Here is a 230,686-nt window from a genome sequence, read left to right as displayed (position 1 = left end):
CTATCCCGTGCCTGAGGCGCCAATACCTCGGCAGCAGCCGGGGCACTGCCGCCATTTGAACTGTCACCATCACCACCACCGCAAGCGGATAGCAAGAGTGACAATGTCAATAATAAGACTCGATATTTCATAAAGTGTTTGATCCTGAATCCATACTGGGTGGCAATGGTTGACACCACACCGAATTGAAGAAGATTTCAAATATCAGTGATATAAGAATTCCTGTTCCCTGTATGGATACAATTAATGGATGTTAAATGAGTGATGCGAAAATGCTACAACGCGGAAGAATGTGCGCGCCATATTGCGAATAAAAACTGACATTTCACGAAGTGAGATTAATAAAATACCAAAGAGAGACTCGATGGAATGCACCAGATATCACTACTGTATCGGCAATCACAGCCATTGAACATTCATGAAACCGTTATTGATAATATCAACCAATAGGTTTGCTCACCTATAAATTTGACTGTTTGCAATTAGGGTCACATATAAAAAGGCGACGTGCAGATGCACGTCGCCTTTCAGTTAGACATTATTGCTACGGTATCACAGTGATATGCACCGTAGCCATGTCTCGCCTTGTTCCCTGAGAAAAATAACTACACTCCATTTCATAAGTTGGTCCAGTGGCCAGCCCCTTGGCACTATAAAGAGGGACTGATGTCGAGCTAATCAACTGCCAGGTTAACGGCGATGGCAGTGGCGATGGCTGCAAACAGTTAACCCCATTTGGATTATGGCTTGTAACTTCTGACTCATAAGTCGAACCATCGGACCTTTTACTTGTAACATAGAATTTGAAGGCTCGTGTTTCACCCACTTTCAAATCGGTCACAACGTTGGGACTAACCCGGAAAGTGCCACCAACATAGGTCGGGCTCGTCGTAACGGTAACCGCCGTTGTCGCGGTTTTGGTCACAGAGCCATCTTTGTAGCTAGAGGTAATGGTGGCACTGCCGCCAGCTTTACCCGTAATCAGACCCGTGGAGCTGACCGTGGCAACCCCGGTGTTGGAGCTACTGTAAGTCGAGCTTGAGGTGACAACCTTGCTGCTACTGTCACTGTAATGGGCGGTCACCGCAATCTGAGCAGTGCCATTGACACCGACAGAAGTACTGGTTGGGGTTACCGTTACACTGGTCAAGCTGGCACCTGTCACGGTCACCGCGGAGGTCGACGTATAGGTGGTGCCATTCTCGGTATATTTGGCCGTGATGGTAGTGCTACCCACCGCGTTTGGATTCACGAGACCCGAACTACTACCCGAATTTATTACCGTTGCCACCGTCGTGTTGGATGATGTCCAGTCCGAGCTCGTGGTCACATCCATATTGGTACCATCCGTGTAATAGACCCTGTTATAGAAATGCTCGACCGAAGCAGCCACATCGAATGTCTTCGATGAAGGGGTTATCGCGGTATGATCCACCACCTTGCCCACAGTGATCGCCGCGCTATCCACCTGGCTGATCCCGTGGCTGTCGGTATAGCTTGCCTGGATCGTCGCCGAGCCACTGGCATTGGCCGTGACCTTGCCAGCCACCACACTCGCCACCGTCCCGTTGCTCGATGTCCAGCTGGCCGTCGTGGTGACGTCCTCACTCGCGCCGTCATCATAGTGAGCGGTCGCCGTCAGATCCTGGGTGTCGCCGACCTCCAGCAAGGCGCTGTCAGGTGTGACCTCCAGACTCTTCAGCCCGGAAAACACCGTCACCGGATGGGCGGCGGCATCTGCGCCAGAGAAGCTGGCAGTGATATCAACACTGCCGGGAACAACACCGGTCACCACGCCGGAGGCAACAGTTGCCGTGGCTGGCTCTGACGAGGTCCAGCTCGCTTCCGCGCTCACATCGACCACATCGCTCGAGTCATAGGTGGCGGACGCGGTCAGGTTGATGCTATCCCCCATCCGCACTTCATTGGCCCCGGTGATGGTCAGGTTGCTGACCAGGTTTTCAATAAAGGTCACCGCCGTGTTGAGGGTTTGGCTCAGGTAGTTGGCGTAGACCGTAAAAGTGCCCGCAACCGGTGAATCCACGCTGATCTTTGCCTTGCCATCGGCATCCGTCATCACCTGCTTCTGGCTAAAACTCAGATTGGCATCGCTTGAGTAGAAGTAGACATTCTTCAAGGCCAGCGGACTGCCATTTCCGCTTGTCACCAGCGCCTCCACTTCATCGTGAGTGCTGCTGGTCGGGCCGCCGCTCAGATACTGGTTATCCACTGTGGTCTCCAACCCCGCCAGCAGGCCAGAGTAAACACAGGTCACCCCCGCAGGCGTCATCATCGGATTGAGGGCGGAACTGCCCGACACCAGATCGTAGACCTGACCATTGTTTGAGCTGTCCAGCGCCTCCCCTGTCCAGTAGGGTTGTTCCACCGGCCAGTTGTCACTGCCAGAGGGATCCGGTTTTTCACCGTGAAACTGGTTCATCTCGGCAATGCTGGGCAACACCATGCCCCGGGCGGCACACAGGGTCAGTGCCGCTTCATAGTTAAACAGCGCAACCTGATAGGTGCCGGTGGCGTTGGTCTCTTCATAGAAATCCTGATAGGGAATGCCGAGACCATCGGCCAGGTTCTTCTCCCAGGGGGCGGTATAGCGGGTGCCATCGCTTAAAACGATGTCGCTCCACAGGCTCTTTGCCTTGACGGTAATGCGCACCACCCCGATGGCATAGCCCCCGTTATGATCGGTCACATAGTAGGAAACGTCATAGCTGCCCGGCTTGTCAGCGACAAAGTCAAAACGGGTGTTGGTCAGTGAGGTGGCATCCGTCGCCGACACGGTCGCATCGAAGGCGTAGGCATCGGTCAGCTGCAGCGGATCCCCGTTCGGATCGCTGATATGGTCTTTGACATCAACGGTCACCACGGCGCCCGGCAATACATCTTCCGGCCCGGGGAAGTTCTCGGCCAGCGGCATGCCATCGGCCAACTTGGAAACAGAGACATCAATGGCACCGGCACGCACCTCGGTGCCATCTGCACTGAGGTAGCTGTAGATCAGGCGAGTGATGCCGGGTACTGCCGCTGCCGTGTAGCTGATGGTGTTGCTGGCGGGATCGGCCAGTGCCGTGCCGCTGCCGAGCACAATCACTTCGGGTTGCAGGGTAAAGCCCACCGGGAAGTAACCCCCCAGCTCGCTGGCCAGATCGATGGCGATCGTCTCGTTAACCACTGCGGTGTGGGAGAGAATGGGCAACATGGCCGGAGAAGAGGCGGCAGAGACCACCACATAACTGGTGGCCTGGGTCCGCTTGGGGGTGGCCCCATTGGTCGGCACGTTCTCAATGGTATAGGCGTAGGTACAGGCATCTGCGCTGCCGTTATCCACCCGAAACGAGAGCGCCTCGCTGTTGACCACCGGTGGTTGACACTGGCTGGTCAAGGGCTGAACCGACAACAGTCGCAGCGCCAACCCTTGCGGATCGCTAACGCGATCGCGCAAAGAGACATCATTGCTGGCATTAGGCTGATTCGCGGTTAGCAACTGGTCATAGCTATCCCGTGCCTGGGGAGCCAATACCTCGGCAGTGGCCGGGGCACTGCCGCCATCTGAGCTGTCACCATCACCACCGCCACCACAGGCAGATAGCAAGAGTGACAATGTCAATAATAAGAAGACACGATATTTCATAAAGTGTTTGATCCTACATCCATACCATTGTGAATTGACACAACACCGCATTGAAGAAACGTGCATATGCAAGGGAATACGCCTTTGTATTCTCTTGCATGACGTACAATAAAAAGATGTTAATTGAGTGATGTGATGATGCAGCAATACTGAAAAGCATGCGCGCCTCATCACGAACAAGAATTGACATTTGGCGAAACGAGGCGCAATTGACACGCTCGATGGGATCGAGCGAGAGCGGGGTAAGCAGTTTGCTACTGTGCGATAAATTCGGCTTTAGCTATTGCTGATCTGCTTATTTCAATAAATAGCTGAAATCACCCAGAATCAACTTCCGTCTATCACACATAGGAAATTAACGGCCATTGCCAGGCATTCTGATTACAGCCATTTATCGTATGATTGCTACAGTGTTTTTTTAAAACTCACCAGCAATTCATTTTTATTATGACTATCGAAGAAAGTCGTTCGCCCACCCAGCATGATGGCACTGGTTGGTGTTAGCGCCAGCGATGAGGCGTACTCTACAAAGGGGTTAAAATCACTGACGCCACCACTCATGACAAAAGCAATGCTATCGGTAATGTTGAATGCGCGAGACAGTGAAAGATCAAGGACAGGGTTGGCGTCATCATGTTCTTCCGAGAGGGTGCGGATGCCAGCCCCCCACCATAACAGACTCTCTTCTGCTTGATATTGCACTGTCAAACCAATCGCTGTTTCCTGATTTGTATATATGGTTGGCGATAATGACCATGTGTCAGCATGAGCCACTAATGATATCAGACCACATATGCCGCTAAGAACTCGCAATATAAACTTATTCATAGATTTGGCTCGAACATTACAGTAAATACATCGGTATAACTTCCCGTTTCAATATCATCAGCAGAAATATTGTTATATCCGACGTTGAGATCAAACACTATCGCATTGACCGATTTTCCGGGCACATTGTTTTCTTTTGCCTTCAGACTCCCCGTATCAACGATGCTGGTAATCGTACAATCAGGGCACTCGATCGAATACGGGATACGGGCACTGCCATCAAGTTGTTCCAGATAATAGTCGTCATCGGTAGAGTGGTTATCAAACACCATATGCAGGCCATTGCTGAAATACCCATTGGCGGTCACCGTATAGCGAGTCGTACCAGAGACAGTAAGTGCGCTTTTGTCATATACCGGCTTGATATATCCAGTGCCATCGACGGTGATCGAAGTCAATTTGGCAGGGTTATATTGGATCTCGACATCCAGCGGCACCATGCCATTGCGATAAGTCACACTACCGGACGGACTTAAATAGCCATAGACACCGTTAACCATCACCCCGCCACGGTAAGTCCCCTCAGCCACATCGGCAGCGGTAAAGGCTGCCACCAGATCAGGCAACTTGATGATCGGCCGTAAAAAGCTGAATGGCGTAGAACTGGCACCACTGCTGTAAAAAGCCGTGTCTGAGACACAGAAACCACTACCCGACTTCAACAAACGGACCACACTGCCCATCTGCTGGGTCAAACAGCTGCCATAACCGATCCAGGAGGGTTTGGGCTTGGCGTCAAACAGGGTGCTTGAGGAGCCAAGATTATATTCCATCCCCTCAACCGACAGTGCCACGGTGACGGACTCCCCTGCCCTGCTGGTCAGGGTGATTTTGTCAGGGGTTGCCCCACGAAATAAACCCGGGATCCAGCCACTGGTGGGCGTCAGATTACTGATCGGCTGCCAATAGCTGGTGGTTAAATAATCACCCTGTGTAATGCCATTTCGCCAGCGCAGCGTATCCCCTTTCAAATTGCCATTCAGGGTAAAAGCCTGGGCATAGCTGGCAACAAACAGGGTTGCCAGCAGCAGAATCCGCTTACTTTTTAGTGCCATCATGCAGTGTTATCTCCTTGCGATAGCTCTCGTCATGATTGACCACCAACAGTTTGATTGACTCGGTTGCCAACGTTGCCGGCAACGCAAATTCCCGATCAACACCCGCAAGAGCATAATTGGTGATGCGGCAATCTTTCTTGTTGGAAACGAAATTGCAACGATCGATATGCAACTTCAGGAAGGTATTACCCTCATTTTTCACATGAATCTTTCCACCGCGATAATCAATGTCATATTTCACATTGGATACGGTCGCCGGAATGATGTAGTAAGGTGAAAAACCGAACAAGAAGTTTACTTTGTTCTCCTGCTCTTTGTCTGCATCCTTACGAGTATAAGGCTGAGGAATAAAATTGACCTGATACACCTTATCAACTGCTACATCACAATTTTTTTCGCACAAATTTTTGATAGCAAAGTTTTTTGACTCATTGGACTTCAGTACCGTTCTACCCGGGCTAACGGCCAGATCCCACAGCGGGAAGTTAGCCTTGGTCAGCGGCACCTTTTGCAATTTGTTATTGCTGATTTTTACCTGACTGACGTTGGCCAGCACAAAAATAGGCTCACGGTTATCATTATTGGACAGGGTGAACACACCATTACCATCCTTGTTACCCACCAGCATCATGTCACTGATGGCGAATGCATGTGCCTGGCTGCAAGCCAGCAGCGTAAACAGGGTAGATATCAGTTTAATTTTCATGAAAACCTCTTAGTTACTAACATATGTTTCTGTGGTTCTGGACTCGACGGCATACGCCTTCATCGCATCGAGCTTTGAGCCCTGCTCAGCAGTCAAGAAACCATCCAGTTTGATAAAGAGAAACTCTCGCTTGCCCACCGTTTTATTGATGAACTCGAATGGTTCATCCTTGGTGCTGTCAATGAGCTTCTTCATCATGGCGGTGTCATCAAATTCCCCCACATAGTAAAGATTTTTATCTGTGCCATGTGCCCCTTTAGCAATTTGATAACCATCATCATCAATATCAAACTGCGGCATACAGAAGTTTTCACCCAGGTTACGATTCTCGATACTGTTCAAATTCGGGATCAAACAACGTTGATTGTACGCTTGCAACTCGTAAGGCATTCCCATACGAACCTTGAACTTGAATACCCCATCTGACAACTCTTCGACACTGACACAGCCAATACCACGGCAGGTCACGGCATCAATAGCCCGGCCATCCAAATCATTAAAGATCGAGATATATGAGCGTACTTCATGCAGATCGACATTCAAGTCAACCACAGTACCGGGATAACTGCTGGCGATGGCGCCATTACTACCATTGTTATAGTAATCAGAGCTATCGACATCCAACGTCACCTGATACTCCTTGTAACGCTTCAATGGATAAAGTTTGACATCATCATCAATGGTAAGGTCTCGCTCTGGATCACCATTTCGCTTGACCTTGACCGTTGAGTTAAAGATATCGCTCCGCTGTTCGGCCAATGACGAATCTTCAGATTTATTGCTCACCACCAAATAGGAGTCTGCACGGGTCGGTGTGGAATAGATATCATCCGATGTCACCACTTGTGTCGTATGCAGGCTGCCATTCAGCCCCATATCACCCCGACTATCCACATGAGCATAGGCACTACTGCTGAATGCATCGTTGCTATAAGTGCCACTCATGGTGAGATCAGCAGACATGGTTTGATCCTGATAGCCATCATATCCGACACCGACTTCACCAGAGAGAGAGCCATTTTTGCTCGAGAGCAGATCATCACGCCCATAAGCCGTTCTCAATGATGTTTTGCCAGGATTATCAGTGTATGAGCTCACAGTGACAGAATCATTAATGCTCAATGGCACCGAAATATTGATGCCAACCGTGTAGTCACTGTCAACATCTTCATTTTTGTTATAGCCAAGGTTAACATCAATGATGCTGTCATATAGCCATGGAAACGTGTAACCGGCACTGTAATTCTCATAACTTTTCAGCAGGCCTTCATCACTGGAGAAAATATAATCCTCAGTGGAAACATCACGCCCTTTCGAGTAGCTGACATAGGCATTACCTACTCCAATTTGCTGATAATAACTTACTGACAGATCAGTATAGGAACCAAAGCCAAAAAGATAGTCATCCAGTTCATCCTTGGTGTTGTCACCACGGTCATTGTATCTTGACCAGTCGACAGAGGCATTAAACAGCGTCACACCAAATTGACGATAATCACTCTGATTACTAAATTTTCCATAGAGCAACCGAGTGGATATCTGGTCGCTGAAATCAAAATTGACAGCTGTTTTGGCATACCAGGAATCTTTGGTATTCAACACCCCTGCCGCCAAGGTCAACTCATCAATGGCCTTGTATGAGAGTTCAGAGCGAGCAAACATCTGCTCATCAAATTCCCTACTAAGGCTGTTAATGGCTTCATCTGAAAATGATTCATGATTCAGCTCCATAAACTTGCCCAGTGAAAACTGGTAGTCCATATCGCCAACTGCCAGGTTGTGCTTATCCGAGTTGAAAATTTTCCGGTGCTCTTCGAATGCTATCTGCTCACCGTTGTAAACCCGGATAATGGCATCGTAATTACCTTTTGGTAATTTATAGTAAGGAATGAAATTTTGCCCGGATTGTGCATTTTCACTCAAAACAATTTTATCATCCTTGATGATTTGAACTCGCCCAGCAGCAGGAGATGAAAAATACAAGCGCTTGCTGTTCTCTTTGTTTACCTTTTCCAGGTCACTCGATGAACCAATACGAAATGCAATCTCACTATAGTTACTGTCATCAGCAAGAATGTCGGTACTATTGAATGAATAGGGTTTGGTATCATTGAAATAGCCAAGCTGGATATTCGTTGCAGGCATGGCATAGGTATAGCTCAATTCATTATAATCAAACTTGTCTTCACCAGTAGTTGCAGTAGAGATATCGCTGTTAAATTGACCACCCAACATATGCAGTGTACTGATGTTATTCCATGACAAACTGCTATTTGCTTCGCTGTCAACAGTTGCATAGAGATCACTGCTTGAGATCAGCGCCGAACGACCAACTTTGTTGGAGATGTATTGCTTTTTCCCATTCTGGCTATTCATCAAATCAGGTGCGAAAAACATCCTGACAAAGCGATCTTCCTGACTATAAACAACATCGAATTTCTGACTGACAAACTGGCACGACTCCACATTGCCAATACATCTATCCGATGATTGCATACCACCAACCAGATTTTTTGCAAATTCATTGGCGTTGTTTTCATCAACAAAATGCATTTTCAAAAAATCTATCAGTTTCTCCTGTTCATCGGTATCCAAGAAAATTTCATCAAAAGTACCTTCGGTCACCAACTCGATAAAATCGCTGTCATTCATATAGAACTTGGTGATCATCGACTGTCTTTCATACAGATCTTCAAAACCAGCAGGTGGTTTGATATCGGAAGCTGCGGCCAGGCCATGACTGCTCACGATAGCCAAAGAAATAGCAACAGCAATGGCAGACAACTTCATAAACTCAACTCCGCAAGTAATGTCAAACTTCCCTGACACAATAAACCTTGATGATTGATAGTTTGGCTAGTCAATGTCATCACATTACTACTCTTCAAATACCCATCATCGGTGACCGATGGAAATGAATCAAACGTCATTTTATTTTTAACAAAAGGTTTATCATCAATCAGTACATCGATAAAATCTTGCTGCATGACGACACCATCTCGCTTACAGATAGATTCATTGCTATCAATACTTAATTTATAACCGACATCTGTTTCTGCTTCAGGAATATTGGTTTCAATTACCAAGTTAACAGATTTATCTTTGAATTTTTGTTCCACTTTATCAAAATCAAGAACGATAAAGTTTTCATCAAACTCAAATCGAGTGATCGTGTAGTCATAAAATGCCAGCTTATTCAGATGTGTTAATGGCCTGAAGTCATGATTAATCCCTACTGCACACACGGAACAGGATGATAATAGACTCACAACCTGGATTAACCATCGCATAAAAATCCTCTTCATTATGAACATCACGCCTTCATATGAAGGCGTGATAAATACATCAAACTTGGACTGTTATCTGCTAATTACGGCAGAATTGGCAGTTCAGCAGTCACAACGGCACTAACCTGGATGCGCTCACCCGGAGCAATATCGGTGATAGCAGCATCATTGGAGACGTTGACAGCCAGTGCATAATCTTCAGTCAGCGGAGTACCGATATCCAGAGCACTGCCATCGGCAACAAACTTGACATTGGCGCCACTCATATCGGTAGTGGAGGCATCGATGGAATAGGAAGCCAGACCCCATACAACATCACCCGCAATGGGATCACCAGCCGCTGGACTTGCCGCATCACCAGTGTTGTCATGCGCTTCTACGTTGATGGCGGTAGAGCTGAAGGTGCCATCTTTCTCAACGTTCAGGAAACCTGCACGGATCGGGCCGCCCAGATCACCGGTAATCATGAGGTCATCAGTGGCAACAGAGAACGGCACCAGACCTTTCCAGGTCAGGGTCTCAGCAGCCTGAGTGGTAGGCAGGGCAGCATTGGCTGCAGCAGACATCAATACCAGGCCGGAAGCCATAACAATCATGCTCTTTTTCATTTTTATTCCTCTTGGTGTATATAATTTTTTTGCATTCAATCGATGCACTGAAAAATGTGATTCAAAGACATCATTTTTCATGTCGCTATTCTATTGAATTCACTGTGTGGTTCTTTACAAAATGCGACTGTGTTTTGACTTTTTACGTCAGCATCAACAAAACCATATGTCATTCATGCATTTATGATGGTGTTACTTCTGCTGTATAAAACAGGTACATCATCGCGCAGATATATGTCATAAGATTTGGCTAACGACTCTTGCTTATCATCATCACTACCATACGGCACCAACAAGATGTGCCATCAAGATTTCATAGCAAGGCTAAACCACCACAGCCGCCATTATATGGAGCCGATAGAACAAAACTTGTTAATACGCACGAGTATTTTGATTTTTTGCGAAAAAACAAACGGCCATTCAATGTTTAGTTATAACCATTTTGTCTTGTCAAAATAAACAAAGTTAAATCAGTAAGTTATGGCTATCTTGCTTGCTACCAAATGGCGCCATTCGCCATTTAACAAGAATCCCGCACATTGAGTCAAAAAACCCTCTCATTTATAGCTTAGTGTTGAATATAGAAATCAATCCCTATTAAAACATTGAAGATAATGCACCTATATGACGCTATCTGATGATCGAACGACCAACGGGCATACTAAAAATGCAGCCCCCCTTTTCTCTGCTCGCAAAGAGTCATGGCACTATAAGCAACTCATATTTCCGCTGCTCACCGGAGTCACTTGTCTTATCTTTGGTATAGCTGCCATCTCAATGCAACAGATCCATGATCTGACTATGCAGTCACAACGCTCTGCACAGCACACTATTGAACTGTTAGACAACGCCATTGACTACTCGAGTCAAACCAACGAAAAAATCATTTCGTTAAATGACAAAAGCTGTTCGGATATAAGCAAGACGCTAAAAAAATATGTTGCATCCACACCATATGTCCGCACCCTTAATTTAGTTAAAGACAACTTCCTGTATTGCACCTCATTCTCTGGTGATACATTTATTTATAGCCCTGGCAATTACACATTAAAACTTGTCACTGGCACCCCAATCATGCCAACCAGAGGTGGATTGATCGTCAGAAACAATATCGCGAAAAGTGCAGCACTCAGTGTCATTGATGGGTTATATTTAAAAATATTATTCGGCATGGCAAAATACAATAATGACCTATATATGAAGGTAGGAGATATCTGGGTTGACTCAAATGGCATGTTAATGAAGCGTGCGCCGGTGCTAGAAAAAACGGGTGGCTATACTATTGAATCGGAAAAATACCCCTATATTGTCTACTCTGGCTATGTCAATGTTGACCGTACGGCAACTCTTTTTATGAAAAAGCCTATTTTGGCTGGGTTTGTCATTATGCTATCCCTTCTCGCGACCATTTATACCTGGTTTATGGTGCGCAAGCCAAAATCGCTCTTGTCTGAGTTGTCACGGGCACTGAAAAACAATGAACTGGTGCCCTATTTGCAACCCTTGATAGATAGCCAATCTGGACGCATGCTTGGTGCAGAAGTGCTGGTGCGCTGGCAACATCCTGAACTCGGGATGATCCCTCCTGACGCCTTTATTTCTATCGCGGAAGAGTCGCACTTGATCGCACCTATCACCACCAGCTTGATGCAGCAGGTAGCGAAAAAGATGCAACCATACGCCTCCCAGCTGCCGGATAACTTTCATTTTGGTTTTAATATCAGTGCACAACAATGTTCGGACGACACATTAATTGCTGACTGTCTTTCATTTATTGACAGTTTTCCATCCAGCAATAGCATTTTGCTATTGGAACTGACCGAACGCGTGTTATTGGAAGATACCGATGCCAATCAGGCATTCTTCCATACAATAAAGAAGATGGGCATCCCATTGGCACTGGATGATTTTGGTACAGGTCAATCCAGCCTGGCGTATATTCAGCAATTCAACTTTGATTTTCTGAAAATTGATCAGCGTTTCGTCTCTATGATCAACTCTGATTCCGTCTCGGCGCCCATTCTCGACATGCTGATTACCCTCAGCAAATCACTGAATATGCGACTTGTCGCAGAAGGGATAGAAACTGAAGCACAGCGCGACTACTTGCGCTCACAAGGGGTAGATCTGTTGCAGGGATACTTGTTCAGTCGCCCGATCCCCATCGAGCAGTTCATCGCAGAGTGGCTTCCTTAACGCCAAACTGTTATCTCTCACTACATGCAGGATTTTTAGCTGCAACCGATTGAAATAGATATGAAAAAGCTTCGTTTGTGACCTGATTTTATCGCCAAACAAAACTGCCACGCACGAAGCCATGGCTGGTGCCAACCACTATCTCACTCAACTCCTCTCTCCCGCAGAGCTCGAACGCATCGCTCACAGCTCTGCTTTTACCTGCGAAAATGAGCCACTTCGATCACGTTGCAGATAGTGACGAAGGTACTTCACCCACTACAAATCCTCAGATCGCAGGCCATGACGGGTCACCCCGAACACCAAGAAAAAGCCCGTGTCATCACTCACATCACACGGGCCGGATACACGCCGCCAGATCCTCAGCTCTGCACGGCAATCTCGTACTTCTTTATCTTGCGATAGAGGGTAGCAATCCCAATCCCCAGTGCCTGGGCGGCCAGTTTTTTGTTACCCAGCCGCTGCAGAGTCTCTTCAATCATCTGTTTCTCCATGCTCTCAAGGCCACTCTCACCCGGAACGGGTTCAGGCAGCTTCTCCGGCATCTCCGCGAGCGTTGCTGTAGTAGGCACATTGAATGCAGCATCCAGATTGGTTAGCGGGATCGACTGGGCCATCACGGGATGGGGCTCTTGATTGCGGATGATATTGGGGGGCAGCAGGCTAGCGTCAATCACCTCGCCCGCCTGACTGACGTTGACCAGATATTCGATGAGGTTGCTGAGCTCGCGCACGTTGCCCGGCCAGCGATACCCCTTGAGCAATGCCATTACCTCGGGCGCCAGACCGGGATAAACAATGCCGATCCGGCTGGTGTGGAGGTTGAGGAAGTAGTGGGTTAGCAGCTCCACGTCCCCTTCCCGCTCCCGCAGCGGCGGCAGGTTGAGCGGGATAACGTTGATGCGATAAAACAGGTCTTCACGAAACTTCCCTTCGGCGATGCACTGCTCAAGATGCTGATGGGTGGCGGCAATGATGCGAATATCCACCGGCACCGGTCGGCTGGCCCCGATGGGGGTCACCTCCCGCAGTTCCAGCACCCGCAGCAGCTTGGCCTGCATGGTGAGTGGCATATCGCCAATCTCGTCGAGGAACAGGGTGCCCTGATGAGCAGCCTGAATAAGGCCCTGCTTGCCGCCACTGGAGGCGCCGGTAAACGATCCCTTGACGTAGCCAAACAGCTCGCTCTCCAGCAGTTGTTCAGGAATGGCGGCGCAGTTGATGGCGATGAATGGCTTGTCCTGACGCGGGCTCAAGCGATGGACGGCGCGGGCTACCACCTCTTTACCGGTGCCGCTCTCGCCGCAAATAAGCACGCTGGAGGGACTCAGGGCGATGCGGTGCAGCAATCGCTTGAGGGTGCGGATCGGCTTGCTCTCGCCGATGAGCTGATCAATCCGCGTATCCGGATCAGGCTCAGGAACCAGACCGGAGTGGGACTGGTGAAAGGCCATCAGAAAGAGCTGCTGGCCTTGCACATGGTGCAACTGGCCGATGATCAGCTCCTGACGATCTTCAAAGGTGATGATGTGCTGCAGATGGCCGCTCAGCCCCTGCTGGGAGAAGGTGAGCGAACGGATCCCCAGCTCGCGCCCCTGCAGTTGCTCCTGCTGGCAACCAAGATGATGGAGCGCCGCCTCGTTGGCGTAGAGCAGCTGACTCTTGTCATCGAGCAGCAGGCAACCCTGATCCATGTTGGTCATCAGATTGAGGAACACCTTGTTGACCCCGTCCGACAGCCCGCGCGAATCGAGTAGCTTGGCCACGAAGATGGCCGAGATATGGCGCACATAGTCGCACACATCCTGCAAATTGTTGTTAAGGCGGGCCTGCTGCTCGGCGTTGAACGCCACCAGACTGATCACCCCGATGCAGCGCTCGTCCACCATGATCGGCACTCCGAGGAAAGCGCGCTCACGGCAGCTCTCCTTGCAGGTACAACCGTCACACACCGGATCATCGCTGGTATGGGTAACGATCTTCTCCCGCTGGTTATCAATCACATAGCGCAGCAGGCGGGAATCCCCCTCCAGCTGACGACCGAAGAACTTTCCATAGGGCCCGGTGCCAGCCACCCGCACCATATCGGCATCCACAATCTCGACCTCAAGCTGCAGCACACTCGCCAGCATCTTGGCAAAACGCAAGATGGTCGGCTGGATCTGCATCAACAAACATTGGTTGCTCACGGAGCTCATCCATCATTCCTTTTCTTATTGAGCTCCCTCTAAGGGGAGTCATGCTGGCCAGATACTAAGGGATATCAGGAGCAACTACTTCGGGGGGGATCACGAAAAGGGAAAATCACCCGCATTTACTACGGGTTAAGATGTGGGAATAAAACCAATGAAAACAGGGCAATAGAAGATAATTTCAAATCTATAGTGGCAAATGGAGCGCTAGCCAGACCGCCAGCGGGATCACCAGCACCGAGAGGGCATTGCCGCCAAGCACGATACTGGCCACCTTATCCGGCTGACAGTGGTACTGCTCACAGAGCATGTAATTAAGCACGGCTGGCGGCAGCGAGACCGACAACATCAACAGCGGGATCCACTCTGTCTTGAGCGGCAACAACCAGATCGCCAGCAGCAGCGACAATCCACCCGCCAGCAGATAGAGCAGGTTGCACTTGAGTGCAAGACCAAGGTGATCGAGCTTCCCTTCCATCAGGCGAATGCCTAACGCAAACAGCATCAAGGGCACCGAGATCTGGCCAAGCAAGGAGGCCGTGGTCACCACATACTCCGGCAGCGTGATATGCAGGTTGGCCACCAGCAAACCGGCCAGCGCGGCCCACAGCACCGGACTGCGCAACCAGAGCCAGCGGGAGGTGTTGGCCGAGAGGATAAACATGCCGACCGAGAAGTGGAGCAGGTTGGAGAGCACAAACAGGATCACGATGGCCCCGAGCTGCTGCTCACCAAAGGCAAGCACCATCAGGGGAATACCGAGGTTGCCGGTATTGCGGAACATGGCGGGCAGGATCAGCGCCGCCCGCTCAATCCCCTTGAACCTGAGCAGGGAAAGCAGCAGACCGGGTAACAGAATAACCAGCGCCCCCGCCGCAATCAGCGGCAGATGAGCCCCCAGCGCCAGTGGATACTTGACCAGCGCGGAGAAGACCAGCGCCGGGGTAAACAACTCGATATTGGCCAGATTGACGTAACCGAGCGCAGCCCCCGGTCGCCATCGCCCATACAGTGCCCCGAGCATCACGACCCCGAACACCGGAATGACGATATTGAGCAGGGCGCTGAACATGACCAGACTCCGTTATAGCTCGTGAGCCGGCTTGCCCATCAGCACGACCGGATCAAGCGTCACATCCAGTGTGCCATTGCTGACCCACAGTTGGCCTTCAGAGATGGTGCAGGTCAGGTGCATGGTGCGCTCAACCATGGCGGTCAACGGCAAGGTCTGGCTATCTGACAGCTCGATGATGCTGAGGTTGTCGTGCTGGCTCAGTTTGCCCTGGTTCTGCTTCCACCAGACGGCTGTACCACGGCCGCCGTAGAGATAGAGCACCACGTGACGGGACCGGTTGCAGGCCTTTTTGAGGCGCTTCTCATCGGGCTGCCCCAGCTCGATCCAAAGTTCAATTTCGTCGGTGTAATTCTTGTGCCAGAGCTCGGGCTCATCATCAGCACTCAGCCCTTTGGTAAACTCCAGTCGTTCGGCCGCATGCCAGGCAAAGGCAGCGAGACGGATCATCATCCGCTCATCGGTTTCGGAAGGGTGGCGGGCCAGCGTGAGCGAAAAATCCTGATACACATTGCGGTCCATATCAGACAAGCTGATTTGGGCCTTGAATACGGTAGCCTTGAGCGCCATAGATAACCTTGAACACCTGAGTAAAAACGTGTGAATGGAAAATACGGCCGCCAGTGTAATCAAAATAGCGGTCAGGTTCGACCATCTCAGCCAAAGTTTCCCCTACCTCAGCGCAGATAAGTGCTTTAAAAGACTCAAAAAACAAATGCCAGTCCGAAGACTGGCATTTGGCGGTCATGAGAAGCGACTCACTTCTCGGCGGACTGCACCCCGAACGCATTGAGCAGCACACAGCAGGTTACTGCCACCGCCACAAATCCGCTCAGAAAGATAAAGGGCATCACCCCATATCCCAGTACTGTCCAGATGGTGTGTTCAAGAAAACTCATTTTCTGTCCTTCATCCGGTGAAAGGTGTGTTCCTTCTGGCGGATATTGGCTCCGCTCTTGATGCCACTATTTGAACTCAATAAGCGGTTGGGTCCTATGCCACCAAAGTGATAAATGCAGGGTTCATTTGCGCTGGATCAACGTTTTGCCCTCTCTTTGCACCATTCAATCCATTATCCATGCTTGCCAAAGATGACCCGCCGTGTCCCCTTTCAGGCTCGCCGCCATCTGGCAGATGCATGCGACCCCGGGGATAGTTCGATACACATAAAAAAATCCGACACCCATTACTGGGTGTCGGATTTTCACACATCACAAGGCTCGTTCAATGGCGCCTTACCTGCTCGGCATTAGCCGAGATGGCACCCCTTTCTGTATTCAGGCGGCAGTGATGATCAGTTGCAGCAGCGTCCTTTCACCAGATTACCTATGGCTACCACGGTAAACACCAACAGGTAGGCGGCAAAGATGATCACGAGCCACTGGGGCATGGAGAGCGTCAAGAATTGCCAGGTCACTTCAGCGCAATCCCCTTGTGGCATAAACAACCAGGGGATCCACTGATCAAGCGGTGCCCAACTCGGAAAGTCGGCATAAGGGCTGCACACATTAAAGGGTGAGGGATTAACCTGATAATCCACATGCTGTAGCGCCAGCTGCAGGCCACGGAATGCGCTATAGCCCCAAAGCAGCAGGGCACTCCAGCGAACATACCACTTCTCTGGCGCCACCATGCCGAGCAGACCTGCCGCCAGCACACCCAGTGTTGCCAGCCGCTCGTACACGCACATCACGCAAGGATGCAAGCCTAATACATGCTGGAAGAAGAGGGCGCACAGCTCAAGGAACAGGGCGGAGGCTGCCAGCAGACCCCAGGCCAGTCGATTGGCTGCTAAACGGCGGAGAAACTCGATCATCTGATTGATCTCACAGAAAAAATAGTGGCTGAATTAGAGCAGAGCATGACCGAAAAGAAAAGGGCCCCAACGGTGCATCAAGGTCAACCCCCGGGATCGGCGGCCAGGGGGTTGTCATCAGTAAAAAGGGCCCTGAGGGCCCTTGAGCTGTGTTGCATGGGATTAATGAAGCGCTGGCTGCACCGCTGGCAGGGCACTTTCCATCACCAGCCATCCGTGCTGATAGAACCACTCGGTGGTTGGGGCGAGCAGCAATTCAACGGCGAAGAACCCGACCACCCCCAGTACCAAGGTGTAGGGCAGAGCCATCCAGACCATGCGGCCATAGGAGAGGCGCAGCAGCGGTGCCAGTGCCGAGGTGAGCATGAACAGGAAAGCAGCTTGGCCATTGGGGGTGGCGACGGAGGGCAAGTTGGTACCTGTATTAATGGCGACCGCCAGCAGATCGAACTGGGCGCGATCGATGGCACCATTGAGCAGCGCGGTTTTCACTTCGTTGATATAGACGGTGCCGACGAAGACGTTGTCACTGACCATGGAGAGCAGACCGTTCGCCACATAGAAGAGCGCCAATTGTTGATCCCGCTCGGCCGACAGGACCCAGTGGATCACCGGTTTGAATAACTGTTGATCGATAATGACTGCCACTATGCTAAAAAACACCGCCAACAGCGCCGTAAAGGGGAGAGCCTCTTCAAAGGCCTTACCCAAGGCATGCTCTTCGGTAATACCTGTGAGCGAGGTCGCCAGCACTATCACTGATAAACCAATCAAACCCACGGCGGCAAGATGGAGCGCCAGACCGACGATCAGCCAGACCGCGATCAAGGCTTGTACCATCAACTTGGCTTTGTCTTGCGGTGTGCGCTTGGCATTCTCATGGCGGTTGTACTCCTCCATGATCTTGCGTACCGAGTCGGGCAATTTGGCGCCATAGCCGAACCACTGCATCTTCTCCACCAGTACGCAGGTCAGCAGGCCACAAATAAAGACAGGCACAGAAACGGGGGCCATGCGAATGGCAAACTCACCAAAGTGCCAACCAGCCTGTTCGCCGATGATCAGGTTTTGCGGCTCACCGACCAGGGTGCAGACGCCACCCAGTGCGGTACCAACGGCAGCATGCATCATCAGACTGCGCAGAAAGGCACGAAATTGTTCGAGGGTCTGATACTGATCCTCTTCCACCTCTTGGTCATGGGTGTGGTCATGTTCATGACCAAAACCCTTGCCGGATGACACCCTGTGGTAGATGGCGTAGAAGCCGGTCGCGACGCTGATCACCACGGCAATGACCGTCAGGGCATCAAGGAAGGCTGACAGAAAGGCAGATACCAGACAGAAGGAGAGGGAGAGCAGGATTTTTGAACGAACCCCGACCAGCAGCTTGGTAAAGACATAAAGCAGCAACTGCTTCATGAAGTAGATGCCAGCCACCATGAAGACCAGCAGCAGTAGCACTTCAATGTTAGCCACCAGTTCATGTTTGACTTGCTCTGCCGAGGTCATGCCGATCAGCACGGCTTCAATCGCCAGCAGGCCACCGGGTTGCAAAGGGTAACATTTCAGGGCCATGGCCAGAGTGAAGATAAATTCAACAACCAGTAGCCAGCCGGCCATGAAAGGATCGAGGTGAAAAGCGATCGGATTGATTAGCAGAAATAGCAAAATGGCGTTTTTATACCACTGTGGTGCATTGCCCAAGAAGTTCTTGGCGAATGCCTGCCCTAGGCTTATTGGCATGATGATGGGTCTCAACTCTGTTGTTAGGATCTGCTTCTATGCAGTGAAGGATAGTGTCGCCTGTTCCGCTCGATATTGGCTTTTATCTATCTGATTCCTCGTGATTTTAATCAAAAAAGGGGCTGTTTATAAATAATAGTGGATGAATATTTCTTCATGTGGTTGTTTTGCGACCACCGCAGGGCGGGGTCATCTGGCTTCTGTTATGGGATAAACAGCACTGCCATCACACTATATTTGGCATATGTGAGCAGAGGACTGACCTTATACTTGCCACACTTCCTTGCTTTGATATGATTCAGCCGCCTTTTTGCGTACTACAACAGAGTTAATCCATGGTCATAAAAGCGCAGAGCCCAGCAGGGTTTGCCGAGGAATACATCATCGAGTCCATCTGGAACAATCGCTTTCCTCCCGGATCAATTCTGCCCGCCGAGCGTGAATTATCCGAGTTGATCGGGGTGACTCGCACTACGTTGCGTGAAGTGTTGCAGCGGTTGGCCCGTGATGGCTGGTTGACCATCCAGCATGGCAAACCAACCAAGGTAAACAATTTTTGGGAAACCTCTGGTCTCAATATTCTGGAGACCCTTGCCCGTCTGGATCAAGACAAGGTACCTGAGCTGGTCGCACAGTTGCTCTCTGCTCGTACCCATATCTGCACTATCTTCATTCGGGGTGCGATCCGTCATAACCCGGAGCAGGCAGCAGAGATCCTGCGTGGTGCCGGCTCGGTTGATAAAAACGCGCAAGCCTATGCCGAGTTCGATTATCGTCTGCATCACCAGCTGGCATTTGCTTCCGGTAACCCGATCTACGCCTTGATCCTCAACGGTTTCAAGGGATTGTATAGCCGGGTAGGCAGTTACTACTTCTCTGACAAGCAGACCAGAGAAACCGCGGACGCCTATTATAAGGCTCTACTGAATCTGGCAGAGACCAAAGATCACGATGCCGTGTTTATGACAGTACGTCAGTACGGTATCGAATCTGGCAAGCTGTGGACCCGCTTGCGGCAGGATATGCCCAGTGATTTGTGTGACAACTGATCCTGCGCTCTCCTAATCGAGGAGGAGGCGGGATCACTCCCGCCTCCTCTTACACACCTCCCCTTGCCGGGTGTAGAGGATTAGCACCTTTAAGTCACCGGTTGCTCACCACAACAGCTGTACAGAGTGACAAAAGCCCATAAAACAATGCCAGTCAGGCTTAACTGACTGGCATTGTTTTATGGGTTCACTCTTGCTATATCGCGGTGGTTTGGCAGGAACAGCGCCTCGAAACACGGCTCACTTGGGCCAATGCACCCCTAGCTGTTCGCCGTAACCCGTCTGACGCTGGAATCCGTCGAGCCGTCCCTTGACCTTGTTCAGCTCGCCACTGCCCGCCGCCCACGCAGCATAGCGCAGCGCCTGACAATCCCCATGGCCCGGTAACGCCGCAATCGCACCGCCCACCTGATTGGCCCCCTGCAGCACCATCTCCTTGAAGCGGGATTCGTAGTCAAACATGCTGGAAAGCAACCGTCCCCAGCGCTGACGGGCAGGATCGTTACTGTCCGTGCTCTGACGCCAGCGGGGCAGCAACACGGTAGCGTTGGTGGTCACCGTCACCCGATTGAGCTGGCAGCGCCCCGGCAACTGCTCGGTATCCAGCTGCCAATCCACCTGATAACTCGCCTTACCGAGCACAGGTTTGCCATTCACCTTGGGGGCACTCTGGGCGATCGCACGGGCAAGCTGATCAGGGCTGGTTGCATTGACCTCATAAAAACGGACATTGATGCGGGACTCTGGCACCACTTGCGGTCGGCTCGGCTGAGCCTGACTCATCAGGGGCAACAGCAACAACCCGACCCCCACTACTCCATAAACCTTGCTGACCATGCCAGACTACCTTCCTTGATTGCACGGGCGGAGTACCAACCTTGGTGAAACCCACCGCCACACAGATGACGGGTATAGCCTATGTGTGACGACAAGGCGGCGCAATACCATGATGCGCCCAGAAATCAGAGCACGCTCACAGGTTGCGTGAGCAGAGTATGGCACAAGGCCAAAACTGTATTTTTATTGAGCATGACGGCTGATGCGCTGCCAATCGAGGTGGTAGTTTTTCACATTGATGTCATGACCATCTATCTGAATAAAATGATCATTTTTAAGACGGTTGGCAAAAAAGTCCTGATCTGCGCCCTCGTTGAGCCACAGCTCGCAAAGACCCCGTTTTCCCTCTTTGGCATAGAATCGCGGAGTGACCAGCAGCGCGACCCCATCTACGCGGATGGCGTGACGGGCCAGGCAGTTTGCTTCGGTGGTTTTGGATGCCAACGCAGCAAAACGGGGTGTGTTCCCCTCGGCTACAACCACTACGCCGTAAGAGTGGGGCGCCATGAGACGCCGCATGGCGACCGCCTGATGAGGACCGGTTTGATGAAAACCGTCATTGGTCACCGCAAACACGCAAGTAGGTGAAAATAGCAGCGCAAGCAGAAAAAGGCAGCGTTTAACGCCTGTAACATCACCAATCGCCATATAAAAGCCTCAAAAGACAACCAAGGCTGGCAAGGGTAGGTAGCCAAACCCGCTGGGTAAAGGGCCTTTACCTTTCTTTAATGCTGTTCACGGGGTTAAACGTTGATTTAGCTCACACAACATCCGGTTGCCAGTCGCCAGTCTACCCCTATCGGAATAGACTCCCCCCACTCTCATCCAATCAGAAGGCAACGTATGCTGGAACTCATCGTTGGCACCCTGGTCACCCTGGTGGTGGGCCGTGCCATTTTCAAAGGATACTCCGCGACCGGGGTGCTGCTGAGCGGCGGCTTGCTGCTGCTGGTCATCACCGCCATGATGGGCAAGCCGGTACTGCCGAGCAAGGTGGTCAGCACCGGTTACATCGCGACCGATATCTTCGAATACATCCGCTTCCTGCTCAATGACCGTGGCGGTGGACTTGGGATGCTGATCATGGTGCTGTGCGGCTTCGCCGGCTACATGAGCCATATCGGCGCCAACACCATTCTGGTCAAGCTGGCCAGCAAACCGCTCGGCATCATCAAGTCCCCCTACATCCTGCTGGTTGCCGCCTATCTGGTTGCCTGTGCCATGTCGCTGGCGGTGAGCTCTGCCACTGGCCTCGGCGTGCTGTTGATGGCCACCCTGTTCCCGCTGATGGTCAACATGGGGATCTCCCGTGGCGCGGCTGCGGCAGTGTGCGCCTCGCCAGCCGCCATCATTCTGGCACCGACCTCCGGTGACGTGGTGATGGCTGCCCAAGCCGCCAACATGCCGCTGCTGGATTTTGCCTTCAAGCTGACCCTGCCCATCTCGCTGATTGCCATCGCCTGCATGGCAGTGACTCACTTCTTCTGGCAGCGCTATCTGGATCAGAAGTCTGGCGAGCACAATGAGCCGGTCGCCCCGGGTGATCTGGTCACCACAGCCCCCGCCTTCTACGCCATCCTGCCGTTTACCCCCATCATCGGGGTGCTGGTATTTGACGGTAAATGGGGCCCGCAACTGGATATCGTCACCATCATAGTGATGTGCATGGTGCTGGCCAGCCTGCTGGAGCTTGTCCGCATCCGCAACGGCAAGGAGCTGCTCGACGGGCTGCAGGTCTGCTGGCGTCACATGGCGGATGCCTTTGCCGGTGTGGTCATGCTGCTGGTCGGTGCCGGTGTCTTCGCTCAGGGTCTGATGACCATCGGCTTTATCGACACCTTGCTGACCCACGCCCAGGATCTCGGCTCGGGCGGCATGATCATGATGCTGTCACTGGTGGTGATCACCACCCTGGCCGCCTTCACCACCGGCTCGGGCAACGCCCCCTTCTACGCCTTCGTGGAGCTGATCCCCAACCTGGCCAGCAGCCTTGGCATCAACCCGGCCTATCTGGTGATCCCGATGCTGCAAGCCTCCAACCTGGGTCGCACCATTTCGCCGGTCTCCGGTGTGGTGGTCGCCTGTGCGGGGATGGGCAAACTTTCGCCGTTCGAGGTGGTTAAACGTACCTCCCTGCCGGTGGGCGTCGGCCTGCTGGTGGTGATCATTGCCACCCAGATCATGGTGCCCGCCTGATCGCTGACCAGCCCGGCACCCTGCCGGGCTGGTATCCTCCCCCCCTTTGCAGTAGACTCGGTGCTCATTTTCCCCCTAAGGAGGACCGAGATGAGTATTACGGTTCAACTTGCCCATTTCAGTGATTGCCACTCCCACTTCGATGGCGCGCCGATGAGCTTCTCCCCTGTCGGTGAAGAGCAGTGGCGTACCCAGTGCGGCGGTTATGCCCGGATCCTGACCCGACTGACCCAACTGCGCGCCAAAGCTGCAGCGGCCGGCCAGCGTTTTCTGTTTCTGCACGGTGGTGACTCCTTTCAGGGCTCTCTCTATTTCAACCGCTTCAAAGGGCGCGCCAACGCCGACCTGCTCGCCATGCTGGCCCCCGATGCCATGGTGCTCGGCAACCACGAGTTCGATCTGGGCAACGGCCCGTTGGTGGAGTTCTTGCGCCAGCTCGATTTTCCGGTACTGGCTGCCAATCTGGATAACAGCCAGGAGCCAGCCGACACGCCGCTGGGGCTGTGGGATATCCCCCACCTCTACGACGCTCATCAGCCCTGGCATCGCCGGCTGATCGACGGGGTTCCCTTTGCGCTGCTCGGCATCACCCTCGCCCAGATGGCTGCCATCGCCAACCCGGATCCCCACACCCGTTTCCACGCAGTGGCCGACACCCTCACCCGGGTGCTGCGGGAGATCAAGAGCGAAGGGATCCAGCATATCGTGCTGCTGAGCCACCTCGGGCTGGATCAGGACAAGCTGCTGGCCGAGCGTTTCCCCGAACTCAGCCTCATCATCGGCGGCCATACCCACAGCCTGCTGGGGGATCTCACGCCCCTCGGTCTGCCAAGCGAAGGCAGCTATCCGCTGATGAACAACGGGGTGGCCATTCTGCACGCCGGCCACAGTGCCCTCTGTCTCGGCGTATGCGAGCTCACCTTCGATGAGGCGGGCCGCGTCGTGCAGAGTCAGGGCCAGCTGGAGTGGCTCCCCTGGCAGCCCTGGCCGTTCGCCGCCACGCCGCCCGCTGGGCTTACCTTCTGCGAGCCGGACCCACAGCTTGAACAACATCTGGCCAAACGCTATCGGCCGGAAATTGAAACCATGAGTCAGCGCATCGTCACCCGACTGGAGGCACCGTTGCCCCATCAGCGGCTGCCGGATGCCAACCTGCCCCACGGCAGCCAACTCGCCCCGCTGGTGGCCCACGCCATGCTGACCGCCGCCCGCGAACAGGTGGGCGAGGTAGACTTTGCCCTGCACAACGCCGGTGGCGTGCGCTGCTCGCTGGAGCCGGGCCCCTTGAGCGAAGCGGATATCGCCGGTCGCCTGCTGCCGTTTGCCATTCCGCTGACCCTCTATCGGGTGCACGGTCACGAGCTGGCGGAAGCGCTGGAGAATGCTATCGACAACGCCACCAACAACGGCGTGATCGGTAATGGCAACGGCAGCTTCCCCTACACCGCGGGGGTGCGCTTCACCTATCAGGCCGATCGGCCCAAGGGTCAGCGCATCACCCGGCTGGAGTGGGAAGCCTCCCCCGGCCAGTGGCAAGCGGTCAATGCCGAGCAGATCTATCGCGGGGTATCCAGTGCCTATACCGCCTCCGGCAAGGAGGGTTACACCGCGCTGGCACGTACCCTGACCCAGCACAATCAGGAGCTCGGTATCACCCTGGCCGACGCCTTTATCCGCTGGGCTCGTCATCTGCCCACGCTGGAAGCACAGCCGCCCCTGATTGAGTACATCGGCTGATGTAGGAGGTGGATGGCTGTTGCCACATGCCCCTGACGGCCAATATTGCCGCAGCAAGCGCCCGGTTCCCTTCAAGAACCGGGCTTTTTCGACAATTTTTGCCCCACACGGGCCCGCCCCATTGCATCGCACTCACTAGCTCGGCAAGATAGGCCCGCTTTCAAGACCAGCTGCAGGAACAGGCGACTTCATGAATCACTCCATCCGTTTCACCCCTCCTCGCGTCAACCCGGGCATCAAGCCAGCCATCGTGCTGCTGACCGCCCTGCTGGCGCTGCTCTTCTGTCTGCGCAACCCGCTCTTCCATGCCATGGCGCCGGGCTTTGATGCCTCGCTGTTCGCGGTGATGGGCAAGATGTGGAGCGAAGGGGGTGTGCTCTATCGCGACATGATCGACATCAAGGGGCCGATGATCTTCGCCCTTGATGCAGTGGGGTATGGTCTGGGGGGATTTGTCGGGATCTGGGCGCTGGAGTGGGTGCTCTGCTGGCTCGGACTGCTGGCCAGCTGGCAAGCCTTTGCCCAGCTCGGTCTTTCGTTCAAGGCGCGCCTCGGCGCCATGCTGGCGGTGCTGGCCCTCTACGGCACCCGTTACTACTACGGCAACATGACCGAGGACTGGACCTTCCACCTCGCGCTCATCGCCCAGTGGGCCTTTATCACCCTGCTGCTGGACAAGGGATTTCGCTGGTGGCCCGCGCTGGTGGCAGCCCTCACCTTTGCCATCGTCGCCTGGATGCGCACCAACAACGGCGCCTTCTGGGGCGCCTGGTATCTGGTGCTGTTCTGCCACTGGTGTCTGCACGAGAAGTGGCGTGACGCCATTCTGCTGCTCATCTCCAGCCTGCTGGGGCTGGCACTGATTGGCGGCCCGCTTTATGCCTACTTCCAGCAGCATGATATGCTGGCGGCCTTCAAATACTACGCCTTCGACATCTTCTTCGAAGGGAGCTACGGCAACGGCTTCTCCCCCATGGTGGGTGCGGTGGGCCTGCTGCGCACCGGCCTCATCATGCTGCTGCCCGCCTTCATCATTCTGATGCTGAGCCGCCGTCAGGAGTGGTATCTGCCCGCCCTGCTGGCGACCCTGTTTGGCGTGCTGTTTACCCTGATCGCCAACTCGGTCTCCGGCCATGTGTTCGATCACTACGACGTGCTCTATCTGCAACTGGCGGTGCTACCGCTGGCGGTATTGCTGGATCGCAGCGAACAGCAGGCAGATGCCATCGGCCTGCTCTGCATCTCGCTGGTCGTGCTCACCGCCAGCTGGCTGCTGGCCCAGCAACTCGCCTTTGGCTGGAGCACCAAGGAGTGGTCCCTCGAGCGGGTCAACGAGGTGCTCGGCACCAGCCTGCTGTGGGCGCTGCCGGTGCTGATCCTCATCCCCCTCTGGCGGGCCTGGGATGTGCGCAGTGCCACCCCCTGGCTGGCGACGCTGGCCATGCTGCTGCTGATGATCAACAACGCTTGGGAAGGGACCCTCAAAGGGCGCCCCTTCAATCCGGCCGCGCAGGTACGGATCGATCGCATCAAGGCCGAAACCACCCCGAGCGACAAGATCTGGGTCGATGGCATCCAACCGCAATATTATCTCTGGACCGATCGCCAGCCAGCGTCCGCCTACCTCTTCTTTGCCAACGTCAATCCGCCCTATGACGTGCGCGAGCGAGTGCTGGCCGATCTCCAGCGCCAGACTCCCAAGTTCATCATCGCCAAGCAGGATCGGGTGAGCGAGGAGCTTAAAAAACCCAGCTCCCCCTCCCATCTCGCCTTCTATCAATACCTGACCAGCCACTATGAAGAGGTGGAGCCGGGTCTCTATCGCCGACGCTGATAAGCTCGGGATAAATCTGGGAAACGGGCATCCTGATCAAACTGCGAGATCAGCCACAGGATGCCAATACCCTGCACGCTCAGCGGCAACGCTGGTCATCGCCAATGCCCCCGTCATGCTGCGCTTGGTACATGACGCATCTGGGACATCGAGCACCTAGGACATAGCGCACCCAGTGCATGCCCACGCACCTTAACCCCCGCCCCTGTTTCAGGTTAAGATAACGACCATTGTTTCCCCCTCGGCGACCCGCCGCGGCAGACCACAGGTACGCCATTGAACCGATTTACCCCATCCAGTGCGGCGAACGGCCGCGAGCAGCAGGTCTTTACCGTCACCCGCCTCAACAGCGCCGTGCGCATGATCCTGGAGCAAGATCTGGGGCTGGTGTGGCTGACTGGCGAGCTCTCCAATCTGGCGATGCCAAGCTCCGGCCACTGGTACTTCTCCCTCAAGGACATGTCAGCGCAGGTGCGCTGCGCCATGTTCAAGGGCAACAACCGGCGGGTGTCCTTCCGCCCGCAGGATGGCATGCAGGTGCTGGTGCAGGCGCGGGTCTCTCTCTATGAGCCGCGCGGCGACTACCAGCTGATCATCGAATCGATGCAGCCCGCAGGCGACGGCGTGTTAGCGCTGCGTTTTGAAGAGCTCAAGCGCCGTCTCGGCGCCGAGGGGTTGTTTGACGAGAGCCGCAAACGGCCGCTGCCCCGCGAACCGCGGGCAGTGGGTCTCATCACCTCCGCCACCGGCGCGGCTTTGCACGATATGCTGACGGTACTGAAACGGCGCGCACCGGATCTGCCGGTCTTTATCTACCCGACCCAGGTGCAAGGGAGCGCCGCCATCAGCCAGATCGTCGCGGCGATCGCCAAAGCGAACCAGCGCGCCGAGGTGGATGTGCTGATCGTCGGGCGCGGCGGCGGCTCGCTCGAAGATCTCTGGTGCTTTAACGAAGAGGCGGTGGCGCGCGCCATTGCCCACTCCGCCATCCCCGTTATCAGCGCGGTGGGCCACGAGGTGGATGTCACCATCAGCGACTTTGCCGCCGACTTGCGCGCCCCTACCCCGTCGGCCGCCGCCGAGCTGGTGGCGCCAGACAATCAGGCCCGCATCCAGCGCCTCGCCCACCTCAAACAGCGACTGCTGCAGGCGATGAGCCGCCAGCAAACCGCCGCCCGCCACGATTTCATCCTGCTGCAAAAGCGGCTAGACCATCAGGATCCGAAACGGCGACTGGAGCAACAGTCCCAGCGCCTCGACGAACTCTCCACCCGTTTGCAGCAGCTATTGCGCCAGCGGTTGCATCAGGGAGAGCGGCGGCTCGCCAATCTAGAACTGCGCCTGCAGGGCAAGAGCCCGGAGCGATTGCTTGCCGCCGGCAAGCGCCGCCACCAGCTGGCCGAGGAGCGGCTTCATGCCCTGATTGCCAAGCGCCAAGACCTTGCTAGCCACCGCCTCGCCATGCTCACCGCTCGCCTCGACGGGGTGAGCCCGCTTGCCACCTTGGGGCGCGGTTACTCCATCACCCGCACCGCGCGTGGTGAAGTGATAAGCTGCGCCGATCAGGTCAACAGTGGCGACCAGCTCCTCACCACCCTGGCGCAAGGGAGCCTGCAGGTGCGGGTCGAGGGGATCGTCAAGGAGTCCGCGCCGTAACCGATAAAAGCCATTAAAGCGGCATCGTTTCCCAAATCGATGCCGCTTTAATGGAACTCGGAGCCGGTGATCTGATCCTCCCCCCTTCAAATCTGCATCATGGGAAAATCGCTTCCCCCCATCACCAACTGGCCTCAATACAACAGTCTCTGATTAACCGTGGCGCACTCACCTTCTGGATAGATGCCGATGCCATGAACAACTGGTTTCACCACGACCATCACCGAAGCCGCTGTCGTAGCCAGCGCTACGCAGACCATCTGATGTTCAGAGGAATTTTTTGCCTCACTCTGCGAGCCACTACAAGCCAAGAAATATGGCCGTGCTGGTGAAGCGCAAAGAAGGGAGGGAGCGAAACAGGAGGCTCCTGCATATTCCGGCACGCCGAGGAAAAGGGATGCATGGCTTATCTGGGGCAGCACGGGAAAAGCAAGATTGGAAACGCGGCTACTCCGCTGGGCAGGCACAATGGTGGCAGACAATATAGTTCGCGATTGCCCGCATCGGGTCATCTTGCGACCTGCCTCAATGTCGTTGATGACCCTCGATACTCAGGGCGCCACGACTTGATTCCTTTTGCTCACCCCCTATTTGGAGTAGATCATGGATCCCTCAACCCCGTTAAGTCTGACGACCCGTTTGCTGCACTGGTCGGTCGCCTTGCTGATAATCGCCTTGACCCTGCTGGGTTATCTGATGGTGAAATTTGAAATATGGGGTCTCTACGCCCTGCATAAACCTCTGGGGGTCATTGCACTGGTCTTGATCCTGCCACGCGCCATGATCCGCCTTGGCAAAGGGTGGCCAGCGCCGGTGCGCCAATATCCCGTGTACGAGGCGTTGGCAGCCAGGGCGATCCACTGGGGATTGCTTATTTCAACCCTGCTGATCCCGATTTCCGGTCTCTGTTATTCTGCGGCGGCTGGACGAGGTGTTGCGATATTTGGCTGGTTTATTATTCCGATGAATCCAGATCTCAATGATCCAGACAATGTGATCCCATACAGTGAGTCCATCAGGGATATTGCTCACACCCTTCATGTCTATTTGCCATATATCATGCTGGCATTGTTGCTGGTGCATATTGTCGGGGCGTTAAAACATCACCTACTGGATAGAGATAACACCTTGCTGCGGATGGTCGGTCGAAAATCATAAAAAATGGTAATCCCTGTTGCGGCTGGAAATATCCATTGGTAGAGCTTCACCTCTATTTTTCAGAGGCCTGAATTGGGATCCCCACCTTTCAGACAGAGCACCCGTCACTGCTATCAATGAGCAACATATCGATTTCCCCGATCGAGAACAGCGAGTCAGAGACGACATCAAGCCCTCACTGTTAAACGTAAATTTTCACGCAAACGATTGAACGCAAAAAAGTATCGGTAATGGCGTATTTTTACATTTTTTGCACAAGTGACAGACCTTGGCGTGCGCCGTGACTGTCGATTGATGGGTTATGGGGAGATGGCGGCAGCGCTGATGGCACAGGCTTGCCAGACCGTTGATCTGGTTGATGATGTGCCTGACGGCAAATGCACAGCCCGTATCACGGAACCACCACTGAACCCAAAAAATGCCACGGATCACCGGTCAGAGGTGCTTTGGTGGTATGACCACCTGAAGGTGGTCGTTTTATGGTCAAATTACGGGTTGAAAATGTGATCTGAGCACAGTCATCCAGCCGCGATAGCAAGCTGCATCTGAGTGGCCTGGATCTGTGCCAACCCAGCGCAGTTGGGGCGATGGTGCCATGCCGATGGCCGGGGATGTGATGGCGTAGACCTCGGGGCGGGACACGTTTAGCGGATGCCTGCTGACGATGTCAATGTTGTATAAAACAGCAGCTGCTTCACTCTTTTGCATCAAAACGGCCATTTCAGGAGGGATAATCTTGGGTTTTTAGCCTGTTGGCGACCTAAAGGGCGGCTAGACCATAAAAAATCAAAAAAACTTCTTTACCAACACCCGATCGGTCAGTAAACTTCGTCGGCAATATTTTACACCCCCACTTCCTCAACGGTGAGATATTGCCATGCTCAGGATTACCAAAGAAGCGTTGACCTTCGATGATGTATTGTTGGTTCCCGCCCACTCCGATGTTCTTCCCAATACTGCCGATCTGCGTACCCAGCTGACCTCCTCTATCAGCTTGAATATCCCTATGATTTCCGCTGCCATGGACACAGTGACCGATGCCCGTCTGGCTATCGCACTGGCCCAGGAAGGCGGTATCGGCTTTATCCACAAGAACATGTCCATCGAGCAGCAGGCTGCCGAAGTGCGCAAGGTCAAGAAGTACGAGAGTGGCGTGGTCTCTGACCCCGTCACCGTACGCCCTGACATGACCATCGCCCAGGTCAAGGAGCTGAGCCACAAGAACGGCTTCGCCGGTTACCCTGTGGTGACCGAAGGCAACTTGCTGGTCGGTATCATCACCGGCCGTGACGTGCGCTTCGTGATTGATCTCTCCCAGACCGTCGAACAGATCATGACCCAGAAAGATCGCCTGGTCACCGTGCGTGAAGGAGCCCCTCGCGAAGAGGTGGTTGCCCTGATGCAAAAGCACCGTATCGAAAAAGTGCTGGTGGTGAACGCCGACTTCAAACTCAAGGGCATGATCACCGTTAAAGACTTCCAGAAAGCCGAGCGCAAGCCGCACGCCTGTAAAGACGACAAGGGTCGTCTGCGGGTGGGTGCTGCTGTGGGTGCTGGTGCAGGTAACGAAGAGCGCGTTGCTGCGCTGGTGGAAGCCGGTGTGGATGTGCTGCTGATTGACTCCTCTCATGGCCACTCCCAGGGCGTGCTGGACCGCATCAAGGCAACCCGCGATGCCTATCCTGAGCTGCAGATCATCGGTGGCAACGTCGCCACGGCCTCTGGCGCACTTGCGCTGGTCGCGGCTGGCGTCAATGCGGTCAAGGTCGGTATCGGCCCGGGCTCCATCTGTACTACCCGTATCGTCACCGGTGTGGGTGTGCCGCAGATCACCGCAATCTCCGATGCCGTTGAAGCGTTGGAAGGCACCGGTATTCCGGTGATTGCCGATGGTGGCATCCGTTTCTCTGGTGACGTGGCCAAGGCCATCGCCGCTGGCGCCAGCTGCGTCATGGTGGGCTCCATGTTTGCCGGTACTGAAGAAGCGCCGGGCGAAATCGAGCTCTATCAGGGTCGCTCCTTCAAATCCTACCGTGGCATGGGCTCCCTGGGCGCCATGTCCAAGGGCTCCAGCGACCGCTACTTCCAGACCGATAACGCCGCTGACAAGCTGGTGCCGGAAGGGATCGAAGGTCGCGTGCCGTACAAGGGCCGCCTCAAAGAGATCATCCACCAGCAGATGGGCGGCCTGCGCTCCTCCATGGGTTTGACCGGCTGTGCCACCATCGACGACATGCGCACCAAGGCTGAGTTCGTGCGCATCTCCGGCGCCGGGATGAAAGAGTCCCACGTCCACGATGTGACCATTACCAAAGAAGCCCCCAACTATCGGATGGGCTGATCAAGACGGGGCTACGGCCCCGTTTTGTCACCGTTTTTATCCCCGTGATTTTTGTTAAACATCCGCCTGATGCAGGAATAACATGATTAAAAATATTCACGAACACCGTATCCTTATCCTGGATTTCGGTTCTCAGTACACCCAGCTTATCGCCCGCCGTGTCCGTGAAATCGGCGTTTACTGCGAGCTGTGGGCTTGGGATGTCACTGAAGCGCAGATCCGCGAATTCAATCCCAACGGCATCATCCTCTCCGGCGGCCCGGAATCCGTGACCGAAGCGGGCAGCCCGCGCGCCCCCGAGTATGTGTTCAACGCCGGTGTACCGGTATTTGGCATCTGCTACGGCATGCAGACCATGGCCGAGCAGCTGGGTGGCAAGGTGCAATCCTCCACCGAGCGTGAATTCGGTTACGCCAAGGTGGAAGTGCTGGGCGACTCTGGCAAGACCAGCGCCCTGCTGCGCAACATCGAAGATGCCATCGCTGACAACGGCAACGCCCTGCTGGATGTGTGGATGAGCCACGGTGACAAGGTCACCGACATTCCGGCTGACTTCGCCACCATCGCCAGCACCCCGACCTGCCCCCATGCGGCCATGGCCAATGAAGCCAAGCGTTTCTACGGCGTGCAGTTCCACCCGGAAGTGACCCACACCCGTCAGGGTGCCCGCATGCTGGAGCACTTCGTCAAAGATATCTGCGGTTGTGAATGCCTCTGGACCCCGGCCACCATCATCGACGATGCCGTTGCCCGCATCCGCGAGCAGGTGGGTGACGATGAGGTGATCCTCGGCCTCTCCGGTGGTGTCGACTCCTCCGTGGTCGCCATGCTGGTGCATCGTGCCATCGGTGATCGCCTCACCTGTGTGTTCGTTGACAACGGTCTGCTGCGCCTGAACGAAGGTGAGCAGGTGATGGAGATGTTCGGTGATCACTTCGGTCTCAACATCATCAAGGTTGCCGCTGAAGAGCGCTTCCTCTCTGCCCTGGCTGGTGAAGCCGAGCCGGAAGCCAAGCGCAAGATCATCGGTCGCGTGTTCGTGGAAGTGTTCGACGACGAAGCCAAGAAGCTGAAAAATGCCCGCTGGCTGGCACAAGGCACCATCTACCCGGATGTGATCGAATCTGCCGCCAGTGCCACCGGCAAGGCCCACGTCATCAAGTCTCACCACAACGTCGGCGGCCTGCCGGCAGAGATGAAGATGGGTCTGGTCGAGCCGTTGCGCGAGCTGTTCAAAGATGAAGTGCGCCGCGTTGGTCTGGAGCTGGGCCTGCCCTACGACATGCTCTACCGTCATCCGTTCCCGGGCCCGGGTCTGGGTGTTCGCGTGCTCGGTGAAGTGAAGAAAGAGTACTGCGATATCCTGCGCCGTGCCGATGCCGTCTTCATCGAAGAGCTGCGCAAGGCCGACCTGTACAATCAGGTCAGCCAGGCATTTGCGGTGTTCCTGCCGGTGCGCTCCGTTGGCGTGATGGGCGATGGCCGCAAATATGACTGGGTGATTGCCCTGCGCGCCGTTGAGACCATCGACTTTATGACCGCTCACTGGGCCCATCTGCCCTATGACTTCCTCGGTCATGTGTCAAACCGCATCATCAACGAGATCAGCGGTATCTCTCGCGTGGTGTACGACATCTCCGGCAAGCCACCCGCTACCATCGAGTGGGAATAAGCCTCTTAATCTGATCCAGGTCAGTTAAGAACATGTGAGTCCCCCAAGCGGGATCAGGGCTCAACAGTGAGGGAGGCATTATGCCTCCCTCTTTTTATTGGTAACCCGTTTACTTTTTATGGGCGCAAGCAGGATGCTACCGCCATAATGAGCCGCCACAAGCGTGATCCCTCGCTGGCTGTTCACGTCATACTCACACTTTTTCCAACATCGGAGTTCTCATGCGTCGATTCAATTTCATGCTCAATGGCAGCCGGTTGATGATGTTCCCCTTCTACGTCTGCATTCTGGTGTGCGTGGCCCTGCTGATGGTGAAGTTTGCCATGCAGCTCTATCTGCTCTGCATCAACATCATCGAGATCCACTATATGGACCTCATCACCGGCGTGCTGACTCTGGTGGACTTTGTGCTGGTGGCCCAGATGCTGATCCTGGTGGCGGTCTGCGGCTATGTGCAATTTATCCAGACTCAGGAGCAGCGCGAAGCCATCGGCGACAACTGGCTCAGCAAGATCAACTTTGCCTCCCTCAAGCTCATTGTCATCAACTCGCTGGTCACCATCGCCGGGGTAGAGGTGCTCAAAGCCTTCCTCGAAGATGGCATCACCAATGAAGTGGAGATGAAGTGGTCAGTCATCGTCTTTCTCGCCTTCTCGGTCGCCGCACTCATCTATGCCGTAACCGAACGGATGGCGGATCATAAATAGTCGGGCTTGATCACTGTGCTTGTTCAGCCTTGATTCACCAGCAATACAATTGATAACTCTTTTCATTACCCTTACTGCGTTATAAACTTGCTCCCCCCGGGCGGCACCGCCCGGGCGTTGGAGCCTTTATGACAAGCCTTTCCCTCTCACCCCGACAGTTCTGGCAGTGGCTGGCCTATCACCATCAGGCCGCCGAGGGCACCCTCTATCTGATGTTCTTCTCCGGCCTGCTGCTGTGGGAGCCGCTGACCCCGCTCTGGTCGCTGGCTCGCTGGAATCTGTTTTTCCATGTGATGCTCTCACTCACCCTGTTCCCGCTGCTGTTTGGCGCCTTTTGGCTCTCCCATCGCAGCTTGTTGAACCGCAGCAACAAACCCTTTTTGCGCACCACGGGGCGCATCATCGAAGCCCTGCTGCTGATCTGTCTGGCCAGCGGCCTGCTGCTGGTGCTGCACGGCACTCCGGGCGATGCCATGGGCAGCCTCGCCAGCTGGGCCCACTGGCTGAGCGCCTTGGCGTTAACTCCTCTGGTGCTGCGCCACGCCTGGCGCTGGACCATCTTGAAATGGCGCTCCTGATCCCATGTTGAAGTCATCTCTCTGTGCATGTTTGTCACCCCTGCTGGCCCTCGTCCTGCTGCTGGCCAGCCCCTTCGCGTTTGCCCAGCAAATGGGTGCCGGAATGCTCGCCTATGAGGCGGGGAGCGCTCCGCGCCTCGTCACCGCCAACCTGAACGCAGGCTCGATCACCCTGCTTGAGCGCGATAGCGGCAAGCGGCTCAACGAGGTACAGCTGGGGGGCGATCTGCGCCAGCTGGCCCGCGCTGACGACGGCACCCTGCTGGTCACCGACTACAGCGGCGATCGCCTGCTGCTGCTGGATGATGATCTCGATCTGGAAAAGACGATCCCCACCGGCCATCGTCCCTATGGGGTCATCTTCGATCCCAAGCGACAGTGGTTCTGGGTCACGCTGTTTGAGGCCGGTTGCCTGCAAGCCTACGACACCGCAGGCGACCTTCAGCTGGATACCAAAACAGCCGAGACCCCGCGCGGACTGGCCTTGACCGACGACGATCGCCTGCTGCTGACCCACGCCATGACCGGCCAGCTCGCCATCTATGATCTCACCAAACTTGGCAACATAGCCAAGGGCTCCTCACTGCCCGAGACCATCCTGCCCAAGCCCACACTCATTACCCTGGCCGAGACCCACAGCGATACGGCAAGCGACTCGCAGGGATTGCCGCGCCTGCTCGATGGCATCGCCCTCTCCCCCGATGGCAGCGAAGCCTGGTTGCCCCACGTGCTATGGAGCTTCAGCCACCCCTTCCAGTTTCAGAGCACCGTCTTTCCGGCGGTTTCCATCATCGATCTGGATGAAGAGAAAGAACGGGTTGATGAAAGAAAGCAGCTATTTTTGCAGATCAATCTGCCAAGCGTCGGCAACCGCAGCCAGATCGTCTCCAACCCCTTTGCTGCGCGCTTCGCCGCCGACGGCAAGCGGGTTTATCTGACCCTGGCGGGCTCGGAAGATCTGCTGGTGTTCGACCTCTCCCGCAGCGGCAAATCCAACAACAACCGCCATCGCCGCAAGAAGTTTCAGGGGGGCGCCAAAGCGACCCAGCTCTTGCGTCACCTGCCGGGCCAGAATCCGCGGGATCTGCTGATCGATGGCGACCATATTCTGGTGCACAACGCTATGGGGCAGGATCTCACCCGCCTCAATAGCGGCGGCAGCGGCCCGTTTGCCCGAGTCACCGTCGATCTGCCCCACTTCGCCAAACTGGTAGAGACGGATCCCCGCCCCGAGCCGCTTCAGCGCGGCGAGCGGCTGTTCAACCTTGGTAACACCGCCGCAAACTCACGCTTCCCCATGGCGGGGGACAACTGGATGAGCTGCAACTCCTGCCATCTGGACGGGTTCAACTTCACCAACCGCTATCTGATGGCGGCCCATCGCCAGCAGAGCGGCGACAACGCCATCAACGGCCATGCCAACCTCACCAACATGGTGGCGGGGGATTTTGTCGGCGAATACCTGCGCATGACCCAGCAGACCCAGGGCGGCATGGGCCATGACACCCGCGATGGCGCCGAGGCGGTTGATCCCGCCAAGCCGCAACCCGAGGTGAAAGCGATGATGGAAGATCTGCACGCCTTCGTCACCGCCGATGGCAACCTCCCCTATCTTGCCAACTGGCTGCGGCTCGATGCCCCGCGCACGGATCCCGCCAAGGCGCCGACCACTCACCCAAAAGAGTGGCTCAACTCCGCCTCCTGCCAGAACTGCCACAGCCAAGCGTTCAAGGATTGGAGCGAGAGCAACCACCGACTGATGGGCAGCTCCCACCCCTACTACAAGGTGGTGCAGGCGCTGGCCCGCGAAACCGAAGGGGAAGCGTTCGGCCAGTGGTGTCAGGGCTGCCATATGCCCCAGCAGGTGATGACCGGCCAGATGGATCTGCCCAAGGGCTCCCACATGTTCGAGCAGGGTGGCGCCTCGCTGATTGCCACCCACAAGGCTGGCGAACCTGTGGTTGAGGAAGGGACCGGCTGTGTGCTCTGCCATCGCATCACCAAGGTAGAAGATGCGGGCGGCAACAGCGCCTTTACCGTGAATTTGAAAGACCGCGAGAGCTATGTGTTCGAGGATGCCCCGGGCGGCAGCCTCCAGCACTGGCTGGCCGAGCGGCAGATCAACGCCCGCCCGGCGGCCCACAAAGCCTCCTATCAAAAGGATTTCTACCGCGACGCCGCCCTGTGCAAGTCGTGCCACAACGAGTTTGCCCCAGGCACCGGCGCCAATATCGTCAACACCTGGGACGAGTGGGAAAACTCCAGCTTCGCGAATGCGGAGGATCCTGCCAAACGGCGTACCTGCATCGACTGCCATATGAACCCGGAGCCGGGCAATGGCGGCGCACCGGTGGCGGGCCAATCCACTGAAAACGGCACCATGAAAGCGCAGCTCTATCGCCACAACTTTACCGGCGCCCAGCACCAGCTGGTGGGGCTGCGCAATCCAGACCTTGAACAGGAGAGCCTGGCGCTCTTGCGCTCCAGCGCTACCCTCTCCGCCCGTATCGAACAGGCTGCCGATAGTCAGCATCTAGTGGTGCGGGTCGCCAATACCGGCGCGGGCCATGCCCTGCCCACCGGGGTGGCCGATTTCCGTGAACTCTGGCTGGAGCTGACCGTCACCGACGCCACCGGCAAGGTAGTGCTTGCCAGCGGCCAGCCGGTGGATGGCGCTGTGCCCGACGATGCGCGGCTATTTAGAAAAGTGTTCGGCGATGCCGAGGGCAAACCGGTAGGGCTCAAATTCTGGCGTTACGCCAAGCTGCTGGAAGATACCCGCATTCCGGCCGATGGCTGGCGCGATGAAGCCTGGCCGCTGCCCGCAGATGCCCAAGGGCCCTTCAAGGCCGATATCAAACTCAATTTCCGCACCTACCCCAAGTGGGTCAATGATGCGGTGCGCGCCGCCGAGCCCAGCTTGCCGGAGCCACCCATAGTGCAGCTCACGCGTCTACAACTCAATCGGCTGCAACTTACCCTGCAGCCTCTCCCCGTCACGCCCGCTACGGAGCCTCAATCCTGATGTTTGCAAGTTTTCTCATTACCCTTCGCGAGGGGCTGGAAGCCTTCCTGCTGGTCGGCATCTGCCTCTCCTACCTCGCTAAGCTGGGGGCGAGCCGCTACAACAAGTTCATCTATCTGGGGGTGGGGCTGGGTCTGGTCGCCTCCCTTGTCGTCGCCTTCCTGTTCCAGGTGGTGGTGAGCCAGTTCGAGAGTGAGCGCTACAACCACCTGTTGATGGCGGGGATCCTGATCTTCGCCACTCTGGTGCTCACCTATATGGCGATCTGGATGCAAAAGCAGGCCAAATCCCAGGTGGGAGCCATGACGGCGCGCATTGATGCGGCCATCGATGGCGGCAACCTGTTTGGGCTAGTGCTGCTCGCCTTTCTGGCGGTGATGCGCGAAGGGTTTGAAACCGTGCTGTTCTTCTCCGCCCTGCTCTATTCGGGCCAAGGGGTCGATCTGCAATCCGGCCTGATAGGCGCGCTGGCAGGACTGCTGGTCTCCATCGTGCTGGTGTGGGGGCTGCTGCGCTCCACCCGCAAGGTGGCGCTGGCCCCCTTCTTCCGCTGGACCGGCCTACTTATCATCATCATCGCCGCAGGCCTGTTGTCGTCTGCCGTCAACATGTTGCAGGCGGCGGACGTCATCACCTTCTGGACCACGCCGGTGTTCGACATCAGCCACATTCTCGACGATCAGGGGGTATTTGGTACCTTCCTGCGCGCTCTGTTTGGCTACAATGCCTCACCCGCTGGCTTGCAGCTGCTGACCTGGGCCCTCTATCTGGCGATCTTCGTTACCCTCTGGCAGCGCAGCTACCGCCCGCAGGTGAGCGCCGCAACCGGCAAGGGCTGAGCCAACTCGCCCAGTGGCAACAAGGGCACGGGGTAACAACACTATTCGGGGGCCGCACTTTGGTGCGGTTCTCTTATCTATCAAGCAGTTTCGGAATAGGTCATGAGCGATAACAACAAGAAGCACATTGCGGTGCTGGGTGCTGGCCCAGCCGGTTTGATGGCCGCCTGGCGCCTGCGCCGCGCCGGTTTTGCAGTCACCCTGTTCGAGCAGGAGCCGGTGGTCGGCGGCATGTGCGCCACCCAGACCTTCAAGGGGCGCGATGGGGAGTATCGCTTTGACTACGGCGGTCACCGCTTTATCACCAAGAACCCCGAGCTGCTCGCCTTTATCGACGAACTGATGGGGGACGAGCTGCTCCACGCCGAGCGCAAGAGCGTGATCCGCTTTGGCGGGCGCACCTATGACTACCCCCTGAACCTGCCCAACCTGCTCAAGACGGCGCCGCTCGCCCTCATGGCCGGTGCGGTCAAAGACTTGCTGCTGTTGCCCTTTAGCAAGAAGCCGGATGATTTTGCCAAGGCGAGCTTTGCCGAGTGGATCCAGAGTCACTTCGGCCGCACCCTCTATCGCCAGTTCTTCGAGGGCTACACCGGCAAGCTGTGGGGCATCAATCCGGACCAGCTCTCCGCCGACTGGGCCGGGCAGCGCATCAGCCTGATCGACCTCAAAGACGTGGCGCGCCGCCTGCTGCCAAGACGCAACGGCAACCTCTCGGTACGCACCTATGCCCGCAAGTACCGCTACCCCAAATATGGCTTCGGCCAGATCTTCACCACTCTGGGGGAGCGGCTGGTGGCCGAGGGGGCCCTGCTGAAAACCGGCGCCACCATCACCCACCTTGAGCAGGCTAATGGCCGCATTGAACGGGTTTATTGGAAACAAGATAACGTTGAGCAGAGCGAGCAATTTGATCAAGTGATCTCCACACTGCCGCTGCCACTCACCTGCCAGCATCTTGGCTTGCCGTGCGATCTGCACTACCGGTCGCTTCGCTTCGTCAATATGCCCCTCAAGCAGGAGAACCTGTCAGACAACACCTGGCAGTACCTATCCGATCCCCATATCCTGGCCACCCGCCTGCAGGAGCCGCGCCGCCGCAGCCCCTTTATGGCGCCCCAGGGCCAGACCTCGGTGATGCTGGAGATCCCCTGCAATCCGGGGGATGCCACCTGGCAGGCGCCGCTCTCTGATCTGCGCGGTCGGGTTACCGCCGATCTCGCCAGCCTTGGAGTCGATACCGCCAAGCTTGGCGATGAGACCTTCGAAGCCCGCAGCGAATACGCCTATCCGCTGATGGATCTTGGCTATCAGACTCGCCGCAACGAAGCCATCAAGGCGCTGATGCCGATCAGTAACCTCATCATGACCGGCCGTCAGGGGACATTCCGCTACATCTTCACCGACACCGCCATGGAGATGGGGATGATGGCCGCCGACATGGTGATCGACGGGGTGGACAGACGCCACGCCATCTTCAATCATCGCAACGAAAATACCGTGATTGAAACCCAGAGCGTGGCGTGAGGATTGTCGGTGTCCAACCGGTAGATAGACGCCACAACACCTTTAACCATCGCAACGAAAACACCGTGATCGAAACCCAGAGCGTGGCCTGAGTGCCGCGCCATTGGCATAAGTAAGGAGAACAGGATGACCATCCGCCCGGGTTTACTCGCCCTCACCCTGCTGCTGACCCTGAGCGGGCAGGCACAGGCTTACTCCTACGCCGCCGCCGGCAAGGAGCCGCTGATCGACGCCCGCGAAGCGCTGCTTGGCGCCGCCACTGACGGCAAGGATGCCAGCGCAACCTTGAGCGAGATTGCCGACGAGCTGACCTATTTGGAGCAGCACCACAAGGTGGAACTACAAGGGCCGCTGGCCGCCGCCATCAAGGCCGAGGATACCGCCGCCACCGCTGCCCTGCTCAACCGCGCCTACAAGGCGGAGATCGAGCGCCGCCTCGAAGGGGCCAGCCAGAATCTTGGCGACTACCAGACCGCCAAGGTGCTGGTGGTCAAGAGCAAGCGCTTCTTGGATTTGATCCTCCCCTCCCTTAGCGAAGGGGATCGCAAGGCGGCCGAACAGGCGCTGGCCAGGGTGCTCGATGCCATCGGCAACCCGGGGGTATTCGGGGTGGGTGCCAAGCCCGCCGATGCCACCGCCTTTAGCGATGCAGAAAAAGCGCTGATGGCCGTGCTGGCGCCGCTTTGATGGCCTCTCATTGAGGACGACGGCCCCCCTCATCCCCGGCCCTTCTCCCGCAAGGGGAGAAGGGGGACCTCACCACGGCCGATTACGCTTTGCTAATCGACCCTACTTGCTGATCCTGCTGCAACTGGCCTGGCTCGGCTTGCTGCTGGCCTTCCCGGTGGCGCTCGATTCCGACGATGCCCTCAATTTCGCCCACGGGGTAACGCGCTTTAGCGTGCTGGAGTTCTCCCCCCACTTTCCGGGCTACCCCGCCTTTATCTGGCTAGCGCGGCTGATCAATCTGGCGGTTGACGATCCAGCCCGCGCGGTGCAGTGGGCAAGCCTGCTCGGTAGCAGTTTGCTGGCGCCGCTCGCCGCCTTGTTGGCGGTGAGATTGTGGCAACGGCCAAGCCTGCTGGCGCCGGTTTGGTTGCTGGTGCTGGCACTGCCGCTCACCCCGACGCTGGCGCTCTCCGGCCTCTCGGACGGGCCGGCGCTCGCCGCCTGGCTCGGGTCGCTCTTGGCCTTGCAGCAGCGCAGAATTGCACTGGCGGGTCTGTTACTGGGCCTTATGCTGGCGCTGCGCCCCTCCTATTTTGTGCTGGCGCTGCTGCCCCTGTGGCTCGGGCTGGCGCAGCAGGGATCAAGGTTCAGGTTTGTGCTCCCCATCGCCTTGGTAGGACTGATAAGCCTGCTGTTTGTCTGGCAGGCCGATGGCTGGGCCTATTTCAGCGAGGGGCGACGCTTTACCGACGGCCACTTTACCCTCTGGGGCAACACGGCGGCGGCCCACGGCGATCGGATGCTAAGCTGGGCGCACACCTTCAACGATCAGCTCACCCCGCTTTGGCCCTTGGCTGTCGGGGTCTTGCTGGCACAGCCTCTCTGGCCAAGATCAAAAGACCAAGCTGCCGCCCTATTCTCCCTCTGGACGCTCTACTGGCTCGCCCTGCTGCTCTGGACCCTGTTTGGCCAGAATCCCGACAACCCCCGCCATCTAGCCCCTCTCACCCTGCTCGGCATCGTGCTGCTGGCAGGTTGGCTGCCACGCCGTGGCGAGGTGCTGGTCGCGGTGGCCGGATTGCTGCTGCTCGCAGCGACCTTCACCCTGCCCCGTCCGCCCGCCATGGTACAGGCGGCCAGGGCGGCAGAAAAAAGCTGCCCTGCGCTGGTGACCCAGTGGGGGGTGAGGCTGCTGCGGGAGACCACGACCCTACCGGTGACCGATGGCTGGTACAAGGGGGATGCAAGCCTCGCGCTGACCCAAGGGGCCTGCCGCCTCAGTCGTCGCCCCATCGCCGCGAACGAGATGCCCACCGCAGTGCAGCAGCACTGGGTTGCCCCGCGCTTTGCCGCAGAGCCCGGACTCTGGCTTGCCATCCCCTCTCACCGGTGACCGTGGAATCACCAATGACAAACAACATAAAAAGAGCGCAAAACTCACCCAAATGACTCAAAAAGAGGGTTGCGACTCGGTTACACTCACTGCGCATCCATAACAACTGGGTCTCCTTATGCGTATGACCAGAGAGTGGCTATGGGTTCTATTGGCACTGATGACAGCGACCGCCCTGCTATTGCTGCCGTTTTGGCTACGTGGGGGCAGTCAGGGTCACGATCTGTTTCACCATCTGCTATCTGGCCACTTTTTTGCGGTGCAACTGTGGCAAGGGGAGATCTATCCCCGCTGGCTGATGGAGATGAACGGCGCCTTCGGCAGCCCGGCATTCTTCTTCTATCCCCCACTCCCCTACTATGTGAGTGCCCTGTTCGCTGGCCCCGAGCCCCTCGCCCATCACGCCATGATCCCCCTGCTTTGGAGCAGCACTCTGGCGCTCGGTTTATCCGGGCTGTTTGCCTATCTCTGGCTGCGCCCCTTTGCCACGTCAGGGCGCGCGCTGGCCGCCAGCCTGCTCTACATGGCACTGCCCTATCATCTGGCGATCGATATCTATGCCCGCTTTGCGCTGGCCGAAAGCTGGGCCTTTGTCTGGGCACCGCTGGCGCTACTGGCTCAAGATCGCCTCTACCGCCGAGCCCCCTTTGCCCTGTTACTGCTCGCACTGGCTGTCGCCTTGCTGACCCTCTCCCATCTGCCGAGCACCCTACTCATTTTGGGGTTGCTCACCGTGCGCAGCCTGCTGTTGGCCTGGCGCAGCAAGATAACCCTGCACCTCTGGCCCACCCTGCTGGGCCAACTCTGGGGACTGGCGATGGCCAGCCTGCTGCTGCCAGCCTTGCTGGATCAGGGGGGGATCTCCATGGATCAGATGCGCATTGGCATGTTCGAGTTTCACCGCAATTTCCTTGACCGTCTGCCCGAAACCAGTAGTGACTGGCGTTTTCGCGGCCATCTGGCCTGGCTGACTCTGCTCACCCTCGTCCTGCTACTGGTAGCATGGGCCACGGCACGTGAGCCACGCCATCCGGAACTGCTGATCTGGGGAGTCATTGGCACCCTGAGCTTTTTGATGATGCTGCCCCCAAGCGAGCCACTCTGGCACCTGCTACCTCCACTACAGCTGGTGCAGTTTCCCTGGCGGCTCAATCTGCTGCTGGTGATTGCCACCGTCGCGGTAGTGGCGCTGGGCGTCCCCACCTATCACCCCTGGCAATGGCTCTGGTGGACGGTGCTGGCCATCACCCTGTTCTCGCAGGCGGTTTATGTGCATGAATCGCCGCTCACCCAGGCGCCGCAAAAGAGCGCGCTGGACGGGGAATTTGACAGCAAACGCAGCGCCCGCGAATACCGGCCAAAGCAGGTGCCAAAAGGCATGTTTGCCCCGACCCTGCTGGCCTGGAAAGATGAATTTCAACCCGCAATCACCACAGAACAGCAAGGGATCTCGTGGCAGATCCTCAACTGGCAGCCACGGCAGATCGTCCTGACTGTCGATGCGCCAGCCCCTGCCAAACTGATCCTGCACCAGTTTGACTACCCGGGCTGGCAAGCCAAGCTGGATGACACCTTGCCACTGACCATCAGCAGCACTCGCAATGGGCTGATACAGGTGTGGGTGCCTGCTGGTCGCCATCAGGTTACCTTCACCCTGACCGCCCGCTGGCCGGAGCGGCTCGGTTACGGCCTCTCTCTCATCGCCTGGTTGATCTGGAGCCTGCTGCTGGCCAGTCAGATCCGCACCCTACGGCGCCAGCGCCAAAGCTAGCACCTGCCCCCTCCGGTGAGGGGGCAGGAACGCCATGCCCGACGACGCTAAAGCTGATAGAATTCCCGCTCTTCTTCTGCCGCCATGGTTCACGACCGGATAACTTATGCCCCACAGACATCCCCTCCCTCTCTCACCCCGCTTTCTATTTATTCTGCTTGGCGCGTTGGCAGGCCTGACTCCGCTGGCGGTGGACATGTACCTGCCCGCTATCCCGGCCATTGCCCGGGACTTGGCCACCAGCATTGATGGGGCCCAGCTCACCATCAGCGCCTTTTTAGGCGGCTTTGCCATCGGCCAACTCTTCTACGGCCCGCTGGCTGACAGCTATGGCCGCAAGCCGGTGATCCTGATCGGGCTCACCATGTTTGCCATCGCATCGGTGGGTTGCGCCATGGCAGACTCACTGCCGGAACTGCTGGCTTATCGGATGTTGCAGGCGGCTGGCGGCGCAGCAGGATCTGTGGTGGTGAATGCGCTGCTGCGCGACCTTTTCGAGAAGGATGCGTTTTCCCGCGCCATGTCATTCGTCATTCTGGTGATGACGCTGGCACCGCTGGTCGCCCCTGTGATTGGCGGCTATATCAGCGCCCATACCAGCTGGCGAGTGATCTTCTGGCTGCTGGTGGGGATCAGCCTGCTGGTGTCCTTGGTGATGCAGTGGAAAATTCAGGAGACCCTCAAGCCCGAACACCGCCAGCCTCTTAATCTGGGCCAGATCCTCAAGAACTACTGGGGAGTGCTCTCCCATCGCGGCGCCATGGGCTATGTACTGTGCGGTGCCCTCTCCAGCTCAGGCATGTTCGCTTTTCTCAGCGCCTCACCCTACGTCTATATCGAATACTTCAAGGTGCCGACCGAGCACTACGGCTGGCTGTTTGGCCTCAATATCCTGCTGATGATGGTGGTCACCTTCGTCAATAGCCGACTGGTGAAAGGGGTGGGTTCTGAGCGGATGCTGCAATACGGCCTGCTGGTGCTGCCCTGTGCAGGCGCCCTGCTGATCTACAACGCCTGGAGCCAGACCGGCGGCCTGTGGGGCATAGTGATTCCGGTGGTGCTCTTTATCGGCCATATCAGTCTGGTGGGCGCCAATGCCATGACCGGACTGATGGGGCAGTTCCCCCAGTCAGCGGGCACAGCTTCCGCGCTGGCGGGCACCTTGCGCTTTGGCATCGGCGCCCTGGTCGGCATTCTGGTTAACCTCAATCCCCCCCAATCGCCACTGCCCATGGCCATCGCCATCGCCTGCTGTGGCGTGGGATCGGCCCTGAGCTACTGGGTATTGAAAACGCCCAGTGAGTAACGCGGCTGGCCCGGAACATCACCGGGCCAACCTCCCTATCGCTTAGACCCTCCCCTGATTGATCCACACATGGGCACCGATACTGATCAGGTAACCCAGCGTGATGGCCGCCATCCATGTCAGCTGCCCCACAAAGGTATGGATGCCATGCGCTTGCCCCACCCCGTCAAAGGATGGGTTGCCGAGCTGTCGAACTCCTGCCCTCGTTTGGGGGTGAAAGCATCTCTAATGTGATTGGTATTATCCCCCCCCTTTTTCCGTGTGGGATGCTCCTGCGGGTTGGCTACGGCTCCCCGCTGCGACTCACACGGCATGCCCTTGTCTAACAGACAGCATGGCCACGCAATTCCGAATTCAATCCCGAATTCAATTTCGAATTTTGTATATAACTAAGAATAATTTGTTGTTTCCGTCTTTCTAAACCGCACAGTAGCATCCCCCTCATCCAAATGGCGCAATCACCCGGGCTCACTATGCCACGCTGTCGCGCCACCCCATTTGCCGCTTATCAGGCCTGCCAATAAGTGGCGGCAGGGCAAGAGATGGCGCCAGAGATAACGAAAGAGTAAGGAGGTGCACATGGAACATTCACCACTGCCGATCATCGATCTGGCCGCCCTCAACGGGGCGCCCGACACGCGTCGCCCTATGCTGGCCAAACTGGCGGCAGCTGCCCGCGAGGTGGGCTTTTTCTATCTGACAGGACATGGCCTGAGTGACGCCGAGCAGCGGGAGACCCTGGCGCTGGCAGAGCGCTTCTTTGCCCTGCCGGAGCAGGAGAAGCTGGTGGTGCAGATGGTCAACAGCCCCCACTTTCGCGGCTACAACCGGGTCGGCGCCGAGCTGACTCGCCAACGGCCGGATCTGCGGGAGCAGTTCGATATCATGAACGAGGCGCAGGCCCTGTCGTCGGCGCAGATCCGTGAACCCTGGCAGCGGCTGATCGGCCCCAACCAGTGGCCGAGCGCCCTGCCCGAGATGAAATCTCACCTGCTGGCGTGGCAAGAGCGGCTGAGCGGTATCACCCTCACCCTGCTCGCCGCCTTTGCCGAGGTGCTGGAGCAACCGGCCGGAGTGTTTGACGCCAGCATTCGCGGTGCCCCCTACCAGCACATGAAGCTCATTCACTACCCGGGGCAAGAGGCTGGCAGCAGCAGTCAGGGGGTCGGCGCCCATAAGGATCCCGGCTATCTGACCCTGGTAATGCAAGATGAACAATCCGGGCTTGAGGTAGAAACAGCCGACGGCTGGATCTCCGCACCGCCCCTGCCGGGGGCACTGGTGGTCAATATCGGCGAGCTGCTGGAGCTTGCCTCCAACGCTTATCTCAAGGCGACCCTGCATCGGGTGGTGAGCCCGCCGTCTGGCGTCTCGCGCCTCTCTTGCGCCTTCTTTATGGCGGCGCGGCTCGATGCCACCGTGCCGCTGCTCACCCTCTCCCCCGCGCTGGCAGCGCAGGCGCAAGGGCCGGAGAGTGACCCGGCCAACCCACTCTTCTATCAGGTGGGGGAAAACGTGCTCAAGGGGCGGCTGCGCTCGCACCCAGATGTGGCGGCGCGTCACTATACCGCTCAGGATGCCGATCACTATGTCAGCCACGGTGCCGCGCCATCGCAGCCGAGGGAGCAGCGGGAGCGGGAGCCCGCCTGAACCAGCGGAATGCTGGACATCGCCCGAACGAATATGTCACCGGAAGGGACGCCAGTTGCGCCCCTTCATATCAATTTTAAACGCGGAACATTAGGGCCAGCAGCTGGCCAGAACGGAGTAATACGATGAAATTCAAGACCATGAGCGTACACAGTGGCCAGCGGATCGATCCCCAGACCGGCGCCCTCACCACCCCGCTCTACCAGAGCAGCACCTTCAGCTACTTCAACGCCCAGGCGGGCAAGGATCGCTTTGCCGGTCAGGCCCCCGGTTTTATCTACAGCCGCTTTGGCAACCCCACCACCGCCGAGCTGGAGCAGAAACTGGCTGCGCTAGAGGGTGCCGATGAAGCGCTGGTGGTAGCGAGCGGCATGGCGGCGGTGAGCGCCATCATGTATGCACTGGCCGACAGTGGCGATGAAGTGGCCTATATCGGCCCGCTCTATGGCGGCACCGATGCCTTCCTCAAGCAGACTTTCAGCCGAGCTGGTATCAAGGTCACCGCCTACGAGAGCGATCAGGGTCTGCTGGCCAATATCCGCCCCGCCACCAAGGTGGTACTGTTCGAAACCCTGACCAACCCCACCCTCAAGGTGGTGGATCCGCGGATCGTGGTCGAGGCGGCCCGCAAGGTGGGCGCCATTACGGTGTGTGACAACACCTTCCTTACCCCCTACCTGCTGCGCCCGCTGGAGCTGGGTATCGACGTAGTGATGCACAGCGGCACCAAGTATCTGGGCGGCCACGGCGACATCATTGCCGGGGTGGTGGCGGGCTCTCACGCCCTGATGAAATCTATCCGCACCGTGGCCCTCAAGCATATCGGCTCACCCATAGGCCCGCAGGAGGCCTACCTGCTTCAACGGGGGGTCAAGACCCTGCCGCTGCGGATGGATGCCCACCTGCACAATGCACAAAAGGTGGCCGAGTTTCTGGCAGCCCATCCGGCGGTGAAAAAGGTGATCTACCCGGGCCTTGCCAACCACCCGGGTCACGATGCCCTCGGCGCCTTCGCCAGCGGCTTTGGTGGCATGGTGAGCATCGAGCTGGAAGGGGGGTTTGCCCGCTGCGCCACCCTGCTCGACAACCTGCAGCTGTTCGTGCAGGCGGTGAGCTTGGGCGATCTGGAGAGTCTGGCCTGCCATCCGGCCAGTACCACCCACGCGGCCATGGACAAGGTGAGCCGTCTCGCCGCCGGGGTCAATGACGATCTGATCCGCTTCAGCATCGGGGTGGAAGATGCCGACGATCTGATCGCCGATCTGGCCGCCGCGCTAGCGCTGATCTAGCCAAGGGGCACTTGTCACACGCCCGCAAAACAGCGGCGAGTGACAATCCCCAACAACAACCGCGGCCCATAACGGGCCGCGGTTGTTTGATGCTGTTATCGGCAGTAAAGGGAACCTTACTCCTCCCAGACCACTGCGTGGGAGGATGACCAGTCATCCCCCAGTCGAGCATATTTATGCTCCAACAGGTGACGCTTGATCTTCATGGTCGGGGTCAGCACGCCGTTCTCGATATTCCAGGGGCTCTTCACCACCAGGATTCCGCGAATTTTGGCATGGGATTCCAGCTGATCGTTGACCCGCACCCGCGCCGCCTCCAACTTGGCATTCACCTCTTCCCGATTGCCCTTCATGGCGCTCTCGGCCAGCTGTACCAGTGCGATGGGCTGGGGCATGCCATAACCAATCACGCAAAGCTGCTCTATGATGGGCTCTTGCCCCAGCAGCCCTTCGATGGGCACCGGCGCTACATACTTACCCTTGGCGGTCTTGAACACGTCCTTCATCCGGCCAGTGATGGTGAGGTAACCCTCTCGGTCCAGCTTGCCCATATCGCCGGTGTGCAGCCACCCTTCCGCATCGATGGCCTCAGCGCTGTGCTCGGGATCCTTGTAGTAACCCAGCATCATCCCTTCGCAGCGACAGAGGATCTCCCCCTCGTCGGAGATCTTGATGTTCACCCCGAGCCCCGCCTTGCCGACGGTGCCGATCTTGTCGGCGCGGAACGGGTAGTTGATGGTGGAGTAAGCGTGGTTCTCGGTCATGCCCCAGGCTTCGGTCACCTTGAGGCCGATGCTCAGGTACCACTGCAACAGCGCAGGGGAGACCGGCGCAGAGCCGCAACCGAGCACCCGGGCCTGATCCAGCCCCAGCCCCTTCTGCAGCTTGCGTTTGATGAGGCCAGAGATGAACGGGATCTTGAGCAGCAACTCCAGTTTCTGCTGAGGCAGCTTCTCGTGGATCTTGATGCGAAACATCGCCCACAGCCGCGGCACCGAGATAAAGACGGTGGGACGGCAGCGTTTGACGTCTTCGATAAAGGTGTCGAGGGATTCGGGGAAGGCGATTTCGGCGCAACCATACAAGCTGCCGCCGTAGACATAGACCCGCTCGGTAATATGGGCCAGCGGCAGGTAGGAGAAGCCGCGATCAGTGGCGCACAATCCCACCGTTTCCACCAGCTTCTCGCAAGACCAGGCGTAGCGCTCGACGCTCAGCATGGCCCCTTTCGGCTTGCCGGTACTGCCGGAGGTGTAGACCAGACTCAGCAGAGAGTCAGGGGCCTGCACCGGGCTGTCAGAAATAGGTTCGTGGGCTTCCAGCAGGTCATCCCACTGATGGCTGGCTGGCATGGTGTCGTAGGGGAAGGCGATGCGCAGCAGATCGGCAGGGACGCCGGCCTCCTGACTCTTCCAGTCATCCAGCTTGCCAATGAAAATGGCCTTGGCCTCGCTGTGGCGCAGCACGTATTCGATGGTGTCGACGTTGGCGGTCGGATAGATGGGCACGCTCACATACTGCCCCATCTGCATCGCCAGATCGGCGATAAACCACTGGGCGCAGTTCTTGGAGAGTAGCGCCACCTTGTCACCAGCCACCAGACCGAGGTGACGCAAGGCTGTCACCATTCGCCGCGCTTCATCGGCCACTTCACCCCAAGTGAAGTCGACATATTCGCGGTTGATGGTTTGACGCAGGTAGGTTCGATCAGGACACTGCCGCTCCCAGTGATAGAGCATCTCGAGCGGCAGTTTATTGGCAATACGTGAAGAGGAGGCCATAGTTTAATCCCTGAAACAAAAGGCGAAACTTATTATTAACGTTTCACTAACTTCAGGGAAGGATAAACTCAAACTTCTGTTTGAAATGTGTATCCGATCAAGCTTCTGCGTCTTGTTGCAAACGAATCCACATCGCCTGCACCAATTTCTCATCCTCTTCGGATAGCTCCCCTTGCAAGATCGCCTCGTTGAGGCTGCGCAATACATAACTTTTGATATCTCGTACCAGCGTCTTGCCTTCCAGTTCAGCCCGGGCAACTGCCAACGAGATATGACCTCGCAAGTAACCACCGGCAAACAGCTCATCTTCGGTTGCGGTGGCAACCATGCTGTCGATCAGTCCCAACAACTTGTGCTCAAAATCGTGAATTGTCATGTAACGCAGCCTCATTTCCAGAGTGGCTGGCAAAAAAATTGCCGGGAAAATAATTCGGGGTATGGAACCGCAATTCGGGTGACTGCGGCTCTCTGGCGCCAGGCCAGCAGCGTCCTTGGCGTCCTATTCCGGGTTGGCCACCGGGTAGATGACCTGATCCTTGTATCCCGTGGTTATTTGCAGATAACCACGCAACGCCCGGTTCAATTGCAGATCATCGGTGTCCACCAGCAGCGGCCTGCCCGCGAGGGCAGCCAGCTTGGCTTTGGTTGCCAGCACCTGGATATTGTCCAGCCCGACACACCGAATCACCTCAGGACTCAATTGCTGATTTCCGCGCCCGAACAGATGTCCCTGTCCGCCGATCAGGGTAATGATCAGTCGGCAGCGACGGCCACGGATCCGGGTCAGGATCTCGACGGCGCTGAGATCCTGCCCGATAAGTCGGCCATTTTCCACCAGATCCACACCGAGCAAGCTATTTTCCAGACCCAGCTCAGCCATGCAGGCCGCCACCGTGCTGCCGGAGCCCATCAGATAGAGAGTATCGGGCTCCATCTGCTCCACCACACCGGCGGCCAAGTCGGCCAGCACCAGCTCTTCAGACTCCCTGCCCCCCTGTTTGACCGCCTGCACATAACGCAGATCGCCGGGCACCTTCAGCTGGCCGTAGTGGCGGGCCCGCACCTTGCCGGCACGAAACGCCTCCTCGTCGATGTCACGCACCTCGGCATCGATCAGGCTGAGCAATTCCCCTGCGATCATCCGTGCCACCACCCGCCCGCTGGCCCCGGGGGTCACCCCGTAGACCCCGGAGTGGATCTTGCACCCCGCCGGAATGCCGAGCACATGGCAGGACTCCCCCACCGCGGCGCAGATATCCCGCGCCGTACCATCACCACCGGCAAACAGCAGCAGATCGACCCCGGCTTCGCGCATCAGCTCGGCCGCATGGCGGGTGTCATCGGCTGAGGTCATCTCTGCGGTCGGACGATAGATGACCCGACAGGGCAGCCCCAAGGAACGGGCTACTGTCTCCCCCATCTCTCCCGCCACCGTCAGCAGTTCGAACGGAGCGCTCAGCTCGCACAGTGGCAACAAGGCTTGCCGCGCCCGCTCCTGCGCTTTGGGCTCTGCGCCACGGGCCAGCGCCTCGGCAACCACGCCGTCACTACCCTTGAGGCCCACTGCGCCGCCAATCCCGGCGACCGGATTAATGATGAACCCTAATCGAAACATGCCTACCTCCCTTGCGATGTTGGCATTTTTATCTTTTTACACCAGAGGGACAAGCCGCCGCCCCCCTGCTAGAATGCGCTGCTTCAATTTTTCAACCAATTTTCAACCAAGGTTCAATCATGCTGGAATGGGTTCTTGATCCCTCTGCCTGGGTCGCTCTCGCCACCCTTACCCTGCTCGAGATCGTGCTGGGCATCGACAACATCATCTTTATCTCCATCCTGGTGGGTCGCCTGCCGGAGGCCCAGCGCCAAAAAGCGCGGGTTCTGGGTCTGGGGCTCGCAATGGGTACCCGGATCCTGCTGCTGCTCTCGCTCGCCTGGGTGATGCGCCTCACCGCGCCGCTCTTCACCGTGCTGGGTGAAGCCATCTCCGGTCGCGACCTGATCCTGCTGCTGGGTGGCCTGTTCCTCATCGGCAAGAGTGCCCACGAGATCCACGTCACCCTGGAAGGGGCAGCCGAGCCGGAGAGTGTCAGCAAAGCGGCCTCAGGCTTTATCAGCACCCTGATCCAGATCGCCATTCTGGATATCGTATTCAGCCTCGACTCGGTGATCACCGCGGTCGGCATGGCCGATCACGTGCCGGTCATGGTGCTGGCCATCATGATCGCCGTCTTCATCATGATGTTTGCCGCCAAGTCCATCGGCGATTTTGTGGATACCCACCCCACCATCAAGATGCTGGCTCTCTCATTCCTGACGCTGGTGGGCTTTGCCCTGATGGCTGAGGGGATGGATCTGCATATTCCGAAGGGCTACATCTACTTCGCCATGGCCTTCTCACTGCTGGTCGAGATGATCAACATCCGTCTGCGCAGCCATCACGACAATAACGGTCAACCGCGTTCACAATAATTCCAAGCCGGATGAATGTGCGATAGCGATTATCGCGATCCAAAAGAGCGCCTATTCAGGCGCTCTTTTGTCATGGTTGACTGTATAGAGCTGTGTTTATTGATCGCTGATCACGATAGCGACCCGACGATTGGTGGCGCGGCCGTCTCTGGTGTGGTTATCGGCGATCGGCATGGTCGCCCCGCGGCCATGGATCTCCAGATTGGCGGGCTTCATGCCCACAGAGATCAGCACATCCGCCACTGACTGAGCTCGCGTCAAAGAGAGCTGCTGATTGTAGCTGCTCTCGCCGGTGTTGTCGGTGTGGCCATCCACCCGCGCCTTGTCCAGCCCTACGCCCAGCAGGGTGTTGCCCAACTTTTCGACCACCTGACGAGTCTGAGGGGTCAGCTCACCCACGTTGTTGGCAAACAGCACCCGATTAGCAAGATCCAGTGTCCAGCCCTCATCGCTCAGATAAAAACCCTGCTCCTTGAGCACGGCGATCTGCTCCGGGGTCAACCCCTTGGGCGCGCTCTGGCAACCAGCCAGCAGCGACAACATCAACCCCAGCAGGGTGACTTTCAACAGGTGGGTGATCTTCATGGTTTGCTCCTTGTTTATGTTGTTATTCTTGCCAGTCAGGCGATGGTTTGCTGTTCGCTGCGGCGCGCCCGTTTCGCCAGATACATGGCGGCATCGGCCTGATCACACAGCACGCTGGCACTCATGCCAACCTGATAGACGGCAAAGCCGATACTCACCCCGGCTACCAACTGGCGACCATCACGCAGCGCTACCGGTTCGCTCATCGCCTGCTGGATGCGGCCAATCACCTCTTCCACCTCATGCTGACGCTGAAGTGGGCCAACCAACACCGCAAACTCGTCGCCACCGAGGCGAAACACCAGATCGTCCGGACGCAACTGATGTTGCACCCGTCTTGAGAGGGCGATCAGCACATCGTCGCCACCATTGTGGCCGAAGGTATCGTTGATCTGCTTGAAGCGATCGCAGTCGAGATAGAGCAGCGCAAATCCCCCTTGCTCGCCCGCAGATATCGCCTGCCCGAGCCGCGCTTCAAACAGGGCGCGATTGGGCAGTCCGGTCAGGGCATCGTGGGTCGCCTGATGGAGCAGGCTGGCATTTTCGCGGGCCTGATGGGCCTGCCAATCCTGCAGCTCATCCAGCAGGGCATTGAAGTCATCCCCCAGCTCGTTGAGTTCGACGATATCGGCCGGCGGCACACGCATCCCCAGGGTGCGTTGACGGCGCACCGAGTGGGCCACCAGCGCCAGTTGGCGCAGGGGTGACGTGATGGTGACCTGCATCCGCCCGGCCACATGGAGTGCCAACATGGCACTCAGGGCGAGACAGAGCGCCATCACCAGCACCACCGAGAGCAAGAACAGCAACAGATACTCGCCATGACCGCGCAGCTCGATGGTGGCGATCTGCTCGCCCCCTCGCAACATGGGGATCTTGACCGGCCCCGGCATCAGCAGTTGGGCCAGATAGTCCTCCAGTGTCACCAGCGGGTTGCTTCTTGGACGCACCCAGTTGGCAAACTGCTGACCATTGTTCAGAAAGATGGTGGCCTCGGCCACTTCTTCATGGGCAACAATGCCGCTCAGCGCCTCGCTCGCCGCCTCCTCATCGTGGAACACTACCGCCGCTTCGGCGCTGTAGCTGATAGCGCGAGCCACCAGTTCCAGATTGTGATCGGCGTACAACCGCACCACCAGCAAGGTAACAAGAGTCAAAAACAGTCCCGCTACGCTGACGGCGGTGATGGCCGCCACCAGATGGGTGCGCCCCAGGCTCTGACGCAGGGTCAGACGGCGGGAAGCCACGATCGGCGGTCGACTCATGGGGCCTCCTGGCCGGCATGGGCCAACTTGAGCACAGCGGGGTGCACCTTCACACCACTTAACGCCAACGCATCAAGATTAACTTTAAAACGTATCCGCTCTTGGTCTTGAGAGGTCTGCAGGCAGAACACCGAACTGCTGGTGCAGTCGTGGTTGTATTCGCTGATGCTGAGCACGGGGTGTCCCTGCAGGCGGGCAAACAGCGCAATCCGGGTCGGCTCGTCGAGTACCCCCAGATAGAGCACATCGCAGTTACTGCTGATAGCCGGATCGTTCGCCTCGTAGCGATTGACCTGTACCCGGCGGCCATTAGCTTGACGGTTGATGGTAAAAAGGTGGCCGGCATATTCGGTCGGCGCCGCCACGCACATGCGCAGCACCGCAGGCTCGGCGGGCCAGCGGGTGTAGCTCAGTAGATCGAGCACTAATTCCCTGACCGCCGTTGCCCGGCTCTCCGCTGCGGTTTCCGACTGCACTGTTTCCGGCTGCACTGTTTCCGCCAACCCGCCACGGGGCAGCAGCAGCCCGAGTGCTACCAGCACGGGCACCAGACAAGCAATGATACGGGGGCAATAGCGTAACAACATGATCAGAAACTGGCCGCCTTAACAACACCGCTGCAACTGCACTGCGGCTCGGATATATAGACGCTGATAGTAAGTTGGCGAGTGATGGCCTGACAAGGCTCCCTCTGTTGTCATTACTCACCGCCGTATAAATAAACGAAAGAGCCCGTCTGGCGACGGGCTCTTTGGTGGCGGGCATCAAGGCGCAGATCACTTCTTGCTGATACCGTATTCTCGCAGTTTATTGGCGATAGCTGTGTGCGACACACCCAGGCGCTTGGCCAGCTGACGGGTTGACGGAAAGGAGGGGTAGAGTCTTGCCAGCAACTGGCTTTCGAAGCGCTTGACCGCATCGTCCAGGTCCCCTTCGAACCACTCGTCAATCAGCGGCACTGTGTCGGCGGTGACCGGCAGGTCAATCTGCTCCGGCCCCAGCTCATCCCCTTCCAGCAACGTCATGGCACGATAGAGGCAGTTGCGCAGCTGGCGCACGTTGCCCGGCCAGCGGTAGGCGGTCAGGTAGTCGGCCATGTTGCGGGTAAAGCGCGGGCGAGGCCGCTGCAATTCGCTGGCAAAGCGGGAGACAAACTGCTGGGCCAGCACCATGATGTCCGCCTTGCGCTCGCGCAGGGGGGGCAGCGCCAGACTCAGCACGTTGAGGCGGTAGTAGAGATCTTCACGGAAGGTCCCCTCGTGCACCAGATCCAGCAACTGCTTCTGGGTGGTGCAGATGAAACGGACGTTGACCTTCACCTCCTGCTCGTCACCGACCCTGCGGAACACCCCATCCTGCAACACCCGCAAAAACTTGGTCTGCAGATGAGGTGACATGTCGCCGATCTCGTCCAGCATCAGGGTGCCGCCGCTCGCCAGCTCCAGCACACCGCGCTTACCCTCTGTGTTGTTGCCAAAGGCGCCGGGGGCATAACCAAACAGCTCGCTCTCGGCCACGTTATCCGGCATGGCGGCGCAGTTAAGCGCCATAAAGGGGTGGCTGGAGCGCAGGCTGGCAGCATGGCAGGCGCGGGCCAGCAGCTCCTTGCCGGTGCCGGTCTCGCCGACGATGAGCAAAGGTGCATCCTGCATCGCCAGTTTGCGAGCCTGACCTAGCACCTCTTTCATTTTGAGGCTCTCGGCCTGCAGGTGCTCGAAGCCCTCCACTTCCACCGCATGGAGCGCGCTGAAGTGCATGCCAACCCGGCGGGCCGACTTGAGTACCACCACGGCACCAGCCAGCGCCTGTTTGCCGCGAGCTTCCGCCACGAACAGCGGCATCAGATCTGCCAGATACTCTTCGCCATTGAAGCTGAGCTTGCAGGTCTGCGGCTTGATCTCGCTCGCTTCCAGCCAGCGGGTGAAAGAGAAGCCCTTGACCAGCGAACCGAGCGCCACGCCGCGCACCTCCTCCACCGGCAAGCCGAGGGTGGTGAGGGCCGACTGGTTGGCCTGGGTCACCTTGCCCTTGCTGTCGAGGGAGAAGACCAGATCCGGCAGCGCCTTGAGCAACGCCTCAATCTCGTGGTGCTCACGCTCGGAAGGCATGTAGGGGATAGTCTTGACGTCGTAGACACCGGGAATGCGGCGGATCTCCGGCATCAGGTGCTGAAAATCGCTGAACTCCAGCTCGGGAAAGTTGAGATAGATGATGCCTGAGGTATCGATTTCGATGCCGCGCAGATCGATATTGTGCTCCACCAGACGGTCGAGCAGTTCCCGGGTCAGGCCCAGGCGGTCTTCACAGCTGACTTCAAGACGCATTCGGGACACACTTCCTAGCTAACTCTATGAATGAGCGGATAATACAGTCTCGATCCCCCCAGTGCGAGCGCCAGCCCATAAAAATGCGGGCCTACGCTGCTTTCGCAGGCAGGCCCGGGTCAACCGATGACGCTGGTGTGTGATGAGATTATCGGAGCAACTGATCGGTTCGCGCCGCCATGATGAAGTCGTTGCGGTGCAAGCCGCCGATCTTGTGGGTCCACCAGCTGACGGTCACCTTTCCCCACTCGGTCAGGATGGCGGGATGGTGAAACTCCGCCTCCGCCAGTTCCCCCAGGCGGTTGGTGAAGGCGAGCGCCTCCTTGAAGTTGCGAAAGGGGAATTCCCGCCGCAGTTGCAACGCCCCCTCCACCACCAGCGGCTGCCAGTCGGGAATAAGCTGCATCAGCTCGCGCAGCTCCTCATCACTCACCTTGGGGGCATCGGCGCGGCACGCTTCACACTGCTGGCAGGCCAGTTCGGACATGGGTTACTCCTGCTTGAATTAATGAAAAATTAATGAAAATGAAATAGGGTTATTTGCCTGCGGTCAGCTCGCCTGCTTGCCAGCGACAACCTCAAAGCGCGGCGGATAGAGGCCAAGCCGACTGGCCTCGGCCAGAGCAGCCATGATCTCCTCCCCGGTCAGCTGGTAGAGATGATCGAGACTCGGCAGCACAAAATAGGTGGGCTGCATGATGTCGATGCGATAGGGAGTGCGCAGCACGGTCAGCAGATCGAAAGGTTGCAGCAGCGGCTTGCCGGAGAGGGCATAGGCGGTCTCACCGATGGAGGAGAGAATGCCGCCGCCATAGATGCGCAGCCCATCCGCCGTGGCCAAGAGGCCAAACTCCACGGTAAACCAGTAGAGCCGCGCCAGAAAGACCCGCTGCTCCTTGCTCGCCTGCTGGCCAAGCTGGCCGTAGAGGTGGGTAAAGTGGGCAAAGGCCGGATTGGTCAGCATGGCGCAATGGCCGAAGATCTCGTGAAAGATATCGGGCTCTTGCAGGTAGTCGAGCTCGTCCCGCCGCCGGATAAAGGTCGCCACCGGAAACTGGCGATTGGCCAGCAGGGCGAAGAAGCGATCGAACGAGATAAGCGCAGGCACCGCCGCCACCGACCAGCCGGTAGCAGGCTGCAAGACGGCGTTGATCTCGGCCAGCTGGGGGATGCGATCACGGGGCAGCCCCAGCCGGTCGAGGCCAGCCAGATACTCGTCACCCCCCTTGCCCTCGAGAGCAGCGAACTGGCGTTCAATCAGGATCTGCCAGGTGCCGTGCTCTTCGTTGCTGTAGTGGATCACCCCGTCAGCATCCGGCTGGTGTGCGGTGTAAAAGGTTGCCATAGCTGTTCCATCCTCTGGCGCCACATCAAGGCGCCTTGCCGTTTCATCACGGTTTCACTGTAACGAAATGGCAACAAAAAAAGCAGCCGACCCATGTGTCGGCTGCCTGAAACAGTTGTAAATAAATTGTGACAACCAGCTAACCAATCCCCACTACAGCTTGACCATGATATGGCGCGGCACCGTGTAATCCTCCAGCGCATAGAGGGATAGATCCTTGCCATAGCCCGACATCTTCATGCCGCCGTGGGGCATCTCGGAGGTGAGCATGAAGTGGGTGTTGATCCAGGTGCAGCCATATTGCAGGTGACTGGCCACCTTGCTGGCGAGGCTCAAATCCTTGGTCCAGACCGACGAGGCCAGACCATAGTCCGAGTCATTGGCCCACTGCACCACCTGCTCGGCATCATTGAAACGGGTCACCGACACCACGGGGCCAAACACCTCACGCCGCACGATCTCATCCTCCTGACGGGCCCCGACAATCAGGGTCGGCTCGAAGAAGAAGCCGTTGCCGGGACGGATCTTGCCCCCTGCCGTCACCTCCACATGACCACTGCTCTGGGCCCGCTCGACAAAGCTGGCGACCCGGTTGCGCTGTCTGTCCGAGATAAGCGGCCCCATCTCCACACCCTCCTCGTACTGGCTGCCCACCTTGATGGAGGCCACCGCATCGGTCATGGCAGCGACGAACTTGTCGTAGATCTTGCCCTGGGCATAGATACGGCAGGCGGCGGTACAATCCTGGCCGGCGTTGTAGAAGCCGAAGGTGCGAATGCCCGCTACCACCGCCTCCAGATCCGCATCGTCGAAAATGATCACCGGTGCCTTGCCCCCCAGCTCAAGGTGGGTGCGCTTCATGGTACGGGCGGCGCTCTGCAGGATCTTCTGGCCGGTGGCGATATCGCCGGTGAGCGACACCATACGCACCAGCGGGTGCTCCACCAGCGGCGCCCCCACGCTCTCGCCTCGCCCGCAGATGACGTTGATGACGCCGCGCGGGAAGACCTCGCTGGCCAGCTCGGCAAGGCGCAAAGCGGTGAGCGGGGTCTGCTCGGAGGGTTTGAGCACCACCGTATTGCCCGCCGCCAGCACCGGCGCCATCTTCCAGGCCGCCATCATCAGCGGGTAGTTCCAGGGGGCGATACTGCCTACCACCCCGATGGGATCGCGGCGAATCATGCTGGTGTGCCCCTCGATATACTCCCCCGCCAGCGGCCCTTGCAGGCAACGGGCCGCCCCGGCAAAGAAGCGGAAGCAGTCCACCACCGCAGGCAGCTCGTCGTTGAGCACCGCCAGATAGGGTTTGCCGCAGTTGAGGGATTCCAGCGCCGCAAACTCCTCGGCGTGGCGCTCGATGAGATCCGCCAGACGCAGCAGCAGGTTGCTGCGCTGGGCCGGGGTGGTGCGGCTCCACTGGGCGAAGGCGCGCTGGGCACCGTTCACCGCCCGGTTCACCTGTTCGAACGAAGCTTCGGGTACGGCGGCGATCTGCTCGCCGTTGGCCGGGTTGAGAATGGGTTCGGCCTGCCCCTCGCCGGTCACAAACTGGCCATCAATCAAGAGTTGGGTAGAGAGTTTCATGGTTGCATCCTTGCGCACGCGTTGAGTCATCATTTGCCACTGCCAGCGACATCATGGGTGTCGCGAGTGAGGTAGTAGGCAAGCAAAATGGGGATAGTGGTGAAGGCCACTATGATGAGGGCCACCACGTTGGTGACTGGCCTGTCTCGGGGGCGGATCAGCTCCTGATACATCCAGATGGGCAACGTGGTCTGCTGGCCCGCCGTGAAGGTGGTGACGATCACTTCGTCAAAGCTCAGGGCAAAGGCCAGCATGCCCCCCGCCAGCAGCGCCGTGGCCAGATTGGGCAGGATCACGTAGCGCAGGGTCTGGAAGCCGTCGGCCCCGAGATCCATCGATGCTTCGATCAGCGACTGGTTGGTACGGCGAAAACGGGCCAGCGCATTGTTGTAGACCACCACCACGCAAAAGGTGGCGTGGCCGATAACGATGGTCCAGAAGCTGAACGGGATCTCCATCAAGCCGTAGGCCGAGCGCAGCGCGATACCGGTGACGATGCCGGGCAGCGCGATGGGCAGCACCAGCAGCAGTGACACCACCTCCTGACCGAAGAAACGGCTGCGGGCAATGGCCCCTGCCGCCAGAGTGCCGAGGATCATGGCCACCAGCGTCGCCAATCCCGCTACCTCCAGCGACAGCTGGATGGCGCGCCACACATCGGGGCGATTGAGGGTCACCTCGAACCACTTGAGGGTGAGCCCAGGGGGCGGAAACTGGTAACTCTTGCTCTCGCTGGTGAAGGCGTAGAGGAAGATAAACAGAATGGGAAAGTGCAGGAACAAGAGCCCACCAATGGCGGCGTACTTGAGCAGGCCCGAAGGGCGCTCTCCCTGACTGATCACTGAGCTAGCTGACATGACGGCCTCCTTGCTGCCGGTTCAAAGCGAGATGGTCAGAGTGCATCGAACGCCCCCAGTCGTTTCGCAATCGCCAGATAGATGGCGATGATGAGGATTGGCACCAGCGAGAAGGCGGCGGCAAAGGGCAGATTGCCCGCAGTTCCCTGCTGCATGTAGACCACCTGGCCGATATACATGGTCGAGTTGCCGATAATGCCGGGGATGATGTAATCGCCGAGGGTCAGCGAGAAGGTGAAGATGGAGCCCGCCACCACACCGGGCAACGCCAGCGGCAGGATCAGGTTGCGAAAAGTCTGGGCAGGTGTCGCCCCCAGATCGCTGCTCGCCTCCAGGAGGGAGCGCGGAATACGCTCCACCGCCGCCTGAATGGGCAGGATCATGAAGGGCAGCCAGACGTAGACGAACACGATAAAGGTGCCGAGCCGCGAAAAGGAGAGCGACGGGCCACCTATCACCGGCAGGGAGAGGATGGCATCGAGCAGCCACTCCAGCCCCATGCTGTCGGCCAGCCAGCTCACCACCCCCTCCTTGGCCAAAATCAGCTTCCAGGCATAGACCCGCACCAGATAGCTGGACCAGAGCGGCAGCATGATCCCCACATAGAACAGCGCCCGGGTCTTGCCACTGGTGTAGCGCGCCATGTAGTAGGCAACCGGAAAACCGAGCAGGGCGCAAGCCAGGGTCACCAGCAGCGACATGCCGACGGTGCGGGCGATCACATCCAGATTCTCCGGCCGCAACAGGGCAACGAAGTTTTGCAGCCCCAGTTCGTGGCGCACCTGACCGCTGAACTCGTCCAGCCCGAACAGGGAGTTGGAGAGCAGCATCAGCAAGGAGCCGACATAGATGATGCCGAGCCACAGCAACGGCGGCCCCAGCAGGATCGCCAGCAGCAGGCCGGGTCGACCATAGAGCAGGGTCGAGAGGCGCCGCAGCGGCCTGAAACGGGCAGGTTCGGGCTGATGGTTCATGGCAAGACTCGCACTGTGAGGGGCACTCATGGCTGCGCCCCTTGATGAGCGGCGCTCAGGCGATGGATGGCCTGCTCCGGCCAGCTGAGGCTGACCCTGCTGCCACGGGCCAGACGGGCCTGCCCCTCATTGGGGTGATTGACGATGATCTCGAGCTGCTCCCCGAGATCGACCCGATAACGGACGAAAGGACCCAGATACTCCACCTCGCGGATCTCCCCCGACCAGCCCGGCGCGCCTGCCTCACTGAGCCGGATCCGCTCTGGGCGCACCATCATCTGGCTGCCGTCGCCGCACAGCCGTCTGGCCTGCTCTCCTTCGAACAGATTGACGGTACCGACGAAGCGGGCCACAAACGGCGTCGCCGGAGCGTCGTAGATGGTATCGGGGGCGGCGATCTGCTCGATCTTGCCTTGACTGAAGATGCAGATCCGGTCGCTCATGGAGAGCGCCTCCTGCTGATCGTGGGTGACGAAGATAAAAGTGATGCCAAGCTGGCGTTGCAACGCCTTGAGCTCAAGCTGCATCTGCTCGCGCAGCTTGAGATCGAGGGCCCCCAGCGGCTCATCCAGCAGCAGGATGCGCGGCTGGTTGATGAGGGCCCGGGCGATGGCGATGCGCTGGCGCTGGCCGCCGGAAAGCTGGCTTGGGCGGCGCTTGCCGACCCCGGGCAATCGCACCAGCTCCAGCATCTCGTCTACCTTGCGGTAGCGCTCCGCCTTGGCGACCCCCTTGAGCATCAGGCCATAGCCGATGTTGTCGCGCACATCCATGTTGGGAAACAGGGCATAGTCCTGAAACACGGTGTTGAGGTTGCGATCATAGGGCGGCACAGTGGAGCAGGGTTCGCCAAACAGGCGGATCTCCCCGCCGCTCGGGTATTCGAAGCCTGCGATCATCCGCAGGCAGGTGGTCTTGCCGGAACCGCTCGGACCCAGCAGGGTAAAAAATTCCCCGGAGGGGATCTGGAAAGAGATGTCGTCGACCGCCTTCACCTCGCCATAGTGGCGACTGACCCGGTCAAATTGTACGGCGTTCATGGGGCGTCCTTGTCTGTGCAGGGATGGGCCGGACTCCTGTCCGGCCCGCTTGATTATCCGGTTTAAGCGGCTGTGCAGAGGTGGCGCAGCTCCCCTGCTGTTGGCAAGGTAGCAGCGGTTCCGACCACCTTGTTCACACCGCCTTAGCGACCGCCCAGAATGGCGATATAGTCGGAAACCCAGCGGTAATAGGGCACACAGGTTCCCTGGCTCTTGCACTGGGAGACCGGAGTGCGCCAGAAGCGAACCCGATCGAAGTTGTCGATACCGTTGGTTTTGCACCCTTTCGGGCCAAGCAGGGCATTACCCTCACAGGCGGCAGGTACCACAGGCACCGAGCCAAACCAGGAGGCGAGATCCCCCTGCAGCTTGTTGTTCAGGGAGTGCTCCAGCCACTTGTAAGCGCAGGTGAGGTTCTTGGCATCGCTGTGCACCATGCTGGTATCGGCCCAACCGGTGACGCCCTCTTTAGGCACAGTGGTGGCGATGGGCTGCTTGTCGGCGATCAGGGTATTGGCCTGGAACGGCCAGGAGCCGGAGGCAACCACCCCTTCATTCTTGAAGTCATCGATTTGAACGAAGGCATCATGCCAGTAGCGTCCCACCAGCTGGCGCTGCTTGCGCAGCAGATCGAGGGAGGCCTTGTACTGATCCTCGTTCAACTCGTAAGGGTCTTTGATGCCAAGGGCAGGCTGATGGGTCATCAGATAGAGGGCTGCATCTGCGATGTGGATCGGGCCATCAAAGGCCTGCACCCGCCCCTTGTTGGACTTGCCATCCGCCAGGGTCTGCTCCTCGAACACCACGTTCCAGGAGTCCGGCGCCTTGGGGAACACCTTGGTGTTGTACATCAGGATATTGCCACCCCACTGGTAGGGCACGCCGTAGTGCTTGCCATCCACTGTGTGCCAGGGGGCATTCTGCAGCCGGGGATCAATCTTGCTGTAGCTCGGGATGAGCGCCAGATTGAGCGGCTGCACCTTGCCACCGGCAATCAGACGGAGGCTGGCATCGCCGGAGGCGGTCACAAGATCGAAGCCCCCCTCGTTCATCAGCGCCACCATCTCGTCCGAGGTGGCCGCCGTCTTGACGCTCACCTTGCAGCCAGTCTCTTTTTCGAATCCGGTCACCCAGTCGTAGTTCTTGTCGGTCTCGCCACGTTCGACGTAACCAGCCCAGGCCACGATATTGAGCTGGCCTTCACCCTTGCCGAGCTCGGTCGGGGCAGCCTGGGTCTGGCCTGCCAGCAGCGCCGGGACAAGAGCCAGCATCAGAGGGGTCAATTTCATCATGCACTCCTTGCATTGTGTTGACTTGCATCAGGTGAAGGAACGCCGCCATGGGCGTTAACATCCTGTTAACCAGCAATGAGCTTAGGGGAGTGGCAATACGATGAATATTTCAATTTTTGGTGGCTCAGGTATCAGCTAAATCGATATCGAGTGCAGATGAATCTGAATTTTAGTGGCAACCCCGCAAGAGATGGCTAGCGAGGAAGCGCCTGACGGGCACGCAACCGGCTCTGATCCCGCGCGATATCGATAAATTCCCGCGCCGTCCAATCCAGCCGAGAACCACGGCGCCACACCAGCCCGATATCGATGGCGGGAATGGGCTCCTTGATGGTGCGCGCCTCGACCCGCTCCTGCTCCAGCGACCAGGGGCGATAGGCAAAATCGGGCAACAGGGCGACCCCGAGCTGGCTGGCTACCAGACTGCGCACCGCCTCCACCGACGCGGTGCGCAGTACGATGCGGGGGGAGATGCCGTAGCGGCGCAGGCCGCCACCGATGATTTGATCGAGCTGATCGGCAGTCAGCGAGATCATCGGCTCCTCCCCCAACGCCGTCAGGGAGAGGGTCGACTCGGCACAGAGCGGGTGGTTGGCCGCCAGCCAGAGCCGCAGTGGCGAGCGGGTCAGCAACTCGGTATCAAATGCCTCTTGCCGGATGGTGCGGTTGGTCATCAGGATCCCCACATCCACCTCGCCGTTGACGATCTGGTGCTCAAGGAAAGGCTGTTCATCCTCCTTCACCTCGATCTGTACCGCCGGAAAGGCACGGCGAAAGCGGCCGAGCGCCTCTGAGAGGTAGTAACCCGCCACCAGGGTGGTCACGCCGATGGTGAGTCGCCCCTGATCCTGCTGGGCCACCGCTTTGAGGGAGTGGCTCGCCTCGGTCATGGCGCCGAGAATACGGCGGGCGTGAAGCAAAAACTGGTGGCCCTGAGTGGTGAGAGTGACGCCGCGCGGGTTGCGCTCGAATAGCGGGGCGCCCAGTTCGGTCTCCAGCTCGCGAATGGCGCTGGTGACCGCCGACTGGGAGATATGCAGCTCGGCGGCGGCGCGGCTCACTGAAAAGCTGTCGGCCACGGCCACGAAATAACGGATCTGGCGAAAGGTAAAGTTCATCGGGCATCCTTGCCGATTGGTACGATTGGTGTGATTGATACGATTGACTGCCAGCTTAACCGTAAACGGGCGCCTCGCCAAAACCGGGCACTGCTGCCAACTCAATGATCTGCCGATTAAAACCATGCCCCTGCGGCTTGGCGATCACGACAGGGGCATGGGTCATCGCAGCAAGGTGCAGATAGGGCTATCAGGATTTGTTGAGATACCCCGCCAGCTGGCCGATCAGCCGCTTGCGCAGCTCGCCGAGTTTGGGTTTCTCGTCCGCACACCAGGGCAGCGGGCGGCACGCTTCTATGGTGCGCAGGCCCAGGCGGGCAGTGAGCAGCCCGGCTCCGACACCCTGTGCGGCGCGGGCGGAGAGCTTGGCGGTGAGCTCGGCACCCAGCAGATCCATCCCCACCTCGGTCACCAGCTCGGTGGCACCGGCGTAGAGCATGTTGCGAAACACCTGACGGATGAGACGAATGCGGCTCCAGTAGCCCAGCTCGATGGCATAGACATCGGCGATATCCTCGATCATCCGCAGGTTGCGCCACAGCATCAGCATCATGTCGACGGTGGCAAGCGGGCTCAGGGCCACCAGCACGGCGGCCTCCCCCGACCACTTGGCGACCCGCGCCTGCGCCAGCTTGTCGCGTTCGCTCAGTACCAGCTGACTGTAGAGGGTCAGCACTTCCCGATCGCTGTGGCTCTCATCGAGCTGGGCCAGCCAGGTTTGATACCCCTCGCGCCCCTTGTCGCCACTTTTGACCGCCAACCCTTCGCAGAAGGCCTGCCCCTGCCCTACCCCCTGATGGGCCAACAGATCTTCGGCGCGCGAGCGCACATCCTGACGCCGCTTGAGGGTGCGCAGTCGCAGCCACTCGCGCCCCACCACACTGGAGGTGCCCGCCGCCACCAGCGCCGAGGCTGCCAGCCAGGCACTGCCCCAGAGCGGAGTGGTGAAGAATTGCTCGTAAAGGAAGGCGCCATACTGGCCCAACGAGAGCAGACCGACCGCCCCCAGCCCCCAAGCCAACAGCCGATGGCGGCGGCGCGGTTTGCTGACGAGGGCGCTCTCCACCTCGGTGAGATCATCAAGCTCGTCGAGGCGCTCGAAACTCGCCTCCTCCAGCCGCTGGGCTGGCGCGGGCGGTCGCTCGTCACTGGCCACCGTCAAGGCAGGCTCAAGGATCACCTTGCCCTGCAGCGGCGGCCGCTCTTTTATCTGATCGTTCATCGCATTGCTCTCCTGAGTGCGGCGCAGGAAACAAACCCGGGCCGCACACCGTTATTCGAGGTGATCCCCGAGCAGAAACTCCAGCGCCGCATCGAGCCGGATATGGGGCAGCGCCTGATGGGCGCTCATGGGCATGGGGCGAAACGCCTGAAAATCAAAGCCCTGACTGTTCCCCCCCTGTTTATTCCACCATTGGGCAGGCGGAATATGGGGTGGAACTTCACCCGGGAACAGCAGCAGCGGCTCACCGCTCAGGCTGGTGCCGCGGATGGCGGGGAACTCGCGGCCATTGGCCACCCCCTTGCCCACTTCGGTCGCCTTGATGGCGGCGAGCGCCAGACACTCGGTGGTGATCCCCTCAAAACGGGCCTGCCCGCGGCCGCTGCGCACCAGATGCTGAAGCAGGGAGACCATGGGGGCATGCTGTTCGGGGGTGACGTGATCGGCCTTGCTCGCCACAAACAGCAGCTTGTCGATACGGGGCGAGAATAGTCGCCGCCACCAGTTGCTCTTGCCGTAGGCAAAGCTCTCCATGATACGGGCGATGGCCTGCTGCATGTCGCCAAAGCTGGCCGCCCCGGCATTGAGAGGCTGCAGGCAATCCACCAGCACGATCTGGCGATCAAAACCGGCAAAGTGCTGCTCGTAGAAGCCCTGCACCAGATGCTGTTTGTACTGCTCGAAGCGCTGCCTGAGAGTGGCGTAGAGGGTGCCATCGGCAGGCTCGCTGGCGGGCATCGCCCACACCCAGGGGACAAATTGCAGCATGGGGGCACCGGCATACTCACCCGGCAAGACGAAACGGCCGGGCTGGATCAGGTGCAGCCCCAACTCTTGTTTGCAGGCATGCAGGTAGGCGGTGTAGCGCTCGGCCAGCTCAGCCACCGGTCGTTCTTCGAAGCGCTGATCGGCCTGCCACCCGGGTGTCAGCCAGCTGGCGGCGAGTGCTTGCAGCTCGGCGCGGCGCAGCTGCTCGCGCACCTGTTCGCTCCACTGCTCGTAACTCATCTCCAACAGCGGCAAGTCGAGTAGCCACTCCCCAGGGTAATCTACCAGATCTACGTAGAGGGTAGAGATCTCCCCCAGATGCTTGCGCAGCGGATGGCGGGTGCGATAGCGAATTTCGATGCGTACCTCGGCCACCCCGCGGGTGGGCTCGGGCCAGGCCGGTGGATCGCCAAACAGGGAATCGAGGCCGCGCTCGTAGGCAAAGGTGGGAATGTGGGCATTGAGCTGCGGCACCCGGCGGGCACCGAGGATGCGCCCCTGGCGCAGGGCATCCCACAACGGCAAACGGCCATCGATGGCCGCGTGTTCCAGCTGGTTGACCAGCGCCGTGATAAAGGCGGTTTTGCCGCTGCGAGAGAGGCCGGTCACCGCCAGCCGGATATGGCGATCCCGCACCCGGTTCACCACGTCGTTCGCCTTGCTTTGCAGGCGAGTCAACTTCTGTTCCAGTTTATTGAGTATCAAGGCTTGACCCGTTCTCCCTTGGTGGTTGCATCTGGCGTGATCGACCGTGCGATAAGGCTGACTGGCTATCCGCATCGGAATGGTCAATCTGCCTGAGTGGCGTCAATGATGGAGCATCACAGGAGGCTCCACCATCGACGATGAATACTGACGATGGCTACTACAGCTTGCTGAATTCCCGCTGCAGGGTGAACTCCTTGGAGGTCACCAGCTTTTCGATCCGCTGAACTCTGGGCTCCAGCGCGTCAAGTTCCTGCGCAATACGGCCCAGCGCCTGATGAGGAGTGACCCCCGCCTGCCAGCTGCGCGCTTTCATCCGCACCTCGGTAAAGTCGGCATCCTCTTGCGAATAGAGGGTGACCGGCTTTTTGTCGAGCAAGAACCAGGCGGCGATATAGGCGGTGAAGGTGATGAAACCGGCGAAGATAAGGCCACTGATGGCCAACAGCCGCACGATCCAGGTCTCCACCCCGAAGTACTCTGCCAAACCGGCACAGACCCCGGCTATCTTGCCGCGCTGGGGATCACGGTACAGGTTACGCCCGTCACGACTCACATTGCTCATACCTTGTTCCTCCAACCGGGCACTTCCGCATCCAGAGTCGACTCCAATACTGTGCCGACCCGCTCCGGCTTTCCGCCACGGTCATGGCATCTCTCATTGAAAACCGTCATACCTTGTTTCTCCAACCAGGAACCTCGGCATCCAGGATCGACTCCAACGCGCCGACTCGCTCCTGCATCTTCTCGGCACGGCCGAGCAACCCTTGCAGCTGTTCCCGCTCGCTATCGGCGAGACCGGCGCCAATCCGCCCCTTGGCACGGTAGTGCAGCACCAGCCAGATGGGGGCCACCACCACCATGAAGACCACCATGGGAACCATCAATACACCCAGCAGATCTTCCATCTGTTACTCCCCCTGTTTGCCTTCGCTTTTGTGCTCACTCTGACCCAGCTTCTGGCGCATCGCTTCCAGCTCGCGGCTGATCTGGTCGTCAACTTCCAACTCGGCAAACTGCTGCGCCAGTGCCTTGTCGGACTGACCCAGATCGGCGCGGGCTTCCATTTCGTCGATGCGACGCTCCATCCGCTCGAACTTGCTTACCACCGCCTGGCTCTCGCCACGGGCTACCTGGCTCTGCACGTTGAGACGGCTGCTAGCCGCTTCGGTGCGGATCGCCATCGCCTTTTGACGAGCGCGGGCATCTTCCAGCTTGGCTTCGAGCTGGCGGATCTCCTCGCCCAGCTTCTCGATGCCGCTGTCGACCGCTTGCTGTTCGCGGTAGAGAGTCTCTGACAACTCGGTCTGTTTCTTCTTCTCGATAAGGGCAGCGCGGGCCAGATCTTCACGCCCCTTGGTCAGAGCCAGCTCGGCCTTGGCTTGCCACTCGTCAACCCGCTCCTGATGACGGGTGACCTGACGGCCAATCTCTTTCTGGCTGGCGAGGAAACGGGCCAGATTGGAACGCTCCTTGACCAGCTCATCTTCCATCTCCTGGATGATCAGGCGCACCATCTTCTGGGGATCTTCGGCCTTGTCGAGCAGGGACGTCAGGTTGGAATTGATGATGTCGGCCAGACGGGAAAAAATACTCATGGTTGCACTCCTGTTGTTGGCATGGCGTTGTTTCTCCATTGACAATGGCAACTTGTGTGCCAATCTGGAATGAAATTTAACTTGTTGATTTATATGGGGCTGAAAGACCGAATTACAAGATGCCTGGTGCAAGTGATGATAAGATTCACCAACTTTTGGTAAGATTGACCAGCTTTAACAACCGACAGGGATCACTATGACCACGGCCACGGAAAGCCTGCTGGGGGAATCCAACGCATTTCTCGAGATCATTGAGCAGACCTCACGGCTCGCCCCGCTGCGCAAACCCGTGCTGATCATCGGTGAGCGGGGGACGGGCAAGGAGCTGATCGCTCACCGCCTACATTATCTCTCGGCGCGCTGGGATCAAAGCTTTGTCACCATCAACTGCGCCACCTTGAGCGAGAGCCTGCTGGAGACCGAGCTGTTTGGTCACGAGGCGGGCTCCTTTACCGGTGCGGCCAAACGCCATCAGGGCCGCTTCGAGCGGGCCGATGGCGGCACCCTGTTCCTTGACGAGCTGGCCACCACCAGCGCCCGGGTACAGGAGAAGCTGCTGCGGGTCATCGAGTATGGCGAGTTCGAGCGGGTGGGTGGGGCCAAGCCTCTCAAGGTGGATGTGCGGCTGGTCTGCGCCACCAACGAAGATCTCCCTGCGCTGGCCGACAGGGGGCAGTTTCGCCACGATCTGCTCGACCGGCTCGCGTTTGATGTGATCACCCTCCCCCCCTTGCGGGAGCGGCGAGAAGATATCCTGATGCTGGCGGAGCACTTCGCCCACAGCATGACTCGGGAGCTGGGTTATCCGCTGTTTGCCGGGTTCTCGCGCAAGGCAACCCAGCTGCTGCAGGATTACCACTGGCCGGGCAACGTGCGGGAGCTGAAAAACGTGGTGGAGCGCAGTATCTACCGTCAGGGCAATCCCCAACTGCCGCTCTCGACCCTGGTGATCAACCCGTTTGATTCCCCCTGGCGCCCCGGTGCCAAGAGTAACCTGCAGTTGCCAGAGGGGTCGGGTGAGGCGCCAATCGCCACGGCGATGAGCTTGCCGCTTGAGCTGAAACAGGCGGTGGCGGAGTTCGAGATTAATTTACTCAAGCAAGCGATGCAGCAATCCCAGTATAATCAGCGCAAAGCCGCTCAACTGCTGGCCCTAAGCTATCACCAGTTCCGTGGCATGCTACGCAAGTATCAGCTGCTCAATGATGATAACGAGGCAGAACAAGAGCAAAAGGAGTCCGATTTATGACGACTCCCGCAACACGCCAGCCTTTGCGCTGGCACATTTGTATCAAAACGTGCGTACCCACATCGTATAAGAACATGGTTCAACAATGAGAATGCTCACCCCCTTGCTACTCGGCCTGCTGGTGCTGGTCACCGGCTGCCAGAAGCAACCCGAGGCCTCCAAAACCGGACTCATCTATTGTGCTGAGGGATCTCCCCTCTCCTTCAATCCCCATGTTTCCAACTCCGGGGTGACGCTGGATGCCACTGCCCGTCCGCTCTACGACCGCCTGCTGGAGGTGAACCCCAACACCCTGGCGCTGGAACCGGCACTGGCCACCGATTGGCGTATCAGCGAGGATGGGCTCACCTATACCCTGACTCTGCGCAAGGGGGTGACCTTTCACCATACCCCCTGGTTCAAGCCCACCCGCACCTTCAATGCCGATGACGTGGTCTTCACCTATGCCCGCCAGCTTGACGAACAGCACCCCTATCACAACGTCTCTGGCGGCGATTACCCCTACTTCTACAGCTTGGGGCAGGATTTGCTGATCAAGCGGGTGAGCAAGAAGGGGCCACAGACGGTGGTGTTCGAGCTGAACCAACCGAACGCCTCCTTCCTCGCCACCCTGGCCAGCGACTATGCGGTGATCCTCTCCGCCGAATACGCCGAACAGATGCTCAAGGCCGGCACGCCAGCCCTGCTGGACACCCGCCCCATCGGCACCGGCCCGTTCAGTTTCAAGGAGTATCGCCACAACGAGCTCATTCGCTATCTGCGCCATCCGGGTTACTGGGGCGGCGATGCCAAGATTGAACAGCTGGTCTACGACATAGCCCCAAAATCCTCCAAGCGGTTGGCCAAGCTGTTGACCGGCGAGTGTGACGTGATGAGCACCCCGTCTGCCAGCCAGCTCTCGGTGATCAAGCAGCATCCGGCTCTCAACCTCTCGGTCCAGTCGGGGATGAACGTCGCCTTTTTGGCCCTCAATACCCGCAAACCGCCGTTCAACAACATCAAGGTGCGCCAGGCCATTGCCAGCGCCATCAATACCGACAACCTGTTGCAGGCGGTCTATTTCGATACCGGTCTACCCGCCAACAGCCTGCTGCCACCCCTATCCTGGGGGTACAACCCCAGCCTGCCCGAGCGCAAGCCTGATCTGAAACGGGCGCGCCAGCTGCTCAAGGAGGCGGGACTGGAGAATGGGTTCGAGATGCAGGTGCTGGTGCAACCGGACGCCCGCCCCTACAACCCGGATGCGGTCAAAACCGCCCAGCTGATCCGCAGTGATCTGGCCAAAGTCGGCATCAAGCTCAAAATTGTGCAACGGGAGTGGCAGGTGATCGAAGGTCGCCTCACTCAGGGGCAGTACGACAGTCTGCTCTCCGGCTGGATTGCCGACAACGCCGATCCTGATAACTTCTTCCGCCAGCTGCTGAGCTGCTCCGCCGTAGAGCGCGGCAACAACTACAGCCGCTGGTGCAGCCCGGCCTTTGATCAACTGCTGGATGATGCAGTCACCACGCCCCAGCTCGCCTTCCGACTGCGCAACTACTATTACGCCCAGACCCTGCTCAACGAACAGCTGCCCCTTATTCCGCTGGCCCACGCCTTGCGCACTCAGGTCAGCCGCAGCGACATCGAGGGGCTGATGCTGATGCCCTTCGGTGGCACCTACTTCAACCAGGCTCACAGGGAGTAAGCATGCTTTTATACACCTTGCGCCGTCTCAACCTGCTGCTCATCACCCTGCTGGCGCTGACCTTCGTCGCCTATCTGCTGGACTATCGGCTGATCGGCAATCAACTCAGCTTTTGGAGCGGTTATCCCGACTTCCTGCGCCGCATTTTCGCCGGTGATCTGGGGCTCTCCAGCGTCTCTGGGCTACCGGTGCTGGACGAGATCCGCCACTATTTCCCGGCGACCCTGATCCTCTGTCTGGCCGCTTTTGCCATCTCGCTGCTGGTGGGTATTCCCCTCGGCACCCTGGCCGCCCTGTCACAGGGCAAGACGCTGGATATCTCCATCATGACGGCAGGCCTCATCGGCTACGCGGTGCCGGTGTTCTGGCTGGCGCTACTGGCGGTGATGCTCTTCTCCCTCGATCTCGGCTGGTTGCCGTCCTCGGGGCAACTCAGCCTGCTCTACGATGTCCCGTCGATCACCGGTATCGCGGTGATTGATGTGCTACTGAGCAACGAACCCTGGCGGCAAGCGGCGCTGCACGATGCCCTGCGCCACCTGATCCTCCCGTCACTGGTGCTGGCCGTGGTGCCCACCACCGAGGTGATCCGCCATGTGCGCAGTTCCCTCATCGATGTGATGAAGCAAAACTACATCAAGGCGGCGGCGAGCCGCGGCCTCTCCAAATGGCAGATCGTCTGGCGCCACGGCCTGAAAAATGCCCTGCCACCGGTGCTGCCGCTGCTGGGTCTGCAACTGGGCAGCGTGCTCACCTCCGCCATGATCACCGAGGTGGTGTTCGAGTGGCACGGGATCGGCCGCTGGCTCATCAGCAGCATCGCCCTGCAGGATTATGCCGCCATTCGCGGTGCAACCCTGGTGGTCGCCAGTTTTGTGATCCTGATCAGCGTCAGCACCGAGTTGCTGACCACCCTTATCTATCCGGCACGGCGCAAAGAGTTGTATGCCAAACAAGATTGAACGCGCTCATGGCGTGACCAGGAGCCAGGTATCCTATGCAAGATAAATCGAACATCTATCCCGAGCTCAAGATCCTCTCGCCCCTTGAGCAGACGTGGGCTTCCTACAGCCGCAACCCGCTCGCCATGGCAGGACTCTGGTGCTTTTTACTGCTGCTGCTAATCACCCTGGTTGGACCGCTGGTGGTGCCTTACGGTATCGATGAACAGCATGCAGCGCACTTGTTGCTTGCCCCCTCCTGGGCGGCAACCGGCAACATCGACTACTTTCTCGGCACCGATGACCTGGGGCGCGACATGCTCTCCCGGCTGGTGGTCGGGGCTCGCCTCACCTTTGGCTATGCGCTGGTGGTGGTGGTGATTGCCATGGTGGTGGGCTCTGCTATCGGCATCCTTGGCGGCATGAGCAAGGGGCTCAAATCGAGCGTGCTACACCACCTGCTCGATACCCTGCTCTCCATCCCCTCCCTGCTGATGGCCATCATCATGGTCGCGATCCTGGGACCGGGCCTTGGCAATACTCTGATTGCCATTACCCTGGCGTTGATCCCGCCCTTTATCCGCGCCACCTATAATGCGGTGCACACCGAAATGCAGAAGGAGTACATCACCGCCAGCCGACTCGATGGCTCTCCCCCCTTCCGGATCATGCGCCTGGCTATTTTGCCCAATATCGTCGAGACCCTGGTGGCCCAAACCACCCGCACCCTGTCGGCGGCCATCCTCGATATCTCGGCGGTAGGATTTCTTGGCCTCGGCGCTCAGTCACCCCAGCCGGAATGGGGCGCCATGCTGGCCGATTCGAGCGATCTTATCTACCTCGCCCCCTGGACAGTGACTCTGCCGGGCATCGCCATCCTGTTTAGTGTGTTGGTCACCAACGTGGTGGGTGAAGGGATCCGTGAAGCACTTAAAGAGGGCAATGACTGATGATGCCCTTATTCGAAACCCGCTCTATCGGCATCGCGCTGATACAACCCCCTGTGCCACACCGCAATGAGGAGTGCCGCTGATGCCCTTGCTCGATATTCGTAATCTCACCATCGAGATTGATACCCCGCAAGGCAAGGTCAAGGCGGTAGACAAGGTGAGCCTGACCCTGACCGAGGGGGAGATCCGTGGGCTGGTAGGTGAATCAGGCTCAGGCAAGAGTCTGATCGCCAAGGTGATCGTTGGCATCGAAAAGGACAACTGGACGGTGCGCGCCGATCGGATGCGCTTCAACGACATGGATCTGCTGACCATGGTCCCCAAGGAGCGGCGCCGTATCATGGGCCGCGAAATCGCCATGATCTTTCAAGACCCCATCAGTTGCCTCGACCCTTCCGAAGAGATTGGCACCCAGCTGGAAGAGGCGATCCCGACCGATTCGTACGAAGGGAAGTTCTGGCAGCGCTTCCAGTGGCGCAAAAAGAAGGCCATCGCCCTGCTGCACCGGGTCGGGGTCAAGGATCATCGCAAGGTGATGAGCGCCTATCCCCACGAGCTCTCTGACGGTATGTGCCAAAAGGTGATGATCGCCATGGCCATTGCCAACAAACCGCGTTTGCTGGTAGCCGACGAGCCCACCAGCGCCATGGAATCGACCACTCACTCCCAGATCCTGCGACTGCTGGACAAGATGAACAAGCTGGGTAACACCACCATCCTGATCATCAGTAACGACATCGCCGCCATCGCCAACCTGACCGATACCATCAACATCATGTATTGCGGTCAAATGGTCGAGGTGGGCACCCGGGAGCAGATCCTGGAAAGCCCGCGCCACCCCTATACCGACGCCCTGCTCAAGTCGATCCCTGACTTTGACAAGCTGGTGCGTCACAAGTCACGACTCGACACCCTGCCCGGGATTATTCCCCCGTTGCAACACTTGCCCATCGGCTGCCGGCTGGGGCCACGTTGTCCCTATGCCCAGAAGCAGTGCGTGCAGACCCCGCTGATGCAAAAGATCAAAGGTCATCAGTTCAGCTGCCACTTCCCGCTGAATATGGAGGAGCCGAAAAAATGATGATTGTTAATGCCCCCATGAAGGAGCCCCGCTTGTGATCGAGCCATCCCTGTTGCAGGTCAGAGGCCTTAGCAAAACCTACCAGAACCGCACCGGTCTGTTCCGTCGTCAGGCGGTGGAGGCGATCAAGCCCCTCTCGTTCGATCTCGAAGTGGGCCAGACCCTCGCCATCGTCGGCGAGGCGGGTTCTGGCAAGAGTACCCTCGCCCGCATTCTGGCCGGGATGATCGAACCCACCAGCGGCGATATCGCCATCGACGGCCAGCTGATGGTGCACGGGGATTACCAGACCCGCTGCAAACTGCTGCGGATGATTTTTCAAGATCCCAACACCTCGCTCAACCGCAAGATCAGGGTTGGCCAGATCCTGGAGACCCCTTTGCGTCTCAATACCGGGATGAGTAATGAGGAGCGCAATGAGAAAGTGATCCAGACCCTGCGCATGGTCGGCATGCTACCGGATCACGCCCTGTTCTATCCCCAGATGCTCTCTGCGGGTCAACAGCAGCGGGTGGCGCTGGCTCGCGCGCTGATCCTCAATCCGAAAATCGTGGTGGCTGACGAAGCGCTCTCTACCCTCGACATCTCGGTGCGCTCCCAGATCATCAATCTACTGCTAGAGATGCAGGAGACCATGGGGCTGAGCTATGTGCTGGTGGCCAACGATCTGGGCATCGTCAGCCATATCAGTGACGAAGTGCTGGTAATGCATGAGGGTCGGGTGGTGGAGCGCGGCAAGACCTTGCGGGTGTTTGCCGATCCCCAGCACGATATCACCCGCCGGCTGATCCAGAACTACAACAACGAATACCGCAGATAAGCGTAACGGCTGCGTCCAAGCGAGATCGGGACGACCGCAGATCAAAAAAGGCCACTGCAGATGCAGTGGCCTTTTGCTGTTAGCACAAAGAGTTATCAGGCTTGCAGCAGCAACCGGTTAATGCGGGAGACAAAGCTCGCCGGGTCATTAAGACCACCCTGATCGGCCAGTTGAGCCTGTTCGTGCAGCAGGGTGACCCACTCGCCAAACAGCGCCTCATCCTGGATGGTGTCGAGCTTCTTCACCAGCGCGTGGTCGGGGTTGAGCTCCAGAATGTACTTCTGCTCCGGTACCGGCTGGCCAGCCGCACGCATCAGCTTGATCATCTGGGTGCTCATGCCATAAGCATCAGTGACGATGCAGGAGGGAGAGTCGGTCAGACGGTGAGTCACACGCACCTCTTTTACCGCTTCGCCCAAACTCTGCTTGGCACGCTCCACCAGACCGGCATTGGCTTTCTCGGCCTCTTCCTGCGCCTGCTTGGATGCCTCATCTTCCAGATCACCCAGATCCAGTTCGCCACGGGTGACGGAGACCAGCTGCTTGCCGTCGAACTCGGTCAGGTGGCTCATCAGCCACTCATCGACCCGCTCGGACATCAGCAGCACTTCGACACCCTTCTTGCGGAAGATCTCGAGATGCGGGCTGTTTTTGGCAGCAGCGAAGCTATCAGCCGTGATGAAATAAATCTTCTGCTGGCCTTCCTTCATCCGGCCAACATAATCCTCGAGGGAGACAGTCTGGGCTTCGCCCTCGCCCGCCGTGCTGGCAAAACGCAGCAGCTTGGCAATCTCTTCACGGTTGGCGTGATCCTCGGCCGGCCCCTCTTTGAGCACGTTACCGAACTCGTTCCAGAAGGTCGCGTACTTCTCGCTGTCATCCTTGGCCAGTTTGGCCAGCATGGTCAGCACCCGCTTGGAGCATGCCTTGCGCAGGGAGACGGTCACCTTGTTGTCTTGCAAAATTTCGCGGCTGACGTTGAGCGGCAGATCGTTGGAGTCCAGCACCCCTTTGACGAAACGCAGGTAGGTCGGCATAAACTGCTCTGCGTCGTCCATGATAAAGACGCGCTGCACGTAGAGCTTCAGACCATGCTTCTGTTCGCGGTTGTAAAGATCAAACGGCGCCCGGGCCGGGATATAGAGCAGGCTGGTATACTCTTGCGCCCCTTCTACCCGGTTGTGGCCCCACAGCATGGGATCTTCAAAATCGTGGGCGACGTGCTTGTAGAACTCCTGATACTCCTCATCCTTGATCTCTTTCGGGCTGCGCGTCCACAGTGCGGTGGCACGGTTGACCTGCTCCCACTCGCCAGGGGTACCGACGATGGTCTCACCCTCTTCTTCGCGATCCGGGGTGCCCTCTTTGTACATCTCGACCGGCACACTGATGTGGTCGGAATACTTGGCAACCACGCTGCGCAGACGCCAGTCATCGAGGAACTCGCCCTCTTCTTCACGCAGGTGCAGGATCACGTCGGTACCGCGACCGGCTTTGGTCACATCAGCCACGGTGAAGGAGCCTTCCCCTTCCGATTCCCACTGCACGCCCTGACCTTGTTCGGTACCCGCAGCGCGGGACACCACGGTCACCTTGTCAGCAACGATAAAAGCGGAGTAGAAACCGACCCCGAACTGACCGATCAGCTGGGAGTCGCGGCCTTGATCACCGGAGAGGTTCTTGAAAAAGTCGGCGGTACCGGACTTGGCGATGGTGCCCAGATGCTCGATCACCTGATCCCGGCTCATACCAATGCCGTTATCAGAGATGGTCAGGGTCCGTTGTTCTTTATCAACCACCAGGCGAACGCGCAACTGGCCGTCGTTTTCAAACAAAGAGGCATCGGAAAGCGCCTTGAAACGCAGCTTGTCCGCCGCATCGGAGGCGTTGGAGATCAGCTCGCGCAGGAACACTTCTTTGTTGGAGTAGAGGCTGTGGGCCATCAGGCTCAGCAGTTGTTTGACTTCAGTCTGAAACCCGTGGGTTTCGGCATGAACGCTTTGGGTCATCGACACTATCCTCAGGCAATTCGGGTTGAACATATTCCTGATACAAGATGGGGCCGTGACGACTCATTTCAAGGGGGAAAAAAATCTTGGCAGTGCAGATGGCGTTTTTTGCGCCAAAAAACGCCAAAGGCCACCTATTCAGTCAAAAAAAAACCCGCCTTGGCGGGTTAAGCTGTGATGAAGAGTACCGTTCAGAGGAAGCCGAGGCAGACTCAATTCAGCGGCTGACGCCCCATCAGCGAATGAGAAAGCGTAGTGCCATCTACCAGCTCCAGCTCGCCGCCCACCGGTACACCATGAGCAATGCGGCTGACCTTGATACCGGCTGCGCGGGCCATATCGGCGATATACCAAGCGGTTGCATCCCCTTCGATAGTGGGGTTAGTGGCCAAAATCAGCTCACCGATCGACTCCGTTTGCAAACGTCGCTCCAGGATCTCCAGCCCCAACTCTTCCGGGCCAATGCCATCAAGGGGTGACAGGTGCCCCATCAGCACAAAATAACGACCCGAGAACTGACCGGTATGCTCGATCGCCGCCACATCAGCCGGGCTCTCAACGACGCAGAGCAGGCCACTCTCTTCACGCTTGGGATTGGCGCAGATCTCGCAAAGATCGTTCTCGGTAAAGGTGCGGCAGTGGCTGCAGTGGCCAATCTCGATCAGCGCCCGACTAAGCAACTGCGCCAGTCGCAAGCCACCACTGCGCTCGCGCTCAAGCAGGGTAAACGCCATCCGTTGGGCAGACTTGGGCCCCACCCCAGGCAATACCTGCAGGGCTTTCATCATCTCATCAAGCAGGGGACTGAACTTCATAACACTCCTTACACCGGGCCGATCTGCCGCCCCCCTCAGGGCCGCGACAGGTCAGCTGAACTGGATCACGCTATTGGCGCAGGACTATACCCGAGCAGGCGCGTCGCTGCCATCAGCTTTCCGGCCCGCCAGCACTCATCCATCAACCGGGGTGGCTGGCTTTCAAAAAAGGGCGCCCCTTATACTTGGCCACAGATGGCCATTTGCATCATTGCCGCGCCAACCGTCAGGAGAGGAGCTAACCGATGAAAACACGCCACTTGAAGCCCTTGAACCGCCGTAACGGATTGACCCTGCTCTGCTCCGGTGTGCTCATCACCAGCCTGATGTTATTGCTGATCTGGCGACTTGCCAGCGATCCCCTGATCCCGGCTTATGCGCTACTACTGACCGGCCTGATGATGACCTTTATCGGCTGGCTCAAGCTCAACGAGCCTGCGGTCAGCCTCTCCCTGTGCCGGGATTATCTGCACTACCACCACAGGTATGGTGGCTGGGCGATTAAATGGAACAACATTGTGCGAGTTGATCAACCGCGGGTTCATGTGGGTTGGGATCTGCATCCCCTTCCCTACATTGGCTTCAAAATCAAACGGTATGACGAGTTTTTACCCCTGATCACCCCGCGGCTGGCGGTTCATCTGCTGACCGAGCAGCGCAGTGTGCTGTTGCACGCAATGCAAAGCGAACAGCCGGGCTGCCTGAGCGGCAGTTGCGGCGATCCCCTGCTGGGAGGCGATCTGCTGGAAGAGGGACGATTTCGCTCCCACGAAGGGCAACACTATGACGGGGCCATTGCCATGCTGGCGCAGCGGATGAGCCGTTTACGCCAGTTGCTCGGCTATGACCTGCTGATCCCCATTGACAGCCTGGACCGGCAACCAGAGGCCTTTCTAACCCTGCTACGCCACTATCAACAAGAGGCAATAATGATGATGCAGACCGAGTCACCCCCAACCTAGCCCCCATGACTGACGCATATGGCCATTCGGCGCGACAAGATCGCCACAGCCGGTTATTGGCTGATGACTGTCTACATTCAAAAACGTCGATAGCCTGATCAACGGAGAGAATTGGGGAGTTGAAATGCAGGAAGGGATATTGTTTAAATTCAGATTGTCGGCAAATAACCCGGTAAAGGGGCTCACTCTCCCACATCAATAGCTCTAACTGGTTTCCTGGTTTGCCAGAAAGCAAAAAACCGACCCTGAGGTCGGTTTTTTTAATTTGGCGGTGAGGGAGGGATTCGAACCCTCGATACGTTGCCGTATACACACTTTCCAGGCGTGCTCCTTCAGCCACTCGGACACCTCACCAAATTTTGGTCTGTAGTTTTACGTGTTCAGCCAACACGGAGTTCACTGCGCTGTTGCGCTGGAACGGGGCGTAATGTAGGAGAAAGCCCCTCCTTCGTCAACGGCTTTTTTCAATTACCGGTTTGTTTGCGCGCTTAATGCACAGATTCCGGTGATACCTGAATGTCTGCGAGGTTGAGGAAACCTGAGCGCTCGCACTCTGCAACCAGTTCATGGGTCGCGGCTATGGTGCTCTGGACGAACAGCAGGAACTGTTCAACCGTCAGTCCGGCATTGGTAAAGATGGTATGACCAACCACCAGTCGCGGCAGGTTGTCATCGATAATATCGAGGAACACCTTGAGCGAAGGGTACTGCATATTGAGTCGACCCAGATCAGCCACCAGCGGCAGCATAGCGGAAGGGCGTACTTCCAGCTCGGAGGAGAACAGCAGTCCCTCCTCTTCGACAAAAATTCGACTCTCCTGAATACCATCTACCGATTGCAAAGAGACAATGTGGATACCATGACACTGGTCGCAGACATAGTGTTCGATACGAGCCTGTTGCAACCAACGCATTACCATTTCGGAGCTGGGGATATTCATCATTTCCACGACAAGATTTGGATCAAGGGGCGCAGTCTAAACCAATTCTCTATCAACCAAAAGCACACCAGCCCGATAACCCTGCCGCCCGCTTCTTTTTGGCAAGCACTATGCATATACTCAGCCCAATCCACGTCTACGCTTGCCCCACAGGGGGCCCCATGACCATCCAAGAAAAGTACCGCCTGCATCTGAAGTCTCTCTCGGATGAGCTGCTTGCCCTGCAAAAACCGATCCGCATTCTGGATGCCATCAAGTGGCCACGCCACCTGCAGGCTGATTTTCTGGCCAAAGGGGGGCGAGAACTGCCCGCTATTGATCACCATTTCTACGATACCCTCTCCCTTGGTTTCGACCCGCGCAACAAGTATCTGGAGCTAAAGGAACTTCGCGACAGGATCCGCAGAAAGTTGGGGCCACAGGATGATTTGGGTCGCATTTTGCAAGAAACCGTCGACCAGTACATGGTGGTGAGCGAGATGCTGCGCCAGCGCGGGCAACCGGATTTTTTGCGCTATAGCCAGCTACTGTATGGCTCTGCCAGCGATCACCTGCGCGGGGATCGCAAAACCCTCAAGGAGTTGGGCTCCCGCCTGTGCGATATCTTCTCCCTGCCTGGCGCCCGTCATCTGGTGCGCCCCTACCCCAAGGCATTTTCAGGGGAAGCGGCCGTTGCCAAGTTGCAAAACAAGCTATCGACCTATTTCAGTGATGGCACAGTGCAGGTGAAGCTGAGCGACGGGATTGTCTCCGATGCGGCTGCCGGTGGTGATTACATCAAGCTCAACTCCCACGCCTGCTTCTCCGAACTGGATCTGCAGGTACTGGAGGTACACGAAGGGTGGGTACATGTCGGCACCACCCTCAATGGCCGTCAGCAGCCCTATGCCACCTGGCTGAGCGCTGGCTCGCCGCGCATCACCGCCTGTCAGGAAGGGCTGGCGGTATTGATTGAGACGCTCACCTTCAGCTCCTTTCCGGACCGGGCCAAGCGAATCTCCGATCGGGTGATGGCCATCGACATGGCCGAGCGCGGCGCCAACTTTATCGAAGTATTTCAGCACTTCGTGCAACAGGGGGCCAGCGAGCACGATGCCTACAAAATCACCCAGCGGGTGTTTCGGGGCGGCATGGTGGGCGGCGGCGCCTGCTTTACCAAGGATCTCTCCTACGTACGTGGCTATGTGGAGACGGTCAACTTCATCCGCAGCGCGGTGCTGGAGGGGGTGCCGGAGATCCTGCCGATGCTGTTTGTCGGCAAGGTGACGCTGGATGATATTCCAGTGCTCTATCAGCACTATCTGGAAGGACTGATTGCTGCCCCCCGCTACCTGCCGCCGATGTTTCGTGATCTCACCGGGCTCTACGTCTGGTTCGGTTTTTCGTCCGGCATGTCGCTGATCGACATAGGGCGAGTCCAGCGCCATTTCCGTCAACTGTTTCACCACCTGCCGGTCGCCAATCCCATCATAGCGCCAGTGGATATCGAGATAGACTGAGCCGCAGATAAAGAAGGGGCACCCTATCGGTGCCCCTGCAGATAACGAAAGCCCCCTGGTGCAACGAGGGGGCTTTTTTGGCAACGCATTAGCTCAGACCAACCATCACGGATTGTAAACGACCACTGAACCGCTCAGCCCGGTCATCTGGGAAACCCGCCCCTGTATGCCTTGCAGCTTGTCCTTGGAGACATCAGGACCGATAAAGACCCGGTTGATCTGCCCCTGCACCGGTGTGCGTGGCGAGGTGTGGGCCGAATAGCCGGCTGCCCGCAGCTTGCCCACCAGCGCATTGACGCTGTCGACGTTTTTGAACGCACCGAGCTGCAGGATCCAGCTGCCTTGAGCTGGCGCGGCAGCAGCTGGCGCAGGCTTGGTCGGCTGCGTCATCTTGCTCTCAATCAGATCGTCGAGGGATTTGATCTGACCCGCCTGCGGCTTGGCTGGCGCAGGTGCAGGCGCTTTGGCGACCTCAACCGGTTTGGTTGGCACAGGCTTGGGCACCGGCTTAGGGGCAGGCTTCGGTTGCTCAACCGGTTTCTTGGCCACCACCTCCGGTTTGGGCTGGGGTTTGACCGCTGGGGTAACCGGCTGCGCAGCAGAATTGCCCTGCCCTTGACTCGCCAGAGTCATGGGATCGGCCACCTCTTCCACTTGCCACTGTTGGGCCGCCGAGGCCTGTTGCTGACTAGCCAGATGCTCGGCGGGCAAACTGGTCGCCGCCGACACCTGCAACGCAGGCTTGGCAGGCTCCAAATCAGGGCGCAGCGGGATCTTGGCAAAGGCCTCCTCCTTTTGCGCCAGCTTGTGACCATCCAGCAAGTCCGGCAGGAAAATAACAACCAGGGCCACCAGGATGACGGTGCCCACCAGACGGTTTTGAAACTTCGAGGCCAAGTTGAATCCTACCTTTACGTAACTCAATATGCGATTTGGCTCCCCGCCCGAGGGCCGGGGAGCCGGGGTGTGGCCTAGATGGCGACACCCGCCAGAATGTCGGCGACAGTGTAAAACGAACCAAACACAATGACCATATCGTCCGGAGTCGAAGCGGCCAACGCGGTCTGATAAGCGCCGCTCACCTCATCAAAACAGTGCACAGGCCCCTTGCCCTCCCCCAGCGCTGCAGCAAGCTGCGTGGCCGTGGCGGCGCGCGGGCCGGTGAGGCTGGCCAGATACCACTGGCCAATCAGGCCATCGAGTTCAGCAAGCGATCCCGCCATGTCCTTGTCTTTGAGCATGCCGACCACGGCACGGCGCACACCTGCGCAGGGCATTTGGCGCAATTGGGCCGCCAAATAGGCCGCCGAATGGGGATTGTGGGCCACATCGACGATGACCAGCGGCGCGCTTTGCAGCCGCTGCATCCGGCCAGCCAGTCGGGCATTGGCCAGCCCGTCACGAATGGCAGACTCCGGCAGCGGCAAGCCCAGCGACTCCAGCGCCGCCAGCACGGTCACCGCATTCATCAGCGGCAAAGCGGGCTTTGGCAGATCCCGCCACTGGTTGAGGCCGTGGTAATCCCAGCTGGTCTCGTGCTCTTTGCCAGAGAAGTCGATCCCCACCTGACGCAAGGAGGCACCGAGGCGCAGCGCCTCGCTGGCGATGGTCGCTGGCGGATTGGGCTCACCGCTGATGGCGGGTTTGCCAACGCGATACACGCCGGCTTTCTCCACCGCCACCGCCTCGCGGGTATCACCCAGCCAGTCGCAGTGATCGAGGGCAATGGAGGTGATCATCGCCACATCGGACTCCACCACATTGGTGGCGTCGAGCCGACCGCCCAGTCCCACTTCCAGCAGCAGCACATCCGGCGCGGCGCGGCAGAAGAGCCACAACCCCGCCAGGGTGGCGAACTCGAAGAAGGTGAGCGCAATCTCACCGCGGGCCGTTTCCACTTCGGCAAACGCCGCGCAGTGCTCGCTATCGGCCAGCTCTTGCCCATTGACCCGCACCCGCTCAGTAAACCGCAGCAGATGGGGAGAGGAGTAGATCCCAACCTGATAGCCAGCCGCCATCAGAATGCTGGCCGCCATGGCACAGCTGGAGCCCTTGCCGTTAGTACCGGCCACTGTGATCACCTTGAACGGCAGCTGGGTGAGACCCATACGCCGGGCAACGGCACCGACCCGATCCAGCCCCATGTCGATATTGACCGGGTGGATCTGCTCCAAATAAGAAAGCCAGTCGACAAGCGACCGGCTTTGGGATTGTTGCATGTTTGAACTCATCTTCACTCTTCGATGATGTGAGTATTCAGCATTTTGGCGAGCAAGCTGGCCAGACGATTACGCATCTCGCGGCGATCGATAATCAAATCGATAGCGCCTTTCTCCAGCAGGAACTCGGAGCGCTGGAAGCCCTCCGGCAGTTTCTCGCGCACGGTCTGCTCGATGACACGCGGGCCGGCAAAGCCGATCAGCGCCTTGGGTTCACCCACGTTGATGTCACCCAGCATCGCCAGGCTGGCGGAAACACCACCCATGGTGGGGTCGGTCAGCACAGAGATATAGGGCAGACCCGCCTTGGTAAGTCTGTCCAGCGCCGCGCTGGTCTTGGCCATCTGCATCAGGGAGAACAGGGCTTCCTGCATGCGAGCACCACCGGAAGTGGAGAAGCAGACCAGACCGCGGCCATCCTTGATGCACTCCTCGACGGCGCGCACGAAACGGGCACCGACCACGGAGGCCATGGAGCCGCCCATGAAGGAGAATTCGAACGAACAGGCGACAACCGGTACCCCTTTGAGGGTCCCTTTCATCACCACCAGCGCATCTTTTTCAGCCGTCTCTTTCTGAGCGGCAGACAAACGATCCTTGTAGCGCTTGGAATCCTTGAATTTCAATACATCCTGCGGCTCCAGCTCGGCACCGATCTCGGTACGACCCTGCTCATCGAGGAAACTCTCGAGACGGGCACGGGCGCTGATGCGCATATGATGATCACACTTGGGGCACACTTCGAGGTTGCGCTCCAACTCTGCCCGGTAGAGCACCTGTTCACAAGCACTGCACTTGGTCCACACCCCTTCCGGAATGTTGTGACGACGGGGCGCAGTGATCTTGCTCTTGGGAAGAATCTTCTCAAGCCAGCTCATGGAATTCCTTAATGCTTTTGTGCCTGACAATACGCATCGAGACTAGATTGTTCAATGACTTACTAGCTCGATGGCAACAAATGACGGGTCATTAAACCACAATTTTTTGGGCGCAGTTACTAAAAACTGGTCGTACCCGGTGCCGAGTCCGGCAGCCACAGCGGGCCAAGCGGCAACTGGGGCAGGGCAAACTCGGCCGGGTAATCGACATCCACCAGATAGAGGCCACCGGCCTTGGCAGTCGGCCCGGCCAGGTTGCGATCCTTGGCCGCCAGCACCTCGGCAATCCACTCCACCGGTTTGAGCCCCTGCCCCACCAGCAGCAGCGAGCCGGTGATATTGCGCACCATATGGTGCAAAAAGGCGTTGGCACAGATATCCAGCACAATATAAGGGCCTTGGCGACTGACGCAGAGGTGAGTCACATTGCGCCACGGGGTGTTGGACTGACAGGCAATGGCCCTGAATGTGGTGAAGTCATGCTCCCCAATCAGGCTCTGGCCCGCCTGATGCATCAATTCAGCATCGATGGTCTCATGGTAGTGGCTAACCCCACTGCCAAGGATCGCCGGACGGTAGTTATGGTTGTAGATGACATAACGGTAGCGACGGGCGGTGGCGCTAAAACGGGCGTGGAACGACTCATCCACCTCCTTGACCCAGCGCACCGCGATATCCGGTGGCAAGTTGGAGTTCAGCCCCAGGGTCCAGGCCCCTTCGCCGCGGTTTGCGTCGGTATCAAAGTGGATCACCTGACCGGTTGCATGGACCCCGGCATCGGTGCGTCCGGCGCACTGGATGGAGACAGGGTGGTTGGCAATCCGGCTCAGGGCCTTTTCCAGTTCAGCCTGTACGCTGATCACTTCTCGTTGACGCTGCCAACCGAAATACCGGCTGCCGTCATATTCAATGCCAAGGGCAATTCGCATGGATAAACGTATCTTGTAGTGAAAGTAAGCGATGAAAGAAACGGGGCGGATTATACGCGCTCAGCCCGAAAAGTCCCACCACGTGCGCAATTGACCAGAATGGCCAACCTCTGAGGCACCTGCCCCCCACATAGCCACTCGCCAAAAGAAGAGGGCAGCCTGCTGGCTGCCCTTCTTGTGTTAATCGGTTACTGGACCATGACTCACGCCAACCGCTTGAGCAACTTCTCGGCTTCGGCGCGCTGGTGATCACTGCCCTGCTCTGCCGCCTCCTGCAGCAGCTCGCGGGCGCTATCCTTGTCATCAATCTCGAGGTATGCACGGGCCAGATCCAGCTTGGCCCCCACGCCACCGTCATCGGCATCGACGTCAAAGCCGGTGGATTTGGGCAGCACCTCGGGGAAGCCATCCAGCCCCACATCCAGCGAGAAGCCCTGATAAGGCTCAGGTTCCGACGCAGTCGCATCCGCTTCAGCCAGCAGCTTGTCGATCTCGACATAACCGCCTTCGTTAGCCTGTTCACGCGGTTTCACATCCCCCTGATGGGACTCCACCTCGGCAAAGGCATCCTCAAAATCAGAGAGCGCCAACTCGTTAGGATCCCACTCCAGATCCAGCTCGGCCTCCTTGACCTTGGTGGGTTCGAGACCCAGCTCGGCCAGCATCGCATCCGCGCTCTCGTCCGCACCGTCTGCGGCACTGAGATCAATGGCGTGATCATCGCCTTTTTTGCCAGCAGTTGGCTCATCGAGGGCATTTTCGAAATCGCTGAGATCGAAGCTGGCCAGATCGTCGTCAGCAGCGCCAACCTCGTCAATGGAGCTCAAATCGGGGTCGAGATCGGCAGAGAGATCAGCATCAAGCTCGGCAAACAGGGCCGCCTGTAGCTCCTCTTCGCTCATTACCTCGTTGCTCGCCTTGGGCTTGTACTCGCTGGCCAAGTCCATGGCCGGTTGCTTGAGCTGCGCCTTCGGTTCGTCATGGATAAGATCCAGATCAGGCACCAAATCCGGATCCCGGCTGGCGGACTGGGCGGGCATCCGCTCGGGCTCGAAACCCTCCAGCGCCACCTCACCATCATCGCTGAACACCAGATCCACATCTGGCCGCTGCGGTGAATCAGGCTCAACCGGCATAAAGCCATCAGGGGTATTGAGATCCGCTACCGGACGCACAGGCTCATTATCGGTCACATCGATGCTGAGCAGATCGTCAAACTCGCTCTGCTCCTGATCCATCATCATGGCGGTGGATTCGGAGAGACTCTTCTCTTGCTCTTCCAGCTCGCGACGGGCACGGGCACGCAACCACAGGGTCACCAGCGCCAATACCAGCAGCACCGGCAGCAAGATGATCATGGCGAGGTTGAGCGGTGAGGCGAGCAGATCCATCAACCAGTTTTTTTCTGGTTCAGGGGCGGCTGCCACCGGCGCAACTGGCTGTGTTTTGAGCTCGGCAATCTCTTTTTGCAGCGAGGTTTGGTCCTGCAGTTGGGCCTTGAGTGTTTCCACCTCTTCGGTCAGTGATTGCAGACGCAGCTTGAGCCTGTGGTTCATCTCGGTGACCTGACCGAGCTGGGCATTGGCATCTTCCAGCGCCAGCGCCATCTCGGTAGCCGGTTTGCCAATCGGCTTATCCAGGTCAGATGGCAGCGGTGCGGGCGTGGTGCTCTGTGCTGCACTTGCCACAGCAGCGGGAGCCACCGCCTCTTTTGGCGCCGGTTCGCTGACCTTGGCCACTTCTTTGGTTTCGGCAGCCGGTTGCGGTGCCACCACAGGGACTGGAATAGGTGCAGCTTTCGCCACTGGCAGCGGTGCCGGGGCGGCTTTCACCGGCTCGGTCTTGGCCGCCTCAACTTTCGCGGGTTTGGCTGCTACCGGTTTGGCCGTGTGGGCCTGCTTGTCAGCCAGATATTTGGGGCTCAGCCCCTTCCAGCTGGCGTTGTCACTGTTAAAACGCTGACGGGCCTGAGCATCGGTTATCACACTAGCTTCTGCTGCACTGGGCAGCAAAATCCGAGATCCCACCAGAATGTGGTTGATATTGCCATCGGCAAAACTGCGGGGATTTTTCTCGTAAATCGCCACCATGGTCTGGTAGACGCTGACACCGCTGGCGGGGCGATATTTGCTCGCCAGACTCCAGAGGGTGTCGGTAGGACGAACAGGGCCATAGCTACCGGCATTGGCAGTGGCCTGACGCACCACCGGCTGGGCGGTTGCGCGTACCGGTTGCGCCACGGGTCTTGCTTGTGGCTGGACCAGTGGCTGACGATTAACGGCAGGAGGTGCCGGCTCGTCAGGGCCTTTTAGCTCGACAAAAAAAGGCTCCCGCGCCGAGTCTTCAGCCTGGACGGTGCCCAGCAGACCCAATGCGAGTAGTGTTGCCAATGTTATGCGGGAATGTCCCATATTCGTTCCTTCGTATGACGGCCCTATCACATTGAAAAATCTGGATAGTTACCCCAAAACAGTCGGTTCAATATAAATCAGGCTCGCCTGGCAAGCCAGCTGTCCGACACATTTAGCACCCGATGTGTCACTGAATGTGCCACTGAGTGTAGGAAAAAACTTAATCAGTTGATATCCCAACAGAATCTGGATGCAGTAGAGTGCGGCTCAGGTCACAGACGCCCCGCTGTTACTGTGAAGGCGCAGCACTCCTTGCTGCGCCTTTACCAAGGCTATCTGGCCTTACAGATAGTCGCGAACCAGCAACTCGGCAATCTGCACGCTGTTGGTTGCCGCGCCCTTACGAACGTTATCGGCCACGATCCACATATTGATACCGCTCGGGTGAGAAATATCCTGACGCACCCGTCCCACCAGCACCTCATCCTTGCCAGTCCCATCGCGAACCGGAGTCGGATAATCCCCTTCGTCATCAAACAGGGTCACACCTGGCGCATTGCGCAGCAGATCTTTGGCCTGTTCGGCATCAAGCGGCTGGTGCAGCTCGACATGTACCGCCTCGGCGTGACCATAAAAGACCGGCACCCGTACGCAGGTAGGGTTCACAGCAATGCTGGAATCACCCAGAATCTTCTGGGTTTCCCACACCATCTTCATCTCTTCACGGGTGTAACCGTTGTCGGTAAAGCTGTCGATCTGCGGGATCAGGTTGAAGGCAATCTGATGCGGATAGATGGTCGGCTCTACCGGACGGCCGTTGAGCAGATGGGCGGTCTGGCCTGCCAGCTCGCTAACCCCCTCTTTACCGGAGCCTGACACGGACTGATAAGTCGCCACGTTGATGCGGGCAATACCCACTTCGTCGTGCAGCGGCTTCAGGGCCACCAGCATCTGGATGGTAGAGCAGTTAGGGTTGGCGATGATGTTGCGATTGCGAAAATCGGCCAGGGCGCCCGGGTTAACTTCCGGGATCACCAACGGGATATCTTCGTCGTAACGGAAGCAAGAGGTGTTGTCGATGACGATGCAGCCGTGCTCGGCAGCAATCGGCGCCCACTTGGCAGAGACCTCGGCACCGGCGGAGAACAGCGCGATCTGCACCTGGCTCCAGTCAAACTCCTCGACATCGAGGATCTCGAGGTTCTTGCCGCCAAAACGCACGGTATCACCGGCGCTGCGGCTGGAAGCCAGCGGATAGAGGGTCGCTACCGGAAATTCGCGCTCTTCCAGGATCTCGATCATCGCCTGACCCACGGCGCCGCTGGCACCCAATACCGCTACGTTAAACTGCTGGCTCATTCTGTTCTCCTCTGATAATGCTGCAATGGCACCGGCTGGCGCCATGGTCGGCAGGGCCTCCTGGATCGAGACGCCCTCGCCTGAGATGGCTGTTCCGGCGCAGAAGACGCTGCGCCGGAACAGTAAAAATGGCGGCGATGTGGCACGAACAGCTCACACCTGCCAGTTATCTTTCAAATCATAAAAGCCCCGACTCAGGGGCGTGATAGCGCAAATCCCAGCTCGCCCAGCCCTTGGTTGGCAAACGCCCCCTCAACCTGCAGGGAGGATAGTTCACGGCGCTCTGGATAGTGTTTGCGCTGCTCGTCAAAGCTGCCAGGCAGGCCGAGTCGGGCCCGGAAACGGGCATCATCACGGCGCACGTCATAGACCAGATGCACCAGCTGCTTGATCAGCGCCTGATCCGGCGCGCGGCCCGGCACCACCGCCTGCACATCGGGGGCAGGCAACAACTGACTCAAATCCTGACGCGGCTGGCGCCCCAGCTGCTGGCAGAGCGCCTGATAGAGCATCCAGGTGCCGCGCGCCTTCCCCTCCAGGCTGTAACCGGCGATATGGGGGGTGGCAATCTCGGTATGGGGTACCAGCTCTGCCAGTGGCTCGGGCTCGTTTTCCCACACATCCATCACCAGTCGCAAAGGCTCATCGCTCAACTGCCGCGCCAACAGGGCCCGGTTATCCCACACCTCGCCCCGTGAGGCATTGATCAGGATCTGTCCGGCAGGACGCGCGGCAATCGCCTGCTCATCGAGCAAGTGATAAGTGGCATCAGCGCCCTCACGAGTGATGGGCACGTGAAAGCTGACGATGTCGGCCTTAAGCGCAGTGTGATAATCGACAAAGCCGCCGGCGGGATTATCCCGCGCCTTGGGGGGATCGCAGCGCAGCACCCGCATGCCGAGCGCTTGGGCCTTGCCAGCCACGCACTCACCGGTATTACCCGCGCCAACCACCGCCAGGGAGATGGCCGAGAGGTCAAGTTCATAGCGCTCAGCCAGCACCAGCAGGGCGGAGAGCACATAATCCCCCACCGAATACTTGTTGCAACCGGGGGCGCTGAAGAAGGGAATATTGCGGCTCGCCAGCAGGGCCTTGTCCACATGGTCGGTACCTATGGTGGCGGTGCCGACAAACCCGAGTTTAGGGCTGGTCGCCAGCAAATCGCCGTTGACGCGGGTGACCGAACGCACCAGCAGCACATCGGCATCCAGCAGATCGCGGGCCTGCATCTGCCGTCCGGGCAAGGCGACCACCTCGCCAAATTCGGCAAACAGCTCGACAGCATGGGGCATATTCTCATCAACGACTATCTTCATCGGGCTCTCTTTGGTCACAACCGCCACGGGGGCGCCATTCTAGCGCAAAGCCGCCCGAGATTTCAGCCTGTGATGCAATCAGCGGTGAAAGGGCGCGACATTCCCTCATCGCAGCGCCACAAGCAGCAGATAACCCGCTCCGGGCTCGGGATCGGGTCGCAAATATGTAAGCAGAGGTAACAAATCATCCGCCCGACTTTGCCCGTAGATCGGCTAATGGCACAATGCGCCACTTTCTCACTAGCGCCCAACGACCATGCCTCCTTGCACCACGTCACTCTCTCGCAGCCAGGTGCTCGGCTTCACAGCCCTGCTAACCCTGCCCCTGCTGCTACTCGCCACGCTGCCCTGGCAGCCTTTTCTGACCGGCTCCCTGCAATCTGGCTGGTTATGGTGGTCATACGCCCTCACCCGCATGGTCGATATTCCCGGGATCGGGGTCAGTGGCGCCCTCTTGCTGCTGCTGACCCGCTACAAACTCAAACTGGAGCTGGCGCCCTTTATTGCGCTGGGGTGTGCACTGGCGGCCCTGCTTGCCAGCGACTGGGTGCTCAAGAGCCTGATCAAGCACCTGACCGAAGAGCCCAGACCCTACCTGCTCTGGCTGGAGAGTCAGGCGCTGATCCCGGCCATCAAGAGCTTCTACGCCAGTAGTGTCGATGTGCGCAGCGAACAGGTTCACGCCGCCAGCCAGTTGCTGGCCCTGCCCGAGTGGCTCGGCCACCACTGGCAAAAGGAGGTGAATTACGCCTTCCCTTCTGGCCACAGTATCGCCGCCATCAGCCTGGCCCAATTTTTTGGCCTCATCTGGCTGGCCCGCGCCCCCACTGGGGTCTGGCTGTTGCCACTGTGGGCCTTGGGGGTTGGCATGTCGCGCATGGTGATGGGGATGCACTGGCCAGTGGATGTACTGGCCAGCGCCCTGCTTGGCACGCTCACCGCGCTGATCGCCGCCCGCTGGTGGCTGCACAGATATTGAATCGGGCGCCATCTTGGCGCGGCATCCTGCGTGGGATGGGAGGACAAGCCTCTGCTTTTTTGCCATAATGCCGCCTCATTTTATCCCGACCGAGATCCCATGACCGACGCAGTTCATACCCTCAAGGGCCGTTTCCGTGGTTTTTACCCCGTCGTCATCGATGTTGAAACAGCCGGGTTCAATGCCAAGACCGATGCCCTGCTCGAAATCGCGGCTTACACCCTGAAAATGGATGAGCAGGGCTGGCTCGTTCCCGATCAGGTATTCCACTTTCATGTCGAGCCCTTCGAAGGGGCCAACCTGGAAAAGGCCGCGCTGGAGTTCACCGGCATCGATCCCTACAACCCATTGCGTGGCGCTGTCTCGGAAAAAGAGGCCCTGACCGAGATCTTCAAGGGGATCCGCAAAGGGATGAAGGAGCAGGATTGCGGCCGCGCCATCATAGTGGCCCACAACGCCACCTTCGATCACGGCTTTGTGATGGCCGCCGCCGAACGGGCTGGCCTCAAGCGCAATCCGTTCCACCCGTTTGCCACCTTCGACACCGCCGCTCTCTCCGGGCTGGCACTGGGTCAGACCGTGCTGGCCAAGGCGTGCCAGAGCGCCCGCATCCCGTTTGACAATAAAGAGGCGCACTCTGCCCTCTATGACACCGAACGCACCACCGAGCTGTTCTGTCATATCGTCAACCGCTGGAAGAGCATGGGGGGCTGGCCGCCAGCCCATCCGGATGACAACACGCCGGATACCCCTGCCGACCATGAGGGGCAGGAATAAACGGACGAAGGCTGCCACTGGCAGCCTTCGTTTTTTCGGGGATGTAATTGATCGCACGGCTCACCGGAAATCACTATCAACCTCACCATCACCTCACTATCAACCGCTGTGCGCGCGATGCACGGAGACAAACAGGTCACAAACCCTCATGTTGATCAACCTTGCGCCACCTGCTGCTGCGATATGAGGGGTTTGACTGATTTTTTTCTCGACATTTGTCACATTTTTCGCAAACTAACTCCCCTTCACATGACAGACAGCAATAACAAACTATAAGGAAATCAAATGAATCCAGTTGTTATCGCAGTCGGACTGATGCTGGTGCTCAGTCTGCTGCGGATCAATGTGGTGGTCTCGCTGGCGCTGGGCGCCATTGCGGGCGGCCTGGTCGGTGGGCTGTCGTTGACAGAGACCCTCACCACCTTCAGTGGTGGCCTGGGCGGTGGCGCCGAGATTGCCCTCTCCTACGCCATGCTGGGCGCCTTTGCGGTTGCCATCTCTCGCTCCGGGATCACCGACCTGCTGGCCCGCAAGGTGATCAGCCAATTGGGCAAAGATGCCAGCTCGACCCGCATCATGTGGGTCAAAACCCTGCTGCTCTCTTCCGTGCTGGCCGTGGCCATCTCGTCCCAAAACCTGATCCCGGTTCATATCGCCTTTATCCCCATTCTGATCCCGCCGCTGTTGCATGTGATGGCGCAGATGCAGATCGACCGTCGTCAGGTCGCCTGTGTCCTCACCTTTGGCCTGACCGCCACCTATATGGTGCTGCCGGTTGGCTTTGGCGGCATCTTCCTGAACAATATTCTGGCCAAGAACTTGATCGATAACGGCGTGCCGATCACCTCCGGCCAGATCCCGCTGGCCATGGCCATTCCGGTCTGCGGCATGCTGCTGGGTCTGCTCATCGCGGTGTTCATCAGCTATCGCAAACCGCGCCAATATGATCTGGCCAAGATCCTGGAAGCCGAACCAGAGACCGTTGAACTCAATCTCACCCATATCTGGGTCGCCCTGCTGGCCATTGGCGTTGCCCTCGGGTTGCAACTGATGACCAACAGCATCGTACTGGGTGCGCTGGCCGGTTTTGTCATCTTCACCTGCGGCGGCGTCATCAAGTTTCGCGAAAGCCAGGATGCCTTCACCCAGGGGGTGCGCATGATGTCGCTGATCGGCTTCATCATGATCTCCGCCGCCGGCTTTGCTGCCGTGATGAAGGCGACCCACGGGGTCGATAGTCTGGTCGAGGTAGTCGCCTCCGGCATCGGCCAGCACAAGGGCATCGCCGCCTTCCTGATGCTGCTGGTAGGCCTGCTGATCACCATGGGGATCGGTTCTTCCTTCTCCACCGTGCCCATCATCGCCACCATCTATGTGCCGCTCTGTCTGCAGCTCGGCTTCTCCCCGATGGCAATCATCGCACTGGTCGGTACCGCAGGCGCGCTGGGGGATGCCGGTTCACCGGCCTCCGACTCGACCCTGGGCCCCACCTCCGGCCTTAACGCCGATGGCCAGCACGACCATATTTGGGACAGCGTGGTGCCCACCTTTATTCACTACAACATCCCGCTCATCCTGTTCGGCTGGGTGGCAGCCATGGTGCTCTGACCCGTATATCTGACCAAGGCACTATGCATAAAACGAAGGCGACCTCAGGGTCGCCTTCTTCATTCGCGCTAACCAATGGCCAAGCGCAACCGTGACAAGAGCCGTCGGTCAGATATGACATCGAAGCCATCAGCTCACCGCCACTGATCCCGATCTCCCAAGTTGCCCCGCGCGCTGTTCAGCAATCGCTTGAACAAGGCATTCCACAGCCTGAGCTGAAAACCATAGATATTGCTCTTCTCTTTTCTTCTGGTTGCCCATATGACAGATGTCGCTGCTCTTCGCACACTCCCCACTCTCAGGGCTCTCGATAATAAGAACAACCGCAGCCCAGTAGCCTCGGTAGCAGAACGACTGTTTACCCCAGATAGCACCACAATCGCCCTGAAACAGGGCTTATATAGACCGACACAACACCTCCGAACGCGGTAGCCATCGGCTAAAGCCATGGCCCGTTTGATGGTGTTGTGCTAACACGGGGCAAACTGCAGCCATAAAAAAAGCCGCTCGATGAGCGGCCTTTTTATCACTGGGTCAGCAATTAACCTTCGCGGCGCTTGCCACCAAATTTACGCTTGTCAGCACCACCTTCACGGCGATCCCCACCCTTATTGAACGGGCGGTCACCACTCGGACGACGATCCTTGTTGAAAGGACGATCGCTGCGCGGCGGACGGCTGGCAGTGTTGCTACCGGCAGGTACTTCGGTGTAGCGGCTGATCTGCAGCGGACGCTGGCAAACGCGAGCTTTCTTGATCACTTCCAGCACGTCGCCGGTCATACCCTTCGGCAGATCAACGGTGGAGAAGTCATCAGCGATGTCGATGTTACCGATGAAACGGCTCTCGATGTTCGCTTCGTTAGCGATAGCGCCAACGATCTGGCCCGGCTTGACGCCGTGGTTAGCACCCACGTCTACGCGATAGCGCTCCATCTCGACATCCGGGTTGTCCTTCAACGGACGCGGCTCGAGGGAAGGCATACGACGGGCAGGACGATCGCCACGGTCAGCGAAGTCACGACCACCAAAATCACGGCCACCATCACGACGCTCAAAGTCACGACCACCGCGATCATTGCTGGCGTTCAGCAGCGGATCAGGGATGGAGTCATCCAGCAGCAGCGGTTGGTCACCCTGAACCAGCTTGGCCAGTGCGGCAGCCAGTTCCAGCGGATCGGCAGAATCTTCTTCGATCAGCTCGTTCACCAGGTTGTGATAGATCTCAAGCTCTTCGCCCATCATGGTTTCACGAATGCGCTCTTTGAACTTGGTCATACGGTGCTGGTTGATGTCTTCGGTGCTCGGCATCTTCATCGGCTCGATGGCCTGACGAGTTGCTTGCTCGATGGCACGCAGCATACGACGCTCACGGGGAGCCACAAACAGAATGGCTTCGCCCTTACGGCCAGCACGACCGGTACGGCCGATACGGTGAACGTAGGATTCGGTATCGTAAGGGATGTCGTAGTTCACCACGTGGGTGATACGCTCAACGTCCAGACCACGGGCAACTACGTCGGTCGCGATCAGGATGTCCAGTTGACCTTGACGCAGCTTGTCAACGGTACGCTCACGCAACTTCTGCGGGATGTCACCGTGCAGCGCTTCACAAGCGTGGCCACGAGCGGCCAGCTTGCCAGCCAGCTCTTCGGCAGCATTCTTGGTACGCACAAAAACCAGTACTGCTTCGTACGGCTCTACTTCAAGCAGACGGGTCATAGCGTCCAGCTTGTGCAGACCGGTTACCTGCCAGTAGCGCTGACGAATGGTCGGGGCAGTGGAGGTTTTGGAGACAATCTTGATCTCTTTCGGCTGCTTCAGGTGCTTCTGGGCAACACGACGGATCTGGTCCGGCATGGTGGCAGAGAACAGGGCAACCTGACGGGTGCTCGGGCACTGGTCCATGATCCAGTCAACGTCGTCGATGAAGCCCATACGCAGCATTTCATCAGCTTCGTCCAGAACCAGGGCTTTCAGGCCGGAGAGGTCCAGGTTCTTGCGACGGATCAAGTCCATCACACGGCCAGGAGTACCTACAACAACCTGAGCGCCACGACGCAGTGCGCGGGTCTGGGTTTCGTAAGAGGAACCGCCGTAGATAGGCAGAACGTGGAAATCAGGCATGTGCTTGGCGTAACGTTGGCACGCCTCAGCAACTTGCAGCGCCAGTTCACGGGTAGGTGCCAACACCAAAACCTGGGTGTTGCGGTTACCAGCTTCCAGACGAGATAAAAGAGGCAAGGCAAAAGCAGCGGTCTTCCCTGTACCGGTTTGCGCCTGCCCCAGCAGATCGTGTCCCGCCATCAGGTGGGGAATTGCTGCGGCCTGGATCGGTGACGGGCGCTCATAGCCCACGTCCTGCAGCGCTTTCAATACAGGCGCGGCCAGTCCAAGCTCACTAAAAAGGGGCAGTTGTTCGGTATCAGACATAGATTCTTCCAGATTAAGGCAGGCGGCTAAACACCGCGGAATAGCAAAAAGGCGGCGATTATAGCGCCACTTTGTTCTGCTGTCTTGAAAAATGTGATAAGCCTCTCAAGACGTTGGCAATTATAGAGGGATCTGGCGACTATAGCTTGCTTATTTTGCACCCTTAGGGCGTTATTGCAGATCACTCCTCGCTGGAGTCCTTGCCCCGCTTGTGTTTGAGCACCGCCATGGTCAGTCGGCTGGTGCACAATAAACGCTCACGTTCATCCCGAATTTCAATCTGCCACACCTGAGTCGTCGCCCCCAGATGCAGCGGTGAGCAACGCCCGCTGACCACCCCTTCCCGTTTGGCCCGCAGATGGTTGGCATTCACCTCCAGTCCCACGCAATAGCTATCTGGCCCCACCGCCATGTTGGCGGCAATCGATCCCAAGGTTTCCGCCAATACCACAGACGCGCCGCCATGCAGCATGCCAAGGGGCTGGTGGGTGCGATGATCCACCGGCATGGTCGCTTCCAGCCAATCGGGGCCAAAGGCGGTATAGACGATGTCGAGATGGGCCATCAGGGTGTTGCGAGAGGTGGCATTGAGCCCGTCCAGACTCATGGGTTTACGCCAGATGGGGGCAATATCGTGACTCATGGCAAGCAACTCCTTAAATCAGTAATGGATTGGTGCCGATGGGGTGACACACCCAGCATCGGCCAACCGGGTCAGAAAACAAACGGCCCCGAGCAAGGGGCCGCTTGATAAGTGATAACAGCAACCGGGATGTCACCAGGGATAAGTCACCCCTGGCCACTCGTCCCAAGACTCTTGCCGCCCCGGCAGCCGAGGCTCAGGCCACTGCCAGACGTTGGCGAGCCAGTCGCGCAGCAGCGCCTCCAACTCCTCATCCGTGATGGGCGCCTCGGCCACCTTCCAGAAGAAGAGCTCCACCGCCACCTCCGGTAGCACCGAAGGATAGAGATAAACCCCGCCCCAAAATTGCGGCTCTCGAGCTGAGCTCCATAGGCCATAGGCAAAGGAACGCTTGGCCAGAAACTCTGACTGCTGCCACTCCAGATCCCCTTGGTGCTGGCTCAAGCTGAAGTTGGCGGAGGGCCAGATATCGTTCGGGCGAAACAGCTGATGGAGCTGCTCGCGCTCGCGCAACATGGCGACAAACTCCACCACCGCCTGAGCGGGGGTGGCAGGCAACAACAAGAAACGCGGGTGCCGATAGGCCTTCGGCACCCTAAACCGCTTGGGAAAACGCAGCATCAGAGCAGCTCCAGCAGGGCTTGCAATGGATGTTTGAGCTTCTCCCCCTCCATTCGTTTGACCTGACTGCGGCACGAATAGCCGGTGGCCAGACAGCGTCCCTTGGGCAGACGGGCAAGTGGCTCGGCCCAGCTCAGCCCATAGATGCCCTTGGAGTTCTCGACCTGTTTGACATCGTGGCCATAGGTACCCGCCATGCCACAACAACCCACAGCGACCGGCTGCAAGCTGGCCCCGAAGCGGCCAAACAGGGTGCTCCAGTCGCCGTGAGTCGAGGGTTTGGCGGTCTTCTCGGTGCAGTGGGCAAACAGATACCAGGGTTCGGGTTCGCTCCCCTCCTCGTTCTTTGCCTTGTTGGCGCTAACGGGCAGCTGATCTGCCGGCAGCGAGAGCAACCACTCCTGCGGCAGCAGCACCTGAAAATCACCGCGGGCCGAACCCAGCGCCTTGGTATATTCGTCGCGATAGCAGAGCACCATGGCCGGATCCACCCCCACCATGGGGATGCCGAGCGCAGCCACCTTGTTGAAGAACTGGGCACTGTTGGCGGCGGTGCGGGCAAAGGCTCGCAGGAACCCCTTGATATGCTGGGGTTTGCCGTTGGGTTTGAAGGGCAGCAGGTAGGGCTGAAACCCGAGCTTGCTGGCGAGTTTCACCAGGTCGCGCACCACTGGAGCATCGTAATAGCTGGTGAAGGGATCCTGCACGATCAGCACCACCTGCTGGCGTTGCTCGGCGCTCATCCGCTCCAGCCCCGGCAGGTCAAAATAGCGGGCACGGTTGTCGTGCAGGCTCTCGGCCAGGGTCGGCACCGAGAGCAGCGGCACATCGACCATGCCGATGCTCTTCTCGGTCGCCTTCTGGGCCCACTCTTTTTCCAGGAAGAAGTTGACCAGTTTCGGCGCTTTGGCGAGCAGCGGCGCATAGCTTTCGACGGTGCCGACGAAGTAATCCTTCGGCGCACGGAGGTAGCGGCCGTGGTAAAGCTGCATAAAGCGGGCGCGAAAATCGGGCACATCCACCTTGATCGGGCACTGGCTGGTGCAGGCCTTGCAGGCCAGACAGCCCGCCATCGCCTCCATCACCTCGTGGGAGAAGTCATACTCGCCGCGCTGTTTGGCCCAGCTGTTGCGCACCTTGTCCACCAGCTGTTTGAAGCGCACGCCACCGGATTGCAGCGCCACCTCTTCCGCCAACGGATCGAAGCCCTGTTCCGCCAGCTGGCGCAGCCATTCGCGCATCAGGCCCGCCCGCCCCTTGGGGGAGTGGCGGCGATCGCGGCTGATCTTGACCGAGGGGCACATGGGGGAGTCGGTCTCGAAGGTGAAACAGAGGCCGTTGCCGTTGCAATCCATGGCGCGGGTGTAGCTGGTACGCACCGCGAGCGGGATCTGGCGATCAAACTTGCCGCGCTTGGGGCCATCCACCGACACCAGCTCGGCGCCGCTGCCATAGGGGATGCAGATTTTGCCCGGGTTGATACGGTTAGCCGGGTCGAACGCCCCCTTGACCCGCTGCAGCTCTTCCCACAGCTCGCCAAAGAAGGCCGGGCTGTATTCGGAACGAAAACCCTTGCCGTGCTCCCCCCACATCAGACCGCCATATTTGGCGGTGAGCGCCACCACCTGATCGGAGATGCGGCGCAGCAGCACCTCCTGCTCCGGATCACAGAGATCCAGCGCCGGGCGCACGTGCAGCACACCGGCATCGACGTGGCCAAACATGCCGTAATCGAGGCCGTGGCCATCGAGCAGAGCGCGAAATTCCATGATGAAATCGGCCAGCGACTCTGGCGGCACGGCGGTATCTTCAGTGAAGGCCACCGGCTTCTTGCGCCCTTCGGCGTTGCCCAGCAGCCCCACCGACTTCTTGCGCATGGTGTAGATGGTCTCGATGCTCGGCAGGTGGTCACACACCTGATAGCCGATGATCCCGGCTTCCCCCTTGGCCAGCAGGTCGTCGATACGGCGGCACAGCTCCGTCACCTTGGCCTTGTGTTCTGCCTCGTCGGTGTCGGCAAACTCGACGATATTGAGCCCCTGCAGATCCTTGCCGGGCACATCCTGAATAAGGTTTTTCACCGAATGCCAGATGATGTCGGCGCGGGCCAACCCCAGCACCCGGGAGTCCACCGTCTCCACCGACAGAGCTTGCGCCGGCACCATAAAGGGGGCGTTGCGCAGGGCCGAGGGGAAGCTGTCGTACTTGACGTTGACCAGGGTGCGGTAGCGCGGGATGAGAGTGATGTTGAGCTTGGCTTCGGTGATAAAGCCCAAGGATCCTTCCGAGCCGCACAGCACCCGACTCACATCCAGGGTGTCGCTATCGGGTTGATAGAGGTGCTTGAGATCGTAGCCAGTCAGAAAGCGGTTGAGCTTGGGGAAGATGGCTTCGATGTCGGCGCGGCGCTCCTTGCCGATGCGATAGAGGGTGCGATAGATCTCCCCTTCCCGACTCTCCAGCGCCAGCTTGTCAGCCAGTCGCTCACCGGTCAGCGGCTCGGTGGCCATGATGTCGCCGTTCTCCAGCACCGCTTTGAGCCCCAGCACATGATCCGAGGTTTTGCCGTACACGAGGGACCCCTGCCCCGAGGCGTCGGTGTTGATCATGCCGCCCAGGGTGGCGCGGTTGGAGGTGGAAAGATCTGGCGAGAAGAAGTAGCCATGGGGCTTGAGCCAGGCGTTGAGCTGGTCTTTTACCACCCCGGCTTGGGCACGCACCCACCCCTCTTCCAGATTAATTTCCATGATCTGGTTCATATAACGGGAGAGATCGACGATAATGCCGCCGCCCAATGACTGACCATTGGTGCCGGTACCGCCACCACGAGGGAAAAAACTCAAGGAAGCGAACGCCGGCTCCGCGGCCAGCTTGAGCATTGCTGCTATGTCGTCCGCACTGCGCGGATAGAGAACCGCCTGGGGTACTACCTGATAGACGCTGTTATCCGTCGCCATCGCCAACCGGCTTGCATAAGACTTTTCGATATCACCACGAAATGCGCTGCGCTCTAGCAACTCAAGAAACTGCAGGGTTGCGGGTGACAAACTGTCCTGGTAATCGAGTCTCGGGATCATGAATCCTTGTTCCCATCCTTTGCTTGATGCCGGCACGCCGGCGACAACGACTGGCCAGCCGCCTATCAATGGCAATCAGACCAGTCCGCTCACATGTGAGCGGGCAGTATATCAGCAAGAAAACCGCTTGCCCTTGGCAATATTCACCATTTGAATGGAGGACTTTTATGGCTCACTATCGCCATGTTATCAGTACGTTTATCACCACCGAAAAGCAGGCTTTGACCCTGTCGCTGTTCGGCAGCATAGGGTTTGCCATCTTCGGCATCGGCTATGGCCTGCTGGTGGGATCCCACGCGATTATGCTCGACGGTCTTTTTAGCCTGTTCAGTATGGGCATGACCGGCCTTGGCCTGATCACCGCCTACCTCGTTACCCGCCCCTCCGATGCCCGCTTCCAGTACGGCTACGCCCATTTCGAACCCATTGCCAATGTGATCAACGGGGTCATCATTTTACTGCTCTGTCTGGGGGCGCTTTATAGCGGCATCACCACCCTGCTGGCGGGCGGCCGTGACATTGACCTCGGCCACGCGCTGATCTGCGCCGCTATTTCCACCTTTTTATGCTCCCTGTTTTATCTGGTCGAAGCGCGGTTGGCCAAGCAGTTCAACTCCGAACTGGTGCGGGTCGATTCAGAGGAGTGGCTGGTTGATACCATACTGAGTGCCACCCTGCTGGTGGGTTTTTTGGTCGCGATGGGGCTAGATACCATCGGCTATGGCCAATACAACCGTTACATCGACCCGGTGCTGGTCTCGCTGCTGGCCCTGTGTGCCACCCTCATTCCCATCAAGGTGCTCAGTCGCAACCTGCGGGAAGTGTTGAAGATCGCCCCCAAGGGGGATGTGCCCCGCCAAGTCGAGCGGGAAATCGAGGCGCTGCGCCAACGCCACGGCATCGAGTGCTACAGCCATCTGGCCAAGAGCGGTCGGCGCTTTGATCTCGAGCTCAATATCCTGATTGCACCAGATCAAGAGTGGTCGGTGGATCGCCAGGATGCCTTGCGCCATGAGCTCTGGTCTCGCCTTGGCGATACCCTGGGTGATGCCTGGCTCTCGGTCTGTTTCACCCGCGAAAAGCGCTGGTTGTAACAACCGCAGGGGGAGTGCGGCTTGGCCGCCTCCCCCAGTCTTGCTACTACCCCATCATGTCCCGCTGACGCTATGCTTGCCAAATTGGCGCCAATCGTTATCATCAGGGCTCATTTTTCACCCGAGGTTTTATTGCCCATCATGGACAATCCCCGAAGTTGCTCTTCGTTCATTCCCTTCACGCACTCTCTTTATCTGCTTAATCCGCGCCTCTGAATAACGCCATTGCCTTGCTGTTACTGCGGCCACCGCGCGCCGTGATCACTGTTTGCTCTGTCTGTTTTTATTGAGGTCGTCATAATGGAATTGCTGCTGGATCCCCATATCTGGGTTGGTCTGTTTACCCTGATCATTCTGGAAATCGTGCTGGGGATCGACAATCTGGTCTTTATCGCCATCCTGGTGAAAAAACTGCCCCCCGCCCAACGGGACAAAGCCCGCGTCATCGGTCTCTCCCTCGCCTTGCTGATGCGACTCGCGCTGTTGAGCGTCATGTCATGGCTGGTTACCCTGACCACCCCGATTTTACATCTGTGGGATCACCCCTTCTCCGGTCGGGACCTGATCCTGATGGGCGGTGGCCTGTTCCTGCTGTTCAAGGCCACCTCCGAGCTGCACGAGCGGCTGGAAGCCAAACCCCAGGATGACGGCCCGGTCGGCGCCTATGCCAGCTTTGGGGTAGTGATCACCCAGATCCTGGTGCTCGATGCGGTCTTCTCGCTCGACTCCATCATCACCGCCGTCGGCATGGTGGAACACCTTGGCGTCATGATGGCCGCCGTCACCATCGCCATGGTGGTGATGGTGCTCGCCTCCAAGCCGCTGACCCGCTTCGTCAACGCCCACCCGACCGTGGTGGTGCTCTGCCTGAGCTTCCTGCTGATGATCGGTTTCAGCCTGGTGGCGGAAGGCTTCGGCTTCCACATTCCCAAGGGTTACCTCTACGCGGCCATCGGCTTCTCGGTGCTGATCGAGTTTTTCAACCAACTGTCCCAGCGCAGCGCCGAACGTCATGAATTAAAACAGCCCCTGCGCGAGCGCACTACCGCCGCCATCTTCAAACTGATGGGCAGCAAGGCCTACCAGGATCAGCCGGACGATGATCTGGATGCACCAGCGCCTGCGCCGCTGAGCTTTGGGGAAGAGGAGCGTTATATGGTGACCGGTGTGCTGTCGCTGGCCGAGCGTTCCATTCGCACCATCATGACCCCACGTTCAGACATGGCCTGGATCGATATCAACGACTCCAACGACGAGATCCGCGCCCTGCTGCAGCGAGAGCCACACAGCCTGTTCCCTATCTGCGACGGGGATCTCGATGAGGTGATCGGGGTACTTAAAGCCCGCGATCTGCTGTTTGCCCTCAACGAGGGGCAATCCTTAAGCGAATTGGCCAAGCAGAACGACCCCATTATCGTGCCGCAGACCATCAACGTGATCCGCCTGCTGGCAGAGCTGCGCAAAGCCAAGGGGAGCCTTATTCTGGTCTCCGACGAGTTTGGCGTCATTCAGGGGTTGGTCACCACCCACGATCTGCTGGAGGCCATCGTCGGCGAACTGCCGGACGAGGACGAAACCCCGGATATCGTGCGCGATGGCGAAGGGTGGCTGATCAACGGCAGTACCAACATCCACCATGTGGAGCAGGTACTGGAGCACGAGGGTCTGGTAAGTGACAACGACGAATATGTGACCCTGGCGGGCATGCTGCTTTCCCACTTTGGCATCCTGCCCAGCACGGGCCAGCAGTTGCAACTGCAGCAACTCAGCTTCGAGGTCGTCGAGGTGAGCGAGCGGCGCATCGAGCGGGTGCGGGTGATCCCGCTGGCAGTGTAAGCTGCCCACCATCATGACAAGAGGGCCACACGGCCCTCTTTTTTTGCCTCTGGATCCGGCCCGAAATAGATAGCCTCCCTGTTTAAAAGCCGGTTGGGCTGATTGCTGCATTTTTCGCAATTCAATTATGCAATTACCCCTCTTTTTCACAACAAGATGCAGGCATAGAGTGGCATCACTTCCACTATGAGGAACTCAAGATGAGCCACGATCACCTGTTCTGCCCGCTGCGCCTCGGCCAGCTGCACCTTGCCAACCGCATCGTCATGCCCCCCATGACCCGCTCCCGTGCCAGTCAGCCCGGTGACGTGGCCAACGCCATGATGGCGAGCTACTACGCCCAGCGCGCCGACGCGGGGCTGATCATCAGCGAAGGCACCCAAATCGACCCCATGGGCAAGGGCTACGCCTGGACGCCGGGGATCTACAGCGCCGAGCAGATCGCCGGCTGGAAGGGGGTGACCGATGCCGTGCACGCCAAGGGCGGCACCATGTTCGCCCAGCTCTGGCACGTCGGCCGGGTCACCCATCCGGACAACATCGGCGGCGCCCAGCCTATCTCTTCGTCAGCCATTGCTGCCGTGGGGGTCAAGGTGTTCGTCGATAACGGTAGCGATGGGCCGGGTTTTGTCGAGACCGTCACCCCGCGCGCCATGACCCAGAGCGATATCGAGCAGGTGATCGGCCAGTTCCGTCAGGCAGCCCGCAACGCCATCAGCGCTGGTTTTGATGGCATTGAGCTGCACGCCGCCAACGGTTATCTGATCAACCAGTTCCTCGACTCCGAGTCCAATGCCCGCACCGACAGTTACGGCGGCTCACTGGAGAACCGGCTGCGCTTCCTCAAAGAGGTGACCGAAGCTGTCAGTAGCGAAATCGGCGCCGATCGGGTTGGGGTGCGTCTTGCGCCGCTCACCACCCTCAACGGCACCGTCGATGCCAACCCGCAGCAGACCTATCTGGCGGCTGCCCGCCTGCTGGGCCAGCTCAATGTCACCTACCTGCACATTGCCGAAGCGGACTGGGACGATGCCCCCCTGATGCCGGAGAACTTCAAGCAGGGTCTGCGGGATGCCTTCCCCAACACCCTGATCTATGCCGGTAAATATGATGGTGATCGCGCGCGCGCCGCCCTCGACGCGGGCTGGGCCGACATGATTGGCTTTGGCCGCCCCTTCGTCGCCAACCCGGATCTGCCGAACCGGCTGCGCCACGGCTATCCGCTGGCCCCCCACGATCCGGCCACCCTGTTTGGCGGCGGCGAGAAGGGGCTGACCGACTACCTCGTCTATCAGGCCGATGACGCAACCACCAGCCGCTGATTGCCAATGGCCAGCAGGCCACTTAAGCAGGCCCCACTGGTTGGGGCCTGCTGTCTTGTTGCGCACTCGCAACAGTGATAGTTATGACTGTCTTACTGTTGCAATCATCTCGTTAAGCTCTCCCACTGTTTCGCAAGGAGTCCTCATGAATCACACCCAAGCCTGGTGCTGGCACGCCCCCGGTGAACCGACCCAGCTTACCCTCGCCGACCTGCCGCTCTCGCCGCTCGCCCCCGATGAGGTGCTGGTGGCTAACCGGGTCATCGCCTTCAACCCGGTGGACTGGAAGCTGATCGAATATGGTCATGGCAACTGGCAGGACGGTCAGGTGCCCGGCGTCGATGGCATGGGCACTATCGTGGAACTCGGTGCCAACGTCAGCCATCTGCGCCTCGGCGCCCGGGTCGCCTACCACACCGACCTGCGCCACCACGGCAGCTTTGCCCGCCACACCCGGGTACCGGCCCGCGCCCTGCTGCCGGTGCCCGATGCCCTGAGTGACGAGGCGGCCGCCGCCCTGCCCTGTCCCGGCCTCACCGCCTGGCAGGCACTGGCCAAGTTGCCGCGCCTGCACGGGGAAGCGCTGCTCATCACCGGTGCCGGCAGCAGTGTCGGCCGCTTTGCGGTGCAATTGGCCCTCCAGCAGGGAGCTCGGGTCTTTGCCAGCGCCAGCCACGCCACCATCAGTGGCTCAAACAGATAGGTGTGCAGGGTGTAGCCGATTATCGGGATCCCGACTGGCTGGCCGCCTTGCAGGTGGCCAACGGCAACGAGCCGTTCGAGGGGATCATCGATCTGGTCTCCAGCCAGCAGGCAGAAAGCTTGTTGCCTGCCCTTGGCTACTACGGCCATATGGTGACTGTGCTCGGGCGCATCCCCCACAATCAGCAGCCCGCCTTTGCCCACTGCCTCTCATTACACGAGATTGCACTAGGCGCTCAACATGCCTTTGGCACCGACAAGCAGTGGAGCCGACTGGTGGCTGCCGGTGTCGCCATGATGGCGCAGATGGCAAGCGGCGAGCTGACCCTGCCGCCGCTGGTGGTCGGCAATTTCGAGGAGCTGCCCACCCTGCTCGACCGCTTCAAGCGCGAAGGACAGGGCGAGAAGTTTCTGGTGCGAGTGGCGTAACGCTGACCTCCCCAAGCAGCAACACCAGCCATTGAAACGAGAGAGGCCCGCCAGTAATGGCGGGCCTCTCTTTATATCTACTGCATGTCATCTCGACTTCATTGGCGCCTGACTCAGTGCAGGATCACCCCGTGGATCTCGGCATAACTGCGGATCTCCCGGGTCAGCCGCGCCTTGTCGGCCAGAGAGAGCCAGCTCGCCTCAACGGCATTGAGCGACAAGCGGCAGAGCTGACTCATGGTCGCACCAAGGCCATCGGCCAGCGCCGCAAAGTTGGCCCCCATGTAGCCGCCGAAGTAGGCGGGATCGTCCGAGTTGATGGTGACGCAGAGCCCCTGCTCCAGCAGCCGCAACACGTTGTGCTGGGCCATATTGCCAAACACCTTGAGCCGAGTGTTGGAAAGGGGGCAGACGGTGAGCGGCAAGCGAGTATCGGCCAGATAACGCAGCAGCTCGGGATCCTCTGCCGAGCGCACCCCGTGATCGATACGCCGCACCTGCAGCTCGTTGATCGCCTGCCAGATGTACTCGGCAGGCCCCTCTTCACCGGCGTGGGCCACTACCGGCAGCCCCAGCTCGCGGCAGCGGGCAAAGACCCGGGCAAACTTGCTGGGCGGGTTGCCCCTCTCCCCCGAGTCGAGGCCAATGCCGTGAATGCGAGCGAGAAACGGCTCCGCCTCTGCCAAGGTAGCAAAGGCCTCCTCCTCACTGAGGTGGCGCAAAAAGCTCATGATAAGGCGCCAGCTGATGCCAAACTCCTTCTCCCCGGTCTGCAGCGCCCGCTCGATGCCGCCGAGCACAGTGGCAAAAGAGACGCCGCGAGCGGTGTGGGTCTGCGGGTCGAAGAAGATCTCCACATGCACCACCTTGTCAGCGGCGCAGCGCGCCAAATAGGCCCAGGTGAGGTCGAAGAAGTCCTGCTCGGTCACCAGCACGCTGGCACCGCGATAGTAGAGGTCGAGAAAGGATTGCAGGCAGTCAAAGTCATAGGCGGCGCGCACGCTGGCGACATCGGGCCAGGGCAGCGGCACACCGTTGCGGTGGCCCAGCTCAAACATCAGCTCGGGTTCGAGGCTGCCCTCGATATGCAGGTGCAGCTCCAGTTTCGGCAGTCCGGCGATAAATTGCGCGGCGGTGAGGTGTTCGGTTGTGACTGGCTTGGGAATTGGGGTGTCCATGGCGACTGCTCCATCAGCAAAGTGATCCGGCGTCAGCCCCTCCACCAGACTGACCCGACGGCAGCTTTATTGTGCACCGAAGTGGCGAGACAGGGGAGACTTGTCATCAAACATACTTATAATGGCGTCACAAAAATCATAAATGATTGAACATCTTAACGATTGGCGGCTCGCCTGCGCCCTGACAAGGAGTTTTCATGAAGAAGAACGTCATCTGCGATATCGACGGTGTCATCCTGCACAATAACGATCTCATCCCCGGTGCCGACCTTTTCGTCCACCGCCTGCTGGAGCAGGGTAGCAAGCTCTTGTTCCTCACCAACTACCCGGCCCAGACCCAGAAAGATCTGCAAAACCGCTTCCGCTCCGCCGGGATCGAAGTGCCGGAGGAGTGCTTTTATACCTCCGCCATGGGTACCGCCGACTTCCTCAAGCGTCAGGATGGCAAGAAGGCCTATGTGATTGGTGAAGGGGCCCTGACCCACGAGCTCTACAAGGCCGGTTTCACCATCACCGACATCGACCCGGACTTCGTGGTGGTAGGGGAAACCCGCAACTACAACTGGACCATGATGCAGCTGGGCGCCAAGTTCGTCGATCAGGGGGCCCGCTTTATCGCCACCAACCCGGATACCCACGGCCCCATGATGCACCCGGCCTGCGGCGCTCTGTGTGCCCCCATCGAGCGGATGACCGGCAAGAAGCCGTTCTATGTCGGCAAGCCGAGCGCCTGGATCATCCGTGCGGCCCTCAACCGAATGGAGGCCCACTCCGACGACACCATCATCATCGGCGACAACCTGCGCACCGACATTCTGGCGGGCTTTCAGGCCGGTCTCGAGACGGTGCTGGTGCTCTCCGGGGTGAGCAAGGTGGCGGATATCGACCGCATGCCGTTCAGGCCGAACCATATTTTCGACTCAGTGGTCGACATCGATATCGTCTAATCACCACCCAAGCGTTAAACAGGGCAGGTCTCTCCTGCCCTTGCAGGATCTGTTATGGAACCCATTCTGATCGCCGTGGCCTTTGGCTGCGGCATGCTGGTTAATCTCATCGGATTGCCCCCTCTGCTCGGCTTTCTGGCCGCCGGTTTTATCCTCAACGGCATGGGATATGAAAATACCCCCGCCCTGAGCGAGGTGGCCGATCTCGGGGTCACCCTGCTGCTGTTCACCATCGGCCTAAAGCTCAATATCAAAACCCTGATGCGGCGCGATGTATGGGGCACCACCAGCCTGCACCTGCTGCTCTCCACCCTGCTCTTTACCGTGGTGCTGCTGGTCTGCAAGGGGCTGGGGCTCCACCTCGCCCTGTCGCTGGACTGGAAGCTGGCGCTGCTGCTGGGCTTTGCCCTCTCCTTCTCCAGCACCGTCTTTGCGGTCAAGGTGCTGGAAGATCGCAGCGACATGAATGCCCTCTACGCCCGCATCGCCATCGGGGTGCTGGTGATGCAAGACGTGTTCGCCGTGGCCTTTCTGGCCTTCTCCAGCGGCAAGTGGCCCAGCATCTGGGCGCTCTGGGTGCTGGGATTGCCGCTGCTGCGCCCGCTGCTGTTCAAGCTGCTGGAGCGGGCCGGTCACGGCGAGTTGCAGGTGCTGTTCGGGGTGTTTCTGGCGCTGGTAGTGGGGGCCGCCGGTTTTGAAGTGGTCGGGCTCAAGCCGGATCTCGGGGCGCTGATCGTCGGCATGCTGCTCGCCTCCCATCCGGCGGCAGCGGGATTGGCCAAGGCGCTGTTTAACCTCAAAGACCTCTTTCTAGTCTGCTTCTTTCTCACCATCGGTCTCAACGGCCTGCCGACCCACGACACCATGTTGCTGGCACTGGCGCTGGTGCTGGCCCTGCCGCTGAAAAGCGCCCTCTACTATCTGGTCTACAGCGGCGCCCACCTGCGAGTGCGTACCGCCCTGCTCTCCACCCTGGCGCTCAGCAACTTCTCGGAGTTTGGCCTGATCGTCGCGGCCATCGCTGCCAAGGCGGGCTGGATCTCCCACGAGTGGCTGGTGGCGGTCTCGCTGGCGCTGGCGGCGAGCTTTATGATCTCGGCCCCCCTCAATGCCCAGAGCGAGCGCATTTACCACCGCATCGGCCATTGGCTAAGGGGATTGCAGGCGAGCAACCTCCATCCGGAAGACAGGCCCATCGAACTGGGCGATGCGGAGGTGATCATCCTCGGCATGGGGCGAATTGGTCAGGGAGCCTACTTCGAGCTGGAGAATAAGTACGGCAACGTCATCCTTGGAGTGGAGAACGACAGCGAGAAGCTGCCCACCCTGCGCGAACAGGGGATGAACGTCATCGAAGGGGATGCCACCGATACCGACTTCTGGGACAAGGTGCTGCTCTCCAATCAGGTCAATCTGGTGCTGCTGGCGATGCCCCACCACTCGGGTAATCTCTACGCCATCGAGAAGCTGCGCAGCCACGGATTTAGCGGCAAGATCGCCGCCATCGTCCGCTTCGAGGATGATATCGCCTCCCTGCAGGAGCAGGGGGTGGATGCGGTGTTTAACGTCTACAACGAAGCGGGCAGCGGCTTTGCCCGCCATGTGATCCGCCGCTTGCAGCCGCGCTGAGCACTGGCATCGGGGGCTTGGCAAGGACACTTGGCAAGGAGAGAAGCATCGTTTAAGTTATACACAACCTCGTTTCATAAAACGCACAAACGCGGGGCCGGGATGGCCCCGCTTTTATATCTCATTGCCAGGGAGGCACCATGAAGTCCCTTAACGACTGGATCCTGCTCGATCGCCATGAGGCGACCCCCACCCCGCTGATGCCCGCCCCCGAGCGCATTAAAGCAGGCCATCCGAGTCAGACGGTGTGGAACCACTACTCCGACCCAAGCCAGCAGTTTCACATCGGCTTCTGGGCTTGCGAGCCCGGCCGCTGGGCCATCCACTACACCGAGCACGAGTATTGCCAGCTACTGGAAGGGGATGTGGTGATCCACGACCGTCAGGGCGGCCAGCTTGCCCTCAAACCCGGCGATCAATTTGTCATTCCCGCCGGCTTTGTCGGAGAGTGGGAGACCCTCACTTCCTGTCGCAAGGTCTATGTGATCTTCGAACCCGCCTCGGCTTGACGTTCACGTCACCCTGCCCTGTTGCAGCAGCCCTTATCCTGTTGATCTGCTTGACGCTTACGGCATGATTTTCTGCGGTTTTCCCGCTTGCAAAAGGTTTTTCCGCTAGGCATTGTGTCTGACGAGGAATGTAAATGGAATTTCGAGCCCGGACGTGGGGGGCTCATATAAAAATCTAGAGGATTACCGCCAATGTGTTCTATTTTCGGCATTCTGGACATCAAAACCGACCCGGCTCTATTGCGCAAATCGGCGCTGGAGATGTCCAAGCGACTGCGTCACCGCGGGCCTGACTGGTCCGGCGTCTATAGCTCTGACAAAGCGATTCTGGTGCACGAGCGCCTGGCCATCGTCGATCCGGGCAATGGCGCCCAGCCGCTCTACAACCCCGAGCGCACTCACGTATTGGCCGTCAACGGCGAGATCTACAACCACAAAGAGCTGGAGAAGAACCTCAAGGTCGACTTCCAGTTCCAGACCCATTCCGACTGTGAAGTGCTGCTGGCCCTCTATAAGGAGAAGGGCCCGGCGTTTCTTGACGATCTCAACGGCATCTTCGCCTTTATCCTCTATGACGCCGAGCAGGATGCCTACCTGATTGGTCGTGACCACATGGGGATCATCCCCCTCTATACCGGTCGCGACGAACACGGCAACTTCTATGTCGCCTCCGAGATGAAAGCGCTGGTGCCGGTCTGCAAGATCGTCGAAACCTTCCCGCCGGGACACTACCTGTGGAGCAAGGATGGCGAACTCAAACAGTGGTACCAGCGTGACTGGATGGAGTACGGCGCGGTCGAGCACAACGTCAGTGACAAGGCCGAACTGAAAGCAGCGCTGGAAGCGGCTGTCAGACGCCAGCTGATGTGCGACGTCCCTTATGGCGTGCTGCTCTCAGGTGGTCTCGATTCGTCGGTGATCTCCGCCATCACCAAGATCTACGCCGCCCGTCGGGTGGAAGACGATGGCAAGAGCGAAGCCTGGTGGCCGCAGCTGCACTCCTTCGCCGTCGGCCTCGAAGGCTCGCCAGACTTGGCCGCCGCCCGCAAGGTGGCCGATCATCTGGGCACCATCCACCACCAGATCCACTTCACCGTGCAAGAGGGGCTGGATGCCCTGCGGGATGTCATCTATCACCTCGAGACCTATGACGTCACCACCATCCGCGCCTCCACGCCGATGTACCTGATGGCCCGTTACATCAAGGCGATGGGGATCAAGATGGTGCTCTCCGGTGAAGGCTCTGACGAGCTGTTCGGTGGCTACCTCTACTTCCACAAGGCGCCCAACGCTAAAGAGTTCCACGAAGAGAACGTGCGCAAGCTCGCCTCCTTGCACCTCTATGACTGCCTGCGGGCCAACAAGTCGATGGCCGCCTGGGGCGTGGAAGGTCGCGTGCCCTTCCTCGACAAGGAGTTCATGGACGTGGCGATGCGCCTGCAACCCGCCGACAAGATGTGCGGCAAGGGCAAGATCGAGAAGCACATCCTGCGCGAAGCGTTCGAGGATCTGCTGCCCCACGAAGTGGCATGGCGCCAGAAGGAGCAGTTCTCCGACGGCGTAGGTTATTCGTGGATCGACAGCCTGAAGGCGATGGTCGAAACCGAAGTGACGGATCAGATGTTCGAAGCGGCCGCATTCCGCTTCCCCATCAACACCCCACTCACCAAGGAGGCCTACTTCTACCGCGCCATCTTCGACGAGCACTTCCCGCTGGAAGCCGCCGCCCGCACCGTGCCCTACGGCAAGTCGGTCGCCTGCTCCACCCCGACAGCCCTTGAGTGGGATGCCAAGTTCAAGGAGATGGCTGACCCGTCCGGCCGCGCCGTGATGGACGTGCACCAGCAAGGCTACTAAGCCCGAACGGTCAACCAGAGCGGATAACGCCAGATAGCAAAAAGCCCTTCACCATGGTGAAGGGCTTTTTCATCTCCCCGCTGCCACGCCCGCCAAACCACATCAGACCACCGCAGATAGTTGATTTTTCATAAATATTTAATTTTTTTACCTAGTGACCATGCATTGACAGAGTGTGCTTCGATTAACTATGCCTGAAGGGTGTTCAACAGGAACACCACGATGACAACAAGGAGCGGGAGGGAGCATGGACGCTAACACTCTTTCAAGGATTGGCCTGCTGGCAGCATTGCTTACCAGCCCGGCAGTGATGGCCAACGACAATATAGTGGTGCTGCAGCTTGGCAACGCCTTCAGCAATGAAAAGCTCGATATTAAAATCGCCGACGCCAAGTTCCACCATATGTTTTGGCGTTGGGGAGACTCAGGCTGCCAATTTGGGCTGGGGGTACGTGGCGGTATCCTCAGAGTAGAAGATGAAGAGACCGCCAGACTGGGAGGCGGAGCCCGTATTGAATGCCAATGGGGTAACTGGGTGACCTGGCTCCCCGGCGAGATGGTCTGGCTCGATCAGCATCAATTTGGTACTCGCGGCCACGGCTACAAGGATTACGGCGGCCCCTTCCAGTTCACACTGGGTATCGGCCTCGGTTACGCCATCACCAAAAATTGGCTGGTCGGCTATCAGTATGAGCACATGTCCAACGCCTATATGTATGACAAGAACCCGGGGCTGGACAGCCATACCCTCCATATCGAGTACCGTTTTTAGCCAAGCAGGCTCAACCGTTATCGAAACCGTTAGACAAAAAAAAGCCTTCACTTTCGTGAAGGCTTTTCGTCATGTGCACACTATCAATCGTTACAGATAGAAGATCCCCACGATCAGGGTATGGAAGACAAAGCCCGCCATCAGCGGCACAGAGGTACGCTTGATCACCGCAAACGGCGTCAGCTTGGCACCGCTGGCGACGGCGATAATCACCCCGGAAACTGGCGACATGGCGCGCCCCATGTGGGAGGCCTGCTGCATCGGCAGGATCATCGCGGCTGTGTTGACCCCCATGCTGGCCGCGATCTGCGGGATCAGCTCGACAAAGGCAAGGAAAGGGGCATTGCCGGAACCCATGATGATGGCTGCCGCCAGGGTGACCAGCGCGAAGACGATAGCCATGGCAAATGCAGGCAGCCCCACATGCTCGGCGCCGACAATCATGATATCGATCACCCCCAGCACCTTGATGCCGTGGGCGAAGATACCCGCCGCCACCAGCAGCCCCACCACGTTGCTGAACGCGGATCCCATGCCATTGAGGAAGTGGCTGAAACCACCGCACACCTGCTTCATGTCACGGGTTCTGGCTGCCTCCACCACCATGCTGATAAACATCGAGATCATCACTATGGTGGTGACGTTGAGCCTGATGTGATCAACAAACAGGGAGGAGAACCCCACCGCCATGATGATGGGCAACATCGGCAAGATGGCATAAAAACCCGGTACACCGACCTCTTTCGCCGACTCATCCACCACAGCGGCCCCCTGATGCTGGTGCCCATCGAGCCGATCGCAGCGCCGCTGCCAGAATATGTGCATCAAGCCCACCACCAGCACGGTCGCCAGCGCAGCGGGGCCCTGATAGGTGTAGACATACTCGATCACGTTATGGCCCATACCCACCGCCTCGGTCGCCCGGATGGCGTCGATGGCGGTCGGGGTATAGGCCACCCCGAGGGAGGTGGCAATCACCCCGGCCGACGAGGCCGCAGAGAGCCCCAGCCCCACCATGATGGGGAACAGCGTCGCCATCAACAGCACCGCCAGACCGGTCGCCGAGGGGATCGCCAGTTGCAGCGCGCTGGCCAGCAGATAGGAGAAGAAGAGCAACACATAGGGGGAGCGCAACCGGCGCAGGGGACGGATGGCAATCCGCACCACCGCATCATTGGCACCGATATGATCCATGTAATGGGCAAAGCCCATCAGCGCCATGATCATCAGACCCAGATCCGCCGCCCGCGAACTGAAGAGATCCCGCATCACCTCGAAGGGATCAAACAGGGCAATGCCGGTGCTCTCGACCCCTTTGGGCAACACACTGCCCCACCCTGCCAGCTGGCTTGCCACCATCAGCACCAGACCGGCGGCAAACAGCACCGGCTCGGCCCGATAGCCTTTGAGGATCAGTCTGGCCACCAGAACTATGACCAGTACGGCAATAACTACCTGAAACATGACGACTCCTTAGCGGCTGAAACGGGCGTGGGTGAGCTTGATAACCTCGATCACCACGGCACTGGCCGCTTCCAGAGATTTGACCGGCAGATACTCGTAGATGGAGTGGAAGTTGTGGGCACCAGTGAAAAGGTTCGGGCAGGGCAACCCCTTCTGGGAGAGCACGGCGCCGTCATAACCGCCGCGCATCGGGATGGGCTTGGGGGTGATCCCCAGCGTCTCGTAAGCGGCCAGCGCCAGCTCGATGGGATAGCGGTTCTCCCCCTGTAGGCTGTTGAATACATTGCTGTAGCGATCGCTCAAACTGTAACTCACGCTCTGTTCACCCCAGAGGGCCTGACAGCTCTTGCCAAGGGTGTCGAGCAGGGTCATTCGCTGCTGATACCCCTGCTCGGTGAAGTCGCGCACATCCAGCTTGAGCACTGTGTTGGCGCTGTTGCCCTGCATCTGCTTGACCCAGTAGTAGCCCTCACGCCCTTCGGTATATTCCGGCGCCTCGCCCCCCGGCAGCATGGCGATGAACTTGTGGGCCATCAGCAGGGAGTTCTTCAGCTTGCCCTTGGCCGACATGGGGTGAGCCGAGGCGCCGTGAAAGACAAACTCCGCATCCCCCGCATTCCAGTTCTCATAGACCAGCTCGCCAATGCCGCAGCAGTCGAGGGTGTAGGCAAAGTCAGCGCCAAAACGTTCGGTATCAAACGCCTTGGCCCCGCGCAGACCCTGCTCCTCATCAGGCACCAGACCAATTTTGATGGTGCCATGGGGGATCTCCGGATGCGCCTGCAGATAGGCCACTGCATTGACGATGGCGGCGATGGCCGCCTTGTCATCGGCCCCCAACAGACTGGTGCCATCGGTCACGATGATCTGATCACCGACGTAATTGGCAAGCTCCGGGAACTCGCTCTGGCGCAGGGTGATCTGCAGCTGTGCATTGAGGCAGATATCCCCCCCTTCATAGCTCACCACTTGGGCATGGGTATCGGCGGTGTGCTCGGCACTGGTATCGAGATGGGCAAAGAAGGCCACGGTGGGCAGATCTCCCATCACATTGGCGGGCAGAGTGGCGGTCAGGATGGCGTTGTCCGCCACCTCCACGGTCAGCCCCAGGGCGATCAGCTCCTGCGCCACCTTGTCAGCCAGCACCCGCTGCCCCGGGGAGGAGGGCATTACCCCGGCGGCGCCCGCTTCACGGTTGGTGGTGGTATTGATGGCGGTGTATCCCAAAAATCTGTCGACAATATGCATTGCGGTAGCCCTGTGAGTAGTTACTCATGTAATTCAGTGATGAGATCCGACGGCCTATCGCACAACATTGCGATAACAATCTGGATTAACGAGAAAAATGAGCTGGATAAAGATAATGCCCAGCGCAACTGATGCGACTGGTAGTGACAAATAACACAGGAAAGATGCATAAAACCCACCAAATAGCCAAAAATGGGTAGTTGATCACATGACTGATATACCGAAAGGCGAAATAAAAACCTGAATGAAAGCATCCACTTTCGTATTTGGTAGCGCAATCCACTACCCAGGCCAGACACATTGGCGGGATCTCATAGAGAAAAAATGCCGGAGCACAGGCTCCGGCATCGAGAGAGGAAAAGTGAGCAGGGGAACTGGTCAGCCCGGCGGCGGCTCAAATCGACCGCCCCCCCTTCTGCATGATAAGTGCGTCGCGGTTAATCCTTTTTCGCCTTGTTGGCGAAGAAGATATCGGCCTGAATATCCTGAGTGCGTACCGTGAAGATCTGGTTGGTCAGATCGTCGGTCAGCGTTTCGGCCTCCTGCATCACCCGCAGATTGAAGTCGTTGAGCATGCTGTTGGCGGCGGCCTTGTCGGTTTTGACCGTTTTCAGATAGTTGGCTTCCATCTCTTTCTGCTCTTTGGCGATCTTCGCCTCCCAGCTCTGGTACGCCTGCTTCACCATGGGTGCCAATTTGGGGTAATCGGTCATCACCAGAGTCTGCAGCTTGCGATATTTCCAGTAGATGGAGTCGCTGTCGGCCTTGTCGCTGCCCATGGCATAGTGCGCCGGATAGGCTTCCAGACCGCTGTAGTAGGGAACGAAAGCGGTCAGATCCGCCATGCCGAGGCCCACATAGGTCACCTCCCCCACTTCGCGCGGCATCCAGGGGCGTACCTGCATCACATGGGACTCGTAGGTGCGGAACACACTGACAGGGCGCCACTGCTCCTGACCATTCAACCCCTTGCTGTAGGGATCGTGTTCGGTGCCGTCATAGTGATTGCGCAGCACCGCCTTGACCTCCTCCAGCGTCATCTTCTTCTCGGGGGACAGGGTGACAGGGAACTGGCGACCGGCATCCACCGCCTGCTTGAGCGAGGGGTTGAACATCTGCTGGATGGTCCAGACTCGCGGATCGTTATAGCTGCGATCCCGCTCGTCATCGCGGGTATAGGCTTTCGAGAAGTTGAACACCCCCTCCTTTTGCGGATGGTAGAGCCCCTTCTCGGTGGCAAATTCAATCAGATTTTTCGAGCCCATCATGTCGGCACTGGCCGGATCGTACTGCTGCAGGCGGCCCTGATTGCCGGTGGCAAAGTAGTGATTGTTCGGCAAACGCTGCGCCATCCAGTGATGGCCGGTGGCGGTTTCCAGATACCAGAGCTCGTTGTCATCCACCACGGCAACGCCAAATCCCTCCCCCGCGCCGATTGTCTCGATGATGTTGCCCAGCAGGGCGACCGCCTCGCGGGCGGACGTGGCGCGCGACAGCAGCACATCGGGAATGTCATCCTCGGTGATCCCCTTGTCCTCCACATAGGGGTCGACGGCGAGCGCTTCGGGTGAGGCGAAAATCGACTCGGTGCCGCTCACCCCTACCCCCTTCTCATTGAACCCGGTGGCGCCGTGTAGCTGGGTCTTCCAGTTCGGCACCGTGGTATAGCGCAGGGAGTTTTTCGGCAAGGGGTAACTGAAATCATTGGCGCCATTATGGGCTTTGGAGCTGTGAACACCGCTCTGCCCCTGTTTGGCCGGATGGATCACGAAATGCTGGGCTTTCAGGGCATCGCTGTCGGCGCTGCGGGCCACCATCATGGAGCCATCGGCGCTGGCCTCGCTGCCAACCAGCAAGGTGGTGCAGGCGAACGCCGACGAGAAGAGGGCAAGGTTGATGGAGAGTGCGACGACGCACTTTTTGAAGGAATGCATGATATCTCCTTGTTGCACAGAGTGTGTTGCAAATGAACGATGGCTCGCCAGTCAACCAGCTCCTGCAGCAAGGGATCACCGCAGTGACACGGGCCAGGCAGCGCAGGCCATCAAACCGTAAACATGAAAAGAAGAGAGGTGCGGACAGATCGTGGACAGTCGACAGAGACTTCGGAACCCCTGATATGCGACCTGTTCGCATCGCCCCTTTCGCCTGTTCCGCAGGCGTGGCGATACTAGGCCCAATCAACTGACATATTTGTGATTAATAACTCAAAACACCAATCGGACAGCCAAAACCAACGCAAAATATTGATAAGTGTGACAAGCGCAGGATTCTTGGCGACATCCCGTCGTCAACAAGATATACGCAAGGAGCATAGAGCGGGGAGAAATGAAGAGATGCGGCGGGATGGCGTGCTGACGCCATACCGCGATGTTCGTTAAGTCAGGTTGTCACTGCGCGTCTGGCTGACTGGCGGGAGCAGCCTTGATAAAGGCCTGCAACTGTTCGCAGTTGGCGACGATGCGGCGGATAGTGGGGTAATCGTCCAGGGTCATGTCATAGCGGCGGGCGTTGTAGACCTGAGGCACCAGCATGCAGTCGGCCAGGGTCACTTCGTTGCCAACACAGTAGACACCGGCGGTGGTCATCAACAGCTGTTCGAGGGCAGTGAAAGTCTCGTCAATCCAGTGGCGATACCAGCGGGCCTCCTGCTCGTTGTTGGCCCTGAAGTGCTCTTCCAGATAGTTGAGTACCCGCAGATTGTTGAGCGGGTGAATATCACAGGCGATCATGTTGACGATCTGGCGCACCCGGGCCCGCGCGTCGGGGGAAGAGGGCATCAGAGAGTAGGCGGGATAGGTCTCGTCAAGGTACTCCATGATGGCGACCGACTGACCGATCTGCACATCACCATCCACCAGAAACGGCACCAGCCCTTGCGGATTGATCCGGCGATAGGCCTTCTCGCTCTGCTCGCCTTGCCGCAAATTGATGGGATGCTGCTCGTAGGCGAGCCCCTTGAGCTGCAACACGATCCGCACCCGAAAACTTGCCGACGAACGCCAATAGCCAAACAACTGCAACATAATCTGTCCCTGCTTTTTATCTGGGCCCGAAGCCCGGCAGGTGCTCGCCACCTGCCTCCTTGTGTATCCGGCACCGGTTGAGGGCTCGTCGTGATCCGAACATCCTTGCCGCCAACCGGCGCTGGCCATCATCCTCCCTGACCGCTCGCTGGCACCACCTGTTGAGAGATGGTGCCAAACAGGTTTTGGCCAGAGCGACCTTCCATCGCGATCGACACTCTATCACCAAACTGCAAATAGGGGGTTGTCGCTTGATCACAATCAAGAATTTCCAACATGCGGCGCTCGGCAATGCAGGATGAACCGGCGCTGCGATCGTAATTGGAGACGGTGCCGGAGCCGATGATGCAACCCGCCCCGAGCGGTCTTGTCTTAGCGGCGTGGGCAATCAGTTCGAAGAAGCTGAAGGTCATGTCCACCCCGGCGTCCGGTGCACCAAACAGGGCGCCATTCAGATGGGTGCGCAGGGGCAGCAGCACCTTGCCATCACGCCAGTCATCGCCCAGCTCATCCGGGGTGATGGCCACCGGCGAGAAGGCGCTCGACGGCTTGGACTGGAAGAAGCCAAAGCCCTTGGCCAGCTCCCCCGGAATCAGGTTGCGCAGGCTCACGTCGTTGACCAGCATCAGCAGCTTGACGTGGCTGGCGGCCCCTTGCGGGCTCACCCCCATCGGTACATCGTCGGTGATAATGGCCACTTCCGACTCGAAATCGATCCCCCACTCCTCCGATCCCATGACAATCGGGCCACGAGGAGCCAAAAAGCTGTCGGAGCCCCCCTGATACATCAGGGGATCGTGCCAGAAGCTCTCCGGCATCTCGGCGCCACGCGCCTTGCGCACCAGCTCCACATGGTTGACGTAGGCACTGCCATCGGCCCACTGGTAGGCGCGCGGCAGCGGAGAGAGGCAAGACGCTTCGTCAAAGGGAAACGCCTCTACCGCACGGCCCTCGCTAAGCTGCTGATAGACAGCCTCAAGCCTGGGGGCAACCTCGGCCCACTCGTCGAGGGCGGCCTGCAAAGTTGGGGCAATCTCGCTCACCTGCACCGCCCGGCTCAGATCCCGGCTCACCACCACCAAAGCGCCATCGCGCTTGCCATTATTCAATGTTGCCAATTTCATAAGCGATTCCTTATTTGCCAGCAGCGTCCGGACGCTGCCAACTGGAGACATAACGGGTATTCTCGATCCCTTCGCACAAGCTGCCGACGTTCAGCGCATCGCGGGTGTCGAGCATCACCGCCACCTCGTCGGTGAACTTCTTGGCATAAGCTTGCCCCGCCGCAAACGCCTTGGGATGGGGGCCGTGGGTGAAACCGGCGGGGTGGAAGGTAACCATGCCCCGCTCGATATTGTCCCGGCTGAAGAAATCCCCGGCGTGGTAGAAGAGCACTTCGTCGTAATCGTCATTGCTGTGATAGAAGGGCACCTTGAGGGCGCCGGGATCGCTCTCGATGGGGCGCGGCACGAAGGTGCAGATCACAAAGCGGCTCGCCACAAAGGTGGAGTGGGCCGACGGCGGCAGATGGTAGCGGTGGCTCATCAGCGGGCGGATATCCCGCCAGTTGAGGCGCACCACGCACAAGTCCCCGTGCCATCCTTGCGCATCAAGCGGATTAAAAGGCCAGGTGATGACCGACACCTGATCATGGCGCTTCACCTGCAGCGACCAGGAGTTCTCATCCTGCTGAGCCAAAAAGCGCGCGTTGATGGCGGGCACATCGAGCGCCGCCGGGTCGAAGATGGCGTGATTGCCCACCAGCCCCTTGTCCGGCAGCTGATAGCTGTCGTTGGTCGCCTCGATCATCAGGATGAACATCGGCGCGCGGGGTTCGATGCGCCACATGGTGCCACGGGGGATCACCACGTAGTCACCATCCCGCAGGGTCAGGTGGCCGTAGTCGCAGAAGAACTCACCGCCCCCCTCGTGGATAAACAGCAGCTCGTCGCCGTCGGCGTTGCGCACCAGAAACGGCATCGCCTCGGAGAGCCGCCAGATGCGGTAGCGGCAGTGGGGGTTGCTGAGAATGTCGGGGGCCACCCAAGGAGAAAGTGAACTCACCTCCTCTTGCAGGGCATTGAGGTCAAACAGCCGTGGCCGCAGCGGCCCTTCCCAACTGCTCCAGTCGGTGGGGGCATGCTTGTGGTGCATATGGGTGGCGGGGCCGAAAAAGCCGCTACGACCCAGCTCGCGCTCATAGATGGCCTGTTCGGGCAGATCGGCATGGGCCTGTCGGGAGTGGGTTCCCTCCCGGTGGGGGAAGCTTATCCAGTTACGCATCGCTCGGCTCTCCGTTCACTTTTCCCGTACGTTTGCCATTTCCATCCTCGCCACCATCCAGCACGCCACGGCGGATCTGGTCCAGCTCAATTGATTCAAACAGCGCCTTGAAATTACCCTCGCCAAACCCTTCGTTGCCCTTGCGCTGGATGATCTCGAAGAACACCGGGCCTATCACGGTGTCGGTAAAGATCTGCAGCAGAATGCCATCCTTGGTGGGGGAGCCGTCGATGAGGATGCGCAGCTCTTTCAGGGCCGCCAGATCCTCCTGATGCCCCTCGACCCGGCTGTTCACCTGCTCATAGTAGGTGTCCGGCGTCGGCATAAAGCCGGTACCGCGGCTGCGCAGGGTGCGGATGGTCTGGTAGATATCGCTGGAGGCCATGGCGATATGCTGGATCCCCTCCCCCTTGTACTGGCGCAGATACTCCTCGATCTGGGACTTGTCATCCGCCGACTCGTTGATGGGGATGCGGATCTTGCCGCAGGGGGCGGTCATGGCACGTGAGTGCAGTCCAGTCAGCTTGCCCTCGATATCGAAGTAGCGAATTTCGCGGAAATTGCCGATCCGCTCGTAGAAATTGGACCAGACATCCATATTGCCGCGATGGACGTTGTGGGTCAGGTGATCGATCTCCATAAGACCGGCATCTACCTCTGCCATCCGGGACTGCCAGTCGGGGTAAAAGACAAAATCCACGTCATAGATGGAGCCCTTGTCGCCATAGCGATCGACAAAGGAGAGCGTGCTCTCGCCGATACCGTAGATGGCGGGAATATTGAGCTCCATGGGGCCAATCTTGCCGACAAAGGGCTTGGCCCCCTTGGCGATGGCGTACTGCTGGGCTTTGCCCGCATCGCTCACCCGAAATGCCATGCCGCAAACACTCGGCCCGTGCAGGCTGGCAAACTGCTCCGCCTGGGAGTGGGGCTCGGCATTGACCACGAAGTTGATATCCCCCTGCCGGTAGAGCCAGCACTGCTTGTGTTTGTGCTTGGCGACCTCGGCAAACCCGAGCGAAACAAACAGGCTCTTGAGGGCGGCAATTCCTTTGGCATCGGGGGCCGTGTACTCGACAAACTCGAAACCGTCTGTGCCTAACGGATTGATGGTATGGGTGGCGGAAGAGGTGGCATTCATCGGGCGATCCTTGCTCTTGATTCGGTTAAAACGGATTGCGGCACCCGGCGGTGCGGCAAGTGTTAACAACTTGTTTCATTAGAAGCAGGGCGTAGCAGGAAGAAAAGAGGCGGGTTGCAGATAGTTTCTCGCAGCTGGCAGCAAAGAATGTAAATGGATTGTGACATTCAAGCCGCAGCCTTGCGGATCAAACGGTAACGACCCGCAGGACTGTCAGCTTTGCATTACAGTTGCCAGTTTTTGATCATCAGATGGGGCAAGCAGGCCCGGGCTTTTTGCAGTCGCGTGGGCGTTGGATTGATCAGCCACGCCTCTTTCCCCAACCCCAGCAGCGGCAGATCGTGCAGGCTGTCGCTCAAGGCCAGCTCGGCATCGAGGGCGCAAATCTCCGGCAGCAGCTTGTGCTGGCCGTGGCAATAGAAGCGCGGCATCAGGCTGCCAAAACGGTAGTGCATCTGCGAGCCAATGATCCGGTGGGGCAACTGGCAGGGCAGTTGCTGATAGAGCTGGGCCCGCACCAGCGCGCAGGGACTGGCGGAGATCACCCAGCAGCGCGCCCCCTCGTGTTGCAGCAGATCGCGAGCCTGACAAAACAGTCCCGGCCTGGTGCGGCAGTAGGCGCGCACCAGCTTGCGCCAGCCGAGGGGAGAGAGCCCCAACGTGATGGCCCACCAGATAAGGGAGATACCGCGCCGCCGCTGGCTGGGAACAAGGTAGACCAAACCACCCAGCGCAATCACCGGCAACAGCAGCAGCGGCCAGACCCGGCGGTGCAGGATATAACGCAGCAGACCGGCGTGGCTGTCGCCGGGGGCCAGGGTGTCGTCAAAGTCGGCCAGGATCCAGCGCGGCGCACGTCCATCAGACACACCGGATGCATCACGCTCTTTCGCTGAATGGATCATGGTGTCAGGTGCTGGGCGCATAAGCATCAGGGCGCAAGGGTAGCGATGGCTGCCGTGAGCTCGGGGGTGACAAATTCGCTCCCCACATCAGGCGGGCAGACAAAATCGAACGGCGCCCCTGCCAGGGTGAAGCTGAGCCGCCAGGCGTGCAGATAGCCGCGATCGGCTGGCGTGCCGCCATAGCGCTCATCCCCGAGAATGGGGGCGCCGATGCTTTTGAGGGCAACCCGGATCTGGTGGGTCTTGCCGGTCTGCGGCTTGATGCGATAGAGCCGCAGCCCCTCGCGCACCGACACCGAATCGAACCAGCTGATGGCGGGGTTTTCCAGCGTACGCGCCAGCAACCAGCTGCCACCTCGCCCCTTTTGCATATCCCCCTTCACCCAGCCCTGCTTCTTCTTGGGTTTGCGATCGGAGAGCGCCAGATACTGCTTGCTCACCTCGCGGGCCGCAAAGGCCATGCTCAGCTCGCGATTCGCCTCTGTGGTGCGGGCCAGCAGCACCAACCCGGAGGTCATCTTGTCGAGCCGGTGCACCGGATAGAGGGTCAGCCCTGTATCGGCCTTCACGCGATTGACCAGTCCCGGATTGACCGCCTCCCCGTCGCCCTTCTCGTCATGCATGCCGATGCCGGGCTGCTTGTCGATAACCAGGAAAGCGGGATGCTCAAACAATATCCGGTACATAAAACCTCGGGAACTGGGGGATAAGGCACGCAGCCAACGGCTGGCTGTGCTCGGGAGTGCTGCATTCTCCCTGCTCGGCCGCCATTTGGCAAACCGGGCGGGCAGCCGAAGAAGATGAAAAAAGCCGAAGAAGATGAAAAATGGCCCCGCCTGCAACAGGCGGGGCCATTTTCGGTCATCTTGGCAGATCAACCCTTACACATTGCGCGGGCGCAGGTGGGCGTGCCAGCGCGCTTCCCACTTCTTGAACAGCCAGACAATGACAAAGGTGAGCAGCATATAGAGCAGCCCGGCAGTCAAAAATGCCTCGAACGGACTGTAGTAGCGGGAGTTGATGATCCGCGCCGCGCCGGTCAAATCGACGATGGTGATGATGCCTGCCACCGCCGACCCCTGCAGCATGAAGATCACCTCGTTGCTATACGCAGGCAGAGCTCGGCGAAACGAGTTGGGCAAAATGATCCGGGTCAGGGTCTGCCAGCGGCTCATGCCAAAGGCGTTGGCTGCCTCAATCTGGCCGCGCGGCATATTGTGTACCGCCCCGCGCACAATCTCGGCAGTGTAGGCGCCGGTGTTGAGGGTAAAGGCCAGCAGGGCACAGAACCACGCCTCCGCAAACAGCGACCAGGCGGCACTGTTCTTCAGCCACTCCCACTGGGCAGCGCCGTAGTAGATGATAAAGAGCTGCACCAGCAGCGGAGTGCCGCGAAAGAAGTAGATATAGGCCCAGATCGGCCCTTTGATCAGCCAGTTGCGACTATTGCGCAAGATGCCCATCGGCACCGCCAGCATCAGTCCAAGGATCAGCGAGACCGCCACCAGCCAGACGGTGGTATAGAGCCCCTCCCAATAGGTGGGCCACTCTTGGAGAATGATTGAGAAATCCATGGCTTACCTCGTCTTCATCGTGATGTAGTGACGCTCGGCAGTGGCACCGCGACGATCACAGTAAACGGATGACCGCATTGAGTACGACATGGCTTACCTCGTCTTGATGGCGTAATGACGCTCGGCCCACTTGAGCGCCGAGGTGGAGACTGCAGTGAAGATCAGAAAGATCAGCGCCACCGCCATGTAGAAGGTGAAGGGCTGCTGGGTCGATCCCGCCGCTAAGGAGGCTTTGCGCACCATGTCATCAAGGCCGATGATGGAGACCAGCGCGGTGGTTTTCAGCAGCACCAGCCAGTTGTTGCCAAACCCCGGCAGGGCGTGGCGCATCATCTGGGGGAAGAGGATCCGCACAAACACCTGGGTTGCCCGCATGCCAAAGGCACGGGCAGCCTCCAGCTCGCCCTTGTCCACCGCCAGAATGGCGCCGCGAAAGGTCTCGGTCATGTAGGCGCCAAAGATAAAGCCGATGGTCGCCACCCCGGCCACAAAGGGGCTGATATCGATATAGTCGGGGAGCAGAGAGACCCACTCCTGATTGGGATTGCTCTCCAGCAACCAGCTGTTGTAAGTCTCGTTGACCCAGCTGCAGATGCCGTTGATCAGCACCTGGCCGCCAAAGAAGAGCAGCATCATCAGCACCAGATCGGGGATACCGCGAATGATGGTGGTGTAGCCGGTGGCGATGGCCCGGGCCCATTTATAGGGAGAGAGTTTGGCCAGCGCCCCCAGCATCCCCAGCAGCAACGCCAGCAGCAGGGAGGCCAGCGCCACTTCCAGGGTGACCCAGGCGCCCTCCAGCAGCGAGGCTTCGTATCCTTTCAAATCAAACATATGCAGCTCCATTGCAACTTATCGAGTGGGCTGATGCCTCTGAACAACAAGAGAACCCACATCTTTCAACACAGCCAGATGCAGCTCCATTGCAATTAATAGGGCCCATCGCTCCACACGGAGAGAACGGGCCCGATGACGACTGACGAGGTGAGCCGAACGGCCTGTTATTCGCTATCGATGTTGCGAATGACTCACCGTATACGGCTCCTGCTTTTACTCGCCGTATACGTCGAACTCGAAGTACTTGTCGTTGATTTCCTTGTACTTGCCGTTGGCACGCAGCGCCAGAATGGCGGCGTTGAATTTCTCTTTCAGATCCTTGTCAGCCTTGCGCACCGCAATACCGGCACCCTCGCCAAACCATTTGGGATCGGTCAGTTTCGGGCCGACAAATTCGAAGGCCTCACCGCCCTCTTTCTTCAGCAAGCCGTCGGTGATGGCGGCGGAGTCGGCCAACACATAGTCCACACGACCGGATTTCAGATCGAGATAAGCTTCATCGGCAGTGCCATAACGCTTGATGCTGGCGTTAGGGAAATTGTCGGTAATAAAGGTATCCATGGAGGTCGCACGCTGCACCGCGACGGACTTGCCTTCCATAAAGGCTTTGTCGAGCTGCACGTCAGTGCCCTTCTTGGCGGCGAAACGGGCCGGAATGTGCTGGTACTTCTGGGAGAAGTCCACCTTCTTCTTGCGCTCTGCGGTGATGTCCATGGTGGCAATGATGGCGTCAAACTTGCGCGACAGCAGCGCCGGAATGATGCCGTCCCAATCCTGTTTGACCAGAGTGCACTTCACCTTCATCTCTTCGCACAGGGCGTTGGCGATGTCGATATCAAAGCCTTTCACCTCGCCACTGGGCTCGGTCCAGGAGAAGGGGGGATAGGCACCCTCAACCCCGATCCGCACCTCTTTCCACTCCTTGGCCATCAGGCTACCGGACGCGAGGGCAGTGACTACGGCAGTGGCCAGCATCAGCTTGTTCATGTATCTCTCCTTGATAAAACAGTTGATTGGATAAGTCGGCATCCCGCCATCAGTAGATGGAGGAGATAAATTGCTTGAACCGTTCAGACTTGGGATGGGCAAAAATCTCCTTGGGGTTGCCCTCCTCTTCCACCCGCCCCTGATGCAGAAACATCACCTTGTTCGATACATCACGGGCAAACGACATCTCATGGGTCACCACCAGCATGGTGCGCCCCTCTTCGGCCAGCTCGCGCATCAGGCCGAGCACCTCCCCCACCAGCTCGGGATCCAGCGCCGAGGTGGGTTCATCAAACAGCATCACCTCGGGCTCCACCGCCAGCGCACGGGCAATGGCGGCCCGCTGCTGCTGACCACCGGAAAGATGCCCGGGATAGTAGTCGCGCCGCTCCCACAGCCCGACACGGTTGAGCAGATGCTCGGCTCTGGCGATCGCCTCGGCACGGGGCACCTTGAGCACCTGGATCGGCACTTCGATGATGTTCTGCATGATGGTCATGTGTGACCAGAGGTTGAAACTTTGAAACACCATGGCCAGCCGGCTGCGGATCCGCTCCACCTGGCGCATGTCTTGTGGCTGCCGCTCACCGGCCCGGTTGGTTTTCATGGCGATCAGCTCGCCATGGAGCGAGACGGTGCCGGATGAGGGGGTTTCGAGCAGATTGATGCAGCGAAGAAAGGTCGACTTCCCCGAGCCGGAGGAGCCGATAAGGGAGATCACATCCCCCTTGTGGGCGGTCATGTCGATGCCCTTGAGCACTTCGTGGGTGCCAAAATATTTGTGCAGATCACGTACTTCCAGTGCGGCAACGTCGCTCATCCATTACAACCTTGTCTGTCCCTAGACGCCGCAGGGGCGTGACTCAACCATCGTCCATTTAACAAAAAGTTAACCGATGGCAACCTTCAGCGAAAATATCACCCGGATAGTGAAAAAACAATACAGAACGAGGCTCTGCAGGGGATTCGCTCTATTTTTATTCGCTCTTTGCGTATTTTTCAGCACTTTGTTTGCATAAACAGCCGTTTCAATGGCCGCTCAGATACCGCCTTTTTATACCCCAATCATATCAGTGGCAAGAGAAAAGCGTGATGTGTGCCAAACCGGCACCAAAATGGCTTTATGCACCCCCTTGCAGAGCGAAATATCAGCCCCCCGATCGGATCAACTTGATTTCATTGGTTCACTCGGGCTCGCACAGAACCTTAACAAACAGACGGATTGTGGCAAAAAAGTAACAATCCTCCCCAAAAAGGGCTGTTTTTGGCCATGAAAGCGAGAGATATGTGACACAGAGCCAATAAGTAATGATAAGGTGGTATTTTTATCAGTTTTTGTGATCGAGGCCTCGATGTTGCTCAATGTGTTGCTGATCCTGTTGCCACTGGCAATCGGCTATCTGGTTCCCCTCTCCTCTGCCCGACTGATCAAGCTGGTCAACCAGAGTCTGGGCAAGATGGTCTACCTCATCCTGTTTCTGATGGGGCTCGGGCTTGCCTATGTGGAGAACCTTGGCAGCAATCTGACGGTGATCTTCAAGGTCGCCGGGGTGATGCTGGCGGCGATTACCTTCTGCAACCTGCTGGCCCTCTGGTGGCTCGACAAGCGCACGCCGCCGACCCACGAGGCGAACGATGCCAGGATGCCGAGCAAGCTGCACCTGTTGTGGGAGTCCCTGCAGCTCTGCTTTGTGGTGCTCGGCGGTGTGCTGCTCGGGCTGCTGGTGGATCTGCGCGCCCTGCCCATCGACAAATGGAGCGAGTGGGCGCTGATGCTGCTGCTGTTTCTCATCGGGGTGCAGATGCGCAACTCCGGCATGCGGCTGCGCCAGATCCTGCTCAATCCCTGGGGGATGAAGATCGCCTTCACCGTCATCATCAGCAGCTGGATTGGCAGCCTGCTGGCGGCCCAGCTGCTGGGCATGCCACTGAGCCACGGGCTGGCCCTCAGTTCCAGCTTCGGCTGGTACTCCCTGTCGGGCATTCTGGTGGCCGACAAACTGGGGCCGGTGCTGGGCTCGGCCGCCTTTATCAACGATCTGGGGCGCGAGCTTATCGCCATCCTGATCATCCCGGTCTTGATGCGTCGCCACCCCTCGGCCGCCATCGGTTACGGCGGCGCCACCGCCCTCGACTTCACCCTGCCGGTCATCCAGAAATCGGGCGGCATTCAGGTGGTGCCGGTGGCCATCGTCTCCGGCTTTATCCTGAGCCTGCTCGGCCCTATTTTTATTCTGGGCTTTCTGGCGATCTAAGCGCCCCAGATAGGCAGAACCACCATGAATTTTCTGGCTCATCTCCATTTAGCGGCCCATACCCGCAGCTCTCTCACCGGCAACCTGCTGGGGGATTTCGTCAAGGGGCCGCTGCCCACCGGTCTTGCAGCCCACTTCGATGAGGGGATCTGGCTGCACCGCAAAATTGACGGCTTCACCGACAGCCACCCCGAGCACAAGGCGGCCGTCGCCTGTTTCGAGGCCCCCTGGCGCCGTTTGGGCGGCATTGTAGTGGATATGATCTACGACCACTGGCTGAGCCAGCACTGGGAGCAGTTCAGTGCAAAGCCCCTGCCCCACTTCTTGCAACACAGTTATGACCAGTTATTGGCCGATCACCCACATCTGCCGGACGGACTGCCATTGCCCCTCAAGCGGATGGCCGAGCAGAACTGGATCGCCTCCTATCGTCACAGGGAGGGGCTGGGGCAAGCCCTCAACGGCATCGGCCGCCGGCTGCGCCGCCCGGTACCGCTGGGAGAGGCACTGCTTACCCTCGATGAGTCGCAGTGGCAAAAATGCGAGGCGGGGTTTCTGCGCTTCTATCCCGCGCTGATGGCGTTTAGCGAGCAGCAGCTAGCCCTTTTTCGCGCCCCGCAAGGGGCTGAGTAATCCCTGCGGATTGCGCCCCTTCGCCATAAAAAACGCCCCTCGCGGGGCGTTTGCCATCAGTTGGCTTCATCTTTCTTCTTGCGAATGCTGAGGCCTAGTTCCCGGCCACGCAGTCGGGCGTAGTAGATGGTGCCGACAAAGGCGAGGGTGGTGAACAGCAGCTCCACCACCGCCAGCCACCGCTCCCCCTCATCCGTGGTGATCAGGGTGAGGGCGTGCAAGAAATAGGGCATCAGCACGAAGTTGCCCCAGGCGTGGGTGTAGGGGCTGCCCTGCACTATCCCCTTGAGCGGGAACAACAGCGGCACCGTCCAGATCACCGGCAGCAGCCAGGGATTGAGATCCGGGTGGGGAGAGAGCCACAGGTGCCACAGTAGCACCCAGCCCAGCAGACCAAAGAAGCCGACCAGGGTCAGCCAACGCGCGAAGCGGGTACTCACTGGAGGATCTCCAGCACCAGCTCCGGCGGGCGACCAATGCGGGCCTGACCATTCTTGATGACGATGGGGCGCTCGATGAGCTTGGGATGCTGATGCATGGCGCGAATGAGGGCATCACCGCTGACATCGGCCAATCCCAACTCCTTGTAGAGATCCTCCTTGGTGCGCATCAGCTGGCGCGGATCGCTAAAACCGAGCTGAGAGAGCAGGGTGTGGATCTCATCTTCGCTCGGGGCCTGCTCCAGATAGAGCACCACATCAGGGGCGATCCCGTGCTGTTCCAGCAGGGCCAGGGTTTCGCGACTCTTGGAGCAGCGCGGATTGTGGTAGATTTGGGTCTCGCTCATGGTAACTCCCTGATTAATCGCAAGATGGGACTAGAAACGGCGCTATTGTAGGGGAAAGTGATGGTCAGGGTAAGCGGCAGTGGAAAGGAATTGAAACGAATTTGTTGGCTGATTGTGGCTGGCCTGCTGGGCGCCTGCACGCCCGCCCCTGAATTTACCGATGCCACAGGGCAACCGGTCAGCTTGCGCCACTTTGCCGGCAAGCCGTTGCTGGTCAACTACTTCGCCCCCTGGTGCGCCCCCTGCCTGCGGGAGATGCCACGCCTCAACGGACTGGCGGCGGAGGGCCAGATCACCGTGGTAGCGATCAACTACGACCCGACCACCCCGGCAGAGCTGGGCCAGCTGGCAACCCGCTACGAGATCAAGGTGCCACTGCTGATTGCCAATGCGGAGGCCAGCCTCCCCTTCCCTCGCCCGGGTGCCCTGCCCACCAGCTATCTGCTCGATAGTGAGGGCAAACTCAAGCAGACGCTGGTCGGTGAACTGGACCCGTCGAACATCGAGATGCTCAAGGCGACCACCAGCAGCCTGAGTCACTAGCCCGTTGCAGCTATCAACCTCACCAGCATCAACCTCACCGACATCAACGTTACCGCCATAAACAATAAGGGCGCACAACAGTGCGCCCTTATTTGCTTGGCCAATGCCCGGTGTCGTTAGCCCTTTAGGCTGTCGAGATCCTTCTTGGCCCGCTCCAGCTCGGTGATCCGCGCCTCCAGACGAGCCAGAGTCATCCGGTCGCTGGTGGTGCCGCGCGCCACGATCAGCTCGTCGATGGCCGCCTGATAATCCCCGCGCAGCGCGAGCATCTCGGCGCGCGCCATATGCAGATCGGTCATCCGGCCAGCCTTGCGATAGGCATCAGCCAGCAGATTCCAGGCCAGGTTGTTCTCTTCATTGGCACGGGCATAAGGGTCGAGGATGGCGATGGACTTCTTGTAGTTGCCGCTCTCGAGGTAGGCGTTGCCAAGGTTGACCACCACCACTTCGTTGTCCGGCATCCGGCTGCGGAACTTCTCGAGGCGAGCGATGGCCTGGGCGCTGCGTCCCTTGGCCAGATCGATGTCGGTCAGGGCATCGACGATAAAGAGATCTTCCGGATGACGGGCAGCCAGCTCCTGCATCAGAGTGTCGGCCTCGTCGGTGCGCTTGAGCTGGATCAGCGCCAGCGCCTTGCCATAAATAGCGGCATCCTTGAGCGGGTAATCCCCCTTCTGGATCCGGGTATCGAAGTAGCTCAGCAGCCCCTGCGGGGTATCGGTGCCAAAACGAACCTGAATACGCACCTTGGCCAGCCAAAAGTCGAGGCTGGGCGGCAAGTCGCGGCGGCCATAGCTGCCGGCACGGGCGCGGGCCTCGCTGATCCGGGTCTCCGGCAGCGGGTGAGTCAGCAGCATTTCCGGCGGCTTGCTGGCGTAACGGTATTCAGCAGCCAGTTTCTGGAAGAAGTTGGCCATCCCCATGGGGTCGAAACCGGCATCATAGAGGGTCTTCATGCCGATGCGATCCGCTTCGTATTCGTTGTCGCGGGTGTAGTTGATGGCGGACTGCATGGAGAGGCCCAGCGTGGTCTGCAATGCGGCGATACCGGCGGTGGGGTTGATCACCGCCAGCGCGATGGAGCCCACCAGACCGGCCAGGGTTATCGCCGAGCTGCTCGCCTGGGCCTCCATGTAACGGGCAATGTGGCGCTGGGTCACGTGGGTGATTTCGTGAGCCAACACCGACGCCAGCTCGCTCTCGCTGTCGGCGTAGAGGAACAGGCCGGTGTGCACCTTGACCCGCCCGCCGAGGAAGGCGGCCGCGTTGATGGTGGGATCGTTGATCAGGAAAAAGGTAAACGGGAAACGCACCCCATCGGCGTTGGTCAGCAGTCGCTGACCCAGATCGTCGATGTATTGGCTGAGCACAGGATCATCGATGATCGGCAGGCCCGCCCGGGCAAAGCGCATGAAGGCGTTGCCGTAACGCACTTCCTGCTCGATAGGCAGGGCAGAGACCCCGGCCGTGCCGATATCGGGAAGCTGGTTGTTAGCCTCGGCATGAAAGGTGGCGCCCATCAGGGAAGCCAGCAGGGGAAGCGATGCCATCAGGGGGGAAAAGCGTGCCACGTTATCTCTATCTCCATCAGAAAGGGCCTCGGCAGAATACCCTTGCCTATCAAGGGCTACAAGCGTTGTTTCACGCTCTTATCACGGCCATAATAGCGGCCACCTGCCTGATGGAGTCCCCATGGAAGTTCTCGACCTGACCCCCTGGCGTTGCCCCGAGCCGCTGATCCGGCTCAAGCTCTGGTTAAAGGATGCCAAAAGCGGTCAAACCGTCACCATCCGGCTGGCCGATGCGGGCTCCCGGCAGGATATTCCGGTCTATCTACAGCGTCAGGGCCACCATGTCGAAATGCAGCAAGAAGCGGACAATACCCTCTCTTTGCAGTTGGTTGTCGGGGCAAAACAGCCATCTTAAGCCCCAGTGATGTAAGGATGCAGTCATGTTAGAAGTATTGAAGCGCTGGTATCAGACCCGTTTCTCCGATCCCGATGCCGTTACCCTTTTCCTGTTGCTGGTGTTCTGCTTCACCATCATCTGGCTGTTTGGCGATCTGTTGGCCCCCCTGCTGGTGGCGCTGGTGATGGCCTATCTGCTGGAGTGGCCGGTCGCCCGGCTGCAAAAAGCGGGTCTGTCGCGCACTCCGGCCACCAGTCTGGTGCTGCTGCTCTTTATTGCGGTGGCGGTGGCCTCCTTGCTGGGTCTTATTCCGACGCTGGTAAGTCAGGGGATTAATCTGGCCAAAGAGGCGCCGGCCATGCTGACCCATGCCCAGGATTATGTGCGCACCCTGCCGGACAAATATCCCGAACTGATTGATGTCAGTCTGGTGGAGACCGTCATCGACAATATCCGCCAGCGCATCCTCAGTGGCGGCGAGCATCTGGTGAGCGCCTCCCTCAGCTCGCTGGTCAACGTGGTCGCCATCATGATCTACCTGATCCTGGTGCCGCTGATGGTCTTCTTTATGCTCAAAGACAAGCGGGTACTGATGGGCAGCCTGCGCCGCTTTCTGCCGCGCAACCGCACCCTGGTCAACCGGGTGTGGGTAGAGATGAATAACCAGATCATCAACTACATCCGTGGCAAGGTGATCGAGATCCTCATCGTCGGGATTGCCACTTATATCCCCTTCGCCCTGATGGGACTGCGCTACTCGGTGCTGCTGGCCGTGGCCGTCGGCTTCTCGGTGCTGATCCCCTATATCGGTGCCGCCGTGGTGACAGTGCCGGTGGCCATGGTGGCCCTGTTCCAGTGGGGGCTCACCCCCGAGTTCGCCTGGCTGATGGTGGCCTATCTGGTGATCCAGGCCCTCGACGGCAACCTGCTGGTGCCGGTACTCTTCTCGGAGGCGGTCAACCTCCATCCGGTGGCCATCATCATCGCGGTGCTGGTGTTTGGCGGCTTGTGGGGATTCTGGGGGGTCTTCTTCGCCATTCCCCTCGCCACCCTGGTCAAGGCGGTGATCAACGCCTGGCCAAAGCGGGAAGATAGCGCCCATGCCGTTAAATGATCGACGATACAAACCACTGACTCAGCCACTGATACGAGATCGCTCATGACCCTTTCACGTCCCATCACCCTTGGCGGGCTTATGGCCCTGCTGCTCGCCACCGTGGCCCCGGCACAGGCCGAGATCAACCTCGGCTCGGTCGATATGCTGGCCAGTGACAGCCCAACCAGTCCGGTGCCGCAAGGGCTGGTGGTGGGCGCCACCCTGCTCGGCGGCCAGGCCCGCTACGAGGCGCAGGACAATGCCATCTACGCTATCCCCGGCTTTATCTACTTCGGCGACGACTTCATGTTTCTCGGGGATCGGGCACGCTACTACTTCCACAAGGATGAGAAGGTCGCCCTCTATGGCTATGGCCGGGTGCGTTTTGGCAATCTGGATCCCGAAGACTCACCCGCCTTCAGCGGCATGGAGCAACGCAAGTGGCAGCTGGAAGGGGGGATTGGCGGCAATATCGTCACCCCCTATGCTCTGCTGACCATCCGCGCCAACAGTGACGTCACCGGCCGCAGCAAGGGGCAGGAGCTGCTGCTGTGGGCCGATTTCCCCATCCTGCGCGACAATCTGCTGATCATGCCGGGCATGGGACTGATGCTGCGCAGCGACAAGATGGCCAACTACTACTTCGGCGGCATATCCGGGAGCGAAGCGACCGCCCAGCGACCCGCTTGGGATACCGGCACCACCCTCTCTCCGATGGCGGCGCTGATCACCAGCTACCGCTTCAGCCCCAACTGGATTGGCATGTTTGCCATGAACTACGAATTGTATGATCGGGACATCAAAAACAGCCCCATCGTCCAGCACGATGGCGAGCTCTATGCCGGTTTTGCGCTGGGCTATATCTGGTAACGCCATGTCAGCTGACCGGCGCGCCGCTCTGAGCAGGCCAACGCAGCACCTAAAGCAAAAGAGCAAAAAGGGAGCCATTGGCTCCCTTTTTCATCCCTTGCGTCTGACTTACAGCGCGCTCAGAAACTCGGCCAGCGCCTGATTGACGAAGGCGGGATTTTCCAGGGTCGAGATATGACCGGCAGCCGGGATCTCTTTAAACCGGCAAGCCAGCACCTCGGCCATCAGATAGCCCTCCAGCACCGGACGGGCCTTGTCCTCGCAACCGGTCATCACCAGCGCAGGCACGGTGATCTCTTCCAGCCACTCGATGCGATCCTCACGGGTGACAAAGCTGCGACCCACCGCCACCATGGCGGCAATCTTCTCCGCAGGCCAGGTAGCCAAGCGCGCCTTGAAATCCGCCAACAAGGTGGCATCGGGCTGGTTGGCAAAGAAGATCGGGGCCACCTGTTCGATGATGGGCGCCGGCACAGTGCCGTGCTGCTCGATCATCGCCAGCATGCCGAGATAGCGCTCACAGGTGATCTGGGGCTCGAGGCCGACAAAACTGTCCATCAACACCAGGCCCTTGATGCGGTTTGGCGCCATTCTGGCCAGTTCCCCCCCCCACATGCCGCCGATGGAGAGGCCCACCAGCACATACTCCTCAATGCCGAGGGCATCGAGCAGCGCCAGGTGATCGCGAGCCAGGGTTGCTAGGGTGCAGCCACCGTCAGGAAGCACGTCGGAATCACCGTGGCCCCACAGCTCGGGCACTATGCAGCGATAGCTGCCCTTGAGCGCCTCGATTTGTGGCGCCCACATGGCGCTGTCCCACAGGTAACTGTGGCCAAACAGCAGCACCGGGCCCTGCCCTTCATCCAGATAGGCCATCCGGCGGCCCGCTATCTCCATAAAATGCTTCATGTTATCTCCTGTTGCCAGCTGCTGATGATGAGGCGGCAGTGCAAAATGCCATAAATGGCTTCATGTTTTTTCTATTGCCAGCGGCTGATGAGGCGGCAGGATAAATCGCCATAATTACCTCATGTTTTCTTCTGTTTCTGTTGCCAACTGTTGATGGGGCGGCAGTGTATCACGTCCCCCTTGGCAGTGGCGCCTCCCTGGTGCAAGCTGGAAGTGACTCAAAGAAGTCACCCCTGAAAGGATGCCAAAAGGAGAAGCGCATGGCGAAGGAGAAGAGCAAGAAGCGGCCGCGTCTGGACAAGAAGTGCTACGAGCACCACCTCGCCCATCTGCAGGAGGAGCTGGTCAAGCTGCAGGAGTGGGTCAAGCAGGAGGGGCTGAAGGTGGTGGTGCTGTTCGAAGGACGGGATGCGGCAGGTAAAGGGGGCGTCATCAAGGCGATCACCGAGCCCCTCAACCCCCGGGTCTGCCGGATCAGTGCACTGCCCGCGCCGTCGGATCGGGAGCGCTCCCAGTGGTATTTTCAGCGCTATGCGGCCCAGTTGCCTGCCGCTGGCGAGATGGTGCTGTTTGATCGCTCCTGGTACAACCGGGCCGGGGTCGAGCGGGTGATGGGATTTTGCAGTGACGCGGAATATCGCGAGTTTCTGCGCGCCTGCCCCGAGTTCGAGCGAATGCTGATCCGCTCGGGCATTACGTTGATCAAATACTGGTTCTCGGTCAGTGACGAGGAGCAGGAGAAGCGCTTCAAGGAACGCATTAATACCCCGATCAAACGCTGGAAGTTCAGCCCGATGGACTTGCAATCCCGCTCGCGCTGGGTCGAATACTCCCGAGCCAAGGATGACATGTTCACTTATACCGACACCGAGGATTGCCCCTGGTTTGTGGTGGAAGCCGACGATAAGCGCCGTGCCCGCCTCAACTGCATCGCCCACCTGCTCGGCAAGGTGCCCTATCAGGCGATCCACTACGAGCCCATCAAGCTACCGCCCATCCATACCGAAGGCTATGAGCGACCACCGCTGACCAGCCAGACCTTTGTGCCCGATATTACTGCCGAGCTCGAGGCCTGAACCCTGCCGGTTTTACCGCACGGCAGGCACTGAATATCAGACAATAAAAAGCCGGTCTGACGACCGGCAAAAAGGCATTGAATACCAGGAAAACCAGCACAACAAAACGATCAGGTACGGATATATTTGGCGGTACGGGGGAACGCCTGCTCCTTGGCATCGAACAGGTAGCAGGCCTCTGCCGGAATACCCACGCTGTAGGTCTGGCCGGTGACCACATCCACATCCGAGGTGGCCTTGACGGTAAAGTCGTGACCATCCACATCCATATAGACAAAAGACTCGGCGCCAAGGTGTTCGGCCACCTGCACGATGCCGCTCACCTTGCTATGTGCATGGGGGTGCGTGAGCGGGAACAGATGCTCGGGACGGATCCCCAGCTCCACCTTGTCACCGACCGCGCCACTGCGGGCATCGACCCGGGCACGCACGGTATCGCCAGAGGTCAGCTTGACCACGCACTCCTGCTCACCAATCTCCAGCAACTCGCCGGTCAGGAAGTTCATCTTGGGTGAGCCGATAAAGCCCGCCACGAACTTGTTGTCCGGATTGTGGTAGAGATCCAGCGGTGAACCGAACTGCTCCAGGTTGGTGGTCGCATCGGCTTTAAGCGGACTCAGCACCACTATCTTGTCGGCCAGGGTCATCGCTTCCACTTGATCGTGGGTCACGTAGATGATGGTGGAGTTGAGCTCTTTGTGCAGCTTGGCGATCTCGATACGCATCTTGACCCGCAGCGCGGCATCCAGGTTGGAGAGCGGTTCGTCAAACAGGAACACCTGCGGCTGCTGTACGATGGAGCGACCGATGGCGACCCGCTGACGCTGACCGCCGGAGAGCGCCTTGGGCTTTCGGTCCAGCAGCGGCTCGAGACCGAGGATCTCGGCGGCACGCATCACCCGCTTGTGGATGTTCTCCTTGTCCATCTTCTTGAGCTTGAGGCCAAAGGCCATGTTCTCGTAGATGTTCATGTGGGGATAGAGGGCGTAGGACTGGAACACCATGCCGACGTTGCGCTCTACCGGCGGCACGTCGTTCATGTAACGACCACCGATGGTCAGCTCACCGCTGGTGATATCTTCCAGACCCGCGATCATCCGCAGCAGAGTGGATTTACCGCAACCGGACGGGCCGACGAAGACGATGAACTCCCCTTCCTTGATGGAGAGGTTGATGTTGCGCAGGGTGTCCTTGTGAACAGTCGGATCGTAATTTTTGCGAACGTTGTTGAGTACTACTTCAGCCATGACGAGCTCCGCTCTTGAATCTTTGCAAATCGTGATAGCGGGGGGAGTCAGCTCCCCCGGCCATAAACCTTAACTTTTCCGCAGGGTGCCGCGAGCCAATCGCTCACGGCACGCGCATTTAGCCTTTCACACCGCCAGCGGTGAGACCACCGACTAGCCAGCCCTGTAATTGACCATCAGGAACACCTTGGTGCTGGCTGTGTGGCGCCACCTAACCTTTCACCCCACCAGCGGTGAGACCACCAACTAACCAGCGTTGCGCCATCAGGAACACCACTGTAATGGGGAAGCCGGAGAGCACGGCTGCCGCAGCAAAATCACCCCACAGGTAGTTCTGCGGATAGAGGTACTGCTGAGCCCCGACCGCCAGGGTCAGATTGTTCACATCCTGCAGCAGGATGGAGGCCATGGGCACCTCGGTGATGGTGCCGATAAAGGCCAGAATGAACACCACCGCCAGAATGGGCACCGACAGGGGCAGCAGGATCAGCCGGAATGCCTGCCATGGGGTGGCTCCGTCGATGGCTGCAGCCTCCTCCAAAGAGGAGTCGATGGTCTCGAAGTAGCCCTTGATGGTCCAGACGTGCAGGGCAATACCGCCCATGTACGCCAGGATCAAGCCACCGTGGGTATTGAGACCCAGCCAGGGGATGTAGTCACCAATCTTGTTAAAGAGCGCGTAGATAGCCACCAGCGCCAGTACCGCCGGGAACATCTGGAAAATCAGCATGCCTTGCAAGATGGTGGACTTGCCACGAAAACGCAGGCGGGCAAAGGCGTAGGCACAGGTGGTGGAGAGCACCACGATCATCAGGGCTGTGATGCCGGCGATCTTGATGGAGTTCCACAACCAGGTCAGCACCGGGAACGGCGGCGGCGTCAGACTGCCATCGGCGTTGGTGACCGTCATGCCCAAGGCAAGGCGCCAGTGATCCAGGGTCGGATTGGTGGGAATGATCTCCCCGACCGAGAAGTTGCCGCTGCGCAGTGAAATGGCGATAACCATGATCAACGGGAAGATGATCAGCGCCAGAAAGCCCCACATGACCAGGTGGGTTGCCCACACCCGGTATTTGACTGATTTGGGTTGTACGATTGCCATATTGACGCCTCCTTACAGTTGCTTGTCGGCTTTGGACAATTTCAGGTTAAGCAGCGCCAGCGCACCGACGATGAGGAAGATGGCAGTAGCGATGGCACTGGCCAGACCGTAGTCCTGACCGCCCGATCCCTGGAACGCAATCCGGTAGGTGTAGCTCACCAGCAAGTCGGTGGTACCGGCCGGGGTGGTGGCACCTATGATGTCCGGTGCGCCGTTGGTCAACAACTGGATAAGCACAAAGTTGTTGAAGTTAAAGGCGAACGAGGCAATCAACAGCGGTGTCAGCGGCTTCATCAGCAGCGGCACGGTGATCTTGAAGAAGTTCTGCACGGGACCGGCACCGTCCATGGCGGACGCTTCATAGAGATCTTCCGGAATGGCTTTGAGCAAGCCCATGCAGAGGATCAACATGTAGGGATAGCCGAGCCAGGTATTGACGATCAGGATCATCACCTTGGCCAGGAAGGGGTTGGTATACCAGTCCGGCTTGATGCCAAACGCCGCCTCCAGGAACATGTTGATCTCACCGAAGTTCTGGTTGAACAAGCCCTTGAACACCAGGATGGAGATAAACGCCGGAATCGCATAGGGCAGGATCAGCATGACCCGATAGAAACCGCGCCCCTTGAGGGATTCCCACTGCACCAGACTGGCCAACACCATGCCGATAGCCAGTGTCAGCGCCACGGAGCAGCTGGAGAAGATCACGGTCCAGATGAAGATCTGCAGGAACGGCGACTGGATGCCCGGATCATTCACGATGCGCGCGAAGTTCTTCCAGCCCACGCTCACCACAAAGCCCGGCGCCACGCCCTTGCCGACAAACTCACCCTGCTGATCAATGTATTGATAGAAGCCGGTCTCACCGTTAGGCAGCATCAGCTCGCCGTTCTGGGTGTCACGCAGCAGGTTGCTGTCTTTGATCACCACGCCAGACTCTAGTTTGATGCCATCCAGCAAACGGGTGTACTGCTGCTTCTGGGCGGCAAACTTGCGCAGACTGCTCAGGGTAAGATGAGTTCCGCCATCCGGTAGCACCAGATCCAGGTCACTCAGGTGAGTACGATGCTCAACAATGGCGCGGATCGGCGCGGCCTTGCTGGCGGTTTCGCCAGTGAAGGGCTGCAGCTCGACCACTTGCTGGGTGTTCTGCACCCGGCCCTCGCGGGACGCCAGCTCACGGGCCTTGTTGGTCATCAGGGAAACAGGTTGGCTGATAAAGGAGTGATCATCCTGGGTCAGCAGCAGCTGGAACTGGCCATTGTCGCCACCCAGCAGGGTAAAATCGAATTCACCGCCCGCCACCTTGTAGCTTTTCTTCAGATGGTAATCTCGCGCCTGCTCCACGGAGAGCAAGTTGGCCCCCGAATAGTTGGTGAAGGCGATACCAATCGTGTAGGCGAGAGGAAAGATGATAAATACAACCATGCCCGCAACACCCGGAAAGATGTAGCGATGGGCATAGGTCTTCTTGTTCATGAAGACATACAGACCGACGGATACCACCACCAGATCCAGCAGCGCGAATACCCACTCGCCACTGGCGTACATCATCACGGCAGCGTAGCCGTTGAGGATGGCGACCAGGGCCGCTATGGTCCACTTAAGCCAGGTGTGCTTATCCTTCGGACCGGCATAGGACTCAACAGAAGGTACTACTTCCATGCCAATTAACCTTTATAACGCCAAGAGAGATTTGAGAGAGTGGGAGGCCATGGCGGCCTCCCGGGTAGTGCGTGCTTACTGAACGATACGCTTGGCAGCGGTATCCAGTGCTTCGTCAACACCCTGACGACCGGAGGTCACGTTCTTGAGGGCAGTTTCGAAGGAAGACCAGAAACGGCTCATTTCGGGAACGGACGGCATCGGCTCACCGGCCTGGGCGTTTTGCATGGTGGCCTTGATGTTCGCATCGGATTCCAGGGTTTTCTGGAACGATTTCAGCGCAACGGCGCCCAGCGGCTTGTCGGCGTTAACCGGTGCCAGACCGGCATCAGTCAGCAGGTAGTTTTCCAGGAACTCGATGGCCAGATCCTTGTTCGGGCTGGCGGCGTTGATGGTGGCACCCAGTACGCCAACGAAGGCTTTGGCCGGCTTGCCATTCAGGGTCGGCAGCGGCGCTACGCCGTACTTGATGCCGCTCTTGTCCAGGTTGCTCCAGGCCCAGGGACCGTTGATCATCATGGCCACTTCGCCCTTGTTGAACTTGGCGTCCATCACACCGTAGTCGATGCCTTTTTCCAGGTGACCTGACTTGATCATCTCGGAGATATAGCCCACGCCCATCTTGGCGCCCGCGTTGTTCACGCCGGTATCTTTGACGTCATAACCGGTCGCGGTTTTCTTGAAGGCGTAGCCACCGTTGGCAGCCACCAGCGGATAGCTGAAGTACGGGGTGTCATAAGCCCACATGATGGCGCGCTTGCCATTTTTCTTCAGAGTCTCGTCAATCTTGGCGATCTCTTCGAAGGTTTTCGGCGGCTCAGGCAGCAGGTCTTTGTTATAAATCAGGCTGACCGCTTCCATGGCAACCGGGTAGCCATAGGTTTTGCCATCAACAGTCATGGCATCCCATGCCAGCTGTTCAAATTTACCTTTGGTCTCGGCATTCGGACTAACCGGAACCAGCAAACCGGCTTTGACCCACTCACCGTAACGGTCGTGAGCCCAGAAGAAGATGTCCGGACCGTTGCCAGTGGCGGCGGCTTGCTGGAATTTCACTTCAACCTGATCCGGGTGAGCCACAGTTACCTTGATGCCGGTTTCTGCTTCAAATTTTTTGCCCACTTCGGCCAGACCGTTGTATCCCTTGTCACCGTTGATCCAGATGGTCAGCTGGCCTTCATCGATGGCGGCAGTGGCAGAGCAAGCGACGCCAAGAGTGGCCAGACCGATCAGGGATGACAGCAATTTCTTTTTCATGAGCCTTTCCTTGTATTAGTTCCGCGCTGTAAGAGCATTGTGTGCGAGATGGATATTATCCCAAGCGGCAAACGGCTCACATGACGCAACTCGCATTTTTGAAATGCAATTACGTATTTCCTTCCAGAAAGTTCTGAAAACATTTTCTTAAAATGGGTAATTAGCCCCAATTATTGGCTTATTTCAGTACAAGCAAGGAAATATAATTACCAAAATGAAAACTTATTACCGCAATGAAAGGGTTTTCACTTCAATGAAAACCCTTTCAGGTGATTTATTTTGTTTGATTTGTTAACAAAGTACCGCGCCAGTTTCGGGGTCTGCCGCGGTGCAATAAAAAAAGAGACCCCGCCGGGGCGGAGTCTCTTTTTGCAAGAAATCACGACTTGATCACACTACAAGCCACACTACGACTGGCGCAGCAGCTGATCCTTGAGATTGGGCGGCACTCCCTTGATGGTCAGGGTGTCGGTCTGGGGGTCATAAAATATGCGACTGTTCAACAGCTTCTGCTCAAAGCTCAGGGTCAGGCCGCCGCCGGAGCCGACAAACTTGGTCAGACCGCGCAGGGTAGAACGGTCCGCCGGAAAGCGCTCTTCCAGCTGATACTCCTGACCGATAAAGCTGTAAAAATCGAGGTCGCCGTCGCCAGGCAATTCGGCAGAGAGCTCCTTGATTTCGATCTCTTCACCGGCACTGGCCTGTTCGGTGCAATATTTAAAGACCTGTTTTTTGTAATCATTGCGCTCGGTTGCCTCGAGCTGCTGACTGTCGCAGTAATCTTCCACCGCCTGCAGCAAGCCTTTATTTTGCACCTTGGCATCCATGCCCTCGCGGGCACCCAGCAGATCCATAAAGAAGTCGCCCAGTTTGCGACCGATGCGTCCCTTGCTGAAGGTGATATAGCGGCGTGAATCGGCCTGGGTTTTCCATTCGGTCAGATCAATGCGGGCCACCAGATTGAGTTTGCCGATATCCAGGTACTGGATATGGCGCAACTCCAGCGCTTCGCTGACGGTGACGCTCTCCTTGCCCTCCAGCAGGGCAATCAGCAGATAGTCGACCCCGACGTAGTTATATTTGGCAAACAGCAGTACCCCTTGCTCATCGAGGGCGTGTTCCACCAGCTGCTTCACCAGCATCTGGGTCACGGTGATCGAAAAAGGGACAAATTCCGTCTGTTCGGCCAGCAGTTGCTCAAGGGCGATACGAAATGCAGGTGAAGGCTGCTTGGGAGCCTCTTCACCGTCAGCCAGCTCGGCGACAGCCGTTTCGGGGTCAGCAAAGAAGCCAAAGCCCTTGCCCCCCTTGCCGTTATAGATACGATGCAGTTCCGCCATCAGCCCCTGTACTGCCTCATCAGCAGGGAGGGTCTGACTGCGAGTGTCGGCGTGGGGTTGACCATCGCCGCCCTGGCGCAAGGAGTGAAGAATGATCTTGTCGATATCGAGACTCATGTCACAAAGCCATAGTGTTAGCCGAAAGGGTGAAGTATTATAAGGCGCTTTGAACCGAGATGAACTGAAGATTATGCCCATCGTATCAAAGTACAAGAACGAGCAGTTTGACGCCCTGATGAACGACCTGATCACCGCGCTGGAAAAACATAAAGCGCCGGTGGATCTCAGCCTGATGGTGCTTGGCAACCTGACCACCAATATCATCAACGGTATGGCACCGGCCCAGCGCCACGCCATCACTGAAAAATTTGTCCAGGCCCTGACCGCATCGGTCGATAATCGCCACGACGCACACTGAGTCCCCGACTCTGTTGATTTGACGTTTCTCAACGCAGATGGATCACTATGGTCGAAACCGGTAACCCCTATCGTGATAATGTCTCTCGCCTGATCACCTGGGGGCATTGGTTCTCCTTCTTCAACATTATCCTGGCCATGCTCATCGCTACCCGCTATCTGGGTGCCATCAGCTGGCCATCGACCACGCTTGGCGTGATCTATCTCGTTGTAAGCTGGATTGGCCACTTCTCGTTCCTGAGTTTTGTCACCTACCTGTTGACGATCTTTCCGCTCAGCTTCGTGCTGCCCAAGGAGAAATCGTTGCGGTTCATCTCTGCCATCATCGCCACGCTGGCGCTGGTGTTGCTGCTGATCGACACCCAGGTATTCCGGCTGTTCAAGTTCCACCTCAACAGTCAGGTATGGCAGTTGCTGCTGGATCAGGCACAAACCGAAGAGGGCTCAATCTGGAGCATCATCTTCGTCGCCGTGCCCACCATTTTCCTGCTGCAACTGCTGCTGTCGGCCTATGTCTGGCGCAAGATCAACAAGCGCAAGCGCCGCCAGTACGGTAATCAGGTAGGGCTGGCCCTGCTGGTCTGCTTTATGCTGACCCACGTGGTCAACAGCTGGGCGGATGCCACCCTCTATCAGCCCATCACCATGCAGAGAGCCAACTTCCCCCTCTCCTACCCGATGACGGCCCGCTCCTTCCTGGCCAAACATGGTTGGCTGGATCTGGATCAGTACCAAAAGCAAGCGGCATCCCTGCACGAAAATAGCGACAGCCGGATGATCTATCCGCTACGCCCGCTAAACGTCAATGCGCCCGCCAGCCACAATAATCTGTTGATCGTGGTACTCGACTCCCTGCGCTTTGACATGCTCAACAACATCAACATGCCCAATTTGCAACGTTATGCCGATCAGCACATCACGTTTCGCAATCACTTGAGTGGCGGCAACGATGACCTGATGGGGATGTTCAGCCTGTTCTACGGGTTGCCGGGTCACTATTACAAGGACATCAGCAGCGACAAGCGTCCGCCGGTGCTGTTCGACGAGATGCTACGCCAGGATTACCAGTTCGGGCTGTTTGGCGCGATGGAAGATGCCCAGAAGTATCGCAAGAGCATTCTGGCTGGCCTGCGCAAACAGGTATTTGTCTCCGAGCAAATCGACGATGGCCAACTGCTGAGCGACTGGCAGTTGTGGCTAGAAAAACGCACAGCGGAGCGCCCCTGGTTCTCACTGGTCTATCTCTCTAGCCCGGGTGATTATCAGTTACCTGCCTCGATGAAAGGGCCATTCCAGCCAGAGCTCGCCAACTTCAATCCGGCGACCGCCTATCGGGCGGAGAATCTGCAAAAACTGGAGAACCGCTACAAAAACTCGGTCTTCTATACCGACCAGTTGCTTGAGCAGATGCTGACCAAATTGCAGTCGCAAGGGATGGATAGCAACACCATCGTCGTGATCACCGCCAACCACGGTCAGGAGTTCAACGACACCCGCAGCAACAGCTGGGGCGCCGGCAGCAACTACTCACCCTATCAGGTGCAGGTGCCACTGGTGCTGGCCTGGCCAGGCCGTGACAGTCAGAGCCTGGATCAGCCCAGTAGCCATCTTGATCTGGCCCCGACCCTGATGCAGGGGATGCTGGGGGTGCGCAATCAGGCTCGGGATTACAGCATTGGTCGCAATCTGTTTGATACCGCGCCACGCCCCTGGCTGCTGGCGGGGGATCAGAACGACTTTGCCATCTATCAGGGCGACACCATTACCCACTTCAACAAGCAGGGTGACTTCGAGCTGCTGGAGCGCAACAGTTACCGCCCGATCAAGCACGGCACCCCCGATATGGGCGCCATGATCCAGGTAATGAACGAGCTCAATCGCTTCTATCGCCACCCCTGATCAGAGCAACGCCCCATAAAAACGCCCCCGAATTCGGGGGCGTTTTACGTTATATGAATCAACCATCTGCTGCGGGAGGTGAGTTAACTCCCCCACCCTTGGGGGTACTTGTACCCGGCGAAACGGGTTGCCGCATAGGCTTTGAACGCTGGGGAGTTGTAGGCTGCCGCCACATCTTTGGCAAACTGCTGATCCGCATCCGCGCTTTTCACCACCACCCAGTTGATGAAGTCGTAGCTGCGCTCCAGAAACAACCCTTCGCTAAACGGGATGCCACTGGAGGCGGCGAAATTACCGTTGATCACCGAGAAATCCACATCCTCCCGCGAACGGGGCAGTTGCGCGGCCTCCAGCAGCACCAGCTTGAGATTGTGCGGGTTGTTCACCACATCAAACTCGCTCGCCTTGAGCGGGTTGATCCCCTCCTTGAGGGTGAGCCAACCGAGATCCTGCAGTATCAGCAGCGCCCGCGCCTGATTGCTGGGATCGTTGGGGATGGCCACCGTACTCCCCTCTTTTACCTTGTCGAGTGCAGCCAGCTTACCGGAATAGAGCCCCATCGGACCGGTTGGCACCTGGGTAATGGGTGCCAGTGACAAGCCGCGGTCTTTGGCAAAACTCTCAAGATAGGGTTTGTGCTGGAAACAGTTCACATCCAGTGATCCATCGGCCAGGGCAATATTCGGAGTCACATAGTCGGTGAACTCCACCAGCTTGACCTTGTACCCCTTGGCCTCCAGCTGCGGCTTGATGGAGTCGGTCACCATGTCGGCAAAATCTCCCACCGTGGTGCCAATCACGATCTCCTGTTTGGTCGGCAAGGGGGCATCGGCGGCAATTGCGGAAAAAGAGAGGCTCCCTACCGCCATCGCAGCAATAAAGGTGCTGGCGCCAGCAGTGGCACGCAAGGAAGCAGTGAAAGAAGAAGGTAAGAAGGAACGAAACGGCATAGGGACTCCCTGTCAGGTACGCATCAAGATATGGGCCTGCGGCGGGGTGCCCCCAGAGGCAACGCATCTCACACCGCAGAAATCTAGCCATCCAAACGGCTAATTCAATTACCATAACAGAGCCATCCACCACCGCCAAGCAATAAAGTGGTGGCACAAACCCCACCTCATCGCCCTTGCACTGACTCCCGCACGCATACCTCCACTCGCGCCTACACATACAACCATGCCGTTCACTTTAAAGAGCACACGACGCGCCCTCGGATTGCCCCGTATCGAGATGGATGCTGCGAAGGAGAGTAACGAGAGGGGGAATTACAGACAAAAAGATCAGTAACAAAAAATGAGATCCATTCTCAATAAAACACATAAACAGCGCCATTGGAATACCTACCACAAACAGAATCGGATTTCTTTGAAGCTCGTAGATGTTTTTGAAAAAGGCTCTTTTTGAATCTCAATCGCCCGTGTATAGATTTCCATCGCACCCAGGATGGTGCGATCCAAGATGGAGTTTAAAAAATAATGAAGCAAACATCGTTAGCACTGGCGATCACAGCACTGCTGTCGACCCTACCCAGTGCGCTCGTTCAGGCAAATGAAGGTTGTGCGCCGCTCACCGGCAAGGAGAGTGGCGTGGATATCGGACGCAGCAGCACCGAACGCTGTCTGCCAGGTGCCAATCCCCTGCAGGATCAGCAATGGTATCTGCTCAACAGCGGGCAGGATGGGTTCAGTGCCCGTGGCGGGGTAGCGGGCAATGATCTCAACCTCTGGTGGGCTCATCGCAGCGGGATATTGGGACAGGGAGTCAACGTCGCGGTCGTCGATGATGGCTTGGCCATCGCCCACCCGGATCTGGCGGACAACGTGCGTCCGGGTTCAAAAAACGTGGTGACCGGCAGCGATGACCCGACCCCGACCGATCCGGATACGGCGCATGGCACCTCGGTCTCCGGCATTATTGCGGCGGTGGACAACGTCATCGGCACCAAGGGGATCGCCCCGCGAGCCCAGCTGCAGGGGTTCAACCTGCTGGATGACAACAGCCAGCAACTGCAGAAAGATTGGCTCTACGCCCTTGGCGACAGCGATGCCAGCCGCGACAACCGGGTGTTCAACCAGAGCTACGGCATGAGTGTGGTGGATCCCCGCCCCGCCAACGATCTGGATCAATCCCAGCTTGACCGCCTGTTCGAACAGCAGACCCTCAAAGAACAGGGCGCAGCCTATATCAAGGCCGCCGGCAATGGCTTCAGCAAGATAGCGGCTGGCGGCTATATCCTCAACCGCACCGGCAACGGCCCCAAATTGCCGTTTGAAAACAGCAACCTCGACCCCTCCAACAGCAACTTCTGGAACCTGGTAGTGAGCGCCCTCAACGCCGATGGGGTCAGATCGTCTTACTCCAGCATCGGCAGTAACGTCTTCCTGAGCGCAACCGGCGGCGAATATGGTACCGACTCTCCGGCGATGGTGACCACGGATCTGCCCGGCTGCGACATGGGCTACAACCGCACCAATGATCCCAGCACCAACCGGCTGCACGGCAATCCGCAACTGGATGCCAGCTGCGACTACAACGGCGTGATGAACGGCACCTCTTCCGCCACCCCCAGCACCTCCGGCGCCATGGCGCTGCTGATGTCTGCCTACCCGGATCTGTCGGTGCGGGATCTGCGGGATCTGCTGGCCCGCAGCGCTACCCGGGTCGATGCCAAGCATCAACCCGTGATGGTCAGCTACACCAGCAGCACCGGCAAGGTACGCGACGTGAAAGGACTGGAAGGGTGGGAGCGCAATGCCGCTGGCATGTGGTTCAGCCCCACTTACGGCTTTGGCCTGATCGACGTCAACAAGGCCCTTGCGCTGGCAGCCAGCCACCAGCCGCTACCGCCCCTGGTGCAACTGCCCTGGCAGAAGAGCAGCGTCACCGGCAGCGCCGCATCCATTGCGGATGCAGGCAACAGCCCGACCAGTTCCACCACCCGCATCGCGACACCATTGACGGTGGAAGCGGTTCAGGTGATGGTGAGTCTGGATCATCAGCGCCTGCCCGACCTGCTGATCGAACTGGTCTCCCCCGCTGGCACCCGCAGCATACTGCTGACCCCCTTCAACAGCCTGATCGGCCAATCCCTTGATCAGCAAAAACTGGGATATGTGCGCACCAAAGGGCTACGGGACATGCGCATGCTCTCCCACAAGTTCTACGGTGAAGCGGCCGAGGGCGAGTGGCGACTGGAGGTGACCGACGTCGCCAACGGTACCCGCCAGGTCTCTCTGCTCAATCGCGAGACCAGGGAGCGCACCACCCTGATCGAGCGCAACAATCGCCAACCGGGCAAGCTGATCTCATGGTCCCTGCGGATCCTGGGTCACGATGCCAACCGCAGCTAACACGCTAGGAGTATTACCATGAACAAACCTGTTACCTTGCTGCTGGCAACCCTGCTGGCCCCCCTCTCGGGGCAGCTCTGCGCCGAGGAGTCCGTCACCATGGATGGCAAGCAGTACAGCACCATAGAGGTGAACGGCCAGACCTACCTTATTCCCGACAACGGCAGCAAGAAGCGGGTCGCCCGCAGTCTTGACAGCAAGGTCCCGCAGCAGACCCTGCGCCGCGGCGACGTGTTGATGCAAGGGGCCGCCAGCCCGGAGCTCACCGTCAGCGGCACCCTGCTGGTGGAAGCTGACGATGCCAGCGGCACCCTGCTGGTGGAAGCTGACGATGCCAGCGCCACCGCACTGGCAAGCCGCCACGGCCTGAGCTTCAAACAGAGCAGTGGCGGTATCGCCCTGTTGGAGGCCAAACCGGGCACCGATCTCAACGCCATCGCCACCCAACTCAAGAGCGAAGGGATGAAGGTACAGATCGAGCTGTCGGGGGCCGAACAGCAGCCGAAATAGACCGCACCACACAGATAACAAAGGCTCTGTCCCAATTATGTGTTGAAAGGCTAAGCTTGAAGTAGGCCATCACCTTGAGGTCTACCATCATGGATACCCCAGCCTTTCAACACCTGTTGTCTCTCTTTCCACAGCTTACCCTGCGCCAACGCCGTGTTGCCCGGCAGGAGCTCATGGCGCCCCACACCATTACCTCACTCAATACCCAGCTACCTGCATGCCGCGGTTGCCCACATTGTCAGGCCGATGCCAATCAGCTGGCTCCCTGGGGATGGAGTCGCGGACTGCGTCGCTACCGTTGCAAACTGTGTCTGCGTACCAGCTCTGTGCTGACCAAGACCCCCTTGGCCAGATTACGTAAAGCGCAGTGCTGGGAAGACTATGCGCAAGCCCTCATTGAAGGACTCACTGTCCGCCGGGCAGCGCTGCGTTGTGGAGTCAGCAAGAACACCGCGTTCCTTTGGCGTCACCGCTTCTTGCGTGCGATGGCCGCCCATCAAGCCACACGAGAAGAGGGTATCGTTGAGGTCGATGAGACCTTCTTCCTCGAATCGTTCAAGGGGCAACGGGGACTGCCGCGTCCGGCACGACATCGTGGAGGTAAAGGGCGAACCCGGGGAACCGGGCCGGATTACATCCCGGTGATGGTGGTGCAGGACCGTGCTGGCCATCATGCAGATTTTCAGTTGGAAAAGATGAATGCCGAAACAGTTATCGCGGTGTTGAAGCCGCTGGTGTCACCGGATGCAGTGCTGTGTAGCGATGGTGCGGGCGTATATGCCAGTTTCAGCAAAGAGCAGGGAGTGACTCATCAAGTAGTGCGCAATCGTCAGGGTGAGCGAGTGGCCGGCGCGTATCACATTCAGCATGTGAACGGCTATCACCGTCGGTTGAAAGAGTGGATGGAGCGCTTCCATGGCGTGGCGACGCACTACCTGAGGAATTATCTGGGTTGGCGCAGGATGCTGGAGCGTTATGGGAAGGGTGTGAATATCAAAGCGTGTTTGCATGAGGCGCTGGGGCAACCCATGCAATACGTAATTGGGACATAGCCATAACAAAGGGGGCCATCATGGCCCCCTTTCTGTGCTGCTCATTGTGGCAGTGGCTTACTTGCGGCCATGCTGCTCCGCCAGATAGAGCCAGGTATCGACCACTGTATCCGGGTTGAGGGATAGTGAATCGATCCCCTGCTCCACCAGCCAGGCGGCGAAGTCCGGGTGATCGGATGGCCCCTGACCGCAGATCCCCACGTACTTGCCCGCCTTGCGCGCAGCCTGGATCGCCATCGACAGCAGCGCCTTGACCGCCTCGTCGCGCTCGTCGAACAGGTGGGCAATCAGCCCGGAATCCCGATCCAGTCCGAGCGCGAGCTGGGTCATGTCATTGGAGCCGATGGAGAAGCCGTCCACGTGCTCGAGGAACTTGTCTGCCAAGAGGGCATTGCTCGGGATCTCGCACATCATGATCACCTTGAGCCCCCGCTCGCCACGGCGCAGACCGTTCTCGGCCAGGATGTCGATCACCTGCTCCGCCTCGCCCACAGTGCGCACGAAGGGGATCATCACCTCGACGTTGGTCAGCCCCATCACATCACGCACCCGCTTGATCGCCTCGCACTCGAGGGCAAAGCAGGGGCGGAAGCTGTCGGCGATGTAGCGGGATGCGCCACGAAAACCGATCATCGGGTTCTCCTCGTGGGGCTCGTAGCCACGACCCCCCACCAGATTGGCGTACTCGTTGGACTTGAAGTCCGACATCCGCACGATCACCCGCTCCGGCCAGAACGCCGCCCCCAGGGTGGCGATCCCCTCGGTCAGCTTGGCAACATAATATTCCCGCGGGCTGTCGTAACCGGCGATCATCTTAGCGATGGTGGCCCGCAGCTCTGGGGTTTGCTGGTCAAACTCCAGCAGCGCCTTGGGGTGCACGCCGATCATCCGGTTGATGATGAACTCGAGGCGCGCCAGCCCGACACCGGCGTTCGGCAGCTGGGCAAAGTCGAAGGCCCGATCCGGGTTGCCGACGTTCATCATGATCTTGATGGGCAACCGTGGCATGTTGCCCACCTCGGTCACCGCCACGTCAAAGTCCAGCTCGCCGTCATAGATAAAACCGGTATCCCCTTCCGCGCAGGAGACGGTGATCCGCTGACCCGGCTGAATATGGTCGGTGGCGTTGCCACAGCCGACCACCGCCGGAATACCCAGCTCGCGGGCGATAATGGCGGCGTGACAGGTACGACCGCCCCGGTTGGTGACGATGGCGGAGGCCCGCTTCATGATGGGCTCCCAGTCCGGGTCGGTCATGTCGGTCACCAGCACGTCGCCGGGCTGTACCTCGTCCATCTGGCTGATGGAGGAGATGACCCGCGCCGGGCCTGCGCCAATCTTGTGGCCGATGGCGCGCCCTTCGATCAGCACCTTGCCCGCTTGCTTGAGGGCAAAACGCTCGAGGGTATTGGCCTCCTGCCGACTGCGCACGGTTTCCGGGCGCGCCTGCACGATATAGAGCTGGCCATCCTGCCCATCCTTGGCCCACTCGATATCCATCGGGCGGCCATAGTGCTGCTCGATGATGAGGGCCTGTTTCGCCAGCGCCATCACCTCCTCATCGGTGATGCAGAAGCGGCTGCGCTCGGCCTCATCGGTGTCGACAATCTTCACCTGACGGCCGTGACCGGCATCGTCCGAATAGGTCATCTTGATAAGCTTGGAGCCGAGGGTCTTGCGCACCACCGCCGGGCGACCTCCCCTGAGGGTCGGCTTGTGCACGTAGAACTCGTCCGGGTTGACAGCCCCCTGCACCACCATCTCCCCCAGCCCCTGACTGCCGGTGATAAAGACCACGTCGTTGAAGCCGGACTCGGTATCCAGGGTAAACATCACGCCGGAGGCGGCGAGATCCGAACGCACCATCCGCTGCACCCCGGCCGAGAGGGCTACGCCCTTGTGGTCATAGCCCTGATGCACCCGATAGGAGATGGCGCGATCGTTGAACAGTGACGCAAACACATGCTTGACCGCCGTCATGACGGCATCGATGCCACGTACATTGAGGAAGGTCTCCTGCTGGCCGGCAAAGGAGGCGTCCGGCATATCCTCGGCGGTGGCGGAGGAGCGCACCGCAAACGAGGCCTCGACACCGGCACTCAACTTCTCATAGGCAACCCGGATCGCCTGCTCCAGCTCGGGCTGGAACGGGGCTTCGATCACCCAGTCGCGGATCTGCTGACCGGCCCGGTTGAGGGCGGCGATATCGTCCACGTCCAGATTGTCGAGCAGATGGTGGATCTTGCCGTTGAGGCCGCTGGACTCCAGAAACTCGTTAAACGCAAAGGCGGTGGTGGCAAAGCCCCCCGGCACGGATACACCGGCGCCAGAGAGGTTGCTGATCATCTCGCCAAGGGATGCGTTCTTGCCGCCAACTCGTTCTACGTCCTGCATTCCGAGCTGTTCGTACCAGAGCACGTACTGTTGCACTTGGATGTCTCCAGATTGGTGGGCACCGATGCCATGGCACCGCGTGCGCCCGATTTAATCGATGAGGTTATGGGTAAGTCAGGTGCGTTATTGTCTGTTTCTTTTGTTGCCAACGACCATGAAAACGTTTTCTACTGGTTTTCAAAAAAATCCCCGAACAAGGGTTGGGGATGGTCGAACGACCGGAACATTCTACAATGGCGACACAAAAAGATAACGACTCAGGTTTGCAAGCCACGTCACAACTTGGGCACAGCAGACCGGTTGACAAAACTGGTATGGTTTCGAGAGATACTTCTCACCCTTTACCCCATGCGGCCCCACCCGCCGGTATCACAGGAGCCCCACGTGCACACCGTATTTTATGTTTCAGACGGCACCGCTATCACTGCAGAAGTGTTCGGCCACGCGGTACTGAGTCAGTTTCCGCTGGCCTTCGAGCAGATCACTATCCCCTTTGTGGAGACCCAGGAAAAAGCCCGTCAGGTGCGGATGCGGATCGATGAACAGTTCCGCCAGACCGGGGTGCGCCCCATCCTGTTTCACACCATCGTCGACCCGCTGGTACGGGAAGAGGTGCTCAAATCGGAAGCGTGCGGCCATGACTTTCTCAACACCTTCGTCAGCCCGCTGGAGCAGGAGCTGGGAGTGAAAGCCGAGCCCCGCCTCCACCGCACCCATGGCATGGAGAACCGCAAGCTCTATGACGATCGCATCGAGGCAGTCAACTTCGCACTGGCCAACGACGATGGCATCACCACCAGGGAGTACGATGAGGCGGACATCATCCTGATCGGGGTCTCCCGCTGCGGCAAGACCCCTACCAGCCTCTATCTGGCGCTGCAGTTCGGCATTCGCGCCGCCAACTACCCCTTTATCGAGCAGGACATGGGCATGCTGGAGCTGCCCGCGCCCCTCAAGGCCAACCGTCACAAGCTGTTTGGCCTAACCATAGCGCCGCAGCGGCTGCACGAGATCCGCAACCAGCGCCGTGCCAACAGCCGCTACTCCTCCATCGAACAGTGCGAGCAGGAGCTGGCCTGCGTGGAACGACTGTTTCGCCAGGAGGCGATCCGCTTTCTCGATACCAGCTCCCACTCGGTGGAGGAGATCAGCGCCAAGGTCCTCGAGGCGACCGGTCTGCGCCGCCAGCTCTGTTAAGTCAGCTTGACAGCTACTGGCATCAACAAAAGATAAAAATCACACGTACACTGTAAAAGTCAGGCGCTGTGAGCTGTGGTTTGAGTAGATGACAGTGAAAAGCGTGGATGAAAAAGGGATAAGCACCATAAATGCTTATCCCTTCTCTTGCCAACCTTGTCGTTGCGCTTGTCACCTGAAGCCCGTCAGTCGCAGCTCTGCTCTGCTCTGCGCACAGCCAGAGTTAACTAACGATTGAGCTCAGGGTTGTTCATCAACCGGGCATAGAAGGCCAGCAAGCCGTGGCGCAGACGAACCCGCTCTGCCAGCCAGCCGCCAGCAACAGCACCCGTTACCCCGCCAACCAGCAGCAGCGGCTGCCAGTAGTGCAGCAATCCCTGATCACCGAGCAACAGCCAGCCCAGCAGCATGGTCGCGACCACCAGCAACAGCAGCGGACTGGCGGCAATTGCCAGCCAGAGCGCCACCAGCAGCCCCCGGGCCACCCCTTGTTGCAGCACGCTTTCACTCTCCCTGTGCTCCAACTCCCCGCACTCTTCCCTGCACTCTCGCTTGTTTGGCATCATTTGCATCCATCTATGACTCAGCACCACAAAAGCCCACCGACAGAGCCAAATGTCAACAAAACAGAATTCGATTGCGCAAATATCAACCAAGCACCACCATCCAGCCTCTCAAGATCATAAAAACGCTGCCTTTGGTACAAAACACGGCCATCTAGCATGGAAAATAGGTGCATTCATGGCGGATTATCACTATTCTGCTTCGGTTGCCAGCCAATGACAAAAATTGAAAATGGCGCGACGTAACGAAATAAATACAGCTTTCGTCAGGTTTTGGCTACGCACTGCGGCCTGCTCAGGATGAGCCCAACACCGACAAGAGACAACAGAGACGTAAGGACAGACCCATGGATTTGAAACAAGACGGTGAGGAGCTGAAGCGCGGCCTTAAAAACCGCCACATTCAGTTGATTGCTTTGGGCGGCGCCATCGGCACCGGCCTCTTTCTGGGCATTGCCCAAACCATCAAGATGGCAGGCCCCTCGGTCCTGCTGGGCTACGCCATCGGCGGCTTTATCGCCTTCCTGATCATGCGCCAGCTCGGTGAAATGGTGGTGGAAGAGCCGGTAGCCGGTTCATTCAGCCACTTTGCCTACAAATACTGGGGCGAGTTTGCCGGTTTTGCGTCCGGCTGGAACTACTGGGTGCTCTACGTGCTGGTGAGCATGGCCGAGCTGACCGCGGTGGGCATCTATGTCCAGTACTGGTGGCCCGAAATCCCGACCTGGATGTCGGCAGCGGTCTTCTTCGTGCTGATCAACGCCATAAACCTCTCCAACGTCAAAGCGTTTGGCGAGATGGAGTTCTGGTTCGCCATCATCAAGGTGGTTGCCATCATCGGCATGATTGGCTTCGGTGGCTATCTGCTCATCTCTGGCACCGGCGGCCCCGAGGCGAGCGTCACCAACCTGTGGGCACAAGGCGGCTTCTTCCCCAACGGCATTAGCGGTCTGGTGATGGCGATGGCGGTGATCATGTTCTCCTTTGGCGGTCTGGAGCTGGTGGGCATTACCGCTGCGGAAGCGGACAACCCCGAGAAGAGCATTCCCAAGGCCACCAATCAGGTGATCTACCGCATCCTGATCTTCTACATCGGCGCCCTGGCTATCCTGATGTCCCTCTACCCCTGGGGTAAAGTGGTGGAAGGCGGCAGCCCGTTCGTGATGATCTTCCACGCACTGGACAGCAATCTGGTCGCCACCGTGCTCAATATCGTGGTGCTGACGGCGGCACTGTCGGTCTACAACAGCTGCGTCTACTGCAACAGCCGGATGCTGTTCGGTCTGGCCAAGCAGGGCAACGGCCCGAAAGCCCTGCTCAAGACCAACAAGAGCGGCGTACCGCTGGTGGCCCTCTCGGTCTCGGCAATCGCTACCCTGCTCTGCGTGCTGATCAACTACCTGATGCCGGGCAAGGCGTTTGGCCTGCTGATGGCGCTGGTGGTCTCCGCACTGGTGATCAACTGGGCGATGATCAGCCTGGCGCACCTCAAGTTCCGCAAGGCCAAGGTCGCAGAAGGTGTCCAGCCCAAGTTCAAGGCGTTCTGGTACCCCTTCGGCAACTATCTCTGCCTCGCGTTCATGGCCGGTATTCTGGTGATCATGTACATGACCCCCGATTTTCGGATCTCGGTCGAGCTGATCCCCGCCTGGCTGGTGGTACTGGGTATTGGCTTTGTCATCAAGCGCAAAGGACAAGCCCAAAGCAAGGTCGCAGCCAATCTGGGTTAATGCCCGCAGCTGACGACATCAATGCAAAACGCCGATCGGATGATCGGCGTTTTTTTATCTGGCTACTTCAGCTGCTCTTGCCATCACTCATAAACCACACGGTAGTGCAGATCACTTGATCCGTTTTCCTTGTGCATCCACCACCGGCTCCCCATCTTCTTTGCTGAAGGCACCTTGCTGAGGGCTCGGCAGAATATCCAGCACCACTTCGGATGGACGACACAGCTTGGTGCCAAGGGGCGTCACCACTATGGGACGGTTGATCAAAATAGGGTGCGCCAGCATGGCATCGACAAGTTCGTCGTCGCTGAAGCGCTCCTCAGCCAGTCCAAGTTCCTCAAAAGGCGGCACGTTCTTGCGCAGCAGGTCGCGCACCGGCATTCCCATGGCCGCAATCAGCGCGACCAGTGTCGCGCGGCTCGGCGGGGTTTCCAGATAGTGGATAACGGTCGGCTCAACGCCGGCGTTACGGATGAGCTCCAGGGTATTGCGCGAGGTGCCGCAGGCCGGATTGTGATAAATGGTGATTGGAGTGTTATTCATGATTAAGCCTCTGCGTTGAGATAGTTGCGTTTCATTCTAAGGGCCACATTGACCAGAGCGATCAGCACCGGCACCTCCACCAGCGGGCCTATCACCCCGGCGAATGCTTGATCCGAGTTCAGACCAAATACCGCGATAGAGACCGCAATGGCCAGCTCGAAGTTATTACCGGTGGAAGTAAACGCGATTGACGCATTCTTGTCATAGGGGATCCCGAGCTTCTTGCCGACCAGAAAGCTGGTGAAAAACATCAGCACAAAATAGACCACCAGCGGAATGGCGACCCGCACCACATCCATCGGCAATTCGACGATCATCTCCCCCTTGAGGCTGAACATCAGCACGATAGTGGCCAGCAGGGCGATCAGGGTGATGGGGGAAATCGCCGGAATAAAGCGCTCGGTGTACCACTGCTCCCCCTTGGCCTTGACCAGATAGTGACGGCTCAGGAAACCAGCGAGGAAGGGAATGCCCAGATAGATCAGCACGCTTTGGGCGATATCCAGCATGGTGATATCCACTGCAAACCCCTGCAAACCAAACAGCGGCGGCAGGACGGTAATAAACAACCAGGCCATAAAGCTGTAGGTGAGGATCTGAAATCCGCTATTGAGCGCCACCAGACCGGCACCGTACTCCTTGTTGCCACCGCCAAGGTCGTTCCACACCAGCACCATGGCGATGCAGCGCGCCAGACCGATCAGGATCAGGCCCACCATGTAGTCCGGGTGGTCATGTAAAAACACCAGGGCAATCACAAACATCAGGATGGGGCCGACCAGCCAGTTCATCACCAAGGAGAGGGTTATCGCCTGCCGGTCGCGGGTCATGGTGCCCATGGTGGCGTAATTCACCTTGGCCAGCGGCGGATACATCATCAGGATCAGACCAATGGCCAGCGGGATATTGGTGGTGCCGACCGACATCGCCTCGTTCCACTGGGCTACCTGAGGGAACAGATAGCCAATCCCCACCCCGATGGCCATGGCGACAAAGATCCAGAGGGTGAGATTACGGTCGAGAAAACTCATTTTTTTGCTGACGGGCAGATCGCAGCAATCATTGGTACTCATCAAAAGACTCCAAAAGCATTGGGTGAGATGAAAGGCTCAACGCGAACACAGGCCGCGGTTGATGGTGCCTTCACGGGAATATCGTGGGGCGCTATCTCACGCCTCCTGATAGATCGGGTGACATAACCCTTGCAATGCGGCCACTCCCACCGGCTCGACGGCCTGCAAGGGCACCACCGCATAACGCTTGGTATGGCGCTCTTTGACTGCAGCGATATGGGGTTGCTGGCAACAGGCGCGCTGGGCCAGCAGTGGCGAGGTAACGCTGGCAGGGGAAAGCAGGTGATTCACCACCCAGGCCCAGGGCTCGATACCGGCACGGCGCAGATCGGCTTGCAGGTTGGCAGCCTCCTGCACCGGAGTCGGCTCTGGCAGGGTGACGATCATCACCTTGGTCTGTTTCGGGTCTTGCAACTGCATCATGGGGGTAGTGAAGTGCAGGCCCTTGTTGCCCATCTGGCGGGCAATCTCCCTGTGATAGGCGCCGGTGGCATCGAGCAGCAGCAGGGTATGGCCGGTCGGCGCCGTGTCCATCACCACGAAGCGCTTGCCGGCCTCACGAATGATCCGCGAAAAGGCCTGAAATACGGCGATCTCTTCGGTGCAGGGGGAACGCAGGTCTTCTTCCAACAGGGCGCGGCCCTGGGCATCGAGACTCGCCCCCTTGGTGGCCAGCACCTGAGCACGGTAACGCTCGGTCTCGGCGTGGGGATCGATGCGGCTCACCTCCAGACTGGGCAAGGCCCCGGCCAGCGTCTCCCCCAGATGGGCGGCGGGATCTGAGGTAGTAAGATGCACCGGCAGCCCGCGACTGGCGAGCTCCACCGCCACGGCCGCCGCCAGAGTCGTTTTCCCCACCCCGCCCTTGCCCATCAGCATGATGAGCCCGTGGCCATCGCTGGCCAGTTCATCGACCAGTTGCTGCAACCCGGGGTGCGGCTCGGCGGTGGTGCGTTCGACCGCATCGGCACTATCGTCAGCACCATCAGCACGATCAGCACCATCGGCAGACACTGTGCCCAGTAACTGACGCAGGCTCTCTACACCCACCAGATTGGTCGCCAGCAGCGGTATTCTGTCTTGTGGCAAGCTTGCCAGCAGCGCGGGCATCTGTGCCAACGCCTGCTGCTCCCGCTGCCACACGGCGCAGGCCAAGGGGTCATCCGCCAGCTCCCGTTGCGGGAAGATGCCATTGATCACCAGCTGCTGATTGGCAAGACCTATGGCCGCCAGTTCATCATGAGTGCGCGCAACTTCCCGCAAGGTAGAAGCTTGCGCTCGGGCCACCAGAATAAGCCGGGTTTTCAACCCATCGGACAAGGCAGCGACCGCCTCGGCGTATTGGCTGCGCTGTTTTTCCAGCCCGGCCAATGGCCCCAGACAAGAGGCATCCCCCTTGCCTTGCTCCAGAAACTCGCTCCATGCCCCCGGCAGTTGCAGCAGACGGATGGTGTGACCGGTGGGGGCCGTGTCAAATACGATATGGTCATACTGTTCCACCAGCTGGCGGTCTATCAGCAGGGCGGTGAACTCGTCAAAGGTGGCAATCTCTGTGGTGCAGGCGCCGGAGAGTTGCTCTTCAATGCTGCGCACCACGCTCTCGGGCAACTTGCCACGCACCGGGCCGACAATCCGTTCCCGATACGCTTGCGCCGCCGCTTGCGGGTCTATCTCCAGTGCTGACAAGCCGCTGACGGCCGCGATGGCGGTGATCGTATTGCCGATGGCTGTGTCAAATACCTGACCGACGTTTGAAGCCGGATCCGTGCTGACCAGCAGCACCCGTTTGCCACTGTCACACAAGGCAACTGCACTGGCGCAGGCTAGCGAGGTTTTACCCACGCCCCCCTTGCCGGTGAAAAAGAGAAACGGCGGGGCATCAGTCACAAACGAATAGCTCAGCAACGCGTTACTCAAAGACGAGGACATAAGCGGCTCCAATCAGGCAAAACAAGGCAATTCACCGCGCAGGCGGCAGGGATGTGGTCAGCAACACTCAGGGGTTAGCAGCAACCACTGCTGCCACAACAGCCGCCGCTCTTGGCGATCCCTTTGATGGCCGCTTGCGGCGCGGGCAAACCGGCATAACGGGCCAGCTCACTGCGGTCGGGATAACGGCCGGTGAGCACCACCTGACCATCCACCAGCACCAGCGGCAACCCCGCCTCCCCTGCGTGCATCAAGAAGGCACTGACCGCTGGGGTCTCGGCAAACACCATCGGCTGCTGAGCCAGATTGAAGCGCTCGATGGCCACCCCCTGCCCCTTGGCCCACGCCACATCGGCCGCAAAGTTCACCAACCGCTGCTCTACCTCGGTACCGCATACACCGCTGGCACAGCACAGTGCCGGATCAAAAATCTGGATAACAGACATGGCATTACTCCTTATTGCAGCAAGATTGCTCGGGCAACACATGGGGCGAACAGCTCGACTCGGCGCGCATCATCCCGCACGCTTCGGGATGCCCGGCGCAACACTCTTCCGTGAGGTAGCCGATAAGATCCAGCATCAGGGGAATGTTGGCCCGGTAACGTAAAAAACGACCTTCTTGCTCCACCGACAACAGGTCGGCATGCAGCATGGCTTTCAGATGAAATGACAGTGTGTTCGGGGCGATATCCAGTTCACTGGCCAACTGGCCAGCAACCTTGCCTTCCAACCCGGCCTTGACCAGCAGCCGCCAGACATCGAGACGGATCCCGGATGCAAGAGACTCGAACACTTTAGTGGCTGTATCTTTATTCATGGGAACCTCTTCATCTCATTTCATAGTTACAACTATACAAGAATTATTGAAATGAACAAGTCACCTCAACCAAGTCACGGATCTGTTCAGCTGCCTGGGTTGTTCACGCAGCACTCTTCACGGAAAAAAGCGATGATCTCTTCCAGCACCTCATATTGAGAAACGCAAAGGAGGGTGCGGCTCTCCCGGTTTTGCTTGACCAGCCCCACCGAGACCAGCGCCGCGATATGGTGGCTGAGGGTGGAAACGGGGATCGCCAACTGCTTTTGCAGCTGCTCCACCATCCCCATGCCAAGAGGACTGCTCTCGGCCAAGGCTGGATTTGGCACCACCCTCACCTTCCTGTTTATCTCTCCGCTCTTGAACCCCATCATCGTCGGCTTGATGTGGGCCACCTTCGGCTGGAAAGTGAGCCTGCTCTACGCCGTGATCGCCGCCAGCGTCTCAGTCATGGCGAGCATGCTGCTCGACAGATTGGGGTTCGAGCGCCATGTCATCGACCCCAAAGAGGCCACCCCCTCCTGCAGCAGTAGTGGTTGTGGCCCGGCGACCCACACCACAACTCAAGCAAATTGCAGTGACAACCAACGCGGCGCCATTCGCTCAATCAAACCGCTCAACGGGGCGGCATGCTGCGCAGCAGCGCAACCAGAGATGGCCGAACAAGCCCCCCTCTCCTGCTGCAGCGATGGCACGGCAGTCCTGACCAGTGCACCACAGATCCCCACTGCCTGGGTCAAGGCTCGCATCGATGCCTGGCAGCAGTTCAAAGCGGTATTGCCCTTCCTGCTGCTGGGGGTGCTCGTCGGCTCGTTTATCTACGGCTTTATTCCTGCCGAGTGGATCGCTGCCCATGCTGGCGCCGACAACCCGTTGGCCATCCTCTTCAGCACCATCGTCGGGATCCCGCTCTATATTCGGGCCGAGGCGTTGATCCCGCTCACGTCTGTACTGCTGGGCAAAGGGATAGGGATAGGGATAGGGATAGGGATAGGCGCCGTCATGGCGCTGATCATCGGCAGCGCTGGTGCCAGTCTGACCGAGGTGATCCTGCTCAAATCGATGTTCAGAACCCCCGATGATTGCGGCCTTCCTTACCGTGATCCTCGGCATGGCGATCTTGATGGACTATCTGACGCTGCAGCTGTTTTAAACTACCAATGCTTTAAGCCACCAGGCTTTGAATAGACAAAACGCCGATCGGATGATCGACGTTTTGTTATAGCCAGTGCTACTCAGAAAAAATTGACGTTCAAATCTGACTATTTAATAGTGACAGCTCCAGCATCTTTTTTTCATTATAAATGACTTTATCATCCTGCAACGATACAACGCCTGTTTTTTCCAATGCCAGAAGAATGCTGCCTCCAATAGATGGCATCTCTTTAAATTTGCTATTAATACTATTTAATAAACTTCCTTTATTGGCCGGCCTGTTATTTTTATAGGTAAGTAGATGCGAGCAAATTTTCTTTAACGCCAATGTGTCAACACCACTCGTGGCAGTTAGCCTACTTTCATCCTTTTTAGTACCGATGCGCTCTGCCACTCGATGTTGGTTGCGTAACAGGCTTACTACATGCTCGAGACCTGTGTCATTTGACATAATGACAAAGTGAGCATCTGCAGGGAGTTGCTGCATCAGCACCCCAGCATAGAAACTGATGCCAAAATCAGCAGAGTTTTTCCCTGCATTAGCCATTTTAAATATTTTAAGTCGCCCTGAATTTATAATTTCATTGAGGGGCATCAACCAATCCAAAGGGATTTTGGCGCCAGTCTGCGCATAGCAAATAACAACCTGCGCATACTCATTTAACGTTTCATTCAGGACGTTGATCTGACTTGGACAGTTCTCCAAATCAATTAGCAATACTTTGCCATATTTAACGCTCGGTAAAAATTCAGTTTGAGTATTCATAACTCCATCCATGGCTATCGATGATTTATTCCATAAAACTGACGGCCTGCTTCTATTCCATCAGCAACAAACCAGCCCACAGCATACCTTCTTCAGCACGAATGAGCACTGATCGATACCCATCATGCCGCTGGAGATCAAAAAAGGCCTTGTCCAAGACAAGGCCTTTGCTCATTGACGAAACATCAGGTGATCATGACCATTTAAGTTGGAAACTAGCAGAACAAACGATTCAGTAACTTAGCGACACCACAAGTGACATTTAAGTTGGAAACTCAATAGCGATCCTCCGCCTGCTCAACGAACAAGCAGGACATTTAAGTTGGAAACCAAGCTCTGTTTGCCATGATAGTGACCATGTAACTAAATTACAAAACAGCTAATTACCTCTTATGAGCAGTGGCAGGCAGACGCATGTCATTTGTCCGCAGTTAGCAGAGAGGCTACATGCTGGTGTTGAAAGGTGTGGCTGTAGGTATATGACACCACGGGAAGTCAGCCTAGCTGCTCCCCTTGTAATGACATCATTTGTTAAGCACACCATCAAACTCCGACAGTTGTAAGTCATTTTTCCCCTGCAACATATCGCTCGCTAACGATCTACGCTGGTCCAGTAAATCATCGAGCGTTGCCTCGAAGGTCTGAATGTCAGCATCGCGTATAGTTGGATAATAGACAAATACATCCTTGGTCTGGCCGATACGGTATGCTCGATCGGTCGCCTGATCTTCTTTGGCCGGATTCCAGCACCGGGTGAAATGGATCACATGGTTTGCTCCCTGCACATTGACACCAAACCCCACCGCCACGGTGGAAAGAATAATCACATTAAAGCCGGACACTGCCTGGAAACGATCAATCAGACGTTGGCGACTATTCAGGCTATCGCTACTTGTACTGGTGTCCCCATTAATGATTGTTGGGGATATATCGAAACGGACCTTAACCGCGTGCTGTACTTCACGCTGAACATCCCGTAGTTCGGTGAAGATGATAACTTTATCCCCGCTGCGACGGATGTTATCCAGTTGTTCTAGCAGCCACCTCATCTTAGGGGAATGTTCACGTAACCAAAGGTCAGGCTCCACACAATAGGGGTGAGCACAGACCAGCTTGAGTTTATGCAACACAGGAAGGATGAAACTCTCTTTACTCCCTGCGGCCTCCTGCACCAATTGTCGCTGTCGATATTCACCAATCTGCTGGTTATAGAGGGAACGCTGCCGACTAACCATGGTCAGATTGCGGCAAGTGCGATCTTCTATCTTGGAAGGCAAATCCTTAGCCACATCCTGCTTGGTCCGCCGCAAGGTCTGGGGCTCAATCAAGGAACGTAATCGAGCCAGAGCTTCTAGATCCTTGCACTCCCCCTCTTCAATTGGTTTTTGGTATTCACGACCAAACTGGTTTAAGGCCCCAAGCAAACCTGGCTGGACAAAATCAAACAGGCTCCAGAGATCGATCAAGGTGTTTTCTACTGGAGTACCAGTACAAGCAATGCGAAACTTGGACTTCATGGCTTTAATAGCCCTAGTCACCATAGCTGCTGGATTTTTGATTTTTTGGGCTTCATCACAGATCACCATGGCCCATGACTGACGACCCAAGGAGATCTCTTGGGAACGCAGCGTCTCGTATGTGGTTAACACGATACGAGCCTCCTGTAACCAACCGGGACGCAACAGATTTGTTACACCCTGCTGACGCAATGATTCTGGGATTTCATAGCTGCGAAACTTTGCCTCTGATAGAGCATCACCGTAGAGCCGCATGACTGCAATGTCATCGGCATAGAAGAATTTTCGCAATTCTGCTTCCCAGTTATCCAATAACGAAACCGGGGCTACGATAAGTACAGGATCACCACTTGGTTGACGTTCCAGATAATCAACCACAAAGGTAAGCAATTGGATCGTTTTTCCTAAACCCATGTCATCAGCTAAGAGGCAACCCGATACATGTTCTGGTGACAGCTCGAACAGATGCTGTAACCATGCCACACCGTGTAATTGGTGCTCACGCAGCGAGATTTCTGGCTTAAGCCTCTCCGGTAATGACGGGGAGGAAAGACGCGCCTGTTGAATCGCATCTTGTCGCCACTTGGCATAACCCACCTCGTCGATATTTTCTTCCACCAGCAAACCAATGCTGTTTTTCCTCATGGATTCTTGAACTGTTGGCTCTTCGCTCCGGATCTGCTTTCGCCATTCCTTTTGTATCTGCTCAGCCAAGCGCAATGGCACGGGTTGCTCAGATCCTGGCAAACAAAGATGCCCTGCTCCCTCTGCAAACGCCTCGTCAATACGCTTTGATAACTCATCCAGCGCCGCAGCATCGTCAAAATTGATCTGTGCGACAACATCACCCACTGACTCCTCAATTCCATTCGATTCGCTCGAAAGCCAATCCTGACCGGTTGTTCGGGTCAGGAAAGGAGATGATACTGGCACTACCTCGCCGAGACCGATAATGCGATCACCATAGCGAGAGAGTTCAAACAAAGAATCGAACAACTCTCCGGACACCTCTCGTTGCCAGCGATCTAGCAACTTTTCGATGTCCAACAATTGCTGCTCGTCAAAGTCGCCTAACTCCAGCTCAAAACCCTGCCAGAAACCTGCGCTCATACCAGCAGCCAGCTTAAAGCGCAGCTCCTGTACAAAAGGCGCAAATATTCCAGGTGAATTGAAACTCAGTGTTTCATCAGGGAGTGGCTCTCGGCTTATAGGGGAGAGATGCAGCAATACGGTGGCGATCTTCCCACTTTCGGCCTCGCATTTAGGTTCCAGACGAAAGTGATGAAAATAGATCCCCGCATCGACAAGCGATTGCTCGTGCTGCTCTGGATCGAGTACCACGCTGGTCACTTCTCCCAGCAGGGCATAGGGATTGCGCAACAGGGACAACGCCGAATCCCCAGCCACCCTTCTCCCCGGTATCGCCTTGATGGCTTCGAGTACTTGCTTGATCTCAGGCTCTATCAACACATGAGCGATGGTGCCATCTGGTTGCGTGATACGGTATCTGTCCTGTACCCGTTGGGTAGCATCAAATGAGGAAAGGAACCCAACTGGTTGTTCAGGAAAATCAACGCCAACCTCAATGACAGGACAAGAGTCGATCTCTGCCTTACGTGGTCGCAAAGCCAGTCGCTGAGGTTTAACGACCACTGTCTTGGCAAGAAAACCATCCATGTCGGCATTAGCCGCTTTGGCAACACTGCGAATAACGGCCCACCCTTCATAGTTGGTCGCCTCACCCGGCTCATCCCTCTGACAACGAGCAAGGTCACGCAGAGACTCACAGAGCTGCCAGCTGGCTTCGTTCAGTAGACGTTGTCCCTTCTTCGTTGTTACCAACGCCCCCTGACGTTTTAACTCGACATGTTCTCCCGTTACTTCATCACTCCAGTGAGTAATCGCAACGGTGAACTGAGGATCGACCAAGCTGCCTCTGCATTCCAATTTGGGGCGTAGATCAGTACAGTGAGGCAGCGACAACAACGCCAGACTACTTTCATGATCGGCGTCGGCCATTAATCGATACATATCACGCCATGTCAGGAGCCAGCGGTCGCTAAGCACCGCAACGTACTCCTCCTCGGCAAGCTGCTCCAGATAGGCAACCAAGGCCCATCGCTCAGGCTCGCTCTGTATACGTTCGGCAAACACGATCCCTCTCTCATCCGCCTGCCAACATGGGCTGAGATCAACCGGATCATGCTTATTTTTCCCAAATTTGCTAAACCAACGTCCAAGCATCATTTTTTCCAAAACATAAACGGGCTGCCAGTTTTGACCACAAAACCATTGCGCCTCAGAAGCAAAATGTCATCTGTATTGCGCTGCTTGATCTCTATATGGAAAGCACCGCCCTTTTCACGATGATCCGTATAATGTCGCAGGTTTTCGCCTAACTGTTCGAGCAACAGAGCAAAATCAACTTTCCCCTTACCGCCTGAATGAATCACAACGGTCCGATCAGCAGGTGTGTTCACAACTTGGCTCTTTGATTCAGAATTGTTGCCAAGGGGAGCTTGAAATGATGGAACGCTTGGTTTGACAATTTTTGGTTTAACTACACGATTCCATAATTGATTGGCTCCCTGTGGGTTTGGAACAATACCAAGCAACCGTAACTCATCATCATATTTTTGCTGCCACCCCTCCATCGCATCGGGCTTTAATGGTTTGGGAACATGTATCCAACGCCCCTTCGCGAGGTTTTTTTGTTTCAAATCATGAGTTAAGTGCAATGCACTGGCATCAGGATTAAATCCGCAGGAGTTAGCTCGATATACATAACAGGCGTTTCCTGTGTGCGAAAACTCGACAAAGATGTAATCGCCAATCTGCATGATTACTGCGTTATCAGCTGGCGAGCCCCCAGATAAATCTCCTAGGCGGCCCTTATTTTGATCACGAAAACGGACAAACTCTCCATCTCGGTTTAATTGAGCATCACGTCCCATCACGATACGGGTATAACTCATCTGATCGGCAAAACGGAGCCAATAGAAGAGACGCGCCTGATCAACCTCGCCTTCACCTTTCAGCAAACTAAAAAAGTGCTGTAAATCCTGCTTGGCAAGCCATGCCCCCACCATGTCACATACCGGTTTAGCCACATGGTGACGCCAGCGATTTTGATCGGATTTCAACTGGGGGTTCCCCCAGATCTCCAGACCTGCTTGTATCAGGTTGGCTTGTGGCTGAACATGACAGCTACAACCATGATACCGAGTGAGACAAGCAGCCATGATCTCGTCGGAATGACGCCTATTATTGATAGTCATCAGCGCCAGCAATGCCGGTAACCGAGCTAAAAATGGCGCTTCATCAAGTTCAGCAATCCTTTTCTGCACAACGGCAACAATTTGATGCCACAACCAACTTTCTGTCGGGATCTGGGCAAGAGTCTGTAGCTGAGTGAGGTCTGTTACTGTTCCCTCGAATATCTGCTGCCCTAACCGCAAGCCAGCTTCACTCTGAAAAAGCTCTTGATGCTCATCAACTACCCGCATCCAAGCTTTAAGCTTCTCCGGATTCCGGAGTACACGATAACCATCCCGGATATAAGTGCGCAGTTGTTGCCAGTTTTGGCTCTTCTCAGGCTCTATTGCCTCATAACCAAAATAGCTGAAGCAGAGAGCAGTCCAATCCCGGCGAACCAACTCACGGCTATCGATGTGAGCAGATACATGCCTACTCACTCGTGGAAAGACCTTTTCATCATCTAGCAACTGCTTGCCTGCTTCAACGCAGTCAACAAGCCCTGCATATACCAACCGCCACTGCCGCCGGGTGAGCGGTTCATTACGCAGGAAGGCCGCCAGAGCGGCATGACGCTTCTCCTTCGGTGGTTCTGGAGCTGCCTCCGCTTGGTCAAACCTAGCCTCAACCTCAGATCTAGCTCTCTGCAAAACCGAAAAGGAATGCAGAGTCCTCTCCTGATAGCGACCATTGACCCGCTCCACACTGGACTCCAAGATCGCCGTAAGACGGGAAATTGCATCCACCATCAGCGCATCTCCAACTGACAACGTTCAGCCGTCATCAGACCAGAAAACTGAGGTGCGCTCTCCGCCGCCTGCTGCTTGTCTTCCTTGAGCCCATAAAACTGCATGCGCAGCTCCACTCGACGACTTGCCTCTTTGCTGTCCTTGGCATTGTTAAAAGAAACACCTCCAGCCAAAAACAGGCTACGGATCTGCTGCTGGTGTTCGGCAGAAAGGGATTGCTGCAACTGGCTCCGTCCGTCAAGCAGTGCACACATTACCCACTCGGAACGCTGTAGCGACAAGTGGAGGTTATAGAGGTAAGAACCATCCGTATCGGTAAAACCTTCAACCACCACCTGTTTCATCCAACGTTGCCCCTCTGGGCTATCGGTAACATCCAGGATCAACGGCACCACGTCCTGCAATGCCTGCTGACCCTGTGGGTCTAGAAAATATTGGTTGTGACCAAAGCGCCCGGCCTCCCCAAAGCTAATCCGGTTGTCACGACAGTCAACTTTAATGGTGTTGCTCTTCTTTCGCGCCAGTATCTCCAAGCTTTGACAGATACGGGTAATATCCTGCCCTCTTTGCTTTTCTCCAGCCTCAACTTCGCGAATACGCTGGGTCACAGACGCAAGTGAAGCAACCATGACAACCAAGAACAACACCATCATGGCAGTCATCAGATCGGCATAAGAAATCCAAAACGGCTTTTCCGCCTCATCGTTGCGACGCGAGGCCGGAGCGCCTTTCATCCCGAACATACGTTAGCCCCTTAGCGCCGCACCTTGATAGACTCAAACAACTCGGAAAGATCCTCAATTCCTTCCTTCATATCATCGATACCACCAGCAAGCCCCTTCACCGCTTTGTCTAGCTCACTATCGAGACTTCCCATGGTCTTGACCAGATTACGATTCAACCCATCGGCAAACTCATTGAACCCTTTCGCTAGGGCATTGCCGATCTGGTCCAAATATTCTGTGGCCTCACGATTAAGGTCACGCATCCGCTCACCGTGTTGCCTGAGATCGTTAATTAGTTGTGCTCGCTGGCTTTGTTCGCTCTGTGCCCCAGCGACTACGGACTCGATGGTAGCCAAAACTTTGGCCGCAGACTCTCGATGAGTGCGGTACTCACCAATAATTGTTGTGAGCTCACGGGAGGCTACCGCCAACTCTCCACCAACTTGCTGCACTGACACCAATACTTTGGCGGTTGTCTCACCCGCTTGCACCACACTGCTGCCCGCGGTGTCGAATCGATCAGCAGCAAGGCGCATCTTGTCTGCCCCTTGTGCCATTTGCTGCAAGTGCTCTCTAGTTTGCAAGCCAAGGAGTTCAATGACTTCCTGTGCCTCTTTGCGCTGCTGCTCGACCAATTGCAGCGTCTCTCTAAGCTGCTTATCCAACCCACCAATAACCGTTTCAGTTGTATTCCTGATATCCGCCTGTGCCAAGCGATGCTGTGCATCCATTCCTTCTTGGTTAGCGTTAAAGGTCTGGAACATCTGATTGAGCTGTGAGCCCAGCTGAGTCAAGTTTGTGGACATGTTGGTCATGACCTCTTCTTGCCCTTGGCCAATACTCCGCTGGCTCTGTTCAATAAAGCTATTCAGGTGTTCGGCTATCTGTTGCTGACGGGCCTCACTCTCGGCAAACAATCTCTCCAATTGGTGAGCTATGCGTTCACTGGCATCCTCGCCCGAGCTTCCCATTCGCTCTACCGCCGTCTGCATTTTTGACAACATCTCGTTCATGCCATTCTGCATACTGGCTTGACCAGCCTGCATGTCTGTAAGCAGTTGTGCTATGACTGTGGCACTTTGCTGAGAAGAGGACTCGCCAGCTCGCCGCATATCGTCCACCAATGCCACAAAGCCTTGCTGCATGGACTGCATTGCCGTCACCGACTGACCGAGCATCTCGTGCAATCCGCTGAACTGTTGGCCGAAGGAGGCATCCAATTTGCTCATAAAAGCACTCAGTACATCAGTCAATAGATGCTGCACTTGGCCCGACTGATCACCACTTGCCTGCTTCACTGAACCAGCAATTTTTTCCAAGGGATCTTTAAGACTATCTTCGATGGAGCGACCGATCTGGGTAGCCAAAGATGTGCCAACCTCTTGATAAGAGGTTGAGAGGGTGTTGGCCAGTTTGAGATTTTCCTGAACTTGGGCATCAACCAGATTTTGCATCATGGTGCGTAGATCACTGACCAAGCTGTCTTTCAGTTGTCGGGCATTAACTGCACTTTCATTGCTGGCCTTAACCAAGTCGGCTAAATATTCCTCACCCACACCGCCCTTGAAGAGTTCATCAATGGATTCGGTCAACTTTTCCAGTAACTGGAGGCAACGTCCCCAACGCCATTTTTCCAATCCAGTCACCACGATGGATGCAAAGATTGCGATCGAAGACCCAACAAAAGCAAAAAGCACGTCATTGAGCAAGCGAGAGACACTTTCGGTAACCTTGGCAGGATCCGACACATCAAAATGCATCAAACCCGACATCAAACCCAGGAAGGTGCCTACGATACCTAACCCTGTCAGTACACCTGGCAGGTGTTTGAAAACCTCGGTGCGGAGAGGCGTCTCTACAATACTAGGCACTGAGAAGAAAGTGGCAGATAGGGAGGTGGCTCGCACAGCGACTAATCGACTCTCTCCCTCAACCAATTCACTCTGTCTGTGCAGAGTGTCAGCGTATTCTTTCCAAGCATGATTCATGGCCCGATATTTGGGCTCAGCAAACATTGCTGTAGCCTGTTCTAACTTTTCAGAAGCAGGTAGTTCACGCTGTATTTCTAATCCCTTGCTAGCCTGCTTCAACTTGTTCGCCACCAAAAATGATGGCCCAAGATAAAACACACAAAAAAATGCGGAAAACAAAACTACCAGGCAGAACACAAGGGTAGGGACAGAGCTTGGCTCAAGGTGCTTAAGCCAGTCGAACAACAAGGTGAAATTCATGCATGACTCCCGATTTTGAGAGATGCAGTATATCAACTCCAATAAATGTGTTTTTAATCAAAATCACTCTATTTGACATATTGAGGATAATGCAGTCGATATTTTGCACCCCATAATGGGTTTAACGCCCATTTCTCCCCCTAACGAGGGGCTCATAACCATTCGAAGGGGATTGAAAGTTAATTGCTGTTTACAAGTGAAGGGGGGGTAGGCAGGGCCACAGATAGGCAGGTACGGTTTACCGCGAAAGTAGTCAAAAAGGGATGTTATTAACGAAAATGCCTCATATGGAAATCATTCGCCAGTTGGCACACACCTGCGTTGAAAAATGACGAAACCAACCGCCGAAAAAACAATAACCATTTGTTATTAAATGATTTTTATTAAAAAAACTGATGTTGTGGTCAACCGCTCACGAATACCCCAAACTAGATGATGACCCAATGAACTCCTGAGTGATGATTCGCATTGGGCTGCCATCAACAACCCCCAGACGGAGGCGCAGACTCATAATGACTCATGTAGAGCAATCTCCCCCAACCAGCAATCTATCTGTTCTGGAGTCGCTCGGTCTACCACGTAACTGGCTAGCCGCCCATCAGCACATAGTGTCTGGTGTATCTCCTGAGATCGTCGTCAAACTGAGCAAGCTATTGGGGTCTAATACCCGAACAATTTGCCAGATGATTGGCATTAGCCGAGACACACTGAATCGCCAAATCAAACGGGGCAATCGCTTATCGACAGCTCAGGGAGATCGCGTTTACTGGGCAGCCTTAGCAGTGGACGCAGCCATATCCCTACACCGGGGAGATACTGCTAAAACGATGAGATGGCTCACCCGCTCTGCGTGGGGATTAGGTGGTGAAAAACCGGCCGATGTGATTACTACGCCTATGGGAGCGCAGGCAGTTATCGATCTTGTCGGCCGGATTAGGCATGGCATCCCCTGTTGATTAACAGTTCATACGTGACCATAAAGCACCAACAATAGGCTCATTTGGTGAGCCGATCACCCCGACCAATCGGCTCATTTGATGAGCCGATCACCTCGACCAATCGGCTCACTTGATGAGCCGATCACCTCGACCAATCGGCTCACTTGATGAGCCGATCAACACAACCACTCAAATAGTGGTTAGATAAGCTCTCGATTGCCTTCAATTTTCCCAAATTGATCAGGGTCTGCGGGTTGATAATCATCCGAAAACATATTCATCAACCGATGCTCCTGTCTCAGGTTGGCCAGCGCCCCAAAAAAGCAGCCTTCACATAGGTGTACCTGATATCGTTCACCATCGTGCTGCGAACCATAACCCCAGCAAGCCTCCAGCGTGCCGAATTCCTGCGTACCGAGCGATTTAGTAGTACTAGCACCACAGACATCGCACAAAATATCGACGACCTGTGTGGTAGGAACGATTGCTTCGACCTTCATGGCAATACTCCTCGTTATGATGCCTGATATCAGAACCTGTATAGGTATCGACGGCGAACATCAGGGCATAGGATGTTGATCGGCATACGCCGCAACCAGCCGCACAGCCAATGCGTAACTGAGCGGTAGACGTGTTTTGTACTTCCTCAGGCAGTCTGGCCTATCGACTGCCCGTTCCAATGCAGATAGAGAGCTTGCCTGCTCGGCCAGCAGCCCCAGTTGCTCAGCCAGTTTCCTATCCCGTTCTTCCCAATCCACACTGGGATGGTGAACTGCTCGCTTGGCGGCAGGTAACTGTTGATACAACCAGGCACGATCATGTTTATAGAGCCAAGTAACTGCGGTTCTACACACCTGTTCGACACAGCCTCGACTGACATCGGCATGCTGTGCCAAATATGCAGCCACCGTTACACGGTGCTCACGTAGACGGTTAACCCTTCTCAAATGCCGTCGCCAATCAGACAACCCCTGATGGCTCTGAATGATGCCTTCGACCGCACCGACTGAGACGCCATGGCAATGGGCGATCTGCTGTCGGCTTACCCCCATGAACGCCTGCCGCCATATTCCCCGCGCCACCGCCGCAGTGATGCGCTGGGCTCGGTGTTCGACGGGGTGGTTGTGTCGCAACGCGAGTTGCTTGATATAACCGACACTGTAACCGGTCTGGCGGGCGACCTGACGCATGGAGAGCGGCTCTGCCAACCACCTTAGCACTGCTCGCTCGACGGCTTGCGCGTCACGCGCTGGCGGCACAGGCAACACCTGCTGCACCTCGATGGAGAAGAACTCCGCTGGGCTGCGACTCACAAACGCCATCAGCATCACATGTTTCAGGTAGTGGTGACTGCGGTCACCGTGCACCAGCCCCGAGACGTATCGATAGTTGGCCAGCCCCGGCGGCACTATTGGCGTTATATCGGCAAACAACCCCTGCCAGAACTCCGTCATGGCCTGCAACAGGGGCTGGCTACGCAGATGGCCTCTGGCCGTCAGATAGCCCTGTTGCCCGAGCCATCGCTGGTACAGCTCAGCTAGCGACTCCGTTGGCGACTGGACGCACAGATACCGATGCATAGCGGTGATATATGTAGAAAGTTTGATTTCCTGTTCAGATGGACGCGATGGTTCACAGGGTATCTCGGGATCCGGTATTAGCAGTCGCCGATCAATACCTCCCGCACTGGCCGCCAGGGTTTGCAATCGTAGCTCATGCTTGGCACAGGCCGTGACCCCATACAACTGGTGTACCGTATGCCAATACCCACACCCGAACTGCTTTTCATCTTCTAGAAGACAGGCCGGACACCATTTCAGGCAAGCGCCACCGACCCTTAGTTTGCTGGCGGCTTGTCCTGACAGGGCCATTATTCCCCTCCCCTCACCCAGCATGGCGGCAGCCAGGGCGTGGACTTGGTGCTTATTGTTCAGCGTCAGGGCGAACAATGGGAAGGCCGAGCCGTGGTGCAGCAGGTATTGCGGATCCACCCCCGCCGCCTGGGCAGCCGCCTTAATATGGCCTGGTAATGCCGGATGCAACCGAACAGCAGGACAGTGGAATAGCTGGTTACAAAAATGGTTTCGATCACTGTATGCCGAATGAACAAAATACTGGCTGACCCAGCTGTAGGCCGACTCGCCAGGAATATAGGTGGGGATCACCGAGGTCAACACTGATCACCCCTCAGATCCCAAGAGCCCCACCAGATCGACGCCTGCATGCTGCAACATCATTAGATGGGCCAGAGGGTGCAACGGATCTCGGGCTGACTTCTCATGGTAGCCCCGTGCATTGCGCAGCTGTGGGGGTAATTGCCATACCTGACCTGGCCCCCCACTATTGGTGAAATACGCAGTAAGTGCCAGGGGATCACATTGCGAGTCCATCTGCTGAAACCACGCATTGATCGTTTTGATACTTTTGACCGTGCGCATCGCCTCGCCCGAGATGCCCATCGAATCAGTCACCAGCTGAGTTAGCGCACACAGGGTGAAAGCACTCGCGGACTGGGCTAATGCCAGCGACGCCAACTCAATCTCTTTCATCCGCTCGGAAAAATGACCATCGTATCCCCCCATCCAGTGCCCACAATGGGGGCAGAGGCCCTCGTATGGTGGGATCAGTTGTTCCGACAATAATTTGGCAGAAAAACCACAGCCTGCGCAGTGACCAGACAAACCGCATTGATGCCGATAACAATGGAACACTCCTGGTAGTTGATGATCTCGGTGGTAGTAGGGCATACCATGGAGCTCATAATCCTCGGCAATACAGTCTGCGCACCAGCGCCAATATTGGTGTTGTACATTGTGCAGGCCAGTCACCCGTAACCGAAGCTGAGAACGGCCCGCCAGTGCTGATGTCACTATCCTCTGCTCATCCGGAGTCAAAAAAGAAGCTAAATAATTGCCGACAGAGTGATCCTGCCACGCACGTTGAACGTGTCGGGCCCGAAATTGGGTATCGAGGACAGGATCGTCGGGATGACATAAACGATGGGGACGGATTTGTGGGCTGCTCAGCCCCAGCACCTGGGCCGTTGCAGTAAACGTCCCGTGCGTGCTCAGCACATGCATCCGGCCAACTACCGCCCCTAAATGCTCACCAGGTAGCAACTCCAGCCGATGGAGGATCATTTCCACGACCCCTTATCTACAGAGTAACCGAGTTGCCCCAGCAATGAATCCGGGGATAATTGCTCTAAAGTTTTTAGCTTCTTTTCCTCTGTTTTTGGCAGCTTTTTGGTGATTTTAACCTCGCCTTGCAGCAGGATTTCTCCTTCTGCTGAATATGCGTCTCCATCAACAACCTGACTATTTCCCACTGATTCGAGCAGTAACATCGGCGATAAGTCCTCAAATTGGTAGTAATCACCTTTACGCAGAGCACTCAACGCAGGCTGGAGGATTTTAAATTCGCGATTGAAACATAGGTCCAATGCTGCGATCGAGAGATCTTGATCTGTTGGTTTCAGCAGGGTTAGATATGATAGCGTGGCGCGAACTAGACTGGTTGCAATAGCCGGGATACCGGCACTCAAATAATGTATATGTTGGCGTAACACATCCTCTGATGTTTTCTGGTTTTTCAGAAATCTGGTTTGACATATCAGGCGGATAAAACGCAGCCAAAATGAGCTATTTATATCGCAGCTAACCAACTGCATAAATCCATTTTTAGTTGCTCGGCGGGTTAGCGTCATTTCGCTATCAAACAATTTCATCGTGGCCAATGTTCCGACAAACATCAACGGGATCCCCACTCGATTTAATAGTTCCTCTAAAAATTTCATGGTGGTTTTCTCGTTGTTACTGATCACTTCATTCTTGGCAGACCTGGCCAGGTTCTGCGCTTCATCAAGGATCAGCAAACCAACCCCATGGCCGATAAACGATTTTTGCACTACCGAAATCAACTCATTAACAGAGCGGTTCCTATGGGTATGGCTATAACTCTCACCAGTGACAGCGTCGAGTGATTCTAACAAGTTCAGCAAAAGTGCTTTTTGGCCACGGCGATCATGAATTTCAATGTACAGATAGGTCACCTGCACTCGACTCACAATAATTTCGTGACCATGCAGGTCCGTATAGCGATCATGCTCTATCGTTTGTGGTATCTGTTGGCAAATTTGCCTAACCATCGTGCTCTTCCCACGTCCGCTGAGCCCTAGCAGTAACAGGCTATACTGAACAGACAACCCAAGACTCAGTACATGAGTGGCTTTCCATGGCTCGGCTTTGTCACGATCAATTGCAGCTAATAGCCGGCGCACATCTGCCCCCACTGGATTGCGTCGAGTATACCCGGCCTCGATCATTCGTCGTATTTGGTCATATAAACGGTACGCCTCATCTGGAGAGGTATACACGTCCGCCAGTTGATCTATGGCAGTGCGGATAAAATATGAATGCAGCGATTCATCCACCCCTGCAAGATCCAGATCACACTGAAAAGGGATCTCACAGTTCGCATAAAATTGTGCCGTTGAGAGCGGCAAGCCAAGCCCCTCGATATAGGGATTGCCCCGATATTTGGAATTGGGGTGTGGAAAATATTGAGGTGCGGCCATGGTCATTTCTCCTCAACACTGAAAATTGTCGGATCAGTGAGATCTTGCTGGCTTATCGCCGATAATGGTCGAGGATATGTATTTTCCTGAGCCACAGGAACCAAATCGGCAACAATGGACTGCCCCTCCTGATGTCGTTGCATGGCAGCATCTATCATTTTGCGATTTTTCATGCCGCCTTGAATGCTCTTGGCATTACTTTTGCTATGTTTTCTAATGCTGGCCTGTATTTGCTTATCCTGTTTATCGAATTTTTGTACAAGCGCTACTCGCTCACTGAATTCGCGTTCCTTCAAATTTGCAAGACGTTTTTTTGTGATTTCCTGCTGTCGCATGACATTTTCCCAAATCTGATTTTTATAGGCCTCACTCCGGTCAGTAATATCCAACTGAATAACATCACCCAACACCTCATCTTTAAGCCATATATAATTGGTGGTGACATCTGAGTAGCGAATTTTAATTTTAAACCTGCCAAAATTTTTGGCTTTATCCAGATAGCTCCTACGAACAATTTCATTACAACTATAGTATAAGTTTCTAAAATAAATGCCTTGTGACATAACCGTTGCCTCGGCTTCGGGCAATAATGCAAAACGCAGCTTATCTGCGGACACTCTGGAGCCTATGACAGCCTGCTTGAGCCCCCAATTCCAGACATCACGAGGAGTAAAACCAATACCATCTCGCGACATTTCAAAATTTTGATTATTAATACTAGCGCGATTATTATTCAAAAAGAGAATGGCATTTATCAAGCGATTCACAAACTCATTGTAACTATACAATGGTTTACGCGACGGATGCTGGTCCTCTTTTTTCGGCACCTTCATCACTTTGCCTGCATGAGGCGGTATTGCCATTTCTTGCAGTAAATGGAAGCTTTTTTCGACCGTACCTTTCATATCTCCACGGTGGAGTGCATTTAAATTTGCGACCTTGATACCGATTTGGCCTTGCAGTATTGCAGTAATATTGCTATCCGAATTTTCAGATCCCCGATCCATCGTTAATTCACGACAAACTTCTTGGCAGGGCCATTCAGACTCCTTTATATCAACGCCATACTCCCGACAGAAATCAATTTTATTACTCATGGCATTACAAAGAGCCTGACTGGCACCATGCCAGCAGGGACTGCCAAACCCCACATGAATTCCAACAATCATGGTACTGTACGTATCAACAACTAGATATATTGTAGGTCGTCCAATACTCACTAATTCATCCTGAGAGTATGCGTCACGAATATAAATATCGGCGATGGTACTATCTATTTCATAGCGATAAGTCGGTCCACGCAGCCCTTTTTTAGCCACACCAGGTTTAGCCGCATGATCTCGCGCATAATTAATGCTACCAACTCGTTTTTTGATAAATGTTAGTTTGTCGATACATTTCATTAATTGTCGTTTGAATGAACGAGGAGAAATCAAGTGCTCTTTTGGCAGTGATATTTTCACTGACTCTGATATTTCACCATCTCCAACATTTTTTGGACTCATCTCTACAGATGCATAGGTCATACAATAGTCTAAATATAATTTAGAGAGAACAACCTCCTCTCCAGAACGAATCGACCTTGAGAATAACTCTATGTTTTTAATGTCCTGCTGGGTGATACCCCGATAAGGATTACCGTAATTAGTTTCACGTCCTCTTTTTGAGGCTAGGCAGATTTTTCCGTCGTCTAACTCAAGACTTTTAGTTGGCAGTTGATGATTCAAACCACACTCGTAATATCGTGGCAATAGTGAATTTGGCATTCCTCCACATTTAAAATAACGATTCAAACAACTGCTTACATATTTTTTACTACGTCCTGACTGAGCGATGAGTTGATTCAATATACCATTTGATTCACCATAGAGATAACGATGTTTAAGATCTGGATCTACTATCAGTGGTTTGATAGTAGCAAGACATTGTTCTCTTTTCTCAATCCATTTTGGATCAAAAACTGAATCAGGCTGATAGAATATCTCTGGAAAATCATGATCTGCAATAGAAACCCTAGCCGCATTTATATCAGACTCGACATGTTCCAATGAAATGACAAATGGGCGCTTAGGTGAGTCAGCCAACAGGTCTGATACGGCTATTAATCTGTTATCCAGACAGATATCAACGATAAGCAGTTCTGACTGGTTTTTTGTTTTTGATACAATTTTTTGGTTAATCCGCACGAGACCCCCGCAATGCCGGAAGAGGGTGATATAACTCGATACGCTGTGTCAAATCTATATCAATACGACCGGTATATACAGCATGCTGGAACAAGCAAGCAACCTGCAATTCATCGATATTTATCTCGTGAGCGACCTGCTGGATTAACATTCGCAGAGTGGATAAGGGAGCCGTCATCATGTGGGATTTAAATTGTACAATCACATTGTCATAAAAATCCGCTGAAACCTGGAGAAGATTTTTTGAATCATAACATTCCCGCAAAAACTCTAAATTGTAGATAAATGTTGCATCAAAATCTTTCTCAGTTACCAGCACATGATCGACATTTTGAGTACGCCAATACTCAAGGGCAATTTTCTCTTTTGCTCGTGTTCGATTAACGACTCGGGGACTTGTGATCGCAGGATCCAGTGCATCAGAATATTTAAAGCTGTATGCTGTCAATCGCGCTTTGCCACTATCGGATTGCCTCAGCACGACATAATCCTGGGTCATTGTTTTAGCAGGGATCCGGCCACCATGATTACCTCGTTCTTGATAATTACCTGGATGGACAACGTTCAGAGAGGCAGCAATTTCTAGAGTTTGATGCAGCGGTAGCGGATATTGCTCCAGAATGTCGATGACGCTAGCATCGTGTTCAAATGCAAAAAATGGGAGCCGCTCGCCACGGCTGAGAAGATGATGCTCACGACCCGTTTTGTGGCTAAATACAATCTGCCCCTGGCCGTAGGTGTGGGACTGCCGCACCGTGACCCAGGGGCGATACCCCGAAGCTTTGATGTCTCGGTTGTACCGTGCTGTTTTTGCGATCTCCGCATCGGTGACGATGGGCTGCTGAACCGTTTTTTGCTGCATGACTACTCCTACCTGACCTGCATACAACCTAGTAACTGGGCAGGGGGTCGTCAACCGCAATATCGCACGTAAGGCGTTGTTTTTACTTATTTATTTTTATAAATAATAACTATCGATGCTATCATGGCAAAAATGCCACACTCAACAAAATTTCATTTTTTATCTTAAAAAACATACAGTTATAAAAAATCACATAAGCATACATAATCACGAATATTTATTTTTATAAATAATAAGTAAATGTTTTTTATTTCTTTTTTGACATAAGAGGGTGGCGGATATAGAACATTATTCTGAGGCGATTGATGATTCCGCTCAGAAAAAATGTCCATTTTGGGCTACAAAAGGCTCCATGCGAAGAGTAATCAATGCATCCATACCAAAAAATTCAGCCCGGCAAGGGTGGCCTGCCGGGCTGTGGGTGACTGACGAGCTGATAACTCACGTCAACAAGCGGTTAGCCATGCCATCCAGCTTCGCTTTGGTCTTTTCCCAACCGGGCATCACCTGACCCATCAGCCGGTAAAAGTGCTCGCTGTGGTTGTGCTCGGCAATATGGCAGAGCTCGTGCAGGATCACGTAATCGATACACTCGCGGGGCGCTTTGACCAGATGCGGGTTAAGCGTGATCCGGCCATTGGGGGAACAACTGCCCCACTGGGTCTGCATGGTCAGGATGCGCAGGGGCGGACGCTCGGTGACCCAGATGGCCTGATCGAGCATGGCATTGAGTCGTCTGGCAAACACCTCCCTGGCACGAGCCTTGTACCAGTCAGCGAGCAGAGCCTGGACTTTCTCGGCTCTCTTTGCGCTATCAGTGACTAGGCTCCTGACCGACACCTCCAACTTGCCACGCAGCATTTTGACCCCCTGCACAGCATCAGGTGCCGCTATCACCTTGAGCAGGTACTGCTTGCCGAGGTAATAGTGACTTTCCCCACTGATGTACTGGCGTGGGGTGACGTGCTCCAACTGCTGGCGAAAGTCGCGTAACTGTTCGTAGATCCAGCGTCCGCGCTGCTTGACCGCTGCAAGAACCGCATCATCAGCCGCCTCACGCGGGGCCGAGACCACGACGCGGCAATCGGGATGCACCTTGATAAGCACCTTGCCGCTAGCCTGTCTCCGTTGCACCCGCTCGAAGGCGATCAGCTCATCGCCATAGCGAAAGGATGGAGCTGGAGCCTGGGCCTGAGCATCGCCCTTGGCCCGAATAGGCACATTCATCTGATCAGACTCCGCTCAAGCCGACTCGGGTGATCTGCACGACCATCTCGACGATCTTCTTGGCCTGCTCCATACCACTGCCGATGTTTTTGCACTCCTGGAACATGCGTGGCAACAGTTGCTTGCGAATACCCGCCTCGATGTTCTGCGGGTTGATGGAGTGCTCGGCCACAGACGCATCCACGACCGTATCGATCTCGAAGGCCAGCTTTATCCATTTGTCCTGTACCTGGCTGTCGGTGATGGCAAACACCTCAGGCAGCACCTTCTTGAACACCCCAAAGTAGGCCTGAGCGTGGCGATGCCCAGCAAAGGCGTCAGGAATGTCACTCAGGCGGCGCTCCTGCACCTGCTCTTCGAACTCACGAAACAGCATGTACTGCTTGAGCGGGTGATCGAACAGCTTCTCTGCCTCCTCGATAGCTTGGCGCAGCAGCTTGGAGAAGGCTTCCTGGGCGTAAGGGTCATCACGTAGCTCCTGCTCAATCATGCGGGTGACGCGAGTCTTGATGATGTCGGTCTCGTTGCGGGTCTTGTTCTCGCTCCACTCTTCTGGCTGCTTTTGGCCCATCTTGCCGACTTCATAGACGCCACCAGGCTCTTTAACCTCTACACCGACCACATGCTTATCCAGCAGCTTCTTCACCTGTTCGGCATATTCGTCGTAGTCAATCTTCTCACCTGCATCCTGTTGCACCAGTTGGCGCAGGCTGGAGAGCTGTTTCACCGTCTCTTTGTAGTGGCGACGATCCGCCTCGCTAAAGGCGCTGTCCTCGAAGAAAGAGGCCGACTGCAACGCCACTTTCAGGCAACTGGCAAACGCCGTGAGCGCCTCGTAGAAGTCTTCTCGCACCTTGAGGTGCACATCCACCAGTTCGCCGTCCAGTTCCTCCATCTTGGGCACCAGCACTTGACGCAGTTGCTCGATATCCTGCTTGTTCTTTACCCCGGCGAAGATGCCCCACAGGGCCTGATAGAGCTGTGGCAGCCGCTTGTACTCGGTGCCCATCTGGTTGTAGAGGCCTTTGAGATCGTCAACGTCATAGCCGCCTTGGGTGCGGGAAGCGAGATCCTGATACTTGCCGATGGTGGTATCCAGCTCGGATAAGATGCCGCGATAGTCGATAAGCAGACCAAATTTCTTCTTCGGGTGCAGCCGGTTGACCCGCGCAATCGCCTGGATCAGGTTGTGCTCTTTGAGTGCCTTGTCGATATAGAGCACGGTGTTCTTTGGCTCATCGAAGCCGGTCAGCAACTTGTCCACCACGACCAGCAACTTGAGGGGATCATTCTCATCAGCAAAGCGTTCGATAAGCGCTTTGGAATAGACCTGCTCATCCTGAGTGCCGACATTATCCTTCCACCACTGAGTGACCAGCGGTGTGGTCGATTCATCCACCTCGGTGTTGCCTTCCCGGCTGTCGGGCGGGCTCATCACCACCGCCGACTCGAACAGCCCCGCCTCGTCGAGGTACTTTTTATAGAGCACCGCCGAGGCCTTGCTATCGCAGGCTAGCTGGCCCTTAAGCCCCTCGACAATGTGGTTTGAAAAGTGACTGGCGATATCGAACGCAATCAGCTTGATGCGATCCTCCGCGCTGTAGATCTCGCCCTTGCGGGAAAATTTGCGTTTCAGATCGGCCTGCTGCTGCTCGTTTAACCCCTGGGTGATGCGCTCAAACCAGCTGTCGATAGCCCGCTCGTTGACCTCCAGATCGGGAATGCGCTCCTCGTAGAGCAACGGCGTCACCGTCTTGTCCTCGACCGCCCGCTGCATGGTGTAGGCATGGACGATGGGGCCAAACTTATTGGTGGTCTTGTCATCCTTGAGAAGCGGCGTGCCGGTAAAAGCCACAAACGCGGCGTTGGGCAATGCCAGCTTCATGCGGACATGGTTCTCGCCCCCCTGGCTGCGGTGGCCCTCATCGATCAGCACGATGAGATCCGGGCTCTTGTTGATGCACTCCGGCAACTTGGTCGCTGAGTTGAACTTCTGAATAAGCGAGAAGATGATCCGCTCGCAGCCCTTGCCGATCTGCTCGGCCAGCCGCTTGCCCGAGGTGGCCATGGCCGCTTCTTTATCTTTCTTGCCCGCGAGTTCGCCGCTGGAGGCGAAGGTCTTGCTGAGCTGGCTCTCAAGATCCACCCGGTCGGTCACCACCAGCAGGCGACACTGTTTCAAACTATCGTGCAGGATCAGCGCCTTGCTGAGGAACACCATGGTGAACGACTTGCCCGAGCCGGTGGTATGCCAGATCACCCCACCTTCTCTCCCGCCATCTGGGCGTTTCTGGTTGATACGCTCGATTAACCGCTTGATGCCAAACACCTGCTGGTAGCGGGCGACTATCTTGCCCGCCTTCTTGTCGAACAGGGTGAACAGCCGGGTCATCTCCAGCAGCCGATCCGGGGAGAGCAGGCTGATGAGCAGCCGATCCTGATCACTGACAGCCAGTTCGCCCGCCGCAACCAGAGACTGATACCAGTCCAGATCGGCGGCAGACCTGTGGCTAAACAGGGCAGAGAGTTGTTCGGATGAGAGCGGCTGATTCTTGATGGCTGTCATCTCACCATCACCGATGTCCTCCTCACGCCAGGCGGCCCAGAACTTCTCCGGCGTACCGCTGGTGCCATATCGTCCCTCGATACCGTTGATGGAGAGCAGCAACTGGCTGTAGGCAAACAGCAGCGGGATCTCGTCGGGGCGCTGGTTGCGCAGGCTCTGGGAGATCCCCTCCTTGATGGTCGGCCCTTTTTTGGCGTTGCCATCCGGGCGCTTGGCCTCGATCACCACCAAGGGCAAGCCATTGACGAAACAGACGATATCCGGGCGACGCGACTCGATGCCCCCTGCGCGGGTGACCCGAAACTCTTCGGTAAAGGTAAAGCGGTTATTGTGCGGATTGTGCCAGTCAATCAGGGGGATGGTGGGGCTCACCTTCTTGCCATCGACAAATTCGGTCACCGACATGCCATAGAGAAGGTGGTTATAGAGCCGCTCGTTGGCCGCCTGCAACCCTTCATTCAGGGCCGGACTACACAGCTCGCTCACCAGATTGTCCACTGACTTAGGGGAAAGCGAATAGGTCTTGCCCGCAAACACAAAGGTGCGCTCGGCCAGTACGTTGCGTAGCTGTTGACGGAGCACCACCTGATCGGCCTTGTTATCCCTTGCGATAAGCGCCTGTTCGGGGGAGAGGAAAGTCCAGCCCAGCTGGGTCAACAGGGTCAGGGCCGGGATCTTGGCGCTGTACTCTTCTTGAAATTTCGGCAAGGCCTTCATAGCGGGGATGCCTCAAACTGGTTGTCAATTTTTTGCTGAAAGCCGATCAACTCATGAATGGTACTCGTCGTCGGGTTATACACCCACTCATGATCAAAGAGGCTCTTTAGCCGCTGAACCATATAGGCAGAGCCGACCACCAGAGAGTAAAAGCGGTTACCCTTACCACGCTGCTGCTCGATATTTGCCAGGGTCGCCGGTGGCAGATCAGCCATGATGAAGTCAGAAATCATCAACAGGTCGGCCTTTTGGTAGGTCTCTGCGGCCATGGTTTCCAGCGCATGGCCAAGGGCTGGTGCCGCATCAGTACCGCCATGAAACGACATTTTCAGAAAGTCGATTATCGACGCAAGGCCCCATTTTCCACTCAACTCCAGGGTCTTGATACCCGTAGAGAAGTTAATCAGGTAACAGGGGCGTTGCTCCTCTCTCGCTTTGGTTGCCAGAAATAGCGTCATCGCTTTGGCGATCGTCTCGGGCGCACCGCTCATCGAGCCACTGGTATCAACGCAGAGGATCATGGGGCCGCGCTTCTCCTCTTCGTTGACCTGCCTCTCCTCTTCCCTTTCAACATGCAGATGTTGAGTCTGCATCCCTGCCATATCAAAGCTCATCAGTCGTGACTCGACGAACTTCAGATCAAACAGCAACGCGGTCTCGTCATCAGCCAACAGGGCTTTCTCGCTGGGTAATACATGTTCCAGATCTCGCCCCAACCGAATACCCACTATCTCCTCTCGGGAATTGATATCAGGCAGACAGAGAGCCAGAGCGTGGTTGACCTTCACCCGCTCAATCTTTTCGGAGAGTTCAAGCTGCCGGATCTTGCCGAGCAAGTCGCATAACGCATGCAGCCCCTTGTCGTTTGCCAGATAGCTTGCCCACTTCTGGAACTGGGCCAGATCTTGGGTAGAGAGCTGGCCATTGGAGAGATCAACCAGTCGCCCCGGATCCAGCCCCAACGCATCAAGCAGCGGTTGCAACTGCTGCAACAGCTTGAGCATGCTCTCCAATCGTTCCATTAACTGGCGACGCAACTGCTCGATCCGGGTCAGCTCCCAACTATTGCGGGCTTTATCCAGCACCTTTTGCCATTCAGTGGCCAGCAGTTGGCAACTGACGACCTTATCCGCACTCGGCGGCTCTACGTCCTGACAGAAACTATCGGCAACCTGCTTTTGCCAAAATGGCGGGTCCACCGGGTGCTGGCTGGCTTTACAGAGCGCGAGATAATCGTCCACCGCCCCTTGAAAAGAGGCTTTGGATATATCGCCAAGCGCACTCTCTCTTCGCCAATGGTTCAGCTTGTGGGCATGCACGGCGAATGGACACTCGTTGGTCAACGCGGCCTCAGCATCTCTCTTCCACTCCTCTATGTGCTGCGTGACCTGGCTGGTCAGCGAGCTGGAGTGAGCCAGCAATCCACCATAGCTGTCGCGGAGTTCTCTGTGAGTGAGAAGCGAAGCACTCTCCACCTGGCTTATTTGCATAAGGCTTCCAGCCGTTCACAATCTTTGATACGCAATTTGAGCCGCGCTATCTGTTCGGTAATGCCATCAATGGCCAATGCGCTCTGCTGGGCAGGAACGAAAATGGATGCCAATTTTTTCTCATAGCCTTGGCACTGTTTTTCTATCTTATTCAGAGTGGCTATAAGCTGTTCTCTGGTTTTTGCCACCGACTCAGCCAATGAGGTGATAAGCCGCTTGTTAATATTTGGTTTCTTGTCACCTTTATGGAAGAGAACTTCTGGTTTGAAATTAAAACTGCCATATCGGCTCTTCATTGATATCCGACAAGTACCCTGGCCATCAAATTGACAGACAATATAATTTAGTTCATTACCCGTTTCACTTGTCGGGTGGAATTCATGTGTGTTCTTAAGGTTATCCAATGGAATAAAAATGTAAGAACCAATCCTAGTATTATCAAAGTCGTTCTTCACTTTGAAAAAAGCGTGCCCATTAATAATCTGTGTATCGTAAATATCAGTGGCACTGAAAAGTTCATTATGGATCTCTTTCTCCAATGATTCTTTTTCGGCATCAATCTGCGCGAGATTAATACCACTGTCAAAACCGCTATTTTTGACAGCTTGCTCAACGATATCGTTAACGGCAACACGGTTATCTTCATGGGTCCACAAGCAGTGCCGCAATAGCAAGGCATCACTGTGATTGGTTTCGCTGCGGCCATTAAAGAGGGCAGCGGCCTTGAGCAGTTGGGTCGCCCGCTGCCAGCGGCGGTCGGAAACATAGACCTTCAGTTTGTCATATCTGGTGGCGAGTTCACTGCGGATCAGGCGAATAATGGTCAGGGTTTCCGGTGACAAACTCACCTCATGCAGTTGCTCTCGCCATTTAGCCCACTCATCGGCCTTCACAATAAGCGAGTCATCAACCCTGATAGCCGCCTCGGTCGGTTTGCACGCCAGCAATCGTTCAAAATTATCAGACTGCTCAATGGGCCCGACCATCAGGCGGATGATAAAGCGATCATACAGCGCATCCAGCCCCTGATTGGCATCGGGCGTTTCATTCGACGCAGCCACCAAGGCTTTCAGTGGGGCCTGCTCGATCTGTTCGCCGTTACGAAAGGTGTGCTCATTGATAAGTGTCAGCAGGGTATTGAGGATCGCCGGGCTCGATTTCCATATCTCGTCCAGAAATGCAAAATCGGCCTGTGGCAGATAATGCTCGGTTTTACGAACATACCGATCCTCTTTGAGAGCCTTGATCGAGATGGGGCCAAAGACCTCCTCGGGGGTACTGAACCGGTTCATCAGGTACTCGAAGTAGGCCGGATTGGCAAAGGCACAGGCGATGCGACGGGAGATCAGGCTTTTGGCCGTGCCGGGTGGGCCGTAAAGAAAGGTATTCTGACCACACAAGGCACCCAGCAGCGCCACCGAGATCACCTCCTCCCGCTCAAACATCCCTTCACATACCGCGTTGACCAGCCGTTCCATCCGCTGTTGTAGTTTCATGTTTATCCCTAACTAGCTGTTTATCTTATTTAATTTTTATGGTGATGCGATGCAACCAATGCTCGCCATTCGCTTGGCCGTCACCCTCACTGAGGGGGAGGGGGATGGCCACAGGCCGAGCATCTGATCAGTGCAAACAGCACTGCTTGAACTTCTTGCCGCTGCCACAGGGACATGGCTCGTTGCGCCCGACCTTGGCAGGGGCCTTGGCCGGTTTCACCGATGGTACCGCGACAGGCCCCCTGTTTGGCCCCCGTTGGGCGAGAAAATAGGCGTGCAATTTCAACGCGGCTGGGCCCACTTCGGCCACGCTCTGTTGATGTTCCGGCAGCGACAGGCTGGCAAGCAGTGGCAATTGGTCATCGCTGCCATGCAGGCGGATCACCTCAAGCCAGGTATCCAGCTCCTCTGGCAGCGCTGGCCAGTTCCCCAGCGCCATGCCACGCAGATAGCCAAAGCACCACTCTTCGGCGTTGCAGATCTCTTGTTCTTCGAAAAGATTGACCATCAACACAGGGATAAAGTGCTCGGGCTGATAACAGAGGGTGTGGGCCAGAATATTCATATGGCCGATGATAAGGTCCAGCGCCCGTTTCATCTCCCGCTCGGATGACCACTCGGGGGGTATGCCGCCCCAGAGTACCGGCCACCACTGGCTCGGTGATACCAGCTCGGGACCGGAGAGCACGCCAGTAAGAAAGCCGTCGAGTGCCGACAGACTCAGCATCGAGTCGTCATTGCCATACTCCATCAACCGCTGCTCCAGCCACTCAACGTCAGCCTCGGTCATGGGGTGAAGGGTCACTTTTTTCATGCGGCCTCCTAGACCTTGACCCGCAGTTTGCCGGTCAGCAGTTGTTGCATCAGGGCCTGTTTCTCTTGCTTTAGGGCTGCGAGTTTTTGTTGCAAGATGGTTATTTCCTGATCAGCAACGGTCAGCACTGCGGCGATTTTTTGTTGTTCATCTAGTGATGGCAAAGGTACTTTCAGTGAGAAAAAATCTGTTGGTTTTACATTAAGTAGGCCATGAGCTCGGCCACCCTCATGTGCAATTTGTGAGAGCCCCTTATTTAGCAATCCAGATTCAAAATAGTGCTCCCAAAAATCACCATTTGCCTTGGTTTGCTCAGATATTTCAAAGCAGATATACAAGGTGGTTACAACACCATCGGCGTAGCGATTGAGACGCTTAATCGCCCCCATAGGATAACCATTTGAATAGCTTTTGTTGTATGCAAACTGCCCTTTCATTAGCAAGAAGTAACCATCAAGGATGTCAGATGCGACTGATTTTTTAAAGAAATCCTCTTGACGGATTAAGCCCTGCTGTCCAGAAATAGTGACAACATTGGTACTTTTACCATCATTTTTGGTTGTCACTCTTTCAAATATTCTTGATATCTTGGCTAGTTTCCATTCACCATTAAATCTCACCCCCTTGTCATCCAGCAGGCGTTTTTTGCCGGTCAGCAGTTGCTGCATCAGCGCCTTTTTCTGCTGCTGGCTATTGGCCAACAGTTGCTCGGTTGTAGTGATAGCCTCATCCCAGGTGGAAAGGATTTTGGCGATTCTCTTTTGTTCAAGAAGTGGAGGAGTGAGAACTTTCATACATCTAAGAGTTGAAAGATTTAGTGCTGCCTGTGAACTTCCTGATGATGCGTTACACATCTCATTCTGTGCAAAACTCGACCTTAAATAGTGATAAAGGTATTCATGGTTTTCACTTCTAAGCCTACCAATATTACGATGGATATTAGCATCTAATTCACTTCTGTATTTCGCAACCCTACCTATAGTACCAATAAGTGATATAAGTATGTCGTCTTTAATTACCCGAGAACGTCTGTATTCACAATCTAATTCAGGAGAAATAAGATGCAAATCTTGCGTTAACACATAGCCATCACGAAGATCTTTAATTTGAAATAATGGTATGCCCTCTGAAAAATATTCGCCCGGCTTCAGCACACCATAAGTTATTGGTGCATCAGGAGTGCAAAGTTCCTCCAATTTCTTCATTTCCCACCCCTTAGGCACCATAACCCAACTCCTCCAGATAATTGGCCATCTCGGTTTCCAGCTCGGCCAGTTGGGTTTTCAGTTGTGCGCGCTCGGCACGCACCGCCAGCAGATCGATCTCCTCTTCCTCCTCGAAGGTATCCACATAACGGGGAATATTGAGGTTGTAGTCGTTCTCTTTAATTTCTTTGAGCGAGGCAAGATAGGCGTATTTATCGACATTGCCGCCATTGCGATAGGTGGCGACGATTTTGGCGATATTGTCCGCACTCAACAGGTTCTGGTTTTTACCCGCCTTGAACTCGTGACTGGCGTCGATAAACAGCACATTGTCGTCCACCTTCTGCTTTTTAAAGATCAGAATGGCGGCGGGGATGCCGGTGCCGTAGAAGAGCTTCTCCGGCAGGCCGATCACTGCATCGAGCAGGTTTTCATCGATCAGCTGCTGGCGAATTTTCCCCTCGCTGGAACCCCGGAATAACACGCCGTGAGGCACCACTACCCCCATGCGACCAGTCTTGGGTTTGAGGGTCTCAATCATATGGAGGATAAAGGCATAATCCCCCTTGGTCTTGGGCGGCAGCCCGCGCTTGAAGCGACCGAACTTATCGTTCCCCGCCTCCTCATAACCCCATTTATCCAGCGAAAACGGCGGGTTGGCAGTCACGATATCGAAGCGCATCAGATCGCCGTTTTTATCCAGTAGCTTGGGGTTGCGGATGGTATCGCCCCACTCAATCTTGTGGTTGTCTTCCCCGTGCAGGAACATGTTCATCTTGGCCAGCGACCAAGTAGAGCCAATAGCCTCTTGACCGTAGAGGGCGTAGTGCTTCTCGCCATGGTTTGCCACCACCTTGCGGCCGCACTTCATCAACAGTGACCCCGAGCCACAGGCCGGATCGCAGATGGTGTCGCCCGGCATCGGCTCCAGCAACTCGGCGATAAGATCGGAAACTTCGGGCGGGGTATAGAACTCCCCCGCCTTCTGGCCGCCGCTGGCGGCGAAGTTCTTGATGAGATACTCGTAGGCGTTGCCGATCACATCCAGGGTGCCGACCCGGCTCGGTTTGAGGTTGAGCTCATCCTTGGCAAAGTCTTCCATCAAATGGCGCAGTATGGTGTTCTTCTGCTTCTCTTCGCCGAGGCGGTCGGTGTTGAAGCTGATGTCCTGAAACACGCTCTTGCCCGCGTCTTTGAGCTTGGTGCCATTGGCCTCTTCGATGGCGTGCAGCGCCTGATCGATCCGCTCGCCGTTGCCCGGCTCGTGACGACGCTCGAACAGGCTGTAGAAACTGGCCTGTTTGGGCAACACGAAGCGCTCGTTTTTGAGCATCTCTTCAATGAGCTCCGGCTCATCGCCATATTCGGCCTTGTAGCCATCGTAGTGATCCTGCCAGACATCGGAGATGTATTTCAGGAACAGCATGGTGAGCACAAAATCTTTATAGGTATCAGGGCTGACAGTGCCACGGAAGGTGTCGCAGGCAGACCAGAGAGCCTTGTTGATATCGTCCTGGTTTATCGAGGTAGTCATAAGTCACAATTCCTTGGGCAGTAGCCGGATAAACGGGAAAGCGCGGATGCTTGAGCGGGATGCAGTATTCATCGTTCAAGCCAGCAGGCCGCGCGGGAGAGGCCCGACACTGAGGGTGGCAAGCGGCGGCACGTTCACAACATATCGCGTTATCGCCGATGATGCGGCGGCAGTCTGTCGCAACTGGCGCAGGTGCGTCAAGCGTGCCAGCTCGCATTTTGCCTCTATCGTTATGATCGCTATAAAGATCCAACGGCGAGCGGAGCATCGACGCGGGTCACGTCACTTATATTGCCCAATCAACGCCCGGCTGTTGCTCACTTCATGCACCGCGCAAATAGAAAGACCCTGCGATGCAGTGTCTTTCAGTTTCCAACTTAAATGTCCCTGCTCACCAACCGAGGTCATTTTTGTAATTTAATTACAGTTAATCACCGCAAAAAATAAAAAGGCCCTGCTGTTGCAGGGCCTTTGAGTTTCCAACTCAATTGTCGGTTTCCAACTTCAATGTCACGGTTTCCAACTTAAATGGCCGTGATCATCAGGCCACTTACTTGGCGTAATCCTCGGTCGGGATACAGGCGCAGAACAGGTTGCGATCGCCGTAGACGTCATCGATGCGGTTGACCGACGGCCACAGTTTGGCGGCGCGCACGGCGTCGGACGGGAACACCGCCTCGGCGCGGCTGTAGCCACGGGACCACTCTGCATCCATCACGTCGTCCTGGGTGTGCGGGGCGTGTACCAGCGGGTTGTCTGTGAGGCTCCACTGCCCCTCCTGCACCTTGGCTATCTCGGCACGGATGGAAGTCATCGCCTCGACGAAGCGATCCAGCTCGCGCTTGGATTCCGACTCGGTCGGCTCGACCATCAGGGTGCCTGCTACCGGGAAGCTCATGGTCGGCGCGTGGAAGCCGTAGTCCATCAACCGTTTGGCCACGTCCATCTCGCTGATGCCGGAGGCTTCTTTCAGCGGACGGATATCCAGAATGCACTCGTGGGCTACCCGACCGTTGCGCCCGGAGTAGAGCACCGGGAAGGATTCACCCAGCTTCTTGGCCAGATAGTTGGCATTGAGGATCGCTACCTGAGTGGATTTCTTCAGCCCCTCGTCACCCAGCATGGCGATATACATCCAGCTGATGGGCAGGATGCTGGCCGAACCGAACGGAGCCGCCGACACGGCGCCGTTGTCACGGCTCTCCTTGTCGGTCTTGACCACGGCGTGACCGGCCACGAACGGCGCCAGGTGTTGCTTCACGCCGATGGGGCCCATGCCCGGGCCGCCACCGCCGTGAGGAATGGCGAAGGTCTTGTGCAGGTTGAGGTGGGAGACGTCCGCCCCGATAAAGCCCGGCGCAGTGAGGCCCACCTGAGCGTTCATGTTGGCGCCGTCGAGGTAGACCTGACCACCGTGCTGGTGAACGATGTCGCACACCTCCTTGATGGTCTCCTCATACACCCCGTGGGTGGAGGGGTAGGTCACCATCAGACAGGAGAGCTGCTCCCCCGCCTCGGCCGCCTTGGCACGCAGGTCGTCGAGATCCACGTTGCCGGATTTGTCACAGGCGGTGACGATCACCTTGAGCCCCGCCATCTGGGCAGAGGCCGGGTTGGTGCCGTGAGCAGAGGCCGGAATGAGGCAGATATCGCGATGCCCTTCGCCACGAGACTCGTGGTACTTTTTGATGGCCAAGAGACCCGCGTACTCCCCCTGGGCACCTGAGTTGGGCTGCATGCAGACCGCATCGTAACCGGTCACTTTCACCAGCCAGTTTTCGAGATCGGCCAGTAGCAACTGGTAGCCCTTGGCCTGCGCCAGCGGCGCGAACGGGTGCAACTTGCCAAACTCGGGCCAGGTCACCGGGATCATCTCGGCGGTGGCGTTGAGCTTCATGGTGCAGGAGCCGAGCGAAATCATGGCGTAGTTGAGCGCCAGATCCTTGGCTTCGAGACGATGGATATAACGCAACATCTCGGTTTCGGAGTGGTACTTGTTGAACACCTCGTGGGTCAGCACGGCATCGGTGCGCAGCAGATCCTGCGGAATGGCGTGATGGGCCTGAGCCGCCTTGTCGAGGGCCTCGATGTCCAAGCCGTGGCCTGCCCCTAGGAACAGTTCGAACAGCTCTGCCACATCACCGCGAGTGGTGGTTTCAGAGAGGGAGACCCCTACCGCACCGTCGAGATCCGCACGCAGGTTGATGCCGAGCCCTTCGGCCTTGGCGATCAGCGTAGCCTTGTCAGCAGTCTGCACTGTGATCGTATCAAACCAGCTGGCATGCGTGAGGGCCACGCCCTTGGCCTTGAGGCCGAGCGCCAGAATGGTGGTGAGACGGTGCACGCGGGAGGCGATGGTTTTCAGCCCTACCGGGCCGTGGTAGACGGCGTAGAAGCTAGCCATGTTGGCCAGTAGCACCTGAGCGGTACAGATGTTGGAGTTGGCCTTCTCGCGGCGGATATGCTGCTCGCGGGTCTGCATCGCCATGCGCAAGGCACTCTTGCCGCGGGCATCCTTGGAGACGCCGATGATGCGGCCCGGCATGGAGCGCTTGTAGGCATCGCGGGTAGCGAAGAAGGCGGCGTGGGGGCCACCGTAACCCATGGGCACGCCAAAGCGCTGGGCGGAGCCCAACACCACGTCGGCACCCAGCTCGCCCGGGGATTTGAGCAGCAGCAGGGAGAGCAGATCGGCGCTGACGCAGGCCAGCCCTTTCTGAGCCTGTACCGCGGCGATGAGGGCGCGCAGATCTTTCACCTCACCTGTGGTGGTGGGGTACTGGAACAGGGCACCAAACACCTCTTCGCTCACAGCATCGCTCGCGGCGCCAACCGCCACATCAAAACCGAAGTGAACCGCGCGCTCCTTGACCACGTCGATCACCTGCGGGTGCACATCGTCAGCCACAAAGAAGAGGTTGGACTTGGACTTGGCCATCCGCTTGGCCAGCGCCATCGCCTCGGCGGCGGCGGTCGCTTCATCCAGCAGGGAGGCACTGGCCAGATCCATGCCGGTGAGATCCAGGGTCAGCTGCTGGAAGTTGAGCAGAGCTTCGAGACGGCCCTGCGCCAGCTCGGGCTGGTACGGGGTGTAGGCGGTATACCAGCCCGGGTTTTCCAGCACGTTGCGCAAAATGACGTGGGGCACATGGGTATCGTGATAACCCATGCCGATATAGCTCTTGGCAATCTTGTTCTGGGCGGCATAGCCCCTGAGCTTGGCCAGTGCCTCCACTTCGGTCATGCCGGCACCGATCCCCAGCGGGCCCGGCAGGCGAATAGCGGCAGGCACGGTCTGGGCAATCAGATCGTCCAGGCTTTCAGCCCCAACGGTCGCCAGCAGTTGGCGCAGCTCTTCTTCGCCCGGGCCGATATGGCGGCGGACAAAATCGGTTTTTTGCTCGAGTTCAAACAGTGACTGGGTCATTTCCCTATTCCTGATAAAAAGTCCTGATAAATAAATCCTGATAGCCGGACTTGCGGCTCCACTCATGTTCGCTATGCCGCAGCCAAGAGAGCTCGGCACCGGATGCTCGCTGGCACCCCGGGGATCACCCTGTAAACCGCGCGCTGGCTAAACCCCAACACGCCAGATACGAGTGACTTCACCCTGCTGTCGACCCTGTCGGCAGCCATACAAAAGGGCCCCGCACGTTGGTGCAGGGCCCGGGGCATTACTATTCGTCCACCACGTTCTGGTAGCCTTCGGCATCCAGCAGATTGGCCAGCTCGCTTTCGTCATCGAGCTTGATGCGGAACAACCAACCGGCATCGTAAGGATCTGAGTTGACCAGCTCGGGGCTCCCTTCCAGCTCTTCGTTGACGGCGATGATCTCGCCGCTCACCGGGCTGTAGATGTCGGAGGCGGCCTTGACCGACTCGGCTACGGCGCAGTCGTCACCGGCACTGACCTGCTTGCCCACTTCCGGCAGCTCGACAAACACCATGTCACCCAGCAGCTCCTGGGCGTGCTCGGTGATACCGACCACGGCCTCGCCGTTGGCTTCAACACGGATCCACTCGTGGGAAGTGGCATATTTCAGTTCGCTCGGGATATGGCTCATTTGTGCTTCCTTTGATCTTTGAGTCGCGTTTAAAAACGAATATGAAAAGCGCGGGGAAGGCACTGCCCTTCCCCGACATTGTGTTAAACCAGCTTCTGGCCGTTACGGACGAAAGCGGGCTTGCTGACCTTCACTGTGACCAGCTTCTTGCGGATCTCCACCTCGGCCAGTTCGCCGATATCACGGGGCACCCGCGCCAGGGCAATACTGTAGCCCAGGGTGGGGGAGAAAGAGCCGGAGGTGATCACACCTTCCCGCTTCTCACCGTTTGCCGCGGTGAAGGTGACCGGCATACCGGCACGCAGCACCCCTTTCTCTTCCATCACCAAACCCACCAGCTTGGGCTGGTTGCCCGCCGCTTTCTGCGCTTCCAGCACGTCGCGGCCGATGAAGTTGCGCTCGCTCGGCTCCCAGGCGATGGTCCAGGCCATGTTGGCGGCCAGCGGAGAGATTGACTCGTCCATGTCCTGACCGTAGAGATTCATCCCCGCTTCGAGGCGCAGGGTATCGCGGGCACCGAGGCCGCACGGGGCGACGCCGTTATCCAGCAGCGCTTGCCACAGCTCGCAGGCTTTCTCTTGCGGCACCACGATCTCGTAGCCATCTTCGCCGGTGTAGCCGGTGGTGGCGATAAAGAGATCGCCAGCCTGCACGCCGAAGAAGGGTTTCATCCCCACCACAGCAGTGCGCTGGGCGGCGCTCAGCACCGCAGCCGCCTTGACCTTGGCGTTGGGGCCCTGCACCGCGATCATCGCCAGCTCGGGACGCTCGGTCACGCTGACGTCGAAATCGATGGCGTGATGGCGGATCCAGGCCAGATCTTTTTCACGGGTGGCGGAGTTGACCACCAGCCGGTAGAAGGTATCGGTCAAGTAATAGGTGATGAGGTCATCGATCACGCCCCCTTCCGGATTGAGCATGCCGCTGTAGAGGGCCTTGCCGGAGACGGTGAGTTTGGCCACGTCGTTGGCCAGCAGGTGTTGCAGAAAGGCTTTGACCCGTTCGCCGGTCAAATCGACGATGGTCATGTGGGAGACATCGAACATACCGGCATCGCTGCGCACCGCGTGGTGCTCTTCCAGCTGGGAGCCGTAGTTGATGGGCATTTCCCAACCGTGGAAGTCCACCATCTTGGCGCCGGCTTCCAGGTGTTTGGGATGCAGTACAGTAGTCTGGATCATCGCATTCTTTCCTTAGCAAAAAGCCTTTTCGCTGTAGCGACCACCCTTGCGACCCGCGCCACCGATCTGACTGCACTGCGCGCAGCAAAAAGCGACCGGATCCAAAAGTGTGTGCTCGCTCCTGCCCTTGCCAGGCAAGAGGGATTCCTTGAACGGAGCGGATTATATGACAAGCAGGCGAGCGTGCCGCTCAAAAAAAACTAATCCCCTCCCGTAAAACTGACTCCAGACACTAAGATAAATGCAGTGATAAAAACAGCTATAAGCCGACTCAGGCGAGATTAAATTTTGATTTTTACCGTTTCGTCACAATTTGCAGAAAAACGTTTCGCTCCAGAGCAAAATTAAAGGCTGACACCCAAAACGGGTCATCAGCCTTGTCGGATTACTTTTGTTGTCAAAAACGGCGAGTAATATTAGTTTTTTTCACCCTTGGCCTGCATGGCACTCCCCTTGGTCGCAGCAACAGCCCAGTCAGGACGGGCCAATGCGGGCAACTCTCCCTCCAGCCCCATGGCGGCGCGGATCACCCCCTCCTTGAAGGGCGTCAGCAGATTGGCCGCCCGCAATCCGACACCCCGCACCAGCTTCTTGAGCGGGTTGGCGCCGCTGAACAGCCGCTTGAGCCCTTCCATCGCCGCCAACATGCGGGCTGCCTCGCTCTTGCGCCAGCGCTCGTAGCTACGCAGGTTGGCGAGCAGGCCGATATCCTCGCCCGCAGCATGGTTGTGCAGGATTTGCTCCGCCAGCGCAGCGGCATCCAGCAGGCCGAGGTTGACCCCCTGCCCCGCCAGCGGGTGGATGGTATGAGCGGCATCCCCCACCAGCACCAGCCGCTCGCGAGCAAAGTCGCGGGCATAGCGGGCGGTGAGCGGAATGGCGCTGCGCGCCCCTTCCACCTTGCACAGACCAAGCCGGGCATCGAAGGCGGCGGTAAGCTGGCGGTTGAACTGCTCGTCATCACAGGCACAGAGCGCCTCGGCACGGGCCGCAGGCAGCGACCAGACGATGGAGCAGAAGTTCTCCTGCCACAGTGGCAAAAAGGCGAGCGGGCCATCCGGAGTGAAGATCTGGCGCGCTACCGCCTCGTGGGGCTCGGCACAGCGCACGGTCGCCACCAGTGCGTGATGACCATAATCCCAGCTGGTAAGCGGGATATCGGCCTGACGGCGTACCCAGGAGTGAGCGCCATCAGCCGCCACTACCAGTCTGGCCGAGATGGCCTGACCATCTTCAAGGAGCAGCAAGGCGCCCGCCGGGCCGCTCTGCAGGCTCTTGGCTCGGGCTGGGGTCAGCAACTGGATGTTGTTGGCCCCCCGCGTCCCGTCAGCGAGAATCGCTTCGAGCAGTGCCAGCTGGATCACCCGATTTTCGACGATATGGCCGAGGTTGGCCTGACGCAGGCTGGCGGCATCGAAGTCGATATGGCCGAAACTGTCTTGCTCCCACACCGCCATCTTGTCGTAGGGCTGCAGGCGGCGCGCTTCAATGCCATCCCAAGCGCCGACATGGCGCAGGATCTGCTGGCTGGCCAGGCTCAGGGCGCTGACCCGGTTGTCGGCCACCTCCCCCAGCTGCGGGTCGGGCAGTTGCCCCTCCACCACCAGCACCTTGAGGGCGCTATGTTTAAGGGCCGCAGCGAGCCCCAGCCCCACCATGCCGCCACCGACAATCACCACATCCACATTTTGCATCTGCATCATCTCATCCTTTCAGGGCTGACCGGCTGGCCAGCGAGGGAACGCCCGCAGGCATCGCCTCTTTATTCAACACGTTTTGATCAACGAATGGCGGTCACTATCTTCCGGTCAACAGGTTCCGCTCAACATGTTCCGCTCAACAAGCGCGGGCTAGTTGCCGCACACATCGGTGACAAAACCCAGAGTGCGCGAGGCGAGCGGCGCCTTGAGGCACGGGAGCCGCCCCATCAGGGTGAGCGCCAGATTGCGCCCCGCCACCAGCGGATCGTGACCATTGGAGAAGAGCTGGGCCAGCGAGGAGGTGAGCCAGACGGTCTGCGCCTGATCGCGCTGGCGCTGTTGCCAGTAACCACTCAGCACCTTGAAGCTGCCGATATCCTTCCCCTCTGCCAGCGCCTTGGCCACCGCCCCTGTGAGCAGGTCGAGATCCCGCATCCCGAGGTTGAAGCCCTGTCCGGCGATGGGGTGCAGGGCGTGGGCGGCATTGCCCACCAGCACGGTACGCTGGGCCAGCGGATAGTCGCAGGCGGTCAGAATGAGCGGATAGACGTTACGCACGCCACATCGCTCGAAGCGGCCGAGCCGCCAACCGAAAGCCTGCTGCAGACAGGCGAGAAAAGCCCCTTCATCGAGGGCCATCAGTTCATCCACCTCATGCTGCCCGACGCTCCACACCAGCGAGGAGAGCCCCTGCTGCATCGGCAGCAGGGCCAGCGGGCCCCCTTCGGTAAAGCGCTCGAAGGCGCGTCCTTCAGGGTCTTGCGCTGTTTTGACGGTGGCAATGATGGCGTGCTGCTCAAAGTCATGGCGGGTCACCGGCAACTTGAAGTGCTGACGCACAAACGAGTTGCCCCCGTCTGCCGCCACCAGCAGGCGGGTCTCAATCTGTTCACCGCTCTCGAGGGTGAGGGTCACCTTCTCCTCATCAGGCGCAATCTCGCACACCCGGGCCGGACAGCAGACCCTGATATTGGTGGCGGTTGCCATCGCCCGTTGCAGCTCATGACCAGCAGCAGCAAGCTCGATCACCTGACCCAACGCGGGCAGACCATATTCGGCCGCCGACAGGCGAGCCTGACCAGAGTGGCCCCGATCCGAGACATGAATATGGGTAATGGGAGCGCAGTGGGGGGCAAACAGCGGCCAGAGTCCGCGCCGCGACAGCGCATCGCAGGTACCGGCCGAGAGCGCAATGGCGCGGGCGTCAAACCCTGAATGGGTGTGCTGTTCGGGGACGCTCGCCTCCAGCAGCAGGATCTCGAGGGGGGAGCCATCGGCTCTGCGCAGGGCCGCCAGCGAGAGCGCCAGCACGGCACCGCTCATTCCACCGCCGACCAGGGTGACATCGACCTGTCGCACATCAGATTGAGACATAAGCAGAGAGGAAGAAGTGAAAAAGGTGGCCTCATGCTATCACAAAGCCGCAAGCCGAATGCGAGGTCACTGGCAAAAAACCGGTTGCGCCTCACAGGGTTAGCCACAACAGCGCCATAAAAAAGAGCGCCATCAGGCGCTCTTGCAGATCAGTAATGGTCGCGGCGGCTCGCTCCTTAGTGGAGGGTCGGCGGCGTGTTCGGGGTCTCGGGGCGCTTGCCAAACTCTTCGAAGGTCATCATCACCCCCAGTTTGACGTGTTCATAGAGCACCAGGAAGGAGGCTTCGTTCTCGTCATCTTCCTGATCGAACTCGGCAGAGACCTGAGTGATGCTGGCGATATCCTGGATCATCTCCTGCAGCTCTTCCGAGGCGCGGGAGAGCTCCTGTTGCACCACGCCGAAACCGGCCAGAAATGCCTGTGACCAATCCACCAGCGAATCGATGCGCTCATCAAGGGGGGCATCGTCGCTTGGCAGCAGCAACTCGACGCCCTTCTGGGCCATCAGGCTCTCGACCACATTGTGATAAAGATCGGTCATCACCTGGCGCACCGGGGCTGGCAAGCCGAAACCGTCGTTCACCAGATCGTTAAAAGGAGGCAGCCAGCTCTTGTCATCCAGGGCCACGCCACCACATACCAGACCACAGATCACGCCGTGGGCTTCTACTGCCGTTGCCATCAACTCATGTTGCTCCATGAGGTCAGATACGGCGGTATATTCAAGGGGGTTCGTTTTGCTCATCGAGGATCCGCTCAAAGTTCAGTCAAATTTGCAGAATTAATGGCCAGGATCCTAGCATTCTCCCTCTTCCTGAGCCAGCAAGGCCTTGAAACTTATGCATCTGCGCTATATAGTCCCGCCCAGTTGTCCACGTGGATAAAGGCGGAAATCAGCTCCGCCGTATTGAGGAAGGCATGAGCACAGAGGCCGTAGAAATCGTCATTTTGGGACGTCCCTACAAGGTATCCTGTCCCTTGGGACAGCAGGATGCCCTGCGCCAGGCCGCCGAGCAGCTGACCGACAAGCTGATCGACCTGCGTCAACGCTCCAAAGTTTCGAGCAATGAGCAATTGGCGATCATGGCGGCGCTTAACTTCTGTCATGAGCTCTGCCTTGAAAAAGATAAGAATCACCAATACTCTGAAACCATGGACAAGCGGATCAAGATGCTGCAACGCACCATCGAAGCAGCCTTGATTGAGCATGGTCAGTATGGTGATTCCAGCGAAGAGGGGCCGCAGCCCTAATCGCAAACCGTTTTAAAATTCCCTGGGATGTTTGTCAGCCGGTTCAAGTCCCCGAGCCGATAATCATACCCAACAGGGGATCGGCCTTCTGGCTATTGCGCATGCTCGGCACGACCGAGAAGCCTGCGGTCAGATTCGATTCCCGCCTTGAACCTACGGTTCAAGGGCCCAAACCGGCAACGGCATCTCGGGGTACCAATAGCAAAAAGCCCGTCACCAAGGTGACGGGCTTTTTCTTTTTCCTCGCATAAACGGTCATGGCGCCCCGCTCTATCAAGCTGCAGTAGCGCAGTGATGTGCACTCTTTCTGGCAAACAAAAGCCCACCAGTAACGGTGGGCTTATCGAGGTTGATCCCATAGATCAGATCGCCATCTGCTCGTGGGGGGAACCATGGTGGCGCAACCAGGCAAAGCTCAGGGCAACCAGCAAGACCATCAGGGTCATGATAGCGCCCAAGGTCACCTGCCCTGTCATCGGGAAACCAGCCGCCAGCAGCGTCACTATGCCGGCCCCCAGATTTTGCATCCCGCCGAGAATCGCACCGGCTGTGCCAGCCTGACCGGGGAATGGCTCAATGGCGCAGGAGGTGGCGGTCGGATAGAGGATGCCGCTACCGATGAAGTAAACCGCCGCGCCGCCAACCAGCGAGGCGGCACTCACGATACCGAACAACCCTGGCAGCAGAATGATCAGAGAACCGAGCGCCAAAAAAACAATGCCCAGACGCATCAACTTGCCTTGGCTCAGGCGAAAACTGAGCTTGGCAGAGAGCCAGGCGCCAAACAGATAGCCAGGCAGCGGCAATACGAACAATACGCTCACGGTGCGGGCGCTCAGTTTCAGCACATCGCCAAGCAGCACACCGGCAGCCGCTTCAAACACCGCCAGACCGGCGAAAGTTGCCATCAGGCAGAGCAGATTGCCCTGAAAGCGTGGATTACTCAGCACATGACGATAAGCCGCGCTAACCCGCAGTGGCTGTTGACGTGCCGCCACCGGCAGCGTTTCACCAAACCAGGCCAGCAGCGCCAGGGTCGTTACCGCACCAAAGCCGAACAGAAACCAGTAACCGGCACGCCAGTTGAACAACTCGGTCAGCCAACCACCGAGCACCGGCGCCAGCAGCGGGGAGAAGATCACCCCCATGCTCACCAGACTGTTGGCACGATTGAGCTCGGCCCCGTTATAGCGATCGCGCATTACGGTGCGGCTCATAGCGCCACCAGAACCGGTCCCCAGCCCTTGAATGAAGCTTCCCACCAGCAGGGCGGTGAAGTGTGGAATGAGCTGAATGATCAGGGTCCCCACCAGAAACACCATCATGCCGACGATCAGCACAGGACGACGGCCGATGCGATCCGACAACGGCCCGTAGACAAATTGCGAGAGGCCATAAGGAATGAGGTAACAGGCCATCACCGCCTGCAACTGACTCGAGGCAACATTAAAATCCCCCGCCATCATGGGAATCGACGGTACATACAGGGTCTGGGTCATCTGGCCCACAGCGACCATCAGGATGGTCAATAAAAATAAAGGATAAAAACTGTGCCGATCCATATCAGTCCCGCTAAATCGTAAAAATGCTGCCGCCTCTCCGGGGTAATATGCCCAGAGAGATCTGATCACAGAGGCTGTGATGCCATCATAAAAAAGTGCTGGAAACAGTAGGCGGGGAGCCCGCCAGGCCACCGCACAGAACGTGTGGTGGAATGGGGGCATCATAGTGATTCAGCTCACAAAAAACGAACGAATCTTTATAATCGGCTTGCCTTAGTTTTTCTAATATTACGGGGCGTAGCGCCCCGTCCGCAGTTAAAAATCAACGCGTTACCATCTGCTGCGCCTGCTTGATCAGCTCATCTGGCTGCTCTTTGCGTGGCGGAATGGTGATCCCCTTCTGGCAGGCAGGCTTCTCTGCCATGCGGGCCATCCAGGCTTGCAGATGAGGCAGTCCCTCAATAGAGATACCGCTCCAGTCATAAATACGCACCCAGGGCCAGGTGGCAATGTCGGCAATGCTGTACTCGTCTGCCAGATATTCGTGGTGGGCCAGATGGCTGTCGAGTACCTCGAACAGGCGACGTCCCTCTTTCTGATAACGCTCGATGGCGGCGGGGATCTTCTCCGGGAAGTAGCGGTAGAAGACATTGGCCTGCCCCATCATGGGGCCGACGCCCCCCATCTGAAACATCAACCACTGGAGAGCCTGAGAGCGGCATTTGGGATCGACCGGCAGCAACTTGCCAGCTTTCTCCGCCAGATAGATGAGGATGGCGCCTGATTCGAATACCGCGAAATCGTCGTTATCCCGGTCGACAATGGCCGGAATGCGGCCATTGGGGTTGATGGCAAGAAATTCGGGCTGTTTCTGATCCAGCGCCGACAAGTCGAGGGGAATGACCCGATAGGGCAAGCCCAGCTCTTCAAGGGCAATCGCTACCTTGAAACCATTGGGGGTCGCGGCGGTGTAAAAGTCGATCATGATTCACTCCTTGTTGGTCATAGCCAGATTGCACAGTGTTAACAGGGTGCAACACCATAGCCGCCTCATCTTGCAACAAGTGACTGGCTCCAGACCATTAAAAAGCGGCGCACCGCTGGCCAAAAATGGCATGCGGTGCGCCGCTTGTGCGCTCTGGCAATGGTAAATGCTAGTTGAGCAGGGCGACCGGCTTGCGCTGGCGCAGCATGATCAGGCGGGAAAGCAGCGGGAAGTAGGACTCCAGCTTGCGCAGCAACACCCGGCTGCAGGCAGGCTCGGCCAGCTCTGACTCATCCAGCACGATGCCGTTTGAGACAAAATAGAAACGGGGGTCACGCACATCCGGCCCGCAGACCGTCAGCTCCTTGTCCCCCTTGCGGATCAGCAGCGGCAAGACCGGCAAGCCTATCGTCTCGTCCTCTCCCCGGGTAAATCCGGCATCCTGCCAAGGATCAGCTCCGTCGATCAGCAGGATCGCCGCCTCCGTCTTGGCCGGTTGCCACTGGGCAAGGGGGGTCACTGTAATGTGGGCAAAGTGATCACCATACTCGGGTGATGACCGCAAGATGGCCAACAGTCCCTCACTGGCCGCTGACATGTTCTGACTCACTAATGACAAATTCATGGCTCATATCCCTATGCTCATGACAGCCTGTATCCGGCTGCTGGGATAAGACTAGCGCAGATCTGGTCTATATTGGAGCCGTCAAATCTGGCAGTGGTAATCAATTGGTCGTAGGGGGATTACAGTTGCCATCGATAAAAATACTGGTATCATACGCCGTCCTTTTATCCCCCGTTCTTTAACATCCAGTGGTGAACCTATGCATCCGATGCTGAATATCGCCGTGCGCGCTGCGCGCAACGCCGGTCAAGTTGTAGTAAAAGCCTTCTCCCAGCCCGAGAACATTGAGGCTATCCAAAAAGGCAGCAATGACTTCGTGACCAACGTTGACCGTGAAGCCGAAGCGGCCATCATTCACACCATCAAAAAATCTTACCCTGAGCACAGCATTATTGCTGAAGAGTCTGGTGAGATTGCCGGTACCAATCCGGACTACCAATGGATCATTGACCCACTGGATGGCACGACCAACCTTGTTAAAGGCATTCCACACTTTGCTGTTTCCATCGCCCTGCGCGTGAAAGGCAAAACTGAACAAGCGGTCGTTTATGATCCCATCCGTGATGAGCTATTTACCTCTACCCGTGGTAACGGCGCACAGCTGAACGGCTACCGCATCCGTGTGGGCAAAGCCCGTGAGATGGCTGGTACCGTACTGGCAACTGGTTTCCCATATAAGCAGAAGCACCACATTGCCCCCTACCTGAAAATGTTCCAGAGCATGTTTATCGAGTGTGCTGACATTCGTCGCTCTGGTTCTGTCGCACTGGATCTGGCCTACGTTGCCGCCGGTCGCATCGACGGTTTCTGGGAAATCGGCCTCAAGCCTTGGGAAACTGCCGCTGGTGAGCTGCTGGCCAAAGAAGCCGGTGCCATCATGACCGATTTCGTGGGTGGTCATAACTACGAGAACTCAGGTAACACTGTCGTAGCTAACCCGCGCGTATTGAAAGAGATGCTCGCCAAAATTCGTGACGAACTGCCGGAGTCTCTGGCTAAATAAGCCAGTTTGCTCAGCAACCCAAAAAACCGGCGCAAGCCGGTTTTTTGTCTCTGCAATTTATCTCAGCAGTGCCATATTGTGCAGCCCACACGACACCAATGATAACGCCCTCTCCTTACCCCACATTTTCGCATTTCATATCCCCCTGATTACCAGACTCCCAATCCAAGTTGTCGGCTATCTCTCTTTATCAAATGCACAGTGACCCAAACTTCGTTCCCAAGAGACCATGCAGGGATGCCACCACTATGTCCTCCTTCTTACCTGCCCAGTACTTATTCCGCTGATACAGATGCAAGCCAGCCCGATTGATCGCCAACAGAGAGATAAAAAACACCCGGCATATAGCCGGGTGCTTGGATTATATGTATCAACCAACTCTTCAGGCGAGACGGAAGCGCCCTATCGTCTGTTTCAGGCCAACAGCCAGCTGACTCAATTCCAGACACGCGCGGGCAGTATGATCAGCCCCCTGTGCCACCTCATTGGCGGATTCGTTGATCCGCTCGACGTTGCGGCCCAGCTCGTCAGACACCGCATCCTGCTCACCACAGGCACTGGCAATCTGGATCGCCATATCGGCGATCTGCGCCACCGCCTCTTCGATCTGCTGGATCCCGGTACCAGTCTGCTCGCTCTGGGTCACACACTGGCGGATCATGTCACAGCTCACTCCGGTCACCTCTTTCGCCTGATTGGCGCGAGACTGTAGGGTTTCGATGATGGCAACGATCTCGCCAGTAGAGGCCTGGGTGCGTCCAGCCAAAGTGCGCACCTCATCAGCGACCACCGCAAAGCCGCGGCCCTGTTCACCGGCACGGGCTGCTTCGATGGCAGCATTGAGGGCCAGCAGATTGGTCTGATCGGCAATGCCACGAATGACATCGACCACCACATTGATCTGGGCAGACTCGCGCTCCAGATCGGCCACTAGCGTGCCAGCCTGCTCAATCTCTTCGGCCACACGGGAGATTGCTACCAACGAGCTCTGCACATCCTGATTGCCGCTACGGGCCAGCGCATTGGCAGAGCTGGCTGATTCGGAGGCACTCTCGGTATTGCCCGCCACATCGGCAACGGTCGCCTTCATCTGGGCCATGGCCGTCGCCACCAGAGAGATCTCTTGCTGCTGACTCTGGATCCCTTTGGCGGACTGCTCGGAAACCGCGCTCACTTCTTCAATCGCAGCGCCCAGCTGGGTAACCGCAGCTACCACCTCTTCAATCAGGCCACGCAGGTTATCTTGCATCTTGAGAGATGCCTTCGCCAGTGCTCCCAGTTCGTCGCGACCGATATGCTGGCGCTCTAACTGGTGGGTCAAATCGCCAGCGGCAATGGCATTGGCCTGCGCCACCACCGCCTGCAGTGGCAGACAAATTTGGCGGGTAAGGAACCAAGTCATCGCCATCATAAACAGCAGCAGGCTCCCGATGCTCACCATGGCAAACGAGATCACCATGCTGACACTGTCCAACAGGCTGGTGCGGTTCTCTTTCACAAAGCCGAGATTCACATCTACCAGACCGTTAATCGCCAGCTCCAATGAACTGAAGGCGGTTGAAGAGGTAAACAGCTGTGTTTTGGCTTGTTCTGGCTGCCCTTGAATCAGCATTTGATCAAAGTCGTTCACTGAACGCTGATAACTGAGCCACTGTTGTTTCGCCTGATTAAACACCTGACGCTCGTGATCAGCGCCAACGGTCGCCTCATAGGCATGAAAAGCCGTGTCTATTTTGCGGATGCTGTTCTGGAGGCTACTGCGGCGCATCTGCAACTCGGAATCATTGCTCAGCACGAGCAGAGCAAACTGGGACCGACGAACATAGGAGATGTCGTAGAGCAGGGTTTCGACCGACAGGACACTAGGTAGCGTAGAGTCGGTAAAGTTCAACACCCGATCACGCACGCCACGTAATTCGCTGGAGAGAAAGATACCGAATATCACGTTGACGGCGGCAATGACCGCAAAGACCACGGCAATTTTTTTGCCTATGGAGAGATTCTTGTAAAACATAGTGGCTGGTGATCCTCTACTGCTGACAGGCGAATGGAGTGTGGCGATCACATCCCTATGAGCTGATACCCGGATCTTCCTGACGGGAAACATAAACAGAACGCCGGGAAGCTGGCATTCCGCAAAAGCGCGCACTCTAGCACAAGGCGACCACATCCTTACTTTTCTTGAAAATTTAAAAACAAGCTAATAAAACACAATTCGTGAGAAGGATCACAGCTTATACCAGCCTTCTTTAAGTCCTGCTTCCCCGATGAGGCTAGTCGGCATGTTGTGATCAACAAACGACAACCGAGTTGGTAAGGTGTGCGGCATTCATCTCTCCTTTCGTTGTGCCTCTCGGCGCAGACGCCATCTTTTGTTATGATCTACAGCAACTTAAACTCAGCCACACGGCTAGCAAGACGAGGTCAGCAATGAAAGTAGGTATTATCGGCGCCATGGAGCAAGAAGTAGCCCTGCTGCGCAGCCAGATGAGCACCCCCACCACCCTGCAACTGGGCGGCTGTGAGTTCTATCAGGGGATGCTGGCAGGCAAAGAGGTGATCCTGACCCGCTCCGGCATCGGTAAAGTCGCCGCCAGCGTGGCCACCAGCCTGCTGCTGGAGAAATTCGCCCCCGACTGCGTCATCAATACCGGCTCTGCGGGCGGCTTTGCCCAGGATCTGCACATCGGTGATGTGGTGATCGCCAGCGAGATGCGTTTCCACGATGTGGACGTGACCGCCTTTGGCTACGAGATGGGCCAGATGGCACAGCAACCAGCCGCCTTCCCCTGCGACGAGAAGCTTATCGCGGTCGCCCAGGATTGCATCGCCGAGCAAGGCAAGCACCAGACCAAGGTCGGCCTTATCTGCACCGGCGATCAGTTCATGTGCAAACCGGACGCCATCGCCAAAGCTCGCGCCGACTTCCCGCAGATGCTGGCGGTCGAGATGGAAGGTGCCGCCATCGGTCAGGTGTGCCACATGTTCAAAGTGCCCTATCTGGTGGTGCGCGCCATGTCCGATATCGCCGGTAAGGAACAGGTTGAATCCTTCGATGCTTTCATCGAGGTGGCCGGCAAGCACTCCGCCGAAGTGATCATCAAGATGCTCGGCAAACTGTGATCGAAACCGGCTCGCTTGATTTGATGGCCGACGCCCTCCTTTCGACGACGGCGGCCATTCTGGTAGGTGCTGCCCTGCTGGAGGCGGTGATCCCGTGGCCATCCCATCTGCGTCTTTCGGCCGTCACGCCCCTACTGACCCGGCTGGGGCACAAGGTACACAGACCCGATGGTTCACCCGGCCAGCAAATGCAAGCCGGCCTGTTGGCAATGCTGGTAGTCTGGCTCCCCTGCGCAGCCGGGCTCTGGTCACTGCGCAATCTGGCCCTGAGCGAGCCGCTGTTTGACCTGCTGTTCCTGCTCTTGATAATCGAATCCCGCCCGCTGCGCGAACTCGCCCATGCCACCCGCTCGCTCGCCACGCAGGAGACCCTGCCGCTGGCAAGATTGCAGTCTGCCCCCTGTCTCAAACGGGAGACCGGCAAACTCTCGGCCATGGGGCTCGCCAAAGCGGTGACGGAGAGCTGCGCCCTGCGTCTGGTCGGCCAATGGGCTGGCCCGCTGCTGGGGTACGCCCTCGCTGGGGTACAGGGAGCCCTGCTCTGGCGGCTGACCCAGCTGATGAACCAGGGCTGGAGCATGAAGGATCCCGCGTTTGGCTATTTTGGCCGTGCTGCCAGCGCCCTCTATCAGGGGCTCAATGCCCCCACCATTCTGCTGCTGGGGCTGCCGCTCCTGTTTCCCCGCCTCAAGCAGGCCATTCAACTGCTTCGAAGTGGCGCGATCTGGCCCTCCCCTGCTATCGGGATACTGCTGACGCTACTTGCTGATAAGTGCAGGATCCGCCTTGGTGGCCCTCGCTACTATCAGGGAGCCCTGCAACGCTGGCCGGTACTTGGCAGCGGTAATGACCCCGATAGCGAGTCACCGCGCAAGGTACTCAATATTCTGCAAGCAATGGGCTGGGGCTGGTTGATACTGGCGCTGCTTGTCACGGTGGCGGGGTTATTTCATGGTTAGATGGTTGCGATTGCCTATCTGGCTGCCCTGCGTGTTGCTTGCCTGGTTGCCCGCTGCGCTGCTGGCCGCGACTCCGAACCGGGTGGTGAGCGTGGTTCCCCATCTTACCGAGCTGCTTTACGACATCGGTGCCGGCGACAAACTGGTGGCCATCGACGATGCCTCCGACTATCCCGCAGAAGTGAAAAACAAGCCCAAGGTGGCCAATTATCGCAGCATCAATGTCGAGGCGCTGCTGGCGCAAAAACCGGACCTGATCCTGGGCTGGCGCTCGGCCCAGTCTCGCATGCTGGCCCCGCTGGAACGGCTGGGAATCCCGGTTTTCTACTCTGAGCCCACCGATTTTGCCTCGCTGGCCACCGAAATGCGGGCGCTGGGCAAATTGCTTGGAGTGGAGAAGAGTGCCAACGAAGCCGCCGATCGCTATCTGGCACGCCTGAATGAGCTGCAACAGCGCTATGGCCAACCAACCGGCGTCAAGGTGTTCTACCAACTCTGGTACCCGCCGCTCACCAGCGTCAGTGGCAATGCCTGGCCGGCTCAGGCCATCGAACTCTGCGGTGGGATCAACATCATGGCGAATGCCAAGACCCCTTACCCTCAAGTGGACATGGAACAGGTGATCAGAGCCAACCCATCGCTGATCCTGGCAGGGAGTCAAGATCCTGACGCCCTGCGTCACTGGCAGAAGTGGCCCAATCTGGACGCCGTGCAACATCAGCGACTCGATTTGATCAACTCGGATGAGCTGCACCGCTTCACCCCGAGAGCCCTCAATGCGGTGGAGCAACTGTGTCAGGCTATCAAACCTGGCCATCCTTGAATGGACATCATATTTATTATGGCCCAAAAATTGCTTGTAACAGAGGATTGAACCATGACCTATCAGCATCATATTCAATTATCGATATGATGAAATCTTCATGGTAATGACCTTCATTCTTTTGCCTTGCCCTGGTGATACAAAATGAACGACGAGATACTTGCACTGATTGGTCGTAACATTTCATTGTTTGATCGAGATGTCCAACAAGTGGATACAACTATCTGTCAGACAGTGACGAATTCCCGATTTTTGGTATTGGGTGGAGCAGGCTCAATCGGCCAAGCTGTGAGCAAGGAAATATTCAAGAGAAATCCCCGTAAGCTGCATATTGTAGATATCAGCGAGAACAACATGGTCGAGCTGGTGCGCGATATCCGCAGCTCGTTCGGGTATATCGATGGTGATTTCCAGACGTTCGCGCTGGATATTGGTTCCATTGAATATGACGCCTTTATCAAAGCCGACGGCGCCTATGATTACGTGCTCAATCTTTCTGCGCTCAAGCATGTACGCAGCGAGAAAGACCCCTTTACGTTGATGCGCATGATCGACGTCAACGTGTTCAACACAGATAAAACCATCCAGCACTCCATCGACATGGGCGTGAAAAAGTATTTCTGTGTTTCGACGGACAAGGCGGCCAATCCGGTCAACATGATGGGGGCTTCCAAGCGCATCATGGAGATGTTCCTGATGCGTCGCAGCGAGCAGATTGCCATTTCAACCGCGCGCTTTGCCAACGTGGCCTTCTCCGATGGGTCCTTGCTGTATGGTTTCAACCAGCGCTTGAAAAAGCGTCAGCCCATCGTCGCCCCCAACGACATCAAACGCTACTTCGTGACCCCCCAGGAGTCCGGTCAGCTGTGCCTGATGTCCTGCATCTTCGGTGAGAACAGGGATATCTTCTTCCCCAAGCTCAGCGAATCCCTGCACCTGATTACCTTTGCCGAAATCGCCGTGAAGTATCTTGAGCAGCATGGTTACAAGCCGTATCTGTGCAAAGATGAGGATGAAGCCAGAACCCTGATGGCGAGCCTACCTGAGCAGGGGATGTGGCCTTGCCTCTTTACCGAGAGCGACACTACGGGTGAAAAAGACTTCGAAGAGTTCTTCACTGATAAAGAAGTGCTGGACATGGATAGGTTTGAAAACCTGGGCATCATCAAGAATGGACACGCCTATCAGAATGACCTGCTCAACCATTTTGAGCAGACCATTGCGGCCATGAAAACAAAACGTGCTTGGGACAAGAAAGAGCTCGTCGAGCTGTTCTTCGCCATGCTCCCGGATTTTGGTCACAAAGAAACGGGCAAATATCTCGACGGCAAGATGTAAGGAATCGGTATGCATACTCAATTGATACGTTTTATTCGTGATACCTACAAAACCGATGACTTCATCCCTCTTCATGCCCCGACCTTTGCCGGCAATGAACGTCAATATGTGCTCGATACACTGGAAAGCACCTTCGTTTCCAGTGTCGGTGCCTATGTTGAGCAGTTCGAACAGCAAATAGCCACCTTTACCGGTTCTGCCCGTGCAGTTGCTACCATGAATGGCACGGCGGCGCTGCATATCGCGCTCTATATGGCAGGGGTGCAGGCAGGCGATTTGGTGATCACCCAGCCCCTGACCTTCGTGGCGACCTGCAATGCCTTGTATCACATGGGCGCAGAGCCCGTGTTCGTCGATATATCACGCCAGAGCCTAGGTCTGTGCCCTATTGCCCTAGCCAACTGGCTGGAAGAGCATGCCTCTCGCACCGAGACAGGTGCCATTCACAAGGCAAGCAGGCGCCGCCTGAAAGCCGTTGTGCCCATGCATACCTTTGGTCATCCGGTTGAACTCGATGCGCTTCAGGCCCTGTGCCAGGGCTGGGGCATAGCACTGGTGGAAGATGCAGCTGAAAGCCTTGGTTCCTACTACAAAGGCAAACACACGGGGACGCTGAGCGCATTTTCTGCCCTGAGCTTCAATGGCAACAAGATCATCACCACGGGTGGCGGTGGCATGGTGCTCTGCCAGAATGCCGAACAGGGCGCACGCACCAAGCACATCACCACCACGGCAAAGGTGCCTCACCCGTTCGAGTTTTATCACGATGAACCGGGCTTTAACTACCGCATGCCCAATCTGAATGCGGCCTTGGGGTGTGCCCAGATGGAGGCCTTGCCTCAGTTCCTGGCACAGAAGCGAGCACTTGCCATGCACTATGCCGAGTTCTTCAAAGATCAGGCGTGCCAGTTTGTCACTGAACCGTCCTACGGGCGTTCCAACTACTGGCTCAATGCGATTGTCTGTGAAGATCAAAGCCAGCGGGATACCCTGTTGACCGAGCTGAATAAAGCGGGCGTCATGATCCGACCTGTATGGAAGCTGATGCACCACCTGCCCATGTTCTCCAATGCCCTGCGGGGAGACTTAAGTCAATCAGAATTCATTGAAGCCCATTTGGTAAATTTACCGAGTACGCCAGTAATTCGAGGATAAGACAATGGTTACACAAAATAACTGTGATCTATCGTCAGATATCTACTACCAGCGAGCTTATTCGGCATTGTATGAGGGAGCCAGTGCTTACTTTCACTTTCTCTATGAAGAAGGATGTCACTCCGTAAAATTTAGTGCGTTGAAACGCCGAATAATGAATGTTGCAGGAGTAAAAATAGATGAGGAGCTGTATGATTTAGAAACGCCTTATGGGTATGGTGGTCCTATCTCTAACTGTATGGATGAGCAATTTTTACAAAATGCCTTCACTGCATACAGAGAATACTGTAAGCAGCATCACATTATATGTGAATTTATCCGCTTTCATCCATTTAACAGTATGGCTGATAAAAGCATGCTGTTTGATATGCACTTTCCTGAGCGACAAGTAGTTATTGTTGATTTAAAAAAAACGATAACAGAGCGTCGCAATCTATATTCAAAAACGACAAGAAACATTGTAAGAAAAGCAGAAAAAAACTTGTTAGTCGAAACTGAAGGTGTAAACCTTAATGACTTCATTGGTATGTATTACCTGACTATGAAAAAAAATACCGCGAGCAATTTTTTCTACTTTAAAGAAGATTACTTCAAAGAGTTGATGAATTTATCGGGAGTATCCCTCCTCGCTATTAAAAAAGAAAACATTTACGCATCTATTGGTTTTTTTATGTGTAGTAAAGAACTTGCTCATTATCATCTTTCAGCCAATAACCCAGAGTTTGTTAAAGAAAATGGTAATTATCTGCTGCTTGATGCTGCATTTGAGTTTGCGAAAAAGCAGGGATGCAAATATATGATGTTAGGGGGAGGAAGGACGTCGTCTTCAGATGATAACTTGTTTCTATTTAAGTCTAAGTTCTCGCCACTAATCGCTCCATTTTATATTGCAGGCTTGGATTTTATGCCCAAAAAACGCCAGATGTTAAACCAAATTTGGTGTGAACAAAATCAAGGTGTACAACCTCCGAAATTATTCCAGCTATACAGAGCTGAGAGGAACACATGATGAGCAATACTTTTATTATTGCAGAGGCTGGAGTGAACCATAATGGTGACATCAACTTAGCAAAAAAATTGATCGATGTAGCATTTGATGCTGGCGTTGATGCTGTAAAATTTCAAACATGGAAAACTGAATTACTGGTAACTGAAGACGCAAGAATGGCGAACTACCAGATTGAAAATACCCAGCGAGAGGAAACTCAGTTTCAAATGCTGAAACGGTTGGAACTAAGTTACTCCGATTTCATCTTGCTTAAAGAATATTGTGATGAAAAAAATATTATTTTTATGTCTACGCCCGATGAAGAGCAAAGTGCAACATTTCTAAATAATTTGCAAAGCATATTTAAAATTGGCTCTGGTGAACTAACTAACACTCCATATCTTCGACACATTGCTAGCTTTGGCAAACCAATAATTCTCTCTACTGGTATGGGGAATCTATCTGAAATAGAGTATGCATTATTTACTCTGACTAAAGCTGGTATGAATTTGTCCAATATTACAGTACTTCATGCAACAACAGATTACCCTACTGCACCTTGTGATGTGAATCTGCGGGCAATGACTACAATATCGCATGCATTCCCTGGAGTTGCGATAGGTTATTCTGATCATACATTAGGCATCGAGGTATCTATTGCAGCAGTCGCCCTTGGTGCAAGAATTATTGAAAAACATTTTACTTTAGATAAAACAATGGTGGGCCCTGACCATAAAGCAAGTTTGACACCAGGGGAGCTGAAAAAAATGGTAGAAGCAATTCGAAATATTGATCAGGCCTTGGGTCATGGTTGGAAAATGCCAACTGATGCGGAGAAATTAAACCGCGATATTGTTAGAAAAAGCATTGTCGCAGGACGAAATATTCCAGTCGGCACACTACTTTCACCAGATATATTGAAAATAAAACGCCCAGGTAATGGTATCTCACCAACTCGTTGGGATGAAGTCGTTGGGTCGATAGCGAAAAAAAATTATCGTGAGGGGGAGCTGATCTAATGCGTAAAATCTGTGTAGTAACTGCCACTCGGGCGGAATACGGGTTACTTAAGTGCCTGCTAGAGGATATCCAAGCTGATTGTGATCTTGAATTACAAATCATATCTACCGGCGCCCACCTTTCTCCAGAATTTGGTTTGACGAATCAGCAAATTGAAGGAGATGGTTTTGCTGTTAACAAGAAAATTGAAGTACTCTTATCGTCAGACACACCTATAGGTGTCAGTAAAAGTATGGGGTTGGCTCAAATTAGTTTTGCTGAAGCATTTGATGAGTTAAAGCCAGATATTATAGTAGTATTAGGGGATCGCTATGAGCTTATCCCTATAGTCTCGGCTGCGAGCATTGCTCGTATTCCTGTTGCACACTTGAGCGGGGGTGAGCTAACTGAAGGGTGTATAGATGAAACGATTCGCCATGCCATTACTAAGTTGTCACAACTTCACTTTACAGCTATGGATGAGTACACTCACCGAGTGATACAGATGGGTGAGCAGCCAAACAGAGTATTCACTGTTGGTGAAGTTGGCTTAGACAATTTAATGCGCATGAAACTAATGTCCCGCTCAGAGTTTGAACTTTCAATTGGGTGCAATCTTAAAGCACGAAATATCCTCTTTACTTATCACCCAGAAACAACTAAAGATGTTACTGAAATAAAAAATGATTTTTCAAAAATACTAAAAGTCTTAGATACGTTAGAAGATACATTATTAATATTCACCAAAGCCAATGCTGATGTTGGTGGGCGATTGATAAACAACATGATTGATGATTATACTGCTCATAATCAATACAAGGCAATTGCGTTTACTTCATTAGGACAGCTAAGATATTTATCTGCGTTACAATATGTAGATGCCATTGTGGGTAACTCTTCTAGCGGTATTGTCGAAGCACCCTCATTCAAACTTGCTACAATTAATATAGGTAACCGTCAAAAAGGACGTGTTAAAGCTGCTAGTGTTTTAGATGTTGATGTGGATACAAAAAAAATATTTGACTCGATACAGCATATTTACACATCAGAATTTAAAGAAGTTTTGGAAAAAACCACTAATCCATATGGGCAGGGTAATAGCTCTCAGAAGGTATTAAATATATTGAGGATAGTGGATTTGGACAGCTTAAAGATAAAGCGTTTCTATGATGTTAAATTCTAACCACAAACCGATAGGTGGTGAGCAAGAAATTGCTCACGATGGTCTGTTTTACGGAACAACAAACAGTGGTCGCTCATCTTTAAGATGGGTGTTACTCTCTATGGGGTTGCAAGGCAAGCGAGTTTTAGTACCTGACTTTGTTTGTCAAGTTGTTGTTGATGTTCTACATGAATATAAAATTCATGTAGATTTCTACAATGTAAAAGAAAACTTTGAGTTTTCTCTACCCGAGTGTTTGGATGATTACGATGCACTATATATAGTAAAATATTTTGGACATGAATCAGCAACTTTTAAACGCGCGATAAATGATTCTACATTACCCCTGATTATAGATTGCGTATTCGATGTTCAGCTGCCGGAGATCAATACACCAGCTCATTGGTGTTATTTTAATAGTTTGCGAAAAATAACTGTCGTAGCTGATTTTAGTCAGATTGTTTCTAATAAGCCTTTGTTCATAATCAATAAAGTAAGAATATCATCGTTTTCGGAAAAAAAATATCAAGCAAAAGAAGCTAAGTACAAATTTTTACACTCATCACAAGGTCGTGAGGCAACATACTTAAAATATTTTTCAAATGCAGAATCTATAATCGATGAAAATAAAAATATTTTTGAATCAGAGGACAGAAGTATTTATTTGATGGGGTGTTTTTATTCTTTTTTCAAAGAAGATTTAAAAATCCGCCTGCAAAACTTAACTTTTGCTACAACTATATTGAGTGACATTCATTTTATTAAAATTACCCCTACCTTTCCTAGTTTTTTGCCTTTGCTTTTAAATAAACGAGATGAAGTAAGGCGTGAGCTGATGAGAGACTCTATTTATCTAGCTATTCATTGGCCCGCAATTGAACAATCAAAAAATCATCTATCTGACAAACTATTGTCACTACCTTTAGATTCCAGATATACTAAAGAAGACATTGAGCGTATGTGTGATATTATAAAAAGAGTTGAAAAATGAAGAACAATGCATTAACTTTTCAGCTAAAAAATCTTATACTCTGAATAATTTTTTTGTTTGATTTCTGAATTGAGCAATATTTATTGCTCTGTGATGCTATTTAACATAAAAAACATATTAGGAAGAATTATTATTGTTTATTTTTAGAGGAAATTTTCCACGTAGAGATGAACATAGCGCAACAAAAGTAATTTGGATATTAAAATAAATAATTTCACCACAAAGGAATGCAACTTATGAACCATAATTATTTAATGATTTGAGAAGATATAAATCCAGTAGCCATACTAGAATGGAATTTGTTTTTTATTAATTTAAAAACAAATTCCATACAAAATTTACTTTACATAAAGGCGACCTTGGTGGCCTTTATGTAAATTTAGAGCATCAATAAAAGCAAAACATCTATTAAAAGGAGAGGCATTTATGTCAAACGATGAAATTTGGAATGCTGTATTCACAAACCAAGAGTGGGGAAAGTATCCCAGTGAGGACTTAATAAGATTTATTGCAAGAAATTTTTATTCGATTAAAAACAGGCGAGATGTTAAAATTCTCGAGCTTGGATGCGGCCCTGGCGCTAATATATGGTTTCTTGCTAGGGAAGGGTTTTCTTTCTGTGGCGTTGATTTTTCAAGCACAGCTATTGAGCAGGCAAGCTTGCGCCTTGATAAAGAATTTCCAAACTGGCGACAACACAGCGAATTAATTGTTGGGAATGTAAATGACCTACCATATGCTAGTGAATCATTTGATGCCGTCATTGATAATGAATGCATTTATTGTTTAGATTTCAAAACTGCAATAGATACATATAATGAGGCATGGCGAGTAACTAAGTATAATGGAAAATTATACTCAAGGACATTTTCATCAGGCTCTTGGGGTGATGGTTGTGGCGAGCATACTGGTTATAATCGCTGGGTTTGTACAGAAGGGCCACTAAAAGGTAAGGGCCAAAATAGATTTAGCTCATTAGAGGATATATATGAATTAATAAAAAATTACAATGTCGACTCCATTGAAAAAATAACTAGAACTGAAAACAACATGAAAAATACAGTCTCTGAATTTTTAATCCTGTGCAGCAAAATATAACCATTCAACGATACCAAACCTAGTGCAGGACAGTTTGCACTAGGTTTAATATAAATACTTTTAAACTCACTTAATCGAACATGAAATAGAAAGTGAATTATAAAATAAAATAGACTTTTTGGGTTTTTAAAAATATAATTATGTTGTGTATATCAACATCCTTGCTGATGTACCTTTACTCCAAGGATTCCATCCAATCTTTACAAATGTAACATCTGATGGTGATAACCATGAGTCATAACTGGAAAAATGTACTAATCACACCGTCTTCAACGATCTTAGAAGCTCTAGATGTTATTAATAAAGAAGCCCTAAAGGTTGCATTAGTTGTAGATGCAGACTGTCATCTTGTCGGAGTTGTAACCGATGGTGATGTTCGTCGTGGCTTGCTCAATGGCTTATCGCTACATGATACTGTCATTAAAATTATGAATACAAGCCCAACAACAGCAGAGGTCAGTCTCAAGCGTGAAGAACTGATCTCACTTATGGAATCAAAATGTATTTTATCCATTCCACTACTTGAAAATGGTCAAGTAGTCGGATTGGAAACAATCCAAGGATTATTAAGCAAACCAACATACGATAATCCGATTTTCATTATGGCAGGAGGTCTTGGAACTAGATTAAGGCCTCTCACCAATCTCTGTCCAAAGCCAATGTTGAAAGTGGGAGGAAAACCGCTTTTAGAAATCTTGCTTAATCAGTTTCTCAAAGCCGGATTCATGAACATTTATATATCCACCCATTATATGCCTGAACAGATCACTAGTTATTTTGGCGATGGGTCTTCTTGGGGAGCCAAGATCCAATATGTACATGAAGATACGCCACTAGGGACAGCCGGAGCATTAGGTCTACTTCCTGCAGATACCCCCTCCTTACCACTTATAATGATCAATGGTGATGTGCTAACAACGGTGGATTTCAATCGACTACTCGATTTCCACAACAAATATCAACCAACAGCAACTATGTGTGTACGTGAATATGATTATCAAATTCCATATGGCGTTATCAATGGTGATGGTCATCATATTATAAATATGCAGGAAAAACCAATCCTACAATATCTAGTAAATGCAGGGATCTACGTAGTAAGTCCTGATTTATTTATGAGCGTTCCTAAACAAGAGCATATTGATATGCCAACCCTACTTGAACAACAAATAGCAAAGCAAGCGGATGTATTAATGTTTCCAATCAATGAATATTGGCTTGACATTGGCAGAATTGATGACTTTAATAAAGCACAAATCGATATCAAGGACCTTTCATAATGTCTCTCAATATTGCAATCATCCCTGCGCGGGGGGGAGTAAACGTCTTCCTAATAAAAACAAATTACCATTAGCAGGAAAACCATTAATAACCTGGACCATCGAAGCAGCTCTCGAAAGCCAACTTTTTGATTTGGTTCTTGTAAGCACTGACTCTCAAGATATTGCTAACATCTCTGCCAATTCTGGTGCAGTTGTGCCATATCTACGACCCGCCGAATTGGCAACTGATACGGCTACCACTAATGATGTCATCAGCCACATGGTTAAGTGGGTTGAATCGCAATATGGAGAAGTAGCCAGAGTCACACTACTACAACCAACATCTCCATTGCGGAATGCAAATCATATTAAAGAAGCCATGGCTCTTTATGATATGAAAAATGCGTCTGCAGTCATCTCTATATGCGAACTCGAACATCCAATTCAATATTGTAATAGATTACCAGACAATTTATGTATGGCAGGTTTTATTCCAAATATTGCAAATCGACGTAGCCAAGAACTAGAATGTTATTATCGAGTGAATGGTGCAATTTATATTTTTGACAAACAATATATAGGATCATTATCAGATATTTACTCTAATAACTCTTTTGCTTATATTATGGAAAAAAGCGCATCTATAGACATCGATGATGCATTTGATTTATATCTATCCGAGTTTATTAAAAATAGAAAACCGACCTAAAGGTCGGCTTTTTTATTTCTTAAACAAATTTATTGTTTCATCATCAACTGTATCTATGCTGTTAAGGGCATTGGGATACATCTCTTTTGCTTTTCTCATAAAATCTAACCAAATTTCGATTGCGGGTTTCATCATGGCCAATGCTTTTTCTTCCTCTTTAAACAAGTAAAGAATGGAACTCAGTATAGCAAACATATGATTCATCGAGCCGTGCAAAAGTTGTGCTATAATTTTATTTTTGGTTGTGGATATCTGAGAAAGATAACCGAAGTGCTTCAGCATCAATTGATTAATCTCATTTCTAGATGAAAAATCACGTTGCCATTCATCTGTTATCTTCTCAGCAACATGATTGAAAAAATCAACATCAAGCAATGTATTAAAATCCTGCAATGGTAGCACCAATGGGGCACAGAGACGGTTTGTTATTTCATGCAGGATAGCTGACTTGTCAATAGGCTGATGTAGTCCGATGTCATTGGCGGGAACAGGTCTAGCCCCCAATATTTTGGCACCATCACTACAGTTGGCACAATGTACATCTTTATTGATGGCTAATACACCTTCAATAACATATCTCGAAGTATCGTACATCGCATTACTTATGACAACACCACCAAAATTACCCTCACATTGCCGTTCATTGTCGCTACATACCAACTCAGTCAAGAGTTTAGCATTTATTTCATTATTATAATATGCACTAGACTTAGCGTGGTGGTGATTTTTATCCTTATAACCATTATCCAAACCAAACAGATATATATTTTTAAATCCAAGTTGAATAGGTGCATGAACCCCTATATTTCCAACAAAGGGATTAACAGCCGGCCAAGCGGAAAAATCTTTGGCGACAGAGAAATATGTCTGACACATCATCACCCCTGGTTCACTGCTCTTAAACGCAAGAACCGTTTTCTTGAACAGAGTTGCACAGTCTGGATGAACGACATCAGTGCTCAAAAACAAAATATCCTGTAAGTATTCAGGGTCATCCAGATTAACCATGAAATCATAGATTGATTTGGTACGTTCAATTTGAACTTCTATATCTGGCTTGATCCCATGCTTATGCAAAGCAGATATCGCACTACCACAAGATATCAATATAGCCCGCTCTTTATTCGCTTTAATAATGGGTAGTGAATCATCTAGCGATGGACCGCTGCCAATGACAAATACCGGCACTCTTTGGTGTTTTTGCGAAATTTTCTTATTTTTCTTAAAAAATGGCACGCCACGTTCGATATTACGCATAGAATGGGATAGTGCGATCAGACCATCATCAAAAAAACCCCACCCCATCACTAACAAATAATATTGCTGCCGTACCTTTGTCATAAGCTTCTTTATTTTATCATTTTGATACCCCCACATAATGAAAGAGTTTGCAACCAAAAAAGCACCTCGACAACCAACAGCCGATGAAAAATCACTGACTATAGTCTGCTCATCCTGTCCTAAAAGAATGTGCAATCCCAGATTCTCCTGATACAAATAGGCTAGCAGTGGAGCCCAGTCGAAGCAGAATAATGAAGCGTAGAACAAATCCAGATCTGGCTCAAATAAGAATAACGAGCTGACTTTGCAACGCTCATAAAGATAACCAAGGTGATAACCCAAACCAACCCCAAAGATCAATGCGCAGGGAACTTGATCTGGTACTTTAACGAGGCGTTCTGCTTGTGATGATATTTCATCCTTATAAATATTAAGATTGTTGAGGTGTTCAACATGAATAGAACCCATTGGATTCGCTTCCTGGCGGAAGGAAAATTTTGACAATGCCCCCTTATCCATGAATTCAGCCACAAGTGTCTCACAGATGAGATAGGGCTCAGCCCCATAAACGGCGACGTCATCGTCAAGCCATTTAAGATTTGGCTGACCATTTTCACTACAGAAAAACCTAAACGGACGGGTAGGCAGATAAGTCTCATACATATCTGCAATGTGAGGGATATATTGACGAAATGCCTCTATATTCTGTGTAAAACGAAGTGGCAATGCTACCATCATGGCCGCTTCTTGCTCTGCTTGTTGTTGCAGTCTTCGCATTTCCTGCTCAGCTTTTACCAGAACCACATCAATATTGAGCGACATCAGAACTCCTTGCTATTCAGGTTATAGGCCTGTCCAGCCTTGTTACCTTTCCCGACTTGAACCAGCTTTTTAAAAACAATTTTATGATGGCTGACAGTTAATACTTTCAACCTTTCTTCTTGAATAGACAGCGTTGCAGCCAATTCCGCCACCGCCTGCTGTTGTATCGGGCACTCTTTGGCCAGTTGCACCAACTGATCTATTAAGGCCAATCGGTTATCCATGCACAGCACGGCCTCATCATATTGCTGTTGTTGCAATAGGCCCTCTATCAAGTGGAGATTATCCTGTAATGCCTCATTGAGGGAGGTAAGAGTGACCCTCACAGCTCACCCAACTTTTGTCGCATCTGATAGCCACGCTGCTTTTCGGCTTCCGGCAATTGATCCCAAGCAGACTTGATCGTAACCATCAGAGCCATAACCTCGTCAAGGGGCGCGACATCCCGTGCCAGACTGGCATCCCAAATCCGCGTATCCATGTAGGCATAGAGAGCATATAATTCTTCCGCAATAGAACCCTGGCTCATATCAAGCGCATCCTGCAATCCATGTAATAGCCCTTGAGCTTTTGAAACAGCGATAGACTTTGCTTCCATATCACCGCGCTCTATCGCGCCTTTAGATTGAGCCAACCGCTCTAAAAAGCCTTGCATCATGAGTTGAATAACACGATGTGGATCCGCAACAGCAAGATCAGCTGCTATACTGGTTGCTTTATATGCGTTCAGATTACGATGGTACATGATATGAAACCTCTAAAGATAGTTATCACTTATTATAACTATTGATTCTCAACGACTGCAGCGCTGAGGCTGAGTTGTTCATTTTAACTAATAAAGCATCCAGACTACCGTATTGAGCTCGCAAGGAAGCTTCATATTTAATTAGCTGGGCATTTGACGTAGCCTGTTTTTCACTCAAACTGCGCAAGTCAGCATTAAGCGTGTCGGAGCGTTCTGCCAACATGCCTCCTGATTTGGTATACTCCTTTAGGCCATTATTCAAAGTGGCGGCCAAACCATCATCACCACCAAACAGTGCAACAACTTGATCGAAGTTTTTATCAACAGCTTGGCCAAACTTCTCTTTATCTAGAGATAGCTTGCCCTTATTGTCCATCTTTATACCAACTTCGAAGATACTTGAATAAGTTGTACTTGAGCCAGTCTTACCAGTGATCGTGTTTGCCATGAAACTGTTAATTGTTCTCGTACTTGCATCGCCAGCAAGAGCACCGCCATCATCCTGTCTGACACCACCAACAATGCTGTTACGCTTTCCAAGTGCACCCATCTTATCTTGAAGTGCGTTATATCCATCCACAAATTGCTTAACCATATCCTGAATGGATGATTTATCTGTCGTAATATCTACTTTGTTGGATTTGAGGTCACCATTAGTATCTTTATCAGATACTCGTAGCACGGTAAGTTTAAGATCTTGGATTGAATCATTGAAAACGTTGGTATCACTTTTGAGAATATTACCATCAACCAGAATTTCAGCACCACTCGCCGACTGAGTCTGATTCATTACGCTACCAGGTTCTCCAATTGAGAACATACCGAGCTCAGACGTATTGCCGGTAATACTCAAGTCTTTACCATCCCCTGATATACCAGAGTCAATAATTAGCTTTGCCTTACCATCTGCGGTGTTAACGATATTTGCACTTAATCCAAAATTATCACTATTACTGTTAATACTCTTGCGAATATCTTGCAGGGTATCCCCCACTTTGACATCAACTTTGAACTCTTTCGCACCCGCTTTGAAAGTCAGTTGACCATCTTGAGTTATAAGCGACGTCGTTGAGCTGTCAAAGATGCCCTCTTGGCGACTAGTCGTCGCCAATTTATTGACAGTAATATTGTACTGGCCATTTGAGCCACCACTTTTGCTTTCTACTGTCATCACCGGGTTATCTTTATCTTGGGTAATGTTGACAGTCCGTTTGTTGAAAGCACCTGGTTTACTCAATGTATCGAGAATATCAGTAAAGGTAGTGAGGGATGACTTGAGTTGACCAATGCCAGAGAGAGCTATTTGAGTGCTATTTTGTTTTTTGATGATCGGTTGTTGTAGCTGCGCCTTTTTAGCAGCAACACTGGCCGCAATCACACTCTCGAGATCGAGTCCAGAACCTGCACCAGCAGAGGTAATTGCCATGTTATCTTCTCCTCATTTCTCGATTTATATCTCACGATCAAGCAACAGACCTAGTTTGGGATTGGCCCCAGCCTCTCCATGGTGCAGAGCTTGGATCCGTTTGTGAATTGCGAGCAGCTCTTCACTCGGGATTTGGCGTATAACCGATCTGGTATCAGAATCCATTACCTTGATCACTACCTGGCCCAAGTCTTGCTCCAAACTGAAATTAACCGTCCACCCTTGTAGTTGGCTATATTCTTGCAAACTTTGTACCTGTTTTTCAAAATCTGCTTGGTTCTGTCCCCGCGGGGGATCAACATTTTTTGAATCTTGATTCTTCCGCAGTGCAATACCAGGATCCTCCACTGAGCCAGGAAGCAGTTGAGCGGCCACTTGGCCGCTCTTGTCACTTAGCTGTAAGGAAGCGCCATTGGCAGATGACAGATTACTGAGTTCAGTTGTCATCTTACTTCTCCCATCTCAATCAGCCAGACTACCCATTGTTACCCAAGCAGAGATAGTGCCGACTGCGGCCGCTGATTAGCTTGCGCCAGGACACTCGACGCTGCCTGCTGCAGAATGTTCTGCTTGGTCATATTGGCGGTCTCGGTGGCAAAGTCCGCATCACGAATACGAGAGCGAGCCGCTGATACGTTCTCCGAGATATTGGCCTGGTTGCGAATGGTCGAATCCAACCGATTCTGCACTGCGCCCAGCTCGGCACGCTTGCCATCGACGACTCCCAACATAGCATCCGCTGCAGCCATAACACTTTGGGCATCACTCTGGGTACCAATCTTGATACCGCCAGAGCCGCCACCAGTGAAAATAAGGGATACTGCAACCGTTGTCACTATACTCCCCGCTGGACCGGTGATGGCACTAATCGAGGTTCCCGCAGCTACAGCAATGCCAGAGATACTGAAGCCATCGGTCTGAGACAGACTGAAACCGATAGTCTGATACGCATCCGCACCGACTTGAAAGCTGCCACCGAAGGTCCCATCCAACAGTTTGGTACCCGCAAAAGTGGTGTCTTTGGAGATCCGGTTAATCTCAGACCCCAACTGATCCACTTCCTTTTGCAGGGCCTCACGATCCTTGGTAGAGTTTGAGCCATTAGATGATTGCTGAGCCAAAGTACGCATGCGCTGCAACATGCCAGTCACTTCATCCATCGCCCCTTCTGCTGTTTGCGCCAGTGAAATGCCATCGTTGGCATTACGGTTACCTTGATCCAGCCCGTTAACCTGAGAGGTCAAACGGTTGGAAATCTGCAGACCTGCGGCATCATCCTTGGCGCTGTTGATACGCAGGCCAGATGCCAAGCGGGTATATGAGGTATCCAAGGACTTGCCGGTATTCATCAAGTTACGCTGGGCGTTCAATGATGAAACGTTGGTATTGATAAACATGGCCATAATTTATTCTCCCGAAGAACATGCGACTGCGGGTTGCGCCGCCAAAGCGACGTCCCACCGTTAGAAGAGCAGGTTGAACATGCCTGTCTCTTCTGGCGGGTGTCTGTTTGAACGAACAGGCCACCCGCAGTAGTGCAAACGTTGGATTCCGAACACCCCTCGATTGCTTCAATTTATTTAACGGCCGCAGGACGACAAACTTTAGGAAAATCCTTGCCGAAAGCGGCAATTTTTATCCGGCAAGCGGCAAATGACAACGTTCAAAAGAGGCACCACATTATGCTCGGTCGGCATGGTGGTGTATTCGCAGGGCAAGATAGTCTTGGCACGTTTTGTGCTGAATCAAGAAGGAGTGACGTCAATTTGACGACACAATAAAAAGAGGCCGGTAAACCGGCCTAAAGTTGAGCATATGCTCAGGAGAATATGACCAAGGGTGACAGAACTGAACATCTGGACAACCCTTGGCATCACTAGTAGAGAATGTATTCTCTCCCGATAGAACAGAGTGCTAACCCGAACACCCCTTTGTTCCATCTCTTGACCAGGGCGGCCTGAACAACCGCCCTGTTTTCTTTTGTTAGCCCTGCAACAGTTGGAGTGCGGCCTGCGGGCGCTGGTTGGCTTGCGACAGAACGCTAGATGCAGCCTGCTGCAGAATGTTCTGCTTGGTCATATTGGCGGTCTCGGTGGCAAAGTCCGCATCACGAATACGAGAGCGAGCCGCTGATACGTTCTCCGAGATATTGGCCTGGTTGCGAATGGTCGAATCCAACCGATTCTGCACTGCGCCCAGCTCGGCACGCTTGCCATCGACGACTCCCAACATAGCATCCGCTGCAGCCATAACACTTTGGGCATCACTCTGGGTACCAATCTTGATACCGCCAGAGCCGCCACCAGTGAAAATAAGGGATACTGCAACCGTTGTCACTATACTCCCCGCTGGACCGGTGATGGCACTAATCGAGGTTCCCGCAGCTACAGCAATGCCAGAGATACTGAAGCCATCGGTCTGAGACAGACTGAAACCGATAGTCTGATACGCATCCGCACCGACTTGAAAGCTGCCACCGAAGGTCCCATCCAACAGTTTGGTACCCGCAAACGTCGTCGCACTGGAAACACGGTTGATCTCGGCACCGAGTTGATCCACCTCTTTTTGCAAGGCTTCTCGATCCTTGGTAGAGTTGGAGCCGTTTGCTGATTGTTGTGCCAGTGTGCGCATGCGCTGCAACATACCGGTCACTTCATCCATGGCCCCTTCGGCAGTCTGGGCCAGGGAGATGCCATCGTTAGCGTTACGGTTACCTTGGTCCAGACCATTGATCTGGGAGGTCAGACGGTTGGATATTTGCAGACCTGCGGCGTCATCCTTGGCGCTGTTGATGCGCAGGCCAGATGCCAAGCGAGTATACGAAGTATCCAATGATTTGGTCGAGTTTGTCATATTACGCTGAGCGTTGAGTGACGAAACGTTAGTGTTGATATACATGGCCATGACTATTCTCCTAAGCTATTAAAATTACTCTTCTATTTGCTCAGGCTTTATTATTTTCTGTGCCCGATGCGTCTTATTTAACGGCTCGTTTTTGGATGTCTTTAGCATTTTTTTCAACGCTTCATCGCATTAACGCCGCTTACCTTATATATCGGCGGGTCAGGGGGAAACTTAAGGAAAAAAACGGGCCAAAACACGCGATAGCAGCAACGTCCTGAACCCCGCCAACGGCGGGGGCAAGCGGGCACACACGAGACTCTCCCGGTTCGGGCAGCGAGAAAAAATCACGGCCGACTCTCAATTTTGTCGAGCACAGTTGGCGATTGGGCTCGCCAGCCCCTAAAATCGCGGCCCCATCAACAATTTGGCGTGAGTTGTTCTCCATGCAGACACTGGTTGAGCAGATTGTTTACATCAGCGACATGTTTGGTACTGCGGTATTCGCGTTTTCAGGGGTATTGGTGGCTGGCCGGCTCAGAATGGACGGGTTTGGCGTCATGGTTTTGGCGGCGGTCACCGCCATCGGCGGCGGCACTATCCGTGACATGATCCTGGGGGCAACCCCCGTGTTCTGGGTACGCGATCCGCTCTATATCTGGGTCGTCATCGCGACGGCGCTGATCGGTATGTGGATGGTCAAACTGCCCCGCAGGATGCCCTGGTATGTGCTGCCAGTAGCAGATGCCTTCGGACTGGCCCTCTTTACCGTGATTGGCGCCCAGAAGGCCCTCAACTTCGGCACCCCGGGGCTGATTGCCGTGATCATGGGCACCATGACCGGGGTAGCCGGCGGCATGATCCGCGATGTGCTGGCGCGAGAAGTGCCCATGGTGCTGCAAAAAGAGATCTATGCCACCGCCTGTATCCTTGGCGGCATTCTCTATACCCTGGCGCTGGAGGCGAATATGGACAGGGTAACCGCCATGCTCATCTGCATGACAGCCGTGTTTGGCCTGCGGGTTGCCGCTATCTACTGGCACCTGTCGCTGCCAACCTTCTCGCTGCAACGCAATTGAGAGCAGGCCCACAGCGCCATCATGTCGCTGTGGGCCTTGCGTTGAACCAAATCGGCTTTTCTGTTGTCATAGAAACAGTCGTTGTTAGCCGGAACTTCTCATGCGCAAAATCGGTATGCTTACCACTCTTATCCTGGCGAACGTGACAGTAGCCCACGCCGAAGCACAAGCGGTATTTGGACGCCTGGCCTCGGCGCCGGTGCAGCAGTTCAACCAGCAGATACGTCAGGCCAGCCATCAACAGCAGCACTGGGTCAATGACTACCGTGAGGTAGCACTACGATTCGTTGGCCATGGCGACATACCCAGTCGCATCCACGCCCAGCAGCTGGACAATGATCTGGTGCTCTCGGTCGCCCTCAATGGCAGCAAGAGCGACATGATCTACATCCTGACCCTCTATCGCAACGACAACCTGTGGCAGATGCGGGAGGCGGAAATGGGCTGGCGTTGCCAGGGGCAAGACTCCTTCACCCCGGTCCCCTGCCCCTGATGGTCATGGCTGACTCTGTGAAATAAAAAAATCCGGCACAGTGGCCGGATTTTTTATTGGAGGTGAAAGCACGCTTACGGGCGGTACACCTTGACGTTGTCAAAGCCCTTCTCTTTCAGATAGAGCGCCTGCAGCTTGCTCATCACGCCGCGATCGCAATAGAGCAGATAGGTCATCTCTTTGGGCAGATCGCCAAAGGCGGTGGCCAGCTTGAAGAAGGGGAGGTGCAGCACTTCACGACCTTCCACCACCAGCGGCTTCTCGTCGTGTTCGTCGGCAGAGCGGATATCCAGGATCACCTCGTCAGCGCCCAGCACTTGAGTGGTTTCGACCTCTTGCACTTCCGCGGCTGTCTCTTCACCGATACGGCGGATATCGAGGTAACGGGCCTCGGAGACCACCTTGTCCAGAATGGCGAAGTCGAAGTTGGCCTCTTCTGCTTCAATGCGGGAGAGCTCGGCTTTCACGGTCGGCTTCTTGGAGATGACGCCGCAATACTCCGGCATGGTCTCGGCAAACTCCAGAGTGCCGATGCGGCGCGCTTCGCTGATGATATCCGGCTTGTCCCAAGTGATGAGCGGGCGCAGGATCACCTTGTCGATCACCCGATCGATGACGTTGAGGTTGGTCAGCGTCTGGCTGGAGACCTGACCCACGCACTCGCCGGTCACCAGTGCCGGGATCTGGAAGTAGTCGGCAACCTGACCTGCGGCACGCATCATCATTCGCTTGAGCACTACGCCCATCTGACCGTTATCCACTTTTTCGAGGATCTCGGCCACCACAGGTTCAAAGTCGATGGCGGTGAAACGCACCTTGTGGGAGGCGCCAAACTTGTTCCACAGGTAATAGGCGACCTGCTTGACCCCGATCTCGTGGGCAGCACCACCCAGATTGAAGAAGCAGTAGTGCACCCGGCAGCCGCGTTTGATGAACTGGTAGGAGGCGACACCGGAGTCGAAACCACCGGAGAGCAAGCTCAGTACATCTTCCTGAGTGGCCATAGGGAAACCGCCCATGCCGTGGTGCACCGCACTGATGATGTAGAGCTCGTCATTTTCCACTTCCAGATTGACCTGGATGTCCGGCTTTTTCAGGCGCACCCCAGCGGTTTCACAATGCTGGTTGAGGCCACCGCCCACATAACGCTCCAGCTCCAGCGAGCTAAAGTCGTGTTTGCCGACACGGCGGGCACGGACGCAGAAGGTCTTGCCTTTCAGGCGATCGCCCCAGACGGCGCGGGTCTGTTCGAAGATGTCGTGCAGGTCGGTAAAGTTGCTCAGTTTCACTTCGAGGAAGTACTGAATGCCAGGGATACAGGCTAGGGTCTCGAGATACTGGGCGTGGAACTGATCGTTGCGGGAGCTCACTACCAGCTTGTCCCAATCCATCCGTACGCGGGCATCCTCGTCGAAGCGACGCAACACGTTGCGAATGTTGCCCTGCAACATCTTGGTGAAGCGCTGGCGAACTGATTTGCTCTTGATGGTGATTTCCGGGAACAGCTTGATAATGAACTTCATGGTTTTGACTCGGGTGGCCTTGATTTAAGGGCGCGGATTATATCAGAACTTTGTGGCAAGCGGCTACTGAATGAGCGCTTGCTCACATTACGCCATGCAATGTTTGCCGCCCGCCCGCAATCTTGCGTATATTCCCGAGCCTGCGCCTCGCCAGATTTTTGACAACAGACTGATCCGATGAAGACCTATATCTACTACCCCGGCATGGAGGTACGCGACGAGCGTTGGCTCAAATTTGCCCTGCTCTATCTGGAGCGACTCGCCTTCGTCTTCACCGTCAGTGAAAAAAGTGGCCTCACCGCCTTGTTGGGCACGCTTGAAGATCAGACCGATCTGCTGGCCGAACGTCCGGATCCCGCCTTCTTCGCAGCCATCACCCCTCAGCTAGAGAACCAGATCAGTGGCCTTGTTGCCCCCGATTTCGTGCGCCACAAGGTGTTTGGCAACAAGGAGCTGATTGATCGCTGGCGCCAGCGTGCCAACCATGACTGCTTCTGCCCGGCTCAGGCCGGACTGGAGCGACTGCACGGTTTTTGCCTGACCCACGGCTTTGCGACCCGGGATGAGGGGGGGATCAAAATGGCGCGGCGCTTTGCCAACCTGCTCTCCATGCGCCTCGCCCGTGAGTGGGCACTCGCCAATGACGGGGCGCTCATTACCGATCACGACTATCTCGACCGCCTGCTTCACCTGCTGGAATCCCGCTACCACAACCGGGGTGGTCAGGATTGCTTCCACCTCGAGATCCCGTTGCAAGTGCCCACTCACTTGGCCGACATTCCGTTTGCAGCGCTGATTGCCCTGCGCGGGCG

At 56.3% G+C, this 230,686-nt stretch carries 195 protein-coding genes, 1 tRNA gene, 1 other RNA gene and 1 pseudogene (2 of these 198 running past the window's edge); 78 read left to right on the top strand and 120 right to left on the bottom strand.

The features are described 5' to 3' along the window. The 8 genes from CK911_RS05395 to CK911_RS05360 form a co-directional block, all read right to left on the bottom strand. On the bottom strand, positions 1-176 hold the beginning of the coding sequence (locus tag CK911_RS05395) for an Ig domain-containing protein (protein WP_157774533.1). Its footprint begins 3,970 nt before the window's first position; only the first 176 of its 4,146 coding nucleotides appear in the window; the start codon lies at positions 174-176; the stop codon falls past the left edge of the window. Between the two features lie 368 nt (positions 177-544). Further along, positions 545-3,646: an Ig domain-containing protein gene (locus tag CK911_RS05390; protein WP_172953965.1), complete on the bottom strand. Its 3,102-nt coding sequence runs from the start codon at positions 3,644-3,646 to the stop codon at positions 545-547. A 405-nt stretch (positions 3,647-4,051) separates the two neighbouring features. Continuing rightward, entirely contained in the window at positions 4,052-4,474 is a 423-nt protein-coding gene (locus CK911_RS05385) for a hypothetical protein (protein WP_157774532.1), read from the bottom strand. Next, complete coding sequence (locus tag CK911_RS05380; protein WP_098969248.1) at positions 4,471-5,532, bottom strand: hypothetical protein; 1,062 nt, start codon at positions 5,530-5,532, stop codon at positions 4,471-4,473. The genes CK911_RS05385 and CK911_RS05380 overlap by 4 nt, the downstream gene beginning before the upstream one ends. Further along, complete coding sequence (locus tag CK911_RS05375; RefSeq protein WP_042022496.1) at positions 5,513-6,238, bottom strand: hypothetical protein; 726 nt, start codon at positions 6,236-6,238, stop codon at positions 5,513-5,515. Before CK911_RS05375 ends, CK911_RS05380 begins: the two co-directional genes overlap by 20 nt. A gap of 9 nt (positions 6,239-6,247) precedes the next feature. Continuing rightward, entirely contained in the window at positions 6,248-9,028 is a 2,781-nt protein-coding gene (locus CK911_RS05370; protein ID WP_098969247.1) for a CS1-pili formation C-terminal domain-containing protein, read from the bottom strand. Beyond that, complete coding sequence (locus CK911_RS05365; RefSeq protein ID WP_157774531.1) at positions 9,025-9,528, bottom strand: hypothetical protein; 504 nt, start codon at positions 9,526-9,528, stop codon at positions 9,025-9,027. Before CK911_RS05365 ends, CK911_RS05370 begins: the two co-directional genes overlap by 4 nt. Before the next feature lie 80 nt (positions 9,529-9,608). Continuing rightward, positions 9,609-10,214: a hypothetical protein gene (locus CK911_RS05360; protein ID WP_157774530.1), complete on the bottom strand. Its 606-nt coding sequence runs from the start codon at positions 10,212-10,214 to the stop codon at positions 9,609-9,611. Between the two features lie 543 nt (positions 10,215-10,757). Here CK911_RS05360 and CK911_RS05355 point away from each other — a divergent pair. After that, on the top strand, positions 10,758-12,329 hold the full coding sequence (locus CK911_RS05355) for an EAL domain-containing protein (RefSeq protein WP_052443848.1): 1,572 nt from the start codon (positions 10,758-10,760) through the stop codon (positions 12,327-12,329). A 362-nt stretch (positions 12,330-12,691) separates the two neighbouring features. Here CK911_RS05355 and CK911_RS05350 read toward each other — a convergent pair whose 3' ends face one another. The 7 genes from CK911_RS05350 to nhaB form a co-directional block, all read right to left on the bottom strand. Further along, the gene (locus CK911_RS05350) at positions 12,692-14,527 is read right to left on the bottom strand and encodes a sigma 54-interacting transcriptional regulator (protein ID WP_098969244.1); all 1,836 of its coding nucleotides are present in this window, start codon (positions 14,525-14,527) and stop codon (positions 12,692-12,694) included. Positions 14,528-14,708: 181 nt separating this feature from the next. After that, entirely contained in the window at positions 14,709-15,593 is an 885-nt protein-coding gene (locus tag CK911_RS05345; RefSeq protein ID WP_098969243.1) for an AEC family transporter, read from the bottom strand. Positions 15,594-15,605: 12 nt separating this feature from the next. Then, positions 15,606-16,163, bottom strand: coding sequence for a YaeQ family protein (locus tag CK911_RS05340; RefSeq protein WP_042022489.1), 558 nt, complete (start codon positions 16,161-16,163; stop codon positions 15,606-15,608). Further along, positions 16,117-16,341: a hypothetical protein gene (locus CK911_RS21110; protein ID WP_157774529.1), complete on the bottom strand. Its 225-nt coding sequence runs from the start codon at positions 16,339-16,341 to the stop codon at positions 16,117-16,119. The genes CK911_RS05340 and CK911_RS21110 overlap by 47 nt, the downstream gene beginning before the upstream one ends. Positions 16,342-16,351: 10 nt before the next feature. Then, positions 16,352-16,492, bottom strand: a complete 141-nt coding sequence (locus CK911_RS05335) for a TIGR02808 family protein (protein WP_068978465.1) — start codon at positions 16,490-16,492, stop codon at positions 16,352-16,354. A 395-nt stretch (positions 16,493-16,887) separates the two neighbouring features. Further along, positions 16,888-17,409 carry a disulfide bond formation protein DsbB gene (gene dsbB / locus CK911_RS05330; RefSeq protein ID WP_042022488.1) on the bottom strand — a complete coding sequence of 174 codons (522 nt, stop codon included), beginning with the start codon at positions 17,407-17,409 and terminating at the stop codon, positions 16,888-16,890. A 162-nt stretch (positions 17,410-17,571) separates the two neighbouring features. Next, positions 17,572-19,152, bottom strand: a complete 1,581-nt coding sequence (nhaB, locus tag CK911_RS05325; protein ID WP_098969242.1) for a Na(+)/H(+) antiporter NhaB — start codon at positions 19,150-19,152, stop codon at positions 17,572-17,574. A gap of 335 nt (positions 19,153-19,487) precedes the next feature. On the opposite strand from nhaB, the gene fadR reads away from it, so the two are divergent. Continuing rightward, positions 19,488-20,201 carry a fatty acid metabolism transcriptional regulator FadR gene (fadR, locus tag CK911_RS05320; protein WP_042022486.1) on the top strand — a complete coding sequence of 238 codons (714 nt, stop codon included), beginning with the start codon at positions 19,488-19,490 and terminating at the stop codon, positions 20,199-20,201. A gap of 240 nt (positions 20,202-20,441) precedes the next feature. On the opposite strand, the gene CK911_RS05315 is transcribed toward fadR, so the two are convergent. Then, positions 20,442-21,038 carry a DUF922 domain-containing protein gene (locus CK911_RS05315; RefSeq protein ID WP_098969241.1) on the bottom strand — a complete coding sequence of 199 codons (597 nt, stop codon included), beginning with the start codon at positions 21,036-21,038 and terminating at the stop codon, positions 20,442-20,444. A gap of 183 nt (positions 21,039-21,221) precedes the next feature. Then, entirely contained in the window at positions 21,222-21,686 is a 465-nt protein-coding gene (locus tag CK911_RS05310; protein ID WP_098969240.1) for a hypothetical protein, read from the bottom strand. Between the two features lie 195 nt (positions 21,687-21,881). On the opposite strand from CK911_RS05310, the gene dcuC (CK911_RS05305) reads away from it, so the two are divergent. From dcuC (CK911_RS05305) to CK911_RS05215, 19 genes and pseudogenes are all read left to right on the top strand, one after another. Next, complete coding sequence (gene dcuC, locus CK911_RS05305; RefSeq protein ID WP_098969239.1) at positions 21,882-23,234, top strand: anaerobic C4-dicarboxylate transporter DcuC; 1,353 nt, start codon at positions 21,882-21,884, stop codon at positions 23,232-23,234. Positions 23,235-23,324: 90 nt separating this feature from the next. After that, a complete protein-coding gene (locus tag CK911_RS05300) occupies positions 23,325-24,971 on the top strand; it encodes a bifunctional UDP-sugar hydrolase/5'-nucleotidase (protein WP_098969238.1) in 1,647 nt (548 codons plus the stop codon). Between the two features lie 190 nt (positions 24,972-25,161). Beyond that, positions 25,162-26,805: a hypothetical protein gene (locus tag CK911_RS05295; RefSeq protein ID WP_098969237.1), complete on the top strand. Its 1,644-nt coding sequence runs from the start codon at positions 25,162-25,164 to the stop codon at positions 26,803-26,805. 276 nt (positions 26,806-27,081) lie between these two features. Then, positions 27,082-28,461 carry an exodeoxyribonuclease VII large subunit gene (gene xseA / locus CK911_RS05290; protein WP_098969236.1) on the top strand — a complete coding sequence of 460 codons (1,380 nt, stop codon included), beginning with the start codon at positions 27,082-27,084 and terminating at the stop codon, positions 28,459-28,461. A 99-nt stretch (positions 28,462-28,560) separates the two neighbouring features. Then, a pseudogene (locus CK911_RS05285) lies at positions 28,561-28,763 on the top strand (transposase); the annotation flags it as partial. 301 nt (positions 28,764-29,064) lie between these two features. Beyond that, positions 29,065-29,619 (top strand): cytochrome b, encoded by a 555-nt coding sequence (locus tag CK911_RS05280; RefSeq protein WP_098969235.1) that lies wholly within the window; start codon positions 29,065-29,067, stop codon positions 29,617-29,619. An 877-nt stretch (positions 29,620-30,496) separates the two neighbouring features. Beyond that, positions 30,497-31,960, top strand: coding sequence for an IMP dehydrogenase (guaB, locus tag CK911_RS05275; RefSeq protein WP_042022475.1), 1,464 nt, complete (start codon positions 30,497-30,499; stop codon positions 31,958-31,960). Positions 31,961-32,042: 82 nt separating this feature from the next. Continuing rightward, positions 32,043-33,632, top strand: a complete 1,590-nt coding sequence (gene guaA, locus CK911_RS05270; protein ID WP_098969234.1) for a glutamine-hydrolyzing GMP synthase — start codon at positions 32,043-32,045, stop codon at positions 33,630-33,632. Positions 33,633-33,853: 221 nt separating this feature from the next. Further along, entirely contained in the window at positions 33,854-34,339 is a 486-nt protein-coding gene (locus CK911_RS05265) for a YqhA family protein (protein WP_068978476.1), read from the top strand. Positions 34,340-34,467: 128 nt separating this feature from the next. Then, positions 34,468-34,917 (top strand): hypothetical protein, encoded by a 450-nt coding sequence (locus CK911_RS05260; RefSeq protein ID WP_098969233.1) that lies wholly within the window; start codon positions 34,468-34,470, stop codon positions 34,915-34,917. Between the two features lie 4 nt (positions 34,918-34,921). Beyond that, entirely contained in the window at positions 34,922-37,942 is a 3,021-nt protein-coding gene (locus CK911_RS05255; RefSeq protein WP_172953964.1) for a YncE family protein, read from the top strand. Next, positions 37,942-38,781 carry an FTR1 family protein gene (locus CK911_RS05250; RefSeq protein ID WP_098969232.1) on the top strand — a complete coding sequence of 280 codons (840 nt, stop codon included), beginning with the start codon at positions 37,942-37,944 and terminating at the stop codon, positions 38,779-38,781. Before CK911_RS05255 ends, CK911_RS05250 begins: the two co-directional genes overlap by 1 nt. A gap of 102 nt (positions 38,782-38,883) precedes the next feature. Continuing rightward, on the top strand, positions 38,884-40,308 hold the full coding sequence (locus CK911_RS05245) for an NAD(P)/FAD-dependent oxidoreductase (RefSeq protein WP_098969231.1): 1,425 nt from the start codon (positions 38,884-38,886) through the stop codon (positions 40,306-40,308). 126 nt (positions 40,309-40,434) lie between these two features. Next, positions 40,435-40,995: a hypothetical protein gene (locus CK911_RS05240; protein ID WP_098969230.1), complete on the top strand. Its 561-nt coding sequence runs from the start codon at positions 40,435-40,437 to the stop codon at positions 40,993-40,995. A 106-nt stretch (positions 40,996-41,101) separates the two neighbouring features. Beyond that, complete coding sequence (locus tag CK911_RS05235) at positions 41,102-42,370, top strand: hypothetical protein (RefSeq protein ID WP_098969229.1); 1,269 nt, start codon at positions 41,102-41,104, stop codon at positions 42,368-42,370. Between the two features lie 118 nt (positions 42,371-42,488). Continuing rightward, positions 42,489-44,141, top strand: a complete 1,653-nt coding sequence (locus CK911_RS05230; RefSeq protein ID WP_098969228.1) for a hypothetical protein — start codon at positions 42,489-42,491, stop codon at positions 44,139-44,141. A gap of 106 nt (positions 44,142-44,247) precedes the next feature. Continuing rightward, positions 44,248-45,447: a Bcr/CflA family multidrug efflux MFS transporter gene (locus CK911_RS05225; RefSeq protein WP_042022455.1), complete on the top strand. Its 1,200-nt coding sequence runs from the start codon at positions 44,248-44,250 to the stop codon at positions 45,445-45,447. Between the two features lie 579 nt (positions 45,448-46,026). Further along, positions 46,027-47,097 carry an isopenicillin N synthase family oxygenase gene (locus CK911_RS05220; RefSeq protein WP_098969227.1) on the top strand — a complete coding sequence of 357 codons (1,071 nt, stop codon included), beginning with the start codon at positions 46,027-46,029 and terminating at the stop codon, positions 47,095-47,097. A 125-nt stretch (positions 47,098-47,222) separates the two neighbouring features. Continuing rightward, positions 47,223-48,386, top strand: a complete 1,164-nt coding sequence (locus CK911_RS05215; protein WP_098969226.1) for a PLP-dependent aspartate aminotransferase family protein — start codon at positions 47,223-47,225, stop codon at positions 48,384-48,386. Positions 48,387-48,502: 116 nt separating this feature from the next. Here CK911_RS05215 and CK911_RS05210 read toward each other — a convergent pair whose 3' ends face one another. From CK911_RS05210 to CK911_RS05200, 3 genes are all read right to left on the bottom strand, one after another. Further along, a complete protein-coding gene (locus CK911_RS05210) occupies positions 48,503-50,167 on the bottom strand; it encodes an AMP-binding protein (protein WP_098969225.1) in 1,665 nt (554 codons plus the stop codon). 97 nt (positions 50,168-50,264) lie between these two features. Next, positions 50,265-50,543, bottom strand: a complete 279-nt coding sequence (locus CK911_RS05205; RefSeq protein ID WP_042022445.1) for a YfcL family protein — start codon at positions 50,541-50,543, stop codon at positions 50,265-50,267. A gap of 123 nt (positions 50,544-50,666) precedes the next feature. Next, positions 50,667-51,782 (bottom strand): ATP-NAD kinase family protein, encoded by a 1,116-nt coding sequence (locus CK911_RS05200; RefSeq protein WP_098969224.1) that lies wholly within the window; start codon positions 51,780-51,782, stop codon positions 50,667-50,669. Positions 51,783-51,901: 119 nt separating this feature from the next. Here CK911_RS05200 and CK911_RS05195 point away from each other — a divergent pair, with 119 nt between their 5' ends. Next, the gene (locus CK911_RS05195) at positions 51,902-52,639 is read left to right on the top strand and encodes a TerC family protein (protein WP_042022442.1); all 738 of its coding nucleotides are present in this window, start codon (positions 51,902-51,904) and stop codon (positions 52,637-52,639) included. Positions 52,640-52,735: 96 nt separating this feature from the next. On the opposite strand, the gene CK911_RS05190 is transcribed toward CK911_RS05195, so the two are convergent. The 17 genes from CK911_RS05190 to pspA form a co-directional block, all read right to left on the bottom strand. Then, positions 52,736-53,224, bottom strand: a complete 489-nt coding sequence (locus CK911_RS05190; RefSeq protein WP_042022440.1) for an OmpA family protein — start codon at positions 53,222-53,224, stop codon at positions 52,736-52,738. 35 nt (positions 53,225-53,259) lie between these two features. After that, positions 53,260-54,489, bottom strand: a complete 1,230-nt coding sequence (locus CK911_RS05185; RefSeq protein WP_098969223.1) for a diguanylate cyclase — start codon at positions 54,487-54,489, stop codon at positions 53,260-53,262. Then, complete coding sequence (locus CK911_RS05180; protein WP_098969222.1) at positions 54,486-55,076, bottom strand: YfiR family protein; 591 nt, start codon at positions 55,074-55,076, stop codon at positions 54,486-54,488. The genes CK911_RS05185 and CK911_RS05180 overlap by 4 nt, the downstream gene beginning before the upstream one ends. A gap of 189 nt (positions 55,077-55,265) precedes the next feature. After that, positions 55,266-56,813 (bottom strand): transcriptional regulator TyrR, encoded by a 1,548-nt coding sequence (gene tyrR / locus CK911_RS05175; RefSeq protein WP_098969221.1) that lies wholly within the window; start codon positions 56,811-56,813, stop codon positions 55,266-55,268. Between the two features lie 148 nt (positions 56,814-56,961). Beyond that, positions 56,962-57,300 carry a 4a-hydroxytetrahydrobiopterin dehydratase gene (locus CK911_RS05170; RefSeq protein WP_098969220.1) on the bottom strand — a complete coding sequence of 113 codons (339 nt, stop codon included), beginning with the start codon at positions 57,298-57,300 and terminating at the stop codon, positions 56,962-56,964. 63 nt (positions 57,301-57,363) lie between these two features. Continuing rightward, the gene (gene phhA / locus CK911_RS05165; protein WP_098969219.1) at positions 57,364-58,158 is read right to left on the bottom strand and encodes a phenylalanine 4-monooxygenase; all 795 of its coding nucleotides are present in this window, start codon (positions 58,156-58,158) and stop codon (positions 57,364-57,366) included. A gap of 153 nt (positions 58,159-58,311) precedes the next feature. Beyond that, entirely contained in the window at positions 58,312-59,742 is a 1,431-nt protein-coding gene (locus tag CK911_RS05160; RefSeq protein WP_098969218.1) for a gamma-aminobutyraldehyde dehydrogenase, read from the bottom strand. 29 nt (positions 59,743-59,771) lie between these two features. Next, the gene (locus CK911_RS05155; RefSeq protein WP_033138455.1) at positions 59,772-60,599 is read right to left on the bottom strand and encodes an ABC transporter permease; all 828 of its coding nucleotides are present in this window, start codon (positions 60,597-60,599) and stop codon (positions 59,772-59,774) included. Positions 60,600-60,634: 35 nt separating this feature from the next. Further along, on the bottom strand, positions 60,635-61,603 hold the full coding sequence (locus CK911_RS05150; protein WP_098969217.1) for an ABC transporter permease: 969 nt from the start codon (positions 61,601-61,603) through the stop codon (positions 60,635-60,637). Next, positions 61,600-62,613, bottom strand: coding sequence for an ABC transporter ATP-binding protein (locus CK911_RS05145; protein WP_098969216.1), 1,014 nt, complete (start codon positions 62,611-62,613; stop codon positions 61,600-61,602). The genes CK911_RS05150 and CK911_RS05145 overlap by 4 nt, the downstream gene beginning before the upstream one ends. 143 nt (positions 62,614-62,756) lie before the next feature. Then, entirely contained in the window at positions 62,757-63,902 is a 1,146-nt protein-coding gene (locus tag CK911_RS05140; protein ID WP_098969215.1) for an ABC transporter substrate-binding protein, read from the bottom strand. 197 nt (positions 63,903-64,099) lie between these two features. Then, positions 64,100-65,023, bottom strand: coding sequence for a LysR family transcriptional regulator (locus tag CK911_RS05135; protein WP_033138459.1), 924 nt, complete (start codon positions 65,021-65,023; stop codon positions 64,100-64,102). A 190-nt stretch (positions 65,024-65,213) separates the two neighbouring features. Further along, positions 65,214-66,245, bottom strand: coding sequence for a YcjF family protein (locus CK911_RS05130; protein WP_098969214.1), 1,032 nt, complete (start codon positions 66,243-66,245; stop codon positions 65,214-65,216). Between the two features lie 51 nt (positions 66,246-66,296). Next, positions 66,297-67,718, bottom strand: a complete 1,422-nt coding sequence (locus tag CK911_RS05125) for a YcjX family protein (RefSeq protein WP_172953963.1) — start codon at positions 67,716-67,718, stop codon at positions 66,297-66,299. 160 nt (positions 67,719-67,878) lie between these two features. Then, positions 67,879-68,283: an envelope stress response membrane protein PspC gene (gene pspC, locus CK911_RS05120; protein WP_042009633.1), complete on the bottom strand. Its 405-nt coding sequence runs from the start codon at positions 68,281-68,283 to the stop codon at positions 67,879-67,881. Positions 68,284-68,389: 106 nt separating this feature from the next. Continuing rightward, on the bottom strand, positions 68,390-68,626 hold the full coding sequence (pspB, locus tag CK911_RS05115; RefSeq protein WP_042022412.1) for an envelope stress response membrane protein PspB: 237 nt from the start codon (positions 68,624-68,626) through the stop codon (positions 68,390-68,392). Positions 68,627-68,629: 3 nt separating this feature from the next. Next, on the bottom strand, positions 68,630-69,316 hold the full coding sequence (gene pspA / locus CK911_RS05110; RefSeq protein ID WP_042022411.1) for a phage shock protein PspA: 687 nt from the start codon (positions 69,314-69,316) through the stop codon (positions 68,630-68,632). A 196-nt stretch (positions 69,317-69,512) separates the two neighbouring features. Here pspA and pspF point away from each other — a divergent pair, with 196 nt between their 5' ends. From pspF to CK911_RS05080, 6 genes are all read left to right on the top strand, one after another. After that, a complete protein-coding gene (gene pspF, locus CK911_RS05105) occupies positions 69,513-70,565 on the top strand; it encodes a phage shock protein operon transcriptional activator (RefSeq protein ID WP_098969211.1) in 1,053 nt (350 codons plus the stop codon). Positions 70,566-70,656: 91 nt separating this feature from the next. Then, a complete protein-coding gene (gene sapA / locus CK911_RS05100; RefSeq protein WP_172954089.1) occupies positions 70,657-72,252 on the top strand; it encodes an ABC transporter substrate-binding protein SapA in 1,596 nt (531 codons plus the stop codon). 2 nt (positions 72,253-72,254) lie between these two features. Beyond that, positions 72,255-73,214 (top strand): ABC transporter permease subunit, encoded by a 960-nt coding sequence (locus CK911_RS05095; RefSeq protein ID WP_042022406.1) that lies wholly within the window; start codon positions 72,255-72,257, stop codon positions 73,212-73,214. A gap of 35 nt (positions 73,215-73,249) precedes the next feature. Then, positions 73,250-74,143: an ABC transporter permease subunit gene (locus CK911_RS05090; protein WP_068978497.1), complete on the top strand. Its 894-nt coding sequence runs from the start codon at positions 73,250-73,252 to the stop codon at positions 74,141-74,143. Positions 74,144-74,225: 82 nt separating this feature from the next. After that, on the top strand, positions 74,226-75,224 hold the full coding sequence (locus CK911_RS05085) for an oligopeptide/dipeptide ABC transporter ATP-binding protein (RefSeq protein ID WP_098969210.1): 999 nt from the start codon (positions 74,226-74,228) through the stop codon (positions 75,222-75,224). A 34-nt stretch (positions 75,225-75,258) separates the two neighbouring features. Further along, the gene (locus CK911_RS05080) at positions 75,259-76,044 is read left to right on the top strand and encodes an ABC transporter ATP-binding protein (RefSeq protein ID WP_042022398.1); all 786 of its coding nucleotides are present in this window, start codon (positions 75,259-75,261) and stop codon (positions 76,042-76,044) included. 95 nt (positions 76,045-76,139) lie between these two features. On the opposite strand, the gene htpG is transcribed toward CK911_RS05080, so the two are convergent. Together htpG and recR are read right to left on the bottom strand one after the other, a co-directional pair. Next, entirely contained in the window at positions 76,140-78,053 is a 1,914-nt protein-coding gene (gene htpG, locus CK911_RS05075) for a molecular chaperone HtpG (RefSeq protein WP_068978498.1), read from the bottom strand. A 212-nt stretch (positions 78,054-78,265) separates the two neighbouring features. Next, a complete protein-coding gene (gene recR, locus CK911_RS05070; RefSeq protein ID WP_068978499.1) occupies positions 78,266-78,868 on the bottom strand; it encodes a recombination mediator RecR in 603 nt (200 codons plus the stop codon). Between the two features lie 245 nt (positions 78,869-79,113). Here recR and CK911_RS05065 point away from each other — a divergent pair, with 245 nt between their 5' ends. After that, positions 79,114-79,830, top strand: a complete 717-nt coding sequence (locus tag CK911_RS05065) for a DUF2982 domain-containing protein (RefSeq protein ID WP_098969209.1) — start codon at positions 79,114-79,116, stop codon at positions 79,828-79,830. A gap of 266 nt (positions 79,831-80,096) precedes the next feature. Here CK911_RS05065 and CK911_RS05060 read toward each other — a convergent pair. Both CK911_RS05060 and CK911_RS05055 read right to left on the bottom strand, forming a co-directional pair. Beyond that, positions 80,097-80,184, bottom strand: a tRNA-Ser gene (locus CK911_RS05060). A 134-nt stretch (positions 80,185-80,318) separates the two neighbouring features. Continuing rightward, on the bottom strand, positions 80,319-80,774 hold the full coding sequence (locus tag CK911_RS05055; RefSeq protein WP_082186808.1) for a YbjN domain-containing protein: 456 nt from the start codon (positions 80,772-80,774) through the stop codon (positions 80,319-80,321). 158 nt (positions 80,775-80,932) lie between these two features. Between CK911_RS05055 and CK911_RS05050 the strand changes: the two genes are divergently transcribed. Continuing rightward, a complete protein-coding gene (locus tag CK911_RS05050) occupies positions 80,933-82,270 on the top strand; it encodes a flavohemoglobin expression-modulating QEGLA motif protein (RefSeq protein WP_042022387.1) in 1,338 nt (445 codons plus the stop codon). Between the two features lie 105 nt (positions 82,271-82,375). On the opposite strand, the gene dedD is transcribed toward CK911_RS05050, so the two are convergent. The 7 genes from dedD to CK911_RS05015 form a co-directional block, all read right to left on the bottom strand. Then, positions 82,376-83,167 carry a cell division protein DedD gene (gene dedD / locus CK911_RS05045; RefSeq protein WP_098969207.1) on the bottom strand — a complete coding sequence of 264 codons (792 nt, stop codon included), beginning with the start codon at positions 83,165-83,167 and terminating at the stop codon, positions 82,376-82,378. 74 nt (positions 83,168-83,241) lie between these two features. Further along, positions 83,242-84,501, bottom strand: a complete 1,260-nt coding sequence (folC, locus tag CK911_RS05040; RefSeq protein ID WP_172953962.1) for a bifunctional tetrahydrofolate synthase/dihydrofolate synthase — start codon at positions 84,499-84,501, stop codon at positions 83,242-83,244. A gap of 2 nt (positions 84,502-84,503) precedes the next feature. Further along, a complete protein-coding gene (gene accD / locus CK911_RS05035) occupies positions 84,504-85,367 on the bottom strand; it encodes an acetyl-CoA carboxylase, carboxyltransferase subunit beta (RefSeq protein WP_042022381.1) in 864 nt (287 codons plus the stop codon). Positions 85,368-85,486: 119 nt separating this feature from the next. Next, positions 85,487-86,296 carry a tRNA pseudouridine(38-40) synthase TruA gene (gene truA, locus CK911_RS05030; protein WP_042022379.1) on the bottom strand — a complete coding sequence of 270 codons (810 nt, stop codon included), beginning with the start codon at positions 86,294-86,296 and terminating at the stop codon, positions 85,487-85,489. A gap of 203 nt (positions 86,297-86,499) precedes the next feature. Beyond that, the gene (locus CK911_RS05025; protein ID WP_098969205.1) at positions 86,500-88,707 is read right to left on the bottom strand and encodes a FimV/HubP family polar landmark protein; all 2,208 of its coding nucleotides are present in this window, start codon (positions 88,705-88,707) and stop codon (positions 86,500-86,502) included. 282 nt (positions 88,708-88,989) lie between these two features. After that, entirely contained in the window at positions 88,990-90,006 is a 1,017-nt protein-coding gene (locus CK911_RS05020) for an aspartate-semialdehyde dehydrogenase (protein ID WP_098969204.1), read from the bottom strand. 194 nt (positions 90,007-90,200) lie between these two features. Beyond that, positions 90,201-91,322 (bottom strand): 4-phosphoerythronate dehydrogenase, encoded by a 1,122-nt coding sequence (locus tag CK911_RS05015; protein WP_098969203.1) that lies wholly within the window; start codon positions 91,320-91,322, stop codon positions 90,201-90,203. A 256-nt stretch (positions 91,323-91,578) separates the two neighbouring features. On the opposite strand from CK911_RS05015, the gene CK911_RS05010 reads away from it, so the two are divergent. From CK911_RS05010 to CK911_RS05000, 3 genes are all read left to right on the top strand, one after another. Next, entirely contained in the window at positions 91,579-92,301 is a 723-nt protein-coding gene (locus tag CK911_RS05010; protein ID WP_068979089.1) for a phosphatase PAP2 family protein, read from the top strand. Between the two features lie 99 nt (positions 92,302-92,400). Beyond that, on the top strand, positions 92,401-93,078 hold the full coding sequence (gene rnt, locus CK911_RS05005; protein WP_162511910.1) for a ribonuclease T: 678 nt from the start codon (positions 92,401-92,403) through the stop codon (positions 93,076-93,078). 285 nt (positions 93,079-93,363) lie between these two features. Further along, positions 93,364-94,686 carry a Na+/H+ antiporter family protein gene (locus CK911_RS05000; RefSeq protein WP_068979091.1) on the top strand — a complete coding sequence of 441 codons (1,323 nt, stop codon included), beginning with the start codon at positions 93,364-93,366 and terminating at the stop codon, positions 94,684-94,686. A gap of 541 nt (positions 94,687-95,227) precedes the next feature. Here CK911_RS05000 and CK911_RS04995 read toward each other — a convergent pair. The 4 genes from CK911_RS04995 to CK911_RS04980 all read right to left on the bottom strand — a co-directional run bounded on the left by CK911_RS04995 (position 95,228) and on the right by CK911_RS04980 (position 101,458). Then, positions 95,228-97,117, bottom strand: a complete 1,890-nt coding sequence (locus CK911_RS04995; protein WP_042022369.1) for a DEAD/DEAH box helicase — start codon at positions 97,115-97,117, stop codon at positions 95,228-95,230. A gap of 181 nt (positions 97,118-97,298) precedes the next feature. Then, positions 97,299-97,760 (bottom strand): hotdog fold thioesterase, encoded by a 462-nt coding sequence (locus CK911_RS04990; RefSeq protein ID WP_042022368.1) that lies wholly within the window; start codon positions 97,758-97,760, stop codon positions 97,299-97,301. Between the two features lie 132 nt (positions 97,761-97,892). Then, on the bottom strand, positions 97,893-98,381 hold the full coding sequence (locus tag CK911_RS04985; protein ID WP_098969202.1) for a hypothetical protein: 489 nt from the start codon (positions 98,379-98,381) through the stop codon (positions 97,893-97,895). Then, positions 98,381-101,458 carry an FAD-binding and (Fe-S)-binding domain-containing protein gene (locus tag CK911_RS04980; protein ID WP_172953961.1) on the bottom strand — a complete coding sequence of 1,026 codons (3,078 nt, stop codon included), beginning with the start codon at positions 101,456-101,458 and terminating at the stop codon, positions 98,381-98,383. The genes CK911_RS04985 and CK911_RS04980 overlap by 1 nt, the downstream gene beginning before the upstream one ends. Before the next feature lie 167 nt (positions 101,459-101,625). On the opposite strand from CK911_RS04980, the gene CK911_RS04975 reads away from it, so the two are divergent. The 5 genes from CK911_RS04975 to CK911_RS21485 all read left to right on the top strand — a co-directional run bounded on the left by CK911_RS04975 (position 101,626) and on the right by CK911_RS21485 (position 106,841). Then, positions 101,626-102,552 (top strand): cation diffusion facilitator family transporter, encoded by a 927-nt coding sequence (locus tag CK911_RS04975; protein ID WP_042022364.1) that lies wholly within the window; start codon positions 101,626-101,628, stop codon positions 102,550-102,552. Between the two features lie 300 nt (positions 102,553-102,852). Continuing rightward, a complete protein-coding gene (locus CK911_RS04970) occupies positions 102,853-104,388 on the top strand; it encodes a TerC family protein (RefSeq protein ID WP_098969200.1) in 1,536 nt (511 codons plus the stop codon). A 200-nt stretch (positions 104,389-104,588) separates the two neighbouring features. Next, positions 104,589-105,710 (top strand): alkene reductase, encoded by a 1,122-nt coding sequence (locus CK911_RS04965; RefSeq protein ID WP_098969199.1) that lies wholly within the window; start codon positions 104,589-104,591, stop codon positions 105,708-105,710. A 145-nt stretch (positions 105,711-105,855) separates the two neighbouring features. Further along, positions 105,856-106,413 carry an alcohol dehydrogenase catalytic domain-containing protein gene (locus CK911_RS21490; RefSeq protein ID WP_253860379.1) on the top strand — a complete coding sequence of 186 codons (558 nt, stop codon included), beginning with the start codon at positions 105,856-105,858 and terminating at the stop codon, positions 106,411-106,413. Positions 106,414-106,415: 2 nt separating this feature from the next. Then, positions 106,416-106,841 (top strand): hypothetical protein, encoded by a 426-nt coding sequence (locus CK911_RS21485; protein ID WP_253860378.1) that lies wholly within the window; start codon positions 106,416-106,418, stop codon positions 106,839-106,841. Between the two features lie 113 nt (positions 106,842-106,954). Here CK911_RS21485 and CK911_RS04955 read toward each other — a convergent pair whose 3' ends face one another. Next, entirely contained in the window at positions 106,955-108,019 is a 1,065-nt protein-coding gene (locus CK911_RS04955; protein WP_098969198.1) for an adenosine deaminase, read from the bottom strand. 197 nt (positions 108,020-108,216) lie between these two features. On the opposite strand from CK911_RS04955, the gene CK911_RS04950 reads away from it, so the two are divergent. The 5 genes from CK911_RS04950 to CK911_RS04930 all read left to right on the top strand — a co-directional run bounded on the left by CK911_RS04950 (position 108,217) and on the right by CK911_RS04930 (position 113,733). Further along, on the top strand, positions 108,217-108,966 hold the full coding sequence (locus tag CK911_RS04950; protein ID WP_098969197.1) for an HAD-IIA family hydrolase: 750 nt from the start codon (positions 108,217-108,219) through the stop codon (positions 108,964-108,966). 54 nt (positions 108,967-109,020) lie between these two features. Then, positions 109,021-110,595: a cation:proton antiporter family protein gene (locus CK911_RS04945; protein ID WP_042022352.1), complete on the top strand. Its 1,575-nt coding sequence runs from the start codon at positions 109,021-109,023 to the stop codon at positions 110,593-110,595. 140 nt (positions 110,596-110,735) lie between these two features. Next, on the top strand, positions 110,736-111,104 hold the full coding sequence (locus CK911_RS04940) for a cupin domain-containing protein (RefSeq protein WP_098969196.1): 369 nt from the start codon (positions 110,736-110,738) through the stop codon (positions 111,102-111,104). 192 nt (positions 111,105-111,296) lie between these two features. Further along, positions 111,297-112,961: an asparagine synthase B gene (gene asnB, locus CK911_RS04935; protein ID WP_098969195.1), complete on the top strand. Its 1,665-nt coding sequence runs from the start codon at positions 111,297-111,299 to the stop codon at positions 112,959-112,961. Positions 112,962-113,208: 247 nt separating this feature from the next. After that, positions 113,209-113,733, top strand: coding sequence for an acyloxyacyl hydrolase (locus CK911_RS04930; protein ID WP_098969194.1), 525 nt, complete (start codon positions 113,209-113,211; stop codon positions 113,731-113,733). A gap of 90 nt (positions 113,734-113,823) precedes the next feature. On the opposite strand, the gene dcuC (CK911_RS04925) is transcribed toward CK911_RS04930, so the two are convergent. From dcuC (CK911_RS04925) to CK911_RS04865, 13 genes are all read right to left on the bottom strand, one after another. Continuing rightward, positions 113,824-115,197 (bottom strand): C4-dicarboxylate transporter DcuC, encoded by a 1,374-nt coding sequence (gene dcuC, locus CK911_RS04925; RefSeq protein ID WP_098969193.1) that lies wholly within the window; start codon positions 115,195-115,197, stop codon positions 113,824-113,826. Positions 115,198-115,206: 9 nt separating this feature from the next. Beyond that, positions 115,207-116,445 (bottom strand): peptidase T, encoded by a 1,239-nt coding sequence (pepT, locus tag CK911_RS04920; RefSeq protein WP_098969192.1) that lies wholly within the window; start codon positions 116,443-116,445, stop codon positions 115,207-115,209. 437 nt (positions 116,446-116,882) lie between these two features. After that, positions 116,883-118,379 (bottom strand): C69 family dipeptidase, encoded by a 1,497-nt coding sequence (locus CK911_RS04915; protein WP_098969191.1) that lies wholly within the window; start codon positions 118,377-118,379, stop codon positions 116,883-116,885. A gap of 456 nt (positions 118,380-118,835) precedes the next feature. Next, complete coding sequence (gene maiA / locus CK911_RS04910) at positions 118,836-119,471, bottom strand: maleylacetoacetate isomerase (RefSeq protein WP_172953960.1); 636 nt, start codon at positions 119,469-119,471, stop codon at positions 118,836-118,838. Between the two features lie 128 nt (positions 119,472-119,599). Next, positions 119,600-120,595: a fumarylacetoacetate hydrolase family protein gene (locus CK911_RS04905; RefSeq protein ID WP_098969189.1), complete on the bottom strand. Its 996-nt coding sequence runs from the start codon at positions 120,593-120,595 to the stop codon at positions 119,600-119,602. A 10-nt stretch (positions 120,596-120,605) separates the two neighbouring features. Then, positions 120,606-121,754: a homogentisate 1,2-dioxygenase gene (locus CK911_RS04900; RefSeq protein WP_098969188.1), complete on the bottom strand. Its 1,149-nt coding sequence runs from the start codon at positions 121,752-121,754 to the stop codon at positions 120,606-120,608. After that, the gene (gene hppD / locus CK911_RS04895) at positions 121,747-122,895 is read right to left on the bottom strand and encodes a 4-hydroxyphenylpyruvate dioxygenase (protein WP_098969187.1); all 1,149 of its coding nucleotides are present in this window, start codon (positions 122,893-122,895) and stop codon (positions 121,747-121,749) included. The genes CK911_RS04900 and hppD overlap by 8 nt, the downstream gene beginning before the upstream one ends. A 224-nt stretch (positions 122,896-123,119) precedes the next feature. Beyond that, positions 123,120-123,800 (bottom strand): HAD family hydrolase, encoded by a 681-nt coding sequence (locus tag CK911_RS04890; protein ID WP_098969186.1) that lies wholly within the window; start codon positions 123,798-123,800, stop codon positions 123,120-123,122. Positions 123,801-123,826: 26 nt separating this feature from the next. Beyond that, positions 123,827-124,486 (bottom strand): TIGR01621 family pseudouridine synthase, encoded by a 660-nt coding sequence (locus tag CK911_RS04885; protein ID WP_098969185.1) that lies wholly within the window; start codon positions 124,484-124,486, stop codon positions 123,827-123,829. Positions 124,487-124,681: 195 nt separating this feature from the next. Further along, positions 124,682-125,374: an ABC transporter permease gene (locus tag CK911_RS04880; protein ID WP_098969184.1), complete on the bottom strand. Its 693-nt coding sequence runs from the start codon at positions 125,372-125,374 to the stop codon at positions 124,682-124,684. Between the two features lie 93 nt (positions 125,375-125,467). Beyond that, positions 125,468-126,208 carry an ABC transporter permease gene (locus CK911_RS04875; RefSeq protein ID WP_042022322.1) on the bottom strand — a complete coding sequence of 247 codons (741 nt, stop codon included), beginning with the start codon at positions 126,206-126,208 and terminating at the stop codon, positions 125,468-125,470. 216 nt (positions 126,209-126,424) lie between these two features. Further along, positions 126,425-127,198, bottom strand: coding sequence for an ABC transporter substrate-binding protein (locus CK911_RS04870; RefSeq protein ID WP_068979112.1), 774 nt, complete (start codon positions 127,196-127,198; stop codon positions 126,425-126,427). Between the two features lie 49 nt (positions 127,199-127,247). Beyond that, positions 127,248-128,018 (bottom strand): ABC transporter ATP-binding protein, encoded by a 771-nt coding sequence (locus CK911_RS04865; RefSeq protein WP_033138423.1) that lies wholly within the window; start codon positions 128,016-128,018, stop codon positions 127,248-127,250. Between the two features lie 532 nt (positions 128,019-128,550). On the opposite strand from CK911_RS04865, the gene CK911_RS04860 reads away from it, so the two are divergent. Both CK911_RS04860 and CK911_RS04855 read left to right on the top strand, forming a co-directional pair. Continuing rightward, the gene (locus tag CK911_RS04860) at positions 128,551-129,453 is read left to right on the top strand and encodes a lysine exporter LysO family protein (RefSeq protein ID WP_098972465.1); all 903 of its coding nucleotides are present in this window, start codon (positions 128,551-128,553) and stop codon (positions 129,451-129,453) included. A 24-nt stretch (positions 129,454-129,477) separates the two neighbouring features. After that, complete coding sequence (locus tag CK911_RS04855; RefSeq protein ID WP_098969183.1) at positions 129,478-130,086, top strand: ACP phosphodiesterase; 609 nt, start codon at positions 129,478-129,480, stop codon at positions 130,084-130,086. Positions 130,087-130,142: 56 nt separating this feature from the next. Here CK911_RS04855 and CK911_RS04850 read toward each other — a convergent pair whose 3' ends face one another. Both CK911_RS04850 and arsC (CK911_RS04845) read right to left on the bottom strand, forming a co-directional pair. Next, on the bottom strand, positions 130,143-130,526 hold the full coding sequence (locus tag CK911_RS04850) for a DUF2069 domain-containing protein (RefSeq protein WP_068979114.1): 384 nt from the start codon (positions 130,524-130,526) through the stop codon (positions 130,143-130,145). Next, positions 130,523-130,873 (bottom strand): arsenate reductase (glutaredoxin), encoded by a 351-nt coding sequence (gene arsC, locus CK911_RS04845; RefSeq protein WP_098969182.1) that lies wholly within the window; start codon positions 130,871-130,873, stop codon positions 130,523-130,525. The genes CK911_RS04850 and arsC (CK911_RS04845) overlap by 4 nt, the downstream gene beginning before the upstream one ends. A gap of 60 nt (positions 130,874-130,933) precedes the next feature. Here arsC (CK911_RS04845) and CK911_RS04840 point away from each other — a divergent pair, with 60 nt between their 5' ends. Then, on the top strand, positions 130,934-131,416 hold the full coding sequence (locus CK911_RS04840) for a TlpA disulfide reductase family protein (RefSeq protein ID WP_098969181.1): 483 nt from the start codon (positions 130,934-130,936) through the stop codon (positions 131,414-131,416). 116 nt (positions 131,417-131,532) lie between these two features. On the opposite strand, the gene CK911_RS04835 is transcribed toward CK911_RS04840, so the two are convergent. Beyond that, positions 131,533-132,987 (bottom strand): M48 family metalloprotease, encoded by a 1,455-nt coding sequence (locus CK911_RS04835; RefSeq protein ID WP_353737061.1) that lies wholly within the window; start codon positions 132,985-132,987, stop codon positions 131,533-131,535. Between the two features lie 121 nt (positions 132,988-133,108). Between CK911_RS04835 and CK911_RS04830 the strand changes: the two genes are divergently transcribed. Genes CK911_RS04830 through CK911_RS04820 form a run of 3 tightly spaced genes read left to right on the top strand, consistent with a single transcriptional unit; the run spans position 133,109 to position 135,290 of the window. Continuing rightward, entirely contained in the window at positions 133,109-133,342 is a 234-nt protein-coding gene (locus tag CK911_RS04830; protein ID WP_098969180.1) for a sulfurtransferase TusA family protein, read from the top strand. Positions 133,343-133,367: 25 nt separating this feature from the next. Further along, the gene (locus tag CK911_RS04825) at positions 133,368-134,438 is read left to right on the top strand and encodes an AI-2E family transporter (protein ID WP_098969179.1); all 1,071 of its coding nucleotides are present in this window, start codon (positions 133,368-133,370) and stop codon (positions 134,436-134,438) included. A gap of 45 nt (positions 134,439-134,483) precedes the next feature. Continuing rightward, a complete protein-coding gene (locus CK911_RS04820) occupies positions 134,484-135,290 on the top strand; it encodes a MipA/OmpV family protein (RefSeq protein ID WP_098969178.1) in 807 nt (268 codons plus the stop codon). Between the two features lie 108 nt (positions 135,291-135,398). On the opposite strand, the gene CK911_RS04815 is transcribed toward CK911_RS04820, so the two are convergent. Next, positions 135,399-136,199, bottom strand: coding sequence for an alpha/beta fold hydrolase (locus tag CK911_RS04815; RefSeq protein ID WP_098969177.1), 801 nt, complete (start codon positions 136,197-136,199; stop codon positions 135,399-135,401). Positions 136,200-136,459: 260 nt separating this feature from the next. On the opposite strand from CK911_RS04815, the gene ppk2 reads away from it, so the two are divergent. Next, a complete protein-coding gene (gene ppk2, locus CK911_RS04810; protein WP_098969176.1) occupies positions 136,460-137,275 on the top strand; it encodes a polyphosphate kinase 2 in 816 nt (271 codons plus the stop codon). Between the two features lie 110 nt (positions 137,276-137,385). On the opposite strand, the gene CK911_RS04805 is transcribed toward ppk2, so the two are convergent. The 5 genes from CK911_RS04805 to yejK form a co-directional block, all read right to left on the bottom strand. Beyond that, a complete protein-coding gene (locus tag CK911_RS04805; RefSeq protein WP_098969175.1) occupies positions 137,386-138,522 on the bottom strand; it encodes an ABC transporter ATP-binding protein in 1,137 nt (378 codons plus the stop codon). Positions 138,523-138,733: 211 nt separating this feature from the next. Further along, complete coding sequence (malG, locus tag CK911_RS04800) at positions 138,734-139,624, bottom strand: maltose ABC transporter permease MalG (protein WP_042022290.1); 891 nt, start codon at positions 139,622-139,624, stop codon at positions 138,734-138,736. A 12-nt stretch (positions 139,625-139,636) separates the two neighbouring features. Beyond that, entirely contained in the window at positions 139,637-141,289 is a 1,653-nt protein-coding gene (malF, locus tag CK911_RS04795) for a maltose ABC transporter permease MalF (RefSeq protein WP_042022287.1), read from the bottom strand. A gap of 75 nt (positions 141,290-141,364) precedes the next feature. Continuing rightward, the gene (gene malE / locus CK911_RS04790; protein WP_042022285.1) at positions 141,365-142,546 is read right to left on the bottom strand and encodes a maltose/maltodextrin ABC transporter substrate-binding protein MalE; all 1,182 of its coding nucleotides are present in this window, start codon (positions 142,544-142,546) and stop codon (positions 141,365-141,367) included. A 407-nt stretch (positions 142,547-142,953) separates the two neighbouring features. Next, entirely contained in the window at positions 142,954-144,003 is a 1,050-nt protein-coding gene (yejK, locus tag CK911_RS04785) for a nucleoid-associated protein YejK (protein WP_172953959.1), read from the bottom strand. Between the two features lie 73 nt (positions 144,004-144,076). Between yejK and CK911_RS04780 the strand changes: the two genes are divergently transcribed. Next, positions 144,077-144,304 carry a DUF1414 domain-containing protein gene (locus tag CK911_RS04780; RefSeq protein ID WP_042022283.1) on the top strand — a complete coding sequence of 76 codons (228 nt, stop codon included), beginning with the start codon at positions 144,077-144,079 and terminating at the stop codon, positions 144,302-144,304. A 47-nt stretch (positions 144,305-144,351) separates the two neighbouring features. Then, positions 144,352-146,202 (top strand): DUF3413 domain-containing protein, encoded by a 1,851-nt coding sequence (locus CK911_RS04775; protein ID WP_098969173.1) that lies wholly within the window; start codon positions 144,352-144,354, stop codon positions 146,200-146,202. An 83-nt stretch (positions 146,203-146,285) separates the two neighbouring features. Here CK911_RS04775 and CK911_RS04770 read toward each other — a convergent pair whose 3' ends face one another. Beyond that, positions 146,286-147,071, bottom strand: a complete 786-nt coding sequence (locus CK911_RS04770; RefSeq protein WP_042022519.1) for a MetQ/NlpA family ABC transporter substrate-binding protein — start codon at positions 147,069-147,071, stop codon at positions 146,286-146,288. Positions 147,072-147,677: 606 nt separating this feature from the next. Between CK911_RS04770 and CK911_RS04765 the strand changes: the two genes are divergently transcribed. From CK911_RS04765 to CK911_RS04755, 3 genes are all read left to right on the top strand, one after another. Then, complete coding sequence (locus tag CK911_RS04765; RefSeq protein ID WP_098969172.1) at positions 147,678-149,552, top strand: S8 family serine peptidase; 1,875 nt, start codon at positions 147,678-147,680, stop codon at positions 149,550-149,552. Between the two features lie 18 nt (positions 149,553-149,570). Beyond that, complete coding sequence (locus CK911_RS04760) at positions 149,571-150,062, top strand: hypothetical protein (protein ID WP_098969171.1); 492 nt, start codon at positions 149,571-149,573, stop codon at positions 150,060-150,062. An 89-nt stretch (positions 150,063-150,151) separates the two neighbouring features. Further along, a complete protein-coding gene (locus CK911_RS04755; protein ID WP_098969170.1) occupies positions 150,152-151,114 on the top strand; it encodes an IS1595 family transposase in 963 nt (320 codons plus the stop codon). A gap of 57 nt (positions 151,115-151,171) precedes the next feature. Here CK911_RS04755 and ppsA read toward each other — a convergent pair whose 3' ends face one another. After that, entirely contained in the window at positions 151,172-153,544 is a 2,373-nt protein-coding gene (gene ppsA / locus CK911_RS04750) for a phosphoenolpyruvate synthase (RefSeq protein WP_098969169.1), read from the bottom strand. Between the two features lie 348 nt (positions 153,545-153,892). Between ppsA and CK911_RS04745 the strand changes: the two genes are divergently transcribed. Beyond that, a complete protein-coding gene (locus CK911_RS04745) occupies positions 153,893-154,705 on the top strand; it encodes a pyruvate, water dikinase regulatory protein (RefSeq protein ID WP_068979127.1) in 813 nt (270 codons plus the stop codon). A gap of 227 nt (positions 154,706-154,932) precedes the next feature. Here CK911_RS04745 and CK911_RS04740 read toward each other — a convergent pair whose 3' ends face one another. Further along, positions 154,933-155,268, bottom strand: coding sequence for a hypothetical protein (locus tag CK911_RS04740; RefSeq protein WP_098972461.1), 336 nt, complete (start codon positions 155,266-155,268; stop codon positions 154,933-154,935). Positions 155,269-155,615: 347 nt separating this feature from the next. Here CK911_RS04740 and CK911_RS04735 point away from each other — a divergent pair, with 347 nt between their 5' ends. Continuing rightward, complete coding sequence (locus CK911_RS04735; RefSeq protein WP_042022277.1) at positions 155,616-156,998, top strand: amino acid permease; 1,383 nt, start codon at positions 155,616-155,618, stop codon at positions 156,996-156,998. Between the two features lie 111 nt (positions 156,999-157,109). On the opposite strand, the gene arsC (CK911_RS04730) is transcribed toward CK911_RS04735, so the two are convergent. The 6 genes from arsC (CK911_RS04730) to CK911_RS21105 all read right to left on the bottom strand — a co-directional run bounded on the left by arsC (CK911_RS04730) (position 157,110) and on the right by CK911_RS21105 (position 161,691). Beyond that, positions 157,110-157,541 carry a glutaredoxin-dependent arsenate reductase gene (arsC, locus tag CK911_RS04730; protein ID WP_098969168.1) on the bottom strand — a complete coding sequence of 144 codons (432 nt, stop codon included), beginning with the start codon at positions 157,539-157,541 and terminating at the stop codon, positions 157,110-157,112. Between the two features lie 2 nt (positions 157,542-157,543). Beyond that, a complete protein-coding gene (arsB, locus tag CK911_RS04725) occupies positions 157,544-158,614 on the bottom strand; it encodes an ACR3 family arsenite efflux transporter (protein ID WP_172953958.1) in 1,071 nt (356 codons plus the stop codon). A gap of 96 nt (positions 158,615-158,710) precedes the next feature. Beyond that, entirely contained in the window at positions 158,711-160,543 is a 1,833-nt protein-coding gene (gene arsA, locus CK911_RS04720; protein ID WP_098969167.1) for an arsenical pump-driving ATPase, read from the bottom strand. A gap of 74 nt (positions 160,544-160,617) precedes the next feature. After that, positions 160,618-160,989: an arsenite efflux transporter metallochaperone ArsD gene (arsD, locus tag CK911_RS04715; RefSeq protein ID WP_098969166.1), complete on the bottom strand. Its 372-nt coding sequence runs from the start codon at positions 160,987-160,989 to the stop codon at positions 160,618-160,620. Between the two features lie 4 nt (positions 160,990-160,993). Beyond that, the gene (locus tag CK911_RS04710; protein WP_098969165.1) at positions 160,994-161,362 is read right to left on the bottom strand and encodes a helix-turn-helix transcriptional regulator; all 369 of its coding nucleotides are present in this window, start codon (positions 161,360-161,362) and stop codon (positions 160,994-160,996) included. 86 nt (positions 161,363-161,448) lie between these two features. Further along, a complete protein-coding gene (locus CK911_RS21105; protein ID WP_253860376.1) occupies positions 161,449-161,691 on the bottom strand; it encodes a helix-turn-helix transcriptional regulator in 243 nt (80 codons plus the stop codon). Here CK911_RS21105 and CK911_RS04705 point away from each other — a divergent pair. Next, positions 161,651-162,550, top strand: a complete 900-nt coding sequence (locus CK911_RS04705) for a permease (protein ID WP_253860375.1) — start codon at positions 161,651-161,653, stop codon at positions 162,548-162,550. The two genes, CK911_RS21105 and CK911_RS04705, sit on opposite strands and share 41 nt — an antisense overlap. A gap of 64 nt (positions 162,551-162,614) precedes the next feature. Here CK911_RS04705 and CK911_RS04700 read toward each other — a convergent pair whose 3' ends face one another. The 5 genes from CK911_RS04700 to zorA1 all read right to left on the bottom strand — a co-directional run bounded on the left by CK911_RS04700 (position 162,615) and on the right by zorA1 (position 171,760). Then, complete coding sequence (locus CK911_RS04700) at positions 162,615-163,283, bottom strand: PIN domain-containing protein (RefSeq protein ID WP_098969164.1); 669 nt, start codon at positions 163,281-163,283, stop codon at positions 162,615-162,617. A 524-nt stretch (positions 163,284-163,807) separates the two neighbouring features. Continuing rightward, complete coding sequence (zorD, locus tag CK911_RS04695; protein WP_216640697.1) at positions 163,808-167,047, bottom strand: type I Zorya anti-phage system protein ZorD; 3,240 nt, start codon at positions 167,045-167,047, stop codon at positions 163,808-163,810. Beyond that, complete coding sequence (zorC, locus tag CK911_RS04690; protein ID WP_098969162.1) at positions 167,044-168,804, bottom strand: type I Zorya anti-phage system protein ZorC; 1,761 nt, start codon at positions 168,802-168,804, stop codon at positions 167,044-167,046. Before zorC ends, zorD begins: the two co-directional genes overlap by 4 nt. Then, positions 168,804-169,547 (bottom strand): type I Zorya anti-phage system protein ZorB1, encoded by a 744-nt coding sequence (gene zorB1, locus CK911_RS04685; protein WP_098969161.1) that lies wholly within the window; start codon positions 169,545-169,547, stop codon positions 168,804-168,806. Before zorB1 ends, zorC begins: the two co-directional genes overlap by 1 nt. Positions 169,548-169,558: 11 nt before the next feature. Next, positions 169,559-171,760, bottom strand: coding sequence for a type I Zorya anti-phage system protein ZorA1 (gene zorA1 / locus CK911_RS04680; protein WP_153218868.1), 2,202 nt, complete (start codon positions 171,758-171,760; stop codon positions 169,559-169,561). A gap of 458 nt (positions 171,761-172,218) precedes the next feature. On the opposite strand from zorA1, the gene CK911_RS04675 reads away from it, so the two are divergent. Further along, on the top strand, positions 172,219-172,716 hold the full coding sequence (locus tag CK911_RS04675; RefSeq protein ID WP_320615031.1) for an antitoxin Xre/MbcA/ParS toxin-binding domain-containing protein: 498 nt from the start codon (positions 172,219-172,221) through the stop codon (positions 172,714-172,716). A 182-nt stretch (positions 172,717-172,898) separates the two neighbouring features. Here the strand turns inward: CK911_RS04675 and CK911_RS04670 are convergent, their stop codons facing one another. The 16 genes from CK911_RS04670 to gcvT form a co-directional block, all read right to left on the bottom strand. Then, entirely contained in the window at positions 172,899-173,198 is a 300-nt protein-coding gene (locus CK911_RS04670) for a hypothetical protein (protein ID WP_024941359.1), read from the bottom strand. A 60-nt stretch (positions 173,199-173,258) separates the two neighbouring features. Beyond that, entirely contained in the window at positions 173,259-174,875 is a 1,617-nt protein-coding gene (locus CK911_RS04665; RefSeq protein WP_098969160.1) for a TnsD family Tn7-like transposition protein, read from the bottom strand. Positions 174,876-174,878: 3 nt separating this feature from the next. Then, positions 174,879-175,838 (bottom strand): TniQ family protein, encoded by a 960-nt coding sequence (locus CK911_RS04660; protein WP_098969159.1) that lies wholly within the window; start codon positions 175,836-175,838, stop codon positions 174,879-174,881. Next, positions 175,835-177,274, bottom strand: a complete 1,440-nt coding sequence (locus tag CK911_RS04655; RefSeq protein WP_098969158.1) for an AAA family ATPase — start codon at positions 177,272-177,274, stop codon at positions 175,835-175,837. Before CK911_RS04655 ends, CK911_RS04660 begins: the two co-directional genes overlap by 4 nt. Positions 177,275-177,276: 2 nt before the next feature. Continuing rightward, entirely contained in the window at positions 177,277-179,460 is a 2,184-nt protein-coding gene (locus CK911_RS04650; RefSeq protein ID WP_098969157.1) for a transposase, read from the bottom strand. Beyond that, complete coding sequence (locus CK911_RS04645; RefSeq protein WP_098969156.1) at positions 179,450-180,322, bottom strand: TnsA endonuclease N-terminal domain-containing protein; 873 nt, start codon at positions 180,320-180,322, stop codon at positions 179,450-179,452. The genes CK911_RS04650 and CK911_RS04645 overlap by 11 nt, the downstream gene beginning before the upstream one ends. 441 nt (positions 180,323-180,763) lie before the next feature. Then, positions 180,764-181,549: a M48 family metallopeptidase gene (locus tag CK911_RS04640; protein ID WP_098969155.1), complete on the bottom strand. Its 786-nt coding sequence runs from the start codon at positions 181,547-181,549 to the stop codon at positions 180,764-180,766. A gap of 4 nt (positions 181,550-181,553) precedes the next feature. Then, entirely contained in the window at positions 181,554-184,832 is a 3,279-nt protein-coding gene (locus tag CK911_RS04635; protein ID WP_098969154.1) for a type I restriction endonuclease subunit R, read from the bottom strand. Next, positions 184,829-186,322, bottom strand: a complete 1,494-nt coding sequence (locus CK911_RS04630; RefSeq protein ID WP_098969153.1) for a VWA domain-containing protein — start codon at positions 186,320-186,322, stop codon at positions 184,829-184,831. The genes CK911_RS04635 and CK911_RS04630 overlap by 4 nt, the downstream gene beginning before the upstream one ends. Then, the gene (locus CK911_RS04625; RefSeq protein WP_098969152.1) at positions 186,313-187,818 is read right to left on the bottom strand and encodes an AAA family ATPase; all 1,506 of its coding nucleotides are present in this window, start codon (positions 187,816-187,818) and stop codon (positions 186,313-186,315) included. Before CK911_RS04625 ends, CK911_RS04630 begins: the two co-directional genes overlap by 10 nt. 127 nt (positions 187,819-187,945) lie before the next feature. After that, entirely contained in the window at positions 187,946-188,632 is a 687-nt protein-coding gene (locus CK911_RS04620; RefSeq protein WP_098969151.1) for a UPF0149 family protein, read from the bottom strand. An 8-nt stretch (positions 188,633-188,640) separates the two neighbouring features. Further along, positions 188,641-189,837 (bottom strand): restriction endonuclease subunit S, encoded by a 1,197-nt coding sequence (locus tag CK911_RS04615; RefSeq protein ID WP_216640696.1) that lies wholly within the window; start codon positions 189,835-189,837, stop codon positions 188,641-188,643. Between the two features lie 10 nt (positions 189,838-189,847). Next, on the bottom strand, positions 189,848-191,371 hold the full coding sequence (locus CK911_RS04610) for a type I restriction-modification system subunit M (RefSeq protein ID WP_098969149.1): 1,524 nt from the start codon (positions 191,369-191,371) through the stop codon (positions 189,848-189,850). 550 nt (positions 191,372-191,921) lie between these two features. Further along, positions 191,922-194,798 carry an aminomethyl-transferring glycine dehydrogenase gene (gcvP, locus tag CK911_RS04605; RefSeq protein WP_098969148.1) on the bottom strand — a complete coding sequence of 959 codons (2,877 nt, stop codon included), beginning with the start codon at positions 194,796-194,798 and terminating at the stop codon, positions 191,922-191,924. 250 nt (positions 194,799-195,048) lie between these two features. Beyond that, the gene (gene gcvH / locus CK911_RS04600) at positions 195,049-195,435 is read right to left on the bottom strand and encodes a glycine cleavage system protein GcvH (RefSeq protein ID WP_068979134.1); all 387 of its coding nucleotides are present in this window, start codon (positions 195,433-195,435) and stop codon (positions 195,049-195,051) included. Between the two features lie 83 nt (positions 195,436-195,518). Then, a complete protein-coding gene (gene gcvT, locus CK911_RS04595; protein WP_098969147.1) occupies positions 195,519-196,616 on the bottom strand; it encodes a glycine cleavage system aminomethyltransferase GcvT in 1,098 nt (365 codons plus the stop codon). Here gcvT and CK911_RS04590 point away from each other — a divergent pair. Beyond that, positions 196,593-196,820, top strand: coding sequence for a hypothetical protein (locus CK911_RS04590; protein WP_098969146.1), 228 nt, complete (start codon positions 196,593-196,595; stop codon positions 196,818-196,820). The two genes, gcvT and CK911_RS04590, sit on opposite strands and share 24 nt — an antisense overlap. A gap of 212 nt (positions 196,821-197,032) precedes the next feature. Here the strand turns inward: CK911_RS04590 and CK911_RS04585 are convergent, their stop codons facing one another. The 3 genes from CK911_RS04585 to CK911_RS04575 form a co-directional block, all read right to left on the bottom strand. Next, positions 197,033-198,316, bottom strand: coding sequence for an FAD-dependent 2-octaprenylphenol hydroxylase (locus CK911_RS04585; RefSeq protein ID WP_098969145.1), 1,284 nt, complete (start codon positions 198,314-198,316; stop codon positions 197,033-197,035). 150 nt (positions 198,317-198,466) lie between these two features. Beyond that, on the bottom strand, positions 198,467-199,690 hold the full coding sequence (gene ubiH / locus CK911_RS04580) for a 2-octaprenyl-6-methoxyphenyl hydroxylase (RefSeq protein WP_098969144.1): 1,224 nt from the start codon (positions 199,688-199,690) through the stop codon (positions 198,467-198,469). Positions 199,691-199,866: 176 nt separating this feature from the next. Then, complete coding sequence (locus tag CK911_RS04575) at positions 199,867-200,436, bottom strand: UPF0149 family protein (RefSeq protein WP_098969143.1); 570 nt, start codon at positions 200,434-200,436, stop codon at positions 199,867-199,869. A gap of 173 nt (positions 200,437-200,609) precedes the next feature. Between CK911_RS04575 and zapA the strand changes: the two genes are divergently transcribed. Beyond that, positions 200,610-200,942, top strand: a complete 333-nt coding sequence (zapA, locus tag CK911_RS04570; RefSeq protein WP_157774527.1) for a cell division protein ZapA — start codon at positions 200,610-200,612, stop codon at positions 200,940-200,942. A 16-nt stretch (positions 200,943-200,958) separates the two neighbouring features. After that, positions 200,959-201,140, top strand: a non-coding RNA gene (gene ssrS, locus CK911_RS04565) — 6S RNA. Between the two features lie 164 nt (positions 201,141-201,304). Here ssrS and emrD read toward each other — a convergent pair. The 3 genes from emrD to CK911_RS04550 all read right to left on the bottom strand — a co-directional run bounded on the left by emrD (position 201,305) and on the right by CK911_RS04550 (position 204,054). Next, complete coding sequence (gene emrD, locus CK911_RS04560) at positions 201,305-202,504, bottom strand: multidrug efflux MFS transporter EmrD (RefSeq protein ID WP_042022257.1); 1,200 nt, start codon at positions 202,502-202,504, stop codon at positions 201,305-201,307. A gap of 262 nt (positions 202,505-202,766) precedes the next feature. Next, positions 202,767-203,429 (bottom strand): glutathione S-transferase family protein, encoded by a 663-nt coding sequence (locus CK911_RS04555; RefSeq protein ID WP_098969141.1) that lies wholly within the window; start codon positions 203,427-203,429, stop codon positions 202,767-202,769. A gap of 169 nt (positions 203,430-203,598) precedes the next feature. Then, positions 203,599-204,054 carry a hypothetical protein gene (locus CK911_RS04550; RefSeq protein WP_098969140.1) on the bottom strand — a complete coding sequence of 152 codons (456 nt, stop codon included), beginning with the start codon at positions 204,052-204,054 and terminating at the stop codon, positions 203,599-203,601. A gap of 199 nt (positions 204,055-204,253) precedes the next feature. On the opposite strand from CK911_RS04550, the gene suhB reads away from it, so the two are divergent. Then, positions 204,254-205,057 carry an inositol-1-monophosphatase gene (suhB, locus tag CK911_RS04545; protein ID WP_042022253.1) on the top strand — a complete coding sequence of 268 codons (804 nt, stop codon included), beginning with the start codon at positions 204,254-204,256 and terminating at the stop codon, positions 205,055-205,057. A gap of 382 nt (positions 205,058-205,439) precedes the next feature. Here suhB and CK911_RS04540 read toward each other — a convergent pair whose 3' ends face one another. Beyond that, the gene (locus CK911_RS04540) at positions 205,440-207,071 is read right to left on the bottom strand and encodes a methyl-accepting chemotaxis protein (protein WP_068977126.1); all 1,632 of its coding nucleotides are present in this window, start codon (positions 207,069-207,071) and stop codon (positions 205,440-205,442) included. Positions 207,072-207,487: 416 nt separating this feature from the next. On the opposite strand from CK911_RS04540, the gene mtnN reads away from it, so the two are divergent. The 12 genes from mtnN to CK911_RS04480 all read left to right on the top strand — a co-directional run bounded on the left by mtnN (position 207,488) and on the right by CK911_RS04480 (position 219,664). Then, positions 207,488-208,180 carry a 5'-methylthioadenosine/S-adenosylhomocysteine nucleosidase gene (gene mtnN, locus CK911_RS04535; protein WP_005361500.1) on the top strand — a complete coding sequence of 231 codons (693 nt, stop codon included), beginning with the start codon at positions 207,488-207,490 and terminating at the stop codon, positions 208,178-208,180. Beyond that, entirely contained in the window at positions 208,177-209,139 is a 963-nt protein-coding gene (locus tag CK911_RS04530) for a cobalamin biosynthesis protein (RefSeq protein ID WP_098969138.1), read from the top strand. Before mtnN ends, CK911_RS04530 begins: the two co-directional genes overlap by 4 nt. Continuing rightward, complete coding sequence (locus tag CK911_RS04525) at positions 209,132-209,962, top strand: cobalamin-binding protein (RefSeq protein ID WP_172953957.1); 831 nt, start codon at positions 209,132-209,134, stop codon at positions 209,960-209,962. The genes CK911_RS04530 and CK911_RS04525 overlap by 8 nt, the downstream gene beginning before the upstream one ends. 144 nt (positions 209,963-210,106) lie before the next feature. Then, the gene (locus tag CK911_RS04520; RefSeq protein ID WP_098969136.1) at positions 210,107-211,300 is read left to right on the top strand and encodes a UDP-N-acetylglucosamine 4,6-dehydratase; all 1,194 of its coding nucleotides are present in this window, start codon (positions 210,107-210,109) and stop codon (positions 211,298-211,300) included. A 9-nt stretch (positions 211,301-211,309) separates the two neighbouring features. Next, positions 211,310-212,455, top strand: coding sequence for a LegC family aminotransferase (locus CK911_RS04515; protein ID WP_098969135.1), 1,146 nt, complete (start codon positions 211,310-211,312; stop codon positions 212,453-212,455). A 4-nt stretch (positions 212,456-212,459) separates the two neighbouring features. Continuing rightward, positions 212,460-213,464: a peptidoglycan bridge formation glycyltransferase FemA/FemB family protein gene (locus tag CK911_RS04510; RefSeq protein ID WP_098969134.1), complete on the top strand. Its 1,005-nt coding sequence runs from the start codon at positions 212,460-212,462 to the stop codon at positions 213,462-213,464. Next, complete coding sequence (gene neuB, locus CK911_RS04505; protein ID WP_098969133.1) at positions 213,461-214,462, top strand: N-acetylneuraminate synthase; 1,002 nt, start codon at positions 213,461-213,463, stop codon at positions 214,460-214,462. Before CK911_RS04510 ends, neuB begins: the two co-directional genes overlap by 4 nt. Then, positions 214,462-215,625, top strand: coding sequence for a UDP-N-acetylglucosamine 2-epimerase (gene neuC / locus CK911_RS04500; RefSeq protein WP_098969132.1), 1,164 nt, complete (start codon positions 214,462-214,464; stop codon positions 215,623-215,625). Before neuB ends, neuC begins: the two co-directional genes overlap by 1 nt. After that, on the top strand, positions 215,609-216,595 hold the full coding sequence (locus CK911_RS04495) for a pyridoxal phosphate-dependent transferase (protein ID WP_098969131.1): 987 nt from the start codon (positions 215,609-215,611) through the stop codon (positions 216,593-216,595). Before neuC ends, CK911_RS04495 begins: the two co-directional genes overlap by 17 nt. Before the next feature lie 426 nt (positions 216,596-217,021). Continuing rightward, entirely contained in the window at positions 217,022-217,693 is a 672-nt protein-coding gene (locus tag CK911_RS04490; protein WP_098969130.1) for a class I SAM-dependent methyltransferase, read from the top strand. Positions 217,694-217,923: 230 nt separating this feature from the next. Beyond that, entirely contained in the window at positions 217,924-218,973 is a 1,050-nt protein-coding gene (locus CK911_RS04485; RefSeq protein WP_098972455.1) for a nucleotidyltransferase family protein, read from the top strand. After that, positions 218,912-219,664, top strand: coding sequence for an acylneuraminate cytidylyltransferase family protein (locus CK911_RS04480; protein ID WP_216640695.1), 753 nt, complete (start codon positions 218,912-218,914; stop codon positions 219,662-219,664). The genes CK911_RS04485 and CK911_RS04480 overlap by 62 nt, the downstream gene beginning before the upstream one ends. A 12-nt stretch (positions 219,665-219,676) precedes the next feature. On the opposite strand, the gene CK911_RS04475 is transcribed toward CK911_RS04480, so the two are convergent. The 7 genes from CK911_RS04475 to CK911_RS04445 form a co-directional block, all read right to left on the bottom strand. Beyond that, entirely contained in the window at positions 219,677-221,767 is a 2,091-nt protein-coding gene (locus tag CK911_RS04475; protein WP_098969128.1) for a 6-hydroxymethylpterin diphosphokinase MptE-like protein, read from the bottom strand. Further along, positions 221,767-222,027, bottom strand: coding sequence for a hypothetical protein (locus tag CK911_RS04470; RefSeq protein WP_241658095.1), 261 nt, complete (start codon positions 222,025-222,027; stop codon positions 221,767-221,769). Before CK911_RS04470 ends, CK911_RS04475 begins: the two co-directional genes overlap by 1 nt. Positions 222,028-222,089: 62 nt before the next feature. Then, on the bottom strand, positions 222,090-222,512 hold the full coding sequence (fliS, locus tag CK911_RS04465; protein ID WP_098969127.1) for a flagellar export chaperone FliS: 423 nt from the start codon (positions 222,510-222,512) through the stop codon (positions 222,090-222,092). A 25-nt stretch (positions 222,513-222,537) separates the two neighbouring features. Further along, the gene (gene fliD / locus CK911_RS04460; RefSeq protein WP_098969126.1) at positions 222,538-223,938 is read right to left on the bottom strand and encodes a flagellar filament capping protein FliD; all 1,401 of its coding nucleotides are present in this window, start codon (positions 223,936-223,938) and stop codon (positions 222,538-222,540) included. Positions 223,939-223,962: 24 nt separating this feature from the next. Then, positions 223,963-224,385 carry a flagellar protein FlaG gene (locus tag CK911_RS04455; protein ID WP_098969125.1) on the bottom strand — a complete coding sequence of 141 codons (423 nt, stop codon included), beginning with the start codon at positions 224,383-224,385 and terminating at the stop codon, positions 223,963-223,965. A gap of 38 nt (positions 224,386-224,423) precedes the next feature. Then, on the bottom strand, positions 224,424-225,341 hold the full coding sequence (locus CK911_RS04450) for a flagellin (protein WP_098969124.1): 918 nt from the start codon (positions 225,339-225,341) through the stop codon (positions 224,424-224,426). 580 nt (positions 225,342-225,921) lie between these two features. Further along, positions 225,922-226,842, bottom strand: coding sequence for a flagellin (locus tag CK911_RS04445; protein ID WP_098969123.1), 921 nt, complete (start codon positions 226,840-226,842; stop codon positions 225,922-225,924). Positions 226,843-227,225: 383 nt separating this feature from the next. On the opposite strand from CK911_RS04445, the gene CK911_RS04440 reads away from it, so the two are divergent. Together CK911_RS04440 and CK911_RS04435 are read left to right on the top strand one after the other, a co-directional pair. Further along, positions 227,226-227,858 carry a trimeric intracellular cation channel family protein gene (locus CK911_RS04440; protein WP_005333975.1) on the top strand — a complete coding sequence of 211 codons (633 nt, stop codon included), beginning with the start codon at positions 227,226-227,228 and terminating at the stop codon, positions 227,856-227,858. Positions 227,859-227,958: 100 nt separating this feature from the next. Further along, a complete protein-coding gene (locus CK911_RS04435) occupies positions 227,959-228,351 on the top strand; it encodes a hypothetical protein (protein ID WP_098969122.1) in 393 nt (130 codons plus the stop codon). A gap of 74 nt (positions 228,352-228,425) precedes the next feature. Here the strand turns inward: CK911_RS04435 and thiI are convergent, their stop codons facing one another. Further along, entirely contained in the window at positions 228,426-229,874 is a 1,449-nt protein-coding gene (thiI, locus tag CK911_RS04430) for a tRNA uracil 4-sulfurtransferase ThiI (RefSeq protein WP_098969121.1), read from the bottom strand. 177 nt (positions 229,875-230,051) lie between these two features. Here thiI and CK911_RS04425 point away from each other — a divergent pair, with 177 nt between their 5' ends. Further along, a protein-coding gene (locus CK911_RS04425) for a hypothetical protein (protein ID WP_098969120.1) crosses the window boundary here: on the top strand, positions 230,052-230,686 show its 5' portion. The gene runs 331 nt beyond the window's last position; only the first 635 of its 966 coding nucleotides appear in the window; its start codon is at positions 230,052-230,054; its stop codon lies off the right edge, out of view.

This window comes from Aeromonas sp. CU5, assembly GCF_002586745.1.
In the GTDB taxonomy this organism is placed as follows: Bacteria; Pseudomonadota; Gammaproteobacteria; order Enterobacterales; family Aeromonadaceae; genus Aeromonas; species Aeromonas sobria.
Note: the sequence above shows the minus strand (reverse complement) of the source record. Positions and strands in the feature narration are given on the sequence as shown.

Excerpts from the sequence above, each read along its gene's own strand:
- CK911_RS05390 (WP_172953965.1), bottom strand. The coding sequence starts at position 3,646 with ATGAAATATCGTGTCTTCTTATTATTGACATTGTCACTCTTGCTATCT.
- CK911_RS05385 (WP_157774532.1), bottom strand. The coding sequence starts at position 4,474 with ATGAATAAGTTTATATTGCGAGTTCTTAGCGGCATATGTGGTCTGATA.
- CK911_RS05380 (WP_098969248.1), bottom strand. The coding sequence starts at position 5,532 with ATGATGGCACTAAAAAGTAAGCGGATTCTGCTGCTGGCAACCCTGTTT.
- CK911_RS05375 (WP_042022496.1), bottom strand. The coding sequence starts at position 6,238 with ATGAAAATTAAACTGATATCTACCCTGTTTACGCTGCTGGCTTGCAGC.
- CK911_RS05370 (WP_098969247.1), bottom strand. The coding sequence starts at position 9,028 with ATGAAGTTGTCTGCCATTGCTGTTGCTATTTCTTTGGCTATCGTGAGC.
- CK911_RS05365 (WP_157774531.1), bottom strand. The coding sequence starts at position 9,528 with ATGCGATGGTTAATCCAGGTTGTGAGTCTATTATCATCCTGTTCCGTG.
- CK911_RS05360 (WP_157774530.1), bottom strand. The coding sequence starts at position 10,214 with ATGAAAAATGATGTCTTTGAATCACATTTTTCAGTGCATCGATTGAAT.
- CK911_RS05355 (WP_052443848.1), top strand. The coding sequence starts at position 10,758 with ATGACGCTATCTGATGATCGAACGACCAACGGGCATACTAAAAATGCA.
- CK911_RS05350 (WP_098969244.1), bottom strand. The coding sequence starts at position 14,527 with ATGAGCTCCGTGAGCAACCAATGTTTGTTGATGCAGATCCAGCCGACC.
- CK911_RS05345 (WP_098969243.1), bottom strand. The coding sequence starts at position 15,593 with ATGTTCAGCGCCCTGCTCAATATCGTCATTCCGGTGTTCGGGGTCGTG.
- CK911_RS05340 (WP_042022489.1), bottom strand. The coding sequence starts at position 16,163 with ATGGCGCTCAAGGCTACCGTATTCAAGGCCCAAATCAGCTTGTCTGAT.
- CK911_RS21110 (WP_157774529.1), bottom strand. The coding sequence starts at position 16,341 with ATGACCGCCAAATGCCAGTCTTCGGACTGGCATTTGTTTTTTGAGTCT.
- CK911_RS05335 (WP_068978465.1), bottom strand. The coding sequence starts at position 16,492 with ATGAGTTTTCTTGAACACACCATCTGGACAGTACTGGGATATGGGGTG.
- dsbB (WP_042022488.1), bottom strand. The coding sequence starts at position 17,409 with ATGATCGAGTTTCTCCGCCGTTTAGCAGCCAATCGACTGGCCTGGGGT.
- nhaB (WP_098969242.1), bottom strand. The coding sequence starts at position 19,152 with ATGCCAATAAGCCTAGGGCAGGCATTCGCCAAGAACTTCTTGGGCAAT.
- fadR (WP_042022486.1), top strand. The coding sequence starts at position 19,488 with ATGGTCATAAAAGCGCAGAGCCCAGCAGGGTTTGCCGAGGAATACATC.
- CK911_RS05315 (WP_098969241.1), bottom strand. The coding sequence starts at position 21,038 with ATGGTCAGCAAGGTTTATGGAGTAGTGGGGGTCGGGTTGTTGCTGTTG.
- CK911_RS05310 (WP_098969240.1), bottom strand. The coding sequence starts at position 21,686 with ATGGCGATTGGTGATGTTACAGGCGTTAAACGCTGCCTTTTTCTGCTT.
- dcuC (WP_098969239.1), top strand. The coding sequence starts at position 21,882 with ATGCTGGAACTCATCGTTGGCACCCTGGTCACCCTGGTGGTGGGCCGT.
- CK911_RS05300 (WP_098969238.1), top strand. The coding sequence starts at position 23,325 with ATGAGTATTACGGTTCAACTTGCCCATTTCAGTGATTGCCACTCCCAC.
- CK911_RS05295 (WP_098969237.1), top strand. The coding sequence starts at position 25,162 with ATGAATCACTCCATCCGTTTCACCCCTCCTCGCGTCAACCCGGGCATC.
- CK911_RS05280 (WP_098969235.1), top strand. The coding sequence starts at position 29,065 with ATGGATCCCTCAACCCCGTTAAGTCTGACGACCCGTTTGCTGCACTGG.
- guaB (WP_042022475.1), top strand. The coding sequence starts at position 30,497 with ATGCTCAGGATTACCAAAGAAGCGTTGACCTTCGATGATGTATTGTTG.
- guaA (WP_098969234.1), top strand. The coding sequence starts at position 32,043 with ATGATTAAAAATATTCACGAACACCGTATCCTTATCCTGGATTTCGGT.
- CK911_RS05265 (WP_068978476.1), top strand. The coding sequence starts at position 33,854 with ATGCGTCGATTCAATTTCATGCTCAATGGCAGCCGGTTGATGATGTTC.
- CK911_RS05260 (WP_098969233.1), top strand. The coding sequence starts at position 34,468 with ATGACAAGCCTTTCCCTCTCACCCCGACAGTTCTGGCAGTGGCTGGCC.
- CK911_RS05255 (WP_172953964.1), top strand. The coding sequence starts at position 34,922 with ATGTTGAAGTCATCTCTCTGTGCATGTTTGTCACCCCTGCTGGCCCTC.
- CK911_RS05250 (WP_098969232.1), top strand. The coding sequence starts at position 37,942 with ATGTTTGCAAGTTTTCTCATTACCCTTCGCGAGGGGCTGGAAGCCTTC.
- CK911_RS05245 (WP_098969231.1), top strand. The coding sequence starts at position 38,884 with ATGAGCGATAACAACAAGAAGCACATTGCGGTGCTGGGTGCTGGCCCA.
- CK911_RS05240 (WP_098969230.1), top strand. The coding sequence starts at position 40,435 with ATGACCATCCGCCCGGGTTTACTCGCCCTCACCCTGCTGCTGACCCTG.
- CK911_RS05230 (WP_098969228.1), top strand. The coding sequence starts at position 42,489 with ATGCGTATGACCAGAGAGTGGCTATGGGTTCTATTGGCACTGATGACA.
- CK911_RS05225 (WP_042022455.1), top strand. The coding sequence starts at position 44,248 with ATGCCCCACAGACATCCCCTCCCTCTCTCACCCCGCTTTCTATTTATT.
- CK911_RS05220 (WP_098969227.1), top strand. The coding sequence starts at position 46,027 with ATGGAACATTCACCACTGCCGATCATCGATCTGGCCGCCCTCAACGGG.
- CK911_RS05215 (WP_098969226.1), top strand. The coding sequence starts at position 47,223 with ATGAAATTCAAGACCATGAGCGTACACAGTGGCCAGCGGATCGATCCC.
- CK911_RS05210 (WP_098969225.1), bottom strand. The coding sequence starts at position 50,167 with ATGGCCTCCTCTTCACGTATTGCCAATAAACTGCCGCTCGAGATGCTC.
- CK911_RS05205 (WP_042022445.1), bottom strand. The coding sequence starts at position 50,543 with ATGACAATTCACGATTTTGAGCACAAGTTGTTGGGACTGATCGACAGC.
- CK911_RS05200 (WP_098969224.1), bottom strand. The coding sequence starts at position 51,782 with ATGTTTCGATTAGGGTTCATCATTAATCCGGTCGCCGGGATTGGCGGC.
- CK911_RS05195 (WP_042022442.1), top strand. The coding sequence starts at position 51,902 with ATGCTGGAATGGGTTCTTGATCCCTCTGCCTGGGTCGCTCTCGCCACC.
- CK911_RS05190 (WP_042022440.1), bottom strand. The coding sequence starts at position 53,224 with ATGAAGATCACCCACCTGTTGAAAGTCACCCTGCTGGGGTTGATGTTG.
- CK911_RS05185 (WP_098969223.1), bottom strand. The coding sequence starts at position 54,489 with ATGAGTCGACCGCCGATCGTGGCTTCCCGCCGTCTGACCCTGCGTCAG.
- CK911_RS05180 (WP_098969222.1), bottom strand. The coding sequence starts at position 55,076 with ATGTTGTTACGCTATTGCCCCCGTATCATTGCTTGTCTGGTGCCCGTG.
- tyrR (WP_098969221.1), bottom strand. The coding sequence starts at position 56,813 with ATGCGTCTTGAAGTCAGCTGTGAAGACCGCCTGGGCCTGACCCGGGAA.
- CK911_RS05170 (WP_098969220.1), bottom strand. The coding sequence starts at position 57,300 with ATGTCCGAACTGGCCTGCCAGCAGTGTGAAGCGTGCCGCGCCGATGCC.
- phhA (WP_098969219.1), bottom strand. The coding sequence starts at position 58,158 with ATGGCAACCTTTTACACCGCACACCAGCCGGATGCTGACGGGGTGATC.
- CK911_RS05160 (WP_098969218.1), bottom strand. The coding sequence starts at position 59,742 with ATGAAACTCTCTACCCAACTCTTGATTGATGGCCAGTTTGTGACCGGC.
- CK911_RS05155 (WP_033138455.1), bottom strand. The coding sequence starts at position 60,599 with ATGTCAGCTAGCTCAGTGATCAGTCAGGGAGAGCGCCCTTCGGGCCTG.
- CK911_RS05150 (WP_098969217.1), bottom strand. The coding sequence starts at position 61,603 with ATGAGTGCCCCTCACAGTGCGAGTCTTGCCATGAACCATCAGCCCGAA.
- CK911_RS05145 (WP_098969216.1), bottom strand. The coding sequence starts at position 62,613 with ATGAACGCCGTACAATTTGACCGGGTCAGTCGCCACTATGGCGAGGTG.
- CK911_RS05140 (WP_098969215.1), bottom strand. The coding sequence starts at position 63,902 with ATGAAATTGACCCCTCTGATGCTGGCTCTTGTCCCGGCGCTGCTGGCA.
- CK911_RS05135 (WP_033138459.1), bottom strand. The coding sequence starts at position 65,023 with ATGAACTTTACCTTTCGCCAGATCCGTTATTTCGTGGCCGTGGCCGAC.
- CK911_RS05130 (WP_098969214.1), bottom strand. The coding sequence starts at position 66,245 with ATGAACGATCAGATAAAAGAGCGGCCGCCGCTGCAGGGCAAGGTGATC.
- pspC (WP_042009633.1), bottom strand. The coding sequence starts at position 68,283 with ATGAGCAATGTGAGTCGTGACGGGCGTAACCTGTACCGTGATCCCCAG.
- pspB (WP_042022412.1), bottom strand. The coding sequence starts at position 68,626 with ATGGAAGATCTGCTGGGTGTATTGATGGTTCCCATGGTGGTCTTCATG.
- pspA (WP_042022411.1), bottom strand. The coding sequence starts at position 69,316 with ATGAGTATTTTTTCCCGTCTGGCCGACATCATCAATTCCAACCTGACG.
- pspF (WP_098969211.1), top strand. The coding sequence starts at position 69,513 with ATGACCACGGCCACGGAAAGCCTGCTGGGGGAATCCAACGCATTTCTC.
- sapA (WP_172954089.1), top strand. The coding sequence starts at position 70,657 with ATGCTCACCCCCTTGCTACTCGGCCTGCTGGTGCTGGTCACCGGCTGC.
- CK911_RS05095 (WP_042022406.1), top strand. The coding sequence starts at position 72,255 with ATGCTTTTATACACCTTGCGCCGTCTCAACCTGCTGCTCATCACCCTG.
- CK911_RS05090 (WP_068978497.1), top strand. The coding sequence starts at position 73,250 with ATGCAAGATAAATCGAACATCTATCCCGAGCTCAAGATCCTCTCGCCC.
- CK911_RS05085 (WP_098969210.1), top strand. The coding sequence starts at position 74,226 with ATGCCCTTGCTCGATATTCGTAATCTCACCATCGAGATTGATACCCCG.
- htpG (WP_068978498.1), bottom strand. The coding sequence starts at position 78,053 with ATGACCCAAAGCGTTCATGCCGAAACCCACGGGTTTCAGACTGAAGTC.
- recR (WP_068978499.1), bottom strand. The coding sequence starts at position 78,868 with ATGAAGTTCAGTCCCCTGCTTGATGAGATGATGAAAGCCCTGCAGGTA.
- CK911_RS05065 (WP_098969209.1), top strand. The coding sequence starts at position 79,114 with ATGAAAACACGCCACTTGAAGCCCTTGAACCGCCGTAACGGATTGACC.
- CK911_RS05055 (WP_082186808.1), bottom strand. The coding sequence starts at position 80,774 with ATGATGAATATCCCCAGCTCCGAAATGGTAATGCGTTGGTTGCAACAG.
- CK911_RS05050 (WP_042022387.1), top strand. The coding sequence starts at position 80,933 with ATGACCATCCAAGAAAAGTACCGCCTGCATCTGAAGTCTCTCTCGGAT.
- folC (WP_172953962.1), bottom strand. The coding sequence starts at position 84,501 with ATGAGTTCAAACATGCAACAATCCCAAAGCCGGTCGCTTGTCGACTGG.
- accD (WP_042022381.1), bottom strand. The coding sequence starts at position 85,367 with ATGAGCTGGCTTGAGAAGATTCTTCCCAAGAGCAAGATCACTGCGCCC.
- truA (WP_042022379.1), bottom strand. The coding sequence starts at position 86,296 with ATGCGAATTGCCCTTGGCATTGAATATGACGGCAGCCGGTATTTCGGT.
- CK911_RS05025 (WP_098969205.1), bottom strand. The coding sequence starts at position 88,707 with ATGGGACATTCCCGCATAACATTGGCAACACTACTCGCATTGGGTCTG.
- CK911_RS05020 (WP_098969204.1), bottom strand. The coding sequence starts at position 90,006 with ATGAGCCAGCAGTTTAACGTAGCGGTATTGGGTGCCAGCGGCGCCGTG.
- CK911_RS05015 (WP_098969203.1), bottom strand. The coding sequence starts at position 91,322 with ATGAAGATAGTCGTTGATGAGAATATGCCCCATGCTGTCGAGCTGTTT.
- CK911_RS05010 (WP_068979089.1), top strand. The coding sequence starts at position 91,579 with ATGCCTCCTTGCACCACGTCACTCTCTCGCAGCCAGGTGCTCGGCTTC.
- rnt (WP_162511910.1), top strand. The coding sequence starts at position 92,401 with ATGACCGACGCAGTTCATACCCTCAAGGGCCGTTTCCGTGGTTTTTAC.
- CK911_RS05000 (WP_068979091.1), top strand. The coding sequence starts at position 93,364 with ATGAATCCAGTTGTTATCGCAGTCGGACTGATGCTGGTGCTCAGTCTG.
- CK911_RS04995 (WP_042022369.1), bottom strand. The coding sequence starts at position 97,117 with ATGTCTGATACCGAACAACTGCCCCTTTTTAGTGAGCTTGGACTGGCC.
- CK911_RS04990 (WP_042022368.1), bottom strand. The coding sequence starts at position 97,760 with ATGAGTCACGATATTGCCCCCATCTGGCGTAAACCCATGAGTCTGGAC.
- CK911_RS04985 (WP_098969202.1), bottom strand. The coding sequence starts at position 98,381 with ATGCTGCGTTTTCCCAAGCGGTTTAGGGTGCCGAAGGCCTATCGGCAC.
- CK911_RS04980 (WP_172953961.1), bottom strand. The coding sequence starts at position 101,458 with ATGATCCCGAGACTCGATTACCAGGACAGTTTGTCACCCGCAACCCTG.
- CK911_RS04975 (WP_042022364.1), top strand. The coding sequence starts at position 101,626 with ATGGCTCACTATCGCCATGTTATCAGTACGTTTATCACCACCGAAAAG.
- CK911_RS04970 (WP_098969200.1), top strand. The coding sequence starts at position 102,853 with ATGGAATTGCTGCTGGATCCCCATATCTGGGTTGGTCTGTTTACCCTG.
- CK911_RS04965 (WP_098969199.1), top strand. The coding sequence starts at position 104,589 with ATGAGCCACGATCACCTGTTCTGCCCGCTGCGCCTCGGCCAGCTGCAC.
- CK911_RS21490 (WP_253860379.1), top strand. The coding sequence starts at position 105,856 with ATGAATCACACCCAAGCCTGGTGCTGGCACGCCCCCGGTGAACCGACC.
- CK911_RS04955 (WP_098969198.1), bottom strand. The coding sequence starts at position 108,019 with ATGGACACCCCAATTCCCAAGCCAGTCACAACCGAACACCTCACCGCC.
- CK911_RS04950 (WP_098969197.1), top strand. The coding sequence starts at position 108,217 with ATGAAGAAGAACGTCATCTGCGATATCGACGGTGTCATCCTGCACAAT.
- CK911_RS04945 (WP_042022352.1), top strand. The coding sequence starts at position 109,021 with ATGGAACCCATTCTGATCGCCGTGGCCTTTGGCTGCGGCATGCTGGTT.
- CK911_RS04940 (WP_098969196.1), top strand. The coding sequence starts at position 110,736 with ATGAAGTCCCTTAACGACTGGATCCTGCTCGATCGCCATGAGGCGACC.
- asnB (WP_098969195.1), top strand. The coding sequence starts at position 111,297 with ATGTGTTCTATTTTCGGCATTCTGGACATCAAAACCGACCCGGCTCTA.
- CK911_RS04930 (WP_098969194.1), top strand. The coding sequence starts at position 113,209 with ATGGACGCTAACACTCTTTCAAGGATTGGCCTGCTGGCAGCATTGCTT.
- dcuC (WP_098969193.1), bottom strand. The coding sequence starts at position 115,197 with ATGTTTCAGGTAGTTATTGCCGTACTGGTCATAGTTCTGGTGGCCAGA.
- pepT (WP_098969192.1), bottom strand. The coding sequence starts at position 116,445 with ATGCATATTGTCGACAGATTTTTGGGATACACCGCCATCAATACCACC.
- CK911_RS04915 (WP_098969191.1), bottom strand. The coding sequence starts at position 118,379 with ATGCATTCCTTCAAAAAGTGCGTCGTCGCACTCTCCATCAACCTTGCC.
- maiA (WP_172953960.1), bottom strand. The coding sequence starts at position 119,471 with ATGTTGCAGTTGTTTGGCTATTGGCGTTCGTCGGCAAGTTTTCGGGTG.
- CK911_RS04905 (WP_098969189.1), bottom strand. The coding sequence starts at position 120,595 with ATGAAATTGGCAACATTGAATAATGGCAAGCGCGATGGCGCTTTGGTG.
- CK911_RS04900 (WP_098969188.1), bottom strand. The coding sequence starts at position 121,754 with ATGCGTAACTGGATAAGCTTCCCCCACCGGGAGGGAACCCACTCCCGA.
- hppD (WP_098969187.1), bottom strand. The coding sequence starts at position 122,895 with ATGAATGCCACCTCTTCCGCCACCCATACCATCAATCCGTTAGGCACA.
- CK911_RS04890 (WP_098969186.1), bottom strand. The coding sequence starts at position 123,800 with ATGATCCATTCAGCGAAAGAGCGTGATGCATCCGGTGTGTCTGATGGA.
- CK911_RS04885 (WP_098969185.1), bottom strand. The coding sequence starts at position 124,486 with ATGTACCGGATATTGTTTGAGCATCCCGCTTTCCTGGTTATCGACAAG.
- CK911_RS04880 (WP_098969184.1), bottom strand. The coding sequence starts at position 125,374 with ATGGATTTCTCAATCATTCTCCAAGAGTGGCCCACCTATTGGGAGGGG.
- CK911_RS04875 (WP_042022322.1), bottom strand. The coding sequence starts at position 126,208 with ATGTTTGATTTGAAAGGATACGAAGCCTCGCTGCTGGAGGGCGCCTGG.
- CK911_RS04870 (WP_068979112.1), bottom strand. The coding sequence starts at position 127,198 with ATGAACAAGCTGATGCTGGCCACTGCCGTAGTCACTGCCCTCGCGTCC.
- CK911_RS04865 (WP_033138423.1), bottom strand. The coding sequence starts at position 128,018 with ATGAGCGACGTTGCCGCACTGGAAGTACGTGATCTGCACAAATATTTT.
- CK911_RS04860 (WP_098972465.1), top strand. The coding sequence starts at position 128,551 with ATGTTGCTCAATGTGTTGCTGATCCTGTTGCCACTGGCAATCGGCTAT.
- CK911_RS04855 (WP_098969183.1), top strand. The coding sequence starts at position 129,478 with ATGAATTTTCTGGCTCATCTCCATTTAGCGGCCCATACCCGCAGCTCT.
- arsC (WP_098969182.1), bottom strand. The coding sequence starts at position 130,873 with ATGAGCGAGACCCAAATCTACCACAATCCGCGCTGCTCCAAGAGTCGC.
- CK911_RS04840 (WP_098969181.1), top strand. The coding sequence starts at position 130,934 with ATGGTCAGGGTAAGCGGCAGTGGAAAGGAATTGAAACGAATTTGTTGG.
- CK911_RS04830 (WP_098969180.1), top strand. The coding sequence starts at position 133,109 with ATGGAAGTTCTCGACCTGACCCCCTGGCGTTGCCCCGAGCCGCTGATC.
- CK911_RS04825 (WP_098969179.1), top strand. The coding sequence starts at position 133,368 with ATGTTAGAAGTATTGAAGCGCTGGTATCAGACCCGTTTCTCCGATCCC.
- CK911_RS04820 (WP_098969178.1), top strand. The coding sequence starts at position 134,484 with ATGACCCTTTCACGTCCCATCACCCTTGGCGGGCTTATGGCCCTGCTG.
- CK911_RS04815 (WP_098969177.1), bottom strand. The coding sequence starts at position 136,199 with ATGAAGCATTTTATGGAGATAGCGGGCCGCCGGATGGCCTATCTGGAT.
- ppk2 (WP_098969176.1), top strand. The coding sequence starts at position 136,460 with ATGGCGAAGGAGAAGAGCAAGAAGCGGCCGCGTCTGGACAAGAAGTGC.
- CK911_RS04805 (WP_098969175.1), bottom strand. The coding sequence starts at position 138,522 with ATGGCTGAAGTAGTACTCAACAACGTTCGCAAAAATTACGATCCGACT.
- malG (WP_042022290.1), bottom strand. The coding sequence starts at position 139,624 with ATGGCAATCGTACAACCCAAATCAGTCAAATACCGGGTGTGGGCAACC.
- malF (WP_042022287.1), bottom strand. The coding sequence starts at position 141,289 with ATGGAAGTAGTACCTTCTGTTGAGTCCTATGCCGGTCCGAAGGATAAG.
- malE (WP_042022285.1), bottom strand. The coding sequence starts at position 142,546 with ATGAAAAAGAAATTGCTGTCATCCCTGATCGGTCTGGCCACTCTTGGC.
- yejK (WP_172953959.1), bottom strand. The coding sequence starts at position 144,003 with ATGAGTCTCGATATCGACAAGATCATTCTTCACTCCTTGCGCCAGGGC.
- CK911_RS04780 (WP_042022283.1), top strand. The coding sequence starts at position 144,077 with ATGCCCATCGTATCAAAGTACAAGAACGAGCAGTTTGACGCCCTGATG.
- CK911_RS04775 (WP_098969173.1), top strand. The coding sequence starts at position 144,352 with ATGGTCGAAACCGGTAACCCCTATCGTGATAATGTCTCTCGCCTGATC.
- CK911_RS04770 (WP_042022519.1), bottom strand. The coding sequence starts at position 147,071 with ATGGCGGTAGGGAGCCTCTCTTTTTCCGCAATTGCCGCCGATGCCCCC.
- CK911_RS04765 (WP_098969172.1), top strand. The coding sequence starts at position 147,678 with ATGAAGCAAACATCGTTAGCACTGGCGATCACAGCACTGCTGTCGACC.
- CK911_RS04760 (WP_098969171.1), top strand. The coding sequence starts at position 149,571 with ATGAACAAACCTGTTACCTTGCTGCTGGCAACCCTGCTGGCCCCCCTC.
- CK911_RS04755 (WP_098969170.1), top strand. The coding sequence starts at position 150,152 with ATGGATACCCCAGCCTTTCAACACCTGTTGTCTCTCTTTCCACAGCTT.
- CK911_RS04740 (WP_098972461.1), bottom strand. The coding sequence starts at position 155,268 with ATGCCAAACAAGCGAGAGTGCAGGGAAGAGTGCGGGGAGTTGGAGCAC.
- CK911_RS04735 (WP_042022277.1), top strand. The coding sequence starts at position 155,616 with ATGGATTTGAAACAAGACGGTGAGGAGCTGAAGCGCGGCCTTAAAAAC.
- arsC (WP_098969168.1), bottom strand. The coding sequence starts at position 157,541 with ATGAATAACACTCCAATCACCATTTATCACAATCCGGCCTGCGGCACC.
- arsB (WP_172953958.1), bottom strand. The coding sequence starts at position 158,614 with ATGAGTACCAATGATTGCTGCGATCTGCCCGTCAGCAAAAAAATGAGT.
- arsA (WP_098969167.1), bottom strand. The coding sequence starts at position 160,543 with ATGTCCTCGTCTTTGAGTAACGCGTTGCTGAGCTATTCGTTTGTGACT.
- arsD (WP_098969166.1), bottom strand. The coding sequence starts at position 160,989 with ATGTCTGTTATCCAGATTTTTGATCCGGCACTGTGCTGTGCCAGCGGT.
- CK911_RS04710 (WP_098969165.1), bottom strand. The coding sequence starts at position 161,362 with ATGAATAAAGATACAGCCACTAAAGTGTTCGAGTCTCTTGCATCCGGG.
- CK911_RS04705 (WP_253860375.1), top strand. The coding sequence starts at position 161,651 with ATGCCAAGAGGACTGCTCTCGGCCAAGGCTGGATTTGGCACCACCCTC.
- CK911_RS04700 (WP_098969164.1), bottom strand. The coding sequence starts at position 163,283 with ATGAATACTCAAACTGAATTTTTACCGAGCGTTAAATATGGCAAAGTA.
- zorD (WP_216640697.1), bottom strand. The coding sequence starts at position 167,047 with ATGATGCTTGGACGTTGGTTTAGCAAATTTGGGAAAAATAAGCATGAT.
- zorC (WP_098969162.1), bottom strand. The coding sequence starts at position 168,804 with ATGGTGGATGCAATTTCCCGTCTTACGGCGATCTTGGAGTCCAGTGTG.
- zorB1 (WP_098969161.1), bottom strand. The coding sequence starts at position 169,547 with ATGTTCGGGATGAAAGGCGCTCCGGCCTCGCGTCGCAACGATGAGGCG.
- zorA1 (WP_153218868.1), bottom strand. The coding sequence starts at position 171,760 with ATGAATTTCACCTTGTTGTTCGACTGGCTTAAGCACCTTGAGCCAAGC.
- CK911_RS04675 (WP_320615031.1), top strand. The coding sequence starts at position 172,219 with ATGATTCGCATTGGGCTGCCATCAACAACCCCCAGACGGAGGCGCAGA.
- CK911_RS04670 (WP_024941359.1), bottom strand. The coding sequence starts at position 173,198 with ATGAAGGTCGAAGCAATCGTTCCTACCACACAGGTCGTCGATATTTTG.
- CK911_RS04660 (WP_098969159.1), bottom strand. The coding sequence starts at position 175,838 with ATGATCCTCCATCGGCTGGAGTTGCTACCTGGTGAGCATTTAGGGGCG.
- CK911_RS04655 (WP_098969158.1), bottom strand. The coding sequence starts at position 177,274 with ATGGCCGCACCTCAATATTTTCCACACCCCAATTCCAAATATCGGGGC.
- CK911_RS04645 (WP_098969156.1), bottom strand. The coding sequence starts at position 180,322 with ATGCAGCAAAAAACGGTTCAGCAGCCCATCGTCACCGATGCGGAGATC.
- CK911_RS04640 (WP_098969155.1), bottom strand. The coding sequence starts at position 181,549 with ATGAATGTGCCTATTCGGGCCAAGGGCGATGCTCAGGCCCAGGCTCCA.
- CK911_RS04635 (WP_098969154.1), bottom strand. The coding sequence starts at position 184,832 with ATGAAGGCCTTGCCGAAATTTCAAGAAGAGTACAGCGCCAAGATCCCG.
- CK911_RS04630 (WP_098969153.1), bottom strand. The coding sequence starts at position 186,322 with ATGCAAATAAGCCAGGTGGAGAGTGCTTCGCTTCTCACTCACAGAGAA.
- CK911_RS04625 (WP_098969152.1), bottom strand. The coding sequence starts at position 187,818 with ATGAAACTACAACAGCGGATGGAACGGCTGGTCAACGCGGTATGTGAA.
- CK911_RS04620 (WP_098969151.1), bottom strand. The coding sequence starts at position 188,632 with ATGAAAAAAGTGACCCTTCACCCCATGACCGAGGCTGACGTTGAGTGG.
- CK911_RS04615 (WP_216640696.1), bottom strand. The coding sequence starts at position 189,837 with ATGAAGAAATTGGAGGAACTTTGCACTCCTGATGCACCAATAACTTAT.
- CK911_RS04610 (WP_098969149.1), bottom strand. The coding sequence starts at position 191,371 with ATGACTACCTCGATAAACCAGGACGATATCAACAAGGCTCTCTGGTCT.
- gcvP (WP_098969148.1), bottom strand. The coding sequence starts at position 194,798 with ATGACCCAGTCACTGTTTGAACTCGAGCAAAAAACCGATTTTGTCCGC.
- gcvH (WP_068979134.1), bottom strand. The coding sequence starts at position 195,435 with ATGAGCCATATCCCGAGCGAACTGAAATATGCCACTTCCCACGAGTGG.
- CK911_RS04590 (WP_098969146.1), top strand. The coding sequence starts at position 196,593 with ATGCAGTACAGTAGTCTGGATCATCGCATTCTTTCCTTAGCAAAAAGC.
- gcvT (WP_098969147.1), bottom strand. The coding sequence starts at position 196,616 with ATGATCCAGACTACTGTACTGCATCCCAAACACCTGGAAGCCGGCGCC.
- CK911_RS04585 (WP_098969145.1), bottom strand. The coding sequence starts at position 198,316 with ATGCAGATGCAAAATGTGGATGTGGTGATTGTCGGTGGCGGCATGGTG.
- ubiH (WP_098969144.1), bottom strand. The coding sequence starts at position 199,690 with ATGTCTCAATCTGATGTGCGACAGGTCGATGTCACCCTGGTCGGCGGT.
- CK911_RS04575 (WP_098969143.1), bottom strand. The coding sequence starts at position 200,436 with ATGAGCAAAACGAACCCCCTTGAATATACCGCCGTATCTGACCTCATG.
- zapA (WP_157774527.1), top strand. The coding sequence starts at position 200,610 with ATGAGCACAGAGGCCGTAGAAATCGTCATTTTGGGACGTCCCTACAAG.
- emrD (WP_042022257.1), bottom strand. The coding sequence starts at position 202,504 with ATGGATCGGCACAGTTTTTATCCTTTATTTTTATTGACCATCCTGATG.
- CK911_RS04555 (WP_098969141.1), bottom strand. The coding sequence starts at position 203,429 with ATGATCGACTTTTACACCGCCGCGACCCCCAATGGTTTCAAGGTAGCG.
- CK911_RS04550 (WP_098969140.1), bottom strand. The coding sequence starts at position 204,054 with ATGAATTTGTCATTAGTGAGTCAGAACATGTCAGCGGCCAGTGAGGGA.
- suhB (WP_042022253.1), top strand. The coding sequence starts at position 204,254 with ATGCATCCGATGCTGAATATCGCCGTGCGCGCTGCGCGCAACGCCGGT.
- CK911_RS04540 (WP_068977126.1), bottom strand. The coding sequence starts at position 207,071 with ATGTTTTACAAGAATCTCTCCATAGGCAAAAAAATTGCCGTGGTCTTT.
- mtnN (WP_005361500.1), top strand. The coding sequence starts at position 207,488 with ATGAAAGTAGGTATTATCGGCGCCATGGAGCAAGAAGTAGCCCTGCTG.
- CK911_RS04525 (WP_172953957.1), top strand. The coding sequence starts at position 209,132 with ATGGTTAGATGGTTGCGATTGCCTATCTGGCTGCCCTGCGTGTTGCTT.
- CK911_RS04520 (WP_098969136.1), top strand. The coding sequence starts at position 210,107 with ATGAACGACGAGATACTTGCACTGATTGGTCGTAACATTTCATTGTTT.
- CK911_RS04515 (WP_098969135.1), top strand. The coding sequence starts at position 211,310 with ATGCATACTCAATTGATACGTTTTATTCGTGATACCTACAAAACCGAT.
- CK911_RS04510 (WP_098969134.1), top strand. The coding sequence starts at position 212,460 with ATGGTTACACAAAATAACTGTGATCTATCGTCAGATATCTACTACCAG.
- neuB (WP_098969133.1), top strand. The coding sequence starts at position 213,461 with ATGATGAGCAATACTTTTATTATTGCAGAGGCTGGAGTGAACCATAAT.
- neuC (WP_098969132.1), top strand. The coding sequence starts at position 214,462 with ATGCGTAAAATCTGTGTAGTAACTGCCACTCGGGCGGAATACGGGTTA.
- CK911_RS04495 (WP_098969131.1), top strand. The coding sequence starts at position 215,609 with ATGATGTTAAATTCTAACCACAAACCGATAGGTGGTGAGCAAGAAATT.
- CK911_RS04490 (WP_098969130.1), top strand. The coding sequence starts at position 217,022 with ATGTCAAACGATGAAATTTGGAATGCTGTATTCACAAACCAAGAGTGG.
- CK911_RS04485 (WP_098972455.1), top strand. The coding sequence starts at position 217,924 with ATGAGTCATAACTGGAAAAATGTACTAATCACACCGTCTTCAACGATC.
- CK911_RS04475 (WP_098969128.1), bottom strand. The coding sequence starts at position 221,767 with ATGTCGCTCAATATTGATGTGGTTCTGGTAAAAGCTGAGCAGGAAATG.
- fliS (WP_098969127.1), bottom strand. The coding sequence starts at position 222,512 with ATGTACCATCGTAATCTGAACGCATATAAAGCAACCAGTATAGCAGCT.
- fliD (WP_098969126.1), bottom strand. The coding sequence starts at position 223,938 with ATGGCAATTACCTCTGCTGGTGCAGGTTCTGGACTCGATCTCGAGAGT.
- CK911_RS04455 (WP_098969125.1), bottom strand. The coding sequence starts at position 224,385 with ATGACAACTGAACTCAGTAATCTGTCATCTGCCAATGGCGCTTCCTTA.
- CK911_RS04450 (WP_098969124.1), bottom strand. The coding sequence starts at position 225,341 with ATGGCCATGTTTATCAATACCAACGTTTCATCATTGAACGCCCAGCGT.
- CK911_RS04445 (WP_098969123.1), bottom strand. The coding sequence starts at position 226,842 with ATGGCCATGTATATCAACACTAACGTTTCGTCACTCAACGCTCAGCGT.
- CK911_RS04440 (WP_005333975.1), top strand. The coding sequence starts at position 227,226 with ATGCAGACACTGGTTGAGCAGATTGTTTACATCAGCGACATGTTTGGT.
- CK911_RS04435 (WP_098969122.1), top strand. The coding sequence starts at position 227,959 with ATGCGCAAAATCGGTATGCTTACCACTCTTATCCTGGCGAACGTGACA.
- thiI (WP_098969121.1), bottom strand. The coding sequence starts at position 229,874 with ATGAAGTTCATTATCAAGCTGTTCCCGGAAATCACCATCAAGAGCAAA.